Source organism: Streptomyces sp. NPDC042346, from assembly GCF_055581845.1.
Genome location: NZ_JBVJEH010000008.1, coordinates 1 through 229121 on the forward strand (window position 1 = coordinate 1; position 229121 = coordinate 229121).

190 protein-coding genes and 4 pseudogenes (1 of these 194 running past the window's edge) are annotated in these 229121 nt (G+C 72.9%); 80 read left to right on the forward strand and 114 right to left on the reverse strand.

The genetic code is table 11. The features are described from left to right. The 3 genes from ACZ6K0_RS28130 to ACZ6K0_RS28140 all read left to right on the forward strand — a co-directional run. Positions 1-318 (forward strand): acyl-CoA dehydrogenase family protein (locus ACZ6K0_RS28130; RefSeq protein ID WP_376400550.1); only part of this gene is annotated, 318 nt, incomplete at its 5' end. Positions 319-372: 54 nt separating this feature from the next. Continuing rightward, positions 373-1158, forward strand: a complete 786-nt coding sequence (locus tag ACZ6K0_RS28135) for an electron transfer flavoprotein subunit beta/FixA family protein (protein WP_055640741.1) — start codon at positions 373-375, stop codon at positions 1156-1158. 39 nt (positions 1159-1197) lie between these two features. Next, a complete protein-coding gene (locus ACZ6K0_RS28140; RefSeq protein ID WP_469233019.1) occupies positions 1198-2154 on the forward strand; it encodes an electron transfer flavoprotein subunit alpha/FixB family protein in 957 nt (318 codons plus the stop codon). Between the two features lie 81 nt (positions 2155-2235). On the opposite strand, the gene ACZ6K0_RS28145 is transcribed toward ACZ6K0_RS28140, so the two are convergent. The 3 genes from ACZ6K0_RS28145 to ACZ6K0_RS28155 form a co-directional block, all read right to left on the reverse strand. Further along, positions 2236-2622, reverse strand: a complete 387-nt coding sequence (locus ACZ6K0_RS28145) for a zinc ribbon domain-containing protein (RefSeq protein ID WP_376400557.1) — start codon at positions 2620-2622, stop codon at positions 2236-2238. Between the two features lie 161 nt (positions 2623-2783). Beyond that, on the reverse strand, positions 2784-3491 hold the full coding sequence (locus ACZ6K0_RS28150) for a TetR/AcrR family transcriptional regulator (protein WP_469233017.1): 708 nt from the start codon (positions 3489-3491) through the stop codon (positions 2784-2786). 87 nt (positions 3492-3578) lie between these two features. Then, positions 3579-4340, reverse strand: a complete 762-nt coding sequence (locus ACZ6K0_RS28155) for an SDR family NAD(P)-dependent oxidoreductase (protein WP_469233015.1) — start codon at positions 4338-4340, stop codon at positions 3579-3581. A gap of 188 nt (positions 4341-4528) precedes the next feature. On the opposite strand from ACZ6K0_RS28155, the gene ACZ6K0_RS28160 reads away from it, so the two are divergent. After that, entirely contained in the window at positions 4529-5140 is a 612-nt protein-coding gene (locus ACZ6K0_RS28160) for a TetR/AcrR family transcriptional regulator (protein ID WP_376400566.1), read from the forward strand. Positions 5141-5147: 7 nt separating this feature from the next. Here ACZ6K0_RS28160 and cynS read toward each other — a convergent pair whose 3' ends face one another. Together cynS and ACZ6K0_RS28170 are read right to left on the reverse strand one after the other, a co-directional pair. Next, positions 5148-5618 carry a cyanase gene (gene cynS, locus ACZ6K0_RS28165; protein WP_376400569.1) on the reverse strand — a complete coding sequence of 157 codons (471 nt, stop codon included), beginning with the start codon at positions 5616-5618 and terminating at the stop codon, positions 5148-5150. A 36-nt stretch (positions 5619-5654) separates the two neighbouring features. Continuing rightward, positions 5655-6257 (reverse strand): carbonic anhydrase, encoded by a 603-nt coding sequence (locus ACZ6K0_RS28170; RefSeq protein ID WP_376400572.1) that lies wholly within the window; start codon positions 6255-6257, stop codon positions 5655-5657. A 93-nt stretch (positions 6258-6350) separates the two neighbouring features. Here ACZ6K0_RS28170 and cynR point away from each other — a divergent pair, with 93 nt between their 5' ends. Further along, on the forward strand, positions 6351-7268 hold the full coding sequence (gene cynR / locus ACZ6K0_RS28175; RefSeq protein ID WP_469233012.1) for a transcriptional regulator CynR: 918 nt from the start codon (positions 6351-6353) through the stop codon (positions 7266-7268). A gap of 152 nt (positions 7269-7420) precedes the next feature. Beyond that, positions 7421-7996 carry a GlcG/HbpS family heme-binding protein gene (locus ACZ6K0_RS28180; protein ID WP_469233048.1) on the forward strand — a complete coding sequence of 192 codons (576 nt, stop codon included), beginning with the start codon at positions 7421-7423 and terminating at the stop codon, positions 7994-7996. Between the two features lie 25 nt (positions 7997-8021). Here the strand turns inward: ACZ6K0_RS28180 and ACZ6K0_RS28185 are convergent, their stop codons facing one another. After that, positions 8022-9173, reverse strand: coding sequence for an acyl-CoA dehydrogenase family protein (locus ACZ6K0_RS28185; protein ID WP_376400577.1), 1152 nt, complete (start codon positions 9171-9173; stop codon positions 8022-8024). Between the two features lie 148 nt (positions 9174-9321). Here ACZ6K0_RS28185 and ACZ6K0_RS28190 point away from each other — a divergent pair, with 148 nt between their 5' ends. From ACZ6K0_RS28190 to ACZ6K0_RS28205, 4 genes are all read left to right on the forward strand, one after another. After that, positions 9322-9927, forward strand: a complete 606-nt coding sequence (locus ACZ6K0_RS28190; protein WP_376400580.1) for a TetR/AcrR family transcriptional regulator — start codon at positions 9322-9324, stop codon at positions 9925-9927. 161 nt (positions 9928-10088) lie between these two features. Further along, positions 10089-10751: a TNT domain-containing protein gene (locus ACZ6K0_RS28195; RefSeq protein WP_469233046.1), complete on the forward strand. Its 663-nt coding sequence runs from the start codon at positions 10089-10091 to the stop codon at positions 10749-10751. Beyond that, a complete protein-coding gene (locus ACZ6K0_RS28200; protein WP_376400583.1) occupies positions 10748-11005 on the forward strand; it encodes a hypothetical protein in 258 nt (85 codons plus the stop codon). The genes ACZ6K0_RS28195 and ACZ6K0_RS28200 overlap by 4 nt, the downstream gene beginning before the upstream one ends. A gap of 151 nt (positions 11006-11156) precedes the next feature. Next, on the forward strand, positions 11157-12467 hold the full coding sequence (locus tag ACZ6K0_RS28205; protein WP_469233009.1) for an ROK family transcriptional regulator: 1311 nt from the start codon (positions 11157-11159) through the stop codon (positions 12465-12467). A 37-nt stretch (positions 12468-12504) separates the two neighbouring features. Here the strand turns inward: ACZ6K0_RS28205 and ACZ6K0_RS28210 are convergent, their stop codons facing one another. The 5 genes from ACZ6K0_RS28210 to ACZ6K0_RS28230 all read right to left on the reverse strand — a co-directional run bounded on the left by ACZ6K0_RS28210 (position 12505) and on the right by ACZ6K0_RS28230 (position 19301). Further along, the gene (locus ACZ6K0_RS28210; protein WP_469233007.1) at positions 12505-13641 is read right to left on the reverse strand and encodes an XdhC family protein; all 1137 of its coding nucleotides are present in this window, start codon (positions 13639-13641) and stop codon (positions 12505-12507) included. A 41-nt stretch (positions 13642-13682) separates the two neighbouring features. After that, positions 13683-15155: an NCS2 family permease gene (locus ACZ6K0_RS28215; protein WP_376400591.1), complete on the reverse strand. Its 1473-nt coding sequence runs from the start codon at positions 15153-15155 to the stop codon at positions 13683-13685. Positions 15156-15409: 254 nt separating this feature from the next. After that, positions 15410-17809, reverse strand: a complete 2400-nt coding sequence (pucD, locus tag ACZ6K0_RS28220; RefSeq protein WP_469233005.1) for a xanthine dehydrogenase subunit D — start codon at positions 17807-17809, stop codon at positions 15410-15412. Positions 17810-17811: 2 nt separating this feature from the next. Next, positions 17812-18408 (reverse strand): (2Fe-2S)-binding protein, encoded by a 597-nt coding sequence (locus ACZ6K0_RS28225; RefSeq protein WP_376400597.1) that lies wholly within the window; start codon positions 18406-18408, stop codon positions 17812-17814. Between the two features lie 2 nt (positions 18409-18410). After that, positions 18411-19301 (reverse strand): FAD binding domain-containing protein, encoded by an 891-nt coding sequence (locus ACZ6K0_RS28230; protein WP_150264953.1) that lies wholly within the window; start codon positions 19299-19301, stop codon positions 18411-18413. Positions 19302-19625: 324 nt separating this feature from the next. On the opposite strand from ACZ6K0_RS28230, the gene ACZ6K0_RS28235 reads away from it, so the two are divergent. Together ACZ6K0_RS28235 and ACZ6K0_RS28240 are read left to right on the forward strand one after the other, a co-directional pair. Further along, positions 19626-21323, forward strand: coding sequence for a PucR family transcriptional regulator (locus ACZ6K0_RS28235; protein WP_376400600.1), 1698 nt, complete (start codon positions 19626-19628; stop codon positions 21321-21323). A gap of 300 nt (positions 21324-21623) precedes the next feature. Then, on the forward strand, positions 21624-22412 hold the full coding sequence (locus ACZ6K0_RS28240) for a hypothetical protein (RefSeq protein ID WP_376400603.1): 789 nt from the start codon (positions 21624-21626) through the stop codon (positions 22410-22412). A gap of 119 nt (positions 22413-22531) precedes the next feature. On the opposite strand, the gene ACZ6K0_RS28245 is transcribed toward ACZ6K0_RS28240, so the two are convergent. Together ACZ6K0_RS28245 and ACZ6K0_RS28250 are read right to left on the reverse strand one after the other, a co-directional pair. Continuing rightward, positions 22532-24202, reverse strand: a complete 1671-nt coding sequence (locus tag ACZ6K0_RS28245; RefSeq protein WP_469233002.1) for a hypothetical protein — start codon at positions 24200-24202, stop codon at positions 22532-22534. Between the two features lie 76 nt (positions 24203-24278). After that, the gene (locus ACZ6K0_RS28250; protein WP_376400608.1) at positions 24279-25157 is read right to left on the reverse strand and encodes a GntR family transcriptional regulator; all 879 of its coding nucleotides are present in this window, start codon (positions 25155-25157) and stop codon (positions 24279-24281) included. A 193-nt stretch (positions 25158-25350) separates the two neighbouring features. Between ACZ6K0_RS28250 and ACZ6K0_RS28255 the strand changes: the two genes are divergently transcribed. Together ACZ6K0_RS28255 and ACZ6K0_RS28260 are read left to right on the forward strand one after the other, a co-directional pair. Next, positions 25351-26226, forward strand: a complete 876-nt coding sequence (locus ACZ6K0_RS28255) for a (2Fe-2S)-binding protein (RefSeq protein WP_469233000.1) — start codon at positions 25351-25353, stop codon at positions 26224-26226. A gap of 204 nt (positions 26227-26430) precedes the next feature. Next, positions 26431-27567 (forward strand): DUF2637 domain-containing protein, encoded by a 1137-nt coding sequence (locus ACZ6K0_RS28260; protein WP_376400614.1) that lies wholly within the window; start codon positions 26431-26433, stop codon positions 27565-27567. A 33-nt stretch (positions 27568-27600) separates the two neighbouring features. Here ACZ6K0_RS28260 and ACZ6K0_RS28265 read toward each other — a convergent pair whose 3' ends face one another. From ACZ6K0_RS28265 to ACZ6K0_RS28280, 4 genes are all read right to left on the reverse strand, one after another. Continuing rightward, entirely contained in the window at positions 27601-28005 is a 405-nt protein-coding gene (locus ACZ6K0_RS28265) for an ATP-binding protein (protein ID WP_376401427.1), read from the reverse strand. A 112-nt stretch (positions 28006-28117) separates the two neighbouring features. Continuing rightward, positions 28118-29860, reverse strand: a complete 1743-nt coding sequence (locus ACZ6K0_RS28270; RefSeq protein WP_376400617.1) for a pyruvate dehydrogenase — start codon at positions 29858-29860, stop codon at positions 28118-28120. 27 nt (positions 29861-29887) lie between these two features. Then, a complete protein-coding gene (locus ACZ6K0_RS28275; protein ID WP_469232998.1) occupies positions 29888-31402 on the reverse strand; it encodes a protein phosphatase 2C domain-containing protein in 1515 nt (504 codons plus the stop codon). Between the two features lie 122 nt (positions 31403-31524). Then, positions 31525-35286, reverse strand: a complete 3762-nt coding sequence (locus ACZ6K0_RS28280) for a S8 family peptidase (protein WP_469232996.1) — start codon at positions 35284-35286, stop codon at positions 31525-31527. Positions 35287-35518: 232 nt separating this feature from the next. Here ACZ6K0_RS28280 and ACZ6K0_RS28285 point away from each other — a divergent pair, with 232 nt between their 5' ends. Beyond that, positions 35519-36502 (forward strand): helix-turn-helix domain-containing protein, encoded by a 984-nt coding sequence (locus tag ACZ6K0_RS28285; RefSeq protein ID WP_376400626.1) that lies wholly within the window; start codon positions 35519-35521, stop codon positions 36500-36502. A gap of 101 nt (positions 36503-36603) precedes the next feature. Next, positions 36604-37086, forward strand: a complete 483-nt coding sequence (locus ACZ6K0_RS28290) for a DUF456 domain-containing protein (protein WP_376400630.1) — start codon at positions 36604-36606, stop codon at positions 37084-37086. On the opposite strand, the pseudogene ACZ6K0_RS28295 reads toward ACZ6K0_RS28290, so the two are convergent. The 3 genes and pseudogenes from ACZ6K0_RS28295 to ACZ6K0_RS28305 all read right to left on the reverse strand — a co-directional run. Further along, positions 37023-38487: pseudogene (locus ACZ6K0_RS28295) on the reverse strand (DNA-3-methyladenine glycosylase 2 family protein); the annotation flags it as partial. The gene ACZ6K0_RS28290 and the pseudogene ACZ6K0_RS28295 sit on opposite strands and share 64 nt — an antisense overlap. A gap of 101 nt (positions 38488-38588) precedes the next feature. Further along, positions 38589-39662 (reverse strand): ribosome small subunit-dependent GTPase A, encoded by a 1074-nt coding sequence (gene rsgA / locus ACZ6K0_RS28300; protein WP_376401429.1) that lies wholly within the window; start codon positions 39660-39662, stop codon positions 38589-38591. A gap of 275 nt (positions 39663-39937) precedes the next feature. Continuing rightward, positions 39938-41047: a hypothetical protein gene (locus ACZ6K0_RS28305; protein ID WP_469232994.1), complete on the reverse strand. Its 1110-nt coding sequence runs from the start codon at positions 41045-41047 to the stop codon at positions 39938-39940. 142 nt (positions 41048-41189) lie between these two features. Between ACZ6K0_RS28305 and ACZ6K0_RS28310 the strand changes: the two genes are divergently transcribed. Then, positions 41190-41630, forward strand: a complete 441-nt coding sequence (locus tag ACZ6K0_RS28310; RefSeq protein ID WP_469233044.1) for a VOC family protein — start codon at positions 41190-41192, stop codon at positions 41628-41630. Here ACZ6K0_RS28310 and ACZ6K0_RS28315 read toward each other — a convergent pair. Then, complete coding sequence (locus ACZ6K0_RS28315; protein ID WP_376400638.1) at positions 41522-42304, reverse strand: helix-turn-helix domain-containing protein; 783 nt, start codon at positions 42302-42304, stop codon at positions 41522-41524. The genes ACZ6K0_RS28310 and ACZ6K0_RS28315 overlap by 109 nt on opposite strands. Positions 42305-42336: 32 nt before the next feature. Continuing rightward, complete coding sequence (locus ACZ6K0_RS28320; protein WP_469232991.1) at positions 42337-43461, reverse strand: YihY/virulence factor BrkB family protein; 1125 nt, start codon at positions 43459-43461, stop codon at positions 42337-42339. Positions 43462-43478: 17 nt separating this feature from the next. Here ACZ6K0_RS28320 and ACZ6K0_RS28325 point away from each other — a divergent pair, with 17 nt between their 5' ends. The 14 genes from ACZ6K0_RS28325 (at position 43479) to ACZ6K0_RS28390 (ending at position 57140) form a co-directional block, all read left to right on the forward strand. Beyond that, complete coding sequence (locus tag ACZ6K0_RS28325; protein WP_376400643.1) at positions 43479-45134, forward strand: acyl-CoA dehydrogenase family protein; 1656 nt, start codon at positions 43479-43481, stop codon at positions 45132-45134. A 384-nt stretch (positions 45135-45518) separates the two neighbouring features. After that, positions 45519-46820, forward strand: a complete 1302-nt coding sequence (locus tag ACZ6K0_RS28330) for a GAF domain-containing protein (protein ID WP_469232989.1) — start codon at positions 45519-45521, stop codon at positions 46818-46820. Positions 46821-46960: 140 nt separating this feature from the next. Further along, positions 46961-47530 carry a GNAT family N-acetyltransferase gene (locus tag ACZ6K0_RS28335; protein WP_469232987.1) on the forward strand — a complete coding sequence of 190 codons (570 nt, stop codon included), beginning with the start codon at positions 46961-46963 and terminating at the stop codon, positions 47528-47530. Between the two features lie 145 nt (positions 47531-47675). Next, a complete protein-coding gene (locus ACZ6K0_RS28340) occupies positions 47676-47759 on the forward strand; it encodes a putative leader peptide (protein WP_312846743.1) in 84 nt (27 codons plus the stop codon). A 126-nt stretch (positions 47760-47885) separates the two neighbouring features. Beyond that, a complete protein-coding gene (locus ACZ6K0_RS28345) occupies positions 47886-49583 on the forward strand; it encodes a nitrite/sulfite reductase (protein WP_469232985.1) in 1698 nt (565 codons plus the stop codon). Next, positions 49580-49759 (forward strand): hypothetical protein, encoded by a 180-nt coding sequence (locus tag ACZ6K0_RS28350; protein WP_376400655.1) that lies wholly within the window; start codon positions 49580-49582, stop codon positions 49757-49759. Before ACZ6K0_RS28345 ends, ACZ6K0_RS28350 begins: the two co-directional genes overlap by 4 nt. Further along, entirely contained in the window at positions 49756-50466 is a 711-nt protein-coding gene (locus ACZ6K0_RS28355; RefSeq protein WP_376400658.1) for a phosphoadenylyl-sulfate reductase, read from the forward strand. Before ACZ6K0_RS28350 ends, ACZ6K0_RS28355 begins: the two co-directional genes overlap by 4 nt. After that, entirely contained in the window at positions 50466-51044 is a 579-nt protein-coding gene (gene cysC, locus ACZ6K0_RS28360) for an adenylyl-sulfate kinase (protein WP_376400661.1), read from the forward strand. Before ACZ6K0_RS28355 ends, cysC begins: the two co-directional genes overlap by 1 nt. After that, complete coding sequence (gene cysD / locus ACZ6K0_RS28365) at positions 51041-51976, forward strand: sulfate adenylyltransferase subunit CysD (RefSeq protein ID WP_056647856.1); 936 nt, start codon at positions 51041-51043, stop codon at positions 51974-51976. Before cysC ends, cysD begins: the two co-directional genes overlap by 4 nt. A gap of 2 nt (positions 51977-51978) precedes the next feature. Beyond that, a complete protein-coding gene (locus tag ACZ6K0_RS28370) occupies positions 51979-53328 on the forward strand; it encodes a sulfate adenylyltransferase subunit 1 (protein ID WP_376400665.1) in 1350 nt (449 codons plus the stop codon). Between the two features lie 205 nt (positions 53329-53533). Next, positions 53534-54643, forward strand: a complete 1110-nt coding sequence (locus tag ACZ6K0_RS28375; RefSeq protein WP_376400668.1) for an aliphatic sulfonate ABC transporter substrate-binding protein — start codon at positions 53534-53536, stop codon at positions 54641-54643. A gap of 58 nt (positions 54644-54701) precedes the next feature. Beyond that, on the forward strand, positions 54702-55496 hold the full coding sequence (locus ACZ6K0_RS28380; protein WP_376400671.1) for an ABC transporter ATP-binding protein: 795 nt from the start codon (positions 54702-54704) through the stop codon (positions 55494-55496). After that, positions 55483-56385 carry an ABC transporter permease gene (locus ACZ6K0_RS28385; RefSeq protein WP_376400674.1) on the forward strand — a complete coding sequence of 301 codons (903 nt, stop codon included), beginning with the start codon at positions 55483-55485 and terminating at the stop codon, positions 56383-56385. Before ACZ6K0_RS28380 ends, ACZ6K0_RS28385 begins: the two co-directional genes overlap by 14 nt. Positions 56386-56393: 8 nt before the next feature. Then, positions 56394-57140 (forward strand): sirohydrochlorin chelatase, encoded by a 747-nt coding sequence (locus ACZ6K0_RS28390; RefSeq protein ID WP_469232981.1) that lies wholly within the window; start codon positions 56394-56396, stop codon positions 57138-57140. A gap of 61 nt (positions 57141-57201) precedes the next feature. On the opposite strand, the gene ACZ6K0_RS28395 is transcribed toward ACZ6K0_RS28390, so the two are convergent. The 6 genes from ACZ6K0_RS28395 to ACZ6K0_RS28420 form a co-directional block, all read right to left on the reverse strand. Beyond that, entirely contained in the window at positions 57202-57774 is a 573-nt protein-coding gene (locus tag ACZ6K0_RS28395) for a TIGR03086 family metal-binding protein (protein ID WP_469232979.1), read from the reverse strand. A gap of 66 nt (positions 57775-57840) precedes the next feature. Beyond that, positions 57841-58473 carry a mycothiol-dependent nitroreductase Rv2466c family protein gene (locus tag ACZ6K0_RS28400; protein ID WP_376400682.1) on the reverse strand — a complete coding sequence of 211 codons (633 nt, stop codon included), beginning with the start codon at positions 58471-58473 and terminating at the stop codon, positions 57841-57843. Between the two features lie 74 nt (positions 58474-58547). Continuing rightward, a complete protein-coding gene (locus ACZ6K0_RS28405) occupies positions 58548-59102 on the reverse strand; it encodes a DUF1697 domain-containing protein (protein WP_376400685.1) in 555 nt (184 codons plus the stop codon). 141 nt (positions 59103-59243) lie between these two features. Then, a complete protein-coding gene (locus ACZ6K0_RS28410; RefSeq protein WP_469232976.1) occupies positions 59244-60542 on the reverse strand; it encodes an ABC transporter substrate-binding protein in 1299 nt (432 codons plus the stop codon). Beyond that, on the reverse strand, positions 60539-61381 hold the full coding sequence (locus ACZ6K0_RS28415) for a carbohydrate ABC transporter permease (RefSeq protein WP_376400692.1): 843 nt from the start codon (positions 61379-61381) through the stop codon (positions 60539-60541). The genes ACZ6K0_RS28410 and ACZ6K0_RS28415 overlap by 4 nt, the downstream gene beginning before the upstream one ends. Next, positions 61378-62325, reverse strand: coding sequence for a carbohydrate ABC transporter permease (locus ACZ6K0_RS28420; RefSeq protein ID WP_469232973.1), 948 nt, complete (start codon positions 62323-62325; stop codon positions 61378-61380). The genes ACZ6K0_RS28415 and ACZ6K0_RS28420 overlap by 4 nt, the downstream gene beginning before the upstream one ends. A 145-nt stretch (positions 62326-62470) precedes the next feature. On the opposite strand from ACZ6K0_RS28420, the gene ACZ6K0_RS28425 reads away from it, so the two are divergent. Together ACZ6K0_RS28425 and ACZ6K0_RS28430 are read left to right on the forward strand one after the other, a co-directional pair. Then, on the forward strand, positions 62471-63328 hold the full coding sequence (locus ACZ6K0_RS28425; protein ID WP_376400698.1) for a phosphotransferase enzyme family protein: 858 nt from the start codon (positions 62471-62473) through the stop codon (positions 63326-63328). A gap of 45 nt (positions 63329-63373) precedes the next feature. Further along, complete coding sequence (locus tag ACZ6K0_RS28430; protein ID WP_376400701.1) at positions 63374-64198, forward strand: alpha/beta fold hydrolase; 825 nt, start codon at positions 63374-63376, stop codon at positions 64196-64198. On the opposite strand, the gene ACZ6K0_RS28435 is transcribed toward ACZ6K0_RS28430, so the two are convergent. From ACZ6K0_RS28435 to ACZ6K0_RS28450, 4 genes are all read right to left on the reverse strand, one after another. After that, a complete protein-coding gene (locus tag ACZ6K0_RS28435) occupies positions 64195-64920 on the reverse strand; it encodes a 3'-5' exonuclease (RefSeq protein WP_376400704.1) in 726 nt (241 codons plus the stop codon). The two genes, ACZ6K0_RS28430 and ACZ6K0_RS28435, sit on opposite strands and share 4 nt — an antisense overlap. Before the next feature lie 77 nt (positions 64921-64997). Continuing rightward, positions 64998-66284, reverse strand: coding sequence for an SAV2148 family HEPN domain-containing protein (locus tag ACZ6K0_RS28440; RefSeq protein ID WP_469232971.1), 1287 nt, complete (start codon positions 66282-66284; stop codon positions 64998-65000). A gap of 110 nt (positions 66285-66394) precedes the next feature. Then, a complete protein-coding gene (locus ACZ6K0_RS28445) occupies positions 66395-67720 on the reverse strand; it encodes a copper amine oxidase (RefSeq protein WP_469232969.1) in 1326 nt (441 codons plus the stop codon). Positions 67721-67779: 59 nt separating this feature from the next. After that, on the reverse strand, positions 67780-68667 hold the full coding sequence (locus ACZ6K0_RS28450; protein ID WP_469232967.1) for a Tat pathway signal sequence domain protein: 888 nt from the start codon (positions 68665-68667) through the stop codon (positions 67780-67782). A gap of 138 nt (positions 68668-68805) precedes the next feature. Here ACZ6K0_RS28450 and glgX point away from each other — a divergent pair, with 138 nt between their 5' ends. Then, positions 68806-70926: a glycogen debranching protein GlgX gene (glgX, locus tag ACZ6K0_RS28455; RefSeq protein ID WP_376400715.1), complete on the forward strand. Its 2121-nt coding sequence runs from the start codon at positions 68806-68808 to the stop codon at positions 70924-70926. Here the strand turns inward: glgX and ACZ6K0_RS28460 are convergent. After that, the gene (locus ACZ6K0_RS28460) at positions 70895-72112 is read right to left on the reverse strand and encodes an MFS transporter (protein ID WP_469233042.1); all 1218 of its coding nucleotides are present in this window, start codon (positions 72110-72112) and stop codon (positions 70895-70897) included. The genes glgX and ACZ6K0_RS28460 overlap by 32 nt on opposite strands. A gap of 90 nt (positions 72113-72202) precedes the next feature. Here ACZ6K0_RS28460 and treY point away from each other — a divergent pair, with 90 nt between their 5' ends. Then, positions 72203-74548 (forward strand): malto-oligosyltrehalose synthase, encoded by a 2346-nt coding sequence (gene treY, locus ACZ6K0_RS28465; RefSeq protein WP_469232965.1) that lies wholly within the window; start codon positions 72203-72205, stop codon positions 74546-74548. A gap of 31 nt (positions 74549-74579) precedes the next feature. On the opposite strand, the gene ACZ6K0_RS28470 is transcribed toward treY, so the two are convergent. From ACZ6K0_RS28470 to ACZ6K0_RS28480, 3 genes are all read right to left on the reverse strand, one after another. Next, a complete protein-coding gene (locus ACZ6K0_RS28470; protein WP_376400721.1) occupies positions 74580-75059 on the reverse strand; it encodes a hypothetical protein in 480 nt (159 codons plus the stop codon). A gap of 97 nt (positions 75060-75156) precedes the next feature. Then, a complete protein-coding gene (locus ACZ6K0_RS28475) occupies positions 75157-76263 on the reverse strand; it encodes a cytochrome P450 (protein WP_469233040.1) in 1107 nt (368 codons plus the stop codon). A 283-nt stretch (positions 76264-76546) separates the two neighbouring features. Then, positions 76547-77095, reverse strand: a complete 549-nt coding sequence (locus ACZ6K0_RS28480) for an FHA domain-containing protein (RefSeq protein WP_376400723.1) — start codon at positions 77093-77095, stop codon at positions 76547-76549. A gap of 135 nt (positions 77096-77230) precedes the next feature. On the opposite strand from ACZ6K0_RS28480, the gene ACZ6K0_RS28485 reads away from it, so the two are divergent. Next, positions 77231-78244, forward strand: a complete 1014-nt coding sequence (locus ACZ6K0_RS28485) for a GNAT family N-acetyltransferase (protein ID WP_469232963.1) — start codon at positions 77231-77233, stop codon at positions 78242-78244. 61 nt (positions 78245-78305) lie between these two features. After that, positions 78306-80057: a malto-oligosyltrehalose trehalohydrolase gene (gene treZ / locus ACZ6K0_RS28490; protein WP_469233038.1), complete on the forward strand. Its 1752-nt coding sequence runs from the start codon at positions 78306-78308 to the stop codon at positions 80055-80057. Positions 80058-80123: 66 nt separating this feature from the next. Here the strand turns inward: treZ and ACZ6K0_RS28495 are convergent, their stop codons facing one another. From ACZ6K0_RS28495 to ACZ6K0_RS28510, 4 genes are all read right to left on the reverse strand, one after another. Continuing rightward, positions 80124-81272, reverse strand: coding sequence for an aminopeptidase P family protein (locus ACZ6K0_RS28495; protein ID WP_469232961.1), 1149 nt, complete (start codon positions 81270-81272; stop codon positions 80124-80126). Between the two features lie 77 nt (positions 81273-81349). Next, positions 81350-82309 (reverse strand): DUF1444 domain-containing protein, encoded by a 960-nt coding sequence (locus tag ACZ6K0_RS28500; RefSeq protein ID WP_376400732.1) that lies wholly within the window; start codon positions 82307-82309, stop codon positions 81350-81352. Positions 82310-82358: 49 nt separating this feature from the next. Continuing rightward, complete coding sequence (locus ACZ6K0_RS28505) at positions 82359-83249, reverse strand: LysR family transcriptional regulator (RefSeq protein WP_469232959.1); 891 nt, start codon at positions 83247-83249, stop codon at positions 82359-82361. Positions 83250-83256: 7 nt separating this feature from the next. After that, positions 83257-83781: a tetratricopeptide repeat protein gene (locus ACZ6K0_RS28510; RefSeq protein WP_376400737.1), complete on the reverse strand. Its 525-nt coding sequence runs from the start codon at positions 83779-83781 to the stop codon at positions 83257-83259. A gap of 96 nt (positions 83782-83877) precedes the next feature. On the opposite strand from ACZ6K0_RS28510, the gene ACZ6K0_RS28515 reads away from it, so the two are divergent. Next, on the forward strand, positions 83878-84636 hold the full coding sequence (locus tag ACZ6K0_RS28515) for a CTP synthase C-terminal region-related (seleno)protein (RefSeq protein WP_469232957.1): 759 nt from the start codon (positions 83878-83880) through the stop codon (positions 84634-84636). 48 nt (positions 84637-84684) lie between these two features. Here the strand turns inward: ACZ6K0_RS28515 and ACZ6K0_RS28520 are convergent, their stop codons facing one another. Both ACZ6K0_RS28520 and ACZ6K0_RS28525 read right to left on the reverse strand, forming a co-directional pair. Then, positions 84685-85254: a YcxB family protein gene (locus ACZ6K0_RS28520; RefSeq protein WP_469232955.1), complete on the reverse strand. Its 570-nt coding sequence runs from the start codon at positions 85252-85254 to the stop codon at positions 84685-84687. A 22-nt stretch (positions 85255-85276) separates the two neighbouring features. Then, a complete protein-coding gene (locus ACZ6K0_RS28525) occupies positions 85277-85924 on the reverse strand; it encodes a nucleoside/nucleotide kinase family protein (protein ID WP_469232953.1) in 648 nt (215 codons plus the stop codon). Positions 85925-85981: 57 nt separating this feature from the next. Between ACZ6K0_RS28525 and ACZ6K0_RS28530 the strand changes: the two genes are divergently transcribed. Then, complete coding sequence (locus ACZ6K0_RS28530; RefSeq protein WP_376400748.1) at positions 85982-86398, forward strand: VOC family protein; 417 nt, start codon at positions 85982-85984, stop codon at positions 86396-86398. Positions 86399-86467: 69 nt separating this feature from the next. Here ACZ6K0_RS28530 and ACZ6K0_RS28535 read toward each other — a convergent pair whose 3' ends face one another. After that, positions 86468-87307 carry an aldo/keto reductase gene (locus ACZ6K0_RS28535; RefSeq protein ID WP_469232950.1) on the reverse strand — a complete coding sequence of 280 codons (840 nt, stop codon included), beginning with the start codon at positions 87305-87307 and terminating at the stop codon, positions 86468-86470. A gap of 352 nt (positions 87308-87659) precedes the next feature. Between ACZ6K0_RS28535 and fusA the strand changes: the two genes are divergently transcribed. After that, positions 87660-89687: an elongation factor G gene (fusA, locus tag ACZ6K0_RS28540; protein WP_469232948.1), complete on the forward strand. Its 2028-nt coding sequence runs from the start codon at positions 87660-87662 to the stop codon at positions 89685-89687. A gap of 206 nt (positions 89688-89893) precedes the next feature. After that, a complete protein-coding gene (locus ACZ6K0_RS28545; RefSeq protein ID WP_376400756.1) occupies positions 89894-90679 on the forward strand; it encodes an SDR family NAD(P)-dependent oxidoreductase in 786 nt (261 codons plus the stop codon). Here the strand turns inward: ACZ6K0_RS28545 and ACZ6K0_RS28550 are convergent. From ACZ6K0_RS28550 to ACZ6K0_RS28575, 6 genes and pseudogenes are all read right to left on the reverse strand, one after another. Continuing rightward, positions 90676-90987 carry a hypothetical protein gene (locus tag ACZ6K0_RS28550; RefSeq protein WP_469232946.1) on the reverse strand — a complete coding sequence of 104 codons (312 nt, stop codon included), beginning with the start codon at positions 90985-90987 and terminating at the stop codon, positions 90676-90678. The two genes, ACZ6K0_RS28545 and ACZ6K0_RS28550, sit on opposite strands and share 4 nt — an antisense overlap. A gap of 84 nt (positions 90988-91071) precedes the next feature. Further along, entirely contained in the window at positions 91072-91989 is a 918-nt protein-coding gene (locus ACZ6K0_RS28555; protein WP_469232944.1) for an SUKH-3 domain-containing protein, read from the reverse strand. Positions 91990-91997: 8 nt separating this feature from the next. Continuing rightward, positions 91998-92393, reverse strand: coding sequence for a YwqJ-related putative deaminase (locus tag ACZ6K0_RS28560; RefSeq protein WP_469232942.1), 396 nt, complete (start codon positions 92391-92393; stop codon positions 91998-92000). A gap of 63 nt (positions 92394-92456) precedes the next feature. After that, entirely contained in the window at positions 92457-92921 is a 465-nt protein-coding gene (locus ACZ6K0_RS28565) for an SUKH-3 domain-containing protein (protein ID WP_376401445.1), read from the reverse strand. A gap of 17 nt (positions 92922-92938) precedes the next feature. Further along, positions 92939-93535 (reverse strand): YwqJ-related putative deaminase, encoded by a 597-nt coding sequence (locus tag ACZ6K0_RS28570; protein WP_469577331.1) that lies wholly within the window; start codon positions 93533-93535, stop codon positions 92939-92941. A 117-nt stretch (positions 93536-93652) separates the two neighbouring features. Beyond that, a pseudogene (locus ACZ6K0_RS28575) lies at positions 93653-94729 on the reverse strand (WXG100-like domain-containing protein); the annotation flags it as partial. A 275-nt stretch (positions 94730-95004) separates the two neighbouring features. Between ACZ6K0_RS28575 and ACZ6K0_RS28580 the strand changes: the two are divergent. From ACZ6K0_RS28580 to ACZ6K0_RS28615, 8 genes are all read left to right on the forward strand, one after another. Further along, positions 95005-95403 carry a hypothetical protein gene (locus ACZ6K0_RS28580; protein ID WP_376400767.1) on the forward strand — a complete coding sequence of 133 codons (399 nt, stop codon included), beginning with the start codon at positions 95005-95007 and terminating at the stop codon, positions 95401-95403. A 196-nt stretch (positions 95404-95599) separates the two neighbouring features. Next, the gene (locus ACZ6K0_RS28585; RefSeq protein WP_469232940.1) at positions 95600-97849 is read left to right on the forward strand and encodes a hypothetical protein; all 2250 of its coding nucleotides are present in this window, start codon (positions 95600-95602) and stop codon (positions 97847-97849) included. Between the two features lie 29 nt (positions 97850-97878). Then, complete coding sequence (locus tag ACZ6K0_RS28590; RefSeq protein ID WP_469232938.1) at positions 97879-99234, forward strand: hypothetical protein; 1356 nt, start codon at positions 97879-97881, stop codon at positions 99232-99234. Between the two features lie 149 nt (positions 99235-99383). Continuing rightward, the gene (locus ACZ6K0_RS28595; protein ID WP_469232936.1) at positions 99384-100508 is read left to right on the forward strand and encodes a serine/threonine protein phosphatase; all 1125 of its coding nucleotides are present in this window, start codon (positions 99384-99386) and stop codon (positions 100506-100508) included. Then, a complete protein-coding gene (locus tag ACZ6K0_RS28600) occupies positions 100505-101749 on the forward strand; it encodes a protein kinase domain-containing protein (RefSeq protein WP_469232934.1) in 1245 nt (414 codons plus the stop codon). The genes ACZ6K0_RS28595 and ACZ6K0_RS28600 overlap by 4 nt, the downstream gene beginning before the upstream one ends. A 16-nt stretch (positions 101750-101765) precedes the next feature. Next, positions 101766-102476, forward strand: a complete 711-nt coding sequence (locus ACZ6K0_RS28605; RefSeq protein ID WP_376400781.1) for a vWA domain-containing protein — start codon at positions 101766-101768, stop codon at positions 102474-102476. Continuing rightward, the gene (locus tag ACZ6K0_RS28610) at positions 102473-103096 is read left to right on the forward strand and encodes a hypothetical protein (RefSeq protein WP_469232932.1); all 624 of its coding nucleotides are present in this window, start codon (positions 102473-102475) and stop codon (positions 103094-103096) included. Before ACZ6K0_RS28605 ends, ACZ6K0_RS28610 begins: the two co-directional genes overlap by 4 nt. 18 nt (positions 103097-103114) lie before the next feature. Beyond that, positions 103115-104233 carry a hypothetical protein gene (locus tag ACZ6K0_RS28615; RefSeq protein WP_469232930.1) on the forward strand — a complete coding sequence of 373 codons (1119 nt, stop codon included), beginning with the start codon at positions 103115-103117 and terminating at the stop codon, positions 104231-104233. Between the two features lie 34 nt (positions 104234-104267). Here the strand turns inward: ACZ6K0_RS28615 and msrB are convergent, their stop codons facing one another. From msrB to ACZ6K0_RS28635, 4 genes are all read right to left on the reverse strand, one after another. Then, positions 104268-104687, reverse strand: coding sequence for a peptide-methionine (R)-S-oxide reductase MsrB (gene msrB, locus ACZ6K0_RS28620; protein WP_376400791.1), 420 nt, complete (start codon positions 104685-104687; stop codon positions 104268-104270). Between the two features lie 39 nt (positions 104688-104726). After that, positions 104727-106118 (reverse strand): UDP-N-acetylmuramate--L-alanine ligase, encoded by a 1392-nt coding sequence (murC, locus tag ACZ6K0_RS28625; RefSeq protein WP_469232928.1) that lies wholly within the window; start codon positions 106116-106118, stop codon positions 104727-104729. Between the two features lie 167 nt (positions 106119-106285). Continuing rightward, complete coding sequence (locus ACZ6K0_RS28630; protein ID WP_376400797.1) at positions 106286-106759, reverse strand: indole-3-glycerol phosphate synthase; 474 nt, start codon at positions 106757-106759, stop codon at positions 106286-106288. 105 nt (positions 106760-106864) lie between these two features. Beyond that, positions 106865-107722, reverse strand: coding sequence for a pyrimidine reductase family protein (locus tag ACZ6K0_RS28635; RefSeq protein ID WP_469232926.1), 858 nt, complete (start codon positions 107720-107722; stop codon positions 106865-106867). A 36-nt stretch (positions 107723-107758) separates the two neighbouring features. On the opposite strand from ACZ6K0_RS28635, the gene zapE reads away from it, so the two are divergent. The 4 genes from zapE (at position 107759) to ACZ6K0_RS28655 (ending at position 112018) form a co-directional block, all read left to right on the forward strand. Next, complete coding sequence (gene zapE / locus ACZ6K0_RS28640) at positions 107759-108844, forward strand: cell division protein ZapE (protein WP_469232925.1); 1086 nt, start codon at positions 107759-107761, stop codon at positions 108842-108844. Positions 108845-108878: 34 nt separating this feature from the next. Then, positions 108879-109304, forward strand: coding sequence for an OsmC family protein (locus ACZ6K0_RS28645; RefSeq protein WP_376400806.1), 426 nt, complete (start codon positions 108879-108881; stop codon positions 109302-109304). Between the two features lie 133 nt (positions 109305-109437). Next, positions 109438-110829, forward strand: coding sequence for an alkaline phosphatase PhoX (locus tag ACZ6K0_RS28650; protein ID WP_469232923.1), 1392 nt, complete (start codon positions 109438-109440; stop codon positions 110827-110829). Between the two features lie 289 nt (positions 110830-111118). Continuing rightward, complete coding sequence (locus ACZ6K0_RS28655) at positions 111119-112018, forward strand: PPK2 family polyphosphate kinase (RefSeq protein ID WP_469233036.1); 900 nt, start codon at positions 111119-111121, stop codon at positions 112016-112018. Here the strand turns inward: ACZ6K0_RS28655 and ACZ6K0_RS28660 are convergent. After that, positions 112004-113530: a hypothetical protein gene (locus ACZ6K0_RS28660; protein WP_469232922.1), complete on the reverse strand. Its 1527-nt coding sequence runs from the start codon at positions 113528-113530 to the stop codon at positions 112004-112006. The two genes, ACZ6K0_RS28655 and ACZ6K0_RS28660, sit on opposite strands and share 15 nt — an antisense overlap. Positions 113531-113650: 120 nt before the next feature. Between ACZ6K0_RS28660 and ACZ6K0_RS28665 the strand changes: the two genes are divergently transcribed. After that, complete coding sequence (locus tag ACZ6K0_RS28665) at positions 113651-113848, forward strand: hypothetical protein (protein WP_376400814.1); 198 nt, start codon at positions 113651-113653, stop codon at positions 113846-113848. 47 nt (positions 113849-113895) lie between these two features. After that, positions 113896-114801 carry a polysaccharide deacetylase family protein gene (locus ACZ6K0_RS28670; protein WP_376401452.1) on the forward strand — a complete coding sequence of 302 codons (906 nt, stop codon included), beginning with the start codon at positions 113896-113898 and terminating at the stop codon, positions 114799-114801. A 15-nt stretch (positions 114802-114816) separates the two neighbouring features. Here the strand turns inward: ACZ6K0_RS28670 and ACZ6K0_RS28675 are convergent, their stop codons facing one another. The 4 genes from ACZ6K0_RS28675 to ACZ6K0_RS28690 all read right to left on the reverse strand — a co-directional run bounded on the left by ACZ6K0_RS28675 (position 114817) and on the right by ACZ6K0_RS28690 (position 117315). Further along, positions 114817-115011, reverse strand: coding sequence for a hypothetical protein (locus tag ACZ6K0_RS28675; RefSeq protein WP_376400817.1), 195 nt, complete (start codon positions 115009-115011; stop codon positions 114817-114819). A 119-nt stretch (positions 115012-115130) separates the two neighbouring features. Further along, entirely contained in the window at positions 115131-115781 is a 651-nt protein-coding gene (locus ACZ6K0_RS28680; RefSeq protein ID WP_376400820.1) for an ABC transporter, read from the reverse strand. Further along, on the reverse strand, positions 115778-116641 hold the full coding sequence (locus ACZ6K0_RS28685) for an ATP-binding cassette domain-containing protein (protein WP_469232920.1): 864 nt from the start codon (positions 116639-116641) through the stop codon (positions 115778-115780). The genes ACZ6K0_RS28680 and ACZ6K0_RS28685 overlap by 4 nt, the downstream gene beginning before the upstream one ends. Next, positions 116638-117315: an AIM24 family protein gene (locus tag ACZ6K0_RS28690; protein WP_376400826.1), complete on the reverse strand. Its 678-nt coding sequence runs from the start codon at positions 117313-117315 to the stop codon at positions 116638-116640. Before ACZ6K0_RS28690 ends, ACZ6K0_RS28685 begins: the two co-directional genes overlap by 4 nt. 82 nt (positions 117316-117397) lie before the next feature. On the opposite strand from ACZ6K0_RS28690, the gene ACZ6K0_RS28695 reads away from it, so the two are divergent. Next, entirely contained in the window at positions 117398-118111 is a 714-nt protein-coding gene (locus ACZ6K0_RS28695; RefSeq protein ID WP_376400829.1) for a peptidyl-tRNA hydrolase, read from the forward strand. Positions 118112-118123: 12 nt separating this feature from the next. Next, positions 118124-118819, forward strand: a complete 696-nt coding sequence (locus ACZ6K0_RS28700; RefSeq protein WP_469232918.1) for a hypothetical protein — start codon at positions 118124-118126, stop codon at positions 118817-118819. Between the two features lie 42 nt (positions 118820-118861). Here ACZ6K0_RS28700 and ACZ6K0_RS28705 read toward each other — a convergent pair whose 3' ends face one another. Beyond that, on the reverse strand, positions 118862-119464 hold the full coding sequence (locus ACZ6K0_RS28705; RefSeq protein WP_376400835.1) for a CGNR zinc finger domain-containing protein: 603 nt from the start codon (positions 119462-119464) through the stop codon (positions 118862-118864). A gap of 85 nt (positions 119465-119549) precedes the next feature. Between ACZ6K0_RS28705 and ACZ6K0_RS28710 the strand changes: the two genes are divergently transcribed. From ACZ6K0_RS28710 to ACZ6K0_RS28730, 5 genes are all read left to right on the forward strand, one after another. Then, positions 119550-120368 (forward strand): MBL fold metallo-hydrolase, encoded by an 819-nt coding sequence (locus ACZ6K0_RS28710; RefSeq protein ID WP_469232916.1) that lies wholly within the window; start codon positions 119550-119552, stop codon positions 120366-120368. Positions 120369-120457: 89 nt separating this feature from the next. Then, on the forward strand, positions 120458-121930 hold the full coding sequence (locus ACZ6K0_RS28715; RefSeq protein WP_469233033.1) for an MbnB/TglH/ChrH family RiPP precursor modification enzyme: 1473 nt from the start codon (positions 120458-120460) through the stop codon (positions 121928-121930). Between the two features lie 4 nt (positions 121931-121934). Beyond that, positions 121935-123002, forward strand: a complete 1068-nt coding sequence (locus ACZ6K0_RS28720; RefSeq protein WP_469232914.1) for a TIGR04222 domain-containing membrane protein — start codon at positions 121935-121937, stop codon at positions 123000-123002. 48 nt (positions 123003-123050) lie between these two features. Further along, positions 123051-123806 carry a TIGR04222 domain-containing membrane protein gene (locus tag ACZ6K0_RS28725; RefSeq protein WP_469232912.1) on the forward strand — a complete coding sequence of 252 codons (756 nt, stop codon included), beginning with the start codon at positions 123051-123053 and terminating at the stop codon, positions 123804-123806. 86 nt (positions 123807-123892) lie between these two features. Beyond that, positions 123893-125500, forward strand: coding sequence for an alpha/beta hydrolase (locus tag ACZ6K0_RS28730; protein WP_469232910.1), 1608 nt, complete (start codon positions 123893-123895; stop codon positions 125498-125500). 66 nt (positions 125501-125566) lie between these two features. Here ACZ6K0_RS28730 and hemQ read toward each other — a convergent pair whose 3' ends face one another. Both hemQ and hemG read right to left on the reverse strand, forming a co-directional pair. Continuing rightward, positions 125567-126280, reverse strand: a complete 714-nt coding sequence (hemQ, locus tag ACZ6K0_RS28735) for a hydrogen peroxide-dependent heme synthase (protein WP_376400850.1) — start codon at positions 126278-126280, stop codon at positions 125567-125569. A gap of 17 nt (positions 126281-126297) precedes the next feature. Beyond that, entirely contained in the window at positions 126298-127824 is a 1527-nt protein-coding gene (hemG, locus tag ACZ6K0_RS28740; protein ID WP_469232908.1) for a protoporphyrinogen oxidase, read from the reverse strand. 140 nt (positions 127825-127964) lie between these two features. Here hemG and ACZ6K0_RS28745 point away from each other — a divergent pair, with 140 nt between their 5' ends. Both ACZ6K0_RS28745 and ACZ6K0_RS28750 read left to right on the forward strand, forming a co-directional pair. Continuing rightward, positions 127965-128963 (forward strand): DUF4349 domain-containing protein, encoded by a 999-nt coding sequence (locus tag ACZ6K0_RS28745; protein ID WP_469232906.1) that lies wholly within the window; start codon positions 127965-127967, stop codon positions 128961-128963. Between the two features lie 98 nt (positions 128964-129061). Further along, positions 129062-130435, forward strand: a complete 1374-nt coding sequence (locus ACZ6K0_RS28750; RefSeq protein ID WP_469232904.1) for an FAD-dependent oxidoreductase — start codon at positions 129062-129064, stop codon at positions 130433-130435. 85 nt (positions 130436-130520) lie between these two features. Here ACZ6K0_RS28750 and hemE read toward each other — a convergent pair whose 3' ends face one another. Next, the gene (gene hemE, locus ACZ6K0_RS28755; protein WP_376400863.1) at positions 130521-131597 is read right to left on the reverse strand and encodes a uroporphyrinogen decarboxylase; all 1077 of its coding nucleotides are present in this window, start codon (positions 131595-131597) and stop codon (positions 130521-130523) included. Between the two features lie 91 nt (positions 131598-131688). On the opposite strand from hemE, the gene ACZ6K0_RS28760 reads away from it, so the two are divergent. The 3 genes from ACZ6K0_RS28760 (at position 131689) to ACZ6K0_RS28770 (ending at position 134707) form a co-directional block, all read left to right on the forward strand. Next, positions 131689-132390: a DUF3000 domain-containing protein gene (locus tag ACZ6K0_RS28760; RefSeq protein WP_376400865.1), complete on the forward strand. Its 702-nt coding sequence runs from the start codon at positions 131689-131691 to the stop codon at positions 132388-132390. Between the two features lie 286 nt (positions 132391-132676). After that, positions 132677-133342: a response regulator transcription factor gene (locus tag ACZ6K0_RS28765; RefSeq protein WP_017242457.1), complete on the forward strand. Its 666-nt coding sequence runs from the start codon at positions 132677-132679 to the stop codon at positions 133340-133342. An 81-nt stretch (positions 133343-133423) separates the two neighbouring features. Continuing rightward, the gene (locus tag ACZ6K0_RS28770) at positions 133424-134707 is read left to right on the forward strand and encodes a ribonuclease D (RefSeq protein ID WP_469232901.1); all 1284 of its coding nucleotides are present in this window, start codon (positions 133424-133426) and stop codon (positions 134705-134707) included. 71 nt (positions 134708-134778) lie between these two features. Here the strand turns inward: ACZ6K0_RS28770 and ACZ6K0_RS28775 are convergent, their stop codons facing one another. Beyond that, entirely contained in the window at positions 134779-135897 is a 1119-nt protein-coding gene (locus tag ACZ6K0_RS28775; protein WP_469232899.1) for an alpha/beta fold hydrolase, read from the reverse strand. A 308-nt stretch (positions 135898-136205) separates the two neighbouring features. Here ACZ6K0_RS28775 and ACZ6K0_RS28780 point away from each other — a divergent pair, with 308 nt between their 5' ends. Both ACZ6K0_RS28780 and ACZ6K0_RS28785 read left to right on the forward strand, forming a co-directional pair. Further along, positions 136206-137420: a thiolase family protein gene (locus ACZ6K0_RS28780; RefSeq protein ID WP_024755102.1), complete on the forward strand. Its 1215-nt coding sequence runs from the start codon at positions 136206-136208 to the stop codon at positions 137418-137420. Continuing rightward, positions 137417-139555 (forward strand): 3-hydroxyacyl-CoA dehydrogenase NAD-binding domain-containing protein, encoded by a 2139-nt coding sequence (locus ACZ6K0_RS28785; protein WP_376400875.1) that lies wholly within the window; start codon positions 137417-137419, stop codon positions 139553-139555. The genes ACZ6K0_RS28780 and ACZ6K0_RS28785 overlap by 4 nt, the downstream gene beginning before the upstream one ends. 114 nt (positions 139556-139669) lie before the next feature. On the opposite strand, the gene ACZ6K0_RS28790 is transcribed toward ACZ6K0_RS28785, so the two are convergent. From ACZ6K0_RS28790 to ngcE, 10 genes are all read right to left on the reverse strand, one after another. Then, a complete protein-coding gene (locus ACZ6K0_RS28790) occupies positions 139670-140752 on the reverse strand; it encodes a PLL family lectin (protein ID WP_469232897.1) in 1083 nt (360 codons plus the stop codon). A gap of 96 nt (positions 140753-140848) precedes the next feature. Next, positions 140849-142363, reverse strand: a complete 1515-nt coding sequence (locus ACZ6K0_RS28795) for an amino acid permease (protein ID WP_376400880.1) — start codon at positions 142361-142363, stop codon at positions 140849-140851. A gap of 120 nt (positions 142364-142483) precedes the next feature. Further along, positions 142484-144442, reverse strand: a complete 1959-nt coding sequence (gene dxs / locus ACZ6K0_RS28800; protein ID WP_376400883.1) for a 1-deoxy-D-xylulose-5-phosphate synthase — start codon at positions 144440-144442, stop codon at positions 142484-142486. Between the two features lie 260 nt (positions 144443-144702). Then, a complete protein-coding gene (locus ACZ6K0_RS28805; RefSeq protein ID WP_376400886.1) occupies positions 144703-146022 on the reverse strand; it encodes a sugar ABC transporter permease in 1320 nt (439 codons plus the stop codon). After that, positions 146019-146807: an ATP-binding cassette domain-containing protein gene (locus ACZ6K0_RS28810; RefSeq protein WP_078626871.1), complete on the reverse strand. Its 789-nt coding sequence runs from the start codon at positions 146805-146807 to the stop codon at positions 146019-146021. The genes ACZ6K0_RS28805 and ACZ6K0_RS28810 overlap by 4 nt, the downstream gene beginning before the upstream one ends. A 322-nt stretch (positions 146808-147129) precedes the next feature. Further along, positions 147130-148194, reverse strand: coding sequence for a sugar ABC transporter substrate-binding protein (locus ACZ6K0_RS28815; RefSeq protein ID WP_376400889.1), 1065 nt, complete (start codon positions 148192-148194; stop codon positions 147130-147132). A gap of 121 nt (positions 148195-148315) precedes the next feature. After that, positions 148316-149527: an ROK family transcriptional regulator gene (locus tag ACZ6K0_RS28820; protein ID WP_376400892.1), complete on the reverse strand. Its 1212-nt coding sequence runs from the start codon at positions 149525-149527 to the stop codon at positions 148316-148318. 179 nt (positions 149528-149706) lie between these two features. Beyond that, a complete protein-coding gene (locus tag ACZ6K0_RS28825) occupies positions 149707-150645 on the reverse strand; it encodes a carbohydrate ABC transporter permease (RefSeq protein WP_376400895.1) in 939 nt (312 codons plus the stop codon). Then, positions 150645-151574, reverse strand: coding sequence for a carbohydrate ABC transporter permease (locus tag ACZ6K0_RS28830; RefSeq protein WP_376400898.1), 930 nt, complete (start codon positions 151572-151574; stop codon positions 150645-150647). Before ACZ6K0_RS28830 ends, ACZ6K0_RS28825 begins: the two co-directional genes overlap by 1 nt. A 101-nt stretch (positions 151575-151675) precedes the next feature. Beyond that, entirely contained in the window at positions 151676-153124 is a 1449-nt protein-coding gene (gene ngcE / locus ACZ6K0_RS28835; protein WP_469232893.1) for an N-acetylglucosamine/diacetylchitobiose ABC transporter substrate-binding protein, read from the reverse strand. A gap of 536 nt (positions 153125-153660) precedes the next feature. Here ngcE and ACZ6K0_RS28840 point away from each other — a divergent pair. After that, entirely contained in the window at positions 153661-154578 is a 918-nt protein-coding gene (locus tag ACZ6K0_RS28840) for an FG-GAP repeat domain-containing protein (protein WP_469232892.1), read from the forward strand. A 92-nt stretch (positions 154579-154670) separates the two neighbouring features. Here the strand turns inward: ACZ6K0_RS28840 and acnA are convergent, their stop codons facing one another. Both acnA and ACZ6K0_RS28850 read right to left on the reverse strand, forming a co-directional pair. Then, positions 154671-157388: an aconitate hydratase AcnA gene (acnA, locus tag ACZ6K0_RS28845; protein WP_469232890.1), complete on the reverse strand. Its 2718-nt coding sequence runs from the start codon at positions 157386-157388 to the stop codon at positions 154671-154673. Positions 157389-157609: 221 nt separating this feature from the next. Next, on the reverse strand, positions 157610-158470 hold the full coding sequence (locus ACZ6K0_RS28850; RefSeq protein ID WP_469232888.1) for a maleylpyruvate isomerase N-terminal domain-containing protein: 861 nt from the start codon (positions 158468-158470) through the stop codon (positions 157610-157612). A gap of 117 nt (positions 158471-158587) precedes the next feature. On the opposite strand from ACZ6K0_RS28850, the gene ACZ6K0_RS28855 reads away from it, so the two are divergent. Both ACZ6K0_RS28855 and ACZ6K0_RS28860 read left to right on the forward strand, forming a co-directional pair. After that, entirely contained in the window at positions 158588-158944 is a 357-nt protein-coding gene (locus tag ACZ6K0_RS28855; RefSeq protein ID WP_376400912.1) for a VOC family protein, read from the forward strand. 51 nt (positions 158945-158995) lie between these two features. After that, positions 158996-160525 carry a helix-turn-helix domain-containing protein gene (locus ACZ6K0_RS28860; protein ID WP_376400914.1) on the forward strand — a complete coding sequence of 510 codons (1530 nt, stop codon included), beginning with the start codon at positions 158996-158998 and terminating at the stop codon, positions 160523-160525. A 110-nt stretch (positions 160526-160635) separates the two neighbouring features. On the opposite strand, the gene ACZ6K0_RS28865 is transcribed toward ACZ6K0_RS28860, so the two are convergent. Together ACZ6K0_RS28865 and ACZ6K0_RS28870 are read right to left on the reverse strand one after the other, a co-directional pair. Further along, a complete protein-coding gene (locus tag ACZ6K0_RS28865) occupies positions 160636-161859 on the reverse strand; it encodes a M20 family metallopeptidase (protein WP_469232885.1) in 1224 nt (407 codons plus the stop codon). Then, positions 161856-163310, reverse strand: coding sequence for an MFS transporter (locus tag ACZ6K0_RS28870; protein ID WP_469232884.1), 1455 nt, complete (start codon positions 163308-163310; stop codon positions 161856-161858). The genes ACZ6K0_RS28865 and ACZ6K0_RS28870 overlap by 4 nt, the downstream gene beginning before the upstream one ends. Before the next feature lie 395 nt (positions 163311-163705). Between ACZ6K0_RS28870 and ACZ6K0_RS28875 the strand changes: the two genes are divergently transcribed. Then, complete coding sequence (locus ACZ6K0_RS28875) at positions 163706-164689, forward strand: Lrp/AsnC family transcriptional regulator (RefSeq protein ID WP_469232882.1); 984 nt, start codon at positions 163706-163708, stop codon at positions 164687-164689. A gap of 47 nt (positions 164690-164736) precedes the next feature. Here ACZ6K0_RS28875 and ACZ6K0_RS28880 read toward each other — a convergent pair whose 3' ends face one another. The 3 genes from ACZ6K0_RS28880 to ACZ6K0_RS28890 form a co-directional block, all read right to left on the reverse strand. Continuing rightward, a complete protein-coding gene (locus ACZ6K0_RS28880; protein WP_376400932.1) occupies positions 164737-166287 on the reverse strand; it encodes an MFS transporter in 1551 nt (516 codons plus the stop codon). 126 nt (positions 166288-166413) lie between these two features. Then, complete coding sequence (locus ACZ6K0_RS28885) at positions 166414-166827, reverse strand: RidA family protein (RefSeq protein ID WP_376400935.1); 414 nt, start codon at positions 166825-166827, stop codon at positions 166414-166416. Further along, the gene (locus ACZ6K0_RS28890) at positions 166824-167987 is read right to left on the reverse strand and encodes an acyl-CoA dehydrogenase family protein (RefSeq protein WP_469232879.1); all 1164 of its coding nucleotides are present in this window, start codon (positions 167985-167987) and stop codon (positions 166824-166826) included. The genes ACZ6K0_RS28885 and ACZ6K0_RS28890 overlap by 4 nt, the downstream gene beginning before the upstream one ends. Positions 167988-168125: 138 nt before the next feature. Here ACZ6K0_RS28890 and ACZ6K0_RS28895 point away from each other — a divergent pair, with 138 nt between their 5' ends. Further along, positions 168126-169748, forward strand: a complete 1623-nt coding sequence (locus ACZ6K0_RS28895; RefSeq protein WP_376400941.1) for an AMP-binding protein — start codon at positions 168126-168128, stop codon at positions 169746-169748. Positions 169749-169791: 43 nt separating this feature from the next. Further along, a complete protein-coding gene (locus tag ACZ6K0_RS28900) occupies positions 169792-170619 on the forward strand; it encodes a PaaX family transcriptional regulator (protein ID WP_376400943.1) in 828 nt (275 codons plus the stop codon). Positions 170620-170754: 135 nt separating this feature from the next. Here ACZ6K0_RS28900 and ACZ6K0_RS28905 read toward each other — a convergent pair. From ACZ6K0_RS28905 to ACZ6K0_RS28915, 3 genes and pseudogenes are all read right to left on the reverse strand, one after another. Further along, positions 170755-171198, reverse strand: a pseudogene (locus tag ACZ6K0_RS28905) (anthrone oxygenase family protein); the annotation flags it as partial. A 30-nt stretch (positions 171199-171228) separates the two neighbouring features. After that, the gene (locus tag ACZ6K0_RS28910) at positions 171229-173586 is read right to left on the reverse strand and encodes a bifunctional salicylyl-CoA 5-hydroxylase/oxidoreductase (protein ID WP_469233032.1); all 2358 of its coding nucleotides are present in this window, start codon (positions 173584-173586) and stop codon (positions 171229-171231) included. Positions 173587-173588: 2 nt separating this feature from the next. Continuing rightward, complete coding sequence (locus tag ACZ6K0_RS28915) at positions 173589-174416, reverse strand: enoyl-CoA hydratase family protein (protein ID WP_376400952.1); 828 nt, start codon at positions 174414-174416, stop codon at positions 173589-173591. 254 nt (positions 174417-174670) lie between these two features. Between ACZ6K0_RS28915 and ACZ6K0_RS28920 the strand changes: the two genes are divergently transcribed. Then, on the forward strand, positions 174671-175189 hold the full coding sequence (locus tag ACZ6K0_RS28920) for an ATP-binding protein (RefSeq protein WP_376400955.1): 519 nt from the start codon (positions 174671-174673) through the stop codon (positions 175187-175189). A gap of 68 nt (positions 175190-175257) precedes the next feature. Here ACZ6K0_RS28920 and ACZ6K0_RS28925 read toward each other — a convergent pair whose 3' ends face one another. The 17 genes from ACZ6K0_RS28925 to ACZ6K0_RS29005 form a co-directional block, all read right to left on the reverse strand. Further along, the gene (locus ACZ6K0_RS28925) at positions 175258-176670 is read right to left on the reverse strand and encodes an amino acid permease (protein WP_469232877.1); all 1413 of its coding nucleotides are present in this window, start codon (positions 176668-176670) and stop codon (positions 175258-175260) included. Between the two features lie 122 nt (positions 176671-176792). Beyond that, positions 176793-177815 (reverse strand): ornithine carbamoyltransferase, encoded by a 1023-nt coding sequence (gene argF, locus ACZ6K0_RS28930; RefSeq protein ID WP_469232875.1) that lies wholly within the window; start codon positions 177813-177815, stop codon positions 176793-176795. A 186-nt stretch (positions 177816-178001) separates the two neighbouring features. Beyond that, the gene (locus ACZ6K0_RS28935) at positions 178002-179234 is read right to left on the reverse strand and encodes an arginine deiminase (protein ID WP_376400963.1); all 1233 of its coding nucleotides are present in this window, start codon (positions 179232-179234) and stop codon (positions 178002-178004) included. A 71-nt stretch (positions 179235-179305) separates the two neighbouring features. After that, entirely contained in the window at positions 179306-181909 is a 2604-nt protein-coding gene (locus ACZ6K0_RS28940) for a hypothetical protein (protein ID WP_469232874.1), read from the reverse strand. Next, on the reverse strand, positions 181906-184284 hold the full coding sequence (locus tag ACZ6K0_RS28945) for a hypothetical protein (RefSeq protein ID WP_469232872.1): 2379 nt from the start codon (positions 184282-184284) through the stop codon (positions 181906-181908). Before ACZ6K0_RS28945 ends, ACZ6K0_RS28940 begins: the two co-directional genes overlap by 4 nt. Next, the gene (locus ACZ6K0_RS28950; RefSeq protein ID WP_469232870.1) at positions 184281-186938 is read right to left on the reverse strand and encodes a hypothetical protein; all 2658 of its coding nucleotides are present in this window, start codon (positions 186936-186938) and stop codon (positions 184281-184283) included. The genes ACZ6K0_RS28945 and ACZ6K0_RS28950 overlap by 4 nt, the downstream gene beginning before the upstream one ends. Then, entirely contained in the window at positions 186935-190492 is a 3558-nt protein-coding gene (locus ACZ6K0_RS28955) for a tubulin-like doman-containing protein (RefSeq protein WP_469232869.1), read from the reverse strand. The genes ACZ6K0_RS28950 and ACZ6K0_RS28955 overlap by 4 nt, the downstream gene beginning before the upstream one ends. 22 nt (positions 190493-190514) lie before the next feature. Further along, on the reverse strand, positions 190515-193253 hold the full coding sequence (locus ACZ6K0_RS28960) for a VWA domain-containing protein (RefSeq protein WP_469233030.1): 2739 nt from the start codon (positions 193251-193253) through the stop codon (positions 190515-190517). 8 nt (positions 193254-193261) lie between these two features. Then, positions 193262-193783: a Pycsar system effector family protein gene (locus tag ACZ6K0_RS28965; RefSeq protein ID WP_469232867.1), complete on the reverse strand. Its 522-nt coding sequence runs from the start codon at positions 193781-193783 to the stop codon at positions 193262-193264. Then, positions 193780-195681, reverse strand: a complete 1902-nt coding sequence (locus tag ACZ6K0_RS28970; RefSeq protein ID WP_469232865.1) for a hypothetical protein — start codon at positions 195679-195681, stop codon at positions 193780-193782. Before ACZ6K0_RS28970 ends, ACZ6K0_RS28965 begins: the two co-directional genes overlap by 4 nt. Further along, positions 195678-198176, reverse strand: coding sequence for a hypothetical protein (locus tag ACZ6K0_RS28975; RefSeq protein ID WP_469232863.1), 2499 nt, complete (start codon positions 198174-198176; stop codon positions 195678-195680). The genes ACZ6K0_RS28970 and ACZ6K0_RS28975 overlap by 4 nt, the downstream gene beginning before the upstream one ends. Then, complete coding sequence (locus ACZ6K0_RS28980; RefSeq protein ID WP_376400986.1) at positions 198173-199096, reverse strand: nucleotidyl cyclase domain-containing protein; 924 nt, start codon at positions 199094-199096, stop codon at positions 198173-198175. The genes ACZ6K0_RS28975 and ACZ6K0_RS28980 overlap by 4 nt, the downstream gene beginning before the upstream one ends. 90 nt (positions 199097-199186) lie before the next feature. Further along, positions 199187-199912: a Crp/Fnr family transcriptional regulator gene (locus tag ACZ6K0_RS28985; protein ID WP_376400988.1), complete on the reverse strand. Its 726-nt coding sequence runs from the start codon at positions 199910-199912 to the stop codon at positions 199187-199189. Positions 199913-200364: 452 nt separating this feature from the next. Next, a complete protein-coding gene (locus ACZ6K0_RS28990; RefSeq protein WP_469232861.1) occupies positions 200365-202893 on the reverse strand; it encodes a polynucleotide kinase-phosphatase in 2529 nt (842 codons plus the stop codon). Continuing rightward, on the reverse strand, positions 202890-204440 hold the full coding sequence (locus ACZ6K0_RS28995) for a 3' terminal RNA ribose 2'-O-methyltransferase Hen1 (protein ID WP_469232860.1): 1551 nt from the start codon (positions 204438-204440) through the stop codon (positions 202890-202892). Before ACZ6K0_RS28995 ends, ACZ6K0_RS28990 begins: the two co-directional genes overlap by 4 nt. 57 nt (positions 204441-204497) lie before the next feature. Beyond that, entirely contained in the window at positions 204498-205406 is a 909-nt protein-coding gene (gene mmuM / locus ACZ6K0_RS29000) for a homocysteine S-methyltransferase (protein WP_469232859.1), read from the reverse strand. Between the two features lie 13 nt (positions 205407-205419). After that, the gene (locus ACZ6K0_RS29005) at positions 205420-206343 is read right to left on the reverse strand and encodes an LLM class F420-dependent oxidoreductase (protein WP_376401000.1); all 924 of its coding nucleotides are present in this window, start codon (positions 206341-206343) and stop codon (positions 205420-205422) included. Between the two features lie 248 nt (positions 206344-206591). On the opposite strand from ACZ6K0_RS29005, the gene ACZ6K0_RS29010 reads away from it, so the two are divergent. Continuing rightward, a complete protein-coding gene (locus ACZ6K0_RS29010; protein ID WP_469233049.1) occupies positions 206592-206957 on the forward strand; it encodes a hypothetical protein in 366 nt (121 codons plus the stop codon). Between the two features lie 47 nt (positions 206958-207004). On the opposite strand, the gene ACZ6K0_RS29015 is transcribed toward ACZ6K0_RS29010, so the two are convergent. The 12 genes from ACZ6K0_RS29015 to ACZ6K0_RS29070 form a co-directional block, all read right to left on the reverse strand. Then, on the reverse strand, positions 207005-207490 hold the full coding sequence (locus tag ACZ6K0_RS29015; RefSeq protein ID WP_469232857.1) for a DUF6099 family protein: 486 nt from the start codon (positions 207488-207490) through the stop codon (positions 207005-207007). 126 nt (positions 207491-207616) lie between these two features. Next, positions 207617-207982, reverse strand: a complete 366-nt coding sequence (locus ACZ6K0_RS29020; RefSeq protein WP_469233028.1) for a nucleotide pyrophosphohydrolase — start codon at positions 207980-207982, stop codon at positions 207617-207619. A gap of 146 nt (positions 207983-208128) precedes the next feature. Then, positions 208129-209415 (reverse strand): AAA family ATPase, encoded by a 1287-nt coding sequence (locus ACZ6K0_RS29025; protein WP_469232855.1) that lies wholly within the window; start codon positions 209413-209415, stop codon positions 208129-208131. Between the two features lie 55 nt (positions 209416-209470). Continuing rightward, on the reverse strand, positions 209471-209902 hold the full coding sequence (locus tag ACZ6K0_RS29030) for a cell division protein SepF (protein WP_024758847.1): 432 nt from the start codon (positions 209900-209902) through the stop codon (positions 209471-209473). A gap of 111 nt (positions 209903-210013) precedes the next feature. Beyond that, positions 210014-211285 (reverse strand): aminotransferase-like domain-containing protein, encoded by a 1272-nt coding sequence (locus ACZ6K0_RS29035; RefSeq protein ID WP_469232854.1) that lies wholly within the window; start codon positions 211283-211285, stop codon positions 210014-210016. An 81-nt stretch (positions 211286-211366) separates the two neighbouring features. Further along, positions 211367-212062: a GntR family transcriptional regulator gene (locus tag ACZ6K0_RS29040; protein WP_376401009.1), complete on the reverse strand. Its 696-nt coding sequence runs from the start codon at positions 212060-212062 to the stop codon at positions 211367-211369. A gap of 61 nt (positions 212063-212123) precedes the next feature. Then, positions 212124-213128, reverse strand: a complete 1005-nt coding sequence (locus ACZ6K0_RS29045) for a proline racemase family protein (protein ID WP_376401011.1) — start codon at positions 213126-213128, stop codon at positions 212124-212126. A gap of 70 nt (positions 213129-213198) precedes the next feature. After that, complete coding sequence (locus ACZ6K0_RS29050) at positions 213199-214131, reverse strand: dihydrodipicolinate synthase family protein (protein ID WP_469232851.1); 933 nt, start codon at positions 214129-214131, stop codon at positions 213199-213201. A 115-nt stretch (positions 214132-214246) separates the two neighbouring features. Continuing rightward, complete coding sequence (locus ACZ6K0_RS29055) at positions 214247-215152, reverse strand: metallophosphoesterase family protein (RefSeq protein ID WP_376401017.1); 906 nt, start codon at positions 215150-215152, stop codon at positions 214247-214249. Between the two features lie 23 nt (positions 215153-215175). Beyond that, positions 215176-215979, reverse strand: a complete 804-nt coding sequence (locus ACZ6K0_RS29060) for a putative protein N(5)-glutamine methyltransferase (RefSeq protein WP_469232850.1) — start codon at positions 215977-215979, stop codon at positions 215176-215178. Positions 215980-216178: 199 nt separating this feature from the next. Further along, positions 216179-216685, reverse strand: coding sequence for a hypothetical protein (locus ACZ6K0_RS29065; protein ID WP_469232848.1), 507 nt, complete (start codon positions 216683-216685; stop codon positions 216179-216181). 44 nt (positions 216686-216729) lie between these two features. Continuing rightward, complete coding sequence (locus ACZ6K0_RS29070) at positions 216730-218184, reverse strand: MFS transporter (RefSeq protein ID WP_469232846.1); 1455 nt, start codon at positions 218182-218184, stop codon at positions 216730-216732. 195 nt (positions 218185-218379) lie between these two features. Here ACZ6K0_RS29070 and ACZ6K0_RS29075 point away from each other — a divergent pair, with 195 nt between their 5' ends. From ACZ6K0_RS29075 to ACZ6K0_RS29085, 3 genes and pseudogenes are all read left to right on the forward strand, one after another. Continuing rightward, positions 218380-219438: an RNA polymerase subunit sigma-70 gene (locus tag ACZ6K0_RS29075; protein WP_469232845.1), complete on the forward strand. Its 1059-nt coding sequence runs from the start codon at positions 218380-218382 to the stop codon at positions 219436-219438. Positions 219439-219813: 375 nt separating this feature from the next. After that, a pseudogene (locus tag ACZ6K0_RS29080) lies at positions 219814-219948 on the forward strand (DNA-binding protein); the annotation flags it as partial. 231 nt (positions 219949-220179) lie between these two features. Continuing rightward, positions 220180-221742 (forward strand): CBS domain-containing protein, encoded by a 1563-nt coding sequence (locus ACZ6K0_RS29085; protein ID WP_469232844.1) that lies wholly within the window; start codon positions 220180-220182, stop codon positions 221740-221742. Positions 221743-222199: 457 nt separating this feature from the next. Here the strand turns inward: ACZ6K0_RS29085 and ACZ6K0_RS29090 are convergent, their stop codons facing one another. Together ACZ6K0_RS29090 and ACZ6K0_RS29095 are read right to left on the reverse strand one after the other, a co-directional pair. Continuing rightward, a complete protein-coding gene (locus ACZ6K0_RS29090) occupies positions 222200-224494 on the reverse strand; it encodes a UvrD-helicase domain-containing protein (protein WP_469232842.1) in 2295 nt (764 codons plus the stop codon). Continuing rightward, on the reverse strand, positions 224491-229121 hold the 3' portion of the coding sequence (locus ACZ6K0_RS29095) for a DEAD/DEAH box helicase (protein ID WP_469232841.1). It continues 2212 nt past the right edge of the window; the window shows 4631 of its 6843 coding nt (coding positions 2213-6843); its start codon lies beyond the right edge, outside the window — the gene reads right to left on this strand; the stop codon is at positions 224491-224493. Before ACZ6K0_RS29095 ends, ACZ6K0_RS29090 begins: the two co-directional genes overlap by 4 nt.

The following is a 229121-nucleotide window of genomic DNA, read 5'->3' on the forward strand; positions in this document are numbered from 1 at the left end:
GGCGTGCAGTTCATGCTCGCCGACATGGCCATGAAGCTCGAAGCCGCCCGCCAGCTCACCTACGCCGCCGCCGCGAAGAGCGAGCGCGTCTCCGCGGGAAGCGAGAAGGAGGCCCTGACCTTCTTCGGCGCCGCGGCCAAGTGCTTCGCCTCCGACGTCGCCATGGAGGTCACCATCGACGCCGTCCAGCTCCTCGGCGGCTACGGCTACACCCGCGACTACCCCGTCGAGCGCATGATGCGCGACGCCAAGATCACCCAGATCTACGAAGGCACCAACCAGGTCCAGCGCATCGTCATGGCCCGCAACCTCCCTTAGGGGACCCTGCCCCGCCGCACCCCCTATCCCCCATCCGTTGAAAGGAGACAGGCCGTGACTCTGAAGATCGCTGTCTGTGTGAAGTACGTCCCCGACGCGACCGGCGACCGCGGGTTCGCCGACGACCTGACGACCGACCGCGAGGCCGTCGACGGCCTCCTCTCGGAGCTGGACGAGTACGCGGTCGAGCAGGCGCTGCGCATCTCGGAAGAGTCCGACGACGCCGAGGTCACCGTCGTGACCGTGGGCCCGGACGACGCCAAGGACGCGCTGCGCAAGGCGCTGTCGATGGGTGCCGACAAGGCCGTCCACGTCAACGACGAGGACATCCACGGCTCCGACGTCATCGCCACCTCCGCGATCCTGGCCAAGGCCCTGGAGAAGACCGGTTTCGACCTGGTCGTCTGCGGCATGGCCTCGACCGACGGCACGATGGGCGTCCTGCCGGCCCTGCTCGCCGAGCGGCTGAACGTGCCGCAGGTGACGCTGCTCTCCGAGGTCTCGGTCGACGGCGACACGGTGAAGGGCCGCCGCGACGGCGACTCCGCCACCGAGCTCCTGGAGGCCCCGCTCCCGGCCGTCGTCTCGGTCACCGACCAGTCCGGCGAGGCCCGTTACCCCTCCTTCAAGGGGATCATGGCCGCCAAGAAGAAGCCGGTCGAGGAGCTGGACCTGGACGACCTGGACATCGACGCCGACGAGGTGGGCCTCGCCGGGTCCTGGACCCTCGTCGACGCGGTGGCCGCGCGCCCGGCCCGTACGCAGGGCACGATCGTCACCGACGAGGGCGACGGCGGCAAGCAGCTCGCCGCCTTCCTCGCCACCCAGAAGTTCATCTGACCCACCGTCAGCCAGACACCCACTCAGGAGCAATGAATCATGGCTGAGATCCTGGTTCTCGTGGACCACGCCGACGGTGCGGTCCGCAAGCCGGCCCTCGAACTCCTCACCCTGGCCCGCCGCATCGGCGAGCCCACGGCGGTCGTCCTCGGCGCCGGCGAGGCCGCCGCCTCGATCGCCGCCAAGGCGGGCGAGTACGGCGCGGCCACCGTGTACGTCGCGGACGGCGCCGAGTTCACCGACCAGCTGGTCGTCCCGAAGGTCGACGCGCTGACCCAGCTCGCCAAGGAGAAGGGGGCCGCCGCCGTCCTGGTGACCTCCTCCGGCGAGGGCAAGGAGATCGCCGCCCGGGTCGCGCTGCGCCTCGGCTCCGGTCTGATCACCGACGCCGTGGAGCTGGAGGCCGGCGAAAACGGCCCGGTCGCCACGCAGTCCGTCTTCGCCGCCTCGTACCAGGTGCGCTCGACGGTCTCGCACGGCGTCCCGGTCATCACCGTCAAGCCGAACTCCGCCGCCCCGGAGGCCGCCCCGGCCGCCGGCACGGTCGAGAACGTCGCCGTCGCCTTCACCGGCAACGCCGCGAAGGTCGTCTCGCGTACCCCGCGCGTCTCCACCGGCCGCCCCGAGCTGACCGAGTCCGCGATCGTGGTCTCCGGCGGCCGCGGCGTCGGCGCCGCCGAGGGCTTCGCGGTCGTCGAGAAGCTGGCCGACTCGCTCGGCGCGGCCGTCGGCGCCTCCCGCGCCGCCGTGGACGCCGGCTGGTACCCGCACGCCAACCAGGTCGGCCAGACCGGCAAGCAGGTCTCGCCGCAGCTGTACGTCGCGGCGGGCATCTCCGGTGCGATCCAGCACCGGGCGGGCATGCAGACGTCGAAGACGATCGTGGCCGTCAACAAGGACCCCGAGGCCCCGATCTTCGACCTCGTGGACTACGGCGTGGTCGGCGACCTCTTCGAGGTGCTGCCGCAGCTCACGGACGAGATCGGCGCCCGCTGACCGTCCTCGCCGCCCAACGGTAAGGGGCGGGTGAGTGGCACTCTGTGCCACTCACCCGCCCCTTTCATGTCGTCGCGCGGCTCAGAACCAGCCGTCGAGCGGGACCTCCTCGCAGAGCCGGACGACCGGCCTGCGACCGGTCACGCCGACGCCCGAGGAGAGCTTGACCCGGACCCCGGGGCGCACCGCGTGCAGCGGCCCGTCGACGCGGCAGCGGACCACGAAGCCCTCCGTCATGTGGACCGGCCAGAGGTCGGCGTCGGCCGCGGCGACCCCGCGCCGTACGGAGATCACGCCCTCGCCCCCGCTGAGTTCGGGCGAGAGGTCCGTCGACCCGCAGGTCGGACAGAGCAGGCGCTGGAACGTCGTGGTGTGGCACCAGCGGCAGCGCTGGAAGTAGAGCTCGGAGTCGGGGGCCGACTCGTCCACCTGGACGGCGGTCCCGCTCCTCAGTCCCGTGTGGAACACGATGCCTTCTCCTTGCACTCGGCGGCTCGACCGTGCAGGGCAAAGATATGGCACTGAGTGCCATCAAATAAAGACCTGAGTTCCCTCAATTCGAGATACCGAGAACCCAGGGGCATCGGGAGGGGCCGGGACTTCCCCCAGCCCTCTCCTCACTGCTTCCGTCAGTCCTCGCCGAGGCTCGACTCCACCTCGCGCACCACGCGCCACATGGGGGTGGACCGCTTGGTGATCACCACCACGACGTCCTCGGTCTCCTCGGCCGGCGCGTCCGCGACCGTGTCCGGGCTCCAGGTGGCGCGGACGAACTCCAGGGCCCGGTCGACCTCGGCCAGCGGGTCGCCCTCGCCTCCCGAGCGCAGCCAGTGGCGCAGGGCGTGGTTGTGGGCGGCGACGACGGCCGCCGCGACCACGTTGGCGCGCAGGGTGCCGTCCCGGCGGTCGGCCCAGCGGGTGCGCAGATAGTCGCCGAGGGTCTTCTCGTACCGCCAGACGACCGAGAGCTCGTACGTCCGCAGTCCGGTCACCTCGCGGGTGAGCCGGTAGCGCTGCACGGAGAAGGTCGGGTTCTCGGCGTACATCCGCATGACGAGCCGGGCGGCGTCGCAGACGCGGACGACCGGGTCGTCGGAGTCGGCGCTCGCGGCGAGGAAGCGGGTCATGTCGGCGAGGCACTGCTCGTGGTCGGGGAAGACCACGTCCTCCTTCGACGGGAAGTACCGGAAGAAGGAGCGGCGGCCGACGCCCGCGAGCGTGACGATGTCGTCGACGGTGGTCTGTTCGTAGCCGCGCTCAAGGAAGAGCTGGAAGGCCGCGGCGATGAGGGAGTCCCGCATCGCGGGCTTCGGAGTGTTCGTCGAGGCTGTTCCCATGGCCCGAACCTAACACTCGGACCGGCCGATGCGGCACTTGGTGCCGGGAGAATCCGGCACCGAGTGCTGCATCGGGGGTACGGAGGCTCAGCGCGGGGCCATGCGCAGGGCGCCGTCCATCCGGATCGTCTCGCCGTTGAGGTAGTCGTGCTCGGCGATCATCGTGACCAGCCGGGCGTACTCCTCCGGGCGCGCGAGGCGCTGCGGGAAGGTCACGCTCGCGGCGAGACCGGCCCTGACGTCCTCCCCGAACCCGGCCATCATCGGGGTGTCGACGATGCCGGGGGCGACGGTGACGACCCGGATGCCGAACTGCGCGAGGTCGCGGGCGGCGGTGACGGTCATGCCCGCGACGCCCGCCTTGGAGGCGGCGTAGGCGATCTGGCCGACCTGGCCCTCGAAGGCGGCGATCGAGGCGGTGTTGACGACGAGGCCGCGCTGCCCGTGCTCGTCGGGCTCGTGCCGGGCGATGCTCTCGGCGGCGAGCCGCATCACGTTGAACGTCCCGAGCAGGTTGACGTTGAGGACCGTACGGAACAGGTCGAGGTCGTGCGGCCCCTTGCGGCCCAGGATGCGGGCGGAGGGGGCGATGCCCGCGCAGTTCACGGCGAGCCGGAGCTCGGCGCCGTCGGCGTCGATCGCGGCCAGGGCCTCGCGCACCTGGTCCTCGTCGGTGACGTCCGCGGCGAGCAGGCGGACGCCGTCGGGCAGCGGCCCGGCGGCCGCGACGGCCTTGTCCAGGTCGAGGCCGTAGACGGCGGCGCCACGGGCGGCGAGCGCGGCGGCCGTGGCGGCGCCGAGGCCGGAAGCGGCGCCGGTGACGAGAGCGGCGGAGCCGGCGATGTCCATGGAACTCCTCGTTCGTGTCGTGCGGGTGGGACCCTGCCGCCGGGGTGGCCGCCGGATCGGGCACATGCCCGCGGTGGACCGCGCGGTCCGCGCGATCTGCGCCGCCCACCATAGAACCGCAGGCAGCGCCCCCGGAAGCGGAACCAGGACATCCCCGAGCGGTGGTCGACCGGTCGTACACTTCCGCCATGGGGCGAACGAGTGACGCGCGGGAGCGGATCCTGACCGCCGCGAAGACGCTGATGCTGTCGCGCGGCTACTCCGCCCTGGGCGTGGCGGAGATCTGCAAGGCGGCCGGAGTGCCGAAGGGCAGCTTCTACTACTTCTTCGCCTCCAAGGAGGAGCTGGCCCTCGCGGTCGTCGACGAGCACTGGACCGCCCAGCGAGCCGAGTGGACCCGCGCCCTGGACCGGGACGTCCCTCCCCTCCAGGGGCTGCGGAGGCTCTACGACGTCACCGCGGCCGAGCTGCGCGCCGGGCAGCGGAGCTGCGGCACCGTCACGGGCTGCCTCCTCGGGAACCTGGCCCTGGAGATGAGCACCGGCACGGCGACCGTGCGCGAGCGCCTGCGGGAGATCTTCGACGAGCAGGTGGCCCTGGTGGAGGAGACCGTCGCCGAGGCCCGCGGGCGCGGCGAGGTCACCGTCGCCGACGACCGCGGGGCCGCGCGCGCCCTCGTCGCCCAGCTGGAGGGCCAGGTGCTCTTCGCCAAGCTGTACGACGACGTGGGGCGCTTCGACGTCCTGTGGGCGAACTCCCTGGCCCTGCTGGGCGCGAGGGTCTCCTCTCCTTCGGTCTGAGCTTCCGTCAGAAGGGCTTGGTCGGCAGGTACTTGCCGTCGAGCGTGATGACGGCACGCTCGCCGCCCTCGGGGTCGGCGACCTTCTCGACGTGGAGCTTGAAGTTGATCGCGGAGATGATGCCGTCGCCGAACTCCTCGTGGACCAGGGCCTTGAGGGTGGTTCCGTAGACCTGGAGCATCTCGTAGAAGCGGTAGATCGTCGGGTCGGTCGGGATGCCGCCGTCGATGGATCCCCGGGTGGGGATCGTGCGCAGCAGCCGTACCGCGTCCTCGTCGAGGCCGAGGAGCTCGGCGACCGCCCGCGCGGCCGGCTCCGGCAGGGCGTGCTGGCCGAGCACGGCGGCGGTGGTGAAGGCGACGGAGAACCCTGCGGCGTCCGCGATCTGCTGCCAGGTCAGGTCCTTGACGGTCTTGGCCTCGACGGCGGTGAGGGCGAGCTCGCGGCGGGCTGTGGGGTCGAACTGGGCGTGCACCATGAGAGGTACTCCTTCTTCCTGGAGGGGTTTCGGGGATCAGGCGGCGGCGACGGCGGGGCGGGCGACGGTGTCGAGCTCCTCGACGGAGCCCTGGGCGATGTCGAAGACCCAGCCGTGCAGCCGGATGTCTCCCTCGGCCAGCGCGCGGGCGACCGAGGGGTGGGTGGCGAGGTTCGCCAGTTGGGCGGCGACGTTCTCGCGCACCAGGGCGGACACGTCCCCCTGGCGGCCGGTCGCGGCGGTGCGGGCCAGGGAGGCGTCCGCGTGCCGCAGCCAGGCGGCGACGGCGGGTGCGGAGCCGAGGTCGTGGCCCTCGGCGAGCGCGGTCATCGCGCCGCAGGCGGAGTGCCCGCAGACGATGACGTCCCGCACGCCGAGGACCGCGACGGCGTACTCGACGCCGGCGGACACCGCGTCGCCGGCCGGGGTGTGGGCGGGGACGAGGTTGCCGGCGGTGCGGATGACGAAGAGCTCGCCCGGGTCGGTCTGGGTGATCAGTTCGGGGACGACGCGGGCGTCGGAGCAGCCGATGAAGAGGGTGCGGGGACGGTGGACGGTGGCCAGGCGGGCGAAGAGCCCGGCCTTGGCAGGGAAGACCTCCCGCTGGAAGCGGTCGATTCCCTCGGCGAGATGAGGCATGCCTTCACCCTGCACGACCAGGGGCTATAGCGTCCAAGACCGGTCATCGATATCTGCCATAGATGAGATCTATAGTCGATCTAGACTGGTCCCATGCAGCCGGAACTCCGCCACCTCCGCTATCTCCTCGCCGTCGCCGAGCACGCCAACTTCACCCGCGCCGCCGAAGAGCTCCGCATCGCCCAGCCCACGCTCTCCCAGCAGATCAAGCAGCTGGAGAAGGCCCTCGGGGTCCAGCTCCTGGACCGCACCGGCCGGACCGTGCGTCTCACGGACGCCGGGGAGACCTATGCGCGGTACGCCCGTGGCGCGCTCCGGGACCTGGCGGCGGGCGAGCGGGCGGTGCTCGACGTACGGGACCTCTCGCGCGGCCACCTCCGGCTCGCGGTCACCCCCACCTTCACGGCCTACCTGACGGGTCCGCTCGTCGCCGCGTTCCACACGCGCCACCCCGGCATCACCGTGGAGGTGCGGGAGCTGCCGCAGGACCGCGTCGAGACCGAACTCCTCGCCGACCGCCTGGATCTCGGCATCGCCTTCGAGGGCGTCCACCTCCCGGGCATCGAGGCCGCGGAGCTCTTCACCGAGACCCTGGGGCTCGTCGTCGGCCCCGCCCACCCGTACGCGGGCCGCACCGAGCCGCTGCCGGTCGCGGAGTTGATGGATCATCAGCTCGCCTTGCTGAGCGAGGACTTCGCGACCCGGCGACACATCGACGCGTACGTGGCCGAGCACCGGGTCCGGCCCCGGATCGCGGTGGAGGCCAACTCCGTCAGCGCGCTCACCGAGATCGTGCGGCGTACGGCGCTGGCGACGGTCCTCCCCGACGCCGTCACCCGGGACCACCCGTATCTGACGCCCGTTCCCCTCTCCCCCGCGCTCCCGTCCCGCGGCGTCGCCCTCCTGCGCCGCTCCGGCGGCTACCGGAGCGCGGCGGCGGAGGCCTTCGCCGCACTGGCGAGGGAGGGCACGGAGGGGCAGGAAGCGACGCCGGATCAACCGATCGGCTGACCCCGGGGTCCACCGTTGTGCCCCGCGGGTGCAGCCGGGCCGCCGACGGGCGCGGCGCGGAACGACCCCAGGATGGAAGGGAGAGAGCGGGTCGGTCCCCCCGACGGCCCGCGCAGTTCCCCGAGTTCACTGGAGCAGACCCCATGAAGCACGTGAAGAAGGCCTCCTCGCGCACCCGTGTCGTGACCGGCGGCGCGCTCGTCGCGGCCCTCGCGCTCGGCGGCTTCGGTGCCTACTCCGCCAGCGCCACCGACGAGGACACGACGGCCGCCCCGGCCGCCGCCGCGAAGACGGACGCGAAGACGGACGCGAAGAACAAGAACACGACGCGCTCGACGCACCTGACGATCGAGGCCGCGACGAAGGCCGCGCAGGCGACCCTGGACGCCGCCGAGAAGGAGAACCAGCGGGTCTCCGTCGCCGTCGTCGACCGCAACGGCAACACCATCGTCACTCTCCGCGGCGACGGCGCCGGACCCCAGTCCTACGAGTCCGCCGTGAAGAAGGCGTACACCGCCGTCTCCTGGAACGCCCCCACCTCCGAGCTCGCCAAGCGCCTGACCAACGCCCCCACCCTCAAGGACATCCCCGGCACGCTCTTCCTCGCGGGCGGCGCCCCCGTCACCGCCAAGGGCGCCCCCATCGCCGGCATCGGCGTCGCCGGCGCCCCCTCCGGCGACCTCGACGAGAAGTTCGCCCAGGCCGGCGTCGCCACCCTCGGCAAGTAGACCGAGGGGGCTGCGCCGCCGGGCTCTACTCGGGCCGCGCCAGGCCCCGGCTGATGACCAGCCGCTGGATCTGGTTCGTCCCCTCGAAGATCTGCATGATCTTCGCCTCGCGCATGTAGCGCTCCACGGGGAAGTCGCGGGTGTAGCCGTAGCCGCCGAGGACCTGGACGGCGTCCGTGGTGACCTTCATCGCCGTGTCGGTGGCGATGAGCTTGGCCGCGCTGGCCTGGCGGCTGAAGGGGCGGCCGAGGTCGCGGCGGCGGGCCGCGTCCAGGTAGGTGGCGCGGGCCGCGTCGACCGCGGCGGCCATGTCGGCGAGGAGGAAGCCGAGGCCCTGGTGGTCGACGATCCGCCGGCCGAAGGTGGTGCGTTCGTTGGCGTAGTCCACGGCGGCGTCCAGCGCGGCCTGGGCGAGGCCCGTCGCGCAGGCGGCGATGCCGAGGCGGCCGCTGTCGAGGGCGCTGAAGGCGATCTGGAGGCCCTGGCCCTCCTCCCCGATGCGCCGGTCGGCGTCGAGGAGGGCGCCGTCCCAGTACGCGGAGGTGGTCGGGACCGCCTGGAGGCCCATCTTCCGCTCGGGCAGGCCGAAGCTCAGCCCTTCGGCCTCGCCCGGGGCGAGGAAGCAGGAGATGCCGTGGCTGCCGGGGGCGGTCCGCGCGAAGAGGGCGTAGAAGTCGGCCTTGCCGCCGTGGGTGATCCAGGCCTTGGTGCCGGTCACGCGGTAGCTGCTGCCGTCGTCCTGGAGCTCGGCCTTGCAGGAGAGGGCGGCCGCGTCCGAGCCGGCCTGCGGTTCGGAGAGGCTGTAGCCGCCGATGGCCCGGCCCTCCAGCATCGCGGGCAGCCAGCTCTCCTTCTGCTCCGCCGTGCCGAAGGTGTGGAGCGGGTGGCAGGCCAGCGTGTGGACGCTGGTGGCGACGGCGACGGCCGCCCAGCGCGCGGCGAGCTCCTCCAGGACCTGAAGGTAGACCTCGTACGGCTGGCCTCCGCCGCCGTACTCCTCGGGGTAGGCGAGGCCGAGGAGCCCGGCCTCTCCGAGGGTGGTGAAGAGACCTTCGGGATAGGTCTCGGCGGCCTCGTGCTCGTTCACCCGCGGAGAGAGCTCCTTGTCGGCGATCTCCCGGGTGAGGGCGATGAGGTCCGCCGCTTCGGGGGTGGGAAGCAGGCGGTCGACATCCATGGCGACTCCAGCGGCGCGCAAAGTGGTACTGGGACAGGTACTGCAGTACCGCTTAGCGTAGCGCAGGAGGGAATCGGCGTAACCCCCTCGCCGACCCCCTCAGCAGGGCTCAAGGCCTCGGCGAGGCGCGGCCTGGAATACTGGCGGCGTGATCGAGACCTCCTCCGCCGACGCCCCGAAACTGACGGGTCGCGGGGCGGCGCGCCGCACCGCCCTCTTCGAGGAGCTCGTCGCCCTGCTCGTCGGCGAGGGCTTCGCCCGCCTGACGCTCGACGACCTCGCCGCCCGCCTGCGCTGCTCGAAGCGCACGCTGTACGGCCTGGCCGGCAGCAAGGAGCAGCTCGTCCGGGCGGCCGTCGTGCACTTCTTCCGGCGCGCCACGGCCCGGGTCGAGGCCGTGCTCGCCGCCGCGACCGACCCCGCCGAACGGCTCGCCGCGTATCTCCGCGCCGTCTCGGCCGAGCTGGCACCCGTCTCGCCGCAGTTCTTCGACGACGTCGCCGCCTTCGAGCCGGCGGCCGAGGTGTACGAGCGCAACACGCGCGCGGCGGCCGGCCGGGTCCAGCAGCTCATCGAGGAGGGCGTGCGCGCGGGCGTCTTCCGCGAGGTGCACGTGACCTTCGCGGCGGACGTCATCTCCTCGGTGATGGTCCGCATCCAGCGGCGCCAGGTGGCCGCGGCGACCGGTCTGGCCGACGCCGAGGCGTACGAACAGCTCGCCGAGCTGCTCCTCAGCGGCCTCCGCAAGGCCTGAACGGCCACCTGGACGGACATGGCCGGTTCACGCCCACGTTCGATCACTCTGTGCAGGTGATCCATTACTGTGTGCGGCGCCAGTGACCACTCCGTCCCCAGGGAGACCTCCGCGTGGAGCGCAGCCGTACCGCCTTCAGGATCCGTGCCGTCCTCGCCGCCATGGGCGTGACCGCCGCCCTCGCCGCGGCCCCCGCGGCGCAGGCCGCACCCTCCGAGACTCCCACCGCGCACCGGCCCGGGGCGGCCTCCCTCGCCGCTCCCCCGGAGCCCTGCACCGGGGAGTTCCAGGACGACAAGCGGCTGGGCCCGAAGTTCCTGCCGAAGAAGTGGCAGGAGCCGGTGGGCCCGCTGCTCAACCGCTACCACCGGACCGGGAAGCTCTCCTCCGCCGACTTCCTCAGGAAGTACTGGGAGGGCCCGGCCGACACCGGCAGCTGGAAGTACCCGCCGAACGACGGCTTCGGCGAGGTCAACGGCACCGTCGACAAGGCGCCCGAGCTGCTGGAGGAGGGTGAGCGCCTCGACCGCTTCGGCTCGGAGTTCGGCTCCTACCTGGCCCCGGCCGGCGACGCCTACGCCAAGCGCGCGCTGCCCCCGCAGAACCTCAACACCCGTGACGCCGCCTTCCCCTGCGACTACCACCTGTACGAGGTGACGCGGGAGTTCGTGGTCTGGGAGGGCTCCATCGCGCCCTGGTTCGAGCAGCCCGGCGGCGGCCGCCAGATCAAGCTGGACCCGGCCTTCCTGAACCCGGGCGAGGGCCAGCGCCTCAGCGTCAAGTGGCTGCTCGACAACGGCTATCTGGTGCGCGTCCCCGCGTGACCGACCGCCACGCGCTGGAACGGGCACTCCGGGAGGCCGGGGTGCCCGCGGCGTACTACTGGATCGAGGGCGTCCACGAACCGGCGCCCACCCCGCCCGACTTCGTCTATCTGCGGACGAGGCCGGGCGGGGCCGGGGCCGGCCCGGCGACGTGGGAGACCGGGGTGTACGAGCGCGGGGTCCACGAGCCCGTCGCGACACACGACACCGAGGCCGCGGCCTGCGCCCACCTCCGGACGCTCCTCGGCGCGTAACCCCGCGCCCCACGCCCCCATAACCCCACACCCCCGCGCCCCACACCCCCCGCGCCCCTTAATTCAGGCTGTGCGTTAAACCTCAAGGAAATCGCCCCGCGAGTCCCGGCAGCGGTATGTTTCGGTCAGGACTACTTAACCAGGGGGCCCAGTGACCACGCGGAACGGCCGCACGGTACGTGACCTGCGGCGCGAGAACCGCACCGCCGTCCTCCACCGTCTGTACTTCGACGGGCCGATGAGCCGCTTCTCGCTGGGGCCGGCGACCGGACTGAGCTCGGGCTCCGTCAGCAACGTGGTCGCCGAGCTCGTCGCGGAGGGCCTCGTCGAGGAGGCCGGCAGCGTCGACTCGGCCGGCGGACGGCCCCGCACCCTGCTGCGGGTCACCCCCGGCAGCGGCTGCATGATCGGCGTCGACGTCGGCGAGACCCGGGTCAGGGTCGAGCTCTTCGACCTCACCCTCACCGAACTCGCCCGCACGGAAAGCCCGTTGGCGGTGGGCACCGCCAACCCGCACGACCGGTACGAGGTCGGGCTCGTCGTCGACCTCGTCCGCGACGGCATCGCGGAGGTGCTGCGGATCGCCGGCGTCCCCGCCGAGCGGCTCCTCGGCGTCGGCGTGGGCGTGCCCGGCATCGTGGCCCGTACCGCCGAGGACGGCGCCGTCGTGCACGGCCAGACCATCGGCTGGGACGCCGTCCCGCTGGAGCGGCTCCTGCGGGAGGCCGTGGAGCTGCCGGCCTCCGTCCCGTACCGGATCGACAACGGCGCCAAGACGCTCGGCCAGGCCGAGATGTGGTTCGGGGCCGGCCGGGGCGCGCGCAGCGCCGTGGTCGTGCTCTTCGGCTCGGGCGTCGGCGCCTGTGTCGTCACGGACCCGATGGGTCCGGGCCGGGCGCTCGAATGGGGTCATCTGACGGTGCGCGTCCGGGGGCGGCGCTGCCGCTGCGGGTCCCTGGGCTGCCTGGAGGCGTACGCGGGCGCGGAAGCCCTGTTGGAGCGGTGGCGCGAGGCGGGCGGGGCGGCGCCGGCGGGCGCGGACGAGGAGACCGCGCTGACGGCGATGCTGGCCGCCGCGTACCCCGCCGACACGGAGCGGACGCCCGACGCGACGGCGCTCGCCGTCCTGGACGAGACCGCCGAGTACCTGGGCGCCGGCTTCGGCGATCTGATCAATCTCTTCCAGCCCGAGCGCATCCTCGTCGGCGGCTGGGCGGGCCTCCAGCTCGGGGCCCGCTTCCTGCAGACGGTCAAGGGCTACGCGAAGGAGTACGCGCTCACGTACCCGGCGGCCCGGGTCGACATCGCGATGGGCACGCTCGGCCCCGACGCGGTGACGGTCGGCGCGGCGATCCTGCCGCTCGCGGACTTCTTCGCCCGGGGCGGGCGTCGGGCCGAGGCGGAGGCCCCCGAGGAGGAGCCCGCCTGGGCGTCGACCGTACGGGGGCGGGAGGCGCACTGACCGCGCGCCGACCGCTCCCTCAAGGCCCGGACAGGTCTCAGGCGACGGACCCTATGCGGCCGTCGGGCTCGCGGGGGCCTTCGTGGTGGATCGGGGTGTGCGCGCCGGTGAGCGAGGCGCCGGTGCCGCCGCGCCGGTTGGCGACGATCTCGGCGCCGATGGACAGGGCGGTCTCCTCCGGCGTACGCGCGCCGAGGTCGAGGCCTATCGGGGAGCGCAGCCGGGCGAGTTCGAGCTCGGTGACGCCGACCTCGCGCAGCCGCTTGTTGCGGTCCTCGTGGGTGCGGCGGGAGCCCATCGCGCCGATGTACGCGACGGGAAGCTTCAGGGCGGCCTTGATGAGGGGCACGTCGAACTTGGCGTCGTGGGTGAGGACGCACAGCACGGTGCGGCCGTCGACCTCCGTGGACTCCAGGTAGCGGTGGGGCCACTCGACGACGATCTCGTCGGCCTCGGGGAAGCGGGCCGGCGTCGCGAAGACGGGCCGCGCGTCGCAGACGGTGACGTGGTAGCCGAGGAACTTGCCGACCCGGACGAGGGCGGCGGCGAAGTCGATGGCACCGAAGACGATCATGCGGGGGGCGGGGACGGAGGACTCGACCAGGAGGGTCAGCGGCTGTCCGCAGCGGCTGCCGTCCTGGCCGATCTCGACGGTGCCGGTGCGGCCCGCGTCGAGCATCGCGCGGGCCTCGCCCGCCGCGGTGCGGTCCAGCTCGGGGTGGCCCCCGAGCCTCCCCTCGTACGAGCCGTCGGGGCGGACGAGGAGGGCGGTGCCCCGCAGCTCGGCCGGCCCGTCGACGATCCGGGCGAGAGCGGCCGCCTCCCCCGTGGAGGCGGCCGCGAGCGCGGCGGGGAAGACCCCGCCGCGGACCGGGGTGACGAGGATGTCGATGACGCCGCCGCAGGTCAGACCGACCGCGAAGGCGTCCTCGTCGCTGTAGCCGAAGCGCTCCAGGACGGTCTGACCGTCTTCGAGGGCCTGCTGACACAGCTCGTAGACCGCACCCTCCACACACCCGCCGGAGACCGAGCCGATCGCCGTGCCCTCGCTGTCGACGGCGAGAGCGGCTCCGGGCTGCCGGGGCGCGCTGCCGCCGACCGCCACCACGGTGGCGACGGCGAACGTGCGTCCCTGCTCGACCCACCGGTGCAGCTCTTCGGCGATGTCCAGCATTTCGGTCTCCTTGGGTGTGTGCGGAGGGCGACGGTACGGCGTCAGCTGACGCCCAGCCAGCTCTCGATCGGGTGAAGAGCGAAGAACACGATGAAGATCGCCGTCAGGCACCACATGAACGCGCCGACCTCGCGGGCCTTGCCCTGCGCCACCTTGATGACGGTGTAGGCGATGACGCCGGCCGCGACACCCGGGGTGATGCTGTACGTGTACGGCATCAGCACGACGGTCAGGAAGACCGGGATGGCGACGGCGCTGTCGCCCCAGTTCACGTGCTTCGCGTTCATCATCATCATCGCGCCGATGACGACCAGGGCGGCGGAGCCGACCTCGCGGGGCACGATCTGGGTGATCGGCGTGAAGAAGAGGCAGGCCGCGAAGAACAGGCCGGTGATGACGGAGGAGAAGCCGGTTCGGGCGCCTTCGCCGACGCCGGTGGCGGACTCCACGAACACGGTCTGGCCGGAGGCGCCGGAGACGCCGCCGATCGCGCCGCCCGCGCCGTCGATGAACAGCGCCTTGGACAGGCCGGGCATCCGGCCCTTGTCGTCGGCGAGGTTGGCCTCGGTGCCGACGCCGATGATGGTGGCCATGGCGTCGAAGAAGCCGGCGAGGACCAGGGTGAAGACGATCACGCCGATGGTGATGTAGCCGACGTCGCCCCAGCCGCTGAAGCTGACGTCGCCGAAGAGCGAGAAGTCCGGGGACTCGACCGCGCTGCCCTTGAGCTCGGGCGCGCCGTTGGCCCAGGAGCCCGGGCCCTTGGCCGGGATGTCGGCGACCGCGTTGACGATCAGGGAGATGACGGTGCCGGCGACGATGCCGATGAGGATCGCGCCCGGGACCTTGCGGGCCTGGAGTGCGAAGATCGCGAGCAGGGTGACGGCGAAGATCAGGACGGGCCAGCCGACGAGTTCACCGCCGGATCCCATCGTGATGGGCGGGCCGAACTGCGGGCCGGCGCCGACGAAGCCGGCCTTGTTGAAGCCGATCAGCGCGATGAAGAGGCCGATGCCGATGGTGATGCCGTGCTTGAGCGCGAGCGGAATCGCGTTCATGATCATCTCGCGGAGGCCGGTGACCACCAGGAGACAGATCACCAGACCGTAGACGACGCACATGCCCATGGCCTGCGGCCAGGTCATCTGGGGCACGACCTGGGTGGCGAGCACACCGGAGACACTGAGACCGGCCGCGAGGACGAGCGGCACCTTGCCGATGAAGCCCATCAGCAGGGTGGTCACCGCCGCCGCGAGGGCGGTCGCCGTGATGACGGCGGAGGAGCCGAGGACGTTCTTCTCGACGTCCGGGCCTCCGAGGAGGATCGGGTTGAGCAGGAGAATGTACGCCATCGCCATGAAGGTGGTGACGCCGCCGCGGATCTCCGTCGCGACGGTGGATCCTCTCTCCGAGATGTGAAAGTACCGGTCGAGCCAAGAACGGCCGGCGGGGACGTTGGAGCCGGAGCCCGCGTCCTCCGATGCGGTCTTGGGCTCCACGGACGACTGGGTCATGGGGCCTACTCCCAAGGTTCAAAGGGGCACCCGCATCAGACTTCGAAGGGATTCTGATCTGGTTGAAGCTGCGGGATTTGGGATGGTGCGTGGGCTGCACGACCCGGGGGACGGCCCGAGACGAACGGATGTGAATCGGCACTGCGGGTACTTCGGGGGTACTGCGGGTACTGCCGGGGGGGGGGAAGTACTCCGGGCGGTGCGGGCGGGGGAAGTGTGACGTTCCTTGGGAGGCACACACCGCCCGGAGAGTCCTACAGGGTGCCGGTGAGCGCCTCGGGGCGGACCGGCGTCTTGTTGAGCTCCAGACCCGTCGCCGCCCGGATCGCCGCGAGGACGGCCGGGGTGGACGACAGGGTCGGGGCCTCGCCGATGCCCCGGACGCCGTACGGCGCGTTGGGGTCGGCCAGCTCGAGGTAGTCGACCGGGATGGTCGGCGTGTCGAGGATCGTGGGGATCAGGTAGTCCGTGAAGGAGGGGTTCCTGACCTTCGCGGTCTTCGGGTCGACGATGATCTCCTCCATCACCGCGACGCCCAGGCCCTGGGTGGTGCCACCCTGGATCTGGCCGACGACGGAGAGCGGGTTGACCGCCTTGCCGACGTCCTGGGCACAGGCCAGTTCGATGACCTTGACCAGGCCGAGCTCGGTGTCGACCTCCACCACCGCGCGGTGCGCGGCGAAGGCGTACTGGACGTGTCCGTCGCCCTGGCCGGTGACGAGGTCGAAGGCCTGGGTGGGACGGTGCCTCCACTCCTCCTCGACCTCCACGGCCCGGTCCTCCAGGACGTCCGCGATGGTGGCGAGGACGTCGCCGCCGTCGGTGACGACCTTGCCGCTCTCCAGGAGGAGTTCGGCGTGGGCCCACGCGGGGTGGTACGAGCCGAACTTGCGCCGGCCGATCTCCAGGACCTTCTCGCGGACGATCTCGCAGGAGTTCTTGATGGCGCCGCCGGTCATGTACGTCTGGCGGCCCGCGGAGGTCGAACCGGCCGAGCCCACCTGGGTGTCGGCGGGGTGGATGGTGACCTGCTGGACGCCGAGCTCGGTACGGGCGATCTGCGCGTGGATCGTGACGCCGCCCTGGCCGACCTCCGCCATGGCGGTGTGGACGGTGGCGACGGCCTCGCCGTTGATGACCTCCATGCGGATCTTGGCGGTCGAATAGTCGTCGAAGCCCTCGGAGAAGCCGACGTTCTTGATGCCGACGGCGTAGCCGACGCCCCGCACGACGCTCTCGCCGTGCGTGGTGTTGGACAGGCCGCCCGGCAGCGCGCGGACGTCCGCGCCCTCGCCGGCGGTCTCCCACTGGCGCTCCGGCGGCAGCGGGCGGGCCTTGACCCGGCGCAGCAGCTCGGCGACCGGGGCCGGGGAGTCCACGACCTGGCCGGTCGGCATGATCGTGCCCTGCTCCATGGCGTTGAGCTGGCGCAGTTCCACCGGGTCCATGCCCAGCTTCGCCGCGAGCTTGTCCATCTGGGCCTCGTACGCGAAGCAGGCCTGGACCGCTCCGAAGCCGCGCATGGCGCCACAGGGCGGGTTGTTGGTGTAGAGGCCGATCGCCTCGATCTCGACGTCCTCGATGACGTACGGGCCGACCGAGAGGGACGAGGCGTTGCCGACGACCGAGGCCGTCGACGACGCGTAGGCGCCGCCGTCGAGCACGATCTTGCACTTCATGTGCGTGAGCTTGCCGTCCTTGGTGGCGCCGTGCTCGTACCAGAGCTTCGCCGGGTGCCGGTGGACGTGCCCGAAGAAGGACTCGTACCGGTTGTAGACCATCTTGACCGGCTTGCCGGTGCGGAGCGCGAGGATGGAGGCGAGGATCTGCATCGAGATGTCCTCGCGGCCGCCGAACGCGCCGCCGACACCCGCCATCGTCATGCGGATCTTCTCCTCGGGCAGGCCGAGGCAGGGGGCGATCTGCTTGAGGTCGGAGTGCAGCCACTGGGTGGCGACGTACAGGTCGACGCCGCCGTCCTCGGCCGGCACGGCGAGGCCGGACTCGGGGCCGAGGAAGGCCTGGTCCTGCATGCCGAAGGTGTACTCGCCCGTGACGATGACGTCGGCCTTCTTGGCGGCCTCGGTCGCGTTGCCGCGGATGATCGGCTGGCGGTGCACGATGTTCGGGTGCGGGACGTGACCGGAGTGGTGGTCGTCGCGGTTCTCGTGGACCAGGATCGCGTCCGGAGCGGTGGCCGAGGCCTCGTCCGTGACGACCGGGAGCTCCCGGTACTCGATCACGATCTTCGCGGCGGCGCGGCGGGCGGTCTCCGGGTGGTCGGCGGCCACGAGGGCGACCGGCTCACCGTGGTGACGGACCTTGCCGTAGGCGAGAACCGGGGTGTCCTGGAACTCCATGCCGTAGTTCTTCGCGGCCGGCAGGTCCTCGTGCGTCAGGACGGCGTAGACGCCGTCCAGCGCGAGGGCCTCGGAGGTGTCGATGGACACGATCTCGGCGTGCGCGACGGTGGACCGCAGGATCTGGCCCCACAGCATGTCCTCGTGCCACATGTCCGAGGAGTACGCGAACTCGCCGGTGACCTTGAGGGTGCCGTCGGGGCGGAGCGTGGACTCGCCGATGCCGCCCTTGACGTGGTTCTGCGTGACGTCGGTGGGGGTGCCCACCGGAACGGTGCGTGTGTTCTGAGTCATCGTCAGACCGCCTCTTCCTGACGCTCCTGGCGAGCGGCCGCGAGGCGGACCGCGTCGAGGATCTTCTCGTAACCCGTGCAGCGGCAGAGGTTGCCGGAGAGCGCCTCGCGGATGTCCGCGTCCGTCGGGGACGGGTTGCGCTCCAGCATCTCGTCGGCCGCGACCAGCAGACCGGGGGTGCAGAAGCCACACTGGACGGCGCCGGCGTCGATGAACGCCTGCTGGATCGGGGAGAGTTCGACACCCTCGCCGGTCTGCGAGTCCTGACCGGGCTTCGCCTCCCACCGCTTGGCGGCGTCGAGCGAGGTGCCACAGGTGCCCGTGGCGCAACCGGCGTGCTCCGCGCGGTCCTTGGCGAACTCCGCGAGGCCCTCGACGGTGACGACCTCGCGGCCCTCGACCTGGCCGGCGGCGACGAGGCAGGAACAGACCGGCACGCCGTCGAGGCGGACGGTGCAGGAACCGCACTCGCCCTGCTCGCAGGCGTTCTTGGAGCCGGGCAGGCCCATCCGCTCACGCAGGACGTAGAGGAGGGACTCGCCCTCCCAGACGTCATCGGCTTCCTGGGGACGGCCGTTGACCGTGAAATTGACGCGCATGGTTATGCAGCTCCCTCAAGCGTGCGACCGGTTCCGCGGTACTGCTCCCAGGTCCAGCCGAGCTGGCGGCGGGCCATGATGCCGACGGCGTGGCGGCGGTACTTGGCCGTGCCTCGGACGTCGTCGATCGGGTTGGCGGCGCCCGAGCAGAGGTCGGCGAACTGCTTCGCGATCGACGGGGTGATGATCTTGCCGTTGTCCCAGAAGCCGCCCTCCTCCAGAGCCGCGTTCAGGAAGGCCTCGGCCTCCTTGGCGCGGATCGGGGTCGGCGCGGCGGAGCCGATGCCGGTCCGCACGGTCCGGGTCTCCGGGTGCAGGGCCAGGCCGAAGGCGCAGACGGCGATGACCATCGCGTTGCGGGTGCCGACCTTGGAGTACTGCTGGGGGCCGTCCGCCTTCTTGACGTGGACGGTCTTGATGAGCTCGTCGGGCTGGAGCGCGTTGCGCTTCACGCCCGTGTAGAACTCGTCGATCGGGATGAACCGGCTGCCGCGGACCGACTCGACCTCGACCTCGGCACCCGCGGCGAGCAGGGCCGGGTGGGCGTCACCGGCGGGCGACGCGGTGCCGAGGTTGCCCCCGACGCCGCCGCGGTTGCGGATCTGCGGGGAGGCGACCGTGTGGGAGGCGAGCGCCAGACCCGGGAGCTCGGTCCGCAGGTTCTCCATGATCTGGGTGTACGGAACGGACGCGCCGAGGCGGACGTTCTCCTCCCCGACCTCCCACTCGCGCAGCAGCTCGATACGGTTCAGGTCCAGGAGGTACTCGGGGCGCCGGTGGTCGAAGTTGATCTCGACCATGATGTCGGTGCCACCCGCAATGGGCACGGCCGTGGGGTGCTCGGCCTTGGCGGCGAGCGCCTCCTCCCAGCTGGCGGGGCGAAGGAAGTCCATGGTGGCTCTCTTCTAGTGCTTCTAGTGATCGGGGGTCGAACGCATGGGCCCGGGGGGACGGCCGGCCCTCGACTTTCTTATTCATGTGCTGTTAACGCGGTGTGTGGCCTAGTACACAAGCCCACCTTCGCCCGGGTGCAGTCACCGAAAACATGAAGGAGTTGGCTGGTGCCCGTCGTCGTCTTGTAGATTCGAACGAAAGGCGGAGAACGGCAACCTCTCCGTTTTCCCCTGGAAACGGTGGCACCACGCCACCGTCGACAACGCGACACCACGAAGACCCAAGACCCACCACCACCCACTCGAAGGAACGGCGGCGACACGATGCGGCTGCGCGCACTGCTGGAGAACGACGCGCTGGGGCTGCGCCTGCTCGGCGGCGAGGACGAGCTGGACCGCACCGTCCGCGGCGTGATGACGACTGACCTCAAGGATCCCAGCCGGTACCTGTCCGGCGGCGAGCTGGTGCTCACCGGTCTGGCCTGGCTGCGGGAGCCGGAGGACGCCGAGCCCTTCGCCCGGATCCTGGCCTCGGCCGGGGTGGCCGGCCTCGCGGCGGGCGAAGCGGAGCTCGGCGACATTCCCGACGATCTCGTACAGGCGTGTTTGCGCCATCGGCTGCCACTCTTCGCGGTGAACGAGACCGTTGCGTTCGCGACGATCACCGAGCACGTTGTTCGACAGGTCTCCGGCGAGCGGGCCGGCGACCTGGCGGCCGTCGTCGACCGGCACCGGCGGCTCATGACGTCCGGCCCGGCGGGCGGCGGCCCGGAGGTCGTCCTCGACCTGCTCGGCTCCGACCTGGACCTCCGCGCCTGGGTCCTCTCCCCCACCGGCCGCCAGATCGCGGGCGCGGGCGAGCCCCTCGACAACGGCCTCGCGGCCACCCTTGCGGGCGAACACCTGGCCGCGACCCGGACCGGCCGGCGCGGCCCGCACCGGCTGAGCGTCGCCGGAGCCACGTACTCGCTGTTCCCGATCCGCAACACCGGCCGCGGCCCCGCCCCCGCCTCCCGGGACGTGCGCGAGACGGTCCTGTCGGACTGGCTGCTGGCCGTCGAGGCGGACGCCGGGGACTGGCCCGCCGCCCGGCTGGACCTGCTCCAGGGCGTCACCCAGCTGATCGCCGTCGAGCGGGACCGGCGCGACGCGGCCCGTACGGTACGGCGCCGGCTCGCCCAGGAGGTCCTGGAGCTGGTGCAGACGGGCGCCGCGCCCGCCGAGATCGCCGCCCGCCTGCGGGTCGCGGCCCCGGTGCTGCTGCCCGGGCTCGGCACGGCCCCGCACTGGCAGGTCGTCGTCGCCCGCGTCGAATGGGAGCAGGAGGCCGGTCAGGGCACCGCCGTGGAGGGCGGCCCGGTCGCCCAGGCGCTCCTGGAGGAGATCCTCGTCGACCCGGCGACCGTCGGCGCCGAGTCCGCGGACCGGATCGCCGTCGCGCACAGCGGCGACGAGGCGATCGCGCTGGTGCCGCTGGCCGCCGCACCGCTGCCGGACAGCGAGGACGAGGGCCAGGCGACCGCGCTCGGGCTGCACGCGGACGCGCTGCTCGCCGCCGTACGCGCCCCGCTCTCCTCCGGCCTCGCCGACGACGGGCGGCTCACGCTCGGCGTCAGCGCGGCCGTGCACTCCGCGGAGGGCCTGCGCGGGGCCCTGGAAGAGGCCAGGCACGCCCGCCGGGTCGCCGCGGCCCGTCCGGGCCGGGTCTGCGCCGCGGGCCACCACGAGCTCGCCTCGCACGTCCTGCTGCTGCCGTTCGTCCCGGACGACGTCCGTCGCGCGTTCACGGCCCGGCTGCTCGACCCGCTGCGCGACTACGACCGGCGCCACCGCGCGGAGCTCATCCCGACCCTGGAGGCCTTCCTCGACTGCGACGGCTCCTGGACGCGCTGCGCCACCCGGCTGCACCTGCACGTGAACACGCTGCGCTACCGGGTGGGCCGGATCGAGCAGCTCACGGGTCGCGACCTCTCCCGCCTGGAGGACAAGCTCGACTTCTTCCTCGCCCTCCGGATGAGCTGATCCACGGGTATCCGCATCCGGCGAATTCACTCTTTCGGTGGAGTCCGTCGGAGTGACATCCGGGCTGGTGGCGGCCCCTCGGCCGGTGTGGCCGAGGGGCCGCGCCGGCGCCTGATCCCGGGCCTGACAGCGATCTGACGGGCTGTCGGCCACTGCCCGGACGGCGGCGTCCGCACGCACCGGACTCTTGTGAATTCTTTCACCTGACCCCTTGGCCAGGTGCTGCCCTTCGTGCTGAGATGCGGGTCTACTCAACAGCTCAATGGCGCGCTCGGGGAGGGCAATGTGGCGGATACCGCCATGTCTGGTTCCGAATCAAGGGGTGGCGAAGATCCGTCCCTCGCCTACGGCAAGGAGACTCCCGTGGAGACCGCCATATGGCGGCTCCGCTCCCGAGGTTGTTGGACGGACGCGGCAGCACTGCTCGCTCCGTACGCGACCGAACCGGCCGCCGCGCTCGAACGGGCGGCCCTGCTGATCGAGCGCTGCCTCTACACCGAACAGGGCTGGGCCGAGGCCGAGGAGGCCCTCCGGACCGCCGAGGCGGTCGCCCGCACCGACGAGGAGCGCGGGGCCGCCGCCTGCGAACGCGGCTATCTCGCCTACGCGTCCACGCTCCTCGGGGTACGGGACCGGGCCGACGAGGCCCGGATGGCGCTGGGGCGCGCGGCGGCGCTGATCGGCCCCTCGGCAGGGGGCCGGCCCCTGCTGGACTTCCGGCGCGGGCTCATCGCCCAGAACCTCGGCGACTCCCCGCAGGCGGCCCGCGCCGCGTACCGCAGGGCGCACGCGGGGGCGACGGACCAGGGGGACTCACTGCTGCTCTCCTCCACCTGGCGCCATCTCGCCGGACTCGCCCTGAGGGAGGGCGAGTTGGCGGAGGCCCGGCACGGTTTCGCCGAGTCGCTGCGGATCCGCGAGGAGTTGGGCTATCTGGTCGGCACGGCCCCGGCCCTGACCGCCCTCGCCGACACCGAGACGGAACCGGAGGCCGGCCGGCTGCGGGCGGAGGCACGCCGCCTCTTCCGTCTCCTCGGCGGCGTCCCGACCTGGCTATCGGCCCAGCTGACCCCCCGGACCGCGACCTGAAATCACCGGCGGGAACGCCGAAGTGACGCTCTCTCAGGTGTTGTGCGTTGTGCCCCGCGCCGCGGCGCGGGGCACAACGCCGCGTCGCGGCCGCGATCGACCGTCGCGACCCTCCGAGGTCACCGTTCGCCGGACGACCGGATGACGACCTTCTCCCGGGATGCCGGAACGAGGCACATCAGGCTCTCGTCGGTGCCGACGAGCAGCGCGCCCGCGCCGGTGACCGCGACCGCGCGGACCGGGGGGCCGGGGCGGAAGGAGAGCGTCGCGCCGCCTTCCGGGCGGTGTAGCTCGACGAGGCCGTCGGCCCAGGCCACGGCGACCAGGGGGCCGTGCGGGGTCTCCGCCGCGTGCAGGGAGACCACCGGGGAGCGGCGCTCCGCGAGGGGTTCGGGGCGCGGGTCGCGGCCCGGGGTCCAGAGCCGTACCGTCCCGTCGGCACCCCCGGAGCACACGAACGGCGTCTCGGACTCCACCGCGGCGACCGCCGTGACCCGGCCGCTGTGCGGGGCCGCCTGGTGGAGGCCCGTGAGACCGAAGGCGTGCACCGAACCGAGCCGGTCCCCCACCACGACCGAGCCCGCGATCGCCGCGAGGGCCGTACCGGGGTGACGGGCCAGGGTCTTCGAGACGGCCTCGGTGAGACGCTCCAGGTACGGGGCCCTGGGCACCGTTCCCCGGACGGAGTGGAGCCTCCCCTGGTCGTCCAGGAGCAGGACCGTGCCGTCCGGGGCGGGCGCGAGCGCCGTGACCCGGCCGGGGACGGTGTGCGGGAGGCGCCCGGCGGAACTCGCGTCGGCCTCGTGGAGCAGGCGCACGGTCCCGGTGTGGTCGCCGACGAGCAGCGTGCCCTCCAACGGGCCGCCCGCGGCGCCGAGTACGGCGACGGGACCCGGCCAGGGCGGTGTCAGGTCGCCGCGGTTGCGGGACCAGCGGAGCCGCCAGGCGGAGCCTGCGGCGAGCTCGGCCAGCGCGGGCCGCAGTCGGGGGTCGGCACCGTCCCCCAGTGCGGCGAGGAGCACCAGCGCCCGCTCCGCCGGTTCCTGTGCGCGACAGAGCGACTGCCCGGCGCGCAGCCAGGCGGTCCTGAGCCCCCCGCGGTCGTCGACGGCGCCGCCGCCGGAGCCTTCACCGGTTCCGGTGACGTACGCGGTGGTGACGAGCAGCGGGTCGGCGGCGCACACGGCGAGCGGGTCGGAGAGGTCGGGGAGCGGGCGTACGGGCTCCGCGGGGGCGGCGGCGTCGGGGCCGGGGCCGGGCTCGCCCTCCAGGTCCACGACCGTGGCCCGGCGTGCGGCGCGCAGGGTGTCGGGGGCCGGGCTGCCGGTCCGGGCCTCGACGGCGAGCCGGATCCGGCCCACCCCGGCGAGTTCGCCGATGAGCTCGGTGAGCGCGGCGGGCTCGGCGGCGGCGTGGAGGTCCGTGAGGAGGAGGACGGCCCGGCCCGAGGGCCGCGCCTCGCTGGTGGCGAGGGCGTGGACGAGTTCGTCCGGCGACCTGGCCACCACCCCGAGCAGGTCGGCGATCGTCCAGGTCGCGCCGAGCGCGCTCTGCCCGGCGAGCGGGACGAGCACCCGGGGTGTGCGGCGGCGCCGGCGGCCGGAGCGCGGGCCGTACGCGGCGAGCCAGTCGAGGAGGGCCGTCTTGCCGCTGCCGGGTGCGCCGGTCACGAGGCAGAGCCGGGGGGCCTCCGGGTCGGTGAGCCAGCCGAGCAGGGCCGCGGCCTCGGCTTCCGTGCCGGTGAGGGCTCGGCGTCCCTCCCGTGCCGGGGGCGGGGTCGCGGACGGCATGGGGACACCTCACGGGCGACGCGGTGCGGGCGGGCTGACGTCACCGACCTTAATGCGCGGGACGCCTCCCGGGCGATCAGTACTCCGATCCGGCGAAGTGCTCCCGTACGAGCGACTGGACGACCGGAAGGTCCTGGGCGACCAGGGCGTCGAGCAGGGCCGTGTGCTCGGCGGCGTCGGCGACGAGCTCGCCGTGGCGGAGGGCGGGGGCGCTGATCAGCGGCCACTGGGAGCGCCGGTGGAGGTCGTCGGCGACGGCGAGCAGCTGCTCGTTCCCGGCGAGGGCCAGGACCGCCCGGTGGAAGGCGCGGTCGGTCTCGGCGTAGTGGGCGCGGTCGCCCCGGGCGGCGGCCGCCCCGGTCGCCTCGGCGAGCGGGCGGAGCTCGGCCCAGCGGGCGGCCGGGACCGTGCGGGCGAGCCGCAGCATGACGGGGACCTCGATGAGCGCGCGGACCTCGGCGAGCTCGGCGAGCTCGCGCGGGGTGCGCTCGGTGACGCGGAAGCCGCGGTTCGGGACGACCTCGACGGCCCCCTCGACGGCGAGGCGCTGCATGGCCTCGCGGACGGGGGTGGCCGAGACGCCGAAGCGCTCGGCGAGGGCGGGTCCCGAGTACACCTCGCCCGGCACGAGCTCGCCACCGACGAGGGCGGTACGGAGGGCTTCGAGGATCTGGTCGCGGACGGAGTGCCGGTGGACGACGCGCGGGGCGGGGACGGGCGCGGGCGCGGGGCGGGTCGTCGCCGGTTCGCCGTGCGTGTGCTCGCCGCGGGCCTGTTCGGTGCCGCGGGCCTGCTCGGTGCGGCGAGTCCGCTCGGCGCCGCGGGCCCGTTCCTGTTCGGTGCCGCGAACCTGTTCCTGATCGGTGCCGCGGGCCTGTTCCGGTACGCGTACGGCGTCGCCGAAGGGCGGGTACGACCTCTCCGTCGCCCGCTCGCGCGCTGCGCCCTGCTCCACCCGGGTCCTCCTGCGGCCTCGTGCCGGGCCCGGCTCGCGTCGCCCGGGTCCCCTGTGCACCATAGGCGAACGGACCGACATATGGGGCACGGGGACCGTCCCGCGGGCGGGCGCGGTCCGAACGGTGGTGAGAGCGGATCGAGTTTCGGGTAAGGTAAGGCTTACCTGCTAACGATCGCGATTCGGTGGCCTCATGACCGTCCCCGCCCTGTTGCCCGCACCCCTCACCTCGCCCGTCGCGGCCTCTTACGCCCGGCTCGCCGAGGTCTTCTCCGGTCTGCGGATAGAGGAAACGGCCCGGGACGAACAGCTGCCCCGCGGCGCGGGCTGGGTCGGCGCCGACGAGCTCGCGGCCGGCGGAGCCGCCCTCGACGCCTTCCTCGCCTGGGACAACGCCCAGGTCCTGCGCGACTACGGCACCCAGGCCCGCTCCGACGTCGTCGCGAGCTTCGGACTCCACCGCTACGCCTGGCCCGCCTGCCTCCTCGTCACCGTCCCCTGGTTCCTGCACCGTCGGGTGCCCCGACTGCCCGTCGCGAACGTGTCGTTCCAGCGCGCGCTCGGCCGCATGTCGGTCGGCGTCGAGGAGTTCGCCTGCCTGCCCGACGACCCCGCCGCCGGCCTGCCCGGCGCCCGGGTCGTCGCCGACGAGGAGGCGCTGCGGACCGAGGTGCGCGCCTCGCTCGCCGAGCACTTCGAGGCGGTCCTCGGCGGTTTCGGCCCCCGGATGAAGCGCGGCCGCCGGGCCCTGTGGGGCATGGCCACGGACGAGATCGTCGAGGGCCTCTGGTACGTCGGCGCCCTGCTCGGCGAGGAGGAGCGGGCGATGGCCGAGCTCGACCTCCTCCTGCCGGGCTCCACGGTCACCCGCAAGCAGCACAAGCCGTACGCCGGATCGGCCGGCTTCCGCGAGCTCGCCGGGACCGAGGGGCCGGACGGCGCGCCGCGCGCCACCCGCGACCGGGCGACCTGCTGCTTCTTCTACACACTGCGCCCCGAGGACACCTGCCTCACCTGCCCGCGCACCTGCGACACCGAGCGCGTCCGTCGCCTGGCCGCGACCGCCTGAGGCTCCCGGGTGATTACGCCACCCGAACGGGTGGCGTAAATCGAACCCAACCCCCTTCCCTTGCATGGGTGTTCGAGCAGATGGCACCTATTCGTATGCCCTGGGACCCCGATGGCGTGCTCTTGCCCCGAAACCGCTTGAGCGCCGCACGGGGTCGGCCAATATGGGCCGCTGAACGCCCTACTGCGATGCAAGGGACACCGCATGAGACTGACCGACATATCGCTGGACTGGCTGCTTCCGGGCGGCGTGATGGTGGCCGGGGTCCTGACGGCGGTGGCGGTGCTCGCGCGCGGGAAGCGCGCCGGTGACCAGGCCGCGGCCGAGGACTCCTGGGAGCGCAACGAAGAGCGCCGCAGACGCAAGGAGGCGGTGTACGGAACGGCTTCCTACGTCCTGCTCTTCTGCTGCGCCGCCGTCGCGGCGGCACTCTCCTTCCACGGACTCGTCGGCTTCGGCCGGCAGAACCTCAACCTCTCCGGAGGCTGGGAGTACCTCGTCCCCTTCGGCCTCGACGGCGCCGCCATGTTCTGCTCCGTCCTCGCCGTCCGCGAGGCCAGCCACGGTGACGCGGCGCTCGGCTCGCGGCTCCTGGTCTGGCTGTTCGCCGGCGCGGCCGCCTGGTTCAACTGGGTGCACGCCCCGCGCGGCCTGGGACACGACGGGGCGCCGCAGTTCTTCGCGGGCATGTCCCTCTCGGCGGCGGTCCTCTTCGACCGGGCGCTGAAGCAGACCCGCAGGGCCGCACTCCGCGAGCAGGGCCTCGTGCCCCGACCGCTGCCGCAGATCCGGATCGTCCGCTGGCTGCGGGCCCCCCGGGAGACCTTCGCGGCCTGGTCGCTGATGCTCCTGGAGAACGTACGGACGCTGGACGAGGCCGTCGACGAGGTCCGCGAGGACCGGCGGGAGAAGGAGCAGAACCGGCTCCGCCGGCGCGACCAGGTCAAGCTCGACCGGGCGCGGCTCAAGGCCATCAACCGCCAGCACCGCGCCTTCGGGCTCGGCCGCGGCGGCGGCACCGACCGGCAGGTCGAGATGGCGGCACTGGGCGCCGCGGGGAGCGCCGGTACGGGCTCGGGCGCCGGTTCCGGTTCCGGATCGGGTGCGGGCTCCGGCTCCGCGACGGCGTCCGTACAGGCCGCCGTCGCGGAGCCCGCCATAGCGGACCCGGGACAACTGCCGCTTCGACCCCGGCCCTCCCTGCAAGCCGTAAAAGGCGCTGACGCGCGCACGGGCGACTCCCGGACGGTGGACCTGACCGCCGAGGACGACACCCAGACGCTGCCCCGGCTCGACTCCCTTGAGCGCAAACTCAAGGACCTGGAGCAGCAGTTCGGCTGAGCGGGAACCACACGAATCCGGCGGGGCCGCCTCTCAGGCGGCCCCGCCGTTCAGTTCGAACCAGACCACCTTGCCGCCCCCGTGCTCCTCGACTCCCCAGGAGTCGGCCAGGGCCTGGACGAGGACGAGCCCCCGGCCGTGCGTACCGTCGTCGGCGGGCGGTGCGTGCGGCGACTCCAGGCCGGGGAGGTAGTCCCGGACCTCGACCCTGAGCTGCTCGGGGACGACCGTCGCGGTCACGACGGCTCCGTGGTCGGTGTGGACCAGGGCATTGGTCACCAGTTCGCTGGTGAGCAGTTCGGCCACGTCGGAGGCGCCCGGTCCGCCCCATGTCCGCAGCATTTCCCGCAAGGCATGTCGCACCTCCGGCACCGCGGTGAGATCCTCGCATCCCACCTTCCTGAGCAGTTGAGTCGGCTGTCGTGCCTCCCCGGCCATATCCCCCACCCACGCGTCGTCGAACAGGCTCACGGGGATGCATGCCCCACGGGGCCGCCCGCATTCCCTCGGAGCCGCGGCACTCCGGGCCGGGGTCTCGGAGCCGGGGGGCTCAGAGCCGGGGGACGTTGCGCAGGTTGGAGCGGGCCATCTGGAGCATGCGGCCCACCCCGCCGTCGAGGACGATCTTGCTGGCGGAGAGGGCGAAGCCGGTGACCATCTCGCTGCTGATCCTGGGCGGGATGGAGAGCGCGTTGGGGTCGGTGACGACGTCGACGAGGGCCGGGCCCTTGTGCTTGAAGGCGTCCTTGAGGGCGCTCGTGAGCTGCTTGGGCTTCTCGACGCGGACGCCGTAGGCCCCGGCGGCGCGCGCGATGGCCGCGAAGTCCGGGTTCTTGTTCGTCGTCCCGTACGAGGGCAGTCCGGCCACCAGCATCTCCAACTCGACCATGCCGAGGGAGGAGTTGTTGAAGACGACGACCTTCACCGGAAGGTCGTACTGGACGAGGGTGAGGAAGTCGCCCATGAGCATGGAGAATCCGCCGTCGCCGGAGAGCGACACGACCTGCCGGTTGCGGTCGGTGAACTGGGCGCCGATGGCCTGCGGCAGCGCGTTCGCCATCGAGCCGTGGCTGAACGAGCCGATGATCCTGCGCCGCCCGTTGGGCGAGAGGTAGCGGGCCGCCCAGACGTTGCACATGCCCGTGTCGACGGTGAACACGGCGTCCCCGTCGGCGAGTTCGTCGATCACGGAGGCGACGTACTCGGGGTGGATCGGCACGTGCTTCTCGACCTTGCGCGTGTACGCCTTGACCACGCCTTCGAGCGCGTCGGCGTGCTTCTTGAGCATCTTGTCGAGGAAGCGGCGGTCGGTCTTGGCCCGGACGCGCGGGACGACGCAGCGCAGCGTCTCGCGGACGTCTCCCCAGACGGCGAGGTCGAGGCGGGAGCGCCGGCCGAGGTGCTCGGGCCTGACGTCGACCTGGACGATCTTCACGTCGTCGGGCAGGAAGGCGTTGTACGGGAAGTCGGTGCCGAGCAGGATGAGCAGGTCGCACTCGTGGGTGGCCTCGTAGGCGGCGCCGTAGCCGAGCAGCCCGCTCATGCCGACGTCGTACGGGTTGTCGTACTGGATCCACTCCTTGCCACGGAGGGCGTGGCCGACCGGGGACTTGATCCGCTCGGCGAACTGCATCACCTCGGCGTGCGCGCCCGCCGTGCCGCTGCCGCAGAAGAGCGTCACCCGATCGGCCGCGTCGATCATCCGGACGAGCGCGTCGATCTCGTCGTCGCCCGGCCGGACGGTGGGGCGGGAGGTGACGAGCGCGGTCTCGACCGCCTTGTCCGGGGCGGGCAGGGAGGCGATGTCGCCGGGCAGCGAGACCACGCTGACGCCGCTGCGGCCGATGGCGTGCTGGATCGCCGTCTGGAGCAGCCGGGGCATCTGCTTCGGGTTGGAGATGAGCTCGCTGTAGTGGCTGCACTCGCGGAAGAGCTGGTCGGGGTGGGTCTCCTGGAAGTAGCCGAGGCCGATCTCGCTGGACGGGATGTGCGAGGCGAGGGCCAGGACCGGGGCCATCGAGCGGTGGGCGTCGTACAGGCCGTTGATGAGGTGGAGATTGCCCGGGCCGCAGGAGCCGGCGCAGGCGGCGAGGCTGCCGGTGATCTGCGCCTCGGCGCCGGCGGCGAACGCGGCCACCTCCTCGTGCCGCACCTGGATCCAGTCGAGCGCGGGGGTACGGCGGATGGCGTCGACGACCGGGTTCAGACTGTCGCCGACCACGCCGTACAGACGCTTCACGCCCGCGCGCACGAGGATGTCGACGAACTGTTCTGCGACGTTCTGTTTGGCCATGGCTCCATCAACACATGACCCGGCGCGTTACGCCTCCCAGACGGCCGCCCCCGTACGGTCGTCGGCGTACCCCGTCACCCTCAGCTGGGTGTCGGCGAGGAAGGCGGCGAGGCCGGGCGGCTCCTGGCCGGCCCAGCGGGCGGCGAGTTCGCGGGCGAGGGCGGGTTCGCCGCGCATCGGCTCGGCGAGACCGGGCGAGGCGAGGAGCAGGGTGTCCCCGGGGCGGGCGACGGAGGCCCGGAAGCGGAACGGTTCGGCGGGCGGCGGCACGGGGTCCTCGACGATCGGGCCCGGCGCGGTCGTGACGCCGAGGTTCATGGTGAGCCGGTCGCCCTCCTCCGTCCCGGCCTCGGCCTCGGTGTCGGTACCGGTGTCGCCCGCCGGTGGGGGCGGCGAGCCGAAGCCGACGACCGGGGCTCCGGTGACGGCGGCGGGTTCGGGCAGGAGCGGTTCGATGTCCTGCCAGGAGCCGTCGCGGAGGCGGAAGAGGCCGCCGCCGCCGATCCCGAAGAAGACCCGGGTGCGGCACTCGGGGTCGGCGGGGACGAGCAGGCAGCGGAGGGTCGCGGTGTACTCGTCGGGGGCGAGGCCCCGGTCGGCGGCACGGGCCCGCAGTTTGCCGTACGTCCGGTCGGTGAGCCGGTGCAGTCCGGACTTGAGGTCGCCGCGGCGGCCGGTCCTGACGTCCTCGGAGAGCCGGGCGTGGCTGCGGCCGACGGCTTCCGCGATCCACTGGCAGGCGTCGGCGGCGGCGAGGTGGGCGTCCTCGGCGGCGCGGGAGCCGGCGGCGACGGCGACGAGGACGAGCGCGGCCTCGTCGTGGCCGAAGCGGGCGGTGAGCAGGGCGTCGCGGCGGGGTTCCCCCCGGTAGCGGGCGGAGTCGCCGCGCACGGAGGCGGCGCGCAGGGTGCAGGTGCCGTAGCGGGCGCCGTCGAGGACGGTGTCGGCGACCAGTTCGGCGAGCTCGCCGGGGCGGGCGATGGGGAGGGCGGTGGGTTCGGCCTCGTAGGTCGGCGGTCTGCTGCCGACGAAGCCGGCGGCCCGGGGGCGGGGCACGGGCACCTGGACGGTGAGATCGGCGTCGGGGCCGGTCTCCGGGGCGACGTCCGGGTCGCCGTAGGGGCCGGTGTCCAGGTCGCCGTACGGGCCGGTGTCCAGGTCGCCGTACGGGCCGATGTCCAGGTCGCCGTAGGGGCCGGTGTCCAGGTCGGCGTCCGGTTCCTCGTCGGCCGGGGGCACGGGCACCTGGACGGTGGGCGTCTCGACCGGCGGGGCGACCGGGGGCGGCGGGGGCGGCGGTCCGGGGAAGGAGCGCGGCCCCGTCTCGGGGGCCTCCCAGGGCGCCCTGTCGGACGGGACGGGCGACGGCGCCGTCCGGGGGTCCTCGCGTTTCGGGTCCGGGCCGGGGCCCGGCGGGTCCGTGGTGGCGCGGGGCGCCGTGGCGAAGTGGTCGTCGAGTGTGTCACCCGAGACCGTCGGGGCCGTGTCCGGCGCCGACTCGTCGTAGAGCTTGTCCCACCAGTTGTCCCCCTGCTGAGTCATGCCCTTATTGTCCACCGCGCACGGCGCCCGAAAACGGACATCAGGAAAACCGTTGCTGCGAATGAGTGATCCGCCGGGCGGCCCCACCCCCCACGGGAAGGACGCCCGGCGGACCGTCGTGATCAGCGCACGTCGTAAGCGCGGACCACGGTCTGGGTGACGGAGTTGCCGTTGGCGTCCGTCAGTTCGGTCTTCAGGGTGACGGGCTTGCCGGTCGCGCCCGTGTGGTTCACGGTCGCGGTCCAGTTGCCGCCCTGCTGAGAGACCCGCGCTTCGGTCCAGGTCGTACCCCCGTCGTAGGAGTACGAGAGCTTGGCCGAGGTGAGCGCTGCGGGTGTGTAGCCCGCGTGACCCGTCGCGGTGAGGCCGATCTGCTGGCCGTCGGTCGCGGCGAGGGTCTTGAGTCCGTCCTCCGGAAGGTCGTACCGGGGGAACAGAATCGGGATGCCCTGAGAATAGACGCTCTCGTCAAGCTTGGAGGTGAATTTCCACACCGAGTTGACGGACGTGGAGCGGGCCCACACCTTGCTGCCGATCTTCATGGTGTTCTGTTCGAGCGTGTACGTCCCGGCTTCGGACGGTACCTCGAACGCCCCGAACGGCCAGCCGTTCTCGCCGAGGACCTCGCCGTCGCGGCTGAGGCGGATGTTGCCGATGTCCCCGAAGGAACCGGCCTCGGCGTAGTGGGTGTTGTCGCCCCACATGGCGTTCGCGAAGCCGATGAGGTTGCCCTGCCGCTCGGCGACGAGGACCGGCTCGCCCGTGGCGTCGCGCGGGGCGGTGGGGGCGATGACGCCGTCGTACCAGTTCTCGGTGCGCCGTTCGCCGGGTGTGTAGGCGTGCTGGGCGCCGATCATGATCTCGCCGAACGGGAAGCTGCTGCCGACCATCGGCTCCCAGGCCGTGTCACCGGCCGAGTAGTACTCGGTGCGGGCGCCGGGTGCCGGGACCGCCTCCAGCGAGGCGAAGCCGACGCGGACCCCGTCGGGACGGCGCGCGGACGGGAAGTCCACGAAGTCGGAGGCGATGCCCGCCGACCCGTAGGTGGCGTCGGTGCGGCCCAGTTCGCGGTCGCGGACCCGGTAGGTCCGGTCGTCGCGGATCGTCCCGGCCTCGGGGAAGGCGAGGCTGTAGACGTACGGGCTCTTCGCGGTGGCCTGCCAGGCGAGGGTGACCTCGCCGGCCGCCAGCTTGCCCAGGAGCGCGGTCGCCTCGGCGGACGGGACGGCGAGGACCGGCAGGCCGAGGCCGTTGAAGCCGCCGGCCGGGTACCAGCGGCCGGCGGCCGAGTGGTACGTGACGGCGGCGACGGCGCCGGCGGCCTCGGCGTCACGGGCGAGGGTGCTCACGCCGTTGGAGTCGTCCGGCACTCGGACGAGGGCGATACGGCCCTGGACGCCGGCGGCCTTGAGCTCCGCGGGCGTGCCGGTTCCGGCGTCGACGAGGCGGGCGGAGCCCGTGCCGTCGAGGTTGTCGGAGCCGATGGTGCCGGTGAGGGGGTGCAGGGTCAGGCCGTCGCCCGTACGGAGCGAGGTGATCTGCGGGGCGGCGGCGCGCCAGTAGCTGCCGAACTCGAAGTCGCCCTCGTCGGCGCGGCCTTCGACCGAGGCGTAGTAGCCGCGGATGGTGCGCGGTCCGGCGGCGGTGCCGGCGTGCAGCCAGACGTCGTCCCAGGAGCGGGAGAACGCGAGGGTGGCGCCGCGGAGTTCGGTGGCCTTGTCGGTCTTCACCGACAGCTTGTGGGCCTTGCGGGCGTCGAGGACGACCGTGGTGTCCTTCTTCAGCTCCAGCTGCGGGCGGCCGAGGTAGCTGAGCGAGTCGTTCAGCGTGGCGCCCTCCCCGGCGTCGGGGGTGGTGACGAAGGAGGAGAGGAAGTAGCTGCCGGGGCGCAGGCGGTAGACCTGGTCGGCGGCGCCCTCGTTGAAGCGGCGCTCGCCGCTGGCGTCGTCGGTGCCGATGACGTCGAGGGAGGAGGCGCCGGAGGCCGGGGCACCCTGACGGTCGATCAGCTTGACGCGCAGGGTGACGGTCTCGGGCTCCACGTAGAGCGAGAACGGCGTGGAGACGTGGACCCCGCCCTTGCCGGTGGCGAGGACACGGCCGGTGACGTCGCCGTACTGGGCGCGCTCCAGGTGGGCGTCGGGGTCGAGCTCCAGCGGGACCTGGACGGTGGTTCCGGCCGGGACGGTGACGGTGCGCTTGCCGAGGCGGGCCACCGAACTCCGCACGCGGGAGCCGTCGTTGCCGGTGACCTTCTCGACGGCCAGGCCCAGGGTGACCGGGGCGTCGGAGGTGTTGGTGTACGGGACGGAGACCGTGGTGCGGTCGGTCGTGTCCTGCGGCCAGTTGAAGGTGCCGCCCTGGACGGCGGAGGCGCCGAGGATCGTCTGGTCGATGGCCGCCTTGACGTCGAGGCGGCCGCCGCCGACCTCACGGACGTCGCCGGGAAGGTCGCTCTCGGCGGAGGAGACGAGCGCGGCCTTGATCTGCTGGGCGGTCCAGTCGGGGTGGCGCTGCTTCACGATGGCGGCGGCGCCCGCGACGTGCGGGGTGGCCATCGACGTACCGGACATGGACTGGTAGGCGTACACGCCCCGGCCGCCGGCGGCGGCCGCGGAGATGCTCACGCCGGGCGCGGCGATCTCGGGCTTGAGGGTGTGGTTGACGATCGTCGGGCCGCGGCTGGAGAAGTACGCGGTGGAGTCGTCGCGGTCGGTGGCGCCGACGGTGAGGACGCTGGGCGCGCAGCCGGGCGAGGAGACCGTGTTGAGGGTCGGGCCCGAGTTTCCGGCGGCGATGACGAACAACGTGCCCTTGTTCTGGGCGAGTTCCTCGGCGGCGACGCTCATCGGGTCGGTGCAGTCGGTGGGGGTGGGGTTGCCGAGGCTCATGGAGACGACGTCGGCGCCCTGCGCGACGGCCCACTCCATACCGGCGATGATCCACGAAGTGGCGCCGGAGCCGGAGTCGTTGAGGACCTTGCCGTTGAGGAGCTCCGCGCCGGGCGCGACGCCCTTCTTCTTGCCGCCGCTCGCGGCGCCGGAGCCGCCGACGGTGGAGATGGTGTGGGTGCCGTGGCCCTGGCGGTCGCCGGCGGTGTCGGAGTCGGTGAAGTTCTCCGAGGCGACGACGCGGCCCTTGAGGTCGGGGTGCTCGGTGTCGGCGCCGGTGTCGAGGACGGCGACCTTGGTGCCGGTGCCGTCGTAACCGGCGGCCCAGGCCTCGGGGGCGTGGACCTGCTTCGTCGAGCGCTCCAGGGTGGCCTGAACCTTTCGGTCGAGCCAGAGCTTCTCGATGCCGGCGGCGGAGCGGGCCTTCGGGGTGTTCACGTCGGCCCAGAAGGTGGCGGCCTGCTTCTTGTCGGCCTTGAGCGCGACGCCGTCGACGGTCCTGAGGACCTGGCCGCGCCGGGCGCCGCGCGGGGTGGCGGGCACGGAGCGGGCGACGTCGGAGCCGTAGACCGCGATGAGCGGGAGCGTCGTGGTGGCGGCGTCGTCGTAGCCCTGGCGGACGAGCCCGGTGACGTTGAACAGCTCCTCGTCGACGCGGCCCGCGGCGAGTGCGTCGGTGGCGGCCTCGGGGTAGACGTACAGGTCCGGGCCCGAACGGCGGGTCTGGACGAGGGGGACCGTGCCGTCCTCGCGGGGCAGCGCCGTGGCCGCCGGGTTCCCGTCGGCGTCGCGGCTGACCAGGACGCGGTCGCCGGTGACCAGGGTCACCGTGGCCGTCCGGTCGCCGGCGCGGGCCGAGGCCTCGCTGCCTACCGGCGGTCGCTTGTCGGCCGTGCCGTCCTGAGGCTCATTCGCCATGGACGGCGCGACCGCGGTGACGGCCAGGACGGCGGCGGTCGCCGCCCCCAGGGCCGTACGCGAAATCGGGCGCATCGCTCTCCCCATCTGATTCCGGAAAAAGGGCACAAGACACCCGTCTCCGGAGGCTGTTGGTGCTGCGGTGGCGCCACATTGGCAGAGGTGAGGGCGGTACAGGGATGATGTGCACGGCGGGAATACGCCGTGGCCGTTTCCCGCCAGGTCACCAACGGAACGAATGCCTCCGGTGAATGCTCCGGGAAGATCCGGAGCGCCCATCGGATGTACGGCGAGGGGTGGGGCAACCATGCTGGGAGCGATAGGGCTCGACGAACGTCAGGAGTCCGCCTACCGCGCGCTGGTCGCGCTCGGCGCGGCCGAGGTCACCGATCTCGCGCACCGGCTCGCCCTGCCCGAGCGGGACACCGAGCGCGCGCTGCGCCGGCTGGAGGCCCAGGGGCTCGCCGCCCAGTCCTCGGCCAGGACCGGGCGGTGGGTGGCGGCGCCGCCCGGGGTGGCGCTGGGCGCGCTCCTGACCCAGCAGCGCCACGAGCTGGAGCAGGCGGAGCTGGCGGCGGCGCTGCTCGCCGAGGAGTACCGGGCGGAGGCGGCGGAGTCCGCCGTCCACGACCTGGTGGAGGTGGTGACCGGCGCGAGCGCGGTCACCCACCGCTTCCTCCAGCTCCAGCTGGGCGCGCAGGAGGAGGTCTGCGCCCTCGTGACGGGCAAGCCGATCGCGGTCTCCGGGATGGAGAACGACGCGGAGGAGCAGGCCGCCGGGCGGGGGGTGCGCTACCGGGTGGTCCTCGAACGCGAGGTGCTCTCCCTGCCGACCGGGCTGCTCGAACTGTCGGCGGCGCTCGGCCGCGAGGAACTGGTCCGGGTCGCCGACCGGGTCCCCACCAAGCTGGTGGTCGCCGACCGGTCGCTCGCCATGGTGCCGCTGACGGGGCGGGGCGCGGAGCCGGCGGCGATCGTCGTGCACGCGAGCGGGCTCCTCGAATCGCTGATGGGGCTCTTCGAGTCGGTGTGGCGGGACGCGCTGCCGCTGCGGCTCGGGGCGGGCGCGCAGATCACCGAGGAGGAGACGCCGGGCCCGGACGTGATGGACCTGGAGATCCTGTCGCTGCTCCTCGCCGGGATGACGGACGCGAGCGTGGCCAAGCAGCTGGACCTGGGGCTGCGGACCGTGCAGCGGCGGGTCAAGGGCCTGATGGAGCTGACCGGGGTGACGACCCGGCTCCAGCTGGGCTGGCACGCGTACGAGAAGGGCTGGGTGGCCCGCGGCTGAGGAGGCCGTGTGGGCCGCCGGCCCGCCGCCGTGGGCCGGGAGCCCCCCCATATGCGCCGTGCGACCTGCGGGAACGCCCGTTCTGGGGGACCCTGGGCTGCGTGGGTGTGTGGCAGCTCCTGATGGTCGCGACGGTGATGCTGCTCGGTCTGTTCGGGGTGCTGACCCCCGGCGTGCCGGGAACGTGGCTGGTGTGGGCCGCGATGCTCTGGTGGTCGCTGCACGAGCGGACGGACCTCGCGTGGATCCTGCTGGCCTCCTCGACCGGTCTGCTGCTCCTGACGCAGGTGGTCGTCTGGCAGCTCCCGCCCCGCAGGTTCCGGGGCGTCGGCATCAACCGGCGGATGATCGTGTACGCGGGTCTCGGCGCGCTCCTGGGCTTCGTGCTGGTCCCGGTCGTCGGCGCGATCCCCGGCTTCGTCGGCGGGATCTACCTCTCGGAGCGGCTCCGCCTCGGCGGCCACGGCCAGGCCGGGGCGGCGACCCGGTCGGTCATGCGGGCGGCCGGCACGAGCATCCTCGTCGAGCTCTTCGCGTGCCTGCTGATCGTGGGGGCCTGGGCGGGGGCGGTGATCTGGGGCTGAGCCCCAGGGCCCGTCCGGCGGACCCCGCGACCCCGGCCGTGATCCGCCGGACAGGCCTTACGGCGCGGTCCCCAGGTAGCGCGCCGCGTACGAGCGCCAGGGCCGCCACTCCTCCGTGTCCGGGACGCCCACCGGGGGCACGTCCGGGTCGCCCAGGGCACGCATCCGGATGGCGGCGGCGGCCCCGGCGGTCACGCCGGGGACGGTGAGCAGCGCGCGCTCGGCCTCGTCGCGGTCGGCGCCCGGGTCGAGGCGTACGGCTCCGTCGGCGAGCGCGCCGGCCAGCGGCCCGGCGACGGGGTGGCCGGTCAGGTCGGCCGCGGCGGGGAAGACGTGGGTGAGGCCGCCGCAGGCGGTGGCCAGGGGCGTGCCGTGCGCCTCGACGAGCCGGGCCGACTCCTCGGGTCCGAGGACGGTCCGCAGCGCGAACTCCTCCGGGTCGGCCGTCCCCGGGGAGCGGACTCCGGGCCGCGCGGTCACCTCGGCGGCGAGCCCGGGGGCGGCGCCGAGGCGCTCGGCGACGGCGTACGGGTCGGCGTCGAGGTCGAAGAGGCGGCGCAGCCGGTGCACGGCGGTGGTGAGGTCGCGCAGCTCGGTGAGGTGGATGCGGGCGTCGAGCCAGCGCCCCGCGGACCGCTCGTCCACGGAGACGACGCCGGTGCCGTACGGGAGGCGGAGGGTGCGCCGGTAGGTGCGGGCGCCCGGGGCGCCGACGACCTCCTCGACGCGGGGCACGGCCTCGGCCGCGAGCAGGTCGAAGACCTCCCCCGCGGCGTACGGCCCCCGGTGGGCGAGTCGCAGCGGGACGCCGGCGGCGAGCGCGGTCCGGCCACCCGCGCCGCTGCCCGCCTCGGCGCGCAGGGCGGTGGGGGTGCGGGCGTAGACGGCGCGGATGGTCTCGTTGAACTGGCGGACGCTGGCGAAGCCGGCCGCGAAGGCGATCTCGGTGACGGGCAGGCCGGTCGTCTGGAGCAGGAGGCGCGCGGTGTGCGCCCGCTGGGCGCGGGCGAGGGCGACGGGTCCTGCGCCGAGCTCGGCGGTGAGCTGGCGCTGCACCTGCCGGGTGCTGTAGCCGAGGCGTCCGGCGAGGCCGGGCACGCCCTCGCGGTCGACGACCCCGTCGCCGATCATGCGCATGGCTCGGCCGACGACGTCGGCCCGTACGTCCCAGGCGGCGGAGCCGGGCACGGCGTCCGGCCGGCAGCGGCGGCAGGCGCGGAAGCCGTGGCCCTGGGCGGCGGCGGCCGTGGGGAAGAACGAGACGTTCTGCCGCTTCGGGGTGACGGCCGGGCAGCTGGGGCGGCAGTAGATCCCGGTGGTGCGGACGGCGAAGAAGAACTCGCCGTCGAACCGGGCGTCCCTGCTGCTGACCGCCTCGTAGCGGGTGTCGTCGTCCCTCATGCCTCCCAGTGTGCGGGACCCGACGGACCCCGACCGGCGGATTTCGGACGCGGCGCTGCGGTCCGGGAGCGGGCCCCGGACCGCGACACGGCATCGTGCGCCTACCGGACGCGCCCGCGCTTGGCGTCCATGGCCGCGCGCCCCTCCGCGCCCTTGCGCTTCCAGTCCTTGAGGATCTCGGAGCGCACCCGGGCGTCGGTCTTGGCCACGATCCGCTGGTTCTCGCGGAGCAGCTTGCGGTAGCTCTCCAGCCGGCGCACGGGCAGCGAGCCGTCCTCGATCGCCACCGCCACCGCGCAGCCGGGCTCCGACTCGTGGGCGCAGTCGTGGAACCGGCACTGCGCGGACAGCTCCTCGATCTCGGCGAAGACCTGGCCGACGCCGGTCTCGGCGTCCCAGAGCCCGACCCCGCGCAGCCCGGGGGTGTCGATGAGGACGCCCCCGCCCGGCAGGACGAAGAGGTTGCGGGTGGTCGTGGTGTGGCGGCCCTTGCCGTCGACGTCGCGGGCGGCCTGGACGGTCATGACGTCCGTGCCGACGAGCGCGTTGGCGAGGGTGGACTTCCCGGCGCCGGAGACGCCGAGCAGGACGGCCGTCCCGCCCGAGAGCACCGCGGAGAGCACGTCGAGGCCCTCGCCGGTGGCCGAGCTCAGGGGCACGACCTGGACGCCGGGGGCGACGGTCTCCACGTCCTCGACGAGGTAGGACAGCCCGACGGGGTCGGGCACGAGGTCCGCCTTGCTGAGGACGATCGTCGGCTGCGCGCCGGACTCCCAGGCCAGCGCGAGGAAGCGTTCGATCCGGCCGAGGTCGAGCTCGACGGCGAGCGAGACGGTGATGACCGCGTGGTCGACGTTGGCCGCGAGGATCTGGCCCTCGGACCGCTGGGAGGAGGTGGAGCGCGCGAAGGCCGTACGGCGCCGCAGCAGCGTCCGTACGTACCGGGGGTCGCTGACGCCCTCGGGGTCGACGGCGGCCCAGTCGCCGGTGCAGACGACCCGGAGCGGGTCGTGCGGGGTCACGAACGCCGTGTCGGCGCGCACGATCCCCTCGGCGGTGGCGACGTCGCACTGTCCGCGGTCGACCCGGACGACCCGGCCGGGGAGCAGTCCCTGAGCCGCGTACGGGGCGAAGGCCTCGGCCCAGCCGGAGTCCCAGCCGTGGGCGTCGAGCAGCGCGGAGGAAGAGGTGGTGGAGGAAGAAGACGGAACGGAAGAACGGAAAGACAAGGGGGACCCTTCAAGGGGCGGCCCCGGCGCTGAAGGTCAGAAAGGTGAGGTCAGCCGGTGGCCGCGGAGGTGGTGTGGAGGAACATCCGCGTGTGGGCGAGGCCCTTCGTGATGACAGCCATCGGTCACACCTCCTGTGTCTTTTCGCGATCTTGCGTGTACGGGAGACACCGTAGCGGGAGCGCCGGGGAGCGCGCCACGGATTTATCGCCGCGGGTTCGTCATGCCAGGGCGAGGGCGGTCAGCAGCACGGCGGCGAGGAGGGTTCCGGCGAGGAGGACCGGGGTGCCGGGGGCCGGGATCCTGAGGCGGGGGGCCGTCGGGAGGTCGCTCGCGAGGTCGTCCGTGGGGGCGCTCGCGACGTCGCTCGGGAGGCCGCTCGGGAGGGCGCTCGTGCGGTCGCTCGTGCGGACGGCGGCGCGGGCGCGGGCCAGTTCGGCGGCCGGCGGGTGCGGCGGGAGGTCGACGAGCCAGGGGCGGCGCGGGTCGAGGCGGACGAGCGCCGCGCGGTGGATGCGGACGTCCTGGAGGTCGATGGGCTGCTGGACCTCGATGCGGTACGGGGCGGCGCCTTCGGGGAGCACGGTCAGGTCGAAGACGAAGTCGGTGCCGCGGGCGGTGAGGGAGTGGAGCCGGGCGGGCGCGTGGACGGCGCCCGCGGCGGAGACGGGGCCCAGCGCCACACCCGGGCGGTGCCGCAGCCTCGCCGCGCCGAGCGCGAAGAGCAGGGCGATCGTGCCGTTGAGGCCGAGCATCATGACCCAGCGCGGGCCGTCGAGCGCGCCGTGGACGAGGGCGGTGACCACGACGGCGGCCGGCACGGCCACGAGGAGGGTGCCGGGGGCGAGGACCCGGAGCACCAGAGCACGCACCGGGACACGACTGTCGTCGGGAACCGAACCGTTCCCCTCGCCCTCGCCCTCGCTCTCGCCCTCGTGGTCCGGATGCCGGCCCCTGCGGCGCAGCGACCACGCCGCTCCGGCGACGACGAGGACGGCGCCGAGCGCGACCAGGCCGTGTCCGGCGACGACCGCGTGGTCGTCCTCCCGGCCCATGAGGAGCCCGAAGGCGGCGAGCAGCGTGGCGAGACCGGCCCCCGCGAGCCCCAGGAAGGGGGCCGCGAGCACGGCGGCGCCCAGGGCGGAGGCCGCCGCGAGGAAGAGCGCCCCGCCCGCGAGCTGGTTCCTGCCGCAGCCCTCGCTGTCGCAGATCCAGCGGACGGCCGAGTGCTCGGTGGCGTAGACGTGGCAGAGGAACCAGGTCTGCCAGAACAGCAGGACGGCCAGGGCGGCCCAGGGCCAGGACGTCCTTCCGTACGCGCGCGTCGTCATGGACCGACCGTAGCCCGCGGGCCCGCCGCTCCGGGAGGCCATTGGCGGGGTCGGTTCGGCCGGCCGGCGCGCGCGTCCGATTCGTACAAGACCGCGCCGCCCGGGAGCCCTTAGCGTACGAAACATGGACACAGCACCCCGCATCGCACCCCGTCTGGACCTCGTCGGCGTCGTGGTCTCGGACATGGCCGCCTCGCTCGCCTTCTACCGCCGTCTCGGCCTGGACGTCCCGGCCGGGGCGGAGAGCGCCCCGCACGTGGAGGCCGCCCTGCCCGGCGGGCTGCGCATCGCCTGGGACACGGAGGAGACCGTGCGCTCCTTCGATCCCTCTTGGAAGCGCCCCGAGGGCGGGAACCGGATCGAGCTCGCCTTCCGGTGCGGCTCGCCGAAGGACGTGGACGCGGTGTACGAGGAGCTCGTCGGCGCGGGTCACGGCGGGCATCTGAAGCCCTGGGACGCCGTCTGGGGCCAGCGTTACGCGGTGGTCCACGACCCGGACGGCAACGGCGTGTCCCTGTTCGCGGACGCTCCGGCGGACTCGTCGGCCGACGCGCCGACGGACGCGCCGACCGACGCCTCGTAAGCGCTCAGTGTCGTGCCGGCCAGGGCCCTCGTCTCGCGCGCGAGATGGGCCTGGTCGGCGCAGCCCGCGCGGAGGGCGGCATCGGCGTACGGCACCCCGGCTCTGACCAGGGCCAGCGCGCGCTGGAGGCGGAGGATCCGGGCGAGCGTCTTGGGGCCGTAGCCGAAGGCGTCCAGGGAACGCCGGTGCAGCTGCCGGGCGCCGAGTCCGACCGCGTCGGCGGTCTCGGCGACCGGGCGGCCCGCGTCGAGGCGGGCGACGACGGCGCGCAGCAGCGGGTCGGGGGCGGGGGCGTCGGCCGCCCTGCGCAGGGCCAGGGCTTCCAGGGCCGCGGCCGGGTCGGGGTCCTCCGCGATCCGCTCGCCGAGGCGCCGCGCCGCGGCCTCGCCCCAGAACGCGTCGAGGGGGACCCGCCGGTCGCGCAGTTCCCTGGCCGGTACGCCGAGGATCGCCGGTGCTTCTCCGGGGGCGAAGCGGATCCCCGCGTACCGCGTGACGGTCTCCCCGGGGACGTACGGCCGCGTGTCGGGCCCGGCGACGAGGAGCCGGCCGTCGGCCCAGATCAGGTCCATGCAGCCGTCGGGCAGGACGGGCCGGGAGCCTTCCGTCGTGGCTCCGGCGGTCCGGGTCCACAGGACGGCTCCGTCCAGGAGGGCCGGGCGCTCCTCGTACATCCTTCGAGCCTACGTCGGGGTGACGCGGTGGCTCATTCCTTCTCCCAGCCCGAGTGGATGCGTGACTTCACGTCGTCCGGGGGCAGGAACCTGGACCAGCGCTCGGGGAACTCGGAGGGCATGTCCGGGTCGTCCTCGTCGACGTCCTCCGCCTCGGCGCGGACGCGGGCGACGAGCTCGGCGGCCTGGACGGCGCGGGCCCGCTCGTTGGCCTCGCGGGCCGCGGCGGTGGCGACGGAGGGCCAGACGCGGTCGATGGCGGCGTTCACGGCGGCGCCGACGAGGACCGCGAAGGCGGAGATGCCGATCCAGAGGAGGACGGCGATGGGTGCGGCCAGGGAGCCGTAGATGGTCGGGCCCTCGACCTGGCTCGTGAGGTAGATGCGCAGCAGGAAGCTGCCGAGGACCCACATGCCGAGTGCGACGAGCGCGCCGGGGATGTCCTCGATCCACGGCGATCTGACGGGTACGGACACGTGGTAGAGCGTCGTGAGGAAGGCGATGGAGAGCAGGATGACGGCCGGCCAGTACAGGACGGCGACGACCTCCGTACCCCAGGGCACCAGTTCGACGACCCGGTCGGGGCCGACGACCGCGAGGGGCAGCACGACGGCGCCGATGATCAGGGCCACGATGTAGAGCAGGAAGGCCAGGAGCCGCGTCTTGACGATGCCGCGGTGGCCGTCGAGTCCATACATGACGGTGATGGTGTCGATGAAGACGTTCACCGCGCGCGAGCCGGACCAGAGGGCGATGGCGAAGCCCAGGGAGACCAGTTCGGGACGTTTCCCCTGGGTGACGTCGTCCAGGAGCGGCTTGGCGATGTCGTGGACGCCGCGGTCGGAGAGGACCGTTCCGGCAGCTCGGAGGATGTTCTCCTCGATGCTCGCGACGGTGTCGGTGTTGGTCCAGTCGTCGGCGTAGCCGAGGAGGGCGATCAGGCCGAGGAGCAGGGGCGGCAGCGACAGCAGCGTGAAGAACGCGGCCTCGGCGGCGAGGCCGAGGATCCGGTACTCGATGCACGAGTTGACGGTGTCCTTGACGAGGAGCCACGCCATCTTCCGCTTGGAGACGTTGCGGTAGAGGACGCGCGCCCGGTGGAGCCTGCTCCAGGGCCGCCGCTCGGGCCGTTCGGGTGTTTCGCTTGCTGCCTGCACCTGCTTACCGTATCGGCATGGCAGCGAGCACCCACACCGTGACCAACCAGGCTCCGCCCCTGGTGGGATACGACGTCTTCACGCACGACCGGACGCTGGCGGAGGCGGTCGAGCGGCACGTCGCGCCCGAGGTCCTGGCGGAGGCCCGCGAGGAGCTGAGCCTGCTGGGCAGGGCGACGGGGTCCGAGCAGGTCAGGGAGTGGGGAGAGCTCGCGAACACGTACCCGCCGCGGCTGCGGACCCACGACCGGTACGGGCACCGGATCGACGAGGTCGACTTCCATCCGGCCTGGCACCGGCTGCTCGGCCGGTCGGTGGGGGCCGGGCTGACCGACGCCTGGGGCCGTCCGGGTGGTCATGTGCGGCGGGCCGCCGGGCTTCTGGTGGTGTCGCAGGCCGAGGCGGGGCACGTCTGCCCGCTGTCGATGACGCACGCGTCGGTGCCCGCGCTGCGCGCCGAGCCGGAGCTCGCGGCGGTGTGGGAGCCGGCGGCGACCTCGCACGTGTACGAGCGGGAGCTGCGGCCCGTCGCCGAGAAGGCGGGCGCCCTGCTCGGGATGGCGCTGACGGAGAAGCAGGGCGGCAGCGACGTCCGGGCGAACACGACGGAGGCGCGTCCGCTGGCGGCCGACGGGGAGTACGTCCTGACGGGGCACAAGTGGTTCTGCTCGGCGCCGATGTCGGACGCCTTCCTGGTCCTGGCGCAGGCGCCGGCGGGGCTGACCTGCTTCCTGCTCCCCCGGGTCCTCCCCGACGGCTCGCGCAACGCGTTCGCGATCCAGCGGCTGAAGGACAAGCTGGGCAACCGTTCGAACGCCTCCGCCGAGGTGGAGTTCGACGGGACGACCTGGGCGCGCCGGGTCGGCGAGGAGGGGCGCGGGGTCCGGGCGGTCATCGGCATGGTCGCGGCGACGCGGCTCGACTGCGTGGTCGGCTCGGCGGCGCTGATGCGGCAGGCGGTGGCGCAGGCCGTGCACCACTGCGCGTACCGCGAGGCCTTCGGCGGGGTGCTGATCGAGAAGCCGCTCATGCGGAACGTCCTCGCCGATCTGGCCCTGGAGTCGGAGGCGGCCACGGTCCTCGCGATGCGGCTGGCGGCGGCGTACGACGCGGTGGACGCCGATGCCCCCGGGGCGGAGCGGGAGCGGGCCTTGCTCCGTATCACCGTTCCGGTGGCGAAGTACTGGGTGACGAAGCGGTGCACGCCGGTGGTGGCGGAGGCGCTGGAGTGCCTGGGCGGCAACGGGTACGTGGAGGAGTCGGGGCTGCCGCGGCTGTTGCGGGAGTCGCCGCTCAACTCGGTGTGGGAGGGCTCGGGGAACGTCCAGGCCCTCGACGTGCTGCGGGCGCTGCGGACCGAGCCCGCCGCGTTCGACGCCTTCCTGCGGGAGGTGGGGGCGGCGCGGGGCGCCGACCACCGGCTCGACCGGGCGATCCGGGACCTGCTGGTCGAACTGGCCGATCTGGAGGGGGTCGAGGCGCGGGCGCGGCGGCTCGTCGAGCGGATGGCGCTGGTGCTCCAGGCCGCCCTGCTGGTGCGGTGGGCGCCGCCGGAGGTGGCGGACGCGTTCTGCGCGTCGCGGCTCGGCGGGGACGGGGGGTCGACCTTCGGGACGCTGGCGCACACGCTGGACCTGCGGGCGGTGGTGGAGCGGGCGCGGGTGACGGTCTGACACGTCGTACGGCCGGGGCGGGTGACGGTCCGGCACGTCGTACGGTCGGCGCGGGTGACGGTCTGACACGTCGTACGGCCTGGGCTGGCGGCGTGTCCCGCGCGGGCCTCGGGGAGTTGAGCCGCGCGTACCAGGGGTGGACCCCGGAGGGTCGGCACGCGCGGAGAGCAAAGAGCGGGGGTGGTGCTGCGCCGACACGGCACCACCCGCCGCTCGCACCACCCTCACCCACGGGGCCCGTCGGTCGCCAGAGTTGCAAAGGGTTGCAGGATTACCCGAACCGGGCCGCGCCGGACGGCCCCGAACGGCACCATGGGCAGCGACACTCCGGACATCTGCCCTGTGCAGAACCGATACAGCACCACGGGTGGCTGGGAGAGACCGATGAAGAACACGCAGCTCGACATGAAGCGGCTTGCCGCCATGGACGCGGCCCAGGCCGCCCGGCTGCTGCACCGGGTCCGTGACGAGACCCTCGCGGGCCGTACGCCGCCCATCGCGCCCCGCGCGGTGATCGACGCGTCCTGGCAGCGGATGGCCCGGCTGGGGCTCGACCCCGACCAGGGCACGAGCAGCGTGCTGCTCCAGCGGGACGAGCTGGAGCAGCGGCGCAGGAGCACGCTGCTGTCCGAGGTGATGCAGACGCTCAGCGGCGGACTCGCCGGCATCGCCGACACCTCTCTCCAGATCATGGTCGTCACCGACGAGAGCGGCCGGGTGCTGTGGCGCCAGGGGAACCTCTCGGTGCTGCGCCGGGCGAACGGCATCTGCCTGGAGGAGGGCGCGGCCTGGACCGAGCACGCGACCGGGACGAACGCGGTCGGCACGGCCCTCGCCATGGGCCGGGCGGTCCAGGTGCACTCCGCCGAGCACTACGTGCAGGCGCTGCACAACTGGACCTGCGCCGCCGCGCCCGTGCACGATCCGCGCGACCAGCGGCTCCTGGGGATCCTGGACGTGAGCGGCCCCGCGTCCAGCTTCCATCCGGCGATGCTGGCCCTGGTCGCCTCGGTCGCCCAGCTCGCCGAGGCCGAGATGCGGGAGCGGCACCGGCGGTCGGTCGAGCGGCTGCGGGCGGTGGCCGCGCCGATCCTGTGCCGGGTGGGCGGGCGGGCCGTCGCGGTCGACATCCACGGCTGGACGGCGGCGGTGACGGGTCTCGCGCCGGTGGACCGGATCCCGCTGCCCAAGTCCTTCCGTGCGGGCCGGGTGTGGCTGCCCTCGCTCGGCGTGTGCGCGGTGGAGCCGCTGCCCGGCGGCTGGCTGCTGCGGGTCGAGGAGGAGGCCCGGCCGGTGGACGCCGGCGCGCCCGCCGCGAGCCGGGTGGTCCTCGACCTGAGCCGGCCGCGGCGCTGGACGGTGGCCGTCTCGGGAGAGGCGGGCAGCTGGCAGCAGGAGCTCAGCCCCCGGCACGCGGAGCTCCTCTACGTCCTGGCGCTGCACCCTGACGGGCGGACGGCGGCGGAGCTGGCGGACGACGTGTTCGGGGACCGTACGAGGACGGTGACCGTACGGGCCGAGATGTCCCGGGTACGCCGGAACCTGGCGGGTGTCCTGGCCCACCGCCCGTACCGCTTCAGCGAGGAGGTCGCGGTGGAGGTCCTCCGCCCGGAACGCCCGACGGACCTGCTCCCCCACTCGACGGCCCCGGCGGTCAGGGCGGCACGGACGGCCAGGGACGCGTAGGCGTTCTCAGGCGCGCGAGACGTCCGGCCCCACGGCCCCGCGTACCGGTGCGTCCCACTCCTTGGACACTCCGCCCACCGGACGGCGGAGAGGGGCGACCCCGGTCGCCTCCCCGCGCGGGCTCGTGATGCGATGGGCCCATGCACATCACGCTCACCACCTGGTCCCTCGAACAGACCGCGCCGTCCGACCTCCTCCCCGCCCGTGCCCCGGAGGGCGACGACGTCACGATCGCCCGGGCCGAGGTGCCCTCGGCGGAGTACAGCCGCTTCCTCTATACGGCGGTCGGTGGCGACATCCGCTGGAACGACCGCCTGGCGCTCACGTACAAGCAGTGGCAGGAGATCGTCGAGAAGCCGGGTGCCGAGATCTGGGTGGCGTACGACCGGGGGACGCCGGCCGGGTACGTGGAGCTCGACCCGCAGCCGGACGGTGTCGTGGAGATCGTCTACTTCGGCCTGATCCCGGCCTTCCGGGGGCGCCGGATCGGTGGTCACCTCCTCACCGAGGGAGTGCGGCGCGCCTGGGACCTGGCCGAGCGGTGGCCCGACCGCGAGGCCACGAAGCGCGTGTGGCTGCACACCTGCTCGCTCGACGGCCCGCACGCGATGGCCAACTACGAGCGGCGCGGCTTCCGGCTCTTCGACACCAAGGTGGAGGAGGTCGAGGAGTCGGAGACCCCCGGCCCCTGGCCCGGCGCCCACGCCTGAGGAACGCGCTGACCATGCGAAAGGGGCCCCCATCGGGGGCCCCTTTCGCGTGACGTACAGCACAGCGTCTCACACAACGAGACATCTACGTCCATATAGCGGACGATGCTGGACTGAGTCCAAAGTCCCGTGACACGCTTCCGTCATGTCTGGAACTGGAACTGCCTTGGTGAGTCGGCGGCACGTCGACCTCGGCCGCATGTCCAGCGCCATCTGTCCGGCGCGCTGAGACCACCAGCACCGCCGCGATATCTCTTCTGCCCGACCCTGCTGCGCACTGACGCGCCACCCTCTGACCTCTGCGCGAGTGTGCAGGTCAGAGCCGCCCTCTCGCAGTCCCGAAGGACAAGACGCCATGGCCGCCACCCCGGAAAACCCCACTCCAGCCGCCGCACGCCGCAAGACCGGGCGCCACCGTGGCGAGGGTCAGTGGGCCGTGGGGCACTTCACCCCGCTGAACGGCAATGAGCAGTTCAAGAAGGACGACGACGGTCTCAATGTGCGGACACGCATTGAGACGGTCTACTCGAAGCGCGGTTTCGACTCCATCGACCCCAACGACCTGCGCGGACGCATGCGCTGGTGGGGCCTCTACACCCAGCGCAAGCAGGGTCTGGACGGCACCAAGACGGGCGTTCTGGAGCCGGAGGAGCTGGATGACGAGTACTTCATGCTCCGGGTCCGCATCGACGGCGGCCGGCTGACCACGCAGCAGCTCCGGGTGATCGGTGAGATCTCCGAGGAGTTCGCACGCGGCACGGCCGACATCACCGACCGGCAGAACGTCCAGTACCACTGGATCCGCATCGAGGACGTCCCCGAGATCTGGAACCGCCTGGAGGCGGTCGGCCTGTCCACCACCGAGGCCTGCGGCGACACCCCGCGTGTCGTCCTCGGCTCGCCCGTGGCCGGGATCGCCGAGAACGAGATCATCGACGGCACGCCCGCCATCGACGAGATCTACCGGCGGATCGTGGGCAACAAGGACTTCTCGAACCTGCCCCGCAAGTTCAAGTCCGCGATCTCCGGTTCGCCGCTGCTCGACGTGGCGCACGAGATCAACGACATCGCCTTCGTCGGCGTGCGTCACCCGGAGCACGGCCCCGGCTTCGACGTGTGGGTCGGCGGCGGTCTGTCCACCAACCCGAAGCTCGGCGTCCGGCTCGGCACCTGGGTCTCGCTCGACGAGGTCCCGGACGTGTACGAGGGCGTCATCTCGATCTTCCGCGACTACGGCTACCGCCGGCTGCGCAACCGCGCCCGCCTGAAGTTCCTCGTCGCCGACTGGGGCCCGGAGAAGTTCCGCCAGGTCCTGGAGGACGAGTACCTGAAGCGCAAGCTCTCGGACGGCCCCGCCCCCGAGCAGCCCGCGGGCCAGTGGCGCGACCACGTCGGCGTCCACCGGCAGAACGACGGCCGGTTCTACGTCGGTTTCGCGCCGCGCGTCGGCCGGGTCGACGGCGCCACCCTGACGAAGATCGCCGAGATCGCCGAGACGCACGGCTCGGGCCGGGTCCGCACCACCGCCGAGCAGAAGATGCTCGTCCTGGACGTCGAGGAGGCGCAGGTCGAGGGGATCGTCTCCGCCCTGGAGTCGCTCGACCTGCGGGTCACGCCCTCGCCGTTCCGGCGCGGCACGATGGCCTGCACCGGCATCGAGTTCTGCAAGCTCGCGATCGTCGAGACGAAGGCCCGCGGCGCCTCGCTCATCGACGAACTGGAGCGCCGGGTCCCGGAGTTCGACGAGCCGCTGACGATCAACATCAACGGTTGCCCGAACGCCTGCGCCCGCATCCAGGTCGCGGACATCGGTCTCAAGGGCCAGCTGGTCCTGGACGACGACGGCAACCGCGTCGAGGGCTACCAGGTCCACCTGGGCGGCGCGCTCGGCCTGGAGGCCGGCTTCGGCCGCAAGGTCCGCGGCCTCAAGGTCACCGCGGCCGAGCTCCCGGACTACGTGGAGCGGGTCCTCAAGCGCTTCCAGGCGGAGCGCGAGGACGGCGAGCGCTTCGCGACCTGGACGGCCCGCGCCTCCGAGGAGTCCCTGTCATGAGCGAGCGTGCCGCACCGTTCCACTGCCCCTACTGCGGGGACGAGGACCTGCGTCCGAACGAGCAGGGCCACGGCGCCTGGGAATGCGCCACGTGCAGCCGAGCCTTCCAGTTGAAGTTCCTGGGGCTGCTCGCCCCGGGGACTTCGGGCAACACCCCTGGAAGGGAACAGATATGACGGTCACTCAGATCAGCGAGGACACGACCGACCTGAAGGCGCTCGCCGAGCAGGCCGGCCGTGACCTGGAGGACGCCTCGCCGCTTGAGATCCTCCGGTGGGCCGTGGACACCTTCGGTCCGCGCTTCTGCGTCACCTCCTCCATGGAGGACGCGGTCGTCGCCCACCTCGCCTCGCGGGTCCGGCCCGGCGTGGACGTCGTCTTCCTCGACACGGGCTACCACTTCGAGGAGACCATCGGCACCCGGGACGCCGTCGACGCCGTCATGGACGTCAACGTCATCACCCTGACGCCGCGTCGGACCGTGGCCGAGCAGGACGCCGAGCACGGCGCGAAGCTGCACGACCGCGACCCCGACCTGTGCTGCGCGCTGCGCAAGGTCAAGCCGCTGGAGGAGGGCCTGACCGCGTACAGCGCGTGGGCCACCGGCCTGCGCCGCGACGAGTCCCCGACCCGGGCGAACACCCCGGTCGTCGGCTGGGACGAGAAGCGGCGGAAGGTCAAGGTCTCCCCCATCGCCCGCTGGACGCAGGACGACGTCGACGCGTACGTCATGGAGCACGGGGTCCTCACCAACCCGCTCCTGATGGACGGTTACGCCTCCGTCGGCTGCGCGCCCTGCACCCGCCGCGTCCTGGAGGGCGAGGACGCCCGCGCCGGACGCTGGGCGGGCCGCGCCAAGACCGAGTGCGGGCTGCACGGCTGATGACCCCCACCCCTCAGATCTCCCACACCTCCCAGGAGAACCACGTGACCGGTGCCACCATCTGGCTCACCGGCCTGCCGAGCGCCGGAAAGACCACCATCGCGTACGAGCTGGCCGGCCGCCTCCGCGAGGAGGGCCACCGCGTCGAGATCCTCGACGGCGACGAGATCCGCGAGTTCCTCTCCGCGGGCCTCGGCTTCACCCGCGAGGACCGGCACACCAACGTGCAGCGCATCGGCTTCGTCGCCGAGCTGCTCGCCTCGCAGGGCGTGCAGGTCCTGGTGCCCGTCATCGCCCCGTACGCCGACAGCCGCGAGGCGGTCCGCAAGCGCCACGCGGCCGAGGGCACCGCCTTCGTCGAGGTGCACGTGGCCACCCCCGTCGAGGTCTGCTCGGTCCGCGACGTGAAGGGCCTCTACGCCAAGCAGGCCGCCGGCGAGATCAGCGGCCTGACCGGCGTCGACGACCCGTACGAGGCACCCGAGACGCCCGATCTCCGGATCGAGTCCCAGAACCAGACCGTGCAGGAGTCCGCGGCTCAGCTCCACGCGCTGCTCACCGAGAGGGGTCTGCTGTGACCACCGTCGTCAACGTCCACGAGGCGACCGACAGCCCGTTCGCGCTGTCGCACCTCGACTCCCTGGAGTCGGAGGCCGTCCACATCTTCCGCGAGGTGGCGGGCGAGTTCGAGCGGCCGGTGATCCTCTTCTCCGGCGGCAAGGACTCCATCGTCATGCTGCACCTGGCGCTGAAGGCCTTCGCTCCGGCGCCGGTCCCCTTCACGCTGCTGCACGTCGACACCGGGCACAACTTCCCCGAGGTCCTCGAGTACCGCGACCGCGTCGTCGCCGAGCACGGCCTGCGCCTCCACGTCGCCTCCGTCCAGGAGTACATCGACGCCGGCAAGCTGCGCGAGCGCCCGGACGGCACCCGCAACCCGCTGCAGACCGTCCCGCTGACCGAGGCGATCCAGCAGCACCGCTTCGACGCCGTCTTCGGCGGCGGCCGCCGCGACGAGGAGAAGGCCCGCGCCAAGGAGCGCGTCTTCTCCCTGCGCGACGAGTTCTCCCAGTGGGACCCGCGCCGCCAGCGCCCCGAGCTGTGGCAGCTCTACAACGGCCGCCACGCGCCCGGCGAGCACGTCCGGGTCTTCCCGCTCTCCAACTGGACCGAGCTGGACGTCTGGCAGTACATCGCCCGCGAGGGCATCGAACTGCCGGAGATCTACTTCGCGCACGAGCGCGAGGTCTTCGCCCGCAGCGGCATGTGGCTGACCGCCGGCGAGTGGGGCGGCCCCAAGGACACCGAGACGGTCGAGAAGCGGCTCATCCGCTACCGCACCGTCGGTGACATGTCCTGCACCGGCGCCGTCGACTCCGACGCCACCACGCTCGACGCCGTCATCGCCGAGATCGCCGCCTCCCGCCTCACCGAGCGGGGTGCGACCCGCGCCGACGACAAGATGTCCGAGGCCGCGATGGAAGACCGCAAGCGCGAAGGGTACTTCTAGCCATGACGAGCACGACCGAGCAGTTCGCCGAGTTCGCCGACGTCTCGGCGACCACCCTGCTGCGCTTCGCCACCGCCGGCTCCGTCGACGACGGCAAGTCCACGCTGGTGGGCCGCCTCCTGCACGACTCCAAGTCGGTCCTCACCGACCAGCTGGAGGCCGTCGAGGCCGCGTCCATCAAGCGCGGCCAGGATGCACCCGACCTGGCGCTCCTCACCGACGGTCTGCGGGCCGAGCGGGAGCAGGGCATCACGATCGACGTGGCCTACCGCTACTTCGCCACCGCCCGCCGCCGGTTCATCCTCGCCGACACCCCCGGGCACGTGCAGTACACCCGGAACATGGTGACCGGCGCCTCGACCGCCGAGCTGGCCGTGGTCCTCGTCGACGCCCGCAACGGTGTCGTCGAGCAGACCCGCCGGCACGCGGCCGTCGCCGCCCTGCTCCGCGTCCCGCACGTGGTCCTGGCCGTGAACAAGATGGACCTGGTCGACTACCAGGAGCCCGTCTTCGCCGCGATCGCCGCGGAGTTCACGACGTACGCCTCCGAGCTCGGCGTCCCGGAGATCACCGCGATCCCGATCTCGGCGCTCGCCGGCGACAACGTCGTGGAGCCGTCCGCGAACATGGACTGGTACGGCGGCCCGACGGTCCTGGAGCACCTGGAGACGGTCCCGGTCAGCCACGACCTGACGGCCTGCCACGCGCGCTTCCCGGTCCAGTACGTGATCCGTCCGCAGACCGCCGAGCACCCCGACTACCGGGGATACGCCGGTCAGATCGCGGCCGGTGCCTTCCGGGTCGGCGAGCGGATCACCGTCCTGCCGTCCGGGAAGACGTCCACGATCAGCGGGATCGACGCGCTCGGCGAGTCCGTGGACATCGCCTGGGCCCCGCAGTCGGTCACGATCCGGCTCGCCGACGACATCGACATCTCGCGCGGCGACCTGCTCGCCCCGGTCGGTGACGCCCCGGCGACCAGCCAGGACATCGAGGCGACGGTCTGCCACGTGGCCGACCAGCCGCTCGCCGTCGGCCAGCGGGTGCTGCTCAAGCACACGACCCGCACGGTCAAGGCGATCGTCAAGGAGATCCCCTCGCGGCTCACCCTGGACGATCTCTCCCAGCACCCGAACCCCGGGCAGCTGGTCGCCAACGACATCGGCCGGGTCGTCGTGCGGACGGCCGAGCCGCTCGCGCTCGACGCGTACGTGGACTCGCGCCGCACCGGTTCCTTCCTGCTGATCGACCCGGCGGACGGCACCACGCTCGCGGCGGGCATGGCGGGCGAGTCCTTCGCCACCACCAAGGCCGTCGCGGTCGTCGAGGACGAGGAGGGGTGGGACTTCTGATGTTCCGGGACATCTACGCCACCTTCGCCAAAGAGGGTGGTCGCGTGGGCGGCGGCACCCTCGGCACGGGCCAGGGAGGCGTTGCGCGATGTTGCGCCGCGACCTCCACGCACCGCGTGAGCGGTGCGAGCCGGCTCCACCCTCTTCACCCCGAACGACATAAACGCAGACTTCGCAGAAGTTGACACCGAGGGGACCCCTTCCCGTGCCTGCCACCACCCGCACCACCCTGCGCCGCAGCCTCACCGCCGCCACCGTCCTGCCGCTGCTGATCGGCGCGCTCGCCTCCTGCGGCTATGGCTCCGAGGCCAAGAACGACGAGAAGAAGGTGGCCGCCGAGGGCGACAAGCTCTCCGCCGACACCGTACGGCTCGGGTACTTCCCCAATCTCACGCACGCCACCGCGCTCGTCGGTGACCAGGAGGGCCTCCTCCAGAAGGAGCTGGGCGGCACGAAGCTGGTGCCCACCACCTTCAACGCCGGTCCGTCCGAGATCGAGGCGCTCAACGCCGACTCGATCGACATCGGCTTCATCGGCCCCTCGCCGTCGATCAACGGCTACGTCAAGACCAAGGGTTCCAACCTCCGCATCGTCGGCGGCTCGGCCTCCGGCGGCGTGAAGCTCGTGGTGAACCCGGCGAAGATCAAGACCCTGGACGACCTCAAGGGCAAGAAGATCGCCACGCCGCAGCTCGGCAACACGCAGGACGTGGCCTTCCTCAACTGGATCTCCGAGAAGGGCTGGAAGGTCGACGCCCAGAGCGGCAAGGGCGACGTCTCGGTGGTCCGCACGGACAACAAGGTGACCCCGAACGCCTACGCCTCCGGTGCCATCGACGGCGCCTGGGTGCCCGAGCCGACCGCGTCGAAGCTGGTCAGCGAAGGGGCGAAGGTCCTCCTCGACGAGTCCGACCTGTGGCCGGACAAGAAGTTCGTCATCACGAACATCATCGTGTCGCAGAAGTTCCTGAAGGCGCACCCGGACGTCGTCGAGGCCTTCCTGCGCGGCGCGGTGAAGACCAACGAGTGGATCAACGCCAACCCGGACAAGGCGAAGGCCTCGGCCAACGCCAAGCTGAAGGCCCTCTCGGGCAAGGCGCTGGGCGCGAAGGTCATCGACGCCGCGTGGCCGTCCATCCAGTTCACCAACGACCCGCTGGCGGCCACGCTCCAGTCCCAGGCGGACCACGCGGTGAAGGCCGGTCTCCTGAAGCAGCCCGAGCTCACCGGCATCTACGACCTGAAGCCGCTCAACAAGGTCCTGAAGGCCGCCGGTCAGCCCGAGGTCTCCGACGCCGGGCTCGGCGTCAAGTAACCAGGCGTCAGACACCAGTGCAGCAGCCCGAGTTCAGCTTCACCAGGAGGTGACGACCATGGCCACGACCGCGACGCTCGCCAAGGCCGAGGACCGTGCGGCGGTGACCCATGCCGCCCGTATCGAGCATGTCTCCAAGTCCTTCGGCGGACCCTCCGGCGGGCAGCTCGTCCTCGACGACATCTCGCTCGATGTCGCCCCGGGCGAGTTCGTCACCCTCCTGGGCGCCTCGGGCTGCGGCAAGTCCACGCTGCTCAACCTGGTCGCCGGGCTCGACCGGCCGTCCGCGGGGTCCATCGAGACCCCCGGCGGCCGGCCGGCCCTGATGTTCCAGGAGCACGCCCTCTTCCCGTGGCTCACCGCGGGCAAGAACATCGAACTGGCCCTGCGGCTGCGCGGGGTGCCCAAGGCCGAGCGGCGCCCGGAGGCCGAGCGGCTGCTCGACCTCGTCCGGCTCGGCGGCTCGTACGGCAAGCGGGTCCACGAGCTGTCCGGCGGCATGCGCCAGCGGGTGGCGCTGGCGCGCGCGCTCGCCCAGGACAGCGACCTGCTCCTGATGGACGAGCCGTTCGCGGCGCTCGACGCCATCACCCGGGACGTGCTGCACGACGAGCTGACCCGGATCTGGCGGGAGACGAAGCTGTCGGTGCTCTTCGTCACCCACAACGTCCGCGAGGCCGTGCGGCTGGCCGAGCGCGTCGTCCTCCTCTCGTCCCGGCCGGGCCGGATCGCCCACGAGTGGACGATCGACATCCCTCAGCCGCGCCGCATCGAGGACTCCGACGTCGCGGAGCTGTCCCTCGAGATCACCGAGCACCTGCGTGGGGAGATCCGCCGTCATGGCCAGCACTGACACCACTCCGAAGACGCCGAAGGCGCAGAAGGCCGACGACATCGCCGGCCTGGAAGCCGGTCTGGACGCCCTGGACAGCGTGCAGATCCGGCGGACCCCGGTCCGTGAGGTCCTCGTCAAGAAGGTGCTCCCGCCGGTCGTCGCCGTCGCGCTGATCCTGGTCGTGTGGCAGCTGCTGGTCTGGGGCAAGGTCACCGACGAGTTCAAGCTCCCCGCCCCGTCCGCGGTGTGGGACAGCCTGACCGAGATGTGGCTGGCGGGCACGCTCCTCGAAGTGCTGTGGACCAGCGTGTCCCGGGCCCTGTTCGGCTTCGTCCTGGCACTCGCGATCGGCACCCCGCTGGGACTGCTCGTCTCCCGGGTGAAGTTCGTGCGCGCGGCGATCGGCCCGATCCTCTCCGGTCTCCAGTCGCTGCCCTCGGTGGCGTGGGTGGCGCCGGCGGTGCTCTGGCTCGGTCTGAACGACAGCATGATGTACACGGTGATCCTGCTGGGCGCCGTCCCGTCGATCGCCAACGGCCTCGTCGCGGGCGTCGACCAGGTCCCGCCGCTCTACCTGCGGGCCGGCCAGACCCTCGGCGCGACCGGGCTCAAGGGCGCCTGGCACATCGTGATGCCGGCCGCGCTCCCCGGCTACCTCGCCGGCCTCAAGCAGGGCTGGGCGTTCTCCTGGCGTTCGCTGATGGCCGCCGAGATCATCGCCTCCTCGCCGGACCTCGGGCTCGGCCTCGGCCAGCTCCTCGAAAACGGCCGCAACAACATCGACATGGCCGGCATCTTCCTGGCGATCATCCTGATCCTGGTCGTCGGCATCGCCATCGACCTGCTGATCTTCAGCCCGCTGGAGCGTGCGGTGCTGCGCCGCCGCGGCCTCCTGGCGAAGGGCTGAGTCACACCATGAACAGGCCGGTCCTCCTCGTCATCGCCCACGGCAGCCGCGACCCGCGGCACGCGGCGACCGTCCAGGCGCTCGTGCGCCGGGCCGGTGCGCTGCGGCCGGGGCTGCGCGTGGAGACGGCGTTCCTGGACTTCAACCTGCCGTCGGTGACGGGGGTCCTCGACCGGCTCGCCGCCGACGGGGTACGGGACGTGGTGGCGCTGCCGCTGCTGCTCACCCGGGCCTTCCACGCGAAGGCCGACATCCCCGCCGTCCTGCGGCAGGCCCCGCGCCGGCTGCGGATCCGCCAGGCGGAGGTCCTCGGACCGTCGCCGCTGCTGATCGCGGCGGTGGAACGGCGGCTGTACGAGGCCGGGCTCACGCCCGGCGACAAGAGCTCGACCGGGGTCGTCCTGGCCTCGGCGGGCTCCACGGACCCGGAGGCGATCGCGGTGATCGCAGAAACGGCGCGGGAGCTGCGGCGCACCGGTTGGTGCTCCGTGCGGCCCGCGTTCGCCTCCGCATCTCTTCCCCGTACGGAGGAGGCCGTCCAGGCCCTCCGTACCGACGCGGGCGTCCGCCGGGTGGCCGTCGCCCCGTACGTCATCGCCCCGGGCAGGCTCCCGGACCGGATCGCCGCCGGCGCCGCCGCTGCGGACGTCCTGGCGGACGTCCTCGGTCCCTCCCCCGAGCTGGCCGCCCTGCTCATGGAGCGGTACGACGGCGCGACGGCGCGCGCGACGGACCGCGTGGCCGCCGTCGGCTGACTTCCTGCCGTCTCCTGCCGTCTCCTGCCGCCTCGCGTGACCGAAGGGTCGGTCCGGCGCGTCAGCTCTTCGGGTTCCGGCCGCTGGCCGCGAGGGCCCTGGTGAGAGCGGGCGCGTCGTCGGCGACGGCGACCGGCTCGGCGAAGCCCCCGTACTGGCGGTAGATCTCGGCGTGCTCCTCGACGACCCCGAGGACGAACGCTCCGGTCGTCTCGGGGAGCTCGAACTCCTGCCCTGTCGACCGGGCCAGGTCCCAGCCGTGCAGGGCGAGTTCCTTCACCAGCATCGAGGCGATCGTGGCCGCCGGCATCGCGGCGGACCCGAGGTCCACCTCGCCCTCCCAGGCCTCGGGCCGTTCCCAGGCGGCGAGTGCCCGGTCGAGCTGGGCCGCGTACGCCTCCGCCCACGCGTCCTCCGCGGTGAAGTCGCGCTGCACGGTGTCGTCGGGCAGCTGGGTGCGCAGGGCGCGGTGTTCGAGACCGTGCGCGGAGTAGAGGACGAGGTGGTTCGCGAGCTCGCGGACGGTCCAGTCGGCGCAGACGGAGGGCGCGGCGAGCTGCTCGGCGCTGGCGCCGCGGGCGACGCGGGCGGCCTCGGCGGCGCAGACGGTGAGATGGGCGTGGATGTCGTTCATGCCCTCGACCCTAGGAACCGGCCCGCGGCCCTGTCTTGAATTTTCGCGACACCCGGAGGCGGCGGATCACGTGTAGTCGAGGCCGCCCGTGCGGGTCCTCTTCAGTTCGAAGAGGTCGGGGTGGACGGCCAGGGCGCGGACGTTGTCGAAGAGGTCGGCGGCCTGCTCGCCGCGCGGGATCGCGCGGAGGACCGGGCCGAACCAGGCGGTGCCGTCGACGTGGAGCGTCGGGGTGCCGACGTACGCGCCGGCTTCGGGGTCCTTGCCCGCGTCGTGGCTGCGGCGGACGGCCTCGTCGTACGCCGGGTCGTGGGCGGCCTCGGCGAGGGCGGCGGGCAGGCCGAGTTCGGTGAGGGATTCGGCGACGACGGCGCCGAAGTCCTTCTGCTTCTTCTCGTGGATGCGGGTGCCGTACGCGGTGTAGAGCGGGCGGAGGATCTCCTCGCCGTGCTGCTCGGCGGCGGCCGCCGCCACGCGGACCGGGCCGATGGAGGCGTCGACGAGCTCGCGGTACCAGTCGGGCAGGGTGTTGCCCTCGTTGTGGAAGTACAGGCTCATGACCTTGAAGCGGAGGTCGATCGGCCGGTGGCGTTCGACCTCCAGGATCCAGCGGGAGGTGATCCAGGCGAAGGGGCAGGCGGGGTCGAAGTAGAAGTCGACGGTGGTGCGGGGCCGGGTGGTGGTCGCTGCGCTCGTCATGCGATCGAATCTAGCCAGCGGATGGCCCGTCATCCTGGGCCAATCCGCGGTCGGCAGGGTGGGCCACTTGGCCGTCAGTCCTCGTGGGTCATCTCGACGAGCTTGACCACCGTGTTCCAGTTCCGGGCCGTCGTCACGAGTCCCTTGACCACGGACGGGCGGGTGACCACGGCGGCCAGCCTGGACGTCCCGAGTCCCACGGGGACGTAGAGGTAGAGCACGCGGTCGCCGAGGAGGAACTCCTCCGGCAGGAACGCCTTCCGGTCGATCGCGGCGAAGCGTTCTTCCTCGACGGGGCCGGAGCAGTAGATCGCGTGGAGCTGCTTGCCCTCCAGCTCGGCGGCCGGGAAGGGGCAGGCCTCGGCGACGGCCGCGAGGTAGTCGCCGTCGCGGACGAGGCAGTCGACGCGGAAGCCGAAGCGGGCCTCGATCGCGTCCTCCAGCTCGGCGTTGAGCTCGTCCTCGGTGGCGGGCCTGTCCGTGGTGAAGACGGCGTTCCCGCTCTGGAGGTACGTGCGGACGTTCCGGTGGCCGAGGCCTTCGAGGACGGAACGGAGCTCCGCCATGGGGACCTTGCGGTGACCGCTCACATTGATGCCGCGGAGCAGGGCCGCGTATGTCGTCGCCATGGGTTCAGCTTAGGGCGGCCACCGCGCCTCGTGGGGGGCGGCACGGTGGCCGGTTCGAACACTCGCCGATGGGAGCGATCCTGGAGAAGACCCGTCACCCATCTGTGACTTATTCAACAAGGTTTCGTAATGACGAATCCATCATTTGCGCTGATAGCGGGCGAGGACCCGGTTGCCGTCCTCCACCAGCCGCCGGCGCAGCTCGGCGCCGTCGATGGCGCCGCTGTAGTACTCCTGGAAGGCCGGGGTCGCCACCTTGTCCTTCCATTCCGGATATCCGCGCACTCCTTGCGCGGGGGCCGGCCGCAGCCGCTCGGCGACCTCGGCGCCGGTCGCCCAGCCGTCCCGGGCGGTGTGCAGGGAGGGGTCGGCGAGCGCGGCCGTGCCGGTGGGCAGCATCCAGTCGCCGCGGGCGAGCCGCACCATGTTCTCCGGGCGCAGGAAGAAGTCGAGGAACGCCGCCGCCTCCTTCTTGCACGGGCTGGCCTCGGCGATCGACAGGGTCTGCGGGGAGACGCCCTGGGCGAGCCCCTCGCTCCCGACGGGGGCGGGCAGCACCGTCCACGCGAAGTCCTCGGGCGCCTGCTGGGCGATCTGCTGCCGGTAGGCGAAGCCCAGCGGGACCATGGCGTATTTCCCGGCGAAGAAGCCGGGCAGGGTGTCGGATCCGCCGCTGCCGAGCGTGGTGCGCGGGGCGGTGCGGTCGACGACGACCTGGTCGTGGACGGTGCCGGTGACGACGGCGTCGGCCTCGGTGAAGTCGACGGTGACCCGGCCGTCCGCGTCCCGGTGGAAGAGGCTGCCGCCGGCCGAGACGCCGAGGTTGAGGCTGACGGAGACGGGCTCCTTGAGCGGCCAGGCGACGGCGTACCGGCCGGGGCCCATGGCGGTGGTGAGGTCCCGGGCGATCTGCCGGAACTCGGTCCACGTCCAGGGCTTCTCGGGGGTGGGGACGCGGACGCCGGAGGACTCCAGGATCTTCCGGTTGGCGATGATCACGCGCGGTTCCTGGAGGAACGGGACGCCGTAGATCCCCTCGCCGAAGGTGGTGGTCTCCCAGCTGCGGGCGGGGATGTCGGCGCGCAGCCGTTCGGGCAGCAGCGGGCGCAGGTCGGCGAGGTCGCCGCCGTAGGCGAAGTCGCCGAGGTCGTCGGCGGCGTCGTGGATGATGTCGGGCGCCTCGCCGCCCTCGAAGGAGGTGAGGAGCTGGTCGTGGACGGAGTCCCAGCTGCCCTGGACGTAGTCGACCTGGACGTCGGGGTGGGTGGCGTTCCACTCCGCCACGAGCTGCTTGTTGGCGTCGACGGACTCCTTCTGCCAGGCGAGGGACTGGAAGCGGAGGCGTACGACGCCGTCGTCGGGCCGCTCGTCGCCGCCGGCGCAGCCGGTGAGGAGCAGGGCGAGCGCGGCGGTGAGGGTGGTGAGGAGCCGTCGTCTCATGACTTCACCGCCCCGGTCAGCATGCCGCCGGTGATGCGGCGTTGGAGGACGGCGAAGACGACGAGGGAGGGCAGGGTGGCGAGGAAGGCCGCGGCGGCCAGCGGGCCGAGGTCGGCGACGCCCTCGGCGCCGAGGAAGTGGGTGAGGACGACCGGCAGGGTCTGCTTCTCGGGGGTCTTGAGCAGGACGAGCGCGAAGAAGAACTCGTTCCAGGCGGTGACGAAGGCGAAGAGGGCGGTGGCGACGATGCCGGGGACGAGCAGCGGGGCTGTGACGGAGACGAGGGTACGGATCCTCCCGGCGCCGTCGACGGCCGCCGCCTCCTCCAGTTCGGCCGGTACGGCCCTGACGTACCCCATGAGCATCCAGAGCGCGAAGGGCAGCGACCAGACGACGTAGACCATGACGAGGCCGAGGACGCTGTTGACGAGGTGCAGGTTCTTGAGGACCAGGAAGAGCGGGATGATCACCAGGACGAAGGGGAAGGCCTGGCTGATCACGACCCAGCCGGTGGCGGCCGTGGCGAGCCGGCCCCGGTGGCGGGCGGTCACATAGGCGAGCGGGGTCGCGACGGCGACCGCGACGAGGGCCGCTGCGAGGGCGGCGACGAGGCTGTTCCCGGCCGCCCTGAGCAGCGGCTGCTCCTCGAAGGCCTGCCGGAAGTTGGCGAGTGTCGGCTCCTCCGGGATCCAGGTGGGGTGGAGCGAGGCCAGCTCGGGGGCGGGCTTGAAGGCGGTGGAGATCAGCCAGAGGAAGGGGAAGGCGAGGAAGACCAGGTAGGCGAGGAGGGCGAGGTACTGGCCGATCCGCGCGGGTCTGCTCGTCCGGAGGGCGCTCACCGGTCCTGGTCCCCTTTCAGCCGGCGTACGAGGGAGAAGGCGATGAGCACCGAGACGGCGGCGACCAGGACGCAGCCCATCGCGGCGGCGTAGCCGAACTGTCCGTAGCGGAAGGCCTCTTCGTAGGCGAAGAGCATGGGGAGCCGGGTGCGGCCGCCGGGTCCGCCGTTGGTCAGGACGTAGACCAGGGCGAAGGAGTTGAGGTTCCAGATGAGGTTGAGCGCGGTGATGGCGAGGGCCACGGGTCTCAGCGCGGGCCAGGTGACGGCGCGGAAGCGGCGCCAGGCGCCGGCGCCGTCGAGGGCGGCGGCCTCGTGGAGTTCGCGCGGGGTGTTCTGGAGTCCGGCGAGCAGGGCGACGGTGGTCTGCGGCATGCCGGCCCAGACGCCGACGACGATGACGGCGGGGAGGGCGGTGGCGAGCCCGGAGAGCCAGTCGTGGCCCTGGCCGAGGCCGAGGTCGCGGAGGGTCTCGTTGAGGATGCCCGCGTCGGGGTTGTAGACGAGGCGCCACATGATGCCGACGACGACCTCGGGCATCGCCCAGGGGACGATCGCGAGCGCCCGCGCCAGCCAGCGGAAGCGGAGCTTCTCGTTGAGGAGGAGGGCGAGGCCGAGGGCCAGGAGGAACTGGGGGACGGTCACCCCGACGGCCCAGATCAGGCCGATGCGGAAGGAGTCCCAGAAGAGGGTGTCGTGGAGGAGGTCCTGGAAGTTGAGGGTGCCGACCCACGAGGTGGCCTGGGTGCGGCCGGACTGGGCGTCGGTGAAGGCGAGCGCGATGCCGTAGAGGAGCGGGCCGACGCTGAGGACGAGGATCGGCAGGAGCGCCGGGAGGACCAGGAACCAGGCGCCGACGTCGGGCCCCCGGGGTCGTGTCTGGCGGACGGTCCGCGGTGTCCGCGTCCCGCCCGGCCGCCGCTTCGTCGCGGTCGCCGAGCTCATCGATCCGACCCCCGTCTGCCCGATGCCGCCGCCGGTGGGAACCCCGTCATGGTCCTGACGGGTCGTGGGGCCGTCAAGGCGGCCTGCGCGGTGGTGAGGGCCGAGTGCGAGACTTTGGCTCAAACGCACAGGTAGGGAGAGGTCGATGGACGAGGCGCGGGCGCGGGAGATCCTGGCCGCGGCGGGGCTGCCGGTCGCGGAGGCGCGGCTGCTGGCCCTCGGGGAGAACGCGGTCTTCGCCGTGGGCGACCTGGTGGTGAAGGTCGGCAGGGACGCCGAGCTGTTCGAGCGGGCCGAGCGGGAGGTGGCCCTGGCCGGCTGGCTCGCCGGGGCGGGGGTCCCGGCTCCGCGGGCCGCCGAGGAGAAGCCGCGGCTCGTCGACGGGCACCCGGTCACCTTCTGGCACCGGCTGCCCGATGCGGTCCGGCCCGCGGAGCCCCGCGATCTGGCCCCGCTGCTGCGGGCGGTGCACGCGCTGCCCGAGCCGGCGGGGTTCGCGCTCCCCCGGCGTGAGCTGCTGGGCGGGGTCGAGCGGTGGCTGCGGCTGGCGGGCGAGGCGATCGATCCGGCGGACGCGGCCTTCCTCCGGGAGCGGCGTGACGCCTTCGCCCCGGCGGCCGCCGCGCTCACCCCGTATCTGACGCCGGGCCCGATCCACGGCGACGCCCTCCCCCGGAACGTGCTCGTCGGCCCGGACGGCCCGGTCCTGATGGACCTGGAGACCTTCTCGTCCGATCTGCGCGAGCACGACCTCGTGGTGCTCGCGCTCTCCCGGGACCGCTACGGTCTCGACCCGGCCGCCTACGACGCCTTCACCGAGGCGTACGGGTGGGACGTCCGGGAGTGGGAGGGGTGCGCCGTGCTGCGGGGCGCTCGGGAGACCGCGAGCTGCGCGTGGGTGGCGCAGCACGCGCCGGCGAACCCGAAGGCGCTGGCCGAATTCGAGCGTCGGGTCGCCTCGCTGCGGGACGGCGACCCCGAGGTCCGCTGGTACCCGTTCTGACATCATGTCCGGCGTCGAACCGGCCGTCGGGAAGGGAGTGTTGTGATGCGGGTGGAACTGTCGGACGTCACGCTGGACGTCGAGGTGAGTGGCGATGGGCCGACGGTGCTGCTGGTGCACGGCTTCCCGGACAGCCACGCCTTGTGGCGCCACCAGGTCCCGGCCCTGACCGCGGCCGGGTACCGGTGCGTCGTCCCGACCCTGCGGGGCTTCGGCGCCTCGGACCGGCCCGAGGGGGGCGCGGAGGCCTGTCACCCGATCAAGCACGTGGGCGACCTGCTGGAGCTGCTGGGCCGGCTCGACGTCGACCGGTTCCACGCGGTCGGCCACGACTGGGGCTCGGGCGTGGTGCAGGGGATCGCGCAGACCGTGCCCGACCGCGTGACCAGCCTGACGCTCATGTCGGTGGGCAGCATCGCGGCGATCCTCGGCGCCGGCTGGGAGCAGCGGCAGCGCCTGTGGCACCTGACGATGTTCCAGCACGAGGGCCTCGCCGAGGAGTGGCTCTCCCGGGAGGACTTCGCGAATCTGCGCGACATGCTCTCCGACCACCCCGAGGCGGAAACGGTCCTGGAGCCGCTGCGCCTTCCGGGCGCACTGACCGCCGCTCTGAACATCTACCGGTCGGGGCTGCCGATCGAGGCCCAGCTGACCCCGCTGCCGGCGCTCCCGCCGCTCTCCGTCCCGGTCATGGGCGTCTGGTCCACCGGCGACCGCTTCCTCACCGAGCGGCAGATGGTGGACACCGGCGAGCACGTCACCGGTCCCTGGCGCTACGAACGCGTGGCGGACGCGGGCCACTGGTTCCCGCTCGACCGGCCGGAGAAGGTGAACGAACTCCTGCTGGCCTTCCTCAAGGACAACGGCTAGGAGCGGGCGAATACCGCCGGGCGCAGGGGCCAGGTGGACTCGACGACTGCTTCCGGGTCTCCCTTGCGGCGCAGGAAGGCCTGGAAGTCCTCGGCCCAGACGCGGTACCAGGCGATCTGACGCTCGTGGAGCTCGGCCGGGTCCAGCTCGGCCACCTGCCGGTGCCGCTCGGCTATCGCGACGGCGACCCGGACGGCGGCGAGCGCGTCGGCCGCGGCCTGGTGGGCGGCTTCGAGGACCACGCCGTACTCCCCGCAGACCGCTTCCAGGGTCCGCTTGCCGCGCCGGTAGCGGTCGACCGCCCGGTCGATCGTGTACGGGTCGACGACCGGGCCGATGCCGACGCCGCCGAGCCGCTCGCTCAGCGAGGGCAGCCCGTGGCGGCGCAGCTCGGCGGAGAGGAGCGTGAGGTCGAAGGAGGCGTTGTACGCGACGATCGGGACGCCGTCCTCCCAGTACGCGGCGAGGGTCTGCGCGATCTCGTCGGCCACCTCGCGCACCGGCCGGCCCTCGGCCGCCGCGCGCTCGGTGCTGATGCCGTGGATCGCGGAGGCCTGTTCCGGGATGCGGATGCCCGGGTCGGCGAGCCAGTCCCGCCGTCGTACGACGTGTCCCCCGCCGTCGACCTCGATGATCGAGGCCGTGACGATACGGGCCTCCAGCGGATCGGTGCCGGTCGTCTCCAGGTCGAAGCCGACCAGCGTGTCGCCGTGCCAGGCCATCGGGTCCTCCTTACGTGATCTCCCCCGTGGTGGTGACCACCCTCGCACGCACCACTGACAACGCCCTCGGGCGGAGGTCAGGAGACGGGGCGGGAGTCGAGCCAGACCGACTCGAATTCCTCCCGGTATGTCTCGAAAAGTCCGTGTTCGCCGTCGCCGCCGTGCTGACCGTGGCGCACCACACTCCGGCCGCCGCCGCGCAGGACGAGGACCGGGGCCTCCATGCCGCGGGCCTTGCGCAGGTAGGACTGCACGACGCCCACCCCGTCCGGGCCGTCGCCGTCCACCAGGTACGCGGTGAAGCGGGGGGTCTCGTCGAAGACGTGGATCTGGAAGGCGCCCGGGTCGCGCAGCTTGGAGCGCACCCGGCGCATGTGCAGGATGTTCATCTCGACGGAGCGGCTGAGCTCGCCCTTCTTGAGGCCGAGTTCCCGCTCGCGCCGCTTGACGGCGCTGCTCGCCGGGTTGAGGAAGAGCAGCCGCGTCCGGCAGCCGGACTCCGCGAGCCGGACCATGCGGCGCCCGGAGAAGTTCTGCACGAGGAGGTTCAGGCCTATGCCGGTGGCGTCGAGGCGCCGGGCCCCGCCGAAGAGGTCCTCGGCGGGCAGCTGCCGCTGGAGCCGCACCCGGTCGGGGTGGACGGAGACCACGTCCGCGTACCGGTCGCCGACGAGGTCCTCGACCGCGTCCACGGGCAGCCGGTCGGCGGAGGGCACGCCGGCCCCGCTGCCGAGGATCTCCAGGAGCCGCGCCGACGCCCGCTCGGACTGGGCGAGGACGGTCAGCGACAGCGCCCGGTTGCGGGAGACGACGTTGCGCGTGACCTCCAGCTCGTCCAGGGCGAGTTCGACCTCGCGCCGGTCGTCGAAGTAGGGCTCGAAGCAGGGCCAGTGCTGCACCATCAGCTCGCGCAGCTGCGGCAGGGTGAGGAAGCTCAGCACGTTGTCGTCGGCCGGGTCGAGCAGATAGCCCTTGCGGCGCGAGACCTCGCGCACGGCGACGGCCCGCTGCACCCACTCCTGACCGGCGGGGCCGGCCGCGGCCACGACCCACTCCTCGCCGTGCACGGGTTCGTACACGGGCCGGAGGACGGCCGCGACCACGGCCCGCAGCCGCTGTTCGACCAGGTTCAGCCAGATGTAGGCGCGCCCGGCGCGCTGGGCGCGGGTGCGCACCTCGCCCCAGGCCTCGGCGCCCCAGTCGAGCTCCGCGCCGATCTCCACGGGCCGGGTGACGGTGACCGTCCCGGGCGGGACCGCCGCGCCGGGCGGGACGACCGCTCCGGGCGGCAGGTCGGCGGCGTCGGTCGGGCCCCCCTCGTGACCCGCGTCACCTGGGGGCAGCTCCAGACCTCCCGAGCTCACCCGCGCACCGCCTTCTGCTCCTGGAAGCCCGTTTCGACCACTCCGACAACGATCAAGGAAGGGTACTCCGCGAGCGGGAGGCGGTGCAGCAGGATCGTCAGGCTCCTTGCTCAACTCCCCAGATCGGGCTGCCCGTTCTGGGAGGCGAGATCAGCCGGAGTGAGCGGATTCATAGCGGTTACGTCCCTGGGCGCCAGCTGGAAGCCCTGCCAGTGGACCGGCATCGGCTGCTGGTCCTCGTCCCGGGCGATGTGGTGGAACCCGATGTTGACCCACACGGACGGTTTGGTCAGAGTCTCACCGTTGACCCATTTGTCCACGCTGTCACCGGCGTTGGTCCCGCAGTTGCCGGTGTTGTTGCTCGCGAACTGCTCGCAGGCCCGCGACTGGGTGAAGTACACGTCGTGCTTGGTGAAGCCGCGGCCGGCGTGGGTGTTGGTGTGGCCGGGCACGATCTCGTACGAGCGGGCGTGGCCGTCGGCGTTCTTGCCGGTGCCGCTGACCACCCGCCACCAGCGCATGTTCTTCGCGTCGCCGGCGAGCTCCTTGGTGACGACGGTGCGCTTCGTCTTCACGGTCGGTCCGCCGCCGTTGGCGGGCGGCGCGGTGACGGTGGAGTCGAACTGCTCGATCCGGTCCTTGGTGGAGCCGTCGAGGCCGAAGTCGAGCTTCCAGAAGACGTTGTGGGCGTGGCTGGTGGCGTAGGCGCGGGCGCCCTTGCCGATGGGCCAGCCGCGGCCGTCGGTGGCGTTGTAGTCGACCGGCGAGAGGCTGCCGGTGGCCCCGACGTTGGCACCGATGGTGCCGTCTGCGGAGAAGCGCCACTCGGAGATGTACTCGTACCAGCCGACCTTGTTCACGGTGTAGACGAGGAGGTCCTTGCCCTGGACCTGGTACACCTGGCCGCCGCTGTCGGCGGCCATGCGGTACGCGTGGCCCCGCGCCCTGGTCGTGGTGCACAGGCCCTTGACCTGGCCGACCTCGGGCACCTTGACGGTGGAGATGGTGCCGCCGGGGCACTCGGCGGGCTTGAGGTTCTGCAGGCCCCAGCCGAAGCCGGCGCCGGTGAGGTCGTCGTACTCGGCGGCGCCGTCGTCGTACGGCACGTGGATCTGGGCGAGCCGGGCGCTGGTGAGGACCTTGATGGGCGCGCCGCCGGGCGGCTGGTAGGTGACGCCGTCGAGCGTGAGCCCGGCGTCGGTGTTGTAGCGCCAGCACATGTTCCAGACGGCGCCGCCTTCGAGCTTCTGCGTGATGCGGTACGCGGCCGAGCAGAGGGGCTGGGCGGACGGCTGCGTGGCGGACGGCAGTGCCGGGGACAGCGGGCGGGGCACGGCGGTCGCGGGTGCCGTGGCGGCCGTGGCGGTGCCGAGCAGGACGGCCGCGGTCAGGACGGCGCCTCTCCGGCGGGTGCGCGGGCTTCGCTGGGTGGACATGGGAACGTACTCCCTCGTACGGAGATGTCGTGGAAGGGGAGGGCCGGGCGCGGCGGTGGTCAGCCGACGCGCGTGACGGTCCTCGCGGAGAGGTCGACGATGAGGTTCCGGGTGTTGATCCAGGCCCCGTTGAGGACCTTGGTGACGAGCCGGACGCACCGGTGCTCGCCGCAGTCGGCGAGCTGCGCGGGCACGTTCGCCTCACGGTAGGGGCGGTAGACGTCGCCGTTGAACCACAGCTGCTCGGTGGAGGTGAGCTGCTTGCCCGTGGCGTCCTTGTAGTCCTCCTTGACGCCCTTGCCGAGCGGGCTCGCGAGGATCAGCTCCAGGGCCTCCCGCAGCTCCTCGGGGTGGGCGGAGGGCTGGACCCCGCGCTGCGTCGCGGACCTCTCGACCTTGCCCGTGCCGAGGTTGACGGTCCGGGTGACGAGCTCGTCCTTCGCGTAGTCGTAGAGGCGGACCTCGGCGCGGCGCGTGCCGTCCCCCGGCAGCGGGTCGGCGAGCAGGGTGCCCAGGTGCTGCGGGCCCCGCCCTCCCTCGACGTTCTCCTGGGCGGCGGCGGCCGGCGGGGTCAGCGCCAGTTGCTCGGCCCGCGCGAGCTCGTCGTCGGTGAGCGGGTCGGAACCGACGCCCTTCTTCCCCTCGGCCGCCGCGGGAGCCACGGTCGCCGGCGGCGGCGCGGCGCCGGCCGCCTGCGCCCCCGCGCCGGTCCCGTCCTGGCCTGCGGCCGCGGCCCCGGCCTTCCCCTGTCCGGTCGCGCCGGCCGATCCCGTCCCTGCCGTCGTGCCGGCGGCCCCCACGGTCCCGCCGGTTCCGGCGGGTCCCGCGGCCCCGTTCGCCCCCGCGCTGCCCGGCAGGCTGATCGCGACCGCGACGGCGGTTCCCGTCACCGCCATGGCCGCTCCGGCCACCACCTTCCCCAGGTGGCGGCGCGCTATTTCGTACACACTTCCCCCTCATTCCCCCTCTTGATGTGCGGTCACCCGGTAGGACGGGGCGAAGTCCTAGGAGGTTGCGCCTCTTTCGGGCAGGATCTGGCCGGAGAACATCCCCTAAACCCGGACAGAAGAGGAAGAGTCGTATCCATGCAAGTCTGGCCGGGACAGGCGTATCCCCTGGGCGCCACCTATGACGGAGCGGGAACCAACTTCGCGGTCTTCTCGGAGGCCGCCCACAGGATCGAGCTGTGTCTGCTCCACGACGACGGCTCGGAGACGGCGGTGGAGCTGCGCGAGACGGACGCCTTCGTCCGGCACGCCTATCTGCCGGGCGTGATGCCCGGTCAGCGGTACGGGTTCCGGGTCCACGGCCCGTACGCCCCCGAGCGCGGGCTCCGCTGCAACGCCGCCAAGCTGCTCCTCGATCCCTATGCGCGGGCGGTGTCGGGGCAGGTCCGCTGGGGCGAGGCGGTGTACGGCTACCCGTTCGGGCGGCCGGACGCGCGCAACGACCTCGACTCCGCCCCGGACACGATGACCTCGGTCGTCGTCAATCCGTACTTCGACTGGGGCGACGACCGGCGCCCGCGCACCGAGTACCACCACACCGTGATCTACGAGGCCCATGTGAAGGGCCTGACGATGCTCCACCCGGACCTGCCGGAGGAGCTGCGCGGGACGTACGCGGGGCTCGCGCACCCGGCGGTGATCGGTCACCTGAAGGAACTGGGCGTCACGGCGCTGGAACTGATGCCCGTTCACCAGTTCGTGAACGACCACCGGCTCGTCGACGCGGGGCTCTCGAACTACTGGGGCTACAACACGATCGGCTTCTTCGCCCCGCACAACGCCTACGCGTCCTGGGGCGACCGGGGCCAGCAGGTCCTGGAGTTCAAGTCGGCGGTCCGGGCGCTGCACCAGGCGGGCATCGAGGTCATCCTCGACGTGGTCTACAACCACACCGCCGAGGGCAACCACCTGGGCCCGACGCTCTCCATGCGGGGCCTGGACAACCCCTCGTACTACCGGCTCGCGGACGACCCCCGGTACTACACGGACACGACGGGCACCGGGAACTCGCTGCTCATGCGCTCCCCGCACGTCCTCCAGCTGATCATGGACAGCCTGCGGTACTGGGTGACCGAGATGCACGTGGACGGTTTCCGCTTCGACCTGGCGGCCACCCTGGCCCGGCAGTTCCACGAGGTGGACCGGCTCTCCTCGTTCTTCGACCTCGTGCAGCAGGACCCCGTGGTGAGCCAGGTGAAGCTGATCGCCGAGCCCTGGGACGTGGGCGAGGGCGGCTACCAGGTGGGCAACTTCCCGCCGCTGTGGACCGAGTGGAACGGCAAGTACCGGGACTGCGTACGGGACCTGTGGCGCGGCGAGCCCCGCACGCTCGCCGAGTTCGCCTCCCGGCTGACCGGCTCGTCCGACCTCTACCAGGACGACGGGCGGCGCCCGCTCGCCTCGGTCAACTTCGTGACCTGCCACGACGGTTTCACCCTCCGCGACCTCGTCTCGTACAACGAGAAGCGCAACGAGGCCAACGGCGAGGGCAATCGGGACGGAGAGAGCCACAACCGCTCGTGGAACTGCGGCGAGGAGGGCGATACCGAGGACGTCGGGATCACCGAGCTGCGCGCCCGCCAGATGCGCAACTTCCTTGCCACGCTGATGCTTTCGCAGGGCGTTCCGATGCTGAGCCACGGCGACGAGTTCGGCCGCACGCAGGGCGGCAACAACAACGCGTACTGCCAGGACAACGAGGTTGCCTGGGTGCGGTGGCCCAAGGAGAACAGCGAGGCGGAGGCCACGCTCCTGCGCTTCACCCGGTCGATGGTGCGGCTGCGGCGGGAGCATCCGGTCTTCCGGCGGCGCCGCTTCTTCCACGGGCGGCCCGTGGAGGGCACCCACGACGAGCTCACCGACATCGCCTGGTTCACGCCCGAGGGCGAGGAGATGACGTCCCGGGACTGGCAGGCCGCGCACGCCCAGGCGCTGACGGTCTTCCTCAACGGCAACGCCATCTCGGAGCCCGGGACGCAGGGCGAGCGGATCGCCGACGACTCCTTCCTGCTGATGTTCAACGCCTCCGCGAAGGAGCTGGAGTTCGTCGTGCCGGACAGCCACGGCCGGTACTGGCGGATGGTGGTGGACACCTCCGACCCGGAGGGCATGCCGCCGCAGGAGGGACCGGAGCTGGCCGGGGGCGAGCGGGTGACACTCGCGCCGCTCAGTCTGACCGTGCTGCGGCGACCCGCCTGACCTCCCGTACGGGAGTCGTCACCCGTACCGTCCAGGAGAGCAGCGCGCAGGCCACGGCGGCGCCCACCGCCACCGCGAAGGCGGCGGGCGCGCCGTGGCCCTCGGCGAGCCGCCCCGAGACGGCGAGGGCGAGGGCCTGGCCGCCGACGATCCCGCTGGTGAGGAAGGCCATGGACTCGGCGAGCCGGGCGGTCGGCACGGTCCGCTCGGTGAGCCCGAAGACGGTGATCAGGTGCGGGGCGTACGCGGCGCCGAGGACGACCACGACCGCGTACAGCGCGCCGAGGGAGCCGACGAAGAGCAGCGGTACGGAGAGGACGACGAGCCCGGCGGTGGCCGCGCGCCAGCGGGTGGTGAGCCCGATGCGGGCGGGCACGGCGGCGAGGGAGAGGCCGACGGCGGCGCTCATCACGCCCATCGCCGCGTAGACGAGCCCCGCCTGGGCGGGTGCGCCGAGCTGCTCGGTGAGCGCGGTGATCCCGGCCTGGGAGGCGCCGAACATGGCGCCCTGGAGGACCATCGTGCCGCGCAGCGCGTACGCGGACCGGGGCAGCCGCGCCCGCTCGGCCGCGTCCGTACGGGTGACCGTGCCGAGGGCCGTACGTGCTGTGGGATGCAGGGCGAAGGCGGAGCCGCAGACGACGAGGAGCAGCGCGGCCACGAGGAGCGCGGCGGCGGGGTGGGCGAGGGCGGCGGCGAGGCCGACCAGGGCCGGGCCGAGGACGAAGGACACCTCGTCGAGGGTGCCCTCGAAGGAGAGCATCGCGCCGACGGTCCTGTCGTCCGCGCCGGAGCGGCGGGCGAGGGCCACCGAGCGGGTCCGGGCGAGCGGCCCGATCTGGGGGACGGTGGCTCCGGCGAGGACCCCGCAGAGCATCAGCCAGCCGGTGGCCGCGTGGGCGAGCGCGGCGAGGACCAGGACGGCGACGGCGACCGCGTTGGCGAGGGAGGCGGCGAGGACGACTCCGCGCTGGCCGTGCCGGTCGGCGAGGCGGCCGATGACCGGTCCCGCGACGGTCTGGCCGGCCGCGAGCGCGCCGCCGGCGAGCCCCGCCGTGGCGAGCGAGCCGCTGGTCTCGGCGACCAGGAGCAGGCTGCCGAGCTGACACATGGCGGTGGGCAGCCGGCCGAGGAAGGAGACGACCGGGAGGACCGGCCCGAGCAGCGAGAACGTGTCGCGATACATCCGGAGCATCCCGCGAACGTAATGCGATGCACCCGAACGGGTGCATGGGGTGATGACACAGAAGCCCTCGCGCGGGGTACGTACGTTCGCATGACCTCCCTCCCGGCCCGTTCCGCGCTCCCGACCGCCACCTACCGGCTCCAGCTCCAGCCGGAGTTCCCGTTCGCCGCCGCCGCGCGGGCCGTGCCGCACCTCGCCGGGCTCGGGGTCTCGCACCTCCACCTCTCGCCCGTCCTGGAGGCGGTGCCGGGCTCGACGCACGGCTACGACGTCACCGACCACCGCTCCGTACGGGCCGAGCTGGGCGGCGAGGAGGGGCTGCGGGCGCTGGCGGCGACCGCGCGGGCGCACGGTCTCGGCCTGGTCGTCGACCTGGTCCCCAACCACATGGCGGCCTCCCCCCGGCACAACCACGCGCTGCGGTCGGTGCTCCGCGAGGGGCCGGACTCGCCGTACGCCCGCTGGTTCGACGTCGACTGGCCGGCCGGGGACGGCCGGCTGCTGCTGCCGGTGCTGCCCGCGCGGCTTCCCGAGGTGCGGGACCGGCTGCGGGTCTCGGGCGGGGCGCTGCACCTCGACGGGCAGGAGTTCCCGCTGCGGGCGGGCACGGAGGGGCTGCCGCTCGACGAGCTGCTCGACGCCCAGTGGTACCGGCTCGGCTGGTGGAGGCTGGCCCGCACCGAGCTCAACTACCGCCGCTTCTTCACGATTTCGGAGCTCATCGGGGTGCGGGTGGAGGACCCCGAGGTGTTCGCGGCGACCCACGCGAAGATCGTGGAGCTGGTGGCGGACGGGGTGGTCGAGGGGCTGCGCATCGACCACCCGGACGGGCTCGCCGACCCGCAGGGGTATCTGGAGGACCTGGCGGCGGCGACCAGCGGGCGCTGCTGGACGGTGGTGGAGAAGATCCTCACGGGAGCGGAGACCCTGCCCGCCGACTGGCCCGTCGCCGGCACCACCGGGTACGACGCGCTGCGCCGGATCGAGGGGGTCTTCACCGATCCGGTGGGTGCCGACGAACTGGCCGACGTGTACCGGGAGTTCACGGGATGCGCCGGGGACCGGGGCGGCACCTGGGAGGCGACGGAGCGGCGCGCCGCGTACGAGGTGGTGACGCACGACCTGGCCGCCGAGACCGCCGCGCTCACCCGGCTCGCGGTCCGGATCTGCGCGGCCGACCCGGCGCTGCGGGACCACGCGCCCTGGGCGCTGCGGACCGCGATCCGCGAACTGCTCGTACGGGTGCCGGTCTACCGCACCTACCGGACGGGCGGCGAGGAGGTCCTGACCCCGGCGGCGGCGCGGGGCGCGAAGGCCGCGTTCGCGGTGCCGGAGGAGGCGGCGGCCGTCGACCTGGTACGCGAGTTGGCGCTCGGGTCACGCGGCGACGGGCCGGAACACCGGGCGTTCCGGGCCCGGTTCGCGCAGACCTCCTCGGCGCTGCGGGCCAAATCGGTCGAGGACACGGCCTTCTACCGGTACACGCCGCTGCTCTCGGCGAACGAGGTGGGCGGGGACGCGGGGCGGCCGGCGGTGTCGGCCGACGAGTTCCACGCGTACTGCCTGCGCATCGCCCGGGACTGGCCGGCCACCGGGACGGTGCTGTCCACGCACGACACCAAGCGCAGCGCGGACGTGCGGGCCGCGATCGCGGTGCTCGCCCAGTGCCCGGAGGTCTGGGCGGCGCTCCTGGCGGAGGTCGCGGGGGTGCCCGCACCCGATCCGCACCTGGCGTGGACGGCCTGGCAGACGGCCTTCGGCTTCGGCGCGCCGGACGCGGAGCGGGTGGGCCCCGCCGTCCTCAAGTCCGTGCGGGAGGCGGGTCTGCGGACGAGCTGGACCGAGCCGGACGCGGCGTACGAGCGGGCGGTGGCGGAGTTCACGGCGGCCGGGCCCGGCCGGATCCCGCTGCGCTCGGCCTCGGAGACGGCCGTCGCGCTGGAGCCGCACATCCGGGCCCACGCCCTCGGCGCGGCGCTCGTCCAGCTGACGATGCCGGGGGTGCCGGAGCTGTACCAGAACACGGAACGGGAGTACCGGGCACTCGTCGACCCGGACAACCGGGCGCCGTTCGCGATCGGCCCGGAGGACGACAGGACGTCCCTGGTCCGGGCGGCGCTGCGGCTGCGCCGGGAGCGCCCGGAGGTGTTCGGCCGGGGCGGCGCGTACACCCCGCTGGCGGCGAGCGGCCCCGCCGCCGCGCACTGCCTGGCCTTCGCCCGCTCGGGCGCGGTCGTGACGGCCGCGACCCGGCTCTCGCTGCGCCTCGCGGAGGCGGGCGGCTGGCAGGACACGGAGCTGGTCCTGCCGGAGGGCCGCTGGGCCGATCTGCTGGACGGAGTACGGGAGTTCACCGGCGGCCCGGAGACGGAACTCAAGCTCGCGGAACTGTTCGCGGACCGGCCGGTGGCGCTTCTCGCGCGGCTGGACGGCTGAGCGCTCCCGGGCCCCGGGAGCGCTCGGTCGCTCAGAAGCGGGAGGCTCGCGTGACCTCGCACTCGGTGTACTCGGAGCCGTCGCCGGTTCCGATGTACGGGGTGGTCACTTCGGCGCTCTGGGAGGCGCCCGCCACGACCGCGATACCGGTCTTGATCGCGGTCGCGGGGGTGACGCCGCCGCCCGCGGCTCCCTTGAACTTCATGGTGACGCTGTAGTCGTAGTCCAGGGAGTTGTCGTTCTTCACGGTGATCCGGGCGACGAGGTTCTTGGTCGCCTGGTCGTACTTGCACTCGTCGATGGTCACGTCGCGGATCGCCTTGTCGGCGCTGCTGGAGCCGCCGGACACGGAGCCGCCGGACGTGCTGTTGTTGTCGCTGTTGTGGTTGCTGCTCGAACTGCCGGAGCCGCTGGAGCCGCCACAGCTGCCGCCGTGCGAGCCACGGGCGCCGGTCAGGGCGAAGACCGCGATGCCGAAGACGGCAATCGCGCGGATATGACGCTTATTCACGTGTTGATCCCCGTTGAATCTGGTGCCTAAAAACGCACTCCTTGACGAGCGCACGTCACCCTAGCAGCGGGCGGGGCGCGCCCGTCCCCGCCCGGGATCAGCCACCGGGACGGACGATCAGACTCCTCGGGGCGCGGGTGATGAGGCCGTGGGCGGCGGGGCGGAAGCCGTCGGCGAGGCGCAGCCGGGGCATCGCCGTGAAGAGCGCGCGCAGGGCGTACTCGGCCTCCAGGCCGGCGAGCAGGACGGCGGGGCAGAATCCGCTGCCGTACGTGAGCTGGCCCGGATCGTCGCGGAACGGGTCGAAGCGGTCGGGCTCGCGGAAGCGCTCCGGGTCCCGGCCGGCGGAGCCGACGAGCAGCGCGACGGAGGCGCCCGCCGGGATGATGCCGCCGCTGACCCGGACCTCGGAGCGGGTGCGGCGCACGGCGATCTGCACGGGCGGGTCGCGGCGCAGCGACTCGGCCCAGGCCCGGGCGACGAGCGCGGTCGGGGCGTCGCGGAGGGCGGCGACCTGGTCGGGGTCGGCGAGGACGTTGCCGAGGAAGGAGGCGAGGGCCTTCTCCCGTACGGCGATCTGGCCGCCGCACTCCCCGGCGAGGGCCCCGGCCGCCCGGCCGCGCACGAGCCGCATCATGTCCCGGTAGGGCACGCCGACGGCGGCGGCGACGGTCCCCGCGGGCAGCCAGTGGCAGAAGTCGGCGACGAGGTCGGCCTGTGGTCGTTCGGCGATGCGGCGGGCGAGGACGTACGCCGTGCGTTCCGTGACGGATCTCAACTCGCCCATGTCGACGTCGACATGGGCCCGCGCGCAGGGCGGGTCGCCGGGCCGGTGCCCGTGGGTGAAGCGGCTGTCGGTGAGGGCGGCGGCGACGTCCGCGTACCGGCTGAGGACCCAGGCGCGCAGCAGCGGGTCGTACGTGAGCGGGAACTCCTCCCGCAGGGCCCGGTGGATCGGGTGCGGGTCGCGGGAGGCGCCGGGGTCGAGAGGGCTCGGCGCGACGGTCCGCCCGGTGGGCGCGAAGGGTCCGGCGGGGCCGGCGGGACCGTCAGGGCCGTCACGGCCGTCACGGCCGTCGGGCGCTGCGGGTCCCGCCGCCGTCGGCTCGGCGACGGTCCGCACCCGGCCGGCGGAACCGGCCTTCACGGGGGCCGCGCCGGGCGTCACCGTCGGGATCGCGGCGGAGACCGCGCCCGGGGCCATGGACGGCAGCCTCGTCCAGGGGTCTCCGGACTCTTCCGGGCGGTCGTTCCTCGCGTCCGGGTTCGGCACGTCCCCGTTACGCGTGTCCGGGTTCCGCACGTCCGGGTTCCGTATGCCGCGGTTACGTATGCCGCGGTTCGGCTCGTCGCTCATCGCGCCCCCTGTCGATCGGCGGTGGGTGCCGCGGCCGGAGAACGTGGCGCGCGTCTCCTCACCCCATCACCGGGCGGCCCGCACGGCGCGTCACGTACCGCCGATCGGGTGATGTCCCGCGACGGGCGGTTCAGCCGTGGGAGAGCCGGAACGACATCTGGCCGAAGCCGACCACGTCCCCGGGCCGGACGACCACCGCGCCGGTGACCCGTCGGCCGTTGACGGTCGTCCCGTTCGTCGAGCCGAGGTCGCGCAGCACCCACATCCCGCTCTGCGACGAGAGCTCGGCGTGCAGCCGGGACGCGGTCTCGTGGCTGAGCCGCAGACCGTTGACCGGGTCGCGGCCGATCCGCAGCGGATGCGGGCCGGGCAGCGGGAGCAGCAGCTTCGGCAGCCGCTCGGCCCGCCAGGCCCGCCCGAGCCGTACCGTGAACGCCGACATCCGCTCGACCGCGCCGACGACCCGCCGGGTCCAGGTGCCCTCGGTCCGCAGATCGGCGACGAGCAGGTCGAGCTCGTCCGATCGGCGGGCCTGGAGCGCGCGCTCCATCCGGTACACGAAGGTGTCGTGCGAGAGGCGTCCCTGGGCGGCGCCCTCACGGAGCAGCCCCAGCGCGCGGTCCCGCTCGGCGTCGGTCAGCCGAGGAGTGTTCGCCGGAAGCTCGAAGGGGGTCGTCACACCCGTGATTGTCGGCCCGGCGGGCCCGAAGTGTCCAGAAGGGCCCCCGACCTGGGAACTCGATACCGGCCGGAAGAGATCGCTGCTACGGTCTGCGGTCGCCGTACCGGACATTTTCCCAGGGGGAACCACGACGTGACCGCGTCCTCTTCGACCACCGCCGCTTCGCACCTCGTCATACGTCCGCTCGCCGGACCCGGGGAACTGGACCTGTTCCTCCGCCTCACGTACTCGCTGGACCACGAGCTCGCCGACGACCTCGCCACCGGCCGCCGCCTCCCCGAGTGGATGTGGGTGGCCCTCGACGGCGAAAGCGACGGTGAAGGCGGCGGCCGGCTCCTCGGCCGGATCGCCTGGTGGACGAACAAGGAGGGCGGCGAGCCGCTCGCGCTCGACTTCTTCGACCTCGCCCCGGAGCTGACGGAGGAGGAGCGCGCGGACGTCGGCCTGCGGCTCCTGGAGACCGCGACGGCCGCGGTCGTCCCGGCGGGCACGCAGCGCCCCGAGTTCGGCCGGTTCATGCCGGCGGACTGGCGCGAGGTCCCGGAGACCCGGTCCGTCCTGGAGTCCCTCTTCTCGGTGCTGGAGCGCGCGGGCGCCCGTCCGCTGGTCGAGCGGCTCCGGCTGGAGTGGCGGCCGGGCACGCCCGTCGCGGAGCCTAAGGGCCGTCTGGAGTTCCGGCCGGTGCGGGACCGCGAGGACCTGGTCGCGCTGATGACGCCCGTGATGGAGGGCACCCTCGACGGGCACGGTCAGGCCGACCTGGCGTCCGGGCTCTCGGCGCGGGAGGCGGCGGAGCTGCACTACGACGAGGAGTTCACGCACTACGCCTCGCCGCAGGAGTGGTGGCAGGTCGCGCAGCTGCCGGAGACCGGCGAGCCGGTCGGCTTCGTCGTCCCCGCGCGGAACAACTACCACCACACCATCGCGTACATCGGCGTGCTGCCCGCCCACCGCGGCCACGGCTACATCGACGACATCCTGGCGGAGGGCACCCGGATCCTGGCCGCCACGGACGTGCCCCGGATCAGGGCGGCGACGGACCTGGGGAACGTGCCGATGGCGGCGGCGTTCGCCCGGGCGGGCTACGTGACCTTCGAGCGTGCGATCAACTACGTGTGGGACGCGCCGGGCGCGTCGGGGTCCTGACTGCCAGGATGGACCGCGTAGTCAGTCGTTGCGTGGTGGAACCGTCGACGAGGGGATGCGCGTGCTCTTCGAGGTGTGGGCGCCGAGCGCCCGTGACGAGGTGGTGCTGGAGCTGAACGGCACCGGCCACGCCCTGGAAAGGGACGCCGAGCGGGACGGCTGGTGGACCGGGGTCGTGCCCGCCGAGGACGGCGACCGCTACGGCTTCGCCCTCGACGGCGGGCCCGTCCTGCCGGACCCGCGCTCGCGCCGGCTGCCCGACGGGCCCGACGGCCTGAGCGCGGTCGTCGACCACTCCGCGTACACCTGGCGGCACGAGTCCCCCCGGCTGCGGCTGCGCGGCGCGGTCCTGTACGAGCTGCACGTCGGCACCTTCACCCCCGAGGGGACGCTCGACGCGGCGACGGGCCGCCTCGGGGAGCTCGCGGGCCTCGGCGTCACCCATGTGGAGCTGATGCCGCTGTGCCCGTTCCCCGGGGTGCGGGGCTGGGGGTACGACGGGGTGGCACCGTGGGCGGTCCACGAGCCGTACGGGGGCCCGGAGGCGCTCAAGCGGTTCGTGGACGCGGCGCACGGCCTCGGCATGGGCGTGGTCCTGGACGTGGTGCACAACCACCTGGGCCCGTCCGGCAACCACCTCCCGTCCTTCGGGCCGTACTTCACGGACACGCACCACACGCCGTGGGGCGCGGCGGTGAACCTGGACGCGCCCGGCTCGGACGAGGTCCGGGCGTACTTCCTGGGGAGCGCGCTCGCGTGGCTGCGGGACTACCGGATCGACGGGCTGCGGCTCGACGCGGTCCACGCGCTCGCCGACACCCGGGCACTGACCTTCCTGGAGGAACTCTCCTCCTCGGTCGACGAGTTGGCGAAGGAGCAGTCCCGCCAGCACTTCCTGGTCGCCGAGTCCGACCTCGCCGACCCGCGCACGACGACCCCGCGCACGCTCGGCGGTCTCGGCGTCCACGCCCAGTGGAACGACGACTTCCACCACGCGCTGCACACGGCGCTGACCGGCGAGTCCCAGGGCTACTACGGCGACTTCGCACGGGCCCCGATGGCGGCGCTCGCCAAGACGCTCACGCACGTCTTCTTCCACGACGGCACGTACTCGACGTTCCGGCGGCGCCGCCACGGCCGCCCGGTGGACCGGGAACGCACCCCCGCCCACCGCTTCCTGGGCTACGCCCAGACCCACGACCAGATCGGCAACCGGGCCCTGGGCGACCGCCTTTCGGCCTCCCTCTCCCCCGGGCTGCTCGCCTGCGCGGCGACGCTCGTCCTGACCGGCCCCTCCGTGCCGATGCTGTTCATGGGCGAGGAGTGGGGGGCGACCACGCCGTGGCAGTACTTCACCGACCACACCGACCCGGAGCTCGCGGAGGCCGTACGGCGGGGCAGGCGGCGGGAGTTCGCGGAGCACGGCTGGTCCGAGAACGACGTCCCCGACCCGCAGGACCCGGCCACCCGCGACCGTTCGGTCCTCGACCGCACCGAACGCGAACAGGACCCTCACAAGCGCCTGTTGGCCTGGCACCGCCAGCTCATCGCCCTCCGCCGCACCCTGCCCGACCTGACGGACCCGGACCTGGGGGGCGTGAAGGTCGCCTTCGACGAGGAGTCCCGCTGGCTGGTGTTCCGCCGGGGCGACCTGCGGGTCGCGGTCAACCTGGGCAAGGAGCCGGCGGTGATCCCCCTCGGCTCCAACGGCCGCGACCGGGTCCTCGCGTCCTGGGACGCGACCGAGGCCCCGGGCGCGGACGGGGTGCTGCGGCTGCCGGGCGAGTCGGCGATCGTCCTGACGGACGGCTGACGACCGGCCGGGAAAGGCCGGTTGCCGGCCCGGGCAGGCCGGCAACCGGCCGAAGCCTTGGGCCGCCTACTCGACGATCGCCATCTCGTGCGGGGTGTTGTTGAAGCGGTGGCCCGCGCCGTCCTCCGTCGCCGTGACGATGTCCTCGATGCGGACGCCGAAGCGGCCCGGGAGGTAGACGCCCGGTTCGATCGAGAAGCACATGCCGGGGACGATCGGGAGCTCCTCGCCCTCGATCATGTACGGGGGTTCGTGCGTCGTGACGCCGATGCCGTGGCCCGTGCGGTGGATGAAGTACTCGCCGTAGCCGGCGTCCGTGATGACCTTGCGGGCCGCGCGGTCGACCTCCTGGCAGGCCGCGCCGGGGCGGACCGCCTCGAAGCCGGCCTGCTGGGCCTCGCGGACGAGGTCGTGGACGCGCTGCTCCTCGTCGGTCGGTTCGCCGACGTGGACGGTGCGGGTGGTGTCGGAGCCGTAGCCGTGCTTGAGGCCGCCGAAGTCGAGGACGACCATGTCGCCGCGTTCGATGGTCCGGTCGCCCGCCTCGTGGTGCGGGTTGGCGCCGTTGGGGCCGGAGCCGACGACCGTGAAGTCGACCTGGGAGTGGCCGAAGCGCATGAGGAGCGCGGCGAGGTCGGCGGCGACGTCGGTCTCCTTGCGGCCGGCGAAGCGGACCTTGAGGATCTCGCCGTACGCCTGGTCGGCGGCGGCCCCCGCCGCCGCGATCCGCGCGAGCTCGTGCGCGTCCTTGACGCCGCGGAGCATCGGCAGGGCCTCGGTGAGGGAGACGTACGAGGTGCCGGGCAGGGCCTGCTGGAGGCCGAGCAGGTGCATGGCCCAGGCGTTGTCGCTGACGCCGAACCGGCCGGCGACGTCCAGGAGCGGCGCGGTGACGGCGTACGGGTCCTTGCCGTCCGTCCAGTCGCGCAGCGTGAGCGCCGCCGCCCCCGTCGCCTTCTCCGCGTCGGGCGCCTCCAGGGTCGGGACGACGAGGACCGGTTCCTGCCCGGCGGCGAGCACGAGGACCGTGAGCCGTTCGGTGATCGCGGTCGGCTGGTAGCCGGTGAGGTAGACGAGGTCGGGGCCGGGCGCGACGAGCACGCCCGCGAGTCCGGCGTCCGCCGCGGAGTCGGCCGCGCGGGTCATCCGGGCCCGGTAGTCGTCCGCGGTGAAGGGCACGACCTCTTCGGCGGATGCGGGGGGAATGCTGGACATGGGGGGGCTCCTTCTCGGCGGCAGCGGCGGCGTCGACGTACAGCATCCTGCCCTCGGCGGGGCCCCGACGCGACCGCTCAGCGGCGGTCCGGGCCCTGCGCGATGAGCCGCTCCAGGAGCTCCTGGAAGTCGTCGCCGACGACGATCCGCAGGTCGCCGCGCTCCTCGTCGTGCTCGCTGAGCTGGGTGAGCGTGCCGCCGCGCCACCAGAAGACGTACGGGCTGATGGCGCCCGGCGTGTCCTCGTACCCGGAGGCGGCGAAGGAGGCCATCGCGCCGAGCGCCGGGATGATCGAGGTGTCCCGGATGGGGTGGAAGGCGAGCTGGTGGCGGAAGGGCAGGGCGACGAGCGCGCCGTGCTCGCCCAGCGGCAGGCCGGTGACGCGGCGGGCCACGCCGTCCAGGTCGAGGACGCGGCTCGCGGTGTAGAAGGAGTCGCCGAGGATGATCTCGAAGCACATGCCGTCGGCGTCCCGGACGGTCTCGTGCTCCTCCACGGGCAGGCCGCGCAGATTGCGCAGGGCCCGGTCGCGGAGCTGGGCGTGGTCGCCGAGCCGTTCGAGCGCCTCGTCGGTGAGCATCATGACGCTCTCCGGCAGGTCGAGGGCGAGGATCTCGTACAGCCCGGGGGCGACGGTCCTGGCATAGCCGAAGGCTCCGGCGTCGATGCCGTCGCCGCTGACGATCCGGGGGTAGAGCTGGGCGCGGATCTGCTCGGGCGGGAGCGTCTCCAGGGCGGACGGCCCCTCCATCGCCCGGACGACCAGGTCGACATGACGGTGGATCAGCTCGGGCCAGACGCGGGTGCCCCGACGGTCCTGGTGGCAGACGGCGGCGAGGTTGCCGAGGCCGAACCTGCGTCCCTTGTCGTCGACGACGTGGTTCGCGTAGAGCGAGACCTCAAGGCCCAGCTCGGCGAAGGTGGTGCGGACCCGGCCGCGGAAGAGCGCGGCCTCCCGCTCCGAGAAGTACGCGAACTCGGGATCCCTCGGTGCGTCCTCGTCGTCCCTCTTGGGTCCTCGCCGCAGCCAGCCCACGTCTGCCCGCCTTCCGTCGCCGTTGCGCACAGGGTAGCGAGTGCATGTGTCAGCTCTTCAGCCGTCCGGCGAACTCGGCCGCCGGTCCGGCGGGTTCGCCGGATCCGGTTCCACCGGCGCCGGGGAGGAGGAGTTCGGTGCGGTGGACGAGCCGTGGCGCGACCAGGGGGACGGCGGTGGCGCCGGGGACGCCGGCCGCCACGGGGAGCGGCAGGAGCGCGAGGCCGTGCCCGGCGGCGGAGAGGGCGGCGAGGGTACGGGTGTCGGTCCCCTCGTACCGCAGGGCCGTCCGGAAGCCGCGGCCCGCGGGTCCGGCGTGGACGGCCCGCAGCTGGTCGAGGGGGATGCCGGCGGCGGGCGCGTCGAGCCAGCGGGCGTCCACGAGGTCGTCGAGCCGGAGCCCGGCGCGCCCGGCGAGCGGGTGGCTCGCGGGCAGGACGACGGCGAGCGGTTCCTCGGCGACGCCGGTCGCGGCGAGCGGGGCGACGTCGGGCAGCCGGAGCGGGTCGCTGGGGGCGGCGATCCCGTCGACGAGGCCGGCGTCGGCCTCCCCGGTGGCGACGGCCTCGGCCACCCGCACCCGGGGCAGGCCGCGCAGGGTGACGCCGGTGGCGGGCAGGGCGGCGAGCGTACGGGGGTGGAGGGCGAGCGGGGACGCGGCGACGCTCAGGGTCGTACGGGGCGCGGCGGCGAAGCGGCCGACGTCGGCGCGGGCCGCGTCGAGGCGGAGGAGCAGCGGCCCGGCGTGTTCGAGGAGCCGGTGTCCCGCGGGGGTGGGGGCGACGGGCCGCCGGGTGAGGAGGGGCAGCCCGAGGTCGGTCTCCAGGGCGGCGATGTGCTGGGAGACGGCGGACTGGGTGTAGCCCAGCTCGCGCGCCGCCCGGGAGAAGGAGGCGAGCCGGGCGACGGTGACGTACGTACGGAGGAGGTGCGGGTCCACCCGGGCGTCAGGAGCCGTCGGGGGCGGTGAGGAGGGCGCGGGCGTAGTGGGCGAGCGAGCGGTTGTAGCGGGGCAGCAGGGGCGCGAGGGCGCCGAGGGCGAGGGAGGCGGCCTCGCGGTCGCGGCCGGTGTCGGCGAGGGCGAGGGCGAGGAAGGCGTCGACGGCGCCGGAGAGGGCCGTCTCGTCGGCGTCGAGCCGGTCGGCGGGGATGTCGCGCTCGGCGGTGAGCAGTTCGACGCTGCGGTCGGGCCGGCCGAGGTTGCGGAGGCTGCTGGCGAGCTGGATGACGGCCCGGCGGCGGCGCAGGCCGGTGAGGCCGGCGTCGAGGGCGCGCCCGTAGAGGTCGACGGCCTTCTCGGGCAGGCCGGTGGAGTCGTGGGCGGCGCCCTGCTCGAAGAGGGCGGCGGCGTCCCCGGCGGGCCGCTCGGCGGCGAGGGCGGCGACGAGGTCGCGGAAGGCGGCGGGCTCGTGGTCGTCGAGGCGCTCCCAGAGAGCGGTGACGCGGCGCTCCCAGTCCTGATCGGTGGTCATGGGGCCACCCTAACCACGACGGCATAAGCATTCGTGATGGAGGGTCCAGAAATCATCGTTGGACGTGAACACGGGCCGCACACCAGCATGATGGTCATGAACACGAACACCCCTCACCCCACTCCCGCCCCCATCCCCCGCATCGCGCTGGTGGGCGACCGGTCCCCGCACGTCAGGTCCCACGTCCGCATCCCCGTCCTCCTCGACGCGCTCGCCGAGCGGGACGGGCTGGCGCTCGACGCGTACTGGATCCCGACGGGGGACGCGGAGGCGCCGGGCGCCGTGGAGGGCTTCGACGCGGTGTGGGTGCTGCCGGGAAGCCCGTACGCGAGCGAGGCGGGGGCGCTGGCGGCGATCCGTACGGCCCGCGAGGACGGCATCCCCTTCCTCGGTACGTGCGGCGGCTTCCAGCACGCCCTGCTGGAGTACGCGCGGAACGTCTGCGGCCTGTCCCGTGCCGCGCACGCCGAGAACGACCCGGCGGCGGACTCCGGCGACCTGCTGATCGCGCCGCTCGCCTGCTCGCTCGTCGGCCACGAGGGCGTCGTCCGGGTCGCCTCCGGCTCGCTCGCCGAGCGCGCCCTCGGCGCGGAGCGGACCACCGAGCGGTACCACTGCGACTACGGCCCGGACAGCCGCCGGCTCGACGTCCTGAGCGCCCACGGCCTGCGCTTCACGGGCGCCGACGAGGAGGGCGGGATCCGCATCGCGGAACTCCCCGCGCACCCCTTCTTCCTGGCGACCCTCTTCCAGCCGGAACTCGCGGGCGACGGCACCCGCCCGCACCCCCTGATCCGCGCCCTGGCGACGGCGGCGTCCCGGCACGCGGCGGACGCGGCGGACGCGGCCCTCTGAGGGCTCCGACGCGGGTCAGGCGCGGGTCAGGCGCGGCTCAGACGCGGCTCAGACGCGGGTCAGGTGGCGGCTCACCACGTCGAGGAGTCGCTCCGCGTCGTCCGGGGAGCCCAGCCCGCGCTTGGGCAGGACCGCGACGAGCAGGATGTTCGGGTCCTGGCCGAGGAGCACCATGTGGTCGCGGGTCTCGCGGTAGCCGCGGAAGGCCGACCAGCGGTGCTGGAGCGTCATGTGCGTGGTCCCGGTCGTGATCCCCGACCCGCTCACGGAGGCCCGGAACTCCCCCTGCCAGTCGACCGTGCGCCGCACCTGGCCGGCCTGGAGGTGGGGCGTCGCCCAGATCAGGACGGCGCAGAGGGCGACGAGGGCGGTCAGCACCGTGACGGTTCCCTGGGCGGCGATCGCCAGCAGGGCCGCGCCCCCGACCACCACCGTGAAGCCCCAGCGCAGCACGTGGAGGCGCCGCAGTCGCTCGCGCACGAGGACACCCGTGAGGATGTCGGCACGCGTCGGCCGGTACACCAGCTCGACCGCACCCCGTATCGCGCCCTGCGTTCCGCCCGGTATGCCTCCCTGTATGCCGTCCTGCATGCCGTCCTGCCCCGAGTCCTTGACCATGGCAGGGGATCGTACTGTCCCGCTAACTCATCCTCACGACCAGGTCGGCGCGGTCCCGACTGCGGGCCACCAGACGGGCGTTGGCCTCGTCCGAGTCGTGGACCCAGCGCTCGGCCCGGGCCCGGTCCTTGCCGAAGCGGACGTGCCGCTCGACGAGCCGGGGGACGCGGCGGCGGTCGTCCAGGTCCAGGTACCAGACCTCGTCGAGGAGCGGCAGGACCGCGGACCAGGGACCCTCGTCGAGGAGGAGGTAGTTGCCCTCGGTGACGACGAGCGGGACATGGGGCGGCACGGGTATCGCCCCGGCGATCGGCTCCTCGAGGGAGCGGTCGAAGGCCGGGGCGTAGACGGTGGCGCCGGGCTCGGGGGCGCGGAGCCGGGCGAGGAGCGCCGTGTACCCGGCGGCGTCGAAGGTGTCCGGCGCGCCCTTCCTGCCGGCCCGGCCGAGCCGCTCCAGCTCGGCCTGCGCGAGGTGGAAGCCGTCCATCGGGACGAGCACGGCAAGCCCGTCGAGGCGGGCGACGAGCCGCGCGGCGAGCGTGGACTTCCCGGCGCCGGGCGCGCCCGCGAGACCGAGGATCCGCCGGTGGCGCGGCTCACTCCCCCGCTCGGCGAGCGTCAGCGCCCGGGCGGCGAGCCGGTCGAACCGCTGCGCGTCCATGCGGGGCATTGTCGCACCGGGCGCGGCGGTTGACGCGGGTAGATCCGTCCGTATTACGTTTGCCCCATGCCGTCCATCGCACTCGTCTCCCTCGTCGTCCGTGACTACGACGAGGCCATCGCCTTCTACACCGACGCCCTCGGCTTCGAGCTCGTCGAGGACACCGACCGCGGCGACGGCAGTCGCTGGGTCGTCGTCCGCCCGCGCGGAGCGGCCGGGGTCGGCGGCCTCGGGAACGCGGGCCTCCTCCTGGCCCGCGCCAAGAACGAGTCCGAGGCGGCCTCGGTCGGCAACCAGACGGGCGGCCGCGTCGGCTTCTTCCTCCACACCGACGACTTCGCCCGCGACCACGCCCGGATGACGGCGGCGGGCGTCACCTTCGCGGAGCAGCCGCGGCACGAGCCGTACGGCTCGGTCGCCGTCTTCGAGGACCTCTACGGCAACCGCTGGGACCTCCTCCAGCCGGCGGAGGCCACGGCCTAGACCCGCCTCGCCCATCCCTAGGACCGCCTCGCCCATGCCGAGGACCACCTTGGCCATGCCGAGGACCGCCTAGGCAGGCGTACCCGTCTTGTCGAGGCGGTCCCGCTGCTCCCGCGTCAGGCGGAGGTCCGCCGCGGCGACGTTCTCCTCCAGGTGCCCGATCCGGCCCGTGCCCGGGATCGGGAGGATGACCGGCGAGCGGTCGAGGAGCCACGCGAGGGAGACCTGCGCGGGAGTGGCGTCGAGTTCGGAGGCGACGGCGGCGAGCTCCGCCGCCGCGCCGGGCGCCCCCACCGCGACGGGCCGCCACGGCAGGAACGCGATGCCCGCCGCCTCGCAGGCCGCGAGTACGGGCTCGTGGGCGCGGTCGAACAGGCTGTAGCGGTTCTGGACGCTCGCGACGTCGATGATCTCCCGGGCCCGGTCGAGTTCCGCGACGGTCACCTCGGACAGCCCGATCCGTCCGACCTTGCCCTCCGCCTGGAGCTCCCGCAGGGCCCCGAGCTGCTCGGCGAGGGGCGTCACCGGGTCGATGCGGTGCAGCTGGAGCAGCTCGATCCGCTCGACGCGAAGCCGCCGGAGAGCCTGTTCGACCTGACGGCGCAGGGCGTCCGGCCGTGCGTCGTGCTTCCAGCCCTCGGGCGCGTCCGCTCGCACGATGCCGACCTTGGTGGCGACGAGCAGCCCGTCGGCGTACGGGTGCAGGGCTTCGGCGAGGAGCTCTTCGTTGGCCCCCCAGCCGTACATGTGGGCGGTGTCGATCAGGGTGACGCCGAGCTCGACGGCTCGCCGGGCCACCTGGAGGGAGGCCTCCCGTGCGGCGCCCGGCCCGGTCGGCAGGCGCATGGCGCCGAATCCGAGCCTCCGCACGCTCAGGTCGCCGCCGATGCGAAACGTGGTCGCTGTCATCTTCCGTCTCCGCCTCTCGGTCAAACGGCAAGGCTAACAAGGCGGTTGATCGCGCCCGAGGGCGAAAACCGCTGTCGCGCGACCCGTTGCCCTCCCTACACTCACGTCTCGGCGCACCGATCGGTGCGCCGACCGGCACCTGACCGAGGGGGGAGACGACCGTGCGCAGCAGCAGCCGTAGCGCCGTCGCCGTGTCGCCCTCCCGTGCCCGGTACGACGTGATCCTCGCCTCCTCGGCCGAGCGGTGGCGGCTGCGCGCCCGCCATCGCCGCCCGTGACGACGTCACTCGCCTGACCTTCGTCCGGGAATCGCGCTGCCCTGTCTCCACGCAGCAGCGAAAGGCACGACACCGTGCGTACGAACCTCCCGCCCGTCATCCGCAACCTCGGCATCCTCGCCCACGTCGACGCGGGCAAGACCACCGTCACCGAGCGGATCCTCTTCCTCACCGGCGCCACCCACAAGCGGGGCGAGGTCCACGACGGCACGACCGTCACCGACTTCGACCCGCAGGAGCGGGACCGGGGCATCACGATCTTCGCCGCGGCCGTCAGCTGCGACTGGGCCGGCCACCGGATCAACCTGATCGACACACCGGGTCACGTCGACTTCTCCGACGAGGTCGAGCGCTCGCTGCGCGTCCTCGACGGCGCCGTCGCCGTCTTCGACGCCGTCGCGGGCGTCGAGCCGCAGAGCGAGACGGTGTGGCGGCAGGCGGACCGGCACGGCGTCCCGCGCATCGCGTTCGTCAACAAGCTGGACCGGGCGGGCGCCGAACTCGACGGCGCCGTGGAGTCGATCCGTACGCGCCTCGGCACCGTCCCGCTCCCCGTCCAGCTCCCCATCGGGCGCGAGGACGGCTTCACCGGCGTCGTGGACCTGGTCCGGATGCGGGCGTACGTGTGGGCCGACGGCGCCGACACGTACGCGGACGAGCCGGTCCCCGACGAGCTCCGGGACGAGGCCCGGCACCGCAGGCGACGCCTGGAGGAGACGGTGGCGGAGCTGCACCCGGCGGCCCTGGAGGAGTTCTGCGCGGACTCCGCGCTCTCCGAGGAGACGCTGACGGGCGCGCTCCGCGACCTCACCCTCACCGGCGAGGCCGTCGTCGTCCTCTGCGGCTCGGCCTACCGCAACCGGGGCGTCGAACCACTCCTCGACGCCGTCGTCGCGTACCTCCCGGCGCCGTCCGACATGCCTCCGGTACGCGGCGGGATGCCGGCGGACCCGGCGGCGCCGTTCACGGCGCTCGCGTTCAAGGTGAGCGCGACGGCCACCGGCCGCATGACCTACGTCCGCGTCTACGCGGGCACGATCGCGAAGGGGGACACCGTGCTCGACACCACCACCGGCCGCACCGAGCGGATCTCCCGCATCCTGCGCGTCCAGGCCGACCGGGCGACGGAGCTGGACGCGGCGCGCGCCGGGGACATCGTCGCCGTCGTCGGCCCGAAGACCGCCCGGGCGGGTACGACGCTGTGCGCCCCGGACGCGCCGGTCGTCCTCGAACCGCCGACGACCGCCGACCCGGTGGTCTCGGTCGCCGTGGAGGCCCGCCGGAGCACGGACACCGGTCGTCTCGCGACGGCCCTCGCCCGGCTCTCCGAGGAGGACCCGTCGCTCGTCGTGCGGTCCGACCCGGAGACGGGCCAGACGGTGCTCTCGGGCCTCGGCGAACTGCACCTGGAGGTCGCGGTGGAGAAGCTGCGGCGGGACCGGGGCCTGGAGGTGACGGTCGGGCGTCCGCAGGTCGCGTACCGGGAGACGGTGGCGAAGGGCGTCACCGGTCTGCTCCACCGCCATGTCAAACAGGACGGCGGCGCGGGCCAGTTCGCCCATGTCGTCATCGACGTCGAACCGACGGTCGGGGACGAGGAGTTCGTCTTCCTCTCCACCGTCACGGGTGGTCGCGTACCGCAGGAGTACATCCGCGCGGTCGAGGCCGGCTGCCGGGACGCCCTCGTGGAGGGCCCCCTCGGCGGTCACCCGGTGACGGGTGTCCGGGTCACGCTCACGGACGGCGCCACGCATCCGAAGGACTCCTCGGAGATGGCGTTCCGCACGGCGGGCCGCTTCGCGCTGCGCGAGGCGCTCCGCGCGAGCGCGATGACGCTCCTGGAACCGGTGGCCGAGGTCACGGTCACCGTCCCGGCGGAGTCGGTCGGCGCGGTCCTCGGCGACCTCGCGGCCCGCCGGGGCCGGGTGACGGACTCGACGACCCGCTCCGGTACGGCGGTGGTGTCGGCGACGGTGCCGCTGGCCGAACTCTTCGGCTACGCGTCCCGCCTCCGCGGCCGCACCCAGGGCCGGGGCACGTTCACCACCCGCCCGGCGGGTTACGCCCCGGCTCCGGCGCCCGCTCCGGCCCCGGCTCCGTAGAGCCACCTGAAGGACGCCGCACGCTCGGCCCGCACACACCGTGCGGGCCGGGCGTGCGGCGGGCGTGCGGGCCGGGCGTGCGACGGCGGGCGTGCGGCGGCGGGCCGGCCCCGCCCCGGCCGTGAGCGGCCCTGTGCCAGGATGCGGGGACCGGCCATCCACCGCACGCGGACGGGCCGGCGCCGTACGACACGAGGAGCGACACGATGAGCACGACCCCCGGCGCCTATCTCTCCGAGCTGTTCTCGCTCGACGGGCGCACCGCCCTCGTCACCGGCGGCAGTTCCGGAATCGGCCGGGCCATCGCCGGGGCCCTGGCCCGGGCCGGGGCGAGCGTGGTGGTCCTGGCGCGCAAGGAGGACGAGCTCGCCGCGACCGTGGACGAGCTGACGGCCGACGGCTGCCGCGCCGCCTGGGTGAGCGCCGACCTGAGCACCCGCGAGGGGATCAGGGCCGGGGCGGAGGCGGCCGCGGCCGTCTTCGGAGAGCCGGACATCCTGGTCAACTCCGCCGGGATCAACCTCCGGCCTCCGCTCGGCGAGCTGGGCGACGAGGTGTGGGACACGACGATGACCGTGAACCTGGAGGCGCCGTTCCTCCTCGGGCAGCGCTTCGGCCCCGGCATGGCCGAGCGCGGCTTCGGCCGGATCGTCCACATCACCTCGCAGCAGGCGCACCGCGCGTTCGTGCAGAGCGGGGCGTACGGGGTGTCCAAGGGCGCCCTGGAGTCGCTGGCCCGCTCGCAGGCGGAGGCCTGGTCCCCGTACGGCGTCACGGCCAACACCCTGGTCCCCGGCTTCGTCATGACGCCGCTCAACCAGCGGCTCTCCTCCGACCCGGAGAAGGTGGCCGCGCTCGCCGCCCGGACCATGGTCGGCCGCAACGGCCTGGCCGAGGACTTCGCCGGCGCGGCCGTCTTCCTGGCGAGCGGCGCGTCCGCGTACGTCACGGGGCAGTCGCTCTTCGTGGACGGCGGGTTCTCCGTCCACTAGGACGCCCGCGGGAGCCCCTCCCACCTCGCGACCAGAGCGGGGATCGCGATCCCCCGGATGTTCGAGTCCGCCACGGAGAGGGGGTAGGCGTGCTCGACCTGCCGCAGGTGGTTCGCCATCAGGACGGTGCGCTGACCGGGGTTCGCCTCGGTCAGGTCCAGCAGGCCGAGGAGGGTGTTCCGGAGCTCTCGCGGCCCGAGGGGCGTCCCGCCCTGCTCGTGTCCGAGCAGCCTGTTCCTGAGAGTCCCCTCGCCGCGACCGCCGGTGTCGGCGGCGAGCAGGGAAAGCGTGGCGTACGCGTCGCTCACGCTCCTCCCGGTGATCGCCCGGCGGTTCCCCATGTGCAGTACGGGCTGCCTGGACGAGCAGCAGGGCGCAGCCTCGGGATGCGGTCAGGGGTGGAGCGGGGCCCCCGACCAGGCGGCGAAGGCCTCGGCGCAGGCGTCCAGCGCGGCCGCCGTGGGTCCGAGGGTCGCGGACAGGCCGGCCGACAGGGTCAGTACGGGGCCCTCGGCCGGGCTGCCCACCGTCACGGCGCACTCCACGGTGGCCGCCGGACCGCCCGTACCGCGCGGAACGGGAAGCGTCAGGGTCAGTTCGCAGCCGCCCGCGCGCACGCCCGAGGCGTCGAGACGGCCGGTCATCGCCGCGATCAGCGGTTCGGTGCTGCTGTCCAGGGACCCCGGGACCAGCGGGAACACCTCGTCCACGGCCACGACGCCGATCCCGCGCAGGGTCGTCGCCCGCAGGCGCAGCGCCCGGGCGCCGTACACGCCGGTGCTGTGCAGGACGTAGACGGCGACGAGGGCGGCCCGTACGGCGGCGGCCAGATCGACGGATTCGCCGCGCCGGCCGGGCAGCGGGAAGCGGCGGCGGCGGGCGCGGAGCCGTACCGGTGCGATCCCCTCCGCGAGCGCGGTCAGGCCCTCGCGGACGGTCGCCCCGAGGAGCCAGGGGCCGCCGGGGCCGAGCAGGACGAGCCGGCCTTCCTCGTCGACGGCGAGCGGCGCGTCCGCGTCCGTACGGCCGAGGGGGAAGAGCCGTACTCCCAGGTCGGCCGCGAGCCGGTCGAGCTGCGGGCTCGCGAAGCGGGCCTCGCGGGGGTCGACGACGCAGCCGGTGGCGGCGACTTCCCGCCCGCCGTCCGGGGCGGGCGGGACGCGCAGGCCGTGGAACTCGCGGACGGCCCGCTCGGCGGCGGGAAAGACGCTTCCCCCGCCGACCGTCACCGTCGTGAGGATCGCCAGCATCGCGGCGTCCCCGGCGTCGCGCCCCTGTCGCCAGCCGGCCCGCGTCAGTACGTCCTCCACGGGAGGCGTCACCCCTCGCCGTGGAGGACGTCGATGCCGAGGCGGTCGAGGAGCGCCGTGCACGAGCGGCACACCTCGGCCTCCGTGCCGTGCTCGGGGTCGCCGTGCGGGCGGATCTTCCGGGCGACGACCGCGGCGCCCTCGAACTGCGGGGCCGCCTCGTCCAGCGTGATCGTCCGGCCGTCGGCCCGCTGCCGGTCGAGGCCGAAGAGCTCGTCGGAGACGAGCGCCGACTCCGCGCAGTACCCGATGAACGGCTCCCGCAGGGCGGGCGGAAGCCCGTCGAAGAACTCCTGGACGGCGGGGTGGAGGTGCGGCTCGCCGTCACCGGTGAGGTTGGTGTGGCTGGTGATCGTGCCGTGCATGAGCAGCGACGCGGCCGTGCCGGGAATCAGGTCAGACATAGAAGTTCTCCGCGTCCTTCATGGGTCGGCTCCGAGATGTCCTCCGCCGTGCCGGGAGCCGGGTCAGACAAAGTAGTCCTCCGCGTCCTGCATGGGGGCGTGGGCGAGGCTGATCATCGCCTCGTGGGTGTCGGCGCCCATGTAGTAGGCGCCGGTGTGATGCAGGTAGAAGAACCTGCCCCGCTCGTCGATGAGCACCGGCGACGAGTCCGAGCTGTCGAGGCCGACCGGGAAGAGCCGCACGCCGAGGTCGCGGCTCAGCTCGGCGACGTCGGCCGGAGCCGACCGGTAGCCGAGGTACGGGGTGAAGTAGAGGTACTCCTCGCGGGGGGCGTCGATCGTCAGGCGCAGCCCGCCGTGTTCGGCGAGGAACGCGGTCGCGGCCTCGAAGGGCTCCACGGGGAACCCTGCCTCCCGGTACTGCTCGGTGACCTCATTGATCAGCGCCGGTACCTGGTCGGTCACGTCGCGGCCGGGGAACCATCCGTGTTCCCCGAACCAGGCGTCGACGTCCTCCCGGGTTTCCATTCGCGGCACGGGAACTCCTATCCGGTGTAGGCGGTGACACCCGCCATGTCCATTGCGATCTCGCACGATCGGCACGGCGGTTTGTACGCGCCGTGGCCGAGGGGGTGCGGTTTGACCTGCTCCCCGATCTGCACGCTGTAGACCTGCGATCCCCGCATGGCCTCGCGTACGTCGTCGGCCGACCTGATCGAGGTGCCGTCGGGGTCGAGACTCCGCAGCCGGTCCGAGACCAGATTGGCCTCCGCGCACTTGCCGTGGCCCGCTCCCGGGTTCCTGCCCTCGGATTCGATCTGTTGCTTGACGTCGTCGTAGATCGACTGCATGGCGGGGTGGAGGTCGGGCACCTTCTGGCCGGCTCCCTTGGTGGAGCTGGAGTGGCTCGTGACGGTGCCGTCGTGCAGGAGGCTGCCGGAACACGATCCGTCGAGGAGGTTCGTGCCGGGCGGGAAGTGGGTCTTCGCAAGGTCGATCTGGTGCTTGGGGTCGTGCGGGTTGTCGGGGTCGGCCTTGCGCGCCTGGTTCGCCAGGTCGCGGGCCTCCTGGACGAGCGCCGCCCGCTGCTGCTCGGGCGTCAGGTGGCGGACGTCGAGCGGGTCCGTCCGGTGGTGCCTCATGTTACCCGCGGAGCTGCCGTGCCAGGGCGGGGCCGGTGAGATGCGGTTGCCGCCGGGGTTGTTGCCGCTGCCGCCGCCCGGGCCGTTGCCGCCGCCACCCCCACCGCCGCTGTTTCCCCCGCCGCCGCCGCCGCTCCCGTTGCTGTCGTGGTCGCCCTTGCGCTGGCGGGCGAAGCGGTCGCGGAGGTTGTCGTCGGTGTTCTTGTGGTCGGCGGAGATCTGCTTGACGGCCTTGGGGAGGGTCTGGCCGACGTGGTCGCCCATGTTCTTCGCGGCCTTGGTGAGCGCTTCGAGCGCCTTGTCGGCGATCGGGTCGATCGCGTCGGCGATCGAGTCACGGCCCCGGGTCCGGCCGTGCGCGGTCTTCGCCTTCGTGAGCTTGCCCGCGGTCTTGCCGTGGATGCCCGCGCTGACCGTGTTCAGCTGGGTCGAGGCGTGGTCGTGCTCCTGGTGCTCGATGTGCAGGTTCTTCAGGCCGCTGCCCGGGCCCGTCCCGCCACCACCGCCACCGCCACCGGCCGAGGCCAGGTGCATGGCCTCCTTGCCGGACTGGACCCCTTCCTTGAAGCCGTCCTGCCCGGCGTCCTTCGTCTGGTCGAGGTCGACCCCGTCCTGGAGGCCGATCGCCACCGCGCCGAGCTGGACCACGAGATCGGCGGCCATGCCCTCAAGGGCGGCCACGGCCGGCTCGGTCATCGCCGCCACGATGTACCCGACGGCTTCCTCCACGCACTCCTTGATCAGCCGCTTGATCACCTCCTGCGTGGCCCGCATCGCCCCCGCGCCGATGAGCGCCGAGAGACCACCGGTCACCGGGATGAGGGAGATCGCGATGCCCGCCTCGGCGGCCAGGTAGCCGAGCTGGACGACCGCGGCGAGTTTCATGCCCTCGATCGCGCCGGCCGCCGTGTCCAGGCCGCCCGCGACCGTCCGGGCCGCCCCGGAGATGTCCTTGAGGTGTTTGCTCTTGACCTTCGCCCAGTGTTCGTTGAGCGCGTCCATCGACTCGCCCTGACTCGACGACAGCAACCGCTCGAAGTGGTTGTTCGCGAGCTGACCGTCGTCCTCCAGGTCCTCTGCGAACTCCCGCAGCGCGTCCGCCATCTCGCGATATGCGTCCTCGTCGACGTTCGGCCACGCCACCCCGATCAGATCGAGAAGAGTGTCCGCCCAGTCCGGAACCGTGACCGCCACGTTTCCCCCGTCCCCCGTTGCCGACTTTCCAGCCGTTCGACTCTTTGCAATGCCGAACAGTCCTACCACAGCGAACGGCTGACGGTTCGTCCCAGGGGGGCGCCGCACCAGCACGTCCTCACGTGGCGTGGACGTGTCCCCTCAGGGTACGGAATCGGCCACAGGTCCCCTCACCAGGCTGGCGGTTTCGGTCATTGTTGGCCGAACCCCTGGCCTTTCGTGCAATGGCCACTTGAATGGCCTCACTTCTGTGTGGAGAACAATCGGGGGAGCACATGGATCCGCTGACGGCCATCGCGGCCGCGGGCGTCGCGCTCGTGGTCAAGGGCGCTCTGGAGGCCACGGGGCAGGAGGCCGGGCGCAGCGGCTGGACCGGTGGGGCCCGGCTCGTCGCCCGGATCCGGGAGCGGTTCCGCGGGGACGCCGACGCCCAGACCGCGCTGGAGCGCGTGACCGACGCACCGGACGACGAGACCGGCCAGGAGGACCTGGAGCGGATGCTCGCGGCGCACATGCTGCGGGACCGGGAGTTCGAGGGCGACATCCGGCGGCTGGTCGACGAGGCCGTCGCGGCGAACGGCCGCGGTGGGCCTCAGGTCAGCGCGGCTCTGATCAAGAACGCCCAGGTGTTCAACGAGAAGGTCGAGATCCAGGGCGACTGGAACGTCTCCTGACGGCGTCTTCCTCCGCACGACGGCTCGTGCGACGGCCCGCACGACGACCCGCGGCGGCCCGCACGGCGGCCCGCACGACGTCTCTCGGCAACGTCCCTGGCGACGTCTCCCTGCGACGTCTCCCTGTCATGTCCCTCCACGACGCCCTCTTACGGCTCTCTACGACGCCGACCGCACCCCCGGAAGACCGTGTGCCATGAGCGAGGAATCCACCGCCGAGCCGCCACCGAGCGGCACGGGCGACCGCTCCGATCCCCCGGCCGCCCCGCCGGCCGGCGCCGACGCCCCCAGGGCCGTACCTGAGGGCGAGCGGCGGCCCTCCGGCGTGGAGGAGGACGGTCCCGTCAGCGAGTCCGACGCCCTGCGTTCCCTCAAGGAGGGCACGGCGACCGACGACGCCGAGCGCTCCGAGGCGCAGAAGGCCGGTGCCATCGCGGACCTCATCGCGAGGCGCCTCAACGCCGACGCCTCCGGCACCCGGATCGGCACGCTCGCGCTCTTCAACGACACCGTCAGCTTCGGCGGCGGCTTCCACAGCGGCGGGGGCGGGGGCCGTGCCTCCGCCCGCGGCGGCGGTTCCGTCCTGCCGCTCACCGCCGCCGAACTGGCCGACCACACCGACCTGTTCGTCCCGCCGGAGGGGTACGACTCCACGCTCGACACCCTGCGCGAGCGGCGGCTCCTCGTCCTCACCGGGCCCTCCGGCAGCGGCCGCGAGGCCACCGCGGTCAATCTGCTAGCCGAGGCCCTCGTCCTGAGCGGCGCCGAGGGCGGCGGGGTCTGCCACCGGCTCCTCGACCCGGCCGCCGTCCTCGCGCCCGACTGGGAACCGCCCGTCAAGAACAGCGGCTTCCTGGCCCTCGTCGAGGACGGGCCCGCCGGGGCACGGGACTTCGCCGCGCTCCCCCGGCGGCTGCACGCCGTCGTGGCCGCCCTGCGGGCCCACGGCTGCCACCTCGTCCTCACCGGCGGCCAGGACCTCGGCGTCGCCGTGCGGGGCGACGGCGGCGAATCGGTGCCCACGCACGCCCTCGCGCCCGTCGACCCGCTGGCCGTCCTCGAACGGCGTGTCCTCGGGCACGGCGGCACCCGGGAGGACCGTGCGCGGCTCCGCGCCGAGCTGGCCTCCGGCGGGGTCGTCGACACCCTGCGGGAGATGCCCGCCGCCCGGCACGCCGCGCGCCTCGCCGCCGACATCGCCGCCGGTCGGGACGTGGCCGTCGCGGCCGCCGCGCTGCGCGACCCCAGCGACCAGGTGCGGACCTGGTTCGACCGGCACAGGAACCCGGAGGCGGTGGCGTTCGCGCTCGCCGCGGCCGTCCTGGAGGACAGCGGCTACCTGACCGTCGCCGAGGCCGCCGTCAAGCTCAGGGCCGCCCTCGCGACACCCGAAACCGCCCCGCCCGACGTACGGTTCAGGGACCGGCTCGGCGACGAGCAGCAGTGGATCCGCCTCGACGCCGACGGCTTCGGGCCGCCCCGGGTGCGCTTCCGCAACGCGATGCTCGGGCAGGTCGTCCTCGTCTACGCCTGGACCGGACTCGACGGATGGCGCGAGCCGCTGCTCTCCTGGCTGCGCAGGCTCCTCGACCACGGCGACCTGGAGGTCCGCGCCCGGGCCGCCGTCGCCGCCGGGGTGCTCGCCTGGGCCGACCACCACTACGCGGTGCACCGCTTCCTCACCACCTGGGCCGCCGGGACGTCCTGGCCGCTGCGCCAGGCCGCCGCGACCGCGCTCGGCGTCGCCGGCAGCCGCGACGACTCGGCCGAGGCCGTGTGGGCGCTGCTGCACGGCTGGGCGCGCGGCGGAAGCTCCGCGCGGCAGCGCCGGCTCGCCGGGACCGCCGCCAACACGGCGGGCGGGCTCCTCGGCCGCACGGCGCCCGGGCGGGCCGTGGCCGTGCTGCACGCCGCCCTCGACCGGGACGACGACTGGGGCACGCTGCCCTCCGTGGCCTGGGGAGGCGTCCACCTCCTCCACCAGGGGCAGGCCGGGCCGCTCCTCGACGCCTACCTGGAGTGGTCCGAGCCGCAGGACCTCTCCCCCATGGTCGTGAAGTCGCTCTCCGCCTTCCTCTTCGCGACGACCCGCCCGTACGAGGCGGTCGCCGACGGCCTGGTCGACGGCGTTCCGGGCGTGCCGCTGCTGCTGAGCGGGCTGCCCGCGCACCGGCGGGCGGTCGGGGAGCTGTGGGCACGGTCCCTCGCGCGCCGCCCCATGCAGGACACCGCGCTCCTCGCGCTGCGCGACTGGATCGACGTGTACGCCGACGAGGGCGGCCCCCGCACGCTCGACGCCCTGGGCGGACTGCTCCAGGACATCGCCCGCAGGCCGGGCTCGCACCGGGAGCGGCTGGTGTGGTGGCTGAACAAGTGGGCGCACGACCGCGAGCGGCCCTCGCCGAACGCGGCCCGGCTGCACCGGCACCTGACCCGTACGACCTGAGCACCCATCGGAGAAGAGAGGAGGAGCCCGTGGAACCGCAGACCTACGACCCGGTGCTGTCCGGTGAGGAGCTGCCCAAGTGGCGGCTGACGAAGCCGGTACGGCCGCCGGAGCCCGGCCGCGCGCTCGTCCTCGTCAGGGACAGCGGTCCGTCCCTGACGATTCGCAGCGGGGAGGAGATCCCGTCCTCGCGCTTCGGCACGTACAGCCGGATGTTCACGGTCGACATGACCGAGCACCGGCTCGTCCTCGACATCCCGCTGCTCAGCCGCGACCACACCTTCTCCTTCCGCAGCCGGGTCGACCTGGTGTGCCGGGTCGCCGACCCGGCACAGGTCGTGTCGCGCGGCATCCGGGACATGAGCGCGACCCTCTTCGGCTACTTCCGCCAGATGCTCCGCGAGGTGTCCCGGGACTACGACATCGCCGAATTCCACGAGGCGGAGCGGGCGTTGAACGCGCGCGTGGCCGGCTTCACCGGTGACGACGCGATCCGCCTGCGGAACGTCCAGGTCGAACTCCTCGTCGACGAGGACGAGATCACCGCCAGCGGACGCGAGTACCGGGACGTCGTACGGGAGACACGGCTCTCCGGGATGCGGCGCGGGCGCCATCTGGACATGATCCGCGAGGAGGGCCTCGACGGCCTGATCGCCGAGATCATGGAGAAGGAGGGCCCCCGGGCCGCGCTCACCTGGATCGAGAAGAACGAGGCCGAGAAGCGCGAGGTCCGGCGCGAGATCATGCGCCTCGTCCTGGAGCGCGGCGACGCCGACCGGGAGCCGTTCGAGCAGGCCGAGCTGGAGCGCACCGTCCTGGAGGAGGTGCTGCGCGAGGGCGACGGGCTCTTCGACGGCGCGGCCCGCCGCGGGCGCCTGCGCGGCTCGCTCGCCCGCGCCACGGACCCGGACCGGCCCCCGGAGCTCGCACCGGCCCCCGAGGACGCCCCCGCCGAACCCGGCAGGCCGCTGCGCGGCGAGGTGCTGCGGGACGGGGCCCCGGCGGACACGAGGCGGCCCCGGCCCGGCGCGCGGGGACCGGGGGCGTACGGCTCGGGGCGCTCGGAGGAGTACGGCTCCGCCCGCGACCGGGATCGGGAACGGGATCGGGACCGCGACCGGGACGGCAGGCGTTACGGCGCGGCGCCGCGCGGCGCCGCGAGCTCCGGGCCGCCCGCGGACGAACCGCTGCCGGGCGCGGACCGGGGCCGCCCCGGACGGCCCGCCGCCGAGTCCGCCGGCGAGCCTCTCGCCACGCCCGCCGAGCCGTCCGCCCCACGGTCCGCCACACCGCCGCCCGCGGACCGGCCGGCGCCCCGGGTGAGCAGGGTGCGGGGCACCACCAAGCGGGACACCCCTCGACCCGGATCCGACAGGGAGCGTTGATGGCAGAAGAGGAGCGCGGGGCGTGGCACACCACGCACCCGCACGAGATCGGACCCGGCCCGATGGCCGGCCCGGCCCACGCTCCGCCGGCGCCGGGAACAGCACCGGGAACAGCGCCCGGATCGACACCCGGACCAACGCCCGGAAGCGTGCCGGGAACGGCCCCGGGAGCCCCGCCGGAGCCGGATCACCGCCCGCTGCCGCCCCAGGCCGCCGTCTGGGCGACGACGGCGGGCGACACGCGGGTGCACGCGCTCTCCGTGTGGACCGAGCGGGTGCCCGGGCACGGCGAGGACGCCGAGCCCTTCGTCGTCCACCACTGGGGCACCCACCAGGGCGTGATCGCCGTGTTCGACGGCTCGGGCGGCGCGGGTTCCGCCCCCGTGTGGGAGGGACCGGACGGCACCTGGCACACCGGGGCCTGGGTCGGCGCCAGGGTCGCGCGCCTGGCGACGGACTGCTGGTTCCACGAGGTCGCGCAGGAGACCGAGCAGGTCGGCGCGGAGTCCCTGCACCAGTACCTCGACTGGTTCCTCGCCAAGGCCCCGCAGCGCCGCAGCAAGATCGGCGGCACCATGCGCCGCCAACTGCCCACCACCCTGGCGGCCGTTCACTACCAGATCCGGGACGACCGCCACACCGTCGAGCTGCGCCCCTTGTGGGCGGGCGACTCCCGGGCGTACGTCCTGACCCCCGACAGGGGACTGCACGTCCTCACCCGGGACCACACGCGCGAGAGCGACGCCCTCGAACTGCTGCGCTCCGACCCGCCGATGACCAACATGGTGTGCGCGGACCGGGACTTCGTCATCGACACGCAGTACATCGCCTCGTTCGACCTGCCCTGCGTCCTGGTGGCGGCGACGGACGGGTACTTCGGCTACGTCCACACCCCCGCCGACTTCGAGTACCTGCTCCTGCGCACGCTGCGCGAGGCGGGCACCGAGTACGAGTGGGCCGACCTGCTCCGCCGCGAGGTGCAGGCGTACACCGCCGACGACGCCTCCCTCGCCCTGCTCGCCATCGGCCACCGCGACTTCGCGCGGCTGCGCCGTGCCTACGAACCGCGGTTCGCCGAGCTGACCGAGCGGCACGTGCGAGGCCGTCCCGACGTCCTCGACCCGGCCTCCCCGACCACCGTCGAGGCGGGCGCCGGACAGGACGCCACGCGGGAGACGCACGCCCGCGTCCGCGCCTGGCAGGACCAGAGCTGGCAGACCTACCGCGCCGGATACGAGACCTATCTGCCGCCCGCATCCGAGGAGTTCCGATGAAGAAGGGCGACACGATCGCGGGCTACCGCATCGTCACCGATCCCACCAACGCCAACGGCGGCAAGTGCATCTGGGCCTTCGCGGAGAAGGACGGGGGACAGTACTTCATCAAGCAGTTCCTCGAACCCAAGCGCCCGCGCGACGACGCCGCCGACTCGAAGAGCGTCCGGATCCGCCGCGAGGTCGCCCAGGAGTTCGAGCAGCGGCACCGCAAGATCATGAAGCGGCTGCGCCCGGACACCCTCGGCGGGGGCAACCTCGTCCTCGCCACCGACTTCTTCCACGAGCGCAGCACCTACTTCAAGGTCACGGAGCGGATCGACACCTCCAGCCTGGAACGGCCCCAGGCCCTTGAGCCGCGACCGAAGACGGTGCTGCTCAAGACGCTCGGATCGAGCCTCAAGCAACTCCACGAGACCGGCACCGTGCACGGGGACCTCAAGCCTCTGAACGTGCTGGTCCAGAAGCGGGAGGGCGCCGCGTTCCACTCGGCGCGGCTGATCGACTTCGACGACTCCTACGACTCCGGGGACCCGCCGAAGCCGGACGACATCTCGGGCGACTCCGTCTACGGCGCCCCGGAGTGGCGGCGCTACCTCCAGGGCGACGGCTCGGCCGGCCCGAAGGACCTCACCTGCGCCGTCGACATCTTCGCGCTCGGGCTCATGACGCACCTGTACGTGACGGGCGGACTCCCGTCGTACGACGAGCGGTTCGGGTCTCCGGCGGACGCGGTGAACGCCGGCGAGGAGCTCCGGCTCGACCCGCGGCTCTCCGACGAACTGCTCGACCTGCTGCGCCGCATGACGGCCGCCGACCCGCGTACCCGCCCGGACGTCTCCGCCTTCCTGGCGACGCTCGCCGACCCGGCCGTGTGCACGCTCCAGCACCGGCGGCCGGGCACGACGGCCTCCGGAACCCCGCCGGCCGGGCCGGCCCCGACGGCCACGCCCACGCCCGCGCCCGCGCCCGCGCCCGAGGAGCGGCGTCCGAGCCGCATCCGGTCCACGTTCGGACGCCGCAAGGAGCCCGCGGAGACCCCGGAGACCCCGGCACCGTCCGCGCCCGCCGCACCGGCGACCCCCGCCACACCGGCGACCCCTGTCGTCCCCGCGCCCGCGCCGCCGCCCTCGGCGACCGAGGAGCCGGGCCCCGCGCCCGCGTCCGCTCCCGCGCCGGGCACGTCCCGCGTCCGCATCAACCTCGGTGGCCGCCGCGGCGGCGACCGACCCACCCCCTGACAAGGAGAACCACCCCATGAACGACGCCCGCGGGCAGTACCAGGGAAACCTGCAGTACGCCGTCGACATCGCCCTCTGCATCGACGCGACCGGCAGCATGCACCCCGTCCTCGGCACGGTGAAGTCGAGCGCCCTCCAGTTCCACCAGCGTCTCGACGACGTGATGGCCAAGAAGGGCAAGTCCATCAGCCAGTTGCGGCTGAAGGTCATCGCGTTCCGCGACTTCGGCGACGACCCCTCGGACGCCATCGAGGAGACCGACTTCCTCCATCTCCCCGCCCAGGCGAAGGAGTTCGAGCAGTTCGTGAGCGGGATCGACGCGGGCGGCGGCGGCGACATCCCGGAGTCCGGCCTTGAGGCCCTGGCGCTCGCGATCAACTCCCCCTGGGAGACCGGGCTCGACCGCAGGCGCCATGTCATCGTGATGTTCACGGACGCGCCCGCGCACGCCCTCGGTACGGTCGGCGCGGACGCGGCGACCTACCCGACGCACATCCCCCGCACGATGGACGACCTGTTCGAGCAGTGGGGCTACGCCCGCAGCCAGACCTCGGTCATGGAGCAGTCCGCCAAGCGGCTGGTGCTCTTCGCGCCGGAGGAGGCGCCCTGGTCCGACCCGATCGCCGAGGAGTGGGACCTCACCCTGCACTTCGCCTCCAAGGCGGGCGAGGGACTGGAGGAGTTCGAGATGGACGAGATCATCGAGACGATCGCGAACAGCCTGTGAGTCTGGAGTGGGACGGCTTCCGCCTCTCGCTGGCACGTGACGGCCTGGAGTTCCTCTGGGTCGGCGGAGGAGTCCTCGAAGTGCGGGTGTCGCACTGCACCTCGGCCTCGCTCCACCCTCCGACGAAGGAACGGGAGAGCCACCGGCTCGACTTCCGGTTCCGCTTCCCCGCCGGCGCGGCGGGGACCGATCCGGCGGTGGTGCGCCTGGACGTACCGCCCGGCCAGGTGGAGCAGGCCCGGCGCTTCCTGCGCGTGCTCTGGGACGACTACTCGGTACCGGACCGACCGGAGGACGAGGCGGGGTCCGGGACCGGAGCCGGAGCCGGGCCCGGAACCGGAGCCGGTTCCAGGGCCGGGTCAGGGTCCCGGCCCGTGGCCCTGGCCCTGGCGGAGCCCGTAACCGAAGCCGCGCCCGAGGAGAACCCGGACACGGCCCCGGGCACGGCCCCGAACACCGCGGCGGAGGCGGCCCCGAGCAAGGCCGAACCCGAGACCGAACCCGAGCCCGAACTGGGGCGCGTCCCCGAGGGGCCCGCCTGGATCGTCAACCATGTCGGACCGAGGTCGGACGAACTCTTCCGGGACGTGATGGCACGCCCGGCGAACAGCGACCACTAGGCAGGAGGGACGACAGGGGTGACGGGCTCGGCGAAATGGCAGTGCAAGGACTGCGGCAGCAACACCGGGGCGGGGGACACGCCCTGCGACATCTGCGGGTCGACGCGTAAGGGACCGCTCGCGCCGCCCCCCACCCCGTCACGCCCGAAGCCCACCCCGGCGCCCACCCCGTCCCCCGCTCCCTCGCGCCCGGCGCCGAAGCGCCCGTCGCCCGCGCGTCCGTCCGGCGACTGGATCTGCGGGACGTGCCGCGCCACCAATCCGTCGCGGCGGCTCGACTGCGCCGGCTGCGGCAAGAGCTGGAAGGCGAGCGGCGGAAGCGCGCCGAAGAAGCCGGCCCCGAAGCCTGCGGCCACGAAAGCCACGCCCCCGAGGACGACGACGCCCAGGCCGGGCACCGCCAAGAAGGCCGCCCCCAAGAAGGCGACGCCGCCGAGGCCCACGCCCCGCCGGACCACGCCGACCCCACCGACCACGCCACGCGCCGGGACCACCGGCGGGTCCGGGGCGCGCCCGACGGGCGTCTTCTACCCGCCGCCGAGCAGTACGGGCTACACCCCGCCGCCGCCCCGGGCGACGACGACGCCCCCGTACACCCCGCCCGCCCGCACTCCGACTCCGCCGCGCTACACGCCGCCGCCCTACACCCCGCCTCCGTACCGGCGGCCGGTGAAGAAGAAGTCGAACGGTTGCGTGGTCGGCTGTCTGACGCTGGTCGGCGGACTCGTGCTGCTGGGGATCGTCCAGAGCGCGCTCTCCGGCTCCCTCGGCCTCGGCGGTCCTGACGACTCCGACACGAAGCCGACGGCCGCCCCGAGCAGGTCCGGTCCCGCGTGCCCGTCGCGCATCGCGTCCGCGCTGCCGAGCGGCAAGGACGCCACGCTGGTCAAGGCGTTCCGCACGGACGACCACCGGATCACGCTCTGCAGCACGACGGCGGGGAAGCTGTACTACTACGGCGAGTTCAGGGACCAGCGCGAGGCGGGCATCGCGATGCCGGCGAAGAAGACGGCCAAGGGGTACGAGGCGACCAACAGCCCGTACCGCTACGTCATCGCCGACGGCGCCGTGACCATCTACAAGTCGGGCACGCGCCTCGACCGCGAGGAGCTCACCCCGGAACCCTCTCCGAGCTGAGCCCCTCGCTCCGGTCGGCGCCGCCGCGCCCCGGTCAGCCCTGCTCCGACCCCGGCACGGGCTCCAGCCGCAGCGAGATCGAGTTGATGCAGTACCGCTGGTCCGTCGGGGTGGGGTAGCCCTCGCCCTCGAAGACGTGGCCGAGGTGCGAGCCGCAGCGCGAGCAGCGGACCTCGGTGCGGACCATGCCGTGGGAGCGGTCGTCGATCAGCTCGACCGCCGCCGATTCCTTGGGGTCGAAGAAGGAGGGCCAGCCGCAGTGCGACTCGAACTTCTCGTTCGACGTGAAGAGCTCGGCGCCGCAGGCCCGGCAGGAGTACACGCCCTGCGTCTTCGTGTCCGTGTACTCGCCGCGGAAGGCGGGCTCGGTGCCCGCCTGGCGGAGCACCTGGTACTCCGCCGGGGTGAGCTCCGCACGCCACTGCTCGTCCGGCTTCTCGACCTCGTACGCCATCACTCGCTCCTCCGCTGCTACTGCTGCCGCTGCTTCTGATCAGCTCGTCAGGTGGTCCAGGATCCGCGGTCCGAGGTCCGTGACGTCGCCCGCGCCCATCGTGAGAACGAGATCGCCGGGCTTGGCCATTCCCGCGATGACGTCCGGGACGGTCGCCTTGTCGTGGACGCCCGTGACGTCGGCGCCGGCCCGCTGCGCGGCGGCGATGATCAGCTCGCTCGTGATGCCCGGGATCGGGTCCTCACGGGCCGGGTAGATGTCGAGGACGACCGAGGCGTCGGCGAGGGCCAGCGCGTCGCCCATCTCCTTGCCGAGCTCCTGGGTGCGGGAGAAGAGGTGGGGCTGGAAGACGACGAGCAGGCGCGCGTCACCGGCGGCGCCCCGCATGGCCTCCAGGTCGGCGGTCATCTCGGTGGGGTGGTGCGCGTACGAGTCGATGACCTGGACGCCCGCGGCCTCGCCCTTGAGCTGGAGGCGGCGGCCGACGCCGGTGTAGGCGGTGAGGGCCTGGGCCAGCTCGGCCGGGTCGATGCCGACGCGGGCGCCGGCGGCGAGGGCCGCGGCGGCGTTGTGGGCGTAGTGACGGCCGGGGACGGAGACGGTGAAGGTGTGCTCGACGCCGTCGAGGAGGACGACGACCTCGCTCTTCATGCCGTTCGGGGCGATCTTCAGGATCCGGGCGTCGGAGTCCTCGGACTCGCCGACCGTGACGATGTGCAGGCCGTCGCGGTCCGCGACCCGGCGGGCCAGCTCGCGGGCGCCCGCGTGCTCGCCGACGACGAGGGTGCCGCCGGGGCGGATCTTGGCGGTGAAGGCCTCGAAGGACTCGTAGATCTCGTCCATGGAGGCGTAGTTCGCGTGGTGGTCCAGCTCGACGTTGAGGACGATCGCGACCTCGGGGTCGTACTTCTGGAAGCTGCGGTCGCTCTCGTCGGCCTCGGCGACGAAGACGTCGCCGGAGCCGTGGAGGGCGTTGGTGCCGGGGCCCGCGAGGTCGCCGCCGATGGCGTACGAGGGGTCGAGGCCCAGCTCGGTGAGGGCGACGGCCAGCATCGAGGTGGTGGTCGTCTTGCCGTGCGTGCCGGCGACGGCGATCGCGCGCAGGTCGTCCATGAGGGAGGCGAGCGCGTCGGAGCGGTGCACGACGGGGATGCCGAGCTCGGCGGCGCGGGCCAGCTCGGGGTTGTCGGCGCGGATCGCGCTGGAGACGACGACGGCGGAGGCGTCGTCGGCGAGGTGCTCGGCGGCGTGGCCGATGTGCACGGTGGCGCCGAGGGCGCGCAGGGCCTCGGCGGTCGGGGACTCCTTGGCGTCGCTGCCGGCGACCTTGGCGCCCCGCTGGGCGAGGATCTTCGCGATGCCCGACATTCCGGCACCGCCGATGCCGATGAAGTGCGGCCGTTCCATGGCGGCAGGGATGGCGGGTGCCATGCGGATCTCTCCCCGGGGGTGCGCCTGACGATGTCGTCCGGCTGTGTCGTCTGGCTGTGTCGTACTGGAAGCACCAGCCTAGTGGCTCGTGGCGGAGGGCCCGGGGCACGGAGGGTCCGCCGTGCCCGCGCCCCCTGCACGGGGCGCGGACACGGCCCGGGTACGCCTTACTCCTCGCTGTGGGCGAAGAGCTTCAGGACGGGTACGCCGACCTTGTGGCGGGCCCGGGAGGCCCAGTCCCGGTGGAAGAACTCCTCCACGTAGTGCGGGGCGGTGAGAACGATCACCTCGTCCGCCTCCGACTCCTCGACCACCGCCTTCATCTTGGTGAGCGGGTGGTCCTCGACGACCTGGCCGACCGCTTCGCAGCCGGCGTTTCTCAGCGCCTGGAGCGAGTACTCCAGGGCCTGCTCGGCGGGGACCCGGGCGGCCTTGCCCTCCGGCTCCTCGCCCTCGTGGGCGGCGTCCTTCAGTTCGCCCATGGCGACGTCGTCGATGGCCCGCAACAACACATCGGCCTGGTCACCACGCGGCTGCATAAGGACGATGAAGGACACGTCCTCGTCGCCGTGCAGCGTGGTGACGAACTCCACGTCGACGGACGTCAGGGGCTTCTCGATCATCAGAACGCTTGTGAACACCTCAGGAGCCCTTCTGCGGAAACCATCCTTCCCCGTGCCCGCACGGGGTCTGCGACATAAGTGTGCCCAGCGGACGGAAAGCGGAACGACAAATTCCGCCGATTGTCAGATCCGACGGTAGCGGGTGAAGAGGAAGCCGTCCTGCTCCAGCACCGACACCACCGCGAAGCGTGTCGGGACCGCCACCGAAGGGCCTCCCGCGATCCGCTGCGCATCGCCCGCCGTCATCGCCGGCGAGATCGTCAGACACAGCTCGTCGAGGACGTCCGCCGCCACGAACTGGCCGAGCAGCCGGGGCCCGCCCTCGGTCAGCTGGCGCCGCAGCCCGCGCTCCGCGAGGGCCGCGACCGCGCGGGCGGGATCCACCCCGGCCCCGTCACCCGCGACCAGCACCTCGGCGCCCGCCTCGCGGGCGGCCCGTACGCGCTCGGCGGGCGCGGCGGCCCCCGTCAGGATCAGGGTCCGCACCAGCGGCTCCGTGAAGAGCGGCAGGGAGAAATCGAGGTCGAGGGAGGCGGTGACCACGGCGATCACGGGCGCGGGGCCCTGCCCGGCGGCGGCCCGGCGGGCGGCGAAGGCCTCCCGCGCCCTGGCCGGGCGGTACCCCTCCAGGCGTACCGTTTCCGCGCCCACGACGATCACGTCGGCGAGCCCGCGCAGGGTGCCGAAGATCCGCATGTCCGTGTCGGACGAGAGCGGCTGGGACCGGCCGTCGTGCTGGCCGGCCCCGTCGAGGGACGAGACCATGTTGGCCCGCAGCCACACACCGTCACCCTCCGGGTACGCGTAGGCGTCGGCCAGCTCGTCGAGGGACCACTCCCGGCCGCCGACCGAAAGCTCGTTCGAGGGGGTCCCCGAGGCCTCCCCCGCCGTGGGCACCCCGGGCCCGGAGTGCCTTGCGGGGACCTCCCCGGCGCCGGTCTCGGGGGCTGTCATGTCCGTCACAGGGAGCAGTCGTCGCATCCTCGGAGTCTGACATGGCGCTTACAGTGGGGAACTGTGTCGACCCACGCCCTCACCGAAGCGGCTTCCACCGAAGCGGCCCCGCTCTCGCTCTGCTCCCGAGAGCCCCACGTCCCCGCCGACCGACTCGTCGCGGAGATGGTGCCGCCTCCCCGCTTCGACTCCGTACGCTTCGACACGTACCTCCCGGACCCGAACCAGCCGAGCCAGACGGACGCCGTCAAGGCGCTGAGCGGCTTCGCCGAGGGCCTCGGCGGGGCGCACGCCTCCGGCGCCGGGAAGCGCCGCTGGTTCGCCAAGAAGCCGGCCGCCCCGAGCGGGCCGCGCGGGGTCTACCTGGACGGCGGGTACGGCGTCGGCAAGACCCACCTGCTGGCCTCCCTCTGGCACGCGACCCCCGCCGATCCCTCGCTGAAAGCTTTCGGCACCTTCGTCGAGCTGACGAACCTGGTCGGCGCGCTCGGCTTCCAGCAGACGGTGAAGACCCTCAGCGAGCACCGTCTCCTCTGCATCGACGAGTTCGAGCTCGACGACCCGGGCGACACCGTCCTCGTCTCCAGCCTCCTCGGCAAGCTCGTCGAGGCGGGCGTGGCGCTCGCCGCCACCTCCAACACGCTCCCCGGCAAGCTCGGCGAGGGCCGCTTCGCCGCCGCCGACTTCCTCCGCGAGATCCAGGGCCTCTCCGCGCACTTCATGCCGCTGCGGATCGACGGCGAGGACTACCGCCACCGCGGCCTGCCCGAGGCCCCGGCCCCGCACTCCGACCAGGTCGTGACGGAGACCGCGTACGCGACGCCCGGCGCCTCCCTCGACGACTTCCCGCACCTCCTCGACCACCTGGCCAAGGTGCACCCGAGCCGGTACGGCGCGCTCACCGACGACCTCGCGGCGGTCTGCCTCACCGACGTCCAGCCGGTCCCCGACCAGTCGACGGCGCTCCGGCTCGTCGTCCTCGCCGACCGGCTGTACGACCGCGAGATACCCGTCCTCGCCTCCGGAATGCCCTTCGACAAGCTCTTCAGCGACGAGATGCTGAACGGCGGCTACCGCAAGAAGTACTTCCGGGCGATCTCCCGGCTCACCGCGCTCGCACGCGACGCGAAGGGGCTTGTCGCGCAGTAGCTTGGGGGCCGTACCCGATCGAAAGGGATCCACCATGGCCACCGTGCGTCACGCCCACACCGTCTGGCAGGGCGACCTCCTCAAGGGTTCCGGCGTCGTCACCCTCGACTCGTCCGGCCTCGGCTCGTACGACGTCTCCTGGCCGGCCCGGACCGAGGAGCCGAACGGCAAGACGAGCCCCGAGGAGCTCATCGCCGCCGCGCACTCGTCCTGCTTCTCGATGGCCTTCTCCAACATCCTGGCCAAGGCCTACGCGCCGCCGGCCCGCCTGGAGACCAAGGCCGACGTCACCTTCCAGCCGGGCCAGGGCATCACCGGCATCCACCTCACCGTGCGCGGCGAGGTCCCCGGCCTGAACGCCGACCGGTTCCAGGAGCTGGCGGAGGACGCGAAGAAGAACTGCCCGGTCAGCCAGGCGCTCACGGGCACGACGATCACGCTCACCGCCGAACTGGTCTGACCCCGGGTCAGAACGGCCGCCACACGAGGCAGTTGTGGCCCGCATGGTTCACGTGTCACCACTGTGCGTGATACACACATGCGGGTCACACGTCACACACCTGTCCTGTCCGCCAACAGGAAGTTGTCGCCTCATGTCCTCGACACGACGTCAGATCCTCTCCCGCACCGGCGCGTCCGTCGCCGGGATCGCCTTCACCGGCGCCTTCTCCGAACTGTTCGCCGGCGGCGCGGCCGCCGCCGGGATCGGGAACCGGGGCGGCTACGGCCCCCTCCTCCCCGACCCCGCCGGACTCCTCGACCTCCCGGCGGGCTTCCGCTACAAGGTCCTCTCGCGGCAGGGCGATCCGCTCCGCTCCGGCGAGGGGCCCGTCCCCAGCAACCACGACGGCATGGGCGCCTTCGCCGGCCGTCGCGGGCGCGTGCACCTCGTCCGCAACCACGAGAACCGGGTCACCGGAAAGATCGGTGTCCCGACCGTCCCCGGTCTGACGTACGACCCGGCCGCGAAGGGCGGGTGCACGGCCCTCGAACTCGACGGCCGGAACAACGTCCTCGGCGAGCGGGTCGCCATCGCCGGGACCGCCGTCAACTGCGCCGGCGGGCCCACCCCCTGGAACACCTGGCTCACCTGCGAGGAGACCGAGGACAGGGCCGGGACGAACGGCTACACCAAGGACCACGGCTTCATCTTCGAGGTCGACGGCGCCGACCCGCACCGCACCGGGGCCGTCCCGCTCACCGCGATGGGCCGCTTCCAGCACGAGGCGATCGCCGTCGACCCGTCGAGCGGCATCGTGTACGAGACGGAGGACGCCTTCCAGCAGCCCTTCGGCCTCTTCTACCGCTTCCTCCCGGACAAGCCGCTCGGCGGCACCGGTTCGCTGCGCGCGGGCGGCGCCCTGGAGGCGATGCGGGTGCCCGGCGTACCCGACCTCTCCGTGATCCAGGAGACCGGCGCCCGCTTCGAGGGCGTCGAGTGGGTCCCCGTACCGGATCCGCAGGCGGCCGAGACGCCCATCAGGCTCCAGGACTTCGGGCCGAAGGGCATCACGCACGCCCAGAAGCTGGAGGGCTGTTACTGGGGCGGGCGGGCCGTGTACTTCGTGTCCTCCTTCGCCCGCCTCAAGGACGGCTCCGGCGCGACGCACTTCGGACAGGTGTGGAAGTACGAGCCGCACCGGCGCCGCCTCATGCTCGTCGTCGTCTTCGGCCCGAGCACGGACATCCAGCTGCCGGGCGAGTCGCCGGACAACATCTGTCTCACGCCGAGCGGAGGCCTGATGGTCAGCGAGGACGGCGACGGGGCCCAGCACGTCTACGGGGTGAGCAGGAAGGGCGAGGTGTACGCGGTCGCCCGCAACGCCCAGGCTCTGACATCAGCTGCTACCGCAGCGGGCGGGACGCCCGAGGCCCCGGAGTGGGGCGAGTTCGCGGGCGTCACCTTCTCCCCGGACGGCTCCACGCTGTACGTGAACTGCTACACGCCGGGGACGACGTTCGCGGTGACGGGTCCGTGGTGCTGAGCTGAGCGGTGGGCACCAGGCGGTCGCGCTACGCGCGTCACGCTCTCGTAGCGCGACCGCCCCCTCCGAAAACGAACCCAGCCGGTACGTCACCGCTGTCGCGGGCGGACGGGATCCACGACGGCTTCCCCGCCCGGTCCCGCATCATCCTGGGCAGCGGCATCACGAGCGCGGCCCGCCGCCTTCCTGCTCGACCTCCTCTTCCACCACACGCGGCGCGCGGTCGCGGGCGACCGGGTTCCGTCGCAGGATCGGGGAAGGACGAGCGGTGCGGCGGAAGGGTCACCCGGTGGCGAAGAAGGACGACAAGAAGGACGACCGGAAGAAGCGGGAACAGCGGAAGCGGCGGGACGCACCCCTGCGTGACGTGCTGCGCGTCCCCGAGGGCGAGCGGCTCGACCTCACCGCGTACGACGCCTCGGCGACCCCGGCCGGCCCCGCCGACAAGGCGGCCGGCCTGGCCGCCACCGCCGCCCTCGCGCCGCGCCTCGCGGACCTCCAGGAACGGCTGTACGCGTCGAGCGCGGCGGGCGACCGGCGGCGGCTGCTCCTGGTCCTCCAGGGGATGGACACCAGCGGCAAGGGCGGCACGGTCAAGCACGTCATCGGCCTCTTCAACCCGTCCGGCTGCCGCATCCACGCCTTCAAGGCACCGACGCCGGAGGAGCAGAACCATCCGTTCCTCTGGCGGATCATGAAGGCGCTCCCCCAGCCGGGCGAGATCGGCATCTTCGACCGCTCGCACTACGAGGACGTCCTCATCGCACGCGTCCGCGACCTGGTCCCGCGCGAGCGGCTCGACCGCCGCTACGAGCAGATCAACCGCTTCGAGAGCTCCCTCGCCGAGGACGGCGTGACGGTCGTCAAGGTGTTCCTGCACATTTCGTACGAGGAGCAGCGCAACCGGCTCCTGGAGCGCCTGGACAACCCCGAGAAGCACTGGAAGTTCAACCCGGGCGACATCGAGGAGCGGTCGGTGTGGCCGGCGTACCGGGAGGCGTACGAGATCGCCCTCGAACGCTGCACGACGGACGAGGCCCCTTGGTACCTGGTCCCGGCGGACCGCAAGTGGTACCGGAACTGGGCGATCAGCAAGCTGCTGCTCGAACACCTGGAGGCGCTGGACCCGGCGTACCCACCGGGCGACTTCGACGTGGACGAGTGCCGGCGGCGACTACTGCTGACGTGAGCGGCGCCAGTCCCTGACGGCGCGCGTCAGCGCCTCGGAGGACTCCAGGTCGAGGAGCTCCAGCCGGCCGTGGCCGACCATGACGGTGAACAGCCGGCCCAGGAGCGCCGTCTCCTCCGCCCGGGCCAGCCGGACGGTGAAGGTGGTCATGACCTTCGTGTCGTCCAGCCAGGTCACCAGATCGAACAGCGTGTCGATCCCGGCGTCGTCCAGGTCCCTGACGGCCCGGCCGAGTCGCAGGTCGGGCCCGGCGGCGACCGCCGCGGCGAGGACTAGGGCGGCCACGTCGTACCGTCCCGCCTTCGCGAGCCCCACCGAGGCCCGCAGGCCGAAGCGGTCGAGCCGGCTCCCGTTGGCGAGCTTCTCCGCCACCCGCGCCAGGGGGGCCGGGCTCACGGTGCCGGCCAGCGCGGCCGTCACGAGGGTGACCGCCTGGGCGTCGCTCCGCACCCGGCCCACCGCCTCGGCGAGGACCCGGTCGGCCTCGGAGTCGGAGCGGGTCCCGGCGTCCCGCAGGCCCTGGAAGACGACGGCCGCGCTGCGCTGGGTGACCCGGGAGGCGACCGCCGCCGTCCACGACTCCCGGGTCCGGGTCCGTCCCAGCCGGACGACCTCCGGGGCGAAGGCCAGCACGTCGTCCAGCGGCCTCAGCCGCGCCACGTCCGCGGCGAACGTCTCCGGGGCGGCTCCGATCTCCAGCAGCCAGCGCAGCAGCTCCGCCACCTCCTCAAGGGGACGCGACCACGCGGCCTCGGTCAGGTCCCGCGCCGCCTCGGGGAGGTCGTCCTCGTCCCACATCGCCGCCAGCCGGCGCTTGAACAGCTCCAGCGGTACGTCGTCCAGGGCCGTCGCCGGGCCCCGCCGCGACAGCTCCTCCTCCAGGTCCAGCACCTGGTCCCGCAGCTCCCTGCCCTGGCGCTCGGCATCCGCCCGGAGGCGTTCGGCGTCCTGGAGATCCTGGCGGAGCCGGGTGATCTCCCCGAGGAGGTCCTCCTGCGCGCGGCTGAGGGCGGTCCGCTCCGCGCCCCAGTCCATGCGGAGCTGTGTCAGGTCCTCGGCGACGTGACGTACTTCGGACTCCTTGCGTTCCAGGAGGGAGTGCAGGGCCTCGATGGTGCGGTGGGCCCGTTCCGTGTCGCGGCGGGAGCGGGCCAGCTCGCCCCGCAGGCTCTCCAGCTGGAATTCCGCCGGGTTGCAGACGCGCAGCGCCTCCAGCCGCTGCCCCCGGATCGCCTCCTTGGCCTCCGGCTGGAGCGGGGCGCCCACGTGCTCCTCCACCTCCAGCACCAGGCGGTCGATGAACTCCTGAGGGGCGAGGCGCCGGCCGGAGAGGTAGCGGGACACGGCGGACTTGTCGAGGTGGACGCGGTGGGCGTACTGGGTCTGCGGGATGCCGAGGCGGTTGAACAGTCCTGTCAACACGGTGCCGAGTGCGGCGACTTCGGCCACCTCGCCCCGCTCGACGTCGGACGAGGTGCCCTGCGCGCCCTGCGTACGGGCCACTTCGGTCATCGTGCCTCTCCCCCGGCGGTGTTGACGCCGCATCGGCAACAGTTGCGGCTTTCGCAACGTACCGGACGGAGCCGACGGTGGGGGCTCGTCGATCTCCTCCTCGCCTCCCGAAGGAACCCCATGCGCACTCTCCGCCGGGCGCAGCGCGCCCTCATCGTCCTCGTCGCGACGCTGCCCCTGCTGCTCGTCACCCTTGCCTTCGTCCCCGCGCTGCTCGTCCTCCCCTTCCGCCGGGACCGGGCCGCACACGCCCAGGCGATGGTGCGTCAGCTCAGCGCGTGGACTCGGGTGCTGCTGCTGTCGAGTCGCGAGCGTTAGTCACTTTGATCAGTTAACTTCCGATCGTGAACATTTCTGTACGAAAGATGGCGGCGTCCGCCCTCCTGGGCGCCGCTCTCGTCGGCTGCGGCGGGGGCGGCGACCCGACCCCCGCGGCGAAGGAGCCGACAGGGCCGACGGGGTCGACGGCGCCGGCCGCCCCCCACAGCCCCTCGGCTCCGGCCGACGCGGCGGCCGGGCCCAAGCCGGCGGCCGGACGCGGCGGCGTACGCACCGCGGCCCCCACCCTGGCCCCGGGGCCCGGCGGACTCACCCCGGTGTACTCCCGCCGGACCGCGGGGGCGCCGAACAGCGCCGAGAAGGTCGTCGCGCTCACCTTCGACGCCGACATGACCGCCGACCAGGGCCCCCGGGCCGCGCGCGGCGAGCACTTCGACAACCCGCAGCTCGTCGCGACCCTGCGCCGGCTCAAGGTCGACGCCACCGTCTTCATGACGGGCCGCTGGGCGGAGGAGTACCCGGACCAGGCCAAGTCCATCGGCGGCGACCCGCTCTTCGAGATCGCCAACCACTCCTACAGCCACTACGCCTTCGCGTCCCCCTGCTACGGACTTCCGACCGTCGCGGGCCCCGACATGACCGCGGACGTGCAGCGGGCCTTCGACGCCTTCCGGGACGCCGGAGCGGTCAACGTCGTCCCGTACTTCCGCTTCCCCGGCGGCTGCTACGACGACGCCGCCCTGCGCGCGCTCGGCCCCGCCGGGGTGACGGCGGTCCAGTGGGACGTGGTCAGCGGCGACGCCTTCGCCAAGGACGCGGACGCCGTCGCCGAGCAGGTGCTCGACGGGGTGAAGCCCGGCTCGCTCGTCGTCATGCACTGCACGCGCAGCGCCGCGCCCGTCACCGAGCAGGCGATCCGCCGGATCGTCCCGGAACTCCGGGCGCGCGGCTACCGCTTCGTGAAGGTCTCGGAGCTGATGGGCGGCCGCTGAGCCGCACGACGCCGCCTAGCCCGAGCAGGCGTTGCGCTGGGCTTCCTGCCATTCACACACCGGGCAGAGCGTGATCCCCTTGACCGACTCGGGGTACTCGGTCGGCTCCTGGCACAGGACGCAGGAGGCGAAGGGGCCCTCGGCCGCCGGTTCGGGCTTCGGGCCGACGGGCTCGGAGGTGCCGTCGCAGTAGGACGTGGACTCGGTCATGTGGTCGAGCGTACTCACTCGGGGGTTGCTCACTCGGGGGTTACTCACTCCGGGGTTGCTCACTCGGGGGTTGCTCACTCCGGAGTTGCTCCCTTCGAGCCCGCTCACTCCGCGCCCGCTCACTCCAGGCGTGCCGTGGCCCGGCAGGCGAGGGCCGCCGTCGCCGCCGCGAGGAGCACGGCTCCGGCGCACGCGAGCCAGGGCAGCTGTGCGGTCGTCGTGCGGGAGCCGGTGACCAGGGCGGTCAGCGCGTGCTTCGCCGGGGAGCCCGTGGTCACGAGGGCGAGGAGCGAGCCGGTGACGAGCGCCGCGACCGACCAGCCGGCGGCCTTGACGAACGGGCGGGCGGTGAGGGCGCCCACGGAGGCGCCCGTCAGCACACAGGCCGCCGTCGCGAGGAGCCCCGCGCCCGCGGCGGCGAGCGGGCCGACCCCGCGCAGGTCGCCGATCGCGGTGACACCGAGGACGGCGAGCACGCCGAGGAGCCCCGGCAGGGCGGTCCCGGTGAGCAGCGCCGCGAGGTGGGCGCGGCCCCGGCCGGCGGCCGCGGCGACGACGTTCCGGGCGGCGGGCGGTTCCTGGGTGAGGCAGATCCGTACGCACCAGGCCGTCACCGGGACCAGGGCCGCCGCCGAAAAACCGAGCGCGCCGAGCACGGGCTCGCCCGCGCGGACGCCGACGGCGAGGAAGGCCGCGTAGAGGAGGAGCGGTGCGAGCCAGCGCTGCGAGCGGAGGAGCAGACCCGACTGGTAGCGCAGGAGCGCCGTCATACCCGTACGCCTTCGGAGTCGAGTCGGTGGATGTGCCAGGAGGCGGCGAGGAGCGCCGCGAGGAGGGCGTCGGAGTGTGCCGCGCCGACGGTCAGGACGAGCGTGCCGGTGCGGTCGGTGGGGTCGTCGGGCTCGTCGGAGTGCGGCGACTCGGTGGCGGGGGCGCCCGGGAGGCCGTCCGGGAGCGGCTTGCCGCCGGAGGCGGTGATCCGGACCCGGGGCTCAGGCGGCGCTTCCCGCGCCGCTGCCGCGACGGCCCGTACCGCGCCGGCCTCCACGGCGTACACCGCGTCCGCCTCCCCCGCGAGGCGGCGCGGGTCGTGGTCGACGAAGACGGCCGTGCCGCCCGCCGCGACCCGTTCCCGGACGGCGCGGTCCAGTGCGGTGCGGGCGGTGGTGTCGAGGCCGGTCCAGGCCTCGTCGAGGACGAGGAGCTCCGGGTCCGCGAGGAGGGCCTGGGCGACGGCGACCTTCTGGCTGGTGCCCTTGGAGAGTTCCGCCAGTTCCGTACGGGCGTGCTCGGCGGCCCCGAAGCGCTCCAGCCACTCCCCCGCCCGGGCCCGGGCCGTCGCCCGGCCGAGGCCTTGGACGCGGCCCAGGTGGACCAGGTAGTCGCCGGCCGTGAAGGGCAGGGCCACCGGGAAGCGTTCGGGGACGTACGCGGTGCGGGGCGGGCGGCCGGTGATCCGGCCCTCGCTCGGGGCGTCGATCCCGGCGACAAGACGGAGCAGCGTCGACTTCCCGGTGCCGTTGGTGCCGACGACCCGGACGAGGGCGGGGGCGGGCAGGTCGAGGACGGCCCCGCGCAGGACCCACGGCCCGCGCGGGCCGTACCGCCGCCCGACCCCCTCCAGCCTCAACTCGACGAGTTCTTCTGCGGGGTGAGCTCGCTGGGCCGGACGACGACGAAGCCCTGCCCCTCCAGCTTGAGCTGCACCGCCTCGCCCGAGCCGCCGCGGATCATCGAACCGAGGGACTGCGAGCGGTGCAGCGAGGTGCGGAGCTGCTCGCTCCAGCCGACGACGGCGTCGGTGTCGACGAACACGGGGGCCTGCGGGGAGACGGGGATGACGATGGGGTTGCCCTCGCAGATCAGCGCCACCTTCCCGTAGCCGGAGAAGACGGAGTTGAAGATGCCGCCGCCGGTCACGCCGGCGCCCTTCACCGTCTTGATCTCGTAGTGGAGGGTCGAGTCGAAGCAGAGGACGTTGCGGCCGTTGACCGAGAAGGCGTCGCCCTGCTCGATCTCGATGATGAAGCAGTTCTGCGCCTCGTGCGCGAACCAGGCCTCGCCCTGGCCGCGGACGGCCATCAGCGCCAGGCCCTCGCCGGTGACGGCGCGCTTGAGCAGGCCGCCGATGCCCTGGCCCTTGCGCTCGAAGTGGAGATCGCCGCGGAAGGCGATCATCGAGCCCTGACGGGCGTGCATCTCGCCGTTGACGGTGTACTTGACCGACTTCGCGTTCTGCAGGGTCATGCCCGGGAAGCCGGCCGCCTCGGCGAGATGTTCGCCGGCGAAAAGATCACTCTTCATGCAGGGCATCCTGGCCCGGAAGCCCTGATTCCCACAAGAATCCCCCGCAGTTCGCACGCATCGGCAGTGGCAGACTTGCCGGGTGAGCAGCCACGAGACCGACCTCCGCGATGAGAAGCCCCAGTTCGTCCTCCCCCTGGTCGTACGGATCGAGCGCGACGCGCCCCCGTCCCGTACCGACGCCCTGGAGACCGCCGCGCGGGCCGTCCTGGAGATCCTCACCGACGACCGTTCCCTCGGCGAGGGCGAGTGGGCGCAGGCCATGACGGACTGGGAGGACGCCCGGATCCGCAAGGTCGTGCGCCGGGCGCGCGGCGCGGAGTGGCGGAAGGCCGGAGCGCTCCCGGGGATCACCGTGGCCGGCGCGGAGGCGGAGGTACGGGTCTTCCCGCCGGTGCCGCTCGACGGCTGGCCCAAGGAGCTGGCCAAGCTCCAGGTGTCGGGCACCGAACTCGACGACCCGGCGGCGCCCGGTCCCGTACCGGACGGGGCCGTGGTGCTCTGGATCAACCCCGGGGTCGACATGTCGGCGGGCAAGACGATGGCGCAGGCCGGCCACGGCGCGCAGCTGCTGTGGTGGGCGATGGACGACGCGGACCGGAAGGCCTGGCAGGCGGCCGGCTTCCCGCTCGCGGTGCGCACCGCGACACCCGAACACTGGGCCGCGCTCGCGGCGGGCGACAGCGGCCTTCCGGTCGTACGCGACGCCGGTTTCACGGAGATCGCCCCCGGAAAGACGGTCGTCTCCGAGGGCAGCCCCCTCTTCGCTCCCCACCTCCGACTGCGCCGCCCGTAGAAGACCGAGGCCATGACCTCACCCTTGGGCCGGCGGGCCGACCGGTCCGCGTCCCTGCTGCTCCTCTTCCTCCTGGCGGGAGCCAGTGCCCTCGCCCGCGGCCCCGCCAGGTGGAAGCTCAGGAAGATCGCCACGTCGGACGAGGTCCGACGGAAGCGGCAGCGCGCCGAGCACGAACTGCGGGCGCGCGCCGAGGAGATCGGCAGGTCCGGGCCGTGGGGCCCGGCCCTGCGCACCACTCTGGTGGACTCGTGCACCCGGGGCGGCGCCAGGAACCTCTTCGACCGGAACGCGCCGAAGCAGCCCGCCATGTCCTGCACGCTGCGACTGCACCTGTACTTCGTCGTGGACCGTCCCGTACCCGACATCGTCGGGGACCTGCGCTCCATGACGACTCCCGCGGTCTGGTCCGAGGATTCGATACGGGCCGTCCTGCGCTACTACGAGACCGAGGTCCACGCGTCGCCGCACACCTACCCGCCGTCCGTCGGAAGCCTCAAGGGCGGGGAGCAGCTGTCCTGGGACGCGCCCGGCGACAACGTGCGGGCGAAGGTCGCGGAACCGCGCCCAGGGCGGCGTGAAGCGGTGCTCGGCACCTGCGCGTCCGACCCTGCGGATGTCACCCTCCGCGCGCTGCGGGAGCGGCCGGGGACGCTCTTCGCGTGGACGCTGACCACGGGCTACCACACGGTCCAGGGCGCCAGGTGAGCCCGAGGGGCACGACGGGACGACGCTGCTGAGCCGCTCCCGTCAGTCCGCCTCCGGCGGACGGGTGCGGCGGGCGTAGGCGCGGGCGGCGCGGGCGCGGTCGCCGCAGCGGGTGGAGCACCAGTGGCGGCGGCCGTGGCGGAGCAGGTAACGGTTGCAGGGGGTGGAGCCGCAGCTGGTGAGTCGGTCGGCCTCGGGGCCGGTGACGAGGTCGGCCGCGTTGGCCGCGAGCGCCGCGAGGGCGCGGCCGAGGATCTGGTCGGTGGGGCAGGGCGCCGCGCGGTAGGGGCCGTTGCGCTCGTCCCAGTACAGCAGGGCGGCCGTGGGGGCCTTGCCGATCGCGTCGTTGACGGCGGAGAGCGCCATGGGCAGGGCGGGCACGCCCGCGACCCGGGCGGCCAGCAAGGACCTGACGTGTTCGCGCAGGGAGCGCAGCTGCGCCGCGCACATCTCCTGCACTCCGGCGTCGGCCGGCGCGAGGCCGTGCTCGGTGAGCCACCGGTTCGTGGCCTCGGGGGTGCCGAGGAAGTCCATGGAGTGCCCGCCGGGCAGCGTGACGACGCTGTTGACGAAGGCGAGGGCGATGTACTCCTCCGCCCCCGGCGCGGGCGGCGGCATGGATGCGGCGGTCGAGGTCTCACTCATGGTTCTCATGGTACGGCTTGCTTTCATCCGTGAGTCATGGGCTATGGTCCTCACGGATAGATCGCCACTTATTCGTGAGGTTCTGATGACTGACACCGGCACGCCCGCTGAGCACGAGCAGATCCCCGTCCGCGTCCTCGGAGGCCCGACCGCACTCTTCGAGTACGGCGGCCTGCGCTTCCTGACCGACCCCACGTTCGACGCACCCCGCGAGTACCCCGTACCCGGCGGCCTGCTGAGCAAGACGGCGCCCTCCGCCACCACGCCGGCCGAGATCGGCCCGATCGACGTGGTCCTGCTCTCCCACGACGAACACCCCGACAACCTCGACGCGTCCGGCCGCGCCCTCCTCGCGGACGTCCCGCTGACCCTCACCACCACCGGCGGCGGACAGCGCCTGGGCGCGGGGACCAAGGGACTGGCCGACTGGGAGTCGGTCGAGCTGGACCGCCCCGGCGGCGGCACCGTCACCGTCACCGCCGTGCCCGCCCTGCACGGCCCCGGCACCCGCGAAGAGGTCGAGCCGTTCACCGGCCAGGTCGTCGGCTTCGTCCTGACCGGGCAGGACCTGCCCACCTTCTACGTCAGCGGCGACAACGCCTCGCTCGGCCTGGTCCAGGAGATCGCCGCACGGTTCGGCCCGGTGGACACCGCCGTCCTGTTCGCCGGAGCACCCCGCTTCCCCCAGCTCTTCGGCGGCGCCACGATCGTCCTCGACAGCGCGCAGGCCGCCGAGGCCGCCACGATCCTCGGCGCCCGCCGCGTGGTCCCCGTCCACTGCGACAGCTGGGCGCACTTCACCGAGAGCCGCGACGACGTGATCGCCGCGTTCACCGCCGCCGGGCTGCTCGACCGCCTCGACCTGGGCGGGGCCCTCCACCGGACGCCGGAACCTCAAATGTAGCTCTGAACGTCCCCCTCCCTGGGTTCGAACGTCTCCGCCGGGGCCATCACGTGGATGACTGAGGACCGAAGGAGGGGGACATGGGGGACATGGAGGACATGACGGCACTCGGCATCGGCATCGGCTGGCGTCCCGAGATCGCGGAGGCGGTGGAGGCGCTGACCGGCGTCGACTGGGTCGAGGTGGTCGCGGAGAACATCTGCGCCGACCACCTGCCCGACTCGCTGACCCGGCTGCGGGAGCGCGGCGTGACGGTCGTCCCGCACGGGGTGTCGCTCGGGCTCGGCGGCGCGGACCGGCCGGACCCGGCGCGGCTCGCGGCGCTCGGCGAGAAGGCGGTGGCGCTGGGGGCGCCGCTGGTCACGGAGCACATCGCGTTCGTACGGGCCGGGGGGCCGCTCACCGCGTCGCCGCTCCTGGAAGCGGGCCACCTGCTGCCCGTGCCCCGCACCCGGGACGCGCTCGACGTGCTCTGCGAGAACGTCCGCATCGCGCAGGACGCGCTGCCCGTGCCGCTCGCCCTGGAGAACATCGCGGCCCTCATCGCCTGGCCCGGGGAGGAGCTGACGGAGGGGCAGTTCCTGGCGGAGCTGGTGGAGCGTACGGGGGTACGGCTCCTCATCGACGTCGCCAACCTGCACACCAACCACGTCAACCGCGGCGAGGACCCGGCGAAGGCCCTGTCCGAGCTGCCGGTGGAGGCCATCGCGTACGTCCACGTGGCGGGCGGCGTCGAGCGCGACGGCGTCTGGCACGACACGCACGCCCACCCGGTGCCGCGCCCCGTCCTCGACGTCCTGGCGGACCTCGCCTCGCGGGTCTCTCCGCCCGGCGTGCTCCTGGAGCGGGACGACGACTTCCCGCCGGCGGAGGAGCTGGCCGCGGAGCTGACGGTGATCCGGGAGACGGTGGCACGCGCCCGAAACGCGGGAACGCCGGTCGCCGGATCCGTCGCCCCGGCGCAGCCGCTGCTCATCGGCGCGGGCGCCCGCGTCTCGGGCGGGCCGATGCCGAGCGCCCTGGCCGTCGATGTCGACAGCGACAGCGACAGCGACAGCGACATGGACGTGGACGTGGACATGGACTCCGTGGCGCCGGGCCTGCCCCGGCCCAGGGCCGCCGCCGACGACGTTCCCGTTCCCGAGCCCTCCGACGGCGCCCGCCAGCGCGTCGCGCTCGCTCAGGCCGCGCTGCTGTCCGCGCTCGTCGCCGGGACCCCCGCGCCCGAAGGGTTCGACAGCCGGCGCCTCGGGGTGCAGAGCCGGGCGCTCGCGGCCAAGCGGGCCGGGGTCGTCGCGAAGGTCGCCCCCGAGCTTCCGGAGATCCTCGGCAAGGGCTTCCGGCCCGCGTTCCTCGCGTACGCCAGGACCCGCCCCATGACCGGCGGCTACCGCCGTGACGCCCTCGACTTCGCCGAGCACCTGCTGCTCGCCGACCGCCCCGAGGACCCGGCCGCCCGACGGCGGCTCACCGAGTGGTGGCAGGACCGTTCCGGCAGCCGCCCGCCCGGCCGCGCCGTCCGGCTCGCCCGGGCCGCCCGCCACGCCCTCGTCCGGAGGTGACCGCGTGAACGCCCTGGTCGTCGTCTTCTACGTCGCCGGCGCCGCCGGCGTCGCCCTGCTCATCACCCGCGTCGTCCGCTCGCGCGGCCGCTCCGGCGGGCCGATCCACGACCGGTACGAGGCGGCCTTCCTCAACGGCGGCCCGGCCCGGGTCGTCGACGCCGCCATCGCCGCCCTCCACTCCGACGGCCGGATCACGATCGGCGGTCCCGGCATCGTCGCGGTCGTCCGGCCCGTCGCGCACGACCCGGTGGAGCGCGCCGTGCTCCAGGTGCACGCCGCCGCCCCGCACGGGGCCCTGCACCACCTGCGGCTCGCCGTGATGCGGCACCCGGCGGTCCAGGAGCTCGGTGACGGGCTCGCGGGGCGCGGGCTCATCGAGGAACCGGCGAGGCGGAGCACCACCCTCGCCTGGTGCCTCGCACTCGGCCTCACGGCCTTCTTCCTCTTCCCCGTCTCGGTCGTCCTCACCATCCTCGACCTGGCCACCGCACCGGAGATGTCGGTGCCGTTCGTCGTGAAGGTGCTGCCCCTCCTGTTCGCCGCCGGGGTCACGGCCATCGCGTGCGGGGCGATCTCCGGGAAGCGGCTCACCTCCGCCGGGCAGGCCGCCCTCGCGGCGTACGGACGGGCCCACGGCCACCTCGCCGACGCCGGTCACCTCGTGGCCCTGTACGGGCTGCGGGGCCTGCCCGACCCCGTGCTGCGGGAGCAACTCCTCGCCGCCGCCCGGGTGTACGCGCCCCGAAGGGGACGCGGGCGCGGAAGGCGTCCCGCGCCCTCGCACCACCTCTCCGCCGACTACGCCGCCGCCGGTGTGGCCACCGCGTGGTGCGCGGAGAACAGCTTCTGCGGCGGGGGCGGCTCCTCCTCGGGCGGAAGCTCCGGCTCGTGCTCGTCCGGCTCGTGCTCGTCCGGTTCCTGTTCCTCCGGTTCATGTTCCTCCGGTTCATGCTCGGGCGGCGGGTCCGGCTGCGGTGGCGGGGGCGGCAGTTCCTGTTCGAGTTCCAGCGGCAGTTCCTGCTCCAGCTCCAGTTCCAGCGGGAGTTCGTGCTCCAGCTCCAGCAGCTGATCACCCGTTCGAGTGGCGGGCGCCCGCGACCTGTCGTAGAACTCGGACATGGTCTGGGTTCCGCTTCTCCTCGTGGCATGCGTCGTCGCCGGTGTCGCCTGCGCACGGCTCTGCCGGGCCACCCTCGTGGCGGCCCGGCCCGCGGCTGCCGGGCCGTACGCCGGAAGCGACGACGAGCTCACCGTCCTCGAAGCCGCCTACCTCGCCGGCGGTCCCCTCCGGGTCACCGATCTCACCCTCGTCGCCATGCACCGGGAGCGGCGGCTGCTGCTCGCCCACACCGGCTGGGCGACGGTCGTGGACGCCGACGGCGGCTCAGGGGACGAGTGGGAGAGCGCCGTACTCGGTGCCATCGGGCCCGGCGGCCAGTCCCCCATCCCCGCGGTCCGTCCGGCGGTGGCCGCCGCCGACGCGGTGCGGGCGCTCGCGCAGCGGCTCGTCGACCGGGGGCTCGCCGTGTCCGACGCGGGCCGCCGCGAGGTCGCGGCCGGGGTGCGGGCGGTGCGGGCCGCGCTCCTGCTCACCCTCGCGCTCGGGGCGGCGGCGCTCCTCGTGCCCGGCGACGAACGGACCCCGGTCGTCGCCGGGTTCACGCTGCCGCTGCTCGCCTCCGGGCTCTGCCTGCTGATCGGCCGGATCGAGGTGTACCCGTACACCCGCTGGGCGTCCCCCGCCGGGCAGCGGCTGCTCTCCGGCCTCTCCCGGGCCGACCCGCTCACCGCGCTCGCGACGCGCGGCCCCGCCGTCCTGGAGCCCGAGCTCCGCGCGGCACTCCGGGAACACGCTCCCGTACGCCTCCCGTAGTTCCTTTACTTCGCCCCGCCCCGCGCCAACGATCTCTTCGTCCCCGCGCGCGCCCCACGCGCACGCGGTCACGAAGGGAAGCACCGATGCCCTCTCCCGCGCTGTACGGAGCCCTCAGCGCCCTCCTGTTCACCGCCCTGCCCCTGGCCCCCGCGCACGACGCTCCCCCGTCCGAGGCGCGCGGCACCGTGCTCGCCGCCCGCCGGGCCGCCGCCGAGGGGATCGCCTTCGGCTCCTGCCCGGCAGCCGAGAGACTGCCGCCGTCCGTCGCGTGCGGCACCGTCCGCGTACCGCTCGACTACGCGGACCCGGACGGTCCCCGCGTCCCGCTGACCGTCAGCCGCGTCCGGGCCTCGGGGCCCGCCGCCGGCCGGCAGGGCGCGCTCCTCTTCAACCCCGGGGGCCCGGGCGCCTCCTCGACGTACTTCCCGCTGGCCGCCGAGCTCCCGGCGTGGCGGCGGATCTCCGCCGCGTACGACCTCGTGGGCTACGCCCCGCGCGGGGTGGGCCGCTCGGCGCCGGTCTCCTGCCAGGACCCGGCGGACCGGGCGACGGGCCCGACCCCGGCGCCGAGCCGGCCGTCCGAGGTGTACAAGCGGGAGCGGATCGCGCGCGCGAAGACGTACGCGGAGGGCTGCGCGCGCCGGACGGGCCCGGCCCTGCGCCACTACCACTCGCTCAACAACGCCCGGGACCTGGAGGTCGTGCGGGCGGCGCTCGGCGAGCCGCGCCTCACGTACCTGGGCAGCTCGTACGGCACGTACATCGGCGGCCTGTACGCGACCCTCTTCCCGCACCGGGTGCGGCGGATGGTCCTCGACGCGCCGGTGGACCCGAGGCCTGACCGGATCTGGTACCGGAACAACCTCGCCCAGTCCGAGGCGTTCGAGCGGCGGTGGGCGGACTTCCGCACCTGGGTGGCGAAGCACGACGCGGTGTACGGGCTCGGTGGCACCGCGCGGGAGGTGAGCGGCCGGTACGAGCGGGTGCGCGCCGAGCTCGCGGAGCGCCCGGCGGGCGGCCGGGTCGGTCCCGGCCAGCTGCACGCGGCGATGCTGGACACCGGCTACGACGACCGGTTCTGGCCGCTGCGGGCGGGCGCCCTCGCCGCCTATCTGCAGGGCGATCCGGCGCCGCTGATCGCCCAGGCCGCGCCCCCGGAGAATCCGGGGCCCGACGCGGGCAACGGGCGTGCGGTGTACACGGCGGTGGAGTGCAACGACGCGCCCTGGCCGGAGGAGTTCGCCGTCTGGGACCGGGACAACACGCGGCTGGCGGCACGGGCCCCGTTCGAGACCTGGGACAACGCCTGGACGAACCTGCCCTGCGCCTACTGGAAGGCGCCCCGGCAGCGCCCGCTGGACGTGCGGACGGGTCCGGGGGTGCTGCCGCCGGTGCTGATCCTGGCGGCGGAGCGGGACGCGGCGACCCCGTACGCGGGGGCGGTCGAACTTCAGCGGAGGCTGTCGGGCGCGGCCCTGGTGACCGAGCGGGACGTGGGCACGCACGGTGTCGCGGGCGGGCCGAACGCCTGCGTGAACGGCTATCTGGAGCGCTATCTGCTCACGGGGGCGGTTCCGGACTTCGACAGGACCCCGGAAATGACGCCGGTGCGGCGCGCGTCATGCGCGCCGCACCCGGAGCCGGACCCGGTGTCGCTGGACGGGAGGGCAACGAAGACGCCCGCCGTCTGATCTTCCGGGTCAAGGGGTGGCGCGCCCGGCCGGGAGCAGGGCCGCCACCAGGTTCGTACGGCCGTGTCAGGCCAGGCCCGCCACCAGGTCGGCGACGCTCTTGCGCCGGCCGGTGTAGAACGGGACCTCTTCGCGGACGTGCATCCGGGCCTCGGAGGCACGCAGGTGGCGCATGAGGTCGACGATGCGGTGCAGCTCGTCGGCCTCGAAGGCGAGGAGCCACTCGTAGTCGCCGAGCGAGAAGGAGGCGACCGTGTTGGCGCGGACGTCGGGGTAGCCGCGGGCCATCTTGCCGTGGTCGGCGAGCATGCGGCGACGGTCCTCGTCCGGCAGCAGGTACCAGTCGTAGGAGCGCACGAAGGGGTAGACCGAGACGTAGTCGCGCGCGTTCTCGTCGGCCAGGAAGGCCGGGATGTGCGACTTGTTGAACTCGGCGGGGCGGTGCAGCGCCATGTTGGACCACACCGGCTCCAGGGCGCGGCCCAGCTTGGTGCGGCGGAAGAGATTGTACGCCGCCTGGAGCTCGTCGCTCGTCTCGGCGTGCCACCAGATCATGACGTCGGCGTCGGCGCGCAGACCGGAGAGGTCGTACGTGCCGCGGACGGTGATGTCCTTGGCGGCGAGCTGGTCGAACAGCTCCTGGACCTCGTCGGCGTAGCCGGCGCGGTCCTCGGGCAGAACGTCGCGCAGCTTGAACACGGACCACAGGGTGTAGCGGATGACCTCGTTGAGGTCCTTCGCCTTCTTACCGGCGTTCGGGATCTTTTCGGGCGCACTCATACGCCTATTCTCGCCCGTCACGAGGAGTGCCCCGCACCGGGGTCGGTCCTTTTCGACGTGGCGATGATCTCGTCCCCGAACCCGGCCGCGATCTCGTCGGCCGCGCGGTGGGCCGAGGCGATGCACGCGGGGATGCCGACGCCGTCGTACGCGGCGCCCGCGACCCGCAGTCCGGGCAGGGCGGCGACGGCCTCGCGGACGCGGGCGACCCGGGCGAGATGGCCGACGGGGTACTGGGGCAGGCCGCCGGTCCAGCGGGTGACCGTGGTGGCGACGGGGCGCGCGGTGAGCCCGGTGGCGGCGGCGAGGTCCTTGAGGGAGGCGGCGACGAGGTCGGTGTCCTCCCGGTGGACCTGCTCCTCCTCGCCGTGGCGGCCGACGGAGGTGCGCAGGACGAAGAGGTCGGGGGCGCCGTCGGCGACCCAGCGCCACTTCTGGCTGGAGAAGGTGGAGGCCTTGATGGTGTGGCCGTCGACGGGTGGAACGAGGAACCCGGAGCCCGGCAGAGCGGGGAGATCCGTGCCCGGCAGGGCGGGGAGATCCGTGCCGGCCGGGGCGGGCAGGTCCGTGCGGCGGAAGGCGAGCGTGATCAGGGCCATGGAGGCGTACGCGATCTCCGCGAGCTCGGCGGAGGCGGCGGGCGCGTGGTCGGCGAGGAGCGCGGCGGCGGGCCCGGCGGGGGTGGCGAGGACCACGGCGTCGGCGGCCAGGACCCGGTCTCCGGCGACGACCTCCCAGCCGGCCGGTCCGGTGCGGCGCAGGGCGGTGACGGGGGTGCGGGTGAGGATCTCGCCGCCGGCGGCGCGGATCGCGTCGGCGACGGCGCCGGGCAGGGTGCCGACACCGCCCTCGACGCCGAGGAAGACGGAGCCGCCGAGTCCGGTGCCGGCGCCCGCCGCGTCGGCAGCGGCGGCGGCGGCTCCGGCCTGCTGGACGGCGTGGACGGCGGCGGTGAGCGTGGGGTGGCGGCGGGCGGCCTCGAAGAGGGCGGGGACGGCGGCCTTCATCGAGATGCGGTAGGCGTCACCGGCGTAGACCCCGCCGAGGAGGGGTTCGACGAGCCGGTCGACGACCTCGTGGCCCATGCGCTCGGCGACGTACGCGCCGATGGCGATGTCGTCGCCGATCTCGGTCGGGGGCAGTTCGCGGTCGAGGCCGATGCGGCGGACCCCTTCCTCGGAGAGGAGCCCGTCGACCGCGCGGCCGTCGCCGGGGACGCCCATCACATGGCCCTTGGGCATGGGGGTGAGCTCGCCCCGGGACCAGACGGACGCGGTGGTCGTGGCGGGCGGCTGGAGCCGGTCGCCGAGGCCGACGGCCCGGGCGAGGGCGACGGCCTCGGGGCGGCGGGCGAGGAGCGACTCGGCGCCGAGGTCCACGGGCGCGCCCGCGATCTCGCCGGCGAGGAGCTTGCCGCCGAGGCGGGCGCCCTCTTCGAGGAGGGTCACCCGGTGGCCGGCGGTGGCGAGCCGGTGGGCGGCCGCGAGTCCGGCGATTCCGCCTCCGGCGACGACGACGTGGTGTCCCGTGGTGTCCGCGTTCATGGGACCACTCTCTCAAATCGCCCGCGCGCTCCCTTTCCGAGGCCGGACCGTGACCGCATCGCTACCGCCGGACGGAAACCCGTGCGGCCGCCGCCCACGTCCAAGGGGCACGACTCACCACCATTCCCTGGGGGGAAACCATGCACAGAACACGAACGGTGTCCCGGGCCCGGACGACGGCGGCCGCCGCGCTGCTGACGGCCTCGCTCGTCCTGACCGGCTGCGGCGCGGGCGGTACGACGGCCGGCGACAGCAAGAGCGACGTGAGGGCGGCGCAGGGCGGGAAGGCGGCGGGCGCGGCCGACGCCGACTCGGGCAGCGAGAAGCAGTCCGCGGCACCGGGCAAGGCGGCGCAGCCGCAGCACGTCATCCGTACCGCCTCGCTCGCCGTGGAGGTCGAGGACGCGGCGAAGGCCCTGGTCACGGCCCGCCGGGTGGCGACGGGCGCCGGCGGGCGGGTGGAGAACGAGTCGACGGAGCGGCTCGACGACACGTACGTCACCTCGCGGGTCGTGCTGCGGGTGCCGCAGGAGCAGTACGACGCGGTCCTCACCGAGCTGGCGGGCACCGGCAAGCTCCTCGCCCGCACGGCGGACGCCAAGGACGTCACCGAGCAGGTCGTGGACGTGGACAGCCGGATCGCCACCCAGCGGGCGAGCGTCGCGCGGGTGCGGGCGCTGATGCAGCGGGCGGAGAAGCTGGCCGACGTGGTGACCCTGGAGGGCGAGCTGAGCCGCCGCCAGGCGGACCTGGAGTCGCTGCTCGCCCAGCAGTCCTCGCTGAAGGACCGGACGACGATGGCGACGATCACCCTCGAACTCACCGAGAAGGAGAGGCCGGGCGCCGACAAGGAGGAGGACGAGGGCCGTCCCGGCTTCGGGGACGCGCTGAGCGGCGGGTGGAACGCCCTGGTGGGCGCGCTCGCCTGGATCGGCCTCGTCCTGGCTGCCCTGGCCCCGTGGCTGGCGCTCGCCCTGATCGCCTTCCTCCTCTGGCGCCACCTGATCCGCCCGCGCCGCGCGGCACGCCTCGCGGCACGCCCGGAAGCCGCGCCGGAGCCCCGCCCGCTGCCGGCCCAGAACGCCGCCGGCGTGGCCACGCCCGCCGAGCGTCCCGACACCCCCGGGGCCGGCGAGTGAGCCGAAGGGGCGCGGCCGGGGGAACAGCCCCGAGCACGGTCGGGGCTGTGAGCCCGGCTGTAGCGCCCCGGAGGCGAACCGAGCCTCAAAATAGGGGAATGAGCGAACGACTGGTGGTCATCGGTGGCGACGCGGCGGGCATGTCCGCCGCGTCGCAGGCGCGCAGGCTCAGGTCCGCCGGGGAGCTGGAGATCGTCGCCTTCGAGCGCGGTCACTTCTCCTCGTACTCGGCCTGTGGCATCCCGTACTGGGTCGGCGGGGACGTCGCCGCGCGGGGCGAGCTGATCGCCCGTTCCCCGGAGGAGCACCGGGCCCGGGACATCGACCTGCGGATGCGGACCGAGGTGACCGCGATCGACGTGCCGGGGCGGCGGGTCCTCTCCCGGGACCTGGACGCGGGGACGGAGGCGTGGACGGGCTTCGACAAGCTGGTGATCGCGACCGGGGCCCGGCCGCTGCGTCCGCCGCTGCCGGGGATCGACGCGGCCGGGGTGCACGGCGTGCAGACCCTCGACGACGGCCAGGCGCTGCTCGACTCGCTGGAGCGCACGCCGGGACGGCGGGCCGTCGTGGTCGGCGCCGGCTACATCGGAGTGGAGATGGCGGAGGCGCTCCTCGCCCGGGGGTACGAGGTGACGGTCCTGACCCGGGGCGAGCAGCCGATGGCGACGCTCGACCCGGACATGGGCCGGCTGGTGCACCGGGCGATGGACGGGCTGGGGATCACGACGGTCGTCTCGGCGGAGGTGACGAAGATCCTGACCGGTGCCGACGGGCGGGTACGGGCGGTGACGACGGCCGACGCCGAGTATCCGGCGGACGTGGTGGTCCTGGGGACGGGCGTGGTGCCCGAGACCTCGCTCGCCCGGGCGGCGGGCCTGCCGCTGGGCGCGCACGGCGGGCTGCTCACCGACCTCGCGATGCGGGTGCGCGGCCATGAGGACATCTGGGCGGGCGGCGACTGCGTGGAGGTCCTGGACCTGGTCTCGGGCCGGGAGCGGTACGTGCCGCTGGGGACGCACGCGAACAAGCACGGCCAGGTCATCGGGGCGAACGTCGGCGGCGACTACGCGACGTTCCCGGGTGTGGTGGGCACGGCGGTGTCGAAGGTGTGCGACCTGGAGATCGCGCGGACGGGCCTGCGGGAGCGGGACGCCCGGGAGGTGGGGCTGCGGTTCGTGACAGTGACGGTGGAGTCGACGAGCCGTGCGGGCTACTACCCGGGGGCCGCGCCGATGACGGTGAAGATGCTGGCGGAGCGGCGTACGGGCCGGCTGCTCGGGGTGCAGATCGTGGGGCGGGAGGGCGCGGCCAAGCGCGTCGACATCGCGGCGGTGGCGCTGACGGCGGGGATGACCGTGGAGGCGATGACGGCCCTGGACCTGGGGTACGCGCCGCCGTTCTCACCGGTGTGGGACCCGGTCCTGATCGCGGCCCGGAAGGCGACGGCGGCCGTCCGGGCGGCGGGCTGAGGGACAGAAACACGGACACGGACACGGAAAAGGCGACGGCCGCCGGGTGACCCCGGCGGCCGTCGTCGCATCGCGTGCCCGTGGGTCAGACGGCCGTCCGCGTGTGCACGTAGTCGACGAGACGCGTCAGGGAGTCCGGGTCCATCGACGGCATGACGCCGTGGCCCAGGTTGAAGACGTGGCCTTCCAGGTCCTTCGCGGCGGCGAGGACCTCGTCCGCCTTCGTCTCCACGACCTCGCGCGAGGCGAAGAGCACGGCGGGGTCCAGGTTGCCCTGGAGCGCCTTGCCGGGGCCGACGCGGCGGGCGGCCTCGTCGAGCGGGACGCGCCAGTCGACGCCGACGACGTCCGCGCCCGCCTCGCCCATGAGGCCGAGCAGCTCGCCCGTACCGACGCCGAAGTGGATGCGCGGGACGCCGTAGTCGGCGACCGCGTCGAAGACCTTCACGGAGGCCGGCATCACCGAGCGGCGGTAGTCGGCCGGGGCCAGGGCGCCGACCCAGGAGTCGAAGAGCTGCACGGCGGAGGCGCCGGCCTCGATCTGGACCTTGAGGAAGGCCGAGGTGATCTCGGCGAGGCGGTCGAGCAGGTCGGCCCAGAGCTGCGGGTCGCCGTACATCATCGCCTTGGTGCGCTCGTGGCTGCGCGACGGGCCGCCCTCGACGAGGTAGCTCGCGAGGGTGAAAGGCGCGCCGGCGAAGCCGATGAGCGGGGTGTCGCCCAGCTCGGCCGTGAGCATCCCGATGGCCTCGGTGACGTAGTGGACGTCCTCGGGCGTGAGGTCGCGCAGCCGGGCCAGGTCGGCGCGGGTGCGGATCGGGTCGGCGACGACCGGGCCGACGCCGGGCTTGATGTCGAGGTCGAGGCCGATGGCCTTGAGCGGGACGACGATGTCGCTGAAGTAGATGGCCGCGTCGACCTTGTGGCGCCGCACCGGCTGGAGCGTGATCTCGGTGACCAGCTCGGGCCGCATGCAGGACTCGAGCATGGGAATGCCCTCGCGGACCTTCAGGTACTCGGGGAGGGAGCGCCCGGCCTGCCGCATGAACCAGACGGGGGTGTGCGGCACGGGCTCGCGCCGGCACGCCTTGAGGAACGCGGAGTCGTGCGTCCGCGACTGCTGCTTCGTCTGCTGGCCCTGCGGGCTGTCGTTGGCACTCACGCCCAGAATCTTCGCATGTGGCGGGAAGCCGCTCGTCCGGGCCGGGTGTCCCTCCCCGCACAGAGGCCCCGTTCCGCCTACTCTTCCCCGCATGGCTGCGGCTCAGGGACATTTTTCCGATCATTCCGACGGCAAAAGAGGGACGGACGACACAGCGGACAGTACGGAGACGAATCCGGTACCACCCGCCTTCCGGCGGGCGGTGGAGGCGCTGCGATCGGCGCGACTGCGGTCCGAGATCGAGATCGACCCGACCAGGCCCCCGCAGCGCCTGGCCCCGTACGCGTACGCGGTGGAGGCGGCCGTCGTCGACGGCGAGGACGACCTGGCGGACGGACGGCTCGTGCTGCTGCACGACCCGGACGGCCACGAGGCATGGAAGGGGACGTTCCGGCTGGTGACGCTCGTCAGGGCGGAGCTGGAACCGGAGATGGCGGCGGACCCGCTGCTCCCCGAGGTGTGCTGGTCCTGGCTTACCGGGGCCATGGAGGCACGCGGGCTCGCGTACGGGGAGGCGAGCGGGACGGTCACGATGGCGGGCTCCCACTATTTCGGCGGGCTCGCGGACCGGAGGCCGGCGACCCAGATCGAGATCCGGGCCTCCTGGACGCCGCGCGAGGGGCTCGGCGGTGTGCCGGACACGGGGGCGCACCTGGCGGCCTGGTGCGATCTGCTGTGCCAGATCGCGGGGCTGCCCCCCGCACCGGCCGAACCGGGGGCGGGGCCGACGGGAACGGTGACGGGCGCGGGGGTCGTCTCACTGCCCCAGCGACGGGGCCCACAGCAGGCGTGAGGCCCCGGAAGGACCCTCTCCGGCGGGACGGGAGGGGGTCCGTTCGGGGGCCCGCCGAGTGGACCCCCGAGTGCCCCGCTGAGGGGTCCACTTGGGGGTCCGCTCGTAGGATGATCGATCACGCGTCCGAATTGCCCTAATTGTTACTCACCAAATCGTGATCTTTCCCTAAAGGAGGGGGGCCCAGCTGCCGAAGGAGTCAGTGACCCCTTCAGCAGCACGGGTTCGCCCCCCGGCTTCATCCCCGAGCCGGCTCCGTCCCGCATCCTTCCCCCCAGGAGGCCTGGTGTCCGTTCTCCTCGAGCAGCCCGCAAGCCTGGTCGCCTACCGCCCGAACAAGCCGACGGCCATGGTCGTCGTGGCCGACCCGCGCGTCCGCTCCACCGTGACCCGCCACCTGTGGGCCCTCGGAGTACGCGACGTGATCGAGGCTTCGTCCATCGCGGAGGCACGTCCCCGCGTCGGCAACCCGCGCGACATCTGCGTGGCCGACGTCCACCTGCCCGACGGCAGCGGCCTGACCCTGCTGTCCGAGACCCGCGCCGCGGGCTGGCCCAACGGCCTCGCCCTCTCGGCCGCCGATGACATCGGCGCCGTGCGCAACGCCCTGGCGGGCGGCGTGAAGGGCTATGTCGTCACCGGTACGCGTACCAACATCGGTCACCCGACCCGACCCGGAGCCGCACCCATCGGTTCCGCCGCCGCGCGTCTGGGCCACCGCCGCCCCCCGGGTGCCCCGAGCCACCCGGGCGGCTACCGCGAGCTCTCCGGCCGTGAGGTCGAGGTGCTCCGGCTCGTCGCGGAGGGCCAGTCGAACAAGGCGATCGGCGTCTCCATGGGCCTCTCCGCCCTCACCGTCAAGAGCCACCTCGCCCGCATCGCCCGCAAGCTGGGCACCGGCGACCGCGCCGGCATGGTCGCGGTGGCCCTGCGGACGGGCATCATCCACTGACGAAAGGCCCGCGAGAAGCCCGCGCCTGTCGACGGAACGTTCCGTCGACAGGCGCTTGCCGTTCACCGATACCCTTGACAGGTGACCGACGCCCAAGAGACCGCAGCAGACACAGCACTGCGCACCACCGGGGGCGGCCCCCCGGACGACGATGTCCCTGCGAATGGGCTTCCGATCCCGTTGCTGGAGCCCCGCGAGGGGATTCCGCCGGTGGTCGAGACCGAGGACGCCCTCGCCGAGGTGATCGCCGCGTTCGCCGCCGGCAGCGGCCCCGTGGCCGTCGACGCCGAGCGCGCCTCCGGCTACCGCTACGGACAGCGCGCCTACCTCGTGCAGCTCCGCCGGGAGGGCGCGGGCACCGCGCTCATCGACCCCGTGGGCTGCCCCGACCTCTCGGGGCTCGGCGAGGCGCTCGCCGGGACCGAATGGATCCTGCACGCCGCGACCCAGGACCTTCCGTGCCTGCGCGACATAGGCATGCTCCCCACCTCGCTCTTCGACACCGAGCTGGCGGGGCGGCTCGCGGGCTTCCCGCGCGTCGGCCTCGGCGCGATGGTCGAGTCCGTCCTCGGCTACGCCCTGGAGAAGGGCCACTCGGCCGTCGACTGGTCCACCCGCCCGCTGCCCGAGCCCTGGCTGCGGTACGCGGCGCTCGACGTCGAGCTCCTCGTCGACCTGCGCGACGCGCTGGAGAAGGAGCTGGACCGGCAGGGGAAGCTGGAGTGGGCGCACCAGGAGTTCGACGCGATCGCCTCCGCCCCGCCCGCCCCGCCCCGCAAGGACCCGTGGCGCCGCACCTCCGGCATGCACAAGGTGCGCCGCCGCCGTCAGATGGCGGTCGTCCGGGAGCTGTGGACGGCCCGTGACAAGGTCGCCCAGCGGCGGGACGTCTCCCCCGGCAAGGTGCTGAGCGACGCCGCGATCGTCGAGGCGGCGCTCGCGGTGCCGGTGAACGTGGCCGCGCTGACGGCGCTGCCCGGCTTCGGCAACCGCATGGGCCGCCGTCAGCTGGAGCAGTGGCAGGCCGCGGTGGACCGGGCCAGGGCCCTGCCGGAGAGCGAGCTCCCCCAGCCGGGCCAGCAGGTCGCCGGCCCGCCCCCGCCGCGCGCCTGGGCGGACAAGGACCCGGTCGCGGCGGCCCGCCTCTCGGCGGCCCGCACGGCGGTCACGGCCCTCGCGGAGGAGCTGAACCTCCCCCAGGAGAACCTGATCACCCCGGACACGGTCCGCCGCGTCTGCTGGGAGCCGCCGACCCCGGCAACCCCGGAAACGGTGGCCGCCGCCCTGACGGGCCACGGCGCCCGCCCGTGGCAGGTCGGACTGGTGACCCCGCTCCTGCTGGAGGCGCTGTCGGCGACGGCGTGACCCCGCTTCGGTGGAGCCCCCGGCCGCGTGCGGCCGGGGGCTCCACCGTCGTACGGGATCCCGCGCGGCGCCTACGGGACCGGGCTGAGGTCCCCGTTGGTGTCCATGTCGAAGACGCCGTGGGTCTTGCCGTCGACCTTGAGGTGCTTGAGCCAGTGCTTCGAGAGGTTGTGCACGTTCTTGTGCTGCATCTCCCAGACCACGGAATGGCCCGCGCAGGCCAGCTTGACCATCAGCTTGTGCGAACCCGCGACGGCGTCGTAGAGCGCGGGGACGGAGAAGTTGAGTTCCGGGTTCGTGTTGGGCGGTGACGTGTTCACCTGCTTGTCGTACTCCCCGTACACCATCAGTACGGGGACGCTGCCGCCGAGCACTCCGCCCTGGGCCGCAGTGGTGTTGTTCCACCCCCACCTGACGAAGTTCCTGATCCGGTTGAACCCCGTCGGGGGTCCCCACGTGCTGCCGATCGGGTCATTGGCCATGATCGCGTCCCAGGCCACGTCGACGATGCCGGGCGCGCGCTGCCCCTCGCAGGGCGCCTCGGCCTTCCAGCCCTGGTCGAACCCCGTCTTCCCGCCGATGAAGGTCGGGAAGCCCTGGAGCGGAAGCGCGGCCGGTGCGTTCGACGTGCCGAGGGGCGGGAAGATCGGCGCCAGCAGGAACAGGCTCGACACCTTCGTGGGGTTCTTGACCGCGTACGGGCCCATGGTGAACGCGGCGGCGGACCAGCCGACGAAGGCGACCTTCTCCACGCCGCACTCGGCGCGGATGAAGTCCACGACGGCGTTCAGCTCGTCCCGGTCGCTGTTCGAGTTGGTCAGCTGGAACGGGTAGCTCGGCGGGCCCGGAACGAATCCCGGCGGCCGCGGCGTCAGCAGGGGCTGCTGGGCCGGGTTGACGTTGTGGGGGTCGTCCATCTTGGGGCGCGGGGAGCGTCCGGACCCCTGGAGGTCCATCATGAAGACGTCGTAGCCGGCCTTCGCCAGCGCCTCGGCCCAGCTGTACGACTGGTGCTGGAGGTCGAAGCCCGCGAGCACCGGAACGCTCCGGCCGTGGAGCATGAGGACCGGCGTACGCGTCCCGACGGACGTGTCGCGCCGTTCCCTCACGAAGAGCTCGACCGCGTCGCCCGCGTTCGCGGGGACGGTGGACGTGTGGGGGACGGCGTGGTCGATGGTGACGATCGCCATGGGAGTCCTTTCCGTGCACAGCGCCGGGGCACGGTGCCCCGGCGCTGTGCAGCCTCCGCCCGCCGGCGGGTGTCCGCGGCGCGACGCGGCCGCCGCCCTGGGCCCATCGGGTTGCAGGACCGTTCGATCGGACGGGCGTACGCGGGGGGCGCGCGAGCGTCCCGGTGGGATCCTCGGGGTGTGACCTTCACCGCTTGCCCCCCAAGGACTGGGCAGCCCGGTTACTCACAAGTAGCATGGGGGAAGCAAGCGCACGCTTAGGCGTGTCGCCGCAGCAGTGCCATCCCGCACCCTGGAGGAGAGCCAACGTGCCTCGTAGCGTCAGGGATGTCGTCTTCGTCGACGGCGTCCGCACCCCGTTCGGCAAGGCGGGCCCGAAGGGCATCTACCACGAGACCCGCGCCGACGACCTCGTCGTCAAGGCCATCCGGGAGCTGCTGCGCCGCAACCCCGGCCTCGACCCCGCGAAGATCGACGAGGTCGCCATCGCCGCGACCACGCAGATCGGTGACCAGGGCCTGACCCTCGGCCGTACGGCGGGCATCCTCGCCGGGCTGCCGCAGTCGGTGCCGGGCTACTCGATCGACCGCATGTGCGCCGGCGCGCTGACCGCCGTCACCTCGGTCGCCGGTTCGATCGCCTTCGGCGCGTACGACGCCGTCATCGCCGGTGGTGTCGAGCACATGGGCCGCCACCCCATGGGCGAGGGCGTCGACCCGAACCCGCGGTTCGTGAGCGAGAAGCTGGTCGACGAGTCCGCCCTCTTCATGGGCATGACCGCCGAGAACCTGCACGACCGCTACCCGAGCATCACCAAGCAGCGCGCCGACGAGTACGCCGTGCGCTCGCAGGAGAAGGCCGCCAAGGCGTACGCCGACGGCAAGATCCAGCAGGACCTGGTGCCGATCTCGGTGCGCCGTACCGACGCCTCCACCGGCGAGACCGGCTGGGGCCTGGTCACCGCCGACGAGCCGATGCGCCCGGGCACCACCCTGGAGTCGCTGGCCAACCTGAAGACGCCGTTCCGCGTCCACGGCAACGTCACCGCGGGCAACGCGGCCGGTCTCAACGACGGCGCCACCGCCTCGATCATCGCCTCCGAGGACTTCGCCCGCGAGCACGACCTCCCGGTCAAGATGCGCCTCGTCTCGTACGCCTTCGCCGGCGTCGAGCCCGAGGTCATGGGCTACGGCCCGATCCCGGCGACCGAGAAGGCCCTCGCCAAGGCCGGTCTGTCGATCGAGGACATCGACCTCTTCGAGGTCAACGAGGCCTTCGCGGTCCAGGTCCTCGCGTTCCTGGAGCACTACGGCATCGCCGACGACGACGCCCGCGTCAACCAGTACGGCGGCGCCATCGCGTACGGCCACCCGCTCGCCTCCTCCGGCGTCCGTCTGATGACGCAGCTGGCCCGCCAGTTCGAGGAGAACCCGCAGGTCCGCTACGGCCTCAACACCATGTGCGTCGGCTTCGGCATGGGCGCGACGGTCATCTGGGAAAACCCCCACTGGGAGGGCAAGTGAGCACCACCGCCGAGCTTCTGAAGGGCGCCGCCGCGCTCTTCCCCGACGAGGTCGTCACGAGCGCCCACGTACGGCACTTCGAACTGCCCGCCGGTGCCGGTCGGTTCGCGCTGATCACGCTGGACAACGGCTTCGACCACACCAAGCCGACCACCTTCGGCCCGCAGTCGCTCGCCAACCTGAACGCGGCGATCGACCAGGTCGAGGCGGAGGCCGCCAACGGTGAGATCACCGGCGCCGGCATCACCGGCAAGCCGTTCATCTTCGCCGTCGGCGCCGACCTCAAGGGCGTCGAGCTGCTGAAGAAGCACGACGAGGCCCTCGCCATCGGCAAGGGCGGCCACGACGTCTTCAAGCGTCTGTCCGCGCTCGCCGTGCCGACCTTCGCGTACTACAACGGCGCGGCCATGGGCGGCGGCGTCGAGGTCGGTCTGCACTGCACCTACCGCACCGTGTCGAAGGCCCTGCCGGCGTTCTCGCTGCCCGAGGTCTTCCTCGGCCTGGTGCCCGGCTGGGGCGGCTGCGCGATCCTGCCGAACCTGATCGGCGCCGAGAAGGCCGTCTCGGTCGTCATCGAGAACTCGCTGAACCAGAACCGTCAGCTCAAGGGCAAGCAGGTCTTCGAGCTCGGCATCGCCGACGCGCTGTTCGAGGGCGCGGACTTCCTGGAGCAGTCGCTGATCTGGACGGCCTCCGTCCTGAACGGCTCCGTCACCGTCGAGCGCCCCGAGATCGACCGCGGCGAGGGCTGGGACCAGGCCGTCGCCAAGGGCCGTGCCATCGCCGACTCCAAGGTGCACGGCGCCGCCCCGGCCGCCTACCGCGCCCTCGACATCATCGAGGCCGCCAAGGACGGGGACCTGCAGAAGGGCTTCGACGCCGAGGACCAGGCCCTCGCGGACCTGATCATGGGCGGCGAGCTGCGCTCCGGCATCTACGCCTTCAACCTGGTGCAGAAGCGCGGCAAGCGTCCCGCCGGTGCCCCGGACAAGTCGCTGGCCCGCCCGGTCACCAAGGTCGGTGTCGTCGGCGCCGGTCTGATGGCCTCCCAGCTGGCCCTGCTCTTCCTGCGCCGCCTCGAGGTGCCGGTCGTCCTGACCGACATCGACCAGGAGCGCGTCGACAAGGGCGTGGGCTACGTCCACGCCGAGATCGAGAAGCTGCTCGGCAAGGGCCGGATCAACCAGGACAAGGCCAACCGTCTCAAGGGCCTGGTCTCCGGTGTCCTGGACAAGGCCGAGGGCTTCGCCGACGCGGACTTCATCATCGAGGCCGTGTTCGAGGAGATGTCCGTCAAGCAGAAGGTGTTCGCGGAGGTCGAGGCGGTCGCCCCGGCGCACGCGATCCTCGCCACCAACACCTCCTCGCTGTCGGTCTCCGAGATGGCGTCGAAGCTCCAGCACCCGGAGCGCGTGGTCGGCTTCCACTTCTTCAACCCGGTCGCGATCCTCCCGCTCCTGGAGATCGTCCGCGGCGAGCAGACGGACGAGGCCTCCCTGGCCACCGCGTTCGGTGTCGCGAAGAAGCTGAAGAAGACCGCGGTCCTGACGAAGGACGCCCCGGCGTTCGTCGTGAACCGCATCCTCACCCGCTTCATGGGCGAGATCCAGAACGTCATCGACGAGGGCACGTCGGTCGAGACGGCCGAGAAGGCCATCGAGCCGCTCGGCCTGCCGATGTCGCCGCTGGTCCTCCTGGAGCTCGTCGGCCCGGCGATCGGTCTGCACGTCTCCGAGACCCTGAACCGCGCCTTCCCCGAGCGCTTCACCGTCTCCCCCAACCTGAAGGCCGTCGTCGAGGCCGGCAAGCGCGGCTTCTACGTCTACAAGCCCGAGAACGGCTTCAAGCCGGAGCTCGACCCCGAGGTCGCCGCCCTCCTCGTCCAGGGCGACTCCGTCCTGACGGAGGAGCAGGTCCGCGACCGCGTCCTGGACGCGGTGGCGCAGGAGATCGGCCTGATGCTGGAGGAGGGTGTCGTCGCCGAGGCGCAGGACATCGACCTCTGCCTGATCACGGGCGCGGGCTGGCCCTTCCACCTGGGCGGCATCACGCCGTACCTGGACCGTGAGGGCGTCTCCGAGCGCGTCAACGGCAAGCGTTTCCTGGCGCAGGGCGTGGCGAGCGTCCCGGCGTAACACCGGAGTTCACCCCCTCAGGGCGTACGCGAACGGCCCCGGCACCTTCTCCAGGTGCCGGGGCCGTTCCCGTGCGAGAGGGGTACGGGGGCGGGCTCGCCCCCGTCACCGGGCTCAGCCCACGGGGCGCCAGCCCTCCAGGAGAAGGCCGTCCGCCGCCGCCTTCTGGCGCGTGGTGACCAGCGTCTTCCCGCCGGCCAGGGCCATCGCGACCAGGCGCCCGTCGAGGCCCCGGGTGAGGACCGTGGTCAGCTCCCCGCGCGCCTCACCGGTCTCCGACCAGCGGGCGCCCGACTCCTCCTGCTCGCTCGGGTAGGCGGCGAGGGCGAGCCGGCCGTCCGCCGACTGCTGGGCGAGGACCGTGCAGTCGAAGCCGTCGATCAGACAGCGGGTCGCGGTCAGCCGTCCCGTACCGACCGCGTCGGCGAGCCGCACCGGCGCCAGACCGCGCCCCGGGGACCAGGCGCGGATCCCGCCGTCCTTGTCGCCGTAGTAGACCGTCACGTGCCCCGACGGGCCCGTCACCGCCGCGAGCGTGCCGAAGGCGACCTCCGCCGGCACCACGTCCTGCCGGACGGGCTTGGCCCCGGACTCCTCCTGGACGTACCGGAGGAGGCCCTTCGCGGTCGCCGTGAGGAGCTCGACGCGCCCCTGGCCGTTGACCGCCGCCACCGGGGACGGGTCGGTGCCCGAGCCGTGCAGGTCCCACCACGGGTGCCAGCCGCCCGCGTCCTTCTGCGCCCGTACGCTCAGCCCGCCGCCGCCGTTCCGTACGAAGGCGTACGCGCGGCCCTGGGCGTCCACCGCGACGGCCGGGTTGCCCGTCCACGGTCCCTTGCCGTTCGAGTGTCCGATGGAGCGCCACGCCACGGCCGGACGGCCCGTCTGGAACTGGATGCTGTGCACCAGCTCGACGTGCTCCTCGTCCCCGGCCGTGGGCCGCAGCCCGACGAGGTGGACGTAGCGGTCGGCGCCCTGGCCGACCGCGAGGAAGGGCGTCAGCCCGTCGCCGCCGAGCGAGACCGGCCCGCTCCAGCCGCCCTCGGGCTCCTCGGTCCAGCGCATCACCTCACCCGCCCGGGGCAGGTACGCGCTGAACCGTCCCTCCTCCCCTCTCGTCAGCCAGCTGCCCTGGAGGAGAGGGGCGGAAGTGGAACCGTGGGCAGAGGCTGTGGGGGCCTGGGATCGATTCGCCATGGGGGGATCCAGCGCTCCGGTCGTCGGGGGAGTTCGGGTACGAACCGACTGTAGTCGCCCGCCCGAACGCCTCTGCCCGCCCGGTGCCTTGCCCGCTCAGTACCGCGCTTCCCGGCCCTGCTGACCCAACCGGCTGTGCTTGCGCCCGTACAGGAAGTACACGACGATGCCGATCACCATCCACACCGCGAAGCGGAACCAGGTCTCGCCCGGCAGGTTGAGCATCAGCCAGAACGAGGCGGCGATGGAGATGATCGGCAGCACCGGCACCCAGGGAGTGCGGAAGGAGCGCGGCAGGTCGGGGCGGGTGCGGCGGAGCACCATGACGCCGACGGCGACGACGACGAAGGCGAAGAGCGTGCCGATGTTCACCAGGGTCGCGAGCTCGTTGATGCTGGTGAAGCCGGCGACGATGGAGATGATCACACCGAGCAGGATCGTCGGGCGGTACGGGGTCCGGAACTTCGGGTGCGTGACCGAGAAGAAGCGCGGCAGCAGGCCGTCGCGGCTCATCGCGAAGAAGACGCGGGTCTGGCCGAGGAGCAGGATCAGACAGACCGTGGTGAGGCCGACGGCGGCGCCGAAGCTGATCACGCCGGCGTAGAAGGGATGCCCGGCGGCTTTGAAGGCGTCGGCGAGCGGGGCGCTCACCGACAGCTCGGTGTAGTGCTGCATGCCGGTGACGACGAGGGCCACGGCCACGTACAGCACGGTGCAGATGAGGAGGGAGCCGAGGATGCCCCGGGGCATGTCCCGCTGCGGCAGCTTGGTCTCCTCGGCGGCGGTGGCGACCACGTCGAAGCCGATGAAGGCGAAGAAGACGACCGAGGCGGCGGTGAAGATGCCCATCACGCCGAAGTTGGTCGGCTCGTAGCCGAAGAGGACCGTGAGGAGCGGGGAGTCCCAGTTGGAGCCGCCGCCCTCCGGGGTGACGGCCGGCGGGATGAACGGCTTGTAGTTGTCGCCGACGATGAAGAACAGGCCGGCGATGATCACGATCATCACCACGGTGACCTTGATGGCCACGACGACCGCGGTGATCCGGGCGGAGAGCTTCATGCCCAGGACGAGGACCACGGTCAGCACCAGGACCAGCAGGAACGCCAGGATGTCGAAGGTTCCGCCCGCCACGTCCGGGCCTTCGAGCGAGGCCGGCAGGTGCCAGCCGATGTTGTCCATCAGCGAGCGGACGTACCCCGACCAGCCGACGGCGACCACCGCCGTACCGAGGGCGAACTCCAGGACGAGGTCCCAGCCGATGATCCAGGCGGGCAGCTCGCCGATCGAGGCGTACGCGAAGGTGTACGCCGATCCCGCCACCGGCACCGTCGAGGCGAACTCGGCGTAGCAGAGGGCGGCGAGGGCGCACACGATGCCGGCCGCCACGAAGGCGAGGGCCGTGGCCGGTCCCGCGTTCTCCTTGGCGACCTTGCCGGTGAGGACGAAGATGCCGGTGCCGATGATGACGCCGACGCCGAAGACGGTCAGATCCCATGCCGACAGGGATTTCCGGAGCGCGTGCTCGGGTTCCTCCGTGTCGCGGATCGACTGCTCGACCGATTTGGTCCGGAAGATTCCGGAGTTCGCCCGTGGCTGCTGGTCCGTACTCACCGTCGTACCTCCATGCCAGGGAACTGCCCGCTTTAGGGTCAGAATGCACGCGGAAGGGCCGGTCGGCACTCCGAAGAGTGATCCGACCGGCCCAAAGGTGACGCGGGGTGACGTCGTTCGTCAGTCGCGCGCGGGCTCCACGGCCTTCGCGCTGGTGTCGGTGGGGGTCCCCCCTGCTCGAGCGGAGTCGAGAGCTCGGGGGAGGCCGTCCAGACGCGAGACCAGACCGGTGACCTGACGGGCGATGTCCGGGGCGGTCAGCCCGATCTCGGCCATGACCTCGCCGCGCGAGGCGTGGTCGAGGAAGCGCGGCGGGATGCCGAAGTCACGCAGCGGCACGTCCACTCCGGCGTCGCGCAGCGCCTGGGCGACGGCCGAGCCGACGCCGCCGACACGGCTGTTGTCCTCGACGGTGACGACGACGCGGTGGCGCTCGGCGAGCGGGGCGAGGGCCTCGTCGACGGGCTTGACCCAACGGGGGTCGACGACGGTGGTGGAGATGCCCTGCCGGTCGAGGAGGTCGGCGATCTCCAGGCACATGGGCGCGAGGGCGCCCACGGAGACCAGGAGGACGTCCGGCCGGTCGGAGCCGGGCTCGCGGAGCACGTCCATGCCGCCGACGCGGCGCAGGGCCGGTACGGCGGGGCCGACGGCGCCCTTGGAGAAGCGGACGACGGTCGGGGCGTCGGTGACCTCGACGGCCTCGCGCAGCTGGGCGCGGACCTGGTCGGCGTCGCGCGGTGCGGCGAGCCGCAGGCCGGGTACGACCTGGAGGATCGACATGTCCCACATGCCGTTGTGGGAGGCGCCGTCGGTGCCGGTGACGCCGGCCCGGTCCAGGACGAAGGTGACGCCGCACTTGTGCAGGGCGACGTCCATGAGGACCTGGTCGAAGGCGCGGTTGAGGAAGGTCGCGTAGACGGCGAAGACCGGGTGGAGTCCGCCGGTGGCAAGGCCGGCCGCGGAGACGGCGGCGTGCTGTTCGGCGATGCCGACGTCGAAGACCCGCTCGGGGAAGGCCTTGGCGAACTTGTCGAGGCCGACGGGCTGGAGCATGGCCGCGGTGATCGCGACGATGTCCGCGCGCTCCTTGCCGAGCTCGACCATCTCCTGGGCGAAGACGCCCGTCCAGTCGGCGCCCGAGGAGGCGATGGGCAGACCGGTGTCGGGGTGGATCTTGCCGACGGCGTGGAAGCGGTCGGCCTCGTCCTGGAGGGCCGGCTGGTAGCCGCGGCCCTTCTCGGTGAGGCAGTGGACGATGACCGGGCCGCCGAAGCGCTTGGCGCGGGTCAGCGCGGACTCCAGTGCCTCGATGTCGTGGCCGTCGATGGGGCCGACGTACTTGAGGCCGAGGTCCTCGAACATGCCCTGCGGGGCGATGAAGTCCTTGAGGCCCTTCTTGGCGCCGTGCAGGGTCTCGTAGAGCGGCTTCCCGACGACCGGGGTGCGCTCCAGGATGTCCTTGCCGCGGGCGAGGAAGCGCTCGTAGCCGTCGGTGGTGCGCAGGGTCGCCAGGTGGTTGGCGAGGCCGCCGATGGTCGGGGCGTAGGAGCGCTCGTTGTCGTTGACGACGATGACGAGCGGGCGGTCCTTGGCGGCGGCGATGTTGTTCAGCGCCTCCCAGGCCATGCCGCCCGTGAGGGCTCCGTCGCCGATGACGGCGACGACGTGGTCGTCCTTCTTCAGGACCTCGTTGGCCTTGGCGAGGCCGTCGGCCCAGCCGAGGACGGTCGAGGCGTGCGAGTTCTCGATCACGTCGTGCTCGGACTCCGCCTGCGAGGGGTAGCCGGAGAGGCCGCCCTTCATCTTGAGCTTGGAGAAGTCCTGGCGGCCGGTGAGCAGCTTGTGGACGTAGCTCTGGTGTCCGGTGTCCCAGAGGACCTTGTCCTTCGGGGAGTCGAACACCCGGTGCAGGGCGATGGTCAGCTCGACCACACCGAGGTTGGGGCCGAGGTGCCCGCCGGTCTTGGAGACGGCGTCCACGAGGAACGTCCTGATCTCGTCGGCCAGCTGGTCCAGCTGTTCCGGGGAAAGCCGGTCCAGATCTCGCGGTCCCCTGATACGGGTCAGCAGAGCCACCCGTGCCTCCTTGCGTTTGAGCTGGTCGAGCTTGCCGATTTGTCGAGTCTAATGTTCCGTCTTGGATCGCGGGCATCGGGCCAGGGGGTGAGGCGTCACCCTCATGGCGGACGGTCCGCTGATCTGTACGGCTCTGTGCGTGGATCTGTACGGCTCTGTACGTGGATCTGTACGGGCGGTGCACTGCTCCGGACGCAGCAGTGCCCGGCGCCGGTTTCGCGGCGCCGGGCGGTGTGGCGAGCGTTACGCGCGGGGCGACCCTACGCGCGGCCGGCCGTCTTCTGCGTCTTGCGGGAGACCGAGTCGATGATCACGGCGATGAGCAGGACCGCTCCGGTGATCATGTACTGGATCGCGTTCGAGGACAGGTTCATCTGGTTGAGGCCCTGGACGATCGACTGGATGACCAGGATGCCCAGGAGCGCCGACCAGACCTTGCCGCGTCCGCCGAAGAGGGACGTGCCGCCGATGACCGCCGCGGCGATGCACATCATGAGCTGGTTGCCGCCGCCGAGGGAGCGGTCGGCGCCGCCGGTGGCGGAGGCGAGGAAGAGGCCGCCGATCGCGCCCATGGTGCCGGAGATCATGAAGACCGAGATCCGGATCCACGAGACGTTGATGCCGGCGCGGCGCGCCGCCTCGATGCCGCCGCCGACCGCGAAGACCTGCCGGCCGTACGTGGTGCGGCGCAGGACGAAGTCGGTGACCAGCAGGATCACCAGGAAGATCACCAGGGAGAGCGGGAGGCCCTGCTCCTGGTTGAAGCCGTACGCGGCGACGAGGACCAGGACCGCCAGGACGGCGGTGCGCAGGATGATCTCGCTCTGCGGGCGGTGCGGGAGCTCGGCGGCCTTGCGGCGGCGCGAGTCGCGCAGCTGGGCGAGGTAGAAGGCGGCGACGACGACCACGGCGAGGCCGTAGGCGGCGGCGACGTCGGAGAAGTAGTACTTCGTGAGGTCGCCGACGAAGCTGCCGATCGGCGTGGGGATGGTGGACCGGTCGCCCATCACCCAGGTCTGCAGGCCGGCCCAGCCGAGGAAGCCGGCGAGGGTGACGACGAAGGCGGGCACGCCGATCTTGGCGAAGATCAGACCGTGGAAGGCGCCGATCAGGGTGCCGGAGAGGATGCCGAGGACGATCGCGAGCCCGTCCGGCATGTCCGTGCCGAGGACGCCCCAGACCGCGCCGGCGAGGCCCGCCACGGAGCCGACGGCGAGGTCGATCTCGCCGAGCAGCAGGACGAAGACGATGCCGACGGCCATGATGCCGGGGCCGACCGCGTACAGCGTGATCTGGTCGAGGTTGTACGAGGTGATGAAGTTGCCGGTGAGGGCCTGGAAGACGATGCCGATGACGATGAGGCCGACGACGACCGGCAGCGAGCCGATCTCGCCGGAGCGGATCTTGCGCTTGAACTCGTCGACGTAGCCCTTGAGGCCCTGCTGGCGGACGAGGAGGCGGGGGTCGACGGCGGGGATCGCGGCGGCGGCCGGGGCCTGCTCGCCCGTCCGGGGGTCCGGCACGGCCGCCTGGTCGCTCGCGGCCTGAGCGGGCTGCGGGGTCTGCGGGGTCTTGCTCACTTCGCTACCTCCGCGTTGCGCGCCTGGCGGCGGGTCACGGCGTTGTCCGTGGCTCCCGTGATCGCGGCGATGATCTCTTCGTGCGTGGTGGTGGCCACCGGGAAGGTGCCGTTGTTCCGGCCCAGGCGCAGCACCGCAACGGTGTCGGCGACGGCCTTCACGTCGGCCATGTTGTGGCTGATGAGGATGACGCCGAGGCCCTGCTCGCGCAGCCGCTCGACCAGGTCGAGGACCTGTGCGGTCTGCTCGACGCCGAGGGCGGCGGTCGGCTCGTCCAGGATCACGATCTTGGGGTTGCCGACGAGGGCGCGCGCGATGGCGACGACCTGCCGCTGACCGCCGGAGAGGGCGGCGACGGGGATGCGGACGCTGGGGATGCGGATGGAGAGGGTCGAAAGGAGGTCCTTCGCCCGCTTCTCCATGGCGACCTCGTCGAGGACGCCGCCCTTCTTGATCTCCCGGCCGAGGAACAGGTTGGCGACGACGTCGAGGTTGTCGCAGAGCGCGAGGTCCTGGTAGACGGTCGCGACACCGAGGTTCTGGGAGTCGTGCGGGCGGTTGATCTCGACCGGCTCGCCCTCCCACTCGATGACGCCCTCGTCGATGGGGTGCACGCCGGCGATCGTCTTGACGAGCGTCGACTTGCCCGCTCCGTTGTCGCCGACGAGCGCGACGACCTCTCCTGCGTGGACTTCGAGATCGACACCGGAGAGGACCTGAACCGCTCCGAACCGCTTGAAGATCCCGCGCAACGCCAACACGGGCGTCTGGGACACGTGAACCAACTCCTTCGCCACCGGTGCGGCGGCGGGCATGGCGCGCCGCCCGGGCGGCGCCGAAATCTGAGGGGGGCTTGCACGTCCGGCTCCCGGACCGACAGCGGGGTCTGGGTCGGCCGGGAACCGGACGGCGTGGGTGGGGACGGAACCCGTTCGTGGTGCGTATCCGCCGCGCACTCCTTCACCTCTTGCACGTGGCGGCCGGCCGGGGGGCCGGTCGCACGGGCGGGAAGCGGGGACGGGGCGGTCGTACGCGACGCACGGGGGTCCGTCGCCGGGGAGCCGGGCCCGTGAGGGCCCGGCCGGGCTCAGGACGAGGCCCGGAGGGTTACTTGATGCCCAGCTCGGTGCACTTGGCGGCGAGGTCCGCGGTGCAGATGTCGGCGGCCTTGTAGATGCCGTCGGCGATCACCGTGGACTGGATGTTGGCCTTGTCGACCACGACCGGGGGGAAGAGCGTGGAGGGCACGCCGTCGGTCGCGCCCTGCGCGCCGAGCTCCTTGCCCTTGAGCAGGTTCACCGCGAACTTGGCGGCCTCGGGGGCCAGCTGGAGCGGCGACTTGTAGATCGTGAAGGTCTGCGAGCCGGCGACGATGCGCTGGATGCCCGCGACCTCGGCGTCCTGGCCGCCGACCGGGACGTTCTTGACGCCGGCGTTCTCGAGGGAGGTGATGATGCCTCCGGCCATGCCGTCGTTGGCGGAGTAGACGGCGCCGATCTTGTCCTTGCCGACCGAGGAGATCGCGGCGGACATCTTCTCGCCGGCGACCTTCGGGTCCCACTCGCCGGACGCCTCGTAGGCGACCTTGCCGACCTTGCCGTCGAGCGCGGTGTGGGCGCCCTTCTTGAACAGCGCGGCGTTCGGGTCCTTCTCGTCACCGTTGATCATCACGACGTTGGCGGTGGCGGCCTTGGAGCCGAGGGCGGCGAGGAGCGCCTGGCCCTGGAGCTCGCCGACCTTGTTGTTGTCGTGGCTGACGTAGGCGTCGGCACCCGGGATGGCACGGTCGTACGCGACGACCTTGACGCCCTTGGCCTTCGCGTCCTTGAGCCAGCCCGCGGCCTTGGCCGAGTCCACCGGGTCGAGGGCGATGACCTTGACGCCGTCGGCGATCAGCTGGTCGAACTGCTGCTTCTGCTTGACGATGTCGGAGACCGCGTTGTTGTACACGATCTCGCAGTCGGAGCAGGCGGCCTTGACGGCCTTCTCGAACTGGGGCTTGTCCAGGGCCTCGTAGCGCGAGGTCTTGTTCTCGGGAAGGAGCAGACCGATCTTGGTCGAGCTGCCCTTGTCTTCGCTGTCTCCGCCACCGGCCTGGCCACAGGCGGCGAGCGAGAGGGCCATCGAGACCGCGGCCGTGGCTATGACGGCGCGACGCGTCACTGCGTTCATTGGGGTTGCCTCCCTGACGAGGCCGCGACGTTGCGGCCGAGGATGCACGAAGTCAACTCGGCCGCAACACCGTCGTCAAGAAGTAAATTCTTAACGAGATGACAACGGTGCCTTTCGTTATCTAAGTGAAGGCAGGCGTGGAGGTCGGGGCGGCCGCGGGCAGCGGGCTCTCCAACAGGGTCGAATCGCCCATCTCGCTCAGGACGAGGGCGAGGGCGCCCAGCACCTCCGCACGCCCGCCGAGCGCCCCCTGGGCCAGCGAGAGCTGCCGGGCGGCGCTGGGGATCGCGTACCGCGAGACGGAGTCCCTGATGGGCGCGAGCACCAGCTCGCCGGCCTCCGCGAGGTCGCCGCCGAGCACCACGCGGCTGGGGTTGAGGAGGTTGCAGAGGTTGGCGATGCCGCTGCCGATGTGCCGGCCGACATCGGCGATCACCCGGCGGCAGCCGGGGTCGCCCGCCCTGGCCAGCTGGACGACCCGTTCCATGGTCAGGTCCGGGCCGTGGCTGGGCTGGAGGAGCGGCAGGACGTAGCGGGCGGCGGTGAAGGTCTCCAGGCAGCCGCGGTTGCCGCAGCGGCAGACCGGTCCCGACTCGTCGAGGGTGATGTGCCCGATCTCGCCGGCGGTGCCGCCGGGGCCGCGGTAGACCCGCCCGTCGATGACGAGACCGGCACCGACGCCGCTGGCCACCTTGATGTACGCGAGGTCCTTGACGCCCCGCCCGCTCCCCCAGACCAGCTCGCCGAGCGCGCCCAGGTTGGCGTCGTTGTCGACGTGCACGGGGACGCCGAGGCGGCGGGAGAGCTCCTCGGCCGGGTTGATGCCGCTCCAGCCCGGCAGGATCGAGGTCGAGCCGAGCAGGCCGGAGGAGACGTCGATGGGGCCCGGTACGCCGAGACCGACGCCGATGACCTTGTCGCGGCCGATCCCGGTGGCCTCGATCAGCCGGGTGACCAGCTGCTCCGCCCGGTCGAAGCCCTCGGCGGCGGAGGCGTCCACGTCGAGCGGCTCGGCCTCCTCCGCCAGCACCTGATGGGCGAGGTTGCCGACGGCGACCCGCAGGTGGGTGTGGCCGAAGTCGACGCCGATGACGATGCCCGCGTCCCCGGAGAGCGAGACGCTGCGGGCCCTGCGGCCGCCCGCGGAGGTCGGGGTGACGTCGACCGTCCCGCCGTCCTTCAGCTCCCGCACGATGTTGGAGACCGTGGCGGCGGACAGGCCCGTCGCCCGGGCGATCTCCGCCTGGGTGAGCGAGCCGGCCATCCGCACCGCCCGGACGACCCGTTCGAGATTGGCCCTGTGCAGAGATGTCTGCGACCCCGGAGTCTCCATCGACTCACTCACTCCCACCGATTTCTCCAACATGTGAACCCTAAGGGGACGCTTTCGCCTTGCCCCCCGTCAAGACCTTGAGCGAGGGGCGTCGGGTGTCACGGCACACGAAGGGCCCCCGGCGCGGCGGCGCCGGGGGCCCTTCGGGGGTGTCGGAGAGGGCCGGAGAGGCCCGGGGATCACTTCACGGCGCCGGCGGTCAGACCGGCCACCACCTGCCGCTGGAAGATGATGTACGCGGCGAGGACCGGCAGCATGGCCATCACCAGACCCGCGAAGAGGCCGGACCAGTCGCCCTTGTAGCCCTGGCTGACGGCGAGCTGGACCAGACCCTGCGAGAGCACCTTCTTCTCCGGCTCGGTGTTGAGCACCGTCGGCAGCAGGTACTGGTTCCACTGGCCGAGGAAGTTGAAGATGCCGACGCTGATCAGACCGGGCTTGGCCATCGGCAGCATCACCTGGAAGAAGGTCCGGGTGTGCGAGGCGCCGTCCACGAAGGCCGCTTCCGCCACCGAGGTCGGCAGGGTGCGGAAGAAGGCGGTGAGGAAGAAGACGGTGAACGGCAGCGAGTACGCGATGTAGACGAGGATCAGGCCGTGCAGGGTGTTGAGCAGGGCCATGTTCTGCATCACGTAGAACAGCGGCACCAGCGCCAGGATGATCGGGAAGCTCATCCCTCCGATGAAGAGGAAGTAGATGAAGCGGCTGCCCGGGAAGTCGAAGCGGGCCAGCACGTAGGCCGCCATCGAGCCGAGGAGCAGCGTGCCGAAGAGCGAGCCGCCGACCACCAGGATGGTGTTCAGGAAGTAGTCGCTCATGTGCGCTTCGGTCCAGGCGCGCGACCAGTTCTCGAAGTGCAGCTTGTCGGGCAGCGCCCACGGCGAGGTGAAGATCGCCCTGTCGGTCTTGAAGGAGGTCATGACCGCCCAGAGCAGCGGCATGACGACCATGATCGCCCAGAGGATGAGCATGCCGTGCGAGAAGACGTTGAGGGCCGCGCCCTCGGCCTTGGCGGTCTTGCGCGGGGCGGCCGGCGGCGTCTTGGTGAGCACGGGACCGGAGCCGGACGGGGAGCCGGGGGTCTCGACGCCGGTGACGGCAGTGTCGGTCGTCTTCATCAGAACTCCAGCCGCTCGCGTCGGCCCAGCTTCATCACGACGGCCGCGAAGGCCAGCGTGACGACGAGGAGCGCGACACCGATGGTCGTTGCGTAGGCGGCCTGACCGTCCCGGAACGCCTTCTGGTACACGTACAGCGGAAGGACGATGGTGGAGTAGTCCGGCCCGCCGCCGTTGGGGCCTACGGTCATGATCTGGACGACGGCGAAGGACTCCGCGCCGAGCGCCAGGATGCCCATGTAGATCCACCCGGACTGCACGGTGTCCCAGAGCAGCGGCAGGGTGATCTTGAAGAAGGTGGTGAAGCGGTTCGCTCCGTCGAGGAGGGCCGCCTCGTAGAAGTCCCGCGGGATCGACGCCATGCCGGCCGAGAACAGGACCACGAAGAATCCGACCGTGGACCAGACGAGAACCACCATCACGCAGATGAGGGCGAGGTCCGGGTCGCCGAGCCAGTCCGGCTGAATACTGTCGAGACCGACACCCTTCAGTACGGAATTGATCGCTCCGCTGTTCGGGTTGTAGGCGAACTGGAAGAGCAGCGCGACGATCGCGATCGACAGCACCTGCGGGAAGAAATAGACGATCTTATAGAACGACGATCCGCGTACGCCCGCGATGGCCGCTCCCCTGCGGCGCCGACCGCCGACATTGAGCATGAAGGCGAAGAACAGCGCGAGGCCGACGGTCACCAGCGGCAGTACCACCGCGAAGGTCAGACTGTGCTGGAGCGATTTCCAGAAGACCTCGTCGTCCAGCATTCTGCTGTAGTTGTCGAACCCGACCATCCCGAATTCGGGACTCAGCCCGGTCCAGTCCGTGAACGAGTAGTAGATGGACTGGATGAACGGCCAGATGACGAACAGCGCGTAGAGCGCGAGGGGGGCCGCCAGGAACCCCACGATGAAACGGTACTTGCCGTGTTGCATTTCCTACCGACCCCGATCTTCCCGCGGAGGCGCGCCGCTGCTGCCACGCGCTAGGGGGCCGGGGCCCGCTCCCGGTCGGCGGGAAGGGGCCCCGGCACTGCTCACTGGTGCTTGTAGTGCTTGATCGAGGAGTCCTGGGCCGCCTCGTCGGCGAACTTCTGGATCTTCTTGATCGTCTCGGCCGGGGTGGCGCGGCCGGCCATCAGCTCGCCGATACCGGCGACACCGATCTTCTCCTTCTGCAGCGCGACGTACCAGTCCTGCAGACGGGGGTTGACGACGTTCTGGCCGGCCTTGTCCAGGGCGGCGACGCCGGACTTGAGGCCCGGGGTCAGCTCGATGCCGTCGGTGCCGCCGTTGAGGGCGGTCAGCGACTTCACGGACTGCGTGAAGTTCTTGGAGGAGGCCTCGCTGAGCATGATGCGCAGCTGCTCCATGCCGCCCTCGGCGTTCTTCGCCTTCGCGGGGACGATGAAGGGCTCGCCGCCGGACGCCCAGATCGTGCCGAACGGCAACTTGTCGGAGGCGTCCAGGCCGGTCGGGCCGGAGACGGCCAGGTTGAAGTCGGCCGGCATGGTCTTCGCCGCCTCGTTCTCGACCCAGGAGCCGTTCGGGATGAACAGCGCCTTGCCCTCGGTCCAGGCGGTCTGCGACTGGATGTGGTCGAGGCCGGGGGTGCCCTTGAGGACGTACCCCTTCCTGACGAGCTCGTAGTACGCCTCGAAACACGCCTTGACCGCGGGGTGCTCCCAGGCCTTCGGCTCCAGGTTGTCGATGGCGTCCAGGACCTCGCGGCCGCCGACCTTGGCGATCATCGGGTACAGCGAGAACGGGACGTAGTACGGGTGCTTGCCCGCGTACGTCCAGCCGGCGATGCCCTTCTTCTTGGCCTTCTCGCAGACGGCCAGCATCTCGTCCCAGGTCTCGGGGTACTTGGCGTCGAGGGAGTCGAGCAGCTTCTGCGAGTACCAGACGCCGTAGACCGTGTAGGCGTAGTACATGATCCACACCGGGTCGCCGTCGAACTGGCCCATCTCGACGATGCCGGGACGCAGGGTCTCGCGGACCGTCTTCTTCGGGTCGTCGACGGAGGGCGAGTCGAGCAGCGGGGTGAGGTCCATCAGCTGCTTCTGGCCGACGAGGACACCCATGTCCATCTGCTCGGCGCCGGAGTTGTCGATGAGGTCCGGCGGGGTGCCACCGTTGAAGCGCGGCTGCAGCGTGGTGGTGATCTTCTGAGTCGGGGTGAACTTGACCTTCGCCTTGGGATAATTCGTCTCGTAGATCTTGATGGCGTCCTTGGCGTAGTCCTGCCCGAAACCACCGTCGAAGAGGACGAAATCAAGCCCTGCCGACTCGTTCACCCCGAGCGGGTTCTTTTCGGACTTCTGGCCCTTCTCGACCTTTCCGTTGCCACTGGCGTCGCTGCTCGCGCAGGCGGAGAGGAAGCCCATCGTCGGCACCGAGATCAGACCGATCGCCGCGGAACGCTTGATCAGATCGCGACGGCCGAGGCCGCCCTCATTGGTGTGTGCGGAGGTGGATCCCATGCTCAAGTCCTCGCCTTCATTCAGGACTCAGGCGGTGTACCGGTCGCCCGTACTCACTCGCCTCAGGCGAAGGGCCCCGCCACCGCGGTCATTTGCAGCCGGGTCGTGCACGCGTCGGGCCTCGCCGGAGCTTTCCGACGGGCTGGACGCCGACAGGTATAGTCCACTTCCCTTCACCGGAGCAAGATCGAAAGCAGGTTTCAGCAACCATCTTTCCCGAGTTGAGACCTCCGGGATAAGCGCGCCGAATCTGCGGCGTTTCGTCCAACCGTTGGCCCTGTAACACCCTTGACAGCACATCAGACCTCCACATATTGGGGGCCTTGCCGCACGATTGGCTGGACCGAACCGTGCCGAGTGGTGCGCTGCGGGGGCAAAAGGGGACATACGTCCGTGACCGAAACAGTTGTGTCACAGACCCGTCGCCCGGTGAAGATTCCGTAAGGAAGGGCGAGATCATAGAGGTCTCGCCGACGCCCGTCCTCGCGACGGAGGCACGGCGAACCTGCCTGTTACCTACGCATCTGGAGTATTACGTGGCCAAATCTTCTGGCCTGAACCGTACGGGCGTTCTGACCCGTGTCACGGTCGCGGCGATCACGGCGGCCCTGGTGGGCACGACGACCTCCGCGGTCGCGGCGGACGCGCCGCAGCCCGACCGCTCCGCGACCGGCGTCGTGGAGTCGGCGCCGCGCGCCGGCGCGCTCGCCGCCACGGCCGCGGTGACGCCGAGGAACTCCCTCTACGGCGCCGTCAGCAGCGGCGCGCTCTACCGCTACGACCTCAACGGCACCGGTGGCCTGAAGGCCTCCGTGAGCAGCGGCAGCGGCTGGCAGTACAGCAAGTTCATCACGCAGGCGGACCACAACGCCGACGGTCGCTCGGACGCCCTCTGGTTCGTCGAGAACGGCCGTCTCGCCCACATGCGGTTCGACGCCAACCCGACCGACATCGGCGGCGGCTGGGGCAGCTACACCAAGGTGTTCTCGGCGAGCAACACCGGCGGCGGCGCCGCCGACGACCTGTTCGCGCGGGACACCTCGGGCGTGCTCTGGCACTACCTGGGCTACGGCACCGGCAAGCTCACCCCGCGCTACAAGGTCGGCACCGGTTGGAACGCCTACAACCAGATCACCGGCAAGGGCGACCTGACCAACGACGGCAAGGCCGACATCGTCGCGCGTGACGGTTCGGGCGTGCTGTGGCTGTACAAGGGCACCGGCAACTACAAGGCGCCCTTCACCACCCGCACCCGCATCGGCGCCGGCTGGGGCGGCTTCAACAACCTGCTCTCCGTCGGCGACATCAACTACGACGGCATCGCGGACCTCACCGCCCGTGACGGTTCGGGTGCGCTGTGGCTGTACAAGGGCACGGGTAACGCGTCCTCCCCGTTCCACACCAAGGTAAAGATCGGCACGGCCGGCTGGAACGGCTTCCGCCTCATGTTCTGATCCTTCGTCCGCCTCCGGGTGAACGAGCGAAAGGGCCCCGCTCCTCTTCCGAGGAGCGGGGCCCTTTCCGCTTGCTACCGGATCAGCGGGGGTCAGCCACGGATCAGGTTGCGGAGCACGTACTGCATGATGCCGCCGTTGCGGTAGTAGTCCGCCTCGCCGGGGGTGTCGATGCGGACGACCGCGTCGAACTCGACACCGGTGTCGGTGGTGACCTTGACCGTGCGCGGCGTGGTGCCGTTGTTGAGCTCCTCGACGCCGGTGAAGGAGAAGGCCTCCTCGCCGGTCAGGCCGAGGGACTCGGCGTTCGCGCCCTCCGGGAACTGGAGCGGCAGGACGCCCATGCCGATGAGGTTCGAGCGGTGGATGCGCTCGTACGACTCGGCGATGACGGCCTTGACGCCCAGGAGCGCGGTGCCCTTGGCGGCCCAGTCGCGGGACGAGCCGGAGCCGTACTCCTTGCCCGCCAGGATCGCGAGCGGGGTGCCCTGCTCGATGTAGTTGCGCGAGGCGTCGTAGATGAACGACACCGGCGCGTCCGCCTGGGTGAAGTCGCGGGTGAAGCCGCCCTCGGTGCCCGGCGCGATCTGGTTGCGCAGGCGGATGTTGGCGAACGTGCCGCGGATCATGACCTCGTGGTTGCCTCGGCGCGAGCCGTAGGAGTTGAAGTCACGACGCTCCACACCGTGCTCGGTGAGGTACTTGCCAGCCGGGGTGTCGGCCTTGATGGCGCCGGCCGGGGAGATGTGGTCGGTGGTGACCGAGTCGCCCAGCTTGGCCAGGACGCGCGCGCCGACGATGTCGGTGACCGGGGTGGTCTCCATCGTCATGCCCTCGAAGTACGGGGGCTTGCGGACGTAGGTGGACTCGGTGTCCCACTCGAAGGTGTTGCCGGTCGGGATCGGCAGCGCCTGCCACTGGGCGTCGCCCGCGAAGACGTCCTGGTAGGACTTGTTGAACATGTCCTCGCCGATGGCGTTGGCGACGACGTCGTTGACCTCGGCCTCCGTCGGCCAGATGTCGGCCAGGTAGACGGGCTTGCCGTCCTGGTCGATGCCGAGGGCGTCCTTGGTGACGTCGACCTTCATCGAGCCGGCGAGCGCGTACGCGACGACCAGCGGCGGCGAGGCCAGGTAGTTCATCTTGACGTCGGGGTTGATGCGACCCTCGAAGTTTCGGTTGCCCGAGAGCACCGAGGTCACGGCCAGGTCGTGCTCGTTGACGGCCTTGGAGACCTCCTCCGGCAGCGGGCCGGAGTTGCCGATGCAGGTGGTGCAGCCGTAGCCGACGAGGTTGAAGCCGACCTTGTCGAGGTACGGGGTCAGGCCCGCCTTGTCGAAGTAGTCGGTGACGACCTTCGAGCCCGGGGCGAGGGTGGTCTTGACCCACGGCTTGCGGGTCAGGCCCTTCTCCACGGCCTTCTTCGCGACGAGCGCGGCGGCGACCATCACGTACGGGTTCGACGTGTTGGTGCAGGAGGTGATCGCGGCGACGGTGACGGCGCCGTGGTCGATCTCGTACGTCGAGCCGTCGGGGGCCGTCACGAGGACGGGCTTCGACGGGGCGCCGTTCGGGTGGTTCGCCGGGGCGTCGGAGGCCGGGAAGGACTCCTTGCCCGCCTCGTCCGCCTCGTCGACGTAGTTGCGCACGTCGAGCGCGAACTGCTGGGCGGCGTTCGCGAGGACGATGCGGTCCTGCGGGCGCTTCGGGCCGGCGATGGAGGGGACGACCGTGGAGAGGTCGAGCTCCAGCTTCTCGGAGAAGTCGGGCTCGGCGGCCGGGTCGAGCCAGAGGCCCTGCTCCTTGGCGTACGCCTCGACGAGCGCGACCTGCTGGGCGTCGCGGCCGGTCAGACGCAGGTACTTCAGGGTCTCGTCGTCGATCGGGAAGATCGCGGCGGTGGAGCCGAACTCCGGCGACATGTTGCCGATGGTGGCGCGGTTCGCGAGGGAGGTCGCGGCGACGCCCTCACCGTAGAACTCGACGAACTTGCCGACGACGCCGTGCTTGCGCAGCATCTCGGTGATCGTGAGGACCAGGTCGGTGGCGGTGGTGCCGGCCGGGAGCTCGCCGGTCAGCTTGAAGCCGACGACGCGCGGGATGAGCATGGAGACCGGCTGGCCGAGCATCGCGGCCTCGGCCTCGATGCCGCCGACGCCCCAGCCGAGCACACCGAGGCCGTTGACCATGGTGGTGTGGGAGTCGGTGCCGACGAGGGTGTCGGGGTACGCCTGGCCGTTGCGGACCATGACCGTACGGGCCAGGTGCTCGATGTTCACCTGGTGGACGATGCCGGTGCCCGGGGGGACGACCTTGAAGTCGTCGAAGGCGGTCTGGCCCCAGCGCAGGAACTGGTAGCGCTCCTTGTTGCGGCCGTACTCCAGCTCGACGTTCTGGCCGAAGGCGTCCGCGGTGCCGAACTTGTCGGCGATGACCGAGTGGTCGATGACCAGCTCGGCCGGGGAGAGCGGGTTGACCTTCGCCGGGTCGCCGCCGAGCTCCTTGACGGCCTCGCGCATGGTGGCGAGGTCGACGACGCAGGGCACACCGGTGAAGTCCTGCATGATCACGCGCGCGGGCGTGAACTGGATCTCCTGGCTCGGCTGAGCCTGCGAGTCCCAGCCGCCGAGGGCACGGATGTGATCGGCGGTGATGTTCGCGCCGTCCTCGGTGCGGAGCAGGTTCTCCAGGAGGACCTTCAGGCTGTAAGGGAGGCGCGCGGAGCCCTCGACCTTGTCCAGCTTGAAGATCTCGTACGACTCGTCGCCCACGCGCAGCGTGCTGCGGGCGTCGAAGCTGTTCGCCGACACGACAGTCTCCTTCATCAATGTGCGCGTACTACCGTCATGCTGCCGCCACGACCCCTCGCCGATCCGCTAAGGTAAGGCTAAGTTAGGTAACCCTTACCGGGCGGGCGGCCACGGTGCGCCGTAAGCAGTTATCTCGATGTCGAGATAACTCTAGTGCATCCCCGCCGCTCGGTCATGCCCGGCCGCCCCGTGAATCCGCGGTGGCGCGCGTCACCCCCCGGTCAGGGGGTGGCGACCAGCTCGCCGAGGCGCGTGGCGAGCCACGGTCTGCGGCCGCCGGCTCGCATGCGGCCCTGGACGATCGCCTTCCAGATCGGCGTGCGCCGGAAGGAGACCAGCAGGAACGCGGCCGGCGTCACCGTGATCCGGCAGTCGTACGCGCGGGGCGGGGCGTCGCGGGTCACCGTCATCGTCCCGTCGTCGACGACGATCGCCAGCCTCGGACCGCCCTTGACGACCAGGTCGAACGCGATGCGGACGCCCCGCGCCTTCGCCGCGTCCAGCGCCAGGCTCATCATCGTGGGCATCGACTGCCCGATCACCAGGCTCGCCTCGTCCGGGCCGATCGGCCACGGGAGCCGCGCGCCGCGCGCGATGTCCAGGCCGTGCACGAGGGTCTCGCTGAGCATCAGGCCGGTCACGACCGCCACCGTGAGCGTCGGCTCCGACCCGTACCAGGGAGCGGTGACGGGGGTGTCAGGGGCGAGGCCCTCGGTGGTCCGCAGGAACCTCTCGCCCCGTTCGGCGAGGAGGTCGCCGAGCCGGGCGCGCCCTTCGTCGTCGAGGAGGCCGACGGAGGTGGCGTTCATGGCCGTGATCCGCTCGACGAAGGGCAGGTCGCCGGGCGGCAGGACGTCACCCCACTCCACGGACCCGTCGGCGGAGACGACGGAGCCGTACGCGAGATACACGGAGGCGAGGTGCGCGCCGACGTCGCCCACGGTCCACACCGGGACGCCGGAGGGCGCCTCCAAGTCGGGAACGTCGCCCAGCAGCCCCACGAGTCGCGGGATCGCGGCGGCCAGCGCGGCGCGGGTCCTCCGGTGCTCGGTGACCGGATCGAATGCCGTGACGGTGCCCATGCGACTCCCCCAAGCGGTGGACGGGCCCGCACGTTACCGCCGAGTAGTGCCGCAGCGATAGACACCGATGGCCGCGCACGGATGGCCGGGGGCGTCCGACGGGTCGAGGATCGAACCATGTTCAGCGGCGCGCACGTGATTCTCTACACCCGGGACGCGGAGGCCGACCGCGCGTTCCTCAAGGACGTCCTCGGCTTCGACCACGTGGACGCCGGCCGGGGGTGGCTCATCTTCAAGCTGCCGCCCGCCGAGATCGCCGTGCACCCCACGGAGGGCGAGCCGAAGCACGAGGTCTACCTCATGTGCGACGACCTCACCCGCACCCTGACGACCCTGGACGAGCGGGGCGCCACGATCTCACGCCCCATCACCGAGCAGCCCTGGGGCCTGCTCGCGGCCGTCCGGCTGCCGAGCGGCACCGAACTCGCCCTGTACGAACCGCGTCACCCGACCGCGCACACCCTGTCACCCTGACGGCCCACCCCAATGGAGATCGTCATCTCATATCTGAGATAACGTGACGCCATGGCAGACGACTACCTCGTACGCATCGGCAAGCTCATCCGTGACGCCCGTCAGCACCGTGGCTGGACACAGACGCAGCTTGCCGAGGCGCTGGCCACGAGCCAGAGCGCCGTCAACCGGATCGAGCGCGGCAACCAGAACATCAGCCTTGAGATGATCGCCCGGATCGGCGAGGCCCTCGACAGCGAGATCGTGGCCCTGGGTTACGCGGGTCCCATGCACCTCCGCGTCGTCGGGCGCCGCCGGCTCTCCGGAGCCATCGACGTCAAGACGAGCAAGAACGCCTGTGTCGCGCTGCTCTGCGCGTCGCTCCTCAACAAGGGCCGCACGGTCCTGCGCCGGGTCGCCCGCATCGAGGAGGTCTTCCGGCTCCTGGAGGTCCTCAACTCCATCGGGGTGCGCACCCGCTGGATCAACGACGGGGTGGACCTGGAGATCGTGCCGCCCGCCGAGCTGGACATGGAGTCCATCGACGCCGAGGCCGCGATCCGCACCCGCTCGATCATCATGTTCCTCGGCCCGCTGCTGCACCGCATGGACCGCTTCAAGCTGCCGTACGCCGGCGGCTGCGACCTCGGTACGCGCACGATCGAGCCGCACATGATCGCGCTGCGCCGCTTCGGCCTGGACATCACGGCCACCGAGGGGATCTACCACGCCCAGGTCGAACGCTCGGTCTCCCCCGACCGCCCGATCGTCCTGACCGAGCGCGGCGACACCGTGACCGAGAACGCGCTCCTCGCCGCGGCCCGCCACGACGGCGTCACGGTCATCCGCAACGCCTCCTCCAACTACATGGTCCAGGACCTGTGCTTCTTCCTGGAGGCGCTGGGCGTCCGCGTCGACGGCATCGGCACCACCACCCTGACCGTGCACGGCGTGCCGCAGATCGACGTCGACGTCGACTACTCCCCCTCCGAGGACCCGGTCGAGGCGATGAGCCTGCTCGCGGCGGCCGTCGTCACCGAGTCGGAGCTGACGATCCGCCGGGTCCCGATCGAGTTCATGGAGATCGAACTCGCGGTCCTGGAGGAGATGGGCCTCGACCACGACCGCTCGGCCGAGTACGCCGCCGACAACGGCCGCACCCGCCTCGTCGACCTGACGGTCCGCCCCTCCAAGCTGGAGGCGCCGATCGACAAGATCCACCCGATGCCCTTCCCGGGCCTGAACATCGACAACGTCCCCTTCTTCGCGGCCATCGCCGCCACGGCGCAGGGCAAGACCCTCATCCACGACTGGGTCTACGACAACCGCGCCATCTACCTCACCGACCTCAACCGCCTCGGCGGCCGCCTCCAGCTCCTCGACCCCCACCGCGTCCTGGTCGAGGGCCCCACCCGCTGGCGCGCCGCCGAGATGATGTGCCCGCCGGCCCTGCGGCCCGCGGTCGTCGTCCTCCTGGCGATGATGGCGGCCGAGGGCACGTCGGTCCTGCGGAACGTGTACGTCATCAACCGCGGTTACGAGGAGCTGGCGGAGCGCCTCAACTCGGTTGGCGCACAGATCGAGATCTTCCGGGACATCTGACATCCGGGCACGCGAAAGGCCCTCAGGCTCCGTACGGAGCCTGAGGGCCTTTCGCGTGCCCGGATGCCGTGTCAGGTGGCCGTGTCAGGAGGCTGTGTCAGGTGGCCTTGTCAGGAGGCCGTCGGTGCGGCCGGGTCCCGGTAGGGGGGTCGGGTCGTGAGGCGGTCGAGGAGGGACCGGCGGTGTGCGGGGGTGGTGGCGAGGTCGAGGGCGGTCCAGGCCATGGCGAGGCCTCCGTCGAGGACGGCGCGGTCGGCCTGGGGGGTCGTGCCGTACCGGGTGAACTCGGGGTTGTGCATGATCGTGTCGCCGCTGTCGTAGCCGATCAGCGGGTGGATGGTCGGGACGTGGTGCGAGACGTTGCCCATGTCGGTGGAGCCGCCCCGGAGGGACGGGTCCTCGGCCCGGACGTCCCGGCCCAGCGCGCGGGCGGCGGCGAGGTAGCTGCGGCCCATGGCCAGGTCCTGGCGGAGGTCGGCGTAGTCGTTGCCGACGGCCTCCAGGGCGAGTTCGGCGCCGGTGGCGAGGGCGCCGGCCTCGAAGCAGGCGCGGACGCGGGCCTGGAGCTCGCGGAGTTCCTCGCTGGTCCCGGCGCGGCAGTCGTAGTCGGCGGCGGTGTGCGCCGGGATGACGTTGGCGGCCTCGCCGCCGGAGGTGACGAAGCCGGAGACGACGGCTCCGGGCCGCATCTGCTGGCGGTACGCGGCGATGGCGACCTGCGCGATCATCATCGCGTCGGCGGCGTTGACGCCGCGCTCGGGCATCGCCGCGGCGTGCGCGGAGCGGCCCGTGTAGCCGACCTTCCAGCTGCTGATGGCGAGCGAGCTCATGCCGACGGAGTCCGAGGGCGCGGCGTGCACCATCATCGCGGCGGCGACGTCGTCGAACACGCCGCCGCGCAGCATGTCGACCTTGCCGCCGCCGGACTCCTCCGCCGGGGTCCCCAGCAGCTTGACGGTGATGCCGAGCTCGTCGGCGAGCGGCGCGAGCGCCAGGGCGGCGGTGACGGAGGCGGCGCCATTGACGTTGTGGCCGCAGGCGTGGCCGATCCCGGGCAGCGCGTCGTACTCGGCGCAGATCCCGATGACGAGGTCGCCGCTGCCGGCGGTGGCGGTGAACGCGGTCGGCAGGTCGCACACGCCACGGGTGACGTCGAAGCCCGCGGCTTCGACGAGATCGGTGATCCGGCGGGCGGAGCGGTGTTCCTCGTAGGCGAGTTCGGGGTCGGCGTGCAGCTGGTGGCTGAGGGCGAGGACCTCGTCCTGGCGTCGTCTCACGACGTCGCGGGCGCGGGCGCGCAGCAGGTCGAGGGGTGCGGGTGCGGTGGTGGTCATGAGCGGTCCTCGCGGTCCTTCACGGTGCGGTAGAGCAGGGAGATCGCGGCGCCGGCCAGGGAGACGACCGCGCAGATCGTCCAGGAGGTGGTGTAGGCGCCGAGTTCGGGCAGGGTCTCGCCGGCCGGCGTGCGGGCGGCGAAGACGGTGAGGACGATCGCGGCGCCGGCGGACCCGCCGACGTTGATGAGGAGTTCGTTGATCCCGGAGCCGACCGAGGTCCGGTCGTGGGGCACGGACTCGACGGCGAGGGTACGGGTGGAGTGCTGGAGGAAGCCGATGCCGAGCCCGGCGACGGCGGTGCCGGTGAGGAACAGCGGCATCGAGCCGTGCCAGGTCAGGGAGGCGACGTAGCCGGCGGCCATGAGGAGGGAGCCGGCGCACAGGGTGAGCCGGTCGGAGATCGCGGCGGCGACGGCGGGCGCGGCCAGGGCCCCCGCCGCGATGGCGAGGAGGTTGGGCAGCATCGCGAGGCCGATGGCGAAGGGGTCGAGGCCCAGGCCGTAGCCGTACTCGGCGGGGCCGGTGCCCATGAAGACGGGGTTGGCGACCTGGAGGCCGATCATCGGGACGGTGAAGGTCACGGTCACGAGGGAGACGGTGACGACGTTGCGGTGCCGGAACATCCGGACGTCGATCATCGGCTCGGCGGTACGCAGCTCGACGAGGACCCACAGGGCGGTGACGAGCGTGCCGCCGACGAGGCAGCCGAGGGTACGTGCCGAGGTCCATTCCCAGTCGGGCAGTCCGCCCATGCCGAGGCCGAGCATGATCGCGACGAGGCCCACGCACAGGAGGATTCCGCCGGCCCAGTCGATCCGTCCGCCGGGGCGTGCCGCGGACTCGGGCAGCAGCGGCCAGGTGACGGCGAGGGCGAGGCCGACGGCGGCGGTGGGCACCCACAGGGCGGCGGTGGGGCTGTCGACGGTACGGGCGACGAAGCCGCTGGCGATCAGACCGACCGCGATGCCGGCGACGAGCGCGGCGACCATGTAGCTGATGCCGCGCCGGGACTCCCCGTCGCCGTCCTTGCCGCGGTTGCGGAGGACGCCGACGAGCAGCGGGAAGAAGCCCGCGAACGCGCCCTGGAGGACCTGGCCGACGAGCAGCACCTCGAAGGAGCGGCTCAGGCCCACCAGGACGGAGCCGAGCAGCACGATCGCGAGGTTCCAGCGAAGGACGCGCCGGTGGCCGTAGAGATCGCCCATGCGGGACAGCACCGGGGTGAACGCGACGGACGCGAGCAGGTTGGCGATGCTGATCCAGTTCAGCTCGGCGGCGGTGACGTGGAGGGTGTCCGTGAGCCCCTTCAGCAGCGGGGAGAGGAAGCCCTGGGTGATGCCGCTGGACAGCTCGACCAGCGCGACGGAGGCGATCACCGCGGCGCCGGGGGTCGCGCGGACGGCGGCCCGCGACGCCGGTGGCGTCCGCAGGGTGTCGGTGTCCGTCATACGTACCACCTGTTCGGGGAAGGGGCCCGGGGGCCTGGGCGGGGAGGTGCCGGGGTGTGGGAGAGCGGGGTGCGGGAGAGCGGGGTGGGGAGGGGCGGGGGCGCCCGGCGGCGGCCGGTCTTCGGTCGGCCACGTGGCGAAATCCGCACCACAATGTCGCCAGCGGACAGGCAATCGGGCAAGAGTGCGCCTCACAATCGGGTGAAGGCGTCATTCAGCCGGGTCTGATCGGCGGATCCAGGCAGGGACCCGCCCCCGACGGCCCTCCTCCGACACGCCCGCGACCCACCCCGGGCCCCGCCCCGGGACCTCTCCCCCGGCCGCACCGTAGGGTCCGGCCACACGCCCGTCACACACCCCGCCGCCCACCCCGCGCACCCCCAGGAGATTCCTCGATGACGACGGCCGAGCCCCCACTGCCCGGCTCGCTCGACGCCCTGGACCACGCCGTGCTCCGGGCGCTCCACCGCGATCCCCGCGCGCCGTTCTCCGAGGTGGCCGCCACGGCCGGGGTGCACGAGCGGACCGCCGCGCGGCGACTCGACCGGATGACCGCGACCGGGGCGGTGGGGTTCACGGCGGCCCTCATCCCCGAGTACCTCGGCGAGGGCGTCACCGCCGAGGTGGCCGTGCGCTGCGCCCCCGGCCGCGTGCACGAGACCGCGCTGGCCCTCTCCCGGCGGCCCGAGACACGGTCCGTCGAGGTCGCCACCGGCGCGCTCGACGTGTTCGCCGAGCTGAACGTGCCCGACCACGACGCCCTGCTCACCCTCGTCGACGCGGGGATCGGCAGGCTCGACGGTGTCCTCGACATCCACTCCTCGGTGGTCCTGCGGCTGCTCCTCACGGCCAGTGACTGGGCGCCGTACGACGACGAGCCCACCGACGTACGACGCCACGCCATCGAGGGCCGGCGCCTGCCCGAGCCTCCGGTGGTGGACGAGCTCGACCGTCGCCTGGTCGCGCTCCTCCACCGTGACGCCCGGATGTCCACCACCCGGCTGGCCCGCGAGCTCCGGGTCGGCGAGACCACCGCACGCCGCCGGCTGAGCCGCCTGATGGCCTCCCACGTCCTCCACCTAAGGCTGCACGCGGAGCCCGCGGTGCTCGGCTACCCCGTCGAGGCGCGGTTCCGGCTGGCCGTCAGCCACGCCCGCCTCGACGCCGCGATCCGCCGCCTGGCCGAGGAGCCCGCCGTCCGCCACCTCGTCGTCACGACCGGGACGACCGCACTCCTCGGCTACTCCAGTCACCGCTCCACGGCGGATCTGCACGACTTCGCCGCCCGCGTCTTCGGCGCACTCGACGGCGTCGCGTCGGCGGAGGTCGCCCTGCTGATGCGCACCTACAAACGCGCCGGGTTCGCACCGGGCCCGTAGGCGCGAGAAGGCCCGGGCCGTCTCACGGGCCCGGGCATCGGCTCCGGTCAGGCGCCCGGGACCACGCCGCCCTTGAGGCGTTCGAGGTCCGAGGGGCGGACCTGGATGGCGACGAGGGCGATCACGAAGGCGAGGACCGCGAAGACCGCCGCCACGATGAAGCCGGCCGAGACTCCGGCGGTGAGGACCTCGTCGCTCCAGGGCGGGGGCAGTTGGCCGGTCTCGGCGAAGCGGGCCTTCTCCAGCGGTCCCGCCTGGGCGAGGAAGGCCGGGACCTGCGTGTCCGCCTCGTTGCGGCTGACCGTGCCGAAGACCGTGACCAGGATCGAGAGGCCCAGCGAACCGCCCACCTGCTGGGTCGCGTTGAGCAGGCCGGAGGCGGCTCCGGTGTCCTGGGCCCTGACGTTGGAGAGGGCCATCAGGGTCAGCGAGACGAACATGAAGCCCATGCCGAAGCTGAAGACCAGCATCGGACCGAGGATCGAACCCAGGTACGTCGAGTCGATGTTGGTGAAGGTGAGCCAGGAGAGGCCGACCGCCAGACAGAGCGACCCCACCACCATGAAGGGCTTCGGGCCGAACTTGGGCAGGAGTTGCGAGGTGATGCCGGCGGCGACCGCGATGACGGCGCTCACCGGGAGGAAGGCGAGACCTGCTTGGAGCGGGCTGAAGTCCAGGACGGTCTGCACGAAGAGCGTGAGGAAGAAGAACATCCCGAAGATCGCGGCCGCGAGGCAGAGCATGATGCCGTAGGTGCCCGCGCGGTTGCGGTCGGCGAACATGTGCAGCGGGGTGATCGGCTGCCGGGAGCGGCGTTCCACCAGGACGAAGGTGACGAGCAGGACGACCGCGGCGACGAAGGAGGCGATCGTGAACGGATCGCGCCAGCCTTCCTGTGCGGCGCGGATGAATCCGTAGACCAGCGCCACCATGCCGAGGGTCGAGGTGAGCGCGCCGGTCACGTCGAAGTGGCCGGGCTGGCGCGCGGACTCCTTGACGTGCCGGGGTGTCAGGAAGGCGATCATGAGGGCGATCGGCACGTTCACGAAGAAGATCCAGCGCCAGTCGAGCCATTCGACGAGGATGCCGCCGGCGAGCAGGCCGATGGCGCCGCCGCCTGCCGACACGCCCGCGAACACGCCGAAGGCGCGGTTGCGTTCGGGGCCTTCTTCGAAGGTCGTGGAGATCAGCGAGAGGGAGGTCGGCGAGGCGATCGCGCCGCCGACACCCTGGAGCGCGCGGGCCGCGAGGAGTTGCCAGTCGCTCTGGGCGAAGCCCGCGAGCAGGGAGGCGAATCCGAAGAGCAGGACACCGAAGATGAAGGTCCTGCGGCGGCCGAGGATGTCGCCCGCGCGTCCGCCGAGGAGCAGCAGTCCGCCGAAGGTCAGCGTGTAGGCGTTCACGACCCAGGACAGGCTGGTGGTCGAGAAGTCCAGGGACTGCTGGATGTCGGGCAGGGCGATGTTCACGATGGTGATGTCGAGGACCACCATCAGCTGACAGGACGCGATCACGAAGAGGGCGATGCCCTTGCCGTCCCCTTTGCCCTTGCGCGGGGAGGTCGCGGTCGAGGTCGTCGGCTTCGGGTCACTGGTCATGGCTACTCATGACTTCTCATGGCGCATCGCTCCCTCACCGGAGGGGCCGTGGGCCGGTCAGTCCACCTTTCGACATTAAGCCCGGCCCGCTCGGGCGACCAGTTGATCAATAGCGGCCCCGTCGGGTCAGGCGTGGGCGGGCTCGTCGAGGACCGCGAAGCCGTCCAGCTCCACGCGCGCCTGTGCGTCCCAGAGGCGTACGACTCCGATCACGGCCATCGCCGGATAGTCGCGGCCCGCCAACCGGCGCCAGATCCGACCCAGTTCGTGGGCGTGGGCGCGGTAGTCGTCGACGTCGGTGGTGTAGACGGTGACGCGGGCGAGGTCGGCGGGGGTGCCGCCGGCGTGGCGCAGGGCGGTGAGGAGATTGCCGAGGGCGGTGGTGAACTGCTCGGGGAGGGTGTCCCCGACGACTGCTCCCGCCGCGTCGAGCGCGGTCTGTCCGGCGAGGAAGACCAGGCGGGTGCCGGTGGCGGTGACGGCGTGGGAGAAGCCGGTGGGCGGGGCGAGTTCGGCCGGGTTGTGGCGGTGGAGGCTCATGCGGAGCCCACCTCCTGTCGGATGGTCCGGGCGGGGCCGGCGGCCTGGGCCGCGTACAACTCCTTGGCGATGATGGCGCGTTGGACCTCGCTGGCGCCCTCGTAGATGCGGGGTGCGCGCACCTCGCGGTAGAGGTGTTCCAGGAGGTGGCCGCGTTGCAGGGCGGCGGCGCCGTGCACCTGGACGGCGGCGTCGACGACGTACTGCGCGGTCTCGGTGGCGAGGAGTTTCGCCATGGCGGAGCGCCGGGGCACGTCCGGGTCGCCGCTGTCGTACGCGGTGGCCGCCGCGTAGACGAGGAGGCGGGCGGCCTCCGTGCGGGTGGCCATCTCGGCGATCCGGTGGGAGACGGCCTGGAGGTCGGCGAGGACGCCGCCGAAGGCGGGGCGGGCGGCGGTGTGGGCGACGGCGGCGTCGAGGGCGGCCTGGGCCATGCCGACGGCGAAGGCCCCGACGCTGGGCCGGAAGAGGTTGAGGGTGTTCATGGCGACCCGGAAGCCCTGGTCCGGTGCGCCGAGGAGGTCCTCGGGGCCGACGGGGACGCCGTCGAAGGTGAGGGTGCCGAGGGCGTGCGGGGAGAGCATGTCGAAATGCTCCCCGCCGAGTCCGGGGCGGTCGGCGGGGACGAGGAAGGCGGTGACGCCGCGGGCGCCCGCGCCGCGGGTGGTGCGGGCGAAGACGGTGGCGAAGTCGGCCTCGGGAGCGTTGGAGATCCAGCGTTTCTCGCCGTGCAGGCGCCAGCCGCCGCGCCCGTCGGGGACGGCGTCGAGGGCGAGCGCGGCGGCGTCGGAGCCCGCGCCGGGCTCGGAGAGCGCGAAGGCGGCGACGGCCCGTCCGGCGGTGGCCTCGGGCAGCCAGCGGGCGCGCTGCGCCGGGGTGCCGAAGGCGGCGACCGGGTGGGTGCCGAGGCCCTGGAGGGCGAGGGCGGTCTCGGCCTCGGTGCAGGTCTGGGCGAGGGATTCGCGCAGGAGGCAGAGGTCGAGGGCGCCGGCGTCGAAGAGGCGGGCGAGGAGGCCGAGTTCGCCGAGGGCGGCGACGAGGGGGCGGTTGACGCGGCCGGGCTCGCCCTTCGCGGCGAGCGGCGCGAGACGGTCGGCGGCGAGGACGCGGAGCTCCGCACACCAGGTGATCTGTGCCGGATCGAGCGAGAATGCGGGCATGTGGGCCCTCTCCGACGCCCTCCGGCGCCCTTGTCGCTGCGCCATCCGGCGCCCTTGTCGCGAACCGTTGACTGTCGTCACCAACACGATACGCTCATGGGGCGTTGAGCGACCCCACCACGACAGGGGGACGGACTCATGGAGCTGACACCCTCGGCCCACCTCGACACCTTCGCCCGCGACCGGCTGCCACCGCCGGAGCGATGGCCGCAGCTCCTCTTCGAGCTGCCGGAGCTCACCTACCCCGACCGGCTCAACTGCGGGGCGGAACTCCTCGACCGTACGGTGGAACGATTCGGCACGGACCGGCCCGCCTTCCACGACGGCGAGGGCGGGGTCTGGAGCTACGGCGAGCTCCTCGACCGCGTCGACCGCATCGCCCACGTCCTCACCACCGACCTGCGGGTCCGGCCCGGCAACCGGGTGCTCCTGCGCGGCCCGACCACCCCCTGGCTCGCCGCCTGCTGGCTCGCCGTGATGAAGGCCGGCGCCGTCGCCGTCACCGTCCTGGCCCAGCAGCGCGCCCCCGAGCTGGCCGTGATGGCCGACGCCGCGCGCTGCACCCACGCGCTCTGCGACGCCCACTCCCTCGACGAGCTCCTCGCCGCCCGGATCCCCGGCCTCCGCGTCACCGCCTTCGGCGGGGACGGCCCCGACGACCTCCTCGCCCTCACCGCCCGCCACCCCGGCCGGTACGAGGCGGTGGCGACCGCCGCCGACGACGTGGCGCTCATCGCCTTCACCTCCGGCACGACCGGGCAGCCGAAGGGCTGCGTCCACTTCCACCGGGACGTCCTCGCCGTCGCCGACACCTTCTCCGCGCACGTCCTGCGCCCGCTGCCCGACGACGTCTTCGCCGGCTCGCCGCCGCTCGCCTTCACCTTCGGCCTCGGCGGGCTCGTCGTCTTCCCCCTGCGGGCCGGGGCGAGCGCGGTCCTGCTCGAACAGGCGGGCCCCAAGCAGCTGCTCGCGGCGATCGAGCGGCACCGGGTCTCGGTGCTCTTCACCGCCCCGACCGCCTACCGCGTCATGCTCGACGAGCTGACCGGCGGCGGCGCCCCCGACGTCGGCTCGCTGCGGCGCTGCGTCTCCGCCGGCGAGAACCTGCCGGAGGCGACCTGGACGGCCTGGTACGGCAGCACGGGCCTGCGCCTGATCAACGGCATCGGCGCGACCGAGCTCCTGCACATCTTCCTGTCCGCCGCCGACGGCGACATCCGCCCCGGCACCACGGGCCGCCCCGTGCCCGGCTGGCAGGCCAGGATCGTGGACCGGGAGGGGCGGGAGGTCCCGGACGGCGAGGAGGGGCTGCTCGCCGTGCGCGGCCCGGTGGGCTGCCGCTATCTGGCCGACCCGCGCCAGGCGGAGTACGTACGGGACGGCTGGAACGTCACGGGCGACACGTACGTCCGCCGGCCCGACGGCTGGTTCCGCTATGTCTCACGGGCCGACGACATGATCATCTCGGCCGGGTACAACATCGCCGGACCCCAGGTCGAGGAGGTGCTCCTCGGCCACCCCGACGTGGTCGAGACGGCGGTCGTGGGCCGCCCCGACGAGCTCCGCGGGCAGGTCGTCGTGGCGTACGCGGTCGTACGGGACGGAGTGCCGCGCGACTCCGTGACGGCGGCCGCGCTGCGGGCCTTCGTCCGCGCCCGCCTCGCCCCGTACAAGTCGCCCCGCGAGATCGTCTTCCTCGACGCGCTGCCGCGCACGGCGACGGGCAAGCTCCAGCGCTTCCGGCTGCGCGACCCGGTCTGATCCGGGACCGGGCATGTCAGGACCACCCCCTAAAGTGATCACCGTGGCCGAGCAGCACACTCCCCGATCCCTCATCGTCTCCCTCTACGGCGCGTACGGCCGGGGGCCCGACGAGTCCCCCATGCCGGTGGCCGCGCTGATCCGGCTCCTCGGCGGGCTCGGCGTGGACGCGCCCTCGGTGCGCTCCTCGGTGTCGCGGCTGAAGCGGCGCGGGCTGCTGCTGCCGCGCCGGACGGCGGACGGCGCCGCCGGATACGCCCTTTCGGAGGACGCCCGGCGGCTTCTCGACGACGGCGACCGCCGGATCTACGCCCGTTCGGAGCCGAAGCTGTCGGACGGCTGGGTCCTGGCCGTCTTCTCGGTGCCCGAGGCCGAGCGGCACAAGCGGCACCTGCTGCGCTCCCGGCTCGGCCGGCTGGGCTTCGGCTCGGCGGCGCCGGGTGTCTGGATCGCGCCGGCCCGGCTGTACGAGGAGACGCGGAACGCCCTGGAGCGGCTGGAGCTCTCGACGTACGTGGACCTCTTCCGGGGCGAGCACCTGGGGTACGCGGCGACGGCCGAGGCGGTGGCCCGCTGGTGGGACCTGCCGGCGATCGCGGGGCTGCACGAGGAGTTCCTCGCGGCCCACGAGCCGGTCCTGCGGGCCTGGCGGTCTGCGCCGGGCGGCCCGGAGGACGCCTATCGGGCGTATCTGCTCGTCCTGGACTCCTGGCGGCGCCTGCCGTACGCGGACCCGGTGCTGCCGGCGGAGCTGCTGCCCGACGACTGGCCGGGCCGGCGCTCGGCGGAGGTCTTCGCGGCCCTGCACGAACTGCTGTGGGAGCGGGGCGCGGAGTTCGTGCGGCCGTTCGTCGCCGGGGACACCCCTTAGTCCCGGGCCTGGTCCTGGGCCTTGGTCCCGGGCCTGGTCCCGGGCCGTGCCCCGTACCGCCATCGCCCGGATCAGGCAGACGAGTCCCGCCACCGCCAGGATCGTGCGGACCAGGTTCCACGCCACCCAGGGGTCTTCGAAGGCGGCACGGGCGGCGGCCGGGTCGTGGGCGGCCGCGAGGGCGGCGTTGAGGGGCACGTTCGCGGCCGTGGTGACCAGGAAGACCGCCGCGCAGAGGACGAACCCGGCGAGCGTCCAGACCCGCGCCCGGGTGGCCCGGTGCTGCCAGGCGGCCACCGCCGCGAGGATCGGCGCCCCGAAGAACGCGGTGAAGAACACCGGGTTCTGGATCACGTCGTTGATGTTCCGCATCACCTCGAAGAAGACCCGGTCGTCGCTGCGTGCCAGCGCCGGCATCACCGAGCAGACGTACGCGAACACCACCCCCGCGACCAGTCCGGTCGCCACCGTCGCCGCGCCGAGGACGGCCCCGGCACCTCTTCCACCCGTGTTCTGTGTCATGTCCCCATTCAAGTGGGGGGACGACGCGGAGAACATGGTTCCGCGTCGCACCGGCATACGCGAGCGTCCACGGTCGACCGGGCGGGTCTACTCGCGGCGGCCCGTCGGGGGCGGGCGGCTGCCCGCGCGGTACGGGGCCGGCCAGGGGGCGGCCGGGCCCTCGTAGCCCTGGTCGGCCGCCGCGTGGAGGGTCCAGTGCGGGTCGTAGAGGTGGGGTCGGGCGAGGGCGCAGAGGTCCGCACGGCCCGCGAGGAGCAGGGAGTTGACGTCGTCCCAGGAGGAGATCGCGCCGACCGCGATGACGGGGACGCCGACCGTGTTGCGGATCCGGTCGGCGTACGGGGTCTGGTACGAGCGGCCGTACTCGGGGCGCTCGTCGGGGACGACCTGGCCGGTGGAGACGTCGATCGCGTCGGCGCCGTGAGCGGCGAAGGCGCGGGCGACCGCGAGGGCGTCCTCGGTGCTCGTGCCGCCGGCGGCCCAGTCGGTCGCCGAGACGCGCACGGTCATGGGGCGGCCCTCGGGCCACACCTCCCGTACGGCGTCGAAGACTTCGAGGGGGAAGCGCAGCCGGCCGTCGAGGGTGCCGCCGTACGCGTCGGTGCGGTGGTTGGTGAGCGGGGAGAGGAAACCGGAGAGCAAGTACCCGTGTGCGGCGTGCAGTTCGAGCAGGTCGAAGCCGCAGCGGGCGGCGCGTCGGGCGGCGGCCGTGAACTCCTCGCGCACGGCGGCGAGTCCGGCGCGGTCGAGGGCGTGCGGGGTCTGGTTGACGCCGGACCTGTACGGAAGGGGCGAGGCGGCGACGAGCGGCCAGTTACCCTCGGGCAGCGGCTGGTCGATGCCCTCCCACATGCGCCGGGTGGAGCCCTTGCGGCCGGAGTGGCCGAGCTGCACGCCGAGCGCCGTGCCGGGTGCCTGTGCGTGGACGAAGGCGGCGATCCGGGCCCAGGCCTCGGCCTGCTCGTCGGTCCACAGGCCGGTGCAGCCGGGGGTGATGCGACCCTCGGGGCTCACGCACACCATCTCGGTCATGACGAGTCCGGCGCCGCCGAGGGCCCTGGCGCCGAGGTGGACGAGGTGGAAGTCGCCGGGGACGCCGTCCTCGGCGACGTACAGGTCCATGGGCGAGACGACGATCCGGTTGCGCAGGGTCAGTCCGCGCAGGCGGAAGGGGGTGAACATGGGCGGGGTGCCGGGCGGGCAGCCGAAGTCGCGTTCGACCGTGTCGGTGAAGGCCGGGTCGCGCAGCCGCAGGTTGGCGTGGGTGACGCGGCGGCTGCGGGTGAGGAGGTCGAAGGCGAAGCGGCGGGGCGGGCGGTCGACATGGCCGGCGAGCTCCTCGAACCAGCGGAGGCTGGCGGCGGCCGCGCGCTGGGTGGAGGCGACGACGGGGCGGCGCTCCACCTCGTACGCCGTCAACGCCTCGGCCAGGGTGGGGTGTTCGCCGATGGCGGTGGCGAGGGCGAGGGCGTCCTCGACGGCCAGCTTGGTGCCGGAGCCGATGGAGAAGTGCGCGGTGTGGGCGGCGTCGCCGATGAGGACGGTGTTGCGGTACGACCAGCGCTCGTTGACGACGGTACGGAACGCGGTCCAGGCGGAGCGGTGGGAGCGCAGCTCCCGGCCGCCGAGCGCCTCGGCGAAGATCTTGGCGCAGCGGGCGGTGGACTCGGCCTCGTCGAGTTCGTGGAAGCCGGCGGCCCGCCAGACCTCCTCGCGCATCTCGACGATGACGGTGGAAGAGCCCGCGGAGAAGGGGTAGGCGTGGAGCTGCATCACGCCGTGCTCGGTCTCGGCGATCTCGAAGCGGAAGGCGTCGAAGGCGAAGTCCGCGGCGAGCCAGATGTAGCGGCAGCGGTGGGTGGTGAGGGTGGGGCGGAAGTGCCCGGCATGGGCCTCGCGGGTGCGGCTGTGGACGCCGTCGGCGGCGACGACCAGGTCGTGGCCGGCGGCGAGCTCGTCGGCGGGCGGGGCCTCGGTGCGGAAGCGGAGCCGTACGCCGAGCTCGGCGCACCGGGCGTGCAGGAGCTCAAGGAGGCGGCGGCGGCCGAGGGCGGCGAAGCCGTGGCCTGTGGAGGTCGTGCGGTGGCCCCGGTGGACGACGTCGATGTCGTCCCAGCGGACGAGCTCGCGGCGGAGCGCCTCGTACACGGCGGGGTCGGCGTCCCGGATGCCGCCGAGGGTCTCGTCGGAGAGGACGACGCCGAAGCCGAAGGTGTCGGAGGGTGCGTTCCGCTCCCAGACGGTGACCTCGCGGGCGGGGTCGAGCCGTTTGAGGAGGGCCGCGGCGTAGAGGCCGCCGGGGCCGCCGCCGACGACGGCGATCCGCGCGATCCGCGAGGGCGTCCCGGCGGTCGGGGGGACGGCCGGGTCCGCCGGTGTCGTGGGTACGGCCGGGTCCGGGGGGACTGCCGGGTCCGGGGGGACTGCCGGGTCCGGGGCGGCCATGGCTAGCGGCCCTGCCATTTCGGGGGGCGCTTCTCGGTGAAGGCGGCGTGGAACTCGGCGTAGTCCTCGCCGTGCATCAGGAGGGCCTGGGTCGCCGCGTCCAGCTCGATCGAGGCCGCGAGCGGCATGTCCAGCTCGGCGGAGAGCAGGGCCTTGGTCTGGGCGAGGGCGAGCGCGGGGCCGTCCGCGAGACGGCGGGCGAGGGCGGCGGCGCGGGTGTCGGCGGCGCCCTCCTCGGTCAGCTCGCTGAGCAGGCCGATGCGCTCGGCCTCGGCGGCCAGGACGGGTTCGCCGAGCATGAGGAGCCGGGTGGCGTGGCCGAGCCCGACGACCCGGGGCAGCAGGTAGGCCGCGCCCATGTCGCCGCCGGAGAGTCCGACCCGGGTGAAGAGGAAGGCGAAGCGGGTGGTGGGGTCGGCGATCCGGAAGTCGGCGGCGAGGGCGAGGACGGCCCCGGCGCCCGCGGCGACGCCGTGGAGCGCGGCGACGACCGGGAAGGGGCACTCGCGGAGCGCCCGGACGACCTGGCCCGTCATCCGGTTGAAGTCGAGGAGCCGCGCGGTGTCGAGGGAGAGGGTGGCGCCGATGATCTCGTCGACGTCGCCCCCGGAGCAGAAGCCCCGGCCCTCGCCGCCGAGGACGAGGGCGCGGACGGTCCGCTCGCGGGAGAGCTCGGCGAGCAGGTCCCGCAGGTCGGCATAGGCGCCGAAGGTGAGGGCGTTGAGCTTCGCGGGGCGGGCGAGGGTCACGGTGGCGACGCCCTCGTCGAGGTCCAGGCGCAGGTGCCGCCAGCGTTCGGTGCGGGTCGCGGATCCGGTAAAGGGGCTCATCCGGAACGGCCTCCTTCCTCCGTTCGGAGGGTATCACCGTACTGTGACTGTCGTCACGAGTACGCGATAAAGGGGGTATGAGTCCGGACACCACAAGGTCCCGGGAAAGAGGTGACCGAAGTCCCTGGCGGCCGGGGAGGGGTGCCCTGGGAACCGGATTTTGCACCTCGTAAGGTTGAAACCAGGACGTCTCGGGATGCCCCCGCACCACTCGCCCACCCGCCGCCCCCTCGGTGAAGGGAGCCCTGCCCCCCATGCCCGAAGTCACCGGCCCCACCGGACCCGCCGATATCGGCCCCATCGACATCGGTCCCACCGGCGCCGGACCCGCCGCCTCCTGGCGCATCCGGCTGCCGCACACGACCGCCGCCGTGCCGATCGCCCGCGCCCTGATCCGTACCGCGCTCCACGACATCGACCCCGGCGCCGCCGACCTCCCCGACGGGGACACGGCCGAGCTGCTCACCGCCGAGCTCGTCGCCAACGCCGTCGAGCACACCGCGGGACGGGGCCCGATCGAGCTGGTCGTCGAGCTGCTCGCCGCGCCCGGCGGCTGTCAGATCGAGGTCCACGACTCCGAGCCGGCCCGCCCGGGCGAGCTCGTCTGCCCCGACCCCGGCGTCGAGGTCGACCCCTGGCAGGAGCACGGCCGCGGCCTCCTCCTGATCCGCGCGCTCAGCAGCGACTGCGGCCACCGCCCGACCGCGCACGGCAAGGCCGTGTGGTTCACGCTCCCGGGGATCCCCGCGCAGCGTCGCCACCAGGAGCCCTGAGCGACGGGGACGGTCAGGGCCGGCCAGGGCAGGTCAGGTCAGGTCAGGTCAGAGCAGGTCAGGGACGGTCACGCACCCCGAACGACCGGATCTGCGTCGCCGAGCCGCGAGTGGCGGCGCCCGTACAGCGCGTACACCAGCGTTCCGACGACCAGGAAGACGGCGAACTGCACCCACGTCGTCCAGCCCGTGCCCCAGATCAGGTAGAGACAGAAGCCGATGCCGAGCACCGGGCTCAGCGGGTAGAGCGGCACCCGGAAGGACCGCCGCAGCGCGGGATCGCGGCGACGCAGCACGATCACCGCGAGATTGACGGCCACCATGACGGCGAGCGTGCCGATCGTCGTCAGGTTGACGACCACGTCGAGCGAGGCGAAGGCGGCCGGGACGGCGAAGACGCCGGCGACGATCCAGGTGTTGGCCACCGGAGTCGCGGACCGCGGCGAGACCCGCTCGAAGACCCGGGGCACCAGACCGTCGCGGGACATCGACATCAGGATGCGGGTCTGCCCGTACATCACCGCGAGGACGACGGACGCGATGGCGACGACCGCGCCGAAGGCGACGACCCCGCCGCCGACCGAGGAGCCGGTGACCTCGTCGACGACGAGCGAGAGCGCGGCGGGCTGGTCGGCGACGGCGTCGGCGCCGAGGGCCCCGATCGCGGCGAGCGCGACGGAGCAGTAGAGCAGGGTGACGAGCCCGATGCAGACGAGGATCGCGATCGGGATGTTCCGGCGCGGGTTCTTCACCTCTTCCCCGGCCGTGGTGATCGCGTCGAAGCCGATGTACGAGAAGAAGGCCACCGAGGCACCCGCGGTGATGCCGCCGGCGCCGTTCGTGAACGGCGAGAGGTTCCCGTCCTCGAAGACGGAGAAGCCGATCACGCAGAAGACGACCAGGATGCCGATCTTGAGGACGGCCATGGCGGCGGTCGCCCGGGCGCTCTCCCTGACCCCCCGGACGAGCAGGGTGGCGGCGAGCAGGATGACGACCACGGCGGGCAGGTTGACCACGCCGCCGTCGCCGGGTCCCGCGGAGAGCGCGACGGGCAGTCGCAGGCCGGTCAGGCTGTCGAGGAGCTCGTTGAGGTACTGGCTCCAGCCGACCGCGACCGCCGAGACGGAGACGCCGTACTCCAGGAGCAGGCACCAGCCGACGAGGAAGGCGGTCCGCTCGCCGAGGCTCGCGTAGGCGAAGGAGTACGAGGAGCCCGAGACGGGGATCGCGCTGCCCAGCTCCGCGAAGGAGAAGGCGGTGAAGACGCAGGTGACCGCGGCGAGCACGAAGGAGATCACGACGGCCGGGCCCGCCTCCGCGACGCTGTCGGAGAGTCCGACGAAGATGCCGGTGCCGACGATCGCGCCGATGCCGAAGCACACGAGCTGGAAGAGGCCCATGGTGCGCTGGAGGCCGTGGCCTTCGAGGTCGGCGCCGGACTCGGCGATGAGCTGCTGCGGGGACTTGATCCGCGAGGGCATGCGGGGGTTCTCTCATCTCTGGTGGTGCACGCGTGAGGGGGGTCCGGGCATGTATGCCCGAACCCCCCTGAAGGATGCGAGCGTAAGCCGCACCACGCATATTCGCCCAAGAGGGCGTAAAGCTATGCCTGCGACTCCCCGGCGGTGCCCGCCATCGTGGCGACCAGGACCGCCTTGATCGTGTGCATCCGGTTCTCGGCCTCGTCGAAGACGACGGAGTGCGCCGACTCGAAGACCTCGTCGGAGACCTCCAGCTCGGTCAGTCCGTGCCGGGCGTGGATGTCACGGCCGACGGCCGTGCCCAGGTCGTGGAAGGCGGGCAGGCAGTGCAGGAACTTCACGTCCGGGTTCCCGGTGGCCCGCAGCACGTCCATGGTCACGGAGTACGGGGAGAGGGCGGCGATCCGCTCGTCCCAGACCTCCTTGGGCTCGCCCATCGACACCCAGACGTCGGTGGCCACGAAGTCGGCGCCCCGGACCCCGTCCGCCACGGACTCGGTGAGGGTGATCGTGGCACCGCTCGCCTCGGCGAGCTTGCGGGCCGCGGCGACGATCCCCTCGGCCGGCCAGTACGCCTCCGGGGCGACGATCCGCACGTCCATGCCGAGCAGGGCCCCGGTGACCAGGTAGGAGTTGCCCATGTTGAAGCGGGCGTCGCCGAGGTAGGCGAAGGCGATCCCGTCGAGCGGCTTGTCGGTGTGCTCGGTCATGGTGAGCACGTCGGCGAGCATCTGGGTGGGGTGCCAGTCGTCGGTGAGGCCGTTGAAGACGGGGACCCCGGCGAAGGCGGCGAGCTCCTCGACGGCGGCCTGGCTGTCGCCCCGGTACTCGATGCCGTCGAACATCCGGCCGAGGACGCGGGCGGTGTCCTTGACCGACTCCTTGTGACCCATCTGGGAGCCCGAGGGATCCAGGTAGGTGGTGGAGGCGCCCTGGTCCGCGGCGGCGACCTCGAAGGCGCAGCGGGTGCGCGTGGAGGTCTTCTCGAAGATGAGCGCGATGTTCCGGCCGCGCAGCCGCTGGACCTCGGCGCCCGCCTTCTTCGCGGCCTTGAGCTCGGCGGAGAGCGCGATCAGGCCGCGGAACTCCTCGGCGGTGAAGTCCAGCTCCTTGAGGAAGTGGCGGCCGATGAGGTCTGTGGCCATGGGACGCGCTCCTGGGGGTACGGGTCGAGGGGACGGCGGTCGCGGACCCTGGAAGTCTATACGAACATCAGCATTTCTATACAGCCCCCTCGCGGGGTGCCGCTTGGGCAGGGTGGCGCTCTCGTGGAGTGGCCCTTTCGCGGAGTGGCGCCCTCGCGGGGTGGCGCTCTCCTGGAGTGGCGGCGCTCAGGTCGCGTCGCGCTCCACCGGGCAGCTCATGCAGCGCGGGCCGCCCCTCCCCCGGCCCAGCTCGCTCCCCGGGATCTCGATCACCTCGATGCCCTGCTTGCGCAGATGCGTGTTCGTCGTGACGTTCCGCTCGTACGCCACGACCACCCCCGGCTCCACGGCGAGCACGTTGCACCCGTCGTCCCACTGCTCGCGCTCCGCCGCGTGCACGTCCTGCGTCGCCGTCAGGACCCGGATGTCCTGGAGTCCCAGGGCCGCGGCGATGGCGCTGTGCATCTGCTCCGGCGGATGGTCGGTCACCCGCAGGGACTGCCCCGCGTCGCCGGGTTCGATCGTGTACGAGCGGAGCATGCCGAGCCCCGCGTACTGGGTGAACGTGTCCTGGTCGACCATCGTCATCACCGTGTCCAGGTGCATGAACGCGCGCCGCTTCGGCATGTCGAGCGCGACGATCATGCGCGCCGAACCGGCCGCGAACAGGCCCCGGGCCAGCATCTCCACCGCCTGTGGCGTCGTGCGCTCGCTCATCCCGATGAGCACGGCGCCGTTGCCGATGACCAGGACGTCCCCGCCCTCGATCGTCGACGGGTAGTCGCGCTGCCCCTCCGACCAGTGGTGGAAGGAGCCCGCCTCCGGTCCCTTGAAGAGCGGGTGGTGCCCGTAGATCGCCTCGAAGTGCACGGTCTCGCGCTGCCGGGCCGGCCAGCGCATCGCGTTGATCGAGACGCCGTCGTAGATCCAGGCCGAGGTGTCCCGGGTGAAGATGTGGTTCGGCAGCGGACCGAGGACGAAGTCGTCCAGGTCGAGCGCGTGGAACCGCACCGACGTCGGCTCCCGGTGCGCCGCCAGGAACTCCCGCTTCGTCATGCCGCCGACGAGCGCCTCGCCGAGCGACCCGGCGTCCAGCGAGTCGAACGCGGCGCGCAGGTGGTCGGCGGCCAGCGGCCCGTACTCCTTCTCGTCGAAGACCCGGTCCAGGACCAGCGCGCGGGCGGCCGGCACCTCCAGGGCCTCCCGCAGCAGGTCGCCGAAGAGATGCACCTCGACCCCGCGGTCCCGCAGCACGTCGGCGAAGCCGTCGTGCTCCTGGCGGGCCCTGCGCACCCAGAGCACGTCGTCGAAGAGGAGGGCGTCCTTGTTGGACGGCGTGAGCCTCTTCAGCTCCAGATCGGGGCGGTGGAGGATGACGCGGCGCAGCCGCCCGGTCTCGGAATCGACATGGAATCCCATGGGCCCATCCTGACGGAGCCGGGCGGCCTGGGCCCGTCTTTCGGGCCTTCGGGCCCGCGGTTCAGGGCGTGTCACTTCAGTGCGGAGGCGATGAGGATCAGGGCGATGAGGACTCCGAGGAAGGCGGCGGTGCGGAGCAGGAAGCGGCGGGTGTAGCCGTTGACGGGCTCGCCGTCCGGCTGCGCGAAGGCGACGGGGCGGGGCGACGGCTCGCCGGGCTGCGGGGACTGGTGGGGTGGTGGGGACTGGTGGCGTGGCGATGCTTGGTGGGGTGGTGCGGTGTGATGCGGCCGCGGGGCTTGGTGGGGTGACGGGGCCTGGTGGGGCTGCGGGGTGCGCCGGGTGCCGGACGCCTCCTTGAGGAGGGTGAGCCAGACCGCGTCGGGCAGGCCCGGGCGGTCGCCGTCGACGATCTGCCAGAAGGCCTCGCGGGCCGACGGCACCGGGCTCGTACGGAGTCGGGAGAGCAGCGCGGCGACCGTGCCGACCGGGGCGTCCCCGCCCCCGAGGAGGGGGCGGACGGCCCAGCGGTGCAGCTCGGCCGCGTTGGACGCGCGCTGTTCCTCGGGCGGCTCGGAACGGTCGTCCTCGGCGCCGGGCGACGCTGTCGCCCAGAGCTCCCGGCCGATGACCACCTCGCACAGCTCGCGGCGCGCCGGATGTCCCCAGGACGGCAGGCGCCGGGCGATCTCCCCGAGGAGGAGGGTGACGACGACGTACATCTGGGGTCGGCGCAGGGCGTCGAGCAGCTCGCGGCTGCCCGCCCGCTCGACGAGGCCGCGCGCCTCTTCCACGTCGCCCGCGGTCGGCAGCCGGTGGACGAGCCCGGTCTCGACCTCCCGCTCCCCGCCCCGCAGCTTCCTGATCCACCCGCTCCGGCCACCGCCGGCCGGACCGCTCCACTGGGCACGGACGGAGGGGAGGACGGGACGGGGGTACGGGTCGTACGCCGGGTCCGGGGCGGGGTGGGGGCGGAGGGGTACGGGATCCGGCTTGGGGGCGGGGGCGGGGTCGGGGGCGGGGGCGAGGTCGGACTCGGGGCCGGAACCAGGTTCGGGGTCGCGATCGCGATCGCGGTCGCGGTCGGGCCGGCGCGGTGAGGTCCCGGAGGCCCAGGGATCGGCCCCGCCGGGGGCCTCGCCGTGGGCCGTGTCGTCGGTGTCCGGGTACGGCGCCGCCGGGTGCCGGGACGGGTCCTGGAGGGGGCGGTCGGGGAAGGGCGGGTCCTGGCGGCCGTCCCACGGCTCAGGGGAGGACGGGGGACGCCCCGCGTCAGGAGACGGGGATACGCGGGATATGGGGGACACGGGGGGCCGGCCGGCGTCCGGGGCGGCCGAAGGACGGCGTGGGTCGGCGCCGTCCGGCGTGCGGCCGGGGTCCCGGGACGTCGGCGAGCGCCGCGGCTCCGGCGACACGGCCGGGTACCCCGGCTCCGGTGCCGCCGGGTGTCTCGGCTCGGGCGCGGCCCCGTACCCCGGCTCCGGCCCGTACCCCGGCTCAGGCTCGGCCCCGCGTCGCCGCTCGGGTCCGTACCCCGGTTCCGGCTCGGCCCCGCGTCGCCGCTCCGGTCCGTACCCCGGCTCCGGCTCGGCCCCGCGTCGCCGCTCGGGTCCGTACCCCGGCTCCGGCTCGGCCGCGCGTCGCCGCTCAGGCTCACCCCCGTACCTCGGCTCCTGCTCCGGCGTCGCGCCCCGGTAGCGCGGCTCCGGCGACGCGGGCCCGTACCGTGCGTCCCCCGTCGGCGGGAAGCGCGGCTCCCGGGGCGGGCCGTGGCGGCGGGTGCGGGCGTCGAGGATGTCCACGGCGCGGGCCGCCGTGTCGAGGAGCGGGGCCCGGCGGGCGGAGGCCGCCTCGTGGAGGGCGCGGCCGACCGCCCACTCGCGTCCGTCGCCCTCCGCGACGCCCCGCAGGTGGTGGCGGACGAGCCGGGCCGCCGTCTCCTCCGCGCGGTCGCCGGACCGCTCGCTCGGGTCGAAGCGGTGCCGCCCCGTGTTGGGACTCGACGCACCCGACCAGCGGCTCACGAACACGAAGCGCAGGGAGGGCAGTTCGACGGTGTCGTGGCTCGCGAAGGTCCAACCGCGGCCGATGAGCTCGCCGAACATGCTGTGCAGCCCCCACAGCACGGGTCCGGCGGTGTCGCCCCGCGCGTCGAGGACGGTGAACGTGCCGTCGGGGTGCCGCAGCAACTCCGCCACCGTTCCGGTGAGTTCTCCCGCCACGTACGGCAGCGTCTCGTCGAGCTCGCCCTGCCCGCGGCCCGTCGCCGGTACGAGGACCTCCTCCCGCACCACCGGGAGCCGTCCGCGCACCTCGGCGGCGTTCAGGGCGGCGGCGCCCTCCCAGTCCCAGGCCTGGAGGCCGAGGCACAACGAGGGGTCGAGCAGCGCGGGAGAGCCGACGAGCGCGTGACAGAGGACGGACGTCCCGCCGTCGGTGTCCGTGAACGGGGTGCGCCGGATCAGCATCACGCCCGGACGGCCCTCAAGGCGGATCAGGGCAGGCCGCGTCTCCTCCCCGCCGGCCCGCAGCACGGGACCGGAGATCCGGAAGAGGGCCTCCGTCTCGTCCCGGGGCCCGGACCAGGCCACCGGGCCGAATCCCGTGCTGCCCGAGGCGTTCTCGCTGTCCCAGCGGAAGACGATCTGGTCGACCTCGTTCTCCGACCGTGTCATCGGACGATTCCCTCCGTAGGCTCCGCCCCGGGCAGCAGCCCGCACATGGCGAACAGGGACAGCAGTGGTGCCAGGACCCGGCGCGGCCGGACCCCGTGCGGGAAGTGGTCGCCGCGCGCCTGACCGCCGGTCGCGGCGACGAAGTGCAGGGAGCAGTTCGCGCAGTCGTCGAAGGGCTTGAGCCAGGCGGCGCTGGCGTGGTGGGCGAGGAAGGCGTACGCGTCCCGGCTCTCGTCCCGCGCCTCGGCGGGGCCGAAGCGGCCGGGCAGGGCCCGGCCGAGCCACCGGTCGACGGTCGGATCGAAGCGGACGAGGTCGCTCTTGTTGACGGCGAGCGCGGCCGGCGCCGCGACGAGGCCGCCGCGCCCCCTCGGGATCCGGTCGAGGACGGTGGCGAAGGCCTCGTCGCCGAGGTCGCGGCGGCGCAGCCCGCTCTGTTCCCGTACGGGGTCGAGGGAGCCGAGCCGGAGCGCGCGCAGCGGGTCAAGGACGAAGACGAAGGCGTCGACGCCCATGAGGAAGCGGGCCACTTCCCCGTCCTGCGCGAGGTCCTCGCCCGCGAGGTCGAAGAAGACGACGGGCCGGGGCGTCCCGCCGCCCGCGGAGACGAGCAGCCCGTCGGCGAAGCGGGCGAAGGTCTGCTGTCCGGTACGGCCCAACTGCCGTCCCTGCTGGAGGTTCTGCACGCGCTCGCGCAGATAGGTGCGGTGCGCCTCGGGGTTGAGCGGACGGCTCCGCAGCCCGTACGGCGCGAGGCCGCCGAGTTCGATCTCGCCCAGCATCGCGGCGAGGAGGTGGGTCTTGCCGACGGAGGAGCTGCCGACGAGGGCGACGGAGAGCGGCTCGCCGTTGGTGAGGTAGGGCACGGGGAGTTCGTGCTCCTCGTCGCCCTCCACCGTGTGCGGGCACAGGTGGTAGGCCTTGCGCAGGGCGTCGGCGATGTGGGCGGGGCGCCGTTCCGTGGTGAGGTCGAGCGGGATCCGGTTGCCCTTGGCGTCGATGGTGACGAGCAGGCGTTCGTCGTACTCGACGGGGAGCAGGCAGTGCGGGCACATCCGGCTCCGCGAGGGCGGGGCCGGCGGCGGTTCGAGGGGCGACGCCGAGGCGGCGGGGCGGAGGGATCCGTCCCCCGCTCCGAAGATCCGGTCGATGAAGGTGGTGCGCGGGGAGCGCGGATCCGTGGCGGAATCCGTCACCGGGCCGGCGTACGGGTCCGTGTAGGGGTCCGTGTACGACTCGCTGTACGGCTCCGCGTACGGCGCCGCGTCGGACAGCCCGTCGTTCTCGACCGCGACCCGTTTCCGGGCGAGTCGCTGGTCGTACTGGGCACGCCACGGGGCGAGCGGGTCGGCCGCACCGGCGGCGCCTGCGAGCGGATCGCGCACGTTCAGGAGCCGCATGAGCTCGGCGGGACGCGGCCGGTCGGCCGCTCGCGGGGAGAAGAGGCCGCTCTGGGCCAGGGCGGCGAGCCGGCGGTAGTCGCCGAGGTCGCCGGGTGGGCCCTCACCCCGGGCGGGGCGGCCGGAGAGGAGGTAGTAGCCGAGCTGGGCGACGGACCACAGGTCGTCGCGCGGGTCGGCCGCGCCGAGCCCCTCGCGCTGCTCGGGCGAGGCCCAGGGCGCGCCGCCGAACGGCTCGCGCGTCTCCCCCGCGCGCCGCGCGGCGAACGGCTCGCTGAGCCGCACGTGGGCGCCGTCCCACCGCACGGTGTCCGGCGCGACGGCCCGGTGCACGAGCCCGATCTTTTCCAGGAGCCGTACGGACAGGGCGAGTTGGCCGATGATCCGCTCCTGCTCCTCGGGGCCGAGGCGGCCCGCCCACTCGGTGAGCGGCCGGCCGCGGGGCACCCGGTACAGCACGAAGGGCTCGGACGCGGTCAGGTCGAAGCCGACGATCCTGGCGAAGACGGCCCCGAACTTCGCGGTCCCGTACCGCCGTTCCAGGGCGACGGCGGCCTCCACCTCGCGCTCCAGGAGGCCGTACGCGTGGGGGTCGGCCTGCGCGGACGCGGGCAGCCGGAACTGGAGGACCGGCCATCCGGCGCCCAGAACGGCGCGGCGTGCGAGGAGGCCGGGCCTGGCGGGCAGCCGGCGCTCGTCGCCGTACCGGACGGTGAAGCGGACCGGCTCCTCGTGGTGGGTGAGGAACTCCAGTTCCTCGTAGTACGGGTGCGGGGGGCTCATGGGCTCCCTCAGGTGGTCCGGATGGTACGGATCGATCGGGTGGTTCAGCGGGTTCCGCGCGTTGCCCGGGCCGGGCTCGTCCGGGTGGTTCAGGTCGCTCGGATCGTGCGGGTGGTTCAGGTCGCTCGGGTGGTTCGGGTCGTCCAGGTCGCTCGGGTCGTGCGGGTCGATCGGGTGGTTCGGGTCTGTCACGGTTCTCCCGCCTCCTCGGCGCGGACGGTGTGCACGACGTCCGCGCGCAGCGGTACGAGACGGAGGATGCCCGCGTGCCGTCCGGCACCGGTCCACACCACGTCCTCGGCGGTGCCCCGCCAGATGTCGTCCCCCGCCGCCCCGCGCCGCATCGCCTCGGGCACGAAGCGGACCTGCCGGGCGGCGAGCGGGTCGTGGGAGAGCAGCCTCAGGTGTTCGGGCCCGCAGAGCGCGACCGTGGCGCCGGGGTCGTCCTCGGCGAGCAGCAGCCGGGCCACCGCGTCCGGGGCGACCCCGGTGAGCCGGGCCGCGTCGGGCCGTTCGGAGCGGTCGGCGAGGGCGCCGAGCGAGGTGAGCGTGCCGAGATCGCGGAGGCCGTCGTACGGGGGCGGCGGCGAGGCCGCCGCATCGCGCTCCAGGCGGATCCGCGTCTCGTCGAGGAGCTCCGTCAGCCGCTGCCCCTGTGCCAGGTGCTCCGTGCCGCCGGGGTCGCGTTCGATACCCGCCCAGCAGCCGTCGAGGAGGAGGACGGTACCGGCGACCAGGTCCCCGACGAGCGTGTCGACGAGTGCCGGGCCCCCGTCCCCGTACCGCCGCTCCAGCCAGACCGGGGCCGGCCCGGCGGAGAAGGCGCCCGGCACGCCGACGGAGCCCGCCGGGGCGGGCGCGGGCCGTGGTGACGGGCGCGGGGACGACGGCGGGACGGCGGAGTGCGCGGCCGGCTCCCGTACGGGCGGCTCCTCGTTCATGTCCGACCAGCCGTCGTCCTCCCCGCCGTCCCCCCAGTCGTCCCAACTCCAGGCGTCCGCAGCGGTGTCGGTGCCGCCGGACGGGCCCGGGCCCGGCGCGGGTGCCGACGGTTCGTCCGCCCAGGAGTCCTGGTCCGGCCCCCACTCCGACTCCCGGCCCGCTTCCCACTCCTGCCCCCACTCCGGCGACGCGTCGGGCGACCGCGCGCCGCCGTACGCGTCGGCGGTCTCCGCGAGACCGCGCAGCAGCCGGGCCACGGCACCGGCTCCGGCCGCGCAGTGGTGCCGTACCTCGGCGAAGAGCCAGTCGTGCACGGCGGTCGTCACGACCAGGGCGTGGATCTCCCGCAGGATCCGGCCGGCCTCCTCCGGGTCCGCCCGCGCCCACCAGTCGTCCACGGCCCGGGTCCAGTCGCGGAGCGCGAGCAGGACCACGGCCACGAAGGACACGGCCAGGGCCACGGCCCCCACCCAGACCGGCGGGGCCAGGAACTGGCCGAGGCCCGCCCCGACGAGGCCGCCGAGGACGCCACCCGCGAGCCGGGGCGCCGCGCCCGTGGCACCGCCGCCGTCGATCCGCCCGTCGGGCGAGCGGTTGGGCCTGCGCCGCAGCATCAGATGGGCGAGCCCGGCGGCCAGCGCGCCGACGGCCGGGCCGAGGACCCAGCCGAGCACCGGCCACACCCCGGCGAGCAGCGCGAGGAGGCCGGTCAGGGCGAAGGCCACGGGCCGCGAGCCGCCGGCGGTGAACGGATACCGTCCCCCGAGCCGCCGCAGCCGCTCCGGACCGCAGAGCGCGTCGAGCCGCGCGAGCCGGGAGGCGCTGCCGGCCGGGGCGGTGCGCGCCGCGAGCCCGGAGAGCCTGGCCGCCACGGAACGCAGCGGCAGGCCCTGGCCGATCAGGTCGTACGTGTGGTCCCGCAGGGCCGGGACGATCCCCGCCCGCGTGATCTCCCGCGGCAGCTCCGGGAGTTCGACCCCTCGGTCACGGAGCAGCCCGCGGTGTTCGGCCGTGAGCCGGGTGGCGCCCGCGGCGCCGAACGCGTCCGCGACGGCCGTACGGAGCCGGGCCAGCTCCTCCGTGAGCCGCTCGATGTCCCCCGGCAGGTCGACGGCGCGGCCCGCCCCGGTGAGGAGCCCCGCCGCGCCCCGCACCCGGTCGTAGCCGTCGACGGCGTCGTCGAGGGCCTCCTGGCAGGCGGCGAGCCGGGCCCCCGCCCGGCCGCCGGCGGGGAGCCAGTCGTGGCCGGAGAGGGAGCGCGGCACGCCCTCGCCGAGGAGCAGGGCGAGCGCGCCCGGCACCCCTTCGGGGGAGGCGGCCCCGGCCGGGACCTCGGGGCCGGTCAGCCCCTCGACGGCCTGCCGCCAGGCCCGCGCGCGGGCCTCGTCGGTGAGGTCGTGCTCCAGGATCCGCACGGCGGGTACGGCCACGCCGTGCACCACGTCCCCGAGCGAGCCGAGGACGGCGTCGAAGACCTCCGGGGTGGCCAGTACCTCGACGAGCGGGCGCAGGACGTCGTCGACCACGGCGTCACCTGTGGAGCCGCCCGTGGAGCCGCCCGTGATGTCGCCCGTGGTGTCGCCCGTGGTGTCGAACAGCCACAGGACTCCGGCGGCGGGCGGGCGCAGCGTCAGGGTGCGGCGCAGCGTCCGGTCACCCCGGGTGCCGACGGCGAGACAGACGATCTGGGCGGGGCCGTAGGAGGAGAGGCGCTCGTAGAGGAGCTGGTGGCCGACGATCCCGGCGGCCTCGTCGACGACGAGGAACCGGCGTTCGCCACCGGGTTGCGGGACGTCCAGCGCCGCGCGGACGGCGGCGTCGAGGTCGTCCGGCCCGCCCGCCCGCAGGTCGAGGCAGACCGCATGGCCCGGGAGGGGTCGCTCGGGGAGGACGCGGTGGTTCACTGCTCCTCCTCCCGGTCCCAGGGGTACCCGCCGGACTCGAACTCGGACTCGGGATCGGGCTCGGGCTCGGAGTCCCAGCCCTCCTCGTACAGGGACCCCTGGGGCTGTCCGTGCTGTCCATGCGGTCCGTGCTGTCCATGCGGTCCATGCGGTCCGTGCTGTCCCGCCTCCGGCCCGGGGGCCTGCGCGGACCCGTTCCCCCCGTACCCGTAGTTCTCCCGAGGGTCGGTACTACCGGGCGGCCGGCCCTGACCGTAGTTCTGGCTCTGGCCGTGGCCGTAGTTCTGGCTCTGGCTCTGGCTCTGGCCGTAGCCCTGACCGTGCCCCTGAACCGGAACCTGAGCCTGCGCCTGAGCCTGAGCCGGAACGTAGCCCTGCCCCTGCCCCTGCCCCTGCCCCGCAGCCCTCCGCCCCGCCCGCCCCGGCCCGTGGCGGTCGAAGAGGGCGCGCAGGGTGGAGCGGGTCGGGCGGGCCGAGGGCGGGAAGCGCATGTCCAGGGCCCCCGGGAAGGTGACCTCCCAGAACTGCCGCAGCGGGGTCATCCATTCGACGTCCGTGTCGCCGTACTCCCGGTACTCGGCCTCCAGTCGGTCGAGCAGGACGAGCTGACGCGGGGCGACCTCCTCCACGAAGTGGGTGAAGAGCCGGGACGGCGGCTGCGGCACCTGCGTGAGGCCCTTGGGCAGGGTCTTCATGAGGCGTTCGCAGAACACCTCGATGATCTGGCCCTCGTCGAGGAGCGCCCAGCGCTCGTACGCGCGCAGCATCCCCGCCCAGCTGGAGAGCGAGCCGTCGAAGGCCTCCAGGCGCAGCGACATGGTCGCGGACTCGCCTTCCTGGAGCCGGATCCGGACGAGGTCGGGCGAGTCCGGCGGGCCGTCGACGGCGATGTTGCCGTTCCACATCGCGCAGAGCAGCCGCTGAAGGATCCGCTGGCGGTCCTGCTCGGTGGCGACGAGCCAGTCGTCCTGGTAGCCGAGCCGCTGCCGCCAGTGCAGGAAGTCGTCCTCTCCGGCCGAGTCGCGGGCTTCGGACCAGAGGCTGAGGACGTTGCGGACCTCGGAGATGTCGGTGAGGTTCATGCCGCTGCGGAAGAGGACGACGGTGAGGGATTCGGTGTCGACGGCCCGGTACTCCTGGTCGGCCTTCGCGGGCAGGTTGAGCGCCTGCCGGAGGAAGCCCGCGGCGCGGCCGTCGGACTCGCTGGCCGGGTGCACGATGAGGATCTTCATCGGGCCGCTGCCGTCCGGGACGAAGCCGACGGGGAGCAGTCCGGCGAGCCGGGCGCGGAACTGGTCGAGCCAGCGCGGGTCGACCTTCGACTCGGCGCCCTCGTCGCCCGCGGCGGCCCGCAGCAGCAGCTCCATGGAGGGCAGCAGGGGGCGGGCGAACTGGGCCTCGTTGGCCTCGCCGAAGAGCTTCTTGACCCGGCGTTCGAGGACCTGCTTGATCTCCTTGACCGGCGCCCCCGGCGCGCGGCGCACCGCGTCGAGGGCGTTGCGCCAGTCGTCGGGCCGGATCAGCCGGTCGAGGAGGGTCGCGGCGTCGGTGCTCTCGGGGAGGCCCTCGCTCTGGGCGAGCCGGTCGACGACGTCGTCGTAGAAGGCGCGCAGGGTGTTCTGCGGGGGCAGGAGGTAGGCGATGCCGGCACGGTCGTCGCGGTAGAGCTCGCGGCGGCGCTCGGCGAATCCCCGTGCCTCGTCCTGCTCGTGGGCGCGGAGCACCTTGGTGAGCTCGCTCAGCTCGTTGGAGATCCGGGCCAGCGGCGGGCGCCACTGGGCCTCGCCGGCCTGCCAGCCGCGGTGCCAGAGGCTCCGGGCGCGCCACTGGTACCAGGCCTGCTGCGCGGCGAGCGCCTCTTGGACGTCGGGGTCGTTCCACCGGGCGGGTACGACGCCGCCCATGCTCCCCTTGATGCGGGGGATCGGCGGGGCGGCGCTCTGGACGTGGGAAGGCCGTTCGGGCTCGTTGCGCCGGTTGTCCAGCATCCCCTTGAAGCCCACCCTGGCGACCCGCTCGGGGTGGCCGGGCAGGCCGCCCAGTACGGCTTCGAGCTGGAACGGGCCGATGAGGCCGAGGAGTTCGCGGGCGCCGGAGCCCGGCCTGAAGTCCTCGGTGAGGCGCGGGATCTCGCGGGTGAGGTTGGTGTCGAGTCGGCGCAGGGCGTCCTCCATGGACCCGAGCCGGTACTGCAGTTCCTGGGCGATGTCCCGTCGCCCCCTGGGGAGTTGCTCGGGTCCGGGGACGTCCGGCACCTCGCGGTTCCAGAGCCGGCCGATGCCGGAGCGGACGAAGAGGTCGCGGACCTGCTCCGAGCCGTCCCGGGCGGGCCGCCGGGCCCGTTCCTCCATGCCGCGCACGGCCTGGGCGAGGAGCCGGGCGGCGACGATCTCGGCGAGGTCGTCGACGGGGACGGTGAGGGAGGCGGCGAGGCTGGTGGACATGCCCCGGTAGCCGATGCCGGAACGGGCCGGCGTCGAGCGCTCGACGGCCTTGTTGACGAACCGTTCCGCGAAGGACTGGTAGTCGTCGTCGGCCTGGGCCACCCCGCCGTTGGACTCGCTGAGTTCGGTGCCGATGAGCGACATCACCATGGCGGTGATGGAGCGGCGCAGGTCCTCGCTGCCGATGACCGACGGCTTGGAGAAGAGGAAGGCGGTCTGCATGGTCGCGGGACGCAGGGCGACGACCCCCTCTCGCGGGTACGTGATGCTCAGCCGGCCGCGCTGTTCGACGTCGCCGACGGAGTCGTCGGAGTCGGGCATGTTCTGGTCGTCGACGAGCCGCGAGAGGTCCACGAGGGCGCGGGCGGCGTTGAGTTCGGCCTCGCGTCCGCCGCCCGCCTCGGGCGGGAAGGCGGACGGCATGACGACGAGCGGGTAGATCTTCACCCCGGGCACCTTGGCGTTGCGGAACTCGTGCCCGATGAGGTGGATGAAGTCGTAGAAGATGCCGGCGCCGGTGCCGCCCGCGACGGAGAAGGCGACGAAGACGTCACAGCCCCGGATCTGGCCGCCGCCGACCCGCTGGAGGTCGCCGGCCGACTGGCCGATGGCCCCGATCGCCTCGCGGAGCTGGCGCAGGACCGGTTCGAGCCCGGAGCGCAGGGTCGCGAAGAGCGCGGCGCGGCCGACGGTCGGCAGCTGCCCCGCACCGCTGTTGAGGGGGGCGACGCGCGGCTGCCGGATCCGCGGCGGCAGCCAGGACCGGGTCTCCCCCGGGACGGAGACGCGCAGCATCTCCGTGACCTCGGGCGAGGAGTCGAAATCGGTGGGCAGCAGGTCCCGGACCATCCGGGACGTACGGGCGAAGGCGGCGCCCTCGGCACCCTTCGCCTTGAACTGCGGTGCCTTCAGCAGTTCCGCCTCGCTGAAGTCGGCGTAGACGAACTGGAGGCAGTCGGGCAGCTGGAAGGGCATCCGGCGGCCGCCGTCGACGAGGTCGGTACCGTCGGGTCCGCAGAGCTCCCGGCGGAGGCTGCGCTCCAGCTCGGTGCCGATGCGTCCGCCGGTGCCGCCGAGCCCGACGAAGAGCATGGGCTGATAGATCTTCATGTCGTCTCCTTTGGGGGCCCGTTCAGAAGAGGTCCGGGTCCCCGGCGGTCGTCCCGCCCGTGCCCGTACTGAATCCGGTACCGCTGCCGGTTCCGGTGTCGGTTCCGCTGCCTGTTCCGGTGGTCGTGGGGTGGTCCGTGGCGCCGTCGGACCGGCCGGACCGCCCGGATCGCCCGGATCGCCCGGGCCGTCCGAACCGGCGCGGCCGGGGAATCCGGCCTTCCCGGTCCGTACGTGTACGGGACCCGGCGCCTTCGCCCGTACGGGATCCGGTTCCGGTACGGGAGTCGGTTCCCGTCCGGGAGTCGGCTCCGTCGCCCGTGCGGAAGCCGGAGCCGCCGCCCGTGTCGAAGTCGAAGTCGTCGTCCGTACCGAAACCGCCACCGGTGCCGGAGCCGTATCCGGCACCGGAGCCGTCTCCGGAGCCGTAGCCGCCGGTGCCGGAGCCCGTGCGGGCGCGGCCCGACCGGCCGCCGCGGGCCGTTCCCCCGCCCCGTACGACGAGTTCGTACGCGTCGAGGCCGGTCGGCTCGCCCGGCCTCAGGGGGACCTGCGCACCGCCCCGGGGACGCAGCAGCAGTTGGCCGGTGCCGGTGCGGCGCAGGACGTGGGCGCCGGACGAGGCGCCCTCGCGGGCCCGGCGGAGGGTGGGCGGAGCGCCGCCCATGTCGTCGACCGCGAAGGGGAAGGACCCGCGGGCGCCCTGGCCCCGGCCGACGGTGAGCGTGTCGAGGACACGGCCGTGCTCGCGGAGTTCGAGCGTGACGCCGGTGAGGTCGCGACGATGGCGCCGGGCCAGGATCTGCGCGATGACGAAGCCGGCGATGAGGACGAGGCCCGCGGCCCCGCCGACGACGGCCTTCCACCAGCGGTCCCACCAGGTCGGCGGGGCCACGACCAGGACGTCGAGGAAGCCGTCGTCGAGGACGAGGTCGCCGTCGCCGGGGTCCACGGCCGCGATCCGGCCGCCCAGTTCGCCGAGGGGCGTGCCGCCGCCGACGGTCACGGTGATGGGGACGCGCGTGCTCCCGCCCGGCGGGGCGGTGACCGTCGCCGGGGAGACGGAGAGCTCGGCGCCGGGTGTCAGGTTCTCCACGGCGAGCCGCAGGCTGCGCGGTCCCGCGTCGTTGTTGGTGACGTCGAGGGTGCCGCGGACGGTGCTCCCGGGGTGCACGGTGGCCCGGTCGAGGACGAGCCCGGCGGTGAGGAGCGGTGTGCCCTGGGTGACGCGGGCGTGCAGCGGCCGACGGTCGGAGGTGACGCCGGGCGCCGACATGCGGGTGGTGAGCTCCAGGTCGCCGGTGGCGCCGGCGGGCACGGTGAGCGTGCCGGTGAAACGGACGTCGCCCGCCCTGCGGTCGGGGGCCCGCCCGTCGTCGGCGAGCCGGAACGTGACGGGGGCGAAGCCCGCGCCGCGCAGTTCGGCCGCGACCGTGAGATCCGCGAGCTGGCGGGGATCGGTGACGGTGACGCCCCGCCGGGTCTGCATCCGCACCGACACGGTGACCTCCTCGCCGGCGCGCGGGGAGGCCGGGTCGAGGGTGACGTCGGAGCGGAGCACGCCCTGCCAGATGGCCCGGACGGCGACCTCGCGGTCGCCGTGCCCCTCCGGTGCCTCGATGTGCACGCGCCAGCGGCCCGGCAGCGGGTTCTTGACGCGCAGCGCCTCGACCGGCCCGTCCTGTCCGCCGACCTCGAAGGTGGAGCCGTCGAACTCGCCCCGGGTGGGAACCTTGCGGCCCGCCGGGTCGTAGTAGGTGACCCGAACCTTCGGGTCGTGCTTGGAGACCGTGAGGGAGCCGTCGGTGGCGATGGGCGGGATGACGACCGTCAGGTCGGCGGGCGGCTTCCCTGCGGTGCCGTGCGCGATCCGCGCGCAGCGGGCCGCGGCGAAGGTCTCCTGGAGCGCCTTGTCGAGGTCGGCGGAGCTGCCGACGACCCGCATGTGGGGGACGGAGCCCGGCACGTCGGAGCAGGCGCCGCGGAAGCCGCCCTCGGCCATGGCCGTGAGGGCGGCCCGGTCGATCCCGGTGCCGAAGCCGAGGGGCCAGATCTGGACGCCGGCCGCCCGGGCGCGGGCGAGTTCCTCGGTGAGCCGCCGCTCGCCGTTGGACTGGCGGTTGGCGGGGTCCGCGCCGTACTCGGGGCTGTCGGAGACGTCGAGTTTGCCGTCGGTGAGCAGGAAGACGACCTTGGGGGTGGCAGGTGCCTTCGCGGCCGCGCCACCGGGCGTGCTCTTCTGAGTCTTCTGAGTCTTCGGGGTGAGGCGGGTGACGGCCTGGCGGATGGCCGCCGGGAAGTCGGTGCCCGGTCCCATCCGTGCCGCGTCGCGCTTGTTGAGGAGCTGGACGCAGCGGCTGAGCCGCTCGCGGCCCGCCGCGTCGGCGACGGTGAGATCGCAGACCTCGCGCACGGGCGACTGGCCGGCCTTCTCCGAGCTGCCGAAGCCGATGACGGCCGCCCGGGAACGCTCCGATATCTCGCCCTGGCTGAGCAGCCCCGCCGCCTCCGTCTCGCGCGCCAGGTCCTTGTCGGCCAGGCTGGCCGACTGGTCGACGACGACGGCGAAGTCGATCGGGTCCGGTCCATCGGCGGGCTCGGCGGCGGCTTCGGCCACGGACCCGGCCGCGGGTTGGGCGGCTGCGGCCGGCGCCCGGGGGGCGCGGGGGTGGCCGGGGGTACCGGCCGCCGCGAGCGGGCCGGTGAGCGCGACCAGCGCACCGGCGAGGAGCAGGGCGCTCCCCTTGTTCGTCCACTGCATCGTCACTCTCACCACAGTTCGCTGAGGAGGGCCAGGAGGGCGCCGAGCGCGAGCGCGCACACGCCCAGGCGCAGCCACCGGTACTTCGCCGCGAGCACGAGTCCGTGCACGCTGGCCTGTTCGAGGAGCCAGCCGGTGGCGTCCGCGCCGGGCGGGGCCAGCCGCTCGCGCAGTTCGCCTTCGGACGGCCCCGTCGCGAGGTCGCGCAGGAGCGTGCGGTCCGCTCCTATCCGGGTGCGGGGCAGGACCACCGACACGAGCATCAGGACGCCGGCGGTCCACAGCGCGCCCGCCACCAGGAGGAGGCCCAGGCCGATTCCGGCCCTGGGCACCAGGGCGCGGTCCCCGGAGAACACGACCGCGAGGAAGGCGAGGGCGCCGGACAGCAGGATCGCGGCCTTGGTGTCGGCCCGCCCTATGTCCTCGCGGACGGTGGAGAGCAGCCGCTCGGCCATGAACCGCAGCTCTTCGGGCGCCACCGGGGCGGCGGGGGCCGGGGCGGCGCTTCCCTGCGGGTCCGGGGTCGTCACTCCTCCTCCCAGTCGTCGAATTCCTCGCTGTGCCGGCCCGGGCGCGCGCTCCCGGAGGTCCGCCGCCGGTCGGTGCCCTCCAGGTCGTACGGATCGTCACGGTCGAAGCGGTCGTACGGGGCGTCACCCTCGTACCGGTCCCGGTCGCCGCCCCGGCGGCGCGGCCCCCGCTCGCGGTCCCCGTCGCCGTAGGCGTACCCGCCCCTGTCCCGCTCCCGTTCGCGCTCGCGCTCACGGTCGCGCTCACGGTCGGAGCCCGACTCGACGTGGGTCGGCTCGTACACCCGCCGGTCGTGCGGGGCATCGCCACGCTCGCCGTGCTCGCCGCGCTCTCCGTCGCCTCCGTGGTCTCCGCGCTCTCCGTGCTCGCGGCTGCCCCCGCTCTCCCTGCTCTCCCCGCTCCCTCGGGTCTCCCAGGTCTCCCGGCTCCCTCGGGTCTCCCTGCTCCCCCGGGTCTCCCTGCCGTCCCCGTACTCGTCGCCCCAGTCCGGTCGGACCGGCTCCGGAGCGCCCTCTTCCAGGGCGCGCCGCGACCGTGAACCCCCCGGTCCGCCCGCCGGGTTGAGCACGTGGTCGGTGATGCCGCCGACGACGTTGCTGGTCTGCGTCCGCAGGTACATCAGGACCTGGTACATCTGCTCACCGATGTCGTGCCGTTCCAGGACGCCGGTGTCCAGGAGTCGGTTGAAGACGGCCAGGTAGTCCTCCTGGCCCTCGCGCCGCTCCCGCTGGAGCTGCATGCGCATGTCCCACTGCTTGTCCGGGTTCATCGCCATGTGGTGGGCGATCTGGGCCAGGTCGCCGCGCCGGAACAGGACCTCCATCTCACGGGCCCGTTCGGCGATCAGGGCCCGGTCGGCGGCGTCCTTGCGGCGCTCCGCCTCGGCCTCGCGCGCGTCGGCCTCCATGGTCACGCCGACCCGGTCCCGACGGTAGACCTCGGCCTTCACCGAGTCGTCGAGGTCGATGAAGACATGGACCCGGGTCTTGAGCCCGATGTCCCGGCCGAGGACGAGGCGTCCGGCGCCCAGCTCGTCCTGGACGGCCTCGTCCACGCGCTGCGCCTCGGTGATCCGGAACCTGCGGGACAGCCGGCGGAGCCTGTCGAGCAGCTCGTCGTGCAGCAACTCGGCGACGTCCTCGACCTGTTCCTGGACGACGAGGTGCGGATCGGTCACCACCCACTGGACCCTGGCGACGGCCTCGAAGAAGACGCCGTCCCCGGAGGCGGGCAGCTGGAGCCGGAACTCCGTGACGTTGCGGCCGAGTTGGACCTCGAACACGGTGTAGGGGGAGCCGAGCAGCGGCTTGTTGACGTCCTCGTAGCGATCCGGCCAGACCACGCGGTGTCCGCCGTTGCGGTAGAGGAGCACCGCGGCGACCCGGCCGCTCCGGCGGCGGTACGGGGGTGCGTACTCGCCGAGGAGCGGCCCGCGCGGCCTTCCGGAGGCCTCGGGGCTCCACTGCTCCCGTACGCGCCCCTCACCCCGCATCTCTCCGCGCGCCTCGTCCCGTCCCCCGTCCCGCCCCTCTTCCCACTCCTGACCCTCCGGCACCCGCGCGCCCTCCTGCCCCTGTTCGCGGTCCGACCCGCGTTCCCGTTCCCGGTCCCTGCCCCGGTCCCTGTCCGGGCCCCCGTCCCGATTCCTGCCCCGGTCCCGATCCCGGTCCCGGTCCCCGTACCGCGCCTCGCCCGGCCCGTCGTACCGCTGCCGTTCCCGCTCGTCGCGCTGCTGCCGGTCCCTGTCGTCCCGCGCGCGCCCGGGCCCGTCGTCGTACCGCTGCCGTGCCCGGCCGTCCGGCGCGCGCCGGTCCGCGCCCCGTCCCTCCGGCATCCGCTCGTCCCACCGCGCCTGCCCGTCCGGCCGCGCACCCCTGTTCTGCTCGGGCCCGGTCATCGGTTCGCTCCTTCCGTCACGGCGTCCCACATGCGGCGCGCCGCGCCTCTGCCCAGGGGCCTGTCACGGTCCCGGACCAGTTCGTTCAGCAGGCCCCTGAGGCGGTCGCGGTCGCGGCGGTCCACGGCGAGCAGCGGCAGGAAGCGGCAGACGTGGCCGAGCGCCTCCTCGTCCTTCGCGGCCCGCCGGAGCAGGCTCCCGAGGGCCTCCAGGGCCACCTCGCCGGAGCGTGCCGTGGCGAGCGTGTGCCGCAGCAGCCGGGCGAGGTCGGGGGCGAGCGCGGGGTGGGTGGCGAGCAGGGCGACGAGCAGCGGGCGGGCCGCGTGCGGGTCGAGCTCGGGCACGTCCCGCAGGCCCCAGAGGTGGGTGGTCCGGGTGCTCAGCGCGCGGATGACGGCGAGGTGGACCAGGTTGGCGAGGTTGAGCCGGCCGTCGTCGAGCCAGTGGCCGAAGCGCCGCAGCACGGGCTCGGGTTCGCCGGAGGCGAGCAGCCGGGCCGCGCTGAAGGCCGCGGCCCCGAGCACGTCGGCGTCGGACGCCTCGTGGACCCGGACGACCCGGGCCAGCGCGTCGAGCGAGCCGGGCACGTCCCCGGCGGCGAGCACGTAACCGTGGGCCAGCAGCGCGGTCCCGACGAGCCCGGAGTCCGCGGAGACCGCCCAGTCCTTGAGCACGGCGGCGACGGCCGGCCGGATGCGGGGGTCACGGGCGGACTCGGCGAGCGCGGTCGCGGCGGCGAGCCGGGCCACGGGCGCGTCCGTCACGGCGAGGGGCACGATCAGCTCACGGAATCCGTGGATCCAGTCCCAGGAGCAGAGCACGCCGGCCGCGACGGAGGCCCGCACCCACACCTCGGCGCGCGGGTCGTCGCACAAGGCGCGCAGCCAGCGCGCCACCGGACCGCGGACGTTGTGGTAGCCGTGCCAGATCTCGCCGAGCACGGCGCCGGCCAGGGCCTCCCCCTGGAAACGGACGGCCCGCACCGGCACCTTCGCCGGGCCCAGGTCCAGTTCGCCGTCCTCAAGGACGGCCCGGGCCCGCACCGGCCGGTGCTCGGCGTGCGTGCCGAACAGTCGCCTTCCCGGGGCGTGTTCGGGGTCGAGGGTGACGGCGAGCTCCCAGGCGAGGAGTTCGGAGGCCTCGGCCGCGAGGCTGTAGGCGGAGCCGTCGAAGACGGCGACGGCGATACGGAACGCTCCCGCGCTCAGGGCGGGGAGCGCCTCGGGCAGCGTGCCGGGGCGGTCCGCGCCCGCGAACCATTCGCGGGCCTGCGCCGTCACGAAGGCGGCGCAGTCGGCGCGGAGTTGCTCGTCGGTCACCTCGCCCCGCCAGTGACGGGCGAGGTGGTCCGCGAGCCGCGCGGCCTCGCGCGGCCGCAGCTCCTCCAGGCCGAGGGCCGTGACGATGTCGGGGCGGACGGCGAGCGCCTGCGCGGCGTCGAGGGCCTCGGCGGGCTCGGCGCGCAGCAGGTCGCGGAGGTGGCGCCGGAGGACCTCGTCGGCGGGCGGCGGCGCGCAGTACATCCCGTACCGTCCGCGGAGCATCCGGTCGGCGAGCTCGCCGTTCTCGACGAGGACGACCCCGTACGCGTCACGGCCGCGCAGCAGCTCTCCGAAGCGGTCCAGGTGCAGCTCGGACAGGCGGGTGGCGGGGCGGCGCGCGGAGGTGGGGCCGTCGCCGCCGGGGCCCGAGCGGGAGTGCCGCGGTTCGCTCTCGGTCCTGACGTCCTCGGTGAGCAGCTCCAGGAGGTGGCCGCCGCTGTCCTGGAGGGCCTCGTCCGTGATCTCGTCGACGCCGTGGCGCGGGTCGAGCCGGAAGATCTGGCCTTCGGCGAGCTCGTCGAGGAGGGCGAGCGCGGTGGCCTTGCGACCGCTGCCGGGCTCGCCGCAGAGGACGAGGACCCGGCGCTCGCGGAGCTGCCGCTTCATGCGCGCGTAGTCGGCGGTCTCGCAGTACACCCGGCCGAGGTGGTCGAGCGCCTCGGGCGGGACGGGGCCCCGGACGAAGCGCGCGGACTCCTCGGAGGCGTACAGGGAGAAGAACTGGTTGCCCTCGAAGACGGTGCCGTCGCCCTGGATGTTGGTGTGGCGGTCGCCCGCCGCGCTCGCCCAGGTCCGGACGGCGCGCCGTGCCGTGGCGGCGCCGCCGGTGTCGCCCTCGCCGCCGAGGGGGCCCCGGTCGGCGGACGCGAAGACGTTCGGCTCGCGCGGCTGGTCCCCCGGCCCCTCCCCCCGGTCGGCCCCGCCCGCCCGGTCGCCGTCCCGGTCCCCCCGTCCCGCACCGCGGTCCGGCCCCCGCTCGGACCCCCGTTCCGAGCCCCGCTCGGATCCTCGGTCCGACCCCCGGCCCGATCCCCGGTCTCCGCCCCTCTCCCCACCCCTGTCCGCGCCTCGGTCCCCACCTCGGTCTCCGCCTCGGTCCCCACCCCGGTCGTCGGCGCCGCGGCCCGCGTCCTGGGCGTCGTTCGCGGACGCGCCGTCGTCGTGGTCGCTCACTCCCGCTCACCCGCCCCCGCGTCCTTGCGGATTCCGGTGAACCCGCCGTGGATCGTGTTGCCGTGGACGTCGAGCAGGTCGCCCCCGACGTGGTACGTGCGGTTCCCCCCGCCGGTTCGGGGCGTTGGGCCGTCCCCCCGCGACGGCCCAACGCCGGTCCCTGAATCCACCCCGGGCACCCGCCGTCCCCCGGAGGCGCCCCCGTTCGCGCCCGCGCCCCCGTCCGCGCCGTTGTCCGCCCCCTCGTCCGCCCCCTCCTGCGGGAGCTCCCCCTCGGGCCCGATCAGCGGCGGCGCGGTCCGGCGCGGGACGTGGAACCAGGCGGCCTCGTCGGTCTCCTTGGACCGGATCCGGGCCCGCCGGTAGTGGTCCGGCTCCACGTACCGCCCGCCCTCGGCGACCACGTTCCCGTACAGCCAGTCGGAGACCACGACGAGCAGGTCGACGTCGGGGGTCTCCGCCATGATCCGCTTGGCCGTGGGGCTGTCGCAGAGCCGCGCGGCGAGGTCCACCGCCCGCCCGACGAGCCCGTGCCGGTCCTGGACCACGAGTCCCGCGTTCATGCCGATCCGCAGGCGCAGCCGCCGGCTCCGGCCCGTGTTCTGGGCGCGGAGGCTCTCGTACAGGGTGTCGATCCACCGTCCGACCATGAGCCTCGGCGGCATGTCGGGGCGCAGCGCGGCGAGGACGCCGTCCCCCCGGTCCTCCTGGTGGAAGGTGCCGGGCTCGACGCCGACGGAGGCGTACGCCTCGTCGAACGCCGCGTACATCGCCGTGCGGTGCAGCTGCTTCTCGGCCATGTCCAGGGTGCCGGACCCGCAGATGTCGCCGAAGACGACGAACCGGTGGATCCCGCCCGAGGCGGCTTCGCGGCGCGAAACCGCCTCCCCGTGCGCCCCGTTCACTCCCGCACTGCTCACTCGGACTCCCTGTCGGATGCCGTGGTGCCGTTGGTGCCGTGGTGGTGCGTGTCCAGACTGGCCGCGTTCCGCGACCGGCGATGTAGCCGTTTACACATCCGGCGGAGATTCGTCCGCCTGTTCCGCGCGGGGGCGCGCACGCCCCTCGGCGAGCAGCACGAGGACCCGCATGTCGATGACGATGACGGTGCGGTTCGCGGTGCGGACGACGTCCTGTTCCCGCAGCAGCCGCAGTGCCTTGGCCACGGCCTCCCGAGTGGCTCCGATGGCCGCGGCCAGGTCGTGCTGGGGCAGCGGGAGCTCCAGTACGGTCCCGGCGTCGGCCGGCCGGCCCGCGCGCTCCGCCAGTTCGACGAGGCGGGCCGCGAGGCGCTGGAGCACGGTCTCGGAGGCGAGCGCGCGGCGTTCGACGTCGGCGCTGCGCAGCCGGGTGGCGAGCTGGCGCATGATCAGCGAGGTGGCGTGCGGCCGGGCGGCGAGGAAGCGCCGGAAGCGGTCGCCGGAGACGGCCACCGCCTCGACCGCGCCGAGCGCGGTGACGGTGGCGCTGCGCGGGCGCAGGTCGACGGCGGCGAGGTCGCCGACGACCTCGCCGGCGCCGCGCAGGGCGAGGATGAGCCGGGAGCCGCGCTCGGTGCCGACGGAGACGACGGACCAGCCGGAGAGCAGCGCGAGGACGTAGGCGCTGGTGTCGTGTTCGCGGATCATCACCTCCCCGGGTTCGTAGGCGCGGCGGGCGCCCTCGGCGATGAGGGAGCGGCGGTCGGCCGCCGGGAGGGCGTGCAGGAAGGAACGGTCCTGCCCGAAGAGACTCATCACCCGTTCACCCCCGTACCGTCCGCCTCCCCTCGGGGAGACCGCCCACCGGTGATCGACCGGCGCCCTTCGCGTGTGTGTTCGCACCTCATGTGGCATGTCCCGCCACATTGTTGACACTGTGTCACCTCGTGGGGTGAAGAACGCTAGAGGTGCGGAACGGCGGCGTCAACGAGCACGGGGGGCGCAGGGGAGCGCCGTTCCCGGCACCCCTGCGCCCCCCGTCGGAGCAGCACGAAAGAATCACGGAACCGCCACGGAAGCCGTGCTGAAGCACCGCTGAACTCCCGTGGAAGCCCCAGCGACCGAAGCGTCACGCCTCTCGGATCACTCCCGGACCAGAGCCTCACTCCGCCGGGCTCGGAGAGCGTCACGCCCCTCGGCCCAGAGCACCACGCCTCCCGGCTCGGAGAGCGTCACGCCTCCCGGACCAGAGCCTCACGCCTCCCTGCTCAGAGCCTCGGGTCGACCGGCTCCGACTCCAGGGCGAGGACCGCGAAGACGGCCTCGTGGACCCGCCAGAGCGGTTCGCCGTCCGCGAGCCGGTCGAGCGCCTCCAGGCCGAGGGCGTACTCGCGCAGCGCCAGCGACCGCTTGTGGCCGAGGAACCGCTGCCGCAGCCGCTCCAGGTTCTCCGGCCGGGTGTACTCGGGACCGTAGATGATCCGCAGGTACTCCCGGCCGCGCACCTTCACGCCCGGCTGCCCGAGCCGCCCCTTGGCGTCACGGACGAGCGCCGCCAGCGGCTTGACGACCATGCCCTCGCCGCCGGCTCCGGTCAGCTCCAGCCACCAGTCGGTGCCCGCGCGGACCGAGGCCTCGTCGCCGGTGTCGACGACGAGCCTGCGGGTGACCTGGAGCAGCCCCGTCGGGTCGTGCTCCACCAGCCGGTCGAGCCAGGCCAGCTGCTCGTCGTGCGGCACGGCGGCGAGCGAACGCCCGCGCGCCGCGAGGAGCTGGAAGGGCGCGAACCGCACGCCCTCCAGGCCCTCGGTCGGCCAGCAGTACCTGCGGTACGCCTCGGTGAACGCGGCCGCGTCCACCTGCCGCTCCCGCTGTTTGGCGAGGAGCCCGTCGAGCCCCTCGACCCCGCGCGCCACCGCCCGCTCCAGGGCGTCGACCGCCCCGGGCAGGACGGCGCCGGAGGCGGCGCCGACCGCCGCGTACTGCGAGCGCAGCAGCCCGGCCGACTTGAGCGACCACGGCATGAGCTCCCCGTCGAGCAGCAGCCAGTCCGTGCCCAGCTCGTCCCAGAGCCCGGCGGCGCCGATCGCGGTCCGCAGCCGGTCGAGGACCTGCTCGGTGACGGCCTGGTCGTCGAAGAAGGGCCGTCCGGTACGGGTGTGCAGGGCGCCCGTCACACCGGTGACGCCGAAGCGCTCGCGGGCCGCCTCCTCGTCGCGGCAGACCAGGGCCACGGCCCGGGAGCCCATGTGCTTCTCCTCGCACACGACCCGCTCGACGCCGTCCGCCCGGTACTGGGCGAAGGCCTCGGCCGGGTGCTCCAGATACCCCTCGGCGCGCGAGGTGGCGGTCGGGGCCATGGTCGGCGGCAGGTAGGTCAGCAGCCGGGGGTCGACGGCGAACCGGCTCATGACCTCCAGGGCCGCCGCCGCGTTCTCCTCGCGCACGGCGAGGTTCCCGAGCTGCCGGGTCTCCACGATCCGCCGCCCGTGCACGTCGGCCAGGTCCAGGGGTCGCCCCTCGTGCCCGCCGGGCGCCTCGGTCACGAGCGGCCGGGCCGGCTCGTACCAGACCCGCTCGGCGGGTACGTCGACGAGTTCGCGCTCCGGCCAGCGCAGCGCGGTCATCTTCCCGCCGAACACGGCCCCGGTGTCGAGGCAGATGGTGTTGTTGATCCAGGAGGTGTTCGGTACGGGCGTGTGGCCGTACACGACGGCGGCCCGGCCCCGGTAGTCCTCCGCCCACGGGTAGCGCACCGGCAGCCCGAACTCGTCGGTCTCCCCTGTGGTGTCCCCGTACAGCGCGTGCGAACGCACCCGGCCGGAGGTGCGGCCGTGGTACTTCTCCGGCAGCCCGGCGTGGCAGACGACGAGGGCGCCGCCGTCGAGGACGTAGTGGCTGACGAGCCCGTCGATGAACTGCGCGACCTCGGCCCTGAACTCCTCGCTCTCGCCCGCCAGCTGCTCGATCGTCTCGGCGAGCCCGTGGGTCTCCTGGACCTTCCGGCCCTTCAGCCAGCGGCCGAGCTTGTTCTCGTGGTTGCCGGGGACGCAGAGGGCGTCGCCCGCGGCGACCATGGCCATGACGCGCCGCAGGACGCCCGGCGAGTCGGGGCCCCGGTCGACGAGGTCGCCGACGAAGACGGCCGTGCGCCCCTCGGGGTGGTGTCCGTCCACGTATCCCAGCGTGGCGAGCAGGGTGTCGAGCTCGGACCGGCAGCCGTGGATGTCACCGATGATGTCGAAGGGTCCCGTGAGGTGACGCAGGTCGTTGAAGCGGCGCTCCAGCAGGATCCCGGCCTCGTCCACCTCCTCGACGGAGCGCAGGACGTGGACCTTGCGGAAGCCCTCGCGCTCCAGTCCGCGCAGCGAACGGCGCAGCTCGCGGCGGTGGCGCTGGATGACGTGCGCGGGCATGTCCGCGCGGTCGGGTCGGCCGGCGTTCCGGCTGCGGCAGACGTCCTCCGGCAGGTCGAGGACGATCGCGATCGGCAGCACGTCGTGCGACCTGGCGAGCTGGACGAGCTGGCGCCGGGCCTCCTGCTGCACGTTGGTGGCGTCGACGACGGTCAGCCGCCCGGCCGCCAGCCGCTTGCCGACGATGTAGTGGAGGACGTCGAAGGCGTCCTTGCTCGCGGACTGGTCGTTCTCGTCGTCGGCGACGAGCCCCCGGCAGAAGTCGGAGGAGACGATCTCGGTCGGCTTGAAGTGGCGCCGGGCGAAGGTGGACTTGCCGGAGCCGGTGGCACCGACGAGCACCACGAGGGACAGGTCGGTGACGGGCAGGGTGCGGGTCATGCCGTGACCTCCTTCAAGGTCTCGTCGGGCGTGGTCTCGGTCGTGGGCTCGGCCTGGGTCTCGGGCGTGGTCTCGGCCGTGGTCTCGGCCGTGATCTCGGTACGGGTGAAGACGGCCATCTGCGTGGGCGGGCCGACCTCGGGGTCGTCCGGTCCGACAGGGGCGAACTCGACGCCGTACCCGTACTGTCCGGCGACTCCGGCCGCCCAGCCCCGGAACTCCTCCCGGGTCCATTCGAAGCGGTGGTCGCCGTGCCGGACGTGTCCGGCCGGCAGCGACTCCCAGCGGACGTTGTACTCGACGTTCGGCGTGGTCACGAGCACCGTACGGGGCCGGGACGCGCCGAACACCGCGTAAGCGAGCGCCGGCAGCCTCGGCAGGTCCAGGTGCTCGATCACCTCGCTGAGCACGGCCGCGTCGTAGCCGGCGAGCCGCTTGTCGGTGTACGCGAGCGAGCCCTGGAGCAGCGTGACCCGGGCGGCCTGCCGCTCCCCCATCCGGTCGAGCCGCAGCCGCCGCGCGGCGACGGTCAGCGCCCGCACGGACACGTCGACGCCCACGATCTCCGTGAAGCGCACGTCCTTGAGCAGTGCCTGCACCAACTGGCCCTGCCCGCAGCCCAGGTCGAGCACGCGGGCCGCTCCGGCCGTGTGCAGGGCGGCGAGGATCGCCTCCCTGCGCTGCTCGGCGAGCGGCACGGGCCGCTCCTCCGTGTCGCTGGACTCGTCGACGGCGTTGTCGACGTCCTCGACGTCGAGGCCCTCGGCCTCGGCGAGCCGCACCAGTTCGAGCCGCTCCGTCGCCTCACGGGTCAGGCCCCAGCGGCGCGAGAGATAGCGCGCGGTGATCAGCTTCCGCTCCGGGTGCCCGGCGAGCCAGCCGTCCCCGGCGCGCAGCAGCTTGTCGACCTCGTCGGGCGCGACCCAGTAGTGCTTGGCGTCGTCGAGGACGGGCAGCAGCACGTACAGCTGGTTGAGCGCGTCGGCGAGCCGCAGCTCGCCTTCGAGTACGAGCCGCACGTATCGGGAGTCGCCCCACTCGGGGAACTCCCCGTCCAGCACGATCGGTTCGGCCTCCACCGTGGCCCAGCCCAGCGGCCCGAACAGCGCGCGGACGAGGTCGGCGCCGCCCCTGGCGGGGAGCGCGGGGACCTCGATCCGCAGGGGCAGCGGAGCGGCGGCCCGCTCGGGCATCGCCTGGCACACACCGTGCAGCGCGGTCTTGAAGACCTTGGCGAGTGCCACGGCCAGCAGCGAGGACGCCGCGTAGGGCCGGTCGTTCACGTACTGCGCGAGCGCGGAGTCGGGGGCGCCGCCCCGGCCCTTGCCCTTGCCCTTGCCCTTGCCGCGGCGCACCAGCGCCACGGGATCCACCTCCAGGAGGAGTGCCGCGGTGCACCGCTCGGTGCTCGCCTCGGGGTAGAGGACGTGCGCGGTGCCGTGCGAGGTCGAGAACGCCTGCGCCCGCTCGGGATGCTTGTGCAGCAGAAAACCGAGATCGGTCGCGGGTCGCTCCGGGTTGCCGATGGTGCTGATTGTCAGGAACACATGCCCGAGTATGAGCGGCCCTTGCCCGCCCGACCAGGCATTTTCCGCGCACCCGCGTCAGCTCCCGGGCGTCAGCTCCCTGGCCAGAGCGGTGATCGCTGCCGGTCCGACACGGCAGCAGCCACCGATCAGCCGGGCACCGGCTCCCGCCCATGCGACGGCGACCGACGGGTCGAAGGTGACGTCGCCGCGCCAGCCCCGGGCCCCGGCGTCCCACCGCTCCCCGCTGTTCGGGTAGACCACGGCCGGCTTCCCGGTCACGGCGACGGCGAGCTCCACGGCGGACCCCACCCCTGCCGGGTCGCAGCAGTTGATCCCGACCGCCACGACCTGGTCGTTCCCGGCGGCGACCGCGAAGGCCTCCGCCAGCTCCTGCCCCGCCCGGGTCCGCCCGCCCTCGACCGTGTACGAGAGCCACACCGGCACCCCGCACCCCTCGACCGCCCGCAGCAGCGCCTCCGCCTCGTCCGCGTCGGGCACGGTCTCCAGGGCCAGGACATCGGGCCCGGCCGCGGCGAGCACCTCGATCCGGGGCCGGTGGAACCGCTCCAGCTCCCGCACGGACAGCCCGTACCGCCCCCGGTACTCACTCCCGTCCGCAAGCATCGCCCCGTACGGCCCGACGGACGCAGCCACCCACACCTCCTCCCTCACACGCTCCGCCGCCGCCCGGGCGAGCTCCACGCTCCGGGCGAGGAGCCGCGCCGTCTCCGCCCGGCTCACGCCCCGCCGGGCGAAGCCCTCGAAGGTGGCCTGGTAGGCGGCGGTGGTGATCACCCGGGCACCGGCCCGTACGTACGCCGCGTGCGCCGCCTCGATCTGCTCGGGGCCGTCGGCGAGGAGCCGCGCGGACCAGAGCCCGTCCGAGAGGTCGCAGCCCTGCGCCTCCAGCTGGTTGGACAGCCCGCCGTCGAGGACGAGCGCGCCCTCGACGAGGGCCTCGGCGAACGTACGGACCGGTGTCATCGGCTCACCCCGCTCAGCCCAGCTGCGACTGGACGCGCGCGGAGATCAGCTCCAGGTGGTCCAGGTCGTCGAGGTCGAGGACCTGCAGGTACACCCGGGAGGAGCCGATGGCCGCGTACCGACCGAGCTTGTCGACGACCTCGGCGGGCGAGCCCGCGAGACCGTTCGCCTTGAGCTCGTCCACGTCCCGCCCGATGGCGGCGGCCCGACGGGCCACCTCCGCGTCGTCCTTGCCGACGCACACGACCAGCGCGTTGGAGTACACGAGGTCGCCGGCCGGCCGCCCCACCGCCTCCGCCGCCGCCCGGACCCGGCCGAACTGCCGCTCGCTGTCCTCCAGCGAGGCGAACGGGATGTTGAACTCGTCCGCGTACCGCGCGGCCAGCCTGGGGGTGCGGCTCGCGCCGTGCCCGCCGATCAGCACCGGGATCCTGTCCTGCGCGGGCTTCGGCAGGGCCGGCGAGTCGGTGAGCCGGTAGTACTCCCCCTCGTAGGAGAAGGTCTTGCCGAGCTCGGTCTCCCACAGACCGGTGACGATCGCCAGCTGCTCCTCCAGCCGGCCGAACTTCTCCTTCGGGAACGGAATGCCGTAGGCCTTGTGCTCCTCCTCGAACCAGCCCGCGCCGAGCCCCAGTTCGACCCGGCCTCCGGACATCCGGTCGACCTGGGCGACCTGGATGGCGAGGACTCCGGGAAGCCGGAACGTACCGGCCGTCATCAGGGTCCCGAGGCGGATCCGCTTCGTCTCCCTGGCCAGCCCGGCCAGGGTGATCCAGGCGTCCGTCGGTCCGGGAAGCCCGTCGGACGAGCCCATGCTGAGGTAGTGGTCCGAGCGGAAGAAGGCGTCGAATCCGAGCTCCTCGGTGGCCCGGGCCACCGTGAGGAGGGTGTCGTAGTCGGCCCCCTGCTGGGGTTCGGTGAAGATGCGAAGATCCATGCCTCCATCCTGCACCGTGGGGTGCGTGTCAACCTCTCCGTCAGCTCGCGGGCGGCTCCGGCACGGTCGGGTGAATATCCGGCCCCGTGGCGGGCCGCGTCCACCCCGGCCAGTGACCGTGGCCCGGGACCCGTCGTTGGCTCGGGCGGAGCCGGACCGCCCGGCCCGCGTGCCGGCGGCCGCTGCCGGTGCGTCGCTCTCTCTCGTGTCCCCGCCACGGCGGCGGGGGCCGGGCCGAGGAGGCCGCCATGTCCCAGGAAGCCGCGCCGGAGCGGGCCGTGCCCGAGCAGTCCGCGCCGCCGTCCGTGCCCGAGCAGAAGGCCGCCGGCGCGCCCAAGGGCCTGCTCCAGCAGATGGAGGAGCTGATGGCAGCGCTCTCCGCCGACCTCTCCCAGCTCGACGCCGACATCCAGTCCTCGGCCGACCGCCTGGACCCGGAGCCCACCCCGCCCGGCACGGACCGGCCCGGACCGGAACACCCTGACGCCGATCAGTACCGCAGCGATCAGCGCGGTCACGGAAGCGAGCACCGCGAGGGCGCCGGCCACGAGCCCGACGGCCGTCCGGCCGCCGACGGCCGCCCTGCCCCCGGCGACGCGCGCCCCCTCTTCTAGAGCCACCGCGGCCGCCGCACAGCCCCCGGCCGATCGCCGTCCGCCGTTCACGCCGGACCCGGCCCGGGGCCCGCCCGGCCTCGGGCCGGGTCGGGCGGACGGGTCCGCTCACGGTCCCGCACCTCCAGCCTCCGCAGCATCCCGCCCACCCGGTCGTTCGACTCGTCGACCGCGTCGATGGCCTCGATGCACTGCCAGTAGAGCCCCTCCTCGTCGGTGGCGCAGGCCACCCCGACGAGCGCGATCCCCACGTCCCCGAGCAGCGCCCCGAGCGCCGTCAACGCCACGACCGGATCGCCCACCTCGGTCAACTGCGCCGCACGCGGCCCACCGGACCCCCACGCCGGGTACTCCCCGATCTCGCTCAACCCCCGCGCCTCGCCGCGCAGTTCCAGCGGCCCGCAGAGCGCGAGATGACTTCCTATCGCCTGGGCGAGCGCCTGCGCCTGCCAGGCCTCCGCCACGATGTCCTGTGCTGTCCCACTCCCCGCCAGCGCGTGCCGCCCGGCCGCGATGAGCCGCTCTGCTTCCATCAACGCCGCCCCCGTTCGTACGACTTACCGCCCACTCATTCCACTACCCAGAGTGAGGCCGCCTGAGCCCCAACACCAGGGGAATTCGGAAATCTGTGGACAGTAGGCTCGACGAGGAAAAGTCGATCACTCCGAAGAGTGACGATCTCCTGTCGCGGCCCCGCCGTCATCCCCTCCACCCCGCCGCCGGACGGGAAATCGGACCTCATTCCTGTCGATCTTCGCCGCGAGCGCCACCAGGGGGTCGACCCCGAGCACCTCGCAGAACTGGAGCAGATAGGCGAGCACGTCGGCCACCTCGTCCGCCACGCGATGCGCCGACTCGGGGTCGTCCATCACCCGTTCCGCCTGCTCAGGGGTCAACCACTGGAAGATCTCCAGGAGTTCGGACGCCTCCACGCTGAGCGCCGCCGCCAGGTTCTTGGGCGTGTGGAACGGCTGCCAGTCACGGGCGGCCGCGAACGCGGCCAGCCTGCGCTGCAGCGCCGCCACGTCAAGCCCTGCCGCGTCACCGCGCACCACGTCACCGCGCACCACGTCGCCGCGCACCACGTCCCCGCCCGCCACGCCCTCACCCACCGTCTCGCCGCCCACCGTCTCGCCGCCCGACATCTCGCCGCCCGCCGTCTCGTTCTCCGTCATACGCCCAGGTCTACCACCGTCACCCCGGGCACCCGATGCGCCTCCCCCGCCCCTTGCTCCCCGACCGCCCCCGCGACCCGGATGTGCCCGTCGGCGGCGATGCCCACGGCGAGGCCGAGCAGTTCGCGCACCTGGCGCCCGTCGAGCCCCCGGTCCAGGCCGTCGGCGAGCAGGGTCAGGCTCTGCATGGCGTCGGGCACCTCGGCAATCCGGTCCATCGCGAGCACGCCGGGGCCCGTGAGCAGGGTGAGCGCCAGCGCGAGGTAGCGCAGTTCACCGTCGCCGAGGCGGCCGAGCGGCGTCGCGGGCCGACCGCCCCGTTCGAGGACGGCGCGGACGGTGCCGTCCCGGAGCTGCTGCACGCCGAGCCCCGTGACGGGCCCCGCGCAGCCGGCGCCCGCCACGGCCGCGAGGCGGTGGTGTCTGCGCGGGCAGTCCGTGTGGGTGCGGTGCAGGACCTCGGCGAGGTTGGCGCAGTCGCGCCGCAGCCGCCCTTCGCCGGGGAGGACGGGAGCCCGCATCCCCTCGGGCCGGGGGTCGCAGGGGAAGGCGGATCGCAGCCCGATGACCAGTTGCTCGGCGGCGGCCAGGACCTCCAGCTGTCCGGGGGTCTTGCCCGCGACCCGCAGCGGCAGCAGGGCCGTACCGAGCAGGTCGTCGGGGAGGGGTGCCCGCGTGACGGGGGTGGCGCCGGCCGTGTGCCACTCGGCCTGGACGGTGCTGCGGCCCGGGTCGCGCAGCGCGGTGGCGAGGAGGGTGCGGCCCCGTCCGGTGAGCCGCTCGCCGACGATCCGGAGCCGGGGCTCGGCCTGGACGGCGAGGTCGAGGTGGACCGGGCCGGCCGGCCCGTCGACCGTGCACCCGATCCGGAAGCCGCGTCGGCCCTGGGCGTCGGGCCGGGCGCGCTCGGGAACGCAGTCGGCCGCGTCGGGGAACACCTCGTCGAGGGAGTCGCCGGCGCCGAGCCGGGCCAGGGCCTCGTACGCCCGGAGCGTGGTGGACTTGCCGCTTCCGCTGGGCCCGGCGAAGAGGGTGACGGGCCCGAGCGCGTGGACGGCACCGCGGTGCCCGGCGAACGCGGACAGGCGCAGCTCGGTGACGACCGGCCGGGCGACGCCCCGCCCGCCCCCGCCCCTGGGAACGCCCCCCGAAGGAACAGCTCCGGAAGGAACAGCCCCCGAAGGAACGACCCCCGATCGCCCGGCAAGGGCGCCGGAGGGAAGCGCGTCGGAGGGGTGGGCGCGTGGGGTGCGGGCGAGCGTGCTGCCGCCGGTGAGGTCCATGCCCGGACCGTACGCAGCCCGCTCTCTGACGAACCGTTACGTCCAGATGACCTTCCTACGAACGGGGGACACCGGCGGTCCGGCCGCCCACGACCTCCTCCCCGTCCTCGCCCTCCGCACCCTCGACCTCCGTACCGGCCGGGGCAAGGAGGAAAACGTTCCGGTCGACGCGGTGCATCCCGCTGCCGAGGCCGAAGACGACGCCGCTGCTGAAGTCGAGGATGCGCTTGGCGACATCGGTGTCGGCGCTCGTCAGATCGAGGAGCACCGGGATCTGGGCGATGAGGTACTCGGCGACCTCACGGGCGTCGGCGAACACCTGGACCCGCAGCACGATCATGCGGCGCTGCTCTGCGGACTCGTACTGCTCGGGGATCGTGCGGTGGTCGACCCTGGACGGCCATTCGTCACGGCCGCGCAGGGGCACGACCTGGGCGAGGCCCTCCCACTGCTCGTCGGTGACGTCGTACCTCTCGTACCTACTCATGGGCCCATCCTCCCGCTCCTCACCCGTTCGGCCCAACAACGACACGAGGTCATGGCGGGACGGCGAGCGGAAGGGGCCGACGACCGGCCCCTCGACCCGTCAGCCGCGGCCTCAGGCGAAGGTCTTGGCCAGTCTGCGCAGGCCTTCCCTGATCTCCTCGGCCGAGTGCGTGGTGAACGACAGCCGCATCGCGCGCGGGTCCGGCTCCCCGCAGAAGAACGGCGCCCCGGGAACGTACGCCACCTCGTGGCCGACGGCGGTCTTGAGGAGTGCCGTCGCGTCGTGGCCCTCGGGGAGGGTGACCCAGATGAACATGCCGCCTTCGGGCCGGTTCCAGCGGCTGCCCTCGGGCAGCGCGGCAGGCAGGCCTTCGAGCATGGCGTCCCTGCGCTCCTGGTACGCGGCCCGCACCCCCGCGACGTGCGCGTCGAGGTCGCTGTCGCGCAGATAGCGCGCGGCCGCGGCCTGGTCGATGGAGGAGGTGTGCAGGTCGGCGGCCTGCTTCGTGATCACGCACGCGCGGCGCAGCCCGGCCGGAGCGCGCAGGTAGCCGAGCCGGAGCCCGGGTGCCATCACCTTGGAGAAGGAGCCGAGGAGGACGGTCCGGTCGGCGGCCGCGGGGTCGGCGGCGATCCAGGGAACGCGCTCGCCGTCGTAGCGGAGTTCGCCGTACGGATCGTCCTCGACGATCCAGAACCCGTGCCGCGCGGCGGCGCCGGCGACGGCGGCACGGCGCTCGGCCGGGAGCGTGCGGCCCGTGGGGTTCTGGAAGGTGGGGACGAGATAGAGGAGGGTGGCCTTCTCGCGCGCCGCGATCTCCTCCAGCGCGGCGGGGATGACGCCCTGGTCGTCGGTGGGCACGGGGACGACGCGGGCACCGGCGAAGGCGAAGGTCTGGAGGGCCGCGAGGTAACAGGGGTCCTCGACGAGCACCACATCGCCCGGTTCGACGAGGGCCGTGGTGAGGAGCGTGAGGGCCTGCTGCGAGCCCGTGGTGATCAGCAGGTCGTCCGGGTCCGTGGGCAGGTCGCGCGCGGCGAGCCGGCCGGCGATCGCGGTGCGCAGTTCCGGGTCGCCCTCGGTGGTCGAGTACTGGAGCGCCCGCTGCGGGTTTTCGGCCAGGACACGGTCGTACGCCGCTCGGATCCCCGCGACGTCGAACAGCTCGGGGGCGGGCAGTCCTCCCGCGAAGGAGATCACCTCGGGGCGCGCGGTGAGCGCCAGGATCTCCCGTACCGGCGACGACGCGACGCTGGACAGCCGCGCGGCGGTGCCGGGAGCGGGGACGGAGGCGGACGCGGACGCGGACGAGGCCGAGGCGGAAGACGGGGCCGAAGCCGAGGCCGAGGAGGCGTTCGCGGGCGTCGAGGCGGCGGAAAGCATGGCGTCAGCATATAGACGGCCCGCGCCCTGTCCAGGTGTACGGAATCCCGGAAGAATCAACCGAGTTGAGGCTTCCGGCGCCTACGAGACCGCTGCCCGCCCGACCGGTTCGTCGCGGGCGTCGGCCCAGAGGGAGCGCACATGGCCGAGGTGTCGGCGCATGCAGTCCTCGGCGCCGCCCGCGTCACCGGCGACCATCAGGTCGAGGAGTTCGAGGTGTTCCTCGGCGGAGGAGACCAGCTTCCCCGCCTCGTCCAGGCCGGTCAGGCCGTAGAGGCGGGAGCGCTTGCGCAGCTCGCCCACGGTCTCGACCAGGCGCTCGTTGCCGGAGAGCGCGAGCAGCGCGAGATGGAAGCGGCGGTCGGCCTCCAGGTAGCCGATGAGGTCGTGTTCCCTGGCGCGGGACACGATCTCCTGGGCGACCGGCCGGAGTTCCTCCAGCTGCTCCGGGGTGGCCTTCCGGGTGACGTGGCCGATGGTGGGGACCTCGATGAGGGTCCGCAGTTCGGTGAACTGGTCGAGGTCCCGTTCGCTGACCTCGGTGATGCGGAAGCCCTTGTTGCGCACGGGCTCGACCAGGCCCTCCCGGGCCAGGTCGAGCATCGCCTCACGGACCGGTGTCGCGGAGACGCCGAGGTCGGCGGCGAGTCCGGGGGCCGAGTAGACCTGCCCCGGGCGGAGTTCGCCGGCGATCAGGGCGGCCCGGAGGGCGTGCCCGACCTGGTCGCGGAGCCGCTCGTGCGCTCTCACGAGGCCGTACTGTTTCAGGTCACCCATCGTGCGTCCTCCGAGAAGTCACGGAGGAGCATCGTACAATGTCACGTTTCTCTGGCGCGTCTCAGAGGAGGAACCCGGCGGGGAAGGGATCGTCGGGGTCGAGGAAGTACTGCGCGGTGCCGGTGATCCAGGCGCGGCCGGTGACGGTCGGGACGACGGCGGGCAGGCCGCCGACCTCCGTCTCGCCGACGAGCCGGCCGGTGAACTCCGTACCGATGAAGGATTCGTTGACGAAGTCGGTGTCGAGCGGGAGCTCGCCGCGGGCGTGCAGCTGGGCCATGCGCGCCGAGGTGCCGGTGCCGCACGGGGAGCGGTCGAACCAGCCCGGGTGGATGGCCATGGCGTGCCGCGAGCGGGTGGCGTCCGAGCCGGGCGCCTCCAGGTAGACGTGCTTCACGCCGGCGAAGGCCGGGTCGAGGGGGTGGACGGGCCGGTCGGGGCCCGCGTTGATCGAGTCCATGACGGCGAGTCCGGCCGCGAGCAGCTCCTCCTTGTGGTCGCGGTCGAACGGCAGGCCCAGGGAGTCGAGTTCGACGAACGCGTAGAAGTTGCCGCCGTAGGCGAGGTCGTACGTGACGGTGCCGAGCCCCGGCACCTCCGTCTTGAGGTCGAGCGCGACGGAGAACGCGGGAACGTTGGTGAAGGTGACGGAACACGCCCGCCCGTCCTCGACGCGGACGTCGACGCTGACGAGCCCGGCAGGCGTGTCGAGGCGGACGGTGGTGACGGGCTCGACGACCGGCACCATCCCCGTCTCGACGAGCACGGTCGCGACACCGATGGTGCCGTGACCGCACATCGGAAGCAGCCCGGACACCTCGATGTACAGCACGCCGTAATCCGCGTCGGGCCGGGTGGGCGGCTGAAGAATCGCACCGCTCATCGCCGCATGCCCGCGCGGCTCGAACATCAGGAGCGTACGGAGATGGTCCAGGTGCTCGATGAAGTGCAGCCGGCGCTCGGCCATCGTGGCACCGGGAATGACCCCGACACCACCGGTGATCACACGCGTGGGCATGCCCTCGGTGTGCGAGTCGACGGCATGGAAGACATGACGCGTACGCATGGGTCCCCTTCAGACGTACGGACGGATGGAGGTTCCTGCTACGGAGCCGACGGAGGCTCCCGCTACGCGCTCACGCGTGTCCCTCGGCGAGCGCCTTCTCGGTCGCGGCGCGCACGACGGCGTCCTGCTCGGGCGTCAGCGGCGGGCGGGGCGGGCGGGTGGCTCCCCCGTGGCGTCCGGCGAGGTCCATGGAGAGCTTGATCGCCTGGACGAACTCGACCTTGGAGTCCCAGCGCAGGAGCGGGTGGAGGGCCTTGTAGAGAGGGAGCGCGACGCCGAGATCACCGGCGACGGCGGCCCGGTAGAGCGTGGCGCAGCTGCGGGGCAGGGCGTTCGGATATCCGGCGACCCAGCCGACCGCGCCGGCGAGGGCCAGCTCCAGGAGGACGTCGTCGGCGCCGATCAGGAGGTCGAGCTCCGGGGCGAGTTCGGCGATCTCGTACGCCCTGCGGACGTCACCGCTGAACTCCTTGACGGCGACGATGCTGCCGTCGCCGTGCAGGCGCGCCAGCACGTCGGGCGTGAGGTCGACCTTGGTGTCGAGCGGGTTGTTGTACGCGACGACGGGCAGGCCGACGGCGGCGACCTCGGCGTAGTGGGCGCGTACGGCCCGCTCGTCGGCCCGGTAGGCATTCGGCGGCAGGAGCAGCACCGAACCGGCCCCCGCCTCGGCGGCCTGCTCGGTCCAGCGGCGCGCCTCGGCGCTCCCGTACGCGGAGACCCCGGGCATGACCCGCGCCCCGTCACCCGCGGCTTCGACCGCGGTACGGACGACCTGGGCGCGCTCGTCGTCGGTCAGGGTCTGGTACTCACCGAGGGAACCGTTCGGGACGACCCCGTCGCAGCCGTTGGCGATCAGCCAGGCCACGTGCTCGGCGTACGCGTCGTAGTCGACGGACCGGTCGTCGCGCAGCGGGAGGGCGGTGGCGACCATGATGCCGTGCCAGGGGTGGGCACGGTGCCCGCTCTGGGCAGGCTGTGCCGGGGCATGCTCGTGGGCCATGAGGGACTCCCTTATATGGTGTGTGACATTTTATCTATCTCCGGTAGGGCCACAAGAGGGTGAATCGGGTGACTGTGGCGGCTGACGGGAAGGGAAGGGGGTGTTCAGCAGGTGTTCAGGGGGCACTCTGCGGCACGAGGACCGGGCGCGGCACGTTCCGGGGGTGGCCCGGACGCTTCCACTCCCTCGGGTAGCCGACCGACACCTCCTCGAAGCGCACGCCGTCGTGCACGGTGGTCCGGGGGATGTGGAGGTGCCCGTAGACGGCCACGGCGGTGTTGAACCGGCGGTGCCAGTCCGCCGTGCGTTCCGTCCCGCACCACTGGGCGAACTCCGGGTAGCGCAGGATCCGGGTGGGTTCGCGGAGCAGGGGCCAGTGGTTGACCAGGACGAGCGGGACGTCGGGGTCGCACTCCGCGAGGCGCCGCTCGGTGAGGGCCACCCGCGCCGCGCACCAGTCCTCGCGGCCCGCGTACGGGTCGGGGTGCAGGAAGAACTCGTCGGTGCACACCACCCCCGCCTCGTAGGCCTGCTCCAGCGACTCCTCCTTGTTCGCGGCCGTCGGCGTGCGGAAGGTGTAGTCGTACAGGAGGAAGAGGGGCGCGATACGGACCGGGCCGCCGTCGCCCTCCCACAGCGCGTACGGATCCTCCGGGGTGAGCACGCCCAGGCCGCGGCAGACGTCCACCAGGTACTCGTACCGCTCGACGCCCCGCAGCTGGACCGGGTCCTCCTTCGGCGTCCACAGCTCGTGGTTGCCGGGGCTCCAGATCACTCGGGCGAACCTCTCGCTGAGCGTCCGCAGCGCCCAGGTGATGTCCTCGCTCAGCTCCCCGACGTCACCGGCCACGATCAGCCAGTCGCCGTCCGACGACGGACGGAGCTCTTCGACGATCCGCTTGTTCTCCTCGTGGGCGACGTGCAGGTCGCTGATGGCGAGAAGCTGCGGCTCGCGAGGAGCACGGGGGGTACGAGGAGTACGAGCATCGTGAGGAGTACGAGGAGAAGGGTTGCTCTCCATGAATGACCTCTTTCCCTTGTCGCTCAGGCGGTGTCGGGCAGGCTCGCGATGATCACGGTGGCGTCCAGGTCGTCGTCGGTGGCGACCCGTGCGAGCAGGCCGGCCCGCGTGACCGCGGCCACGGCCTCGTCGGCCTGCCGCTCGCTCGTCTCGAACAGCAGGACGCCCCCCGGAGCCAGCCACTCCGCCGCCTCGGCGACGACGCGCCGCAGGACCTCGAGACCGTCCGCGCCCCCGTCGAGCGCCACGCGCGCCTCGTGGTCGCGGGCCTCGGCCGGCAGCAGCTCGATCTCCACCGTGGGGACGTACGGGACGTTGGACAGCAGGACGTCCACGCGGCCCTTCAGCCCGGCGGGCAGCGCCGCGAAGAGGTCGCCCTCGAAGACCTCGCCCCCGGCCGGAGTGACATTGCGCCGGGCGCACCGGACGGCCGCCGGGTCGACGTCCGCGGCGTACAGCTCGGCCTCGCCCAGGGCGGCGGCGAGCGCGACCCCCAGCGCGCCGGAGCCGCAGCACAGGTCGACGACGACCGCACGCTCCGGAGCGAGCTCCGCCGCCTGCCGGACGAGCGCCTCCGTACGCCTCCGGGGCACGAAGACCTCGGCGTCGACCTCGATCCGCAGGCCGCAGAATTCGGCGTAGCCGACGACGTGCTCCAGCGGCAGACCGACGATGCGACGCTCGACCATCGCCTCGAGCTCCGCGGCGTCACCGGCCGCGGACATGATCATCCGCGCCTCGTCCTCGGCGAAGACGCACCCCGCGGCACGGAGGCGGGAGACGACCGCGGATTCGCCTGCGGAGTGGTCCAGCGAAGGAATGGACATGAAGGCCTTTCGAAAGAAACAGCAGAGATCACGGAGGTGATCGAGCAAAGGCCTCCACACTATCCGACGGACTCATCTCACCCTTGGGTCAGACCAGTTGCCGAAGGCGACGCGGGGCCCGTGAGGAATGCCCAGGTCCTCGGCCTGGGCATCCCGAAGCCCGGGTGTCACGGCAGTGACGACCGGCCGCGGCAGGACGTCAGCGTGCGGGTTCGTCCTGGGTGTCTGTCGGCAGCAGGGCCAGGATTTGTCGGGTGTGGCCGGGCAGTTCCCCTTCGGTGAGGCCGGAGATCAGGTCCATGAGCCGTACGGGTTGATCGACGAGGGCGGTGTCGTGGGAGAGGAGCAGCGTGGGGACCTGGGTGTCGAGTTCGGGCTTGCTCAGCGTCGCCCCGGCGAGGGTGCACAGGGCGTCCGCCTGGACGTGGATACGGTCCCGGAGGCCCGAGCCGCCGCCGGTGAGCCGGATGACGCGCTCGATGGTCCAGGTGTCCTGCGCGATGCGGTTGTCGTAGGTGGTGTTCGCTCCGGCGGTGACCGCGGAGACGGTGGCAAGGGTGGTGGCGGTGACGAGGGAGACGTGCGCCAGGATCTGGTCCGCGTTCCATTCGCCGGGCGGCGGGTCGAGGGGGGCGGGCGAGTCGGCCACGGCCGCGGCGGCGTCGAGCAGGGTGCGGTAGGCGTCTCGCAGCTGTGCGGTGTCCATCAGTTCGTCCATTCCTGGTGGGGATACGGGGGGGATACGGGAGGTCAGACACGTGTGGTGGTGGGGGCGGGGATCGTCTCGTCCGGTACGGGCCGCGTGCGGGCCCGGCCGGGGATGACGAGGGCGGTGGCGGCGGCGAGGCCGGCCATGGCCGCGCTGACGGCGAGGGCGGCGGAGAAGCCGTCGGTGAAGCTGCGGGCGGAGTCGTATCCGCCGGAGGCGGTGAAGGCCGCGACGAGCAGGGCCACGCCGAACGCCCCGCCCAGCTGGCGCAGGGAGCTGAAGGCGCCGGACGCCCTGCCGAGGTGCTGAGGCGCGACGCCGCCCATGACGGCGCTCTGTGTCGCGGGGATGGCCAGCGCCACCCCGGTCCCGGACAGGACCAGGGCGGGAACGAGCTGACCGTACGGGAGTCCCGGCCGGGCCGCGGCGGCGATCTGCAGCATGGCCGCACCGTGCAGGACCATGCCGAGACCCAGGACCGGCCGCTCCCCGTACCGGGCCACCAGGATGCCGGCGAGTCGTGGCACCACCGCGGTCATGGCGCCCCACGGGGCCAGGCGGAGCCCGGCCTCCAGGGGATCGGCGTCGAGCGCGGTCTGGAGGTACTGGGCCATGAAGTAGACGGAGCCGAAGGTGGAGGCCCAGAGCAGGAAGATCGCCACGTTGCCCGCGGTGAAGGACCGGGAGCGGAACAGGCCGAGGGGCAGCATGGGGTGTGCGGTGCGTGCCTCCCAGCGGACGAAGCCGGCGAGGAGCAGCGCGCCGAGGGCGAGGGCGCCGAGTGTCCGGGCGGAGGTCCAGCCGAGCGCGTTGCCCTGGATCAGTGCCCAGACCAGCGTGAACACGCCGGCCGCGGACAGGCCGAGCCCGGGAAGGTCGAGCCGGACGGCCGGCCCGCGCGTGGCCGGGATGTGACGGAGGATCAGTACGGCGAGGACCGCCACGGCGGGCACGTTGATCCAGAAGATCCAGCGCCACGAGAGTCCCTCGCACACAGCGCCGCCGAGCAGGGGCCCGGCGGGGACGGAGACGCCGACGACGGCCGTGAACGACCCCAGGGCACGGGCCCTGCCGGCCGGTCCCACCGCCGCGGTGAGCAGGGTGAGGGCCAGGGGCATCACCGCCGCGGCACCGGCACCCTGCACGGCCCGCGCGGCGATCAGCGAGCCGGCTCCCGGTGCGAGCGCGCACGCCACGGAGGCGGCGCCGAACAGGCCGAGGCCGAGGGTGAACAGCCGTCTGCGGCCGAAGCGTTCCCCCAGCGCGGCGGCGGTCATCAGCAGGACCGCGAAGGAGAGGACGTACGCGTTCACCATCCACTCCAGCTCCTCCGAGGAGGCATGGAGATCGGTGCGGAGCACGGGGAGCGCGGTGGACACCACGGTGGCGTCGAGACCCACCAGCAGGGCGGCTCCGGCGGTGAGCCGGAGCACCCAGGCGGGGCTCGCGTTGTCGGGCGACATGCGGAGACCTTCCGGTCGGGGATGTGCTGTCATCCGGTACTGACACCAGCGGCGTACGGATCGGAACGCGACCCGAGATCCGTCCGGTCCGGGGCCGCGTTCCGATCCGCCCCCCGGACGCGTTCCGATCCGGTCCCGGGCCGCGTTCCGATCCGGTCCCGCGCGGTGTCGTAACAGACGGCGGCGGAAGAACGCACCCGATCGAGCCGCAGAACCGAGGAGCCGAGCATGACGACCGACCCCGACCTGCAACTGGCGCTCGCGGGCGACGCCGAGGCGTTCCGCCGCCTCACCGAGCCGTACCGCAGGGAACTCCAGCTGCACTGCTACCGCATCACCGGCTCGGTTTCCGACGCCGAGGACCTGGTGCAGGAAACCCTCCTGGCCGCCTGGCTCGGCCTGGCCGGCTTCGAGGGACGCTCGTCCGTGCGCGGCTGGCTGTACCGGATCGCCACCAACCGCAGCCTCAACGCCCTGCGCGCCACCTCCCGCCGCCCCCGACCGGCCGCCGTGACCACCGCGTCCGCACTGCCCGAACCGACCCGGTTCGGCGAGCCGGTCTGGCTCCAGCCCTACCCCGACCACCTCCTGGACGACGTGCTCGACGCCTTCCCGGACCGGCGGCCGAGCCCCGAAGCGCGCTACGAGCTGCGCGAGTCGGTCGGCCTGGCCTTCGTCACCGCGCTCCAGCACCTGACACCACGGCAGCGCGCCGCCGTCGTCATCTGTGACGCCCTCGGCTTCTCTGTCGCAGAGGCCGCCGGGATCCTCGGCGCCGGCGCCACCGCGGTCAAGGGCATGCTTCAACGCGGCCGGGCCGTGCTGCGCGAGCACCGAGCCGAGCCCGGACGGCAGCCTGGCACGGGCTCGGCCCGCGAGCGGGAACTGGCCGGCCTGTTCGCCACCGCCCTGGAGGCCGGCGACACCGACGCCGTGGTCGCCCTGCTCTCCGAGGACGCCTGGCTGACGATGCCGCCCGAGCCGCAGCAGTACCACGGCCGCGAGTCGATCCGCGCCTTCCTCGCCGACCGCGAGCAGGCCCGTGGGGTGCCGCTGCGCGCCATTCCCGTACGCGCCAACGGCCAGCCCGCGCTCGCCTGCTACCTGCCGACTCCGCCCGCGGCGATCGTCCGCCCCTACGGACTCATCGTGCTCACCATGGACCGGGACGCGATCACCGCGATCACCTGGTTCCGCGACACCAGCGTCTACCCGGCCTTCGGCCTCCCCCACTCCCTCCCCGACGACCGCCCCCGAAAGCCCACGACCGGCACGACGCCCTCCTGAGCACGACGCCTCTCCCCCAGCGCAACGACGAAGCTCCTGGCAGACGGGTCCTCGACCAGGATCACCCATGTCTGCCAGGAGCTTCACGTGCTTGCCCACCGGAAGACCGGGACGCGGTGGCGACACCTCCCCGCCGCACATACCGCGCACCCGTAAAACCGCAGGCATGCGTCCTTCTTCACCGGCTCCAGGATCGCCACGCACTCCACGTGGTGCGTCATCGGGAACAGGTCAACGGAAAACACATGGAAGAAAATCGCAGGTCAGAGACTCACGCGACGCAAATCGGACTCAAGGTCAATGTGCATTACGGGCGCTACGGGCGACTCTCGACGCACGCCGCAGCATCCGCTGAGGTCTCCCAGACCGGCCGCCGGCCCCAGGCACACCATCGACGTCATGCTCGCCGCCACGGCCCTGGCCGCCCCAGGGCCGGTCACTATCCTCACCTCCACCTCAGAGGACCTCGTCACCCTCTGTGGCGGTAGCGTCATCGTCACCAAGGTCTAATGCGGCTGTAGCCGTCCGGCCAAAGTGCCGATGAGGGCTCGGAGCGGGACACACGTACGGAGCCCGCGTCCCTCGCGGAATCTCGCAGTGCGCCTCGTGTGTCGAACTCCCCTGGGGGCATCGCCCGTCGGCGATGCCCCGGCCGGCTTGGAAGCCTCTCGGTAAGGCTCATGTGGGGACGTCTGGACTGTGATCTCGCTTGTACCGAGTCCGCTGACCCGGAACACTCGGGTGCGCATCTGGATGGTTGACGAGGGGGCGGGCATGGTGCGGGCCTGGACGGTACGGGGCGGACAGTCAGGGGAACGGGAGCAGGCCGCGCTCTCCGAGGGACTGGCGATCGTGGGCTGGGAGGAGCTCGGCGACCTCAGCGACTGCTCTTCATCCGACGACATCGGTGATTTGCTGGCCAAGGCGTACCCGGGGGAGTCGGTTGGCACCATCGACAACTGGAAGCGCCAGCTCTGGCGCTTCATCGCGATGGAGATCGGCGACTACGTCGTCATGCCGCGCAAGCATCTGTCAGTCGTGGCCTTGGGCCTGCTGACCGGACCGTACGAATACCGGGCCGCGGCGCCGCCGGGCTTCCGACACGTGCGGAGAATGGACTGGGTCCGCCCGGTCCTGGAACGAGCTGCCATTCGGGGTGATCTGCGGGACAGCATGGGGGCATTCCTCACGGTCAGCGAGTTGCGTCGGCGCGACGCCGCAGTACGCGTGCAGGCTCTTGCAGAGACGGGTACGGACCCGGGCTACGTGGGTGACGGCGAGCCGCCCAACAGCCCGGAGGACTTGGTGAGCGATGTCCGGGACAGCGGCACCAGGCAGTTGACCGCCCGTGACCTGATCGGCTTGTGGGGGTGGAAGCGGCGAACCTCCGACGTCATCGACTTGGTGGACCAGAACCTCGCGGAGCTCGGCCTCCGGGTGGATCCTCACTTCAACGACGTGCAGTTGGACGGCCTCGTCACCGTGTCCGCGGCAGGGTCCACCGGCCTTGGCGAAGGCCTCCATGATCAGGTCCGAGGGGACGAGCAGGAGGCGCATTCGAAAGCCGATGGCCCGCGTGACCGTGACCTGACCTGGCGGATCGGCAACCTTCCGTTCGTTCGGGAGGTTGTGACGGTCCGGATGGGCGATGCGCTGAGCCAGGCGATCACCCCGATGATCGAGAGCGACTTCTCCCAGCTTCCGGTCGTGGACCACAACAACGTGCTGCGTGGGGTCATCACCTGGGAGGGAATCGCAAGGACGCAGCTGGGCGGCAGGACTGCCACGGTGGCCAACGCCCTGGATCCGCATCCCGAGACCGCTCGGGTGGAACATGCTCTTTTCGACCGGATGGACCGCATCCAGCAGAGTGGCTTCACAATCATCGTGGATGGCGAGAACGCGGTGATCGGGATTCTGACCTCGACCGACCTCGCAGGGCAGCTGAAGCAGCGCATCGAGCCGTTCATTCTCTTGGAGGAGCTGGAACGGCGGCTGCGCCGCCTGATCAGGCACTTTTCCACCGACGAGCTGCCGAGGGAGATCCGCAGGACGATGGAGCGCGGTCAGCATCTCAGCCTCGGCCAGTACGTCTTCCTGGTGGAGGACGCCCACTGCTGGAACAAGCTGCGGTGGCCCTTCGAGCAGCAGGACATCAGTCGGCGGCTGGCCACCGTGCGGGACTACCGCAACGACCTTGCCCACTGGGCGGTGGACGCGCCTGCTGAGGATGCCGCGGCTCTGGCCGCTACGGGCGGGTTGCTCAAGCTCCTGAAGCTCGTGGATCACGACCCAGCCGTCTGACGCCTTTCCCGGCAGGCTCGGGCGGCCCCACGGTGAACGCGTGGGGCCGTCAGTCTGCTCCTCGTCAGGCGAGTGGCGGCGGGGTACTTACCGGAATCCGCGTCGGTGGCCCGCACCGAGTCATCTCACACCCGGGGGTCACGGCCGGCGCCGCGTAGTGGGGACCGGTGGCCTGCCGTCAGGGCCCCTCTTCGACTCGGTGGCGAGCTCGCGCAGCACGTCGAGCGGCACAGCAGGACGTCGACCGGCGATCGTAGAGAAGAAGGCCGACCCAGACGCCATCGCGATCGCCCTGCTCACCGGCCTGCGCGAGATCCACTCCCGCGAGGGAACCAGCGGTGCCTTCGAGGACCGGGCGGCGCCCCGTGCGCGAACCACCGCGGTCAGCCGTCCCTGATGCGCCGCTTCGACGCCGCCGCCCTGCCCAACCCCTGAAGCAGGGAAGTGGGGCTTCCGCTCACCTCGGTGGGAGAAGAGGTGCGAGGAAGCGACTCGGCTCGCCGTGCCAGGTGATGGCGAGCGCGTCCCGGGCGCGGGTCGCCGCGACGAAGAGCAGCGACCGGGCGCGGTGCAGTTCTCGCCGGTGGCGGCTCGGATCCGTGTGCTCCCACGCGTCGACAGAGGCCCGGGGTACAAGCCCCTCGGCCGCTCCGGCGATGATCAGGCAGCGGTACTCCAGTCCCTTGAAGCGGTACATGGTGCCGATGTGGACGCCCTGGTCGCCCCGCGGCCCGTCCTGGGTGATCTCCGAAGGTGTGATCCCGCTTCGGGCGAGGCGGTCGGCGAGCTGGGTGACCATGTCGTTGGTCGGAACGCAGATCGCCATGGCCTCCCGGGGCACGTCGTGCCAGGCCCGCAACTGCTCGACGACGAGGTCCATCTCCTCGTCCCAGCTCCGTGCGCCGCGGAGCGAGGGTTCCGTGCCGTGGAGGACCGAGCGGTAGCCGGCGAGAGTGTCGGTGTCACCGTCGAGGTCGTCGTAGTCGGCGTCGCCCAGGACCCGGATGGCGTCGCGGAGGATCTCCCGGGTCGTGCGGTAGCTGAGGGTCAGCCGGGAGGACCTGCCGCGGATGTGGACGCCGAGGCTGCCGAGGGTGACCTGGTTGTCGTAGATCCGCTGGTGGGTGTCGCCGACGAGGAAGAGGTCGTCGGGCTCGGACGGCACCATGGCGCGCAGCATCTTCCAGTGGGCGGCGCTGAGGTCCTGTGCTTCGTCGACCACGATGTGCCGGTACCGGTAGCGCAGCCAGGCACCGGAGCCGGCCTCGACGTGGAGGTTGTGCAGGCCGCCCCGCTCCTCGCGCTCCTCGGCGCGACGGTCGATGCGGGCCTTGCGGGCCATCTCCAGGCGCGCGGCCCGCTCGGCGACCTGCCGGTGGGTCTCCAGGCCCTTGGTCTCGAGCCGCTGGGTGAAGCGCTCGGCCAGCTGCCAGATGCCGGCCCGTTCGGCGCGGGTGACGCTGCGGCCCCGCCCCGCGCGGCGGGTCTGGAAGTAGTCGCTCCGGGTGGACACGGCCTGGCCGAGGATGACCTGGTTCCACTCGTCGCTGAGGAACTCGGCGTTCCAGCGGGTCTCCCCGGTCTCCACCAGCAGTTCCCGCCACTCGCGGAGGGCCGACGTGTCGTCGATCCGCCGCTTCGCGTTACCCGGGTCGGCCTCGCTGACGATGCGAGTGGCGAGCTGGTCGACGTGGGCGATGTCGACGCGCGCCAGGACGTCGGGGCCGCCGAGGGAGAGCAGCCGGGCCCGCAGGTCCGCGGCGAGGTTCCGGTTGAAGGTGGTGAGGAGGACGGGCTTGGTGTGGCCGGGGGGAAGTTGGCCCACCAGGTGGCAGACGCGGTGGAGGGCGACGATCGTCTTGCCGGTTCCCGGCCCGCCGCCGACCCGGGCGGGGCCGGAGTACCGCCGTCGGACCAGTTTCTCCTGGGTGGGGTGGAGGAAGATCTTCCAGCGGCCGAAGTCGCCCTCCTCCAGGATGCTCTGCAGGGATTCGTCATCGGTGATCACCACGGTCTGGGAGCGGTCGACGGCCGCCTGCCAGTCGTCGGCGTCGAGGTTCCGCTCGGGCTCGGCCACCGCGACGGGCGCGGTCACCTGCTCCATCACCTCTTCGTACGGGACGCCGTCACGCAGCCGGAGGAGGACCTCCCCGGTGTGGCGGGGCGCGTACTCGGCGAGGCCGAGCAGTTCGTCGTCCGTGGTGAGCTTCCGGACGATGGGGATGAGGGGCTCGGTGACACCGAGGTCCGCGAGCTGCCGGTCGGTGTAGGCGCCGAAGAGCGGCTCCTCCGGCGGCTGCGATCCGACCGGTTCGAGGGCGGGAGCGGAGGGCGGCGCCGACACGGGCGCGGGCTCGGCGGGCGGTGTGAGGCCGCGGCGCAGCAGGCTCTCCTCGACGACCTGGAGGTCGACGTACTCGATGGCGCCGGTGATGTGGTTGATGCCGTAGTTGAACCGGTCCAGGTTCTTGTGGACATGCCCGCGGTGCTTGACCGAGACGAGCAGCCAGTCGTCACCGCCGAGGCGGATCATCAGCGCCCGCCACTCCCGGTTGACGCGCGCCGACCAGAGGCGGTCGTGGCCCTCCAGCTGCTTGAGGTGGAACCCGCCGGCGTCGGGATTACGGCGGAAGTCGTGCTGGAACTTGTAGAACGCCCCGAGGACCGCGCGGTCCAGCTTGACGATCTCCTTGTCCGCCTTGTCGAGCAGGCGCAGGGTCACGCCTGTCCGCGGCGTGCTGGTGACCGTCATCGCTCGTTCTCCCCGTGGTCGTTCGTGGTTCCGTCCGCGTCGCCTCGCGCCAGCGTGGCGAGTTCGTCGGCGTCCCATTCCGTCGCGGTGCGAACCTGCCAGCCCGCGTCGCGGTAGGCCGCGTCCCGTTGTTCCGCATCGATGTCCCGGCTGCTCCCCGGGTCCGGGCGGTGGGCGAGGACGACGCCCACGCGCCGGGCGGGCCAGGCGAGTTCGGCGGGCCAGGCGGCCACTCCGAGCTCGTAGCCGGCCTCGGGAGCGGGAACGCCCCGGTCGGCGAGCGCGCCGGCGAGCGCGTCGAGCCCCGGATCCTCAACGAGGAACTCGATGACCTCATCCCAGCCGGGATCACGGACGAGCGCGGCGGCCGCAGGCCCCTGTCGGTCCACCGACGGCCCGGGGGCCTCCGGTGCCGGCGTGTGCGCGCGCCGCTGGGAGGTGAGCCATCCGGCTCCGCCGGTGACCGCCAGTTCGGCCGGGTCGAATCCGGGCAGCATGCCGGTCGTGAGCTGGACCCCGTCCCCCTCCCCCGCGTCGAGGAACTGGATCAGGTTGCTCCAGTAGAGCCACGCCTGCCAGCGCCTGCGATGGGCGGTCTCGTCGGACGCGACCGTGTCGGGGCTGTCGTCGAGGACGGTCAGAGCCGTCCAGACCGCTCCGCTCTGCCCCCTGCGCAGATCGAGCGCGATGGTGAGCGGGCAGCCCGAGGCGTCCCGGGTCGCCATGACCTGGACCGCTCCCTGCCCTCCTGCCAGCCGTCGCCCGTGCAGCGCCTCGCTGATCCTGCGCCCGGTCTCCGCGCCGTCGGCCAGCGCCCGGCTGGTCGCCGAGACGGCAGCGAAGCCGGCGAGGGCGCTCTGGACACGGCGCCGCCAGGCCTCCGGGTCGGGGTCGGTGAGGTATCCGATCAGCGTCTCGACCGGGTTGGCCCACACCAGGCGTGTCAGGTCTCGGGTGTCGCCCGCGTGCATGCGCCGGTGCACGTCCATGGCGGTCTTCTGCGCGGTGTTCGGGTACGGCTTCCACACCGGGTCGGCCTGCGGGCCGGAACGTCCCGTCCAGGCCTGTACGTCGTCCCAGGTGAGCTGGAAGACCTGCCACCCGTCGGCGCGCAGCCGGGTGCGCTTCGCGGCGTCCTCCTCGGCGGTGAGGTGAACGGGGCTCGCGTGGTAGCGGTAGCCGTCGAGGTAGACGGCCACCCTGCGGTCGTCGTCATTGCTACGGAAGACCACGTCCGGCCGGGTGAAACCGAGCGGGGTCTGGGTCTCCATCTCCCAGCCGCGGACGGTCCCGTCGGGCGCGGTGAAGCGCAGGCTGGTGTCCCTGGTGCCGTCGGCGGTGAGCGCGGTGCGGACGCTGACGTCGTCCACGCGGTCGGCCCATTCCAGCAGCCCGCGCCGGAAGAGGGCCTCCAGTTCGCTCTCCACCTGGTGCACGAGGGTGATGTCCCGGGTGGTGGCGACCGGTTCGGTGCTCCAGCGGTCCGCCGTGCGGCCGAACAGCTCGCCGAGCATGTCGAGGGCGTGCTCGCGGCTCACGAGCTCGTACTCGCCGTCGGTGACGTGGCGGAGCAGACAGCGATGGCAGGCGGGCCGCCCCTGGCCCGCGCACACACAGGTCTCGATCACCTGCCGTGCGTCCTCCAGGACGCCCCGCAGACCGTCGCGGCCGGCGAGGCGGTGCAGGTATCCGGTGCCACCGGGCAGCGTGTCGTACAGGACGAGGAAGTGGCGGCGGAGCGGGCTCTCGCCACCTTCCTCGGGCATGGAGTCGGTGACGACCGCCAGGTGGTCGGGGTCGCCGCCGTAGCTGCGGGCGATTCCGGCCAGCAGCAGCGCCTTGAAGGACGCGAGCCGTTCCTTGGTGTGGGCGGTGACGGCGGGGATGAGGATGCGCAGGGCGTCGGTGCGCAGCTCGTGGGCGAGCAGCACCCGTTCTCCTCGCCGTGCGACGTCGGCTGCTGCTCGTCGCCGGGGGCACCAGGGCCGGTGGTACCGGGCATGGGCCGTCGCGTCGGAGGCGTCGTGGGCGGCGGGGCCGCCGTCCGGGTCGGCGAAGCCGCACGCGTCGCAGACCCAGAACGGGTTGAGGCGGACCTCCTGCCCGGCGAAAGTCGAGTCGGTGCCGCCGTCGACCCGGGTGGCTCCGACGTTGATGTGCCGGATCCGCGCCTGGCGGGTGAACTCCCATCCGAAGGTGGCGTGTTCGTGCTTCCAGGCCTGTTCGATGTCGTGCGCGTCGATGTCGACGGCCGGGACGACGGTGTAGTGCCGTCTCTCGCGCTCGTCACTGTCGTCGCGTACGCGGACGTCGTCGCGTTCGTCGCGGGAGGTGACGCGGCGCGGTACGAGGACCTTGTGCAGGCAGCCGATGTCGCCGATGGCCGCGGACCGGCAGCGGGGGCACGGGGAGGCGTCCTGTTCGGCGCGGTGGGTGCGGACGTGGCCGCAGTCGGGGCAGACGCGCCACCAGAGCCAGGCCGGGCGTCCGGGGCTGCCGATGTCGAGGCCGGTGACGCGGTGCTTGTATCCCTGGACGTAGTAGTGGTTGCCCGGGGCGAACTCGGAGAGGGCGAGGCGGGCGGGGCGGCTGTGGCGCAGGGTCTTGCTGTGGTTGGTGCGGGCCTCGTCGGCGGCCTTCTCCGTCCAGGTGAGCGTGGCCTCCAGCTCGGTGGTCGAGTCGATCAGGCTGTAGTTCGGCAGCAGGCCGAGGTCGACCAGGGCCCCGTGGGCGGTGGTGCGGCTGATCTCCCGGGACACGCGCGCCACGTCCCGGCGCTCGGCCCGCAGCTCACGTCCCTGCCGCTCGTGGTCGGGGTCGCCGGCGACGAGCAGCCCGTGGGCCCGGTCGATGGCCTCGGTCCGGCGCTGGAGTTCGGCGCGGCGGTCCTCCCAGCGTCTGCACGCGGTGTCGAGGGCGGCGCCCAGTCCGTCCTCGCCGGGGTCGGTCGCGTAGGTGACGAGGGCGGCGCGGGCCTGGGGGCTGACTCCGGTGCCTCGGCTCTCGTCGTAGGGAGGGAACAGGTCCAGGAAACCCTGCACGAGCCGTGCGCCGGCGGCGAGCGCGGCTTCGGCGAACTCGGCCTGCCACGCCGAGGCACCGAAGAGTTCGGTGGCGCGTCCGGGCAGGGGCCGCAGGGGCGTCCCGTCGGGAGCGGTCAGCCGTCCGGCGCCGGCGAGGTCGAGGAGGTGGGCCAGGTACTGGCGGCGCAGGATCTCGGCGGCGGACAGGTAGCAGCCGGGGGGCAGGACCTCTCCGGCGATCATGAGCCGGGGTTCTTCGAGGTAGTAGCGGTCGCGGGGGCCGCGGTCGACCATGGTGAGCAGGTAGGCGTTGCCGGTGGAGCGCCCCGCACGGCCCACCCGCTGGATGTAGTTGGCCGGTCCCTTCGGCAGCGAGGCGAGGACGACGGCCGACAGGTCGCCGATGTCGATGCCGAGTTCGAGGGTGGGGGTGCAGGACAGCACCTGCGGGTTGGCGTAGTGGACGCGGGTGCCCTCGCGGAACGCCTTCTCCACCGCCTCCCGTTTGGCGCGGCTGAGGGTTCCGGTGTGCTCGGCGGTGTTGATGGTGAAGACGCCGGCCTCGCGGTACATACGGCGGTAGAAGTCGTCCGTGAAGTCCCGCTGCCGCAGTCCGCTGTCGAGGTCGCGTCCGGTGCCGAGGGTGCCGCCGCACCGGTAGCGGGGGCACGGCTGCCCGTGCCACTGGTCGGCGAGGTCGGGGTGGATGGTCTGTTCCCAGAAGCACCGGGGGCAGTGCGCGGTGGCGTCGGGCAGCGTGTCGTCGGCGAGGGCGCGGACCTGGATGTGGCCGGGCTGGAGTCCGTAGACGCGGGTGGCGCCGTCGAGTGCCGTGCGTGCGGAGACGACGCCCGTGTCGGCGAGCGCGGGCAGCAGCCGGGTCAGGAAGACGCCGGCCGCCTCGGGGCGCAGTCCGAGGGAGCGTACGGCCCAGTCCTGGTACCAGCCGAGTCGACCGGTGAGGACGTCGAAGTCCTCGCTGCCCTGTTTGGGGGTGCCGAGCAGGAAGGCGGGGGCGGAGACCCCGCGAGGGAAGGCCGGCATCCCGGTCTCCCGCCCGCCCCAGATGGCCCACCGGCGCACGCCGCCCTGGTCCAGCCAGGGGTCCAGCCAGGCGTGCCGGACGGCTCCGCGGATCCGCATCCGCTCCAACAGCCCACGGACGAAGCCGGTGTACCGGTCGGGTCCGGGCGCCGAGCCGTCGGGCAGCGCGATCTCTCCGGGGGTGGTGAGGAGGATCTCCCGTACGAGGTCGGCCACGGCGTCCGGGTCCTGGAGGGGCACGTCGGCGGCGACGGTGCGGGTGAGTTCCAGGGTGCGGCCCTGCCGGGAGCGGAGGCCGAACTCCATGACGGTGGCGAAGGCCAGCCGCTGCGCGATCAGTTCCCAGGTGGCGCGGGACCCGCGACTGCGTCCGGAGAGCAGTGTGTCCACACCCCGGACGAGGTGGAGGTCCGGCGGGATGACGGCGGCCTGCACGGCCTTGCTGTCGACGACGTCCGCGATGAGGTCGGCGGCGAGGTCGTTCAGGGTGACCGGTTCGTCCTCGCCGATGCGGCTGGCGAGCAGGGCGCGCAGGGAGAAGGTGTACGAGCGGCTGGCGA

Bases quoted from the DNA above. Each gene is read 5' to 3' on its own strand.
- ACZ6K0_RS28140 (WP_469233019.1), top strand. From the start codon at position 1,198: ATGGCTGAGATCCTGGTTCTCGTGGACCACGCCGACGGTGCGGTCCGC.
- ACZ6K0_RS28150 (WP_469233017.1), bottom strand. From the start codon at position 3,491: ATGGGAACAGCCTCGACGAACACTCCGAAGCCCGCGATGCGGGACTCC.
- ACZ6K0_RS28155 (WP_469233015.1), bottom strand. From the start codon at position 4,340: ATGGACATCGCCGGCTCCGCCGCTCTCGTCACCGGCGCCGCTTCCGGC.
- ACZ6K0_RS28160 (WP_376400566.1), top strand. From the start codon at position 4,529: ATGGGGCGAACGAGTGACGCGCGGGAGCGGATCCTGACCGCCGCGAAG.
- cynS (WP_376400569.1), bottom strand. From the start codon at position 5,618: ATGGTGCACGCCCAGTTCGACCCCACAGCCCGCCGCGAGCTCGCCCTC.
- ACZ6K0_RS28170 (WP_376400572.1), bottom strand. From the start codon at position 6,257: ATGCCTCATCTCGCCGAGGGAATCGACCGCTTCCAGCGGGAGGTCTTC.
- cynR (WP_469233012.1), top strand. From the start codon at position 6,351: ATGCAGCCGGAACTCCGCCACCTCCGCTATCTCCTCGCCGTCGCCGAG.
- ACZ6K0_RS28185 (WP_376400577.1), bottom strand. From the start codon at position 9,173: ATGGATGTCGACCGCCTGCTTCCCACCCCCGAAGCGGCGGACCTCATC.
- ACZ6K0_RS28195 (WP_469233046.1), top strand. From the start codon at position 10,089: ATGGGCGTGACCGCCGCCCTCGCCGCGGCCCCCGCGGCGCAGGCCGCA.
- ACZ6K0_RS28210 (WP_469233007.1), bottom strand. From the start codon at position 13,641: ATGCTGGACATCGCCGAAGAGCTGCACCGGTGGGTCGAGCAGGGACGC.
- ACZ6K0_RS28215 (WP_376400591.1), bottom strand. From the start codon at position 15,155: ATGACCCAGTCGTCCGTGGAGCCCAAGACCGCATCGGAGGACGCGGGC.
- pucD (WP_469233005.1), bottom strand. From the start codon at position 17,809: ATGACTCAGAACACACGCACCGTTCCGGTGGGCACCCCCACCGACGTC.
- ACZ6K0_RS28225 (WP_376400597.1), bottom strand. From the start codon at position 18,408: ATGCGCGTCAATTTCACGGTCAACGGCCGTCCCCAGGAAGCCGATGAC.
- ACZ6K0_RS28230 (WP_150264953.1), bottom strand. From the start codon at position 19,301: ATGGACTTCCTTCGCCCCGCCAGCTGGGAGGAGGCGCTCGCCGCCAAG.
- ACZ6K0_RS28235 (WP_376400600.1), top strand. From the start codon at position 19,626: ATGCGGCTGCGCGCACTGCTGGAGAACGACGCGCTGGGGCTGCGCCTG.
- ACZ6K0_RS28240 (WP_376400603.1), top strand. From the start codon at position 21,624: ATGTCTGGTTCCGAATCAAGGGGTGGCGAAGATCCGTCCCTCGCCTAC.
- ACZ6K0_RS28245 (WP_469233002.1), bottom strand. From the start codon at position 24,202: ATGCCGTCCGCGACCCCGCCCCCGGCACGGGAGGGACGCCGAGCCCTC.
- ACZ6K0_RS28255 (WP_469233000.1), top strand. From the start codon at position 25,351: ATGACCGTCCCCGCCCTGTTGCCCGCACCCCTCACCTCGCCCGTCGCG.
- ACZ6K0_RS28260 (WP_376400614.1), top strand. From the start codon at position 26,431: ATGAGACTGACCGACATATCGCTGGACTGGCTGCTTCCGGGCGGCGTG.
- ACZ6K0_RS28265 (WP_376401427.1), bottom strand. From the start codon at position 28,005: ATGGCCGGGGAGGCACGACAGCCGACTCAACTGCTCAGGAAGGTGGGA.
- ACZ6K0_RS28270 (WP_376400617.1), bottom strand. From the start codon at position 29,860: ATGGCCAAACAGAACGTCGCAGAACAGTTCGTCGACATCCTCGTGCGC.
- ACZ6K0_RS28275 (WP_469232998.1), bottom strand. From the start codon at position 31,402: ATGACTCAGCAGGGGGACAACTGGTGGGACAAGCTCTACGACGAGTCG.
- ACZ6K0_RS28280 (WP_469232996.1), bottom strand. From the start codon at position 35,286: ATGCGCCCGATTTCGCGTACGGCCCTGGGGGCGGCGACCGCCGCCGTC.
- ACZ6K0_RS28285 (WP_376400626.1), top strand. From the start codon at position 35,519: ATGCTGGGAGCGATAGGGCTCGACGAACGTCAGGAGTCCGCCTACCGC.
- ACZ6K0_RS28305 (WP_469232994.1), bottom strand. From the start codon at position 41,047: ATGACGACGCGCGCGTACGGAAGGACGTCCTGGCCCTGGGCCGCCCTG.
- ACZ6K0_RS28315 (WP_376400638.1), bottom strand. From the start codon at position 42,304: ATGTACGAGGAGCGCCCGGCCCTCCTGGACGGAGCCGTCCTGTGGACC.
- ACZ6K0_RS28325 (WP_376400643.1), top strand. From the start codon at position 43,479: ATGGCAGCGAGCACCCACACCGTGACCAACCAGGCTCCGCCCCTGGTG.
- ACZ6K0_RS28330 (WP_469232989.1), top strand. From the start codon at position 45,519: ATGAAGAACACGCAGCTCGACATGAAGCGGCTTGCCGCCATGGACGCG.
- ACZ6K0_RS28335 (WP_469232987.1), top strand. From the start codon at position 46,961: ATGCACATCACGCTCACCACCTGGTCCCTCGAACAGACCGCGCCGTCC.
- ACZ6K0_RS28340 (WP_312846743.1), top strand. From the start codon at position 47,676: ATGTCTGGAACTGGAACTGCCTTGGTGAGTCGGCGGCACGTCGACCTC.
- ACZ6K0_RS28345 (WP_469232985.1), top strand. From the start codon at position 47,886: ATGGCCGCCACCCCGGAAAACCCCACTCCAGCCGCCGCACGCCGCAAG.
- ACZ6K0_RS28350 (WP_376400655.1), top strand. From the start codon at position 49,580: ATGAGCGAGCGTGCCGCACCGTTCCACTGCCCCTACTGCGGGGACGAG.
- ACZ6K0_RS28355 (WP_376400658.1), top strand. From the start codon at position 49,756: ATGACGGTCACTCAGATCAGCGAGGACACGACCGACCTGAAGGCGCTC.
- cysC (WP_376400661.1), top strand. From the start codon at position 50,466: ATGACCCCCACCCCTCAGATCTCCCACACCTCCCAGGAGAACCACGTG.
- ACZ6K0_RS28370 (WP_376400665.1), top strand. From the start codon at position 51,979: ATGACGAGCACGACCGAGCAGTTCGCCGAGTTCGCCGACGTCTCGGCG.
- ACZ6K0_RS28380 (WP_376400671.1), top strand. From the start codon at position 54,702: ATGGCCACGACCGCGACGCTCGCCAAGGCCGAGGACCGTGCGGCGGTG.
- ACZ6K0_RS28385 (WP_376400674.1), top strand. From the start codon at position 55,483: ATGGCCAGCACTGACACCACTCCGAAGACGCCGAAGGCGCAGAAGGCC.
- ACZ6K0_RS28390 (WP_469232981.1), top strand. From the start codon at position 56,394: ATGAACAGGCCGGTCCTCCTCGTCATCGCCCACGGCAGCCGCGACCCG.
- ACZ6K0_RS28395 (WP_469232979.1), bottom strand. From the start codon at position 57,774: ATGAACGACATCCACGCCCATCTCACCGTCTGCGCCGCCGAGGCCGCC.
- ACZ6K0_RS28400 (WP_376400682.1), bottom strand. From the start codon at position 58,473: ATGACGAGCGCAGCGACCACCACCCGGCCCCGCACCACCGTCGACTTC.
- ACZ6K0_RS28405 (WP_376400685.1), bottom strand. From the start codon at position 59,102: ATGGCGACGACATACGCGGCCCTGCTCCGCGGCATCAATGTGAGCGGT.
- ACZ6K0_RS28410 (WP_469232976.1), bottom strand. From the start codon at position 60,542: ATGAGACGACGGCTCCTCACCACCCTCACCGCCGCGCTCGCCCTGCTC.
- ACZ6K0_RS28420 (WP_469232973.1), bottom strand. From the start codon at position 62,325: ATGAGCTCGGCGACCGCGACGAAGCGGCGGCCGGGCGGGACGCGGACA.
- ACZ6K0_RS28425 (WP_376400698.1), top strand. From the start codon at position 62,471: ATGGACGAGGCGCGGGCGCGGGAGATCCTGGCCGCGGCGGGGCTGCCG.
- ACZ6K0_RS28430 (WP_376400701.1), top strand. From the start codon at position 63,374: ATGCGGGTGGAACTGTCGGACGTCACGCTGGACGTCGAGGTGAGTGGC.
- ACZ6K0_RS28435 (WP_376400704.1), bottom strand. From the start codon at position 64,920: ATGGCCTGGCACGGCGACACGCTGGTCGGCTTCGACCTGGAGACGACC.
- ACZ6K0_RS28445 (WP_469232969.1), bottom strand. From the start codon at position 67,720: ATGTCCACCCAGCGAAGCCCGCGCACCCGCCGGAGAGGCGCCGTCCTG.
- glgX (WP_376400715.1), top strand. From the start codon at position 68,806: ATGCAAGTCTGGCCGGGACAGGCGTATCCCCTGGGCGCCACCTATGAC.
- ACZ6K0_RS28460 (WP_469233042.1), bottom strand. From the start codon at position 72,112: ATGTATCGCGACACGTTCTCGCTGCTCGGGCCGGTCCTCCCGGTCGTC.
- treY (WP_469232965.1), top strand. From the start codon at position 72,203: ATGACCTCCCTCCCGGCCCGTTCCGCGCTCCCGACCGCCACCTACCGG.
- ACZ6K0_RS28475 (WP_469233040.1), bottom strand. From the start codon at position 76,263: ATGGCCCCGGGCGCGGTCTCCGCCGCGATCCCGACGGTGACGCCCGGC.
- ACZ6K0_RS28495 (WP_469232961.1), bottom strand. From the start codon at position 81,272: ATGTCCAGCATTCCCCCCGCATCCGCCGAAGAGGTCGTGCCCTTCACC.
- ACZ6K0_RS28510 (WP_376400737.1), bottom strand. From the start codon at position 83,781: ATGACCACCGATCAGGACTGGGAGCGCCGCGTCACCGCTCTCTGGGAG.
- ACZ6K0_RS28515 (WP_469232957.1), top strand. From the start codon at position 83,878: ATGAACACGAACACCCCTCACCCCACTCCCGCCCCCATCCCCCGCATC.
- ACZ6K0_RS28520 (WP_469232955.1), bottom strand. From the start codon at position 85,254: ATGGTCAAGGACTCGGGGCAGGACGGCATGCAGGACGGCATACAGGGA.
- ACZ6K0_RS28525 (WP_469232953.1), bottom strand. From the start codon at position 85,924: ATGCCCCGCATGGACGCGCAGCGGTTCGACCGGCTCGCCGCCCGGGCG.
- ACZ6K0_RS28530 (WP_376400748.1), top strand. From the start codon at position 85,982: ATGCCGTCCATCGCACTCGTCTCCCTCGTCGTCCGTGACTACGACGAG.
- ACZ6K0_RS28535 (WP_469232950.1), bottom strand. From the start codon at position 87,307: ATGACAGCGACCACGTTTCGCATCGGCGGCGACCTGAGCGTGCGGAGG.
- ACZ6K0_RS28545 (WP_376400756.1), top strand. From the start codon at position 89,894: ATGAGCACGACCCCCGGCGCCTATCTCTCCGAGCTGTTCTCGCTCGAC.
- ACZ6K0_RS28560 (WP_469232942.1), bottom strand. From the start codon at position 92,393: ATGTCTGACCTGATTCCCGGCACGGCCGCGTCGCTGCTCATGCACGGC.
- ACZ6K0_RS28565 (WP_376401445.1), bottom strand. From the start codon at position 92,921: ATGGAAACCCGGGAGGACGTCGACGCCTGGTTCGGGGAACACGGATGG.
- ACZ6K0_RS28570 (WP_469577331.1), bottom strand. From the start codon at position 93,535: ATGAGGCACCACCGGACGGACCCGCTCGACGTCCGCCACCTGACGCCC.
- ACZ6K0_RS28580 (WP_376400767.1), top strand. From the start codon at position 95,005: ATGGATCCGCTGACGGCCATCGCGGCCGCGGGCGTCGCGCTCGTGGTC.
- ACZ6K0_RS28585 (WP_469232940.1), top strand. From the start codon at position 95,600: ATGAGCGAGGAATCCACCGCCGAGCCGCCACCGAGCGGCACGGGCGAC.
- ACZ6K0_RS28600 (WP_469232934.1), top strand. From the start codon at position 100,505: ATGAAGAAGGGCGACACGATCGCGGGCTACCGCATCGTCACCGATCCC.
- ACZ6K0_RS28605 (WP_376400781.1), top strand. From the start codon at position 101,766: ATGAACGACGCCCGCGGGCAGTACCAGGGAAACCTGCAGTACGCCGTC.
- msrB (WP_376400791.1), bottom strand. From the start codon at position 104,687: ATGGCGTACGAGGTCGAGAAGCCGGACGAGCAGTGGCGTGCGGAGCTC.
- murC (WP_469232928.1), bottom strand. From the start codon at position 106,118: ATGGCACCCGCCATCCCTGCCGCCATGGAACGGCCGCACTTCATCGGC.
- ACZ6K0_RS28635 (WP_469232926.1), bottom strand. From the start codon at position 107,722: ATGCGACGACTGCTCCCTGTGACGGACATGACAGCCCCCGAGACCGGC.
- ACZ6K0_RS28645 (WP_376400806.1), top strand. From the start codon at position 108,879: ATGGCCACCGTGCGTCACGCCCACACCGTCTGGCAGGGCGACCTCCTC.
- ACZ6K0_RS28650 (WP_469232923.1), top strand. From the start codon at position 109,438: ATGTCCTCGACACGACGTCAGATCCTCTCCCGCACCGGCGCGTCCGTC.
- ACZ6K0_RS28660 (WP_469232922.1), bottom strand. From the start codon at position 113,530: ATGACCGAAGTGGCCCGTACGCAGGGCGCGCAGGGCACCTCGTCCGAC.
- ACZ6K0_RS28665 (WP_376400814.1), top strand. From the start codon at position 113,651: ATGCGCACTCTCCGCCGGGCGCAGCGCGCCCTCATCGTCCTCGTCGCG.
- ACZ6K0_RS28670 (WP_376401452.1), top strand. From the start codon at position 113,896: ATGGCGGCGTCCGCCCTCCTGGGCGCCGCTCTCGTCGGCTGCGGCGGG.
- ACZ6K0_RS28675 (WP_376400817.1), bottom strand. From the start codon at position 115,011: ATGACCGAGTCCACGTCCTACTGCGACGGCACCTCCGAGCCCGTCGGC.
- ACZ6K0_RS28680 (WP_376400820.1), bottom strand. From the start codon at position 115,781: ATGACGGCGCTCCTGCGCTACCAGTCGGGTCTGCTCCTCCGCTCGCAG.
- ACZ6K0_RS28690 (WP_376400826.1), bottom strand. From the start codon at position 117,315: ATGAAGAGTGATCTTTTCGCCGGCGAACATCTCGCCGAGGCGGCCGGC.
- ACZ6K0_RS28700 (WP_469232918.1), top strand. From the start codon at position 118,124: ATGACCTCACCCTTGGGCCGGCGGGCCGACCGGTCCGCGTCCCTGCTG.
- ACZ6K0_RS28705 (WP_376400835.1), bottom strand. From the start codon at position 119,464: ATGAGTGAGACCTCGACCGCCGCATCCATGCCGCCGCCCGCGCCGGGG.
- ACZ6K0_RS28710 (WP_469232916.1), top strand. From the start codon at position 119,550: ATGACTGACACCGGCACGCCCGCTGAGCACGAGCAGATCCCCGTCCGC.
- ACZ6K0_RS28715 (WP_469233033.1), top strand. From the start codon at position 120,458: ATGGAGGACATGACGGCACTCGGCATCGGCATCGGCTGGCGTCCCGAG.
- ACZ6K0_RS28725 (WP_469232912.1), top strand. From the start codon at position 123,051: ATGGTCTGGGTTCCGCTTCTCCTCGTGGCATGCGTCGTCGCCGGTGTC.
- ACZ6K0_RS28730 (WP_469232910.1), top strand. From the start codon at position 123,893: ATGCCCTCTCCCGCGCTGTACGGAGCCCTCAGCGCCCTCCTGTTCACC.
- hemQ (WP_376400850.1), bottom strand. From the start codon at position 126,280: ATGAGTGCGCCCGAAAAGATCCCGAACGCCGGTAAGAAGGCGAAGGAC.
- hemG (WP_469232908.1), bottom strand. From the start codon at position 127,824: ATGAACGCGGACACCACGGGACACCACGTCGTCGTCGCCGGAGGCGGA.
- ACZ6K0_RS28745 (WP_469232906.1), top strand. From the start codon at position 127,965: ATGCACAGAACACGAACGGTGTCCCGGGCCCGGACGACGGCGGCCGCC.
- ACZ6K0_RS28750 (WP_469232904.1), top strand. From the start codon at position 129,062: ATGAGCGAACGACTGGTGGTCATCGGTGGCGACGCGGCGGGCATGTCC.
- ACZ6K0_RS28760 (WP_376400865.1), top strand. From the start codon at position 131,689: ATGGCTGCGGCTCAGGGACATTTTTCCGATCATTCCGACGGCAAAAGA.
- ACZ6K0_RS28775 (WP_469232899.1), bottom strand. From the start codon at position 135,897: ATGGCGATCGTCACCATCGACCACGCCGTCCCCCACACGTCCACCGTC.
- ACZ6K0_RS28790 (WP_469232897.1), bottom strand. From the start codon at position 140,752: ATGGCGAATCGATCCCAGGCCCCCACAGCCTCTGCCCACGGTTCCACT.
- ACZ6K0_RS28815 (WP_376400889.1), bottom strand. From the start codon at position 148,194: ATGAACGCAGTGACGCGTCGCGCCGTCATAGCCACGGCCGCGGTCTCG.
- ACZ6K0_RS28820 (WP_376400892.1), bottom strand. From the start codon at position 149,527: ATGGAGACTCCGGGGTCGCAGACATCTCTGCACAGGGCCAATCTCGAA.
- ACZ6K0_RS28825 (WP_376400895.1), bottom strand. From the start codon at position 150,645: ATGAAGACGACCGACACTGCCGTCACCGGCGTCGAGACCCCCGGCTCC.
- ACZ6K0_RS28830 (WP_376400898.1), bottom strand. From the start codon at position 151,574: ATGCAACACGGCAAGTACCGTTTCATCGTGGGGTTCCTGGCGGCCCCC.
- ngcE (WP_469232893.1), bottom strand. From the start codon at position 153,124: ATGGGATCCACCTCCGCACACACCAATGAGGGCGGCCTCGGCCGTCGC.
- ACZ6K0_RS28850 (WP_469232888.1), bottom strand. From the start codon at position 158,470: ATGGGCACCGTCACGGCATTCGATCCGGTCACCGAGCACCGGAGGACC.
- ACZ6K0_RS28855 (WP_376400912.1), top strand. From the start codon at position 158,588: ATGTTCAGCGGCGCGCACGTGATTCTCTACACCCGGGACGCGGAGGCC.
- ACZ6K0_RS28860 (WP_376400914.1), top strand. From the start codon at position 158,996: ATGGCAGACGACTACCTCGTACGCATCGGCAAGCTCATCCGTGACGCC.
- ACZ6K0_RS28865 (WP_469232885.1), bottom strand. From the start codon at position 161,859: ATGACCACCACCGCACCCGCACCCCTCGACCTGCTGCGCGCCCGCGCC.
- ACZ6K0_RS28870 (WP_469232884.1), bottom strand. From the start codon at position 163,310: ATGACGGACACCGACACCCTGCGGACGCCACCGGCGTCGCGGGCCGCC.
- ACZ6K0_RS28875 (WP_469232882.1), top strand. From the start codon at position 163,706: ATGACGACGGCCGAGCCCCCACTGCCCGGCTCGCTCGACGCCCTGGAC.
- ACZ6K0_RS28880 (WP_376400932.1), bottom strand. From the start codon at position 166,287: ATGACCAGTGACCCGAAGCCGACGACCTCGACCGCGACCTCCCCGCGC.
- ACZ6K0_RS28885 (WP_376400935.1), bottom strand. From the start codon at position 166,827: ATGAGCCTCCACCGCCACAACCCGGCCGAACTCGCCCCGCCCACCGGC.
- ACZ6K0_RS28890 (WP_469232879.1), bottom strand. From the start codon at position 167,987: ATGCCCGCATTCTCGCTCGATCCGGCACAGATCACCTGGTGTGCGGAG.
- ACZ6K0_RS28895 (WP_376400941.1), top strand. From the start codon at position 168,126: ATGGAGCTGACACCCTCGGCCCACCTCGACACCTTCGCCCGCGACCGG.
- ACZ6K0_RS28910 (WP_469233032.1), bottom strand. From the start codon at position 173,586: ATGGCCGCCCCGGACCCGGCAGTCCCCCCGGACCCGGCAGTCCCCCCG.
- ACZ6K0_RS28915 (WP_376400952.1), bottom strand. From the start codon at position 174,416: ATGAGCCCCTTTACCGGATCCGCGACCCGCACCGAACGCTGGCGGCAC.
- ACZ6K0_RS28920 (WP_376400955.1), top strand. From the start codon at position 174,671: ATGCCCGAAGTCACCGGCCCCACCGGACCCGCCGATATCGGCCCCATC.
- ACZ6K0_RS28925 (WP_469232877.1), bottom strand. From the start codon at position 176,670: ATGCCCTCGCGGATCAAGTCCCCGCAGCAGCTCATCGCCGAGTCCGGC.
- argF (WP_469232875.1), bottom strand. From the start codon at position 177,815: ATGGCCACAGACCTCATCGGCCGCCACTTCCTCAAGGAGCTGGACTTC.
- ACZ6K0_RS28935 (WP_376400963.1), bottom strand. From the start codon at position 179,234: ATGGGATTCCATGTCGATTCCGAGACCGGGCGGCTGCGCCGCGTCATC.
- ACZ6K0_RS28940 (WP_469232874.1), bottom strand. From the start codon at position 181,909: ATGACACGGTCGGAGAACGAGGTCGACCAGATCGTCTTCCGCTGGGAC.
- ACZ6K0_RS28955 (WP_469232869.1), bottom strand. From the start codon at position 190,492: ATGAAGATCTATCAGCCCATGCTCTTCGTCGGGCTCGGCGGCACCGGC.
- ACZ6K0_RS28960 (WP_469233030.1), bottom strand. From the start codon at position 193,253: ATGCAGTGGACGAACAAGGGGAGCGCCCTGCTCCTCGCCGGTGCGCTG.
- ACZ6K0_RS28970 (WP_469232865.1), bottom strand. From the start codon at position 195,681: ATGACCGGGCCCGAGCAGAACAGGGGTGCGCGGCCGGACGGGCAGGCG.
- ACZ6K0_RS28985 (WP_376400988.1), bottom strand. From the start codon at position 199,912: ATGAGTCTCTTCGGGCAGGACCGTTCCTTCCTGCACGCCCTCCCGGCG.
- ACZ6K0_RS28990 (WP_469232861.1), bottom strand. From the start codon at position 202,893: ATGACCCGCACCCTGCCCGTCACCGACCTGTCCCTCGTGGTGCTCGTC.
- mmuM (WP_469232859.1), bottom strand. From the start codon at position 205,406: ATGACACCGGTCCGTACGTTCGCCGAGGCCCTCGTCGAGGGCGCGCTC.
- ACZ6K0_RS29005 (WP_376401000.1), bottom strand. From the start codon at position 206,343: ATGGATCTTCGCATCTTCACCGAACCCCAGCAGGGGGCCGACTACGAC.
- ACZ6K0_RS29010 (WP_469233049.1), top strand. From the start codon at position 206,592: ATGTCCCAGGAAGCCGCGCCGGAGCGGGCCGTGCCCGAGCAGTCCGCG.
- ACZ6K0_RS29015 (WP_469232857.1), bottom strand. From the start codon at position 207,490: ATGGAAGCAGAGCGGCTCATCGCGGCCGGGCGGCACGCGCTGGCGGGG.
- ACZ6K0_RS29025 (WP_469232855.1), bottom strand. From the start codon at position 209,415: ATGGACCTCACCGGCGGCAGCACGCTCGCCCGCACCCCACGCGCCCAC.
- ACZ6K0_RS29030 (WP_024758847.1), bottom strand. From the start codon at position 209,902: ATGAGTAGGTACGAGAGGTACGACGTCACCGACGAGCAGTGGGAGGGC.
- ACZ6K0_RS29035 (WP_469232854.1), bottom strand. From the start codon at position 211,285: ATGCTTTCCGCCGCCTCGACGCCCGCGAACGCCTCCTCGGCCTCGGCT.
- ACZ6K0_RS29040 (WP_376401009.1), bottom strand. From the start codon at position 212,062: ATGGGTGACCTGAAACAGTACGGCCTCGTGAGAGCGCACGAGCGGCTC.
- ACZ6K0_RS29045 (WP_376401011.1), bottom strand. From the start codon at position 213,128: ATGCGTACGCGTCATGTCTTCCATGCCGTCGACTCGCACACCGAGGGC.
- ACZ6K0_RS29050 (WP_469232851.1), bottom strand. From the start codon at position 214,131: ATGGCCCACGAGCATGCCCCGGCACAGCCTGCCCAGAGCGGGCACCGT.
- ACZ6K0_RS29055 (WP_376401017.1), bottom strand. From the start codon at position 215,152: ATGGAGAGCAACCCTTCTCCTCGTACTCCTCACGATGCTCGTACTCCT.
- ACZ6K0_RS29060 (WP_469232850.1), bottom strand. From the start codon at position 215,979: ATGTCCATTCCTTCGCTGGACCACTCCGCAGGCGAATCCGCGGTCGTC.
- ACZ6K0_RS29065 (WP_469232848.1), bottom strand. From the start codon at position 216,685: ATGGACACCGCACAGCTGCGAGACGCCTACCGCACCCTGCTCGACGCC.
- ACZ6K0_RS29070 (WP_469232846.1), bottom strand. From the start codon at position 218,184: ATGACAGCACATCCCCGACCGGAAGGTCTCCGCATGTCGCCCGACAAC.
- ACZ6K0_RS29075 (WP_469232845.1), top strand. From the start codon at position 218,380: ATGACGACCGACCCCGACCTGCAACTGGCGCTCGCGGGCGACGCCGAG.
- ACZ6K0_RS29090 (WP_469232842.1), bottom strand. From the start codon at position 224,494: ATGACGGTCACCAGCACGCCGCGGACAGGCGTGACCCTGCGCCTGCTC.